Genomic DNA, 230,686 nt, shown 5'->3' with positions numbered 1-230,686 from the left:
ATAGCTGCTGATGGACGGCACCAGCAAATAGCCAGCGTCATCGGTGCGGCCCATCGTCTGGTTTTCGTAGCGCACCGTCACGTCCGGATAGCGGGTTTTCACCACCACAAAGGCATCGTTGATGTTGTTGGCGGCGAACACATGGTTGTCCATCAGCACCAGCGAGCCGGTAAAATCGGCCCACTGCGTGGTGTTGTCATCGTCGCCGTAAAAGCCAGCGGAAGTATCGATCTTGTTATTGCGATAGCGCAGGCTGCCCTGACGATAATCGCCGCTGTCGCCGCCCTGATGCGCCCATGACGCATCGTAAGCAAAACCGCCGTCGCTCGGCATGGCGCGTGACACGTACAGGCGCTGATTGCTTTGTCCCTGCTGATTGCGCTCGACGCTGATCGATGCGCTGCTCTGTTCGCCAAACGGAATCACCAGCGAAATCGCGCCGCTCCAGTCGCCCTGTTGCTGGTCGCGGCTGGCGGAGATGTACAGGCTGCTGTTGCCCCACAGGTTTTTACTCCACGATAAATTCCACAGGCGGGTGCGATCGCCGCTGCCGCCGGCGATGTCCAGATACGCCAGACCGAGGCTGCCGTACTGGCTGAGCGACAGGCTGGCGGTGTACTGCGCGCTGCGTCTGGCGAGCGAATAGCTGGTGTTGGCGCTATCGCCGCGGCTGCCGACCAGCGCCAGGTTGCCGAAATCCGCGCTGCGCAGCGTGTGCTGGGTGCCGAGGCTGAACCAGCTGTTGTTGTACTGGTAACCCCAGCTGTACTGGGTGCCGGGCCTGCCGTCCAGCTGGCTCTGCGCCAGCGCGGCATTGATGACGCCAAGGCTGCCCAGCTTCACCAGCGCGCCGGCACCGCCCATCGCCACGTCACTGCTGCCTTCGGCGTGCGATTCCAGCGTCAGCCAGTCGCGCAGGCCGTAGCGATAGGAACCGCTGGCCGCCGCCACGCCGTAATCAAAGTTTTTGATGCCGTAGTTCTCGCGAATCGCCCCGGCGGAGAAGGCGTAATCAGACAGGCCGGTTTTCAGCAGGCTGCTGGAGACGTAGAACGGCAGCATCGTCGTCACCTGACGACCGACCGCGTCGGTGGTGGTGATCACCGCATCGCCCGCCCCGTTCACGAACGGCACATTGGTCAGCGACCACGGCCCCGGCTGCACGTTGGCCTGCGCGCTGCGATAGCCATTGATAAACAGATCGACTGACGACGGCACCGCCGCCTGGCCGCTAAAGGCCGGCAGCGGGTAGGTGACCAGATCTGGCCGCACGCTGAAGTCACGCGCGATCTGCACGCCGCCAAGGCGCACGCTGTTGCTCCAGCCCAGCGCATCCGTAATCAAATCGCCGGCGCGCCAGCTCAGCGCGGCGTTCTCGTTCTCGTTGCTGTACCAGGTGTCGTAGCGAATGTAACCCTGCTGCTGGCCGCTGGTGTCGCCCGCAAGTTGCTGGATATAGACACCGTTGCTGGAGAACTGGCCGGCCGGGCCGAACAGGCGCAGCTCGTTCCAGCTGGAGAGACGCGAACCGGCGTTGTCGGTGCGCGTGGCGTAGAGGTCGTAGTTGAGCAGCGCGCCGTTGCTGGCCTGGCCGGGGTAGCGCGGGCCGTTTTGCGGCTGACCAAGCGTCTGCTCCGGCAGCCAGGCGGGCGGTACCGTCAGCAGCAGGCGCTGACGGCGTTCATCGTATTCCACTTTAACCTCACCCAACTGACCGGGAGCGACCTGTTCGCCAGCCAGCTTCGCCGCCGGAATGCCGGCGCGCTGCAGATCGCCGCTGCGCAGCCAGAACTCACCGTCGCGCCGCTCTACCGGCACAATCTCGCCCCGTTCGCGCTGGTTCACCACCAGTTCCAGCATGTATTGCTGGCCGCTGGCGCTGTGGCTGACGGCAGGCGGCGGTGGCAGCTCAGAGAAAGTCTCTGCGCTGCTAAGCGGGGAAAAGCACAGCACGCTGGTCACCGCCAGCGCGCAGGGAGGCGGCGTCAGTTTCATCAGCGCACGGCAGCGCTGCGCCAGTGATTTTTATTCACCTCGGCCGCGAGTTCACCGCTCACCGGGCTGTTCAGCGGCCAGCGGTGGCTGCTGTTAGCCAGCACATAGCCAAACAGGCCGTTGCCGAGCGCGCGACCGCCGACGGTGACGTTGCTCAGGCGCGCGTGGCCGTTGCCGCGATTGGTCAGCTCCAGCCAGCGTTTGCCGTCGCGGCTGACCTGACGCCAGCTGAGATCGGCTTTGGCGCTGTCGCGCGTCAGGCCATCACCATAGACAAACAGCGGCACCGAGTAGCGCATCTGAAACGTCAGCCCGGCCTGATTCTCGCCCGGCGAGCGCGGCGTCGGGATCTCATCCAGCACCACGCGATAGGCTTGCTCCACGCCCGCAGGCGGCGCGCTCTGGCGAATCAGGCGCACCAGTTGTTTCTGCCCCGGTTCCAGCCGCACCATCGGCGGGCTGGCGACCACCTGTTGCTGCGTTTGATACTGCTCCTGGCCGTCAATCTGCTGCCAGTTGAAGATGCGCACCTGCATGATGGTGGTGGCGTTACCGCGATTCTCCAGCCACAGTTCGCTGGCTTTTTCCTGTGGATTGATGACGGGATCGATCGGCCAGATCATCAGCGAGTTGGCAGCGAAGCTGGCGGGCGACAGGGCCAGAAGAAACCACAGAAGCAGGGCGCGCAGGCTCATCATTATTCATCCTTTTTTATGCTGCCGTCACCAGCTCAGGGTGACGGTTAACGTATCGGTATAGGTCCCGGCGCGCGTCGGGCCGGGCAGGGTTAACAGGCCATAAATTGGCAGCACGATGTTATTGGCGTTGCTGTAACTCAGCGCCACCGGCGAGTTAACCGGAATCGCCGTGGTGTGCGCTGCGTTGGTATACAGGCTGTACGCCACGGTATTGGTATTACTGGTGTGTTTGAGATTGCGGCTGCTGGTGTAATTGCTGCCGCCGTTGATGCTCATGCTGAGGGCGGTACCCGGCGTGCAGGCGAGGGTGAGGGTGGTGCTTTGCACGTAGCTGGCGCTGACGCTGCTGCTCGCCACGCCCGACTGGGTGCCAAAATTCAGCGTGCCAAACACGCCGGTATTGGTACCGGAAATCACGCAGCCTGCCACCACTGACGCAGAGACCTGGAAGGTGGCCGTCGGCAAACTCCAGGCCGGGACGCTCCCTATCAGCAGGGCCAGGCTGCCAGCACGCAGCAGCCAGACCATCCTTCTTACCCCACCGCTGGCGTCAGTAATTCACCGCCACGTTAATGGTATCGGTGTAGGTACCGGCCGGAATCAGTGGGTTAAAGCCGCCGCCGACCACCCGACCATAAATGGCATAGTTGGTGCCGAGCGTCGGATCGGTGGTGCCGCTGGCGGCAATGTTGGTGTTGTTGGCGATGGCGGTGGTAAAGGCGGCGTCGCTGTAAAGCGTATAAGCAATGCCCTGCGTATTGTTGGAACCGAGGATCAGATAACGCGGCTGGCCGCTCACCGTACCGTAAATGGTGGCCGGTGCCGGATTACTGCTGGTAACCTGCACATTGAAGGTTTGACCGGTGGTGCAGCGGACAAAAATGCCGTTCCCGGATGCCCCCACCAGGGTGGCGTTTAAGGTATCAAAGGTTGCAGCGCTGCTACCGAAGTTCAGGGTACCGAAGTTAACCCCGCTGGTGGCGGACTGACCGTTCACCAGACAGCCGGTGGTGAGCGTCAATGTGGCATTGATGGTTCCCGTTGTGGTGGCAGCAAAAACCGTTGCAGGGGCGAGCGCGGCGCTCAGGCTGGTAGCCAAAAGAAAAAGCTTGAGTTTCATAATCAATCCTTACTGATTATCCAAGGTCTATGCTTTTTCGCCTGGTGATTTATTAATGAAACGAACCCGTAAATAACAAGACGCCGCGATCGGCAAACGAACTTAATGCCCTGCCACCTAAGAAAATTCTTAAAGGCTGAGTTAGTGATTTATATCAGTTTTATTTACTATAGAACACCCTTTTGCCGCTTGTACAACGCACCGGAGAATTTTCGCTAATCAATTTATCCTTTTCCCCGGTAATGCAGTTATAACAAGGGCTGGCGGCCCGTTAAAAAAACCAAACGGCAAGTGATTCCCCCCTCTACCGCGACTTCAGGTTCAATGCTATGTTCATGCATTAATCAGATATCATTACTTTTCCCGGCCGCGACAGACGATGAGAATAAAAAATAGCCGTGCAATACCTCCAGTTATTTATGGATCTGTTTTTGTGTTGCCGCATCGCTGGTGGTCATTACCTGCCTCACATTGATGTTTTCACTTTTTCTGTTGTTAATTGACGATACCGCACCTGCGCCGCCGCGGGTTGAGTTGAGGAGCGCACATGTTGCTGGTTACCTGGGATAGCGTTCTGGTTGCCGTTTCGCTGATTGTGGCGTTTATCGCGGCGTTTACGGCGCTGGATACCGCCGGGCGCGTCGCCGTGTCGCGCGGCCTGCTGGCGAAGCTGTGGCTGGTGGCCGGCGGTACGGCGATGGGTATTGGCATCTGGGCGATGCACTTCATTGGCATGCTGGCGATGATGATGCCGATGACCATGCGCTATGACATTCCGCTCACCGCCTTCTCGCTGCTGCTGGCGATTCTCACCAGTATCTTCGCCTTTGCGCAGGGCCTGCAGGGCAGCCATCTGACGCGCCGCCGGCTGCTGCGCGGCACAGTGATCCTCGGTAGCGGCGTGGTTGCCATGCACTATCTCGGCATGCTGGCGCTGCTGATTGAACCCGCCATTCACTGGGATCTTCGCCTGGTTGCGTTGTCGGTACTGATTGCCTACGGCGCATCCGGTGCCGCGCTGTGGCTGGCATTCCATCTGCGCCATGGCGAGAGCCTGCTGCTGATGCGCGCCTGCGCGGCGCTGGCGATGGGGGTGGCGATTGCCGGCATGCACTACACCGGCATGGCGGCCGCGCAGTTCAGCGCGCCCGGCAGCATGCAGCACCACGGCATGGGGCAGGAGGGGCTGGCGGTGTGGGTAACCATCATCACGCTCACCATTCTCGGTCTGACACTGCTGATCTCAATGCTGGACGCCCAGCTGCGCGCGGCGCGTCTTGCCGCCCGGCTGCGGCGCGCCAACAGCGAGCTGCGCCAGCTGGCGCTGCACGATACTCTCACCGCACTGCCCAATCGCGTGATGCTCGACCAGCAGCTCAGCACGCAAATCAAACAGGCGACGCTGGATGACCAGCCCTTTGCCCTGATGTTTATGGACCTCGATGGCTTCAAAGCGGTGAACGATACCTGGGGGCATCACGTCGGCGATCGTTTGCTGGTTGCCGTGGCGGAACGGCTGCGCACCCAGCTGGAAGCGGACATTTTGCTGGCGCGCCTTGGCGGCGATGAGTTTGTCATGCTGTGTCCGCAGTACGCGGCAACCCAGGCTGAAGCGCTGGCGCAGCGGCTGGTGCACAGCATTGATGCACCGTTTGAGCTGGATCGTTACTCGCTGCGCGTCTCGCTCAGCATCGGCATCGTGATCTTCCCGCAGCATGGCCGCAGCCCGCAGGAGATGATGTTTAACGCTGACTCGGCCATGTATCACACCAAGCACAGCGGGCGTAACGGCTGGAGCCTGTTTGAGCCAGTGATGAGCGCGGTGGCGCAGCATCAGCTGGCGCTGGCCAACGATTTATGGAACGCGCTGGAGTGCCAGGAGATGCGCCTGTTCTACCAGCCGAAGTTTCGCGCAGGCGGGACCATTCTGATGGGTTTTGAGGCGTTACTGCGCTGGCAGCATCCGCGCCGCGGCTTGCTGATGCCGGATATGTTTCTGGCGCGCGCCGAGAAAACCGGCCAGATTGTGGCGCTCGGCAACTGGGTGATCAACGAAGCCTGCCGCCAGCTGCGACAGTGGCAGGACGAGGGCAACCGTGACTGGAGCGTCTCGGTTAACCTGTCCGCACTGCAGTTTCATCAGCGCGATCTGATCGACACGCTGCGCCAGACGCTGCAGCGCTATCAGCTGCCGGAAGGCGCGCTGATGCTGGAAATCACGGAAAACATCGCCATGCGCGATCCGCAGTTCAGCCAGCAGCGCATCGCCGAACTGCAGCGGCTTGGCGTCAAAGTGGCCATCGACAACTTCGGCATTGGCTACGCCAATCTGCTGCACCTCAAGCATCTTGAGGCCAGCGAGCTGAAAATTGATCGTGCCTTTATTAATAGCCTGCGTGCCGACAGCGAGGATGCAACCGTGGTAACCGCCATGCTGACGCTGGCGCAAAGCCTTAACCTGCGCATGGTGGCGGAGGGCGTGGAGACCGAAGAGCAGCAGCGCCTGCTGACCGGTCTTGGCTTTGACACGCTGCAGGGGTATCTGCTGGGCAAACCGACGCCGGCGGAGCGCATCGGCGAATTCACCGCGTCAACGCCGATTGCACCGCACTTTCCTGATAACGTGCTGCCGCTCACCGGCGCCTGACCAGCAATTTTTGTTCTCCTTCACATCGGAAGCTTTCATCGTTCAGTGACTCATATCGGCAGCCGGTCTGCCGATAATTTCAATTATAAAACCAACATTTTCTTTTTCATTTCAACAACACCACAGCTGACTTAACGCAGCTTTTTTATATGGGAAATCACTATGTTAGTGACTTCGTACGATGCGTTTACCGTTCTCGTTTCGATACTGGTAGCGATGCTGGCCTCGTTTACCGCGCTGGATATGGCGGGGCGCGTCGCTTCCTCGACCGGCCGGGTGGCGCTGGTCTGGCTGCTGGGCGGCGGTTTCGCCATGGGCGTGGGCATCTGGGCGATGCACTTTATCGGCATGCTGTCGATGAGCCTGGATATGGTGATGAGCTACGATCCGCTGCTCACCGCCGCCTCAATGGTGGTGGCGATTCTTGCCTCCATCTTTGCCCTGTGGCTGGTGTGCTCGTCCGGCGACTTGCCGTGGCGACGGCTGCTGGGCGGCGCGCTGGTGCTGGGTTCCGGCGTGGTGGCGATGCACTACACCGGCATGGCGGCGCTGATGTTTGAACCGGGCATCAGCTGGAACTGGGGCTGGATTGCGGTTTCGGTGCTGATTGCGCTGGTGGCTTCCGGTGCCGCGCTGTGGCTGGCGTTCAACCTGCGCGAAGGGCATGGCCGCGTCACGCTACTGCGCGTCGGGGCGGCCGTGGTGATGGGCTGCGCCATTGCCGGCATGCACTATACCGGCATGGCGGCGGCGAACTTCCCGATGCACAGTCACGCCACGCATCACGGCGTGAACAGCGACTGGCTGGCGATGCTGGTCACGGTAGTGACGCTGGCGATCCTCGGCATTACGCTGCTGGTTTCGATGCTCGACGCGCGTATGCAGGCGCGCACCTCGATCCTCGCGCGCTCGCTGGCAGAGGCCAACCGCGAGCTGGCGCAGCTGGCGCTGCACGATAACCTGACGCGACTGCCGAACCGCATCCTGCTGGAGGATCGCCTCGAGCAGGCGATCAACAAGGCCAACCGCGAGCGCTCGCAGTTTGCGCTGATGTTTATGGATCTCGACGGTTTCAAAGCGGTCAACGATGCCTTTGGTCACCACGTCGGCGATAACCTGCTGATTGCGGTAACCGAACGCATGACCGACCAGATGAAAGGGCACTACACGCTGGCGCGACTGGGCGGTGATGAATTCGTGCTGCTGATTGAGATCGGCGATCCCAACGATGCCGCAGCGGTGGCGGATGCGCTGGTAAAAGCCGTGGATCGCCCGTTTAGCGTGTCACGCTACGAGCTGATGGTGTCGCTGAGTATTGGCATCGCCGTTTATCCCGGTGATGGCAAGGACGAGCGCGAGCTGATGTTTAACGCCGACGCCGCGATGTATCACACCAAGAACAACGGCCGCAACGGCTACAACTTCTTCCAGCCGTCCATGAACACGCTGGCGCAGTCGCAGCTGCAGCTTAATAACGATCTGTGGCAGGCGCTTGATAGCAACGAGCTGCGTCTGTTCTATCAGCCTAAGTACTGCGCGCCGAGCGGGCCGATCATTGGCTTCGAAGCGCTGCTGCGCTGGCAGCACCCGACGCGCGGCCTGCTGACGCCGGACAAGTTTTTACCTATCGCCGAGAAGACCGGCATGATCATTAATATCGGCAACTGGGTGATCAACGAGGCCTGCCGCCAGCTGCACATCTGGCACCAGCAGGGCCATCCGCACTGGTCGGTGGCGGTGAACCTCTCTGCCTTGCAGTTTGAGCAGTGCAACCTGGTCGACACCGTGACGCAGGCGCTGGAACAGCACCAGATTCCGGCCGAGCTGCTGACGCTGGAAGTCACCGAAACCACCGCGATGCGCGATCCGGAAGAGAGCGTGCGCATCCTCACCGAGCTGACCAGCATGGGGGTAAAAGCCTCGATTGATGACTTCGGCACTGGCTACTCCAGCCTGCTGTATCTCAAGCGCTTACCGGCCAGCGAGCTGAAAATCGACCGCGCCTTTGTTAACGAGCTGCAGGCGAAATCGGAAGATGCCACCATCGTCTCCGCCATCGTCGCGCTGGCGCAGTCGCTGGATCTCAAAGTGGTGGCCGAAGGCGTGGAAACTCAGGATCAGCAGGCGTTCCTCACCGGGCTCGGCTGCGACACCCTGCAGGGCTTCCTGCTGGGCAAACCGCTGCCGCCAGAGCGCATCAGCGAGCTGCCGGACTTTGTGAAGGACAAACCCGCGGCGCTGACGGTGGAGTAGGGGCATAGCGGCACATCATTCCCCCTCACCCGCGTGCGCGCTGTGTGTCTTTACTCCCTCTCCCGCGTGCGGGAGAGGGCCGGGGTGAGGGCCAGACCGCACCCAACCCAACAAAAAAAGCCGCAGCATCCCCGACACCCTCGCTCAGCTTCCAGTCGTACGGTGCAACATCAGTTCTGAATGTCTCTGAGGACGCGATATCCTCTCCGAACCAATCCATGTAAACTGGCGCGCGACATTTCCGCAGCGGAGGCGCCATGGCCAAATACCAGCAGCTGGTAGATCAGCTACGTACGCAAATCGAAGCACGCATCTGGCCGCCGGGTGAAAAGCTGCCGTCGCTGCGCCAGCAGGCGGAACAGAGCGGGTTAAGCCTGATGACGGTGATGCACGCTTACGAAGTGCTGGAGAGCCAGGGCTGGATTGTGTCGAAGCCGCAGTCGGGCTACTACGTGGCGCCGCGTGCGGCGGAGAGTCGTCCGCGTTTGCCAACCCAGGCGATCGCTAAAACCGACCAGGCCGATACCAACAGTTTCGTGTTTGAAGTGCTGCAGGCGACGCGCGATCCGGCCATCATGCCGTTTGGTTCTGCTTTCCCCGATCCGGAACTGTTTCCCCAGCGCCAGCTGATGCGCTCGCTGGTGAAGGTCTCGCACAATCTCAAACCCACCGATGCCCTGAATAATCTGCCGCCCGGTAATGAAGCGCTGCGAAAAATCCTCGCCCAGCGTTATGCGCAGCAGGGCATTACGCTGTCGCCGGATGACATCGTCATTACCAATGGTGCGATGGAAGCACTGAACCTCAGCCTGCAGGCGGTGACCGAACCGGGCGACTGGGTGGTGATCGAGAACCCTTCATTTTACGGCGCGTTGCAGGCGATTGAACGGCTTAAGCTGAACGCGATTGCTATCGCCAGCGATGTGGAGCAGGGCATCGATCTGGATGAGCTGGAGCAGGCGCTGCAGCGCTGGCCGGTGAAAGCCTGCTGGCTGATGACCAACCGGCAGAATCCGCTCGGCTTTACGCTCAGCGCCGAGCGCAAACAGCAGCTGGTGGCACTGCTGACGCGTTATCGGGTGGCGATGATAGAGGATGATGTTTATAGCGACCTGTATCACGGCCACGATAAGCCATTGCCGGCCAGAGCGTTCGACCGCGAGGGTTACGTGCTGCACTGCGGCAGCTTTTCGAAAAATCTGGTGGCGGGATTTCGCGTGGGCTGGGTCGCGGCGGGGCGCTATGCGCAGCGCGTGCAGCGCATTCAGATGATGAGTACGCTCTCGACCAGCGCGCCGATGCAGCTGGCGCTGGCGGATTTTCTCAGTACCCGCAGTTATGACACGCATTTGAAAAAGCTAAGACAGACGCTGGCGAAGCGCAAACAGCTGGCACAGCAGGCGCTGCGCCGCGTGCTGCCCGCCGAGGCGCACATCAGCGATACGCCCGGTGGCTACTTTTTGTGGATTACCTTGCCGGAGCAGATCAACGCCACGCAGCTGTATCATCTGGCGCTGCAGCAGGGCATCAGTATTGCGCCGGGCCAGCTGTTTTCCAGCAGCGAGAGTTTTAGCCACTGCTTCCGCTTCAACACCGCCTGGCCGTGGGATGCACGCGCTGAGGCGGCGGTGGAGACGCTGGGGACGTTGATTGGTCAGCTGGCGCAGAGTGTTGCGGTAAAGAAGTGAGTGGTTTTTCCCTCACAACACCCGCAGCATTCTCACTTCGCAATCCACGTGGCCGGTACAGCCCATCGCGTCCGCAATCTGTTCAAAGCCCAGCGACTGGTAGAGTTTAATGGCGCGCGTCAGGCTGCCGGTGGTCTCCAGGTAGCAGCGCCGGAACCCGCGCTGGCGGGCAAAATCCATTGCGCGCAGCGCCAGTTCGCGCGCTAAACCCAGCCCGCGCACCGACGGCAGGAAATACATCTTCTGCAACTCACAGATATCCGGTGCGCTGCAGGCGAGCGGTGCCACGCCGCCGCCGCCGACCACCTGACCTTCATGCTCCACGATCCAATAGGCGCTGTCCGCCGCACTGTACAGCTCAAACAACCGATCGAGCTGCGGGTCGGACACGGTATAACCCTTATCCGCCGTCAGGCCGAACTCGGCGGAGACATCGCGGATCACCTGCGCAATCCGCGGATTATCGGCGGCGACAATCGGGCGCACCTGCAGGTTAAGTGGCGTGGCGGTGGTCATCATAATCTTCCGATAGAAAAAAGCCGGGCAGTGCCCGGCTTCGATTAAGCGTCAGGACTGAAGCGCTTACAATGCCGCAATCACGCCCTGCTGTTCAATCAGTTTTGCTTTTGATTGCTCCAGCTCAGCCACGCGCTCGCGCTCTTTCGCCACCACCGCTTCCGGTGCGCGCGATACAAAGCCTTCGTTAGCCAGTTTGGTCTGAATCTTCTCGATCTCGACATCCAGCTTCACCAGCTCTTTCGCCAGACGCTCCAGCTCGGCTTCCTTGTTGACCAGGTCTGCCATCGGGATCAGCAGCTCTGCGCCATCAACAATCTTGGTCACCGAGACCGGACCTTTCTCGCCGGCTGGCAGAATGGTCAGGCTCTCCAGACGCGCCAGGCGCGACAGGAAGTTGCGGTTCTCTTCAACACGACGCTGCGCCGCCGGCGAGCAGTCGCGCAGCAGCACGTCGAGCGGCTTGCTCGGCGCGATGTTCATTTCGGCACGGATATTACGTACCGCCACAATCGCCTGCTTCATCCACTCGATATCGGCCTTCGCTTCCGCGTCTTCCTTCGCCGCGTCATACTGCGGGAACGGCTGCAGCATGATGGTATCGTGGTCGATGTTCTTCAGCACTTTCACGCGCTGCCAGATGGTCTCGGTAATGAACGGGATGATCGGATGCGCCAGGCGCAGCAACGCTTCCAGCACCGTCACCAGCGTGTTGCGCGTGCCGCGCAGCTCCGCTTCGCTGCCGCTGTTCATCACCGGCTTGGTCAGCTCCAGATACCAGTCACAGAACTGGTTCCAGGTGAAGTCGTACAGAATGTTGGCAGCGATATCAAAGCGATAGCTATCCAGCGCCTCACGGTACGCTTTCACGGTGCTGTTGAATTCCGTCAGAATCCAGCGATCCGCCAGCGACAGCTTCAGCTCGCCGCCGTTCTGGCCGCAATCCTGATCTTCGGTGTTCATCAGCACGAAGCGGCTGGCGTTCCACAGCTTGTTACAGAAGTTGCGGTAGCCTTCAAGGCGCTTCATATCCCAGTTGATGTCACGACCGGTGGACGCCAGCGCGGCGAGGGTGAAGCGCAGCGCATCGGTGCCGGAAGGCACGATACCGTCCGGGAACTGCTTCTCGGTGCGTTTGCGAATCTTCTCAGCCAGCTGCGGCTGCATCATGTTGCCGGTGCGTTTCTCCAGCAGATCTTCCAGCGAAATGCCGTCCACCATATCCAGCGGATCGATGACGTTGCCTTTCGACTTGGACATCTTCTGGCCTTCTTCATCGCGGATCAAACCAGTCATGTAGACGGTTTTAAACGGAACCTGCGGCTTGCCGTTTTCATCTTTGATGAAGTGCATGGTCAGCATGATCATGCGCGCAATCCAGAAGAAGATGATGTCGAAGCCGCTCACCAGCACGCTGGTAGGATGGAAGGTGCGCAGCGCTTCGGTGTTCTCCGGCCAGCCGAGAGTCGAGAACGTCCACAGGCCGGAAGAGAACCAGGTGTCGAGCACGTCGTCATCCTGGCGCAGCGTCACGCCAGCGGCCAGATTGTTTTCCTGACGCACTTCTTCTTCGCTGCGGCCGACATAGACGTTACCGTTGTTGTCGTACCAGGCCGGAATACGGTGGCCCCACCACAGCTGACGCGAAATGCACCAGTCCTGGATGTCGCGCATCCACGAGAAGTACATGTTTTCGTACTGCTTCGGCACAAACTGAATGTCGCCGTTTTCTACCGCTTCCACCGCGACTTTCGCCAGCGGGGCCGTGCGCACGTACCACTGATCGGTCAGCATCGGTTCGATCACCACGCCGCCGCGGTCGCCGTACGGCACCGTCAGATCGTGTGGTTTGATTTCGTCGAGCAGGCCGAGCTCGTCAACGGCGGCGACAATCGCTTTACGCGCGGCAAAACGCTCCATCTTCTGGAACTGCGGCGGAATTTCATCGGAACAGGCATCGCTGACTTCACCGTTGGTGTCGAACACTTCCGCACGCTCGCGGATGTCGCCATCAAAGGTCAGGATGTTGATCATCGGCAGCTTGTGACGACGGCCCACTTCGTAGTCGTTGAAGTCGTGCGCCGGGGTAATCTTCACGCAGCCGGTGCCTTTCTCCATATCGGCGTGTTCGTCGCCGACGATCGGAATACGACGGTTCACCAGCGGCAGGATCACCTCTTTGCCGATCAGATCTTTATAACGTGGATCTTCCGGGTTGACCGCCACGCCGGTATCGCCCAGCAGGGTTTCCGGACGGGTGGTGGCCACCACCAGGTAATCTTTGCCTTCGGCAGTTTTCACGCCGTCCGCCAGCGGATAGCGAATGTGCCACATTGAGCCTTTGCTCTCGCGGTTTTCCACTTCGAGATCAGAGATCGCCGTGCGCAGTTTCGGGTCCCAGTTCACCAGGCGCTTGCCACGGTAAATCAGGTTTTCTTTGTACAGACGGACGAAGACTTCTTTCACCGCGTTGGACAGGCCTTCATCCATGGTGAAGCGCTCGCGCTCCCAGTCAACCGAGTTGCCAAGGCGACGCATCTGGCGGGTGATGGTGCCGCCGGATTCAGCCTTCCACTGCCAGATTTTTTCGATAAAGGCGTCACGACCGTAATCCTGACGCGTTTTGCCCTCTTCAGCGGCGATCTTGCGCTCAACCACCATCTGCGTGGCGATACCGGCGTGGTCCGTACCTGCCTGCCACAGGGTGTTTTTACCCTGCATGCGCTGGTAGCGGATCATGGTATCCATGATGGTTTGCTGGAAGGCGTGACCCATATGCAAGCTACCGGTGACGTTCGGCGGCGGGATCATGATGCAAAAGCTTTCCTGGCTGGTATCGCCATTCGGTTTGAAGTAGCCCTGCTGTTCCCAGTGCTCGTAGAGCGGCTGCTCGATATCTTGCGGGTTATATGTCTTTTCCATATCTGCTATGTCGTTTGCGGCGGGGGTGGCGTCGCCGTATTCAATTGGAAACCAACGCTGCGATACGCTTTATAGCGGTCGCGCGCCAGTTGTTTCAGGGATTCTTCATAAGGTACGAAGTCTATCACTTCATGGAAACCGGTAGCAAAATCTGCGAACTGCGGCAGCAGGCTGATCAGCAGATCGCGCGGCGCACTGCCGCGTCGCTGCGGCCATGCCAGCTCAACCGGCGCGCCGTAGCGCGGGCCTTCGCCGGCCAGGTTGTGCGGCACAAAGGCGTTGGCCGGACGCTGCCACAGTGCTTCATCCAGCCGATTGGCCTGCTGTTCATCTTCGCAGGCAATCAGGATGCGCTTACCGTCTCGCCAGCGGCTGGCGGCCAAATCGCACACCAGCGCTTCGATGGCGCTTAAGCCGTCGCTGGCGCTTTCAGACTCCATGACGAAGAAGGTGGCGTTTTTCATGGCAGGTTATTTCCATCAATGACAGTGGGGCGCATTGTGCGACAGTAAGATTGCGGCGTCCAATAATAAGGTCGCCATCAATGGCGACCCTGTAAACAGTGCGGCTGATAATCAGGTCGCCGTGAACGGCGACCCTACACCCGTAGGGTGCGCATTCATGCGCACCGTTTCAATGGCCGCACGGTATTTAACGTATTTATACGCACCATCACACCCGTAGGGTGCGCATTCATGCGCACCGTTCCAATGGCCGCACGCTTTCAAACGCATTCATACGCACCGTTGCAGCATTCGCCCCGGCTCTTAATCGTCGCCGTTCAGGCCAGCGCGGTTCAGCAGGAACTGCGACAGCAGCGGCACCGGACGGCCGGTCGCGCCTTTGGCTTTGCCGGAGCGCCAGGCGGTGCCGGCGATATCCAGGTGCGCCCAGTTAAACTTGCGCGCAAAGCGTGCCAGGAAGCAGGCGGCGGTAATTGCGCCGCCCGGACGGCCACCGATGTTAGCCATATCGGCAAAGTTAGACTCCAGCTGCTCCTGATACTCATCGGCCATCGGCAGACGCCACGCGCGGTCGCCCGACTGCTCTGACGCGCTGATCAGCTCGTGCGCCAGCGGATTGTGGTTCGACATCAACCCGCTGACGTGATGGCCCAGCGCGATCACGCAGGCACCGGTCAGGGTAGCGACGTCAATCACCACTTCCGGATCGAAGCGCTCAACGTAGGTCAGCGCATCGCACAGCACCAGGCGGCCCTCGGCATCGGTATTCAGCACTTCAACCGTCTGGCCAGACATGGTGGTCAGCACGTCGCCCGGACGCATCGCGCGTCCGTCCGGCATGTTTTCACAGCCCACCAGCACGCCGACCACGTTCAGCGGCAGATTCAGCTCCGCCACCATGCGCATCACGCCGTACACCGAGGCCGCGCCGCACATGTCATATTTCATCTCATCCATCGCCTCGGCAGGTTTGATGGAGATGCCGCCGGAGTCAAAGGTCAGCCCTTTACCTACCAGCACGATAGGGCGCGCATCGGCGTCGCTGCTGCCTTTGTACTCAATCACCGACATCAGCGACTCATTGTGCGAACCGGCACCGACCGCCAGATAGGCGTTCATGCCCAGCTCTTTCATCTGCTGTTCGCCAATCACGCGGGTGGTGACGTTTTTGCTGTACGCATCGGCCAGCTGACGTGCCTGCGATGCCAGATACGCGGCGTTACAAATATTCGGCGGCATATTGCTCAGGTCTTTCGCCGCTTTGACGCCGGCGGCAACGGCCAGACCGTGCTGAATAGCGCGCTCGCCACTGGTCAGCTCACGGCGGGTCGGCACGTTGAACACCAGCTTGCGCAGCGGACGGCGCGGCTCAACTTTGTTGCTTTTCAGCTGGTCGAAGTTGTACAGCGCCTCTTTGGAGGTTTCTACCGCCTGGCGCACTTTCCAGTAGGTATTGCGCCCTTTAACGTGCAGTTCGGTCAGGAAGCACACCGCTTCCATCGAACCGGTATCGTTCAGGGTATTGATGGTTTTCTGAATCACCTGTTTGTACTGGCGCTCATCCAGCTCGCGCTCTTTACCACAGCCGATCAGCAGGATACGTTCGGACAGGATATTTGGCACATGGTGCAGCAGCAGCGTCTGACCCACTTTGCCCTCCAGCTCACCGCGGCGCAGCAGCGCGCTGATGTAGCCATCGCTGATCTTATCCAGCTGCTCGGCAATTGGTGACAGACGACGCGGTTCGAAAACGCCAACCACAATGCAGGCGCTGCGCTGTTTTTCCGGGCTACCGCTTTTTACACTGAACTCCATGCACTCTCCTGAATCTTAAAGACAACGGCCTTAGCTGTCGTTAGAATGTAGCGCGTTCGTAACCCATTAATTTGTTGCGACGCCATGACAATTTAACGCCGGCGGCCATAATGAGTGGGGTGACAATGTGTTGTTTTTTCACCACCCTAACGCGTTCGTCATACTATTTTAGCTACCATGACGGCCATTGATGAAGAAAAATGGCTGATAAGCGTTGAAACTAGCGATTTTCCTGCAAAAAGACAAGTTTTCACAGGCGTACTAAGCGTGATCATCATTAGATATCTGGTTCGGGAAACGCTCAAAAGCCAGCTGGCTATCCTGTTCATCCTGCTACTTATCTTCTTTTGCCAGAAGTTAGTCAGGATTTTGGGTGCGGCGGTGGATGGCGAAATCCCAACAAATCTGGTTCTGACATTGTTAGGACTTGGCGTGCCTGAAATGGCACAACTTATCCTGCCCCTAAGCTTGTTTCTGGCGATTTTAATGACCCTTGGGCGGCTGTACACCGAAAGTGAAATTACGGTGATGCACGCCTGCGGGCTGGGTAAAGGCGTCCTGATTAAAGCGGCGATGATCCTGATGCTGTTCACCTCGCTGGTGGCGGCGGTCAACGTGATCTGGCTTGGCCCGTGGTCCTCGCGCTATCAGGATGAAGTGACACAAAATGCCAAAGCCAACCCGGGAGCGGCGGCGCTGGCGGCGGGGCAATTCCAGACCTCCAGCGACGGCAATACCGTGCTGTTCGTCGAAGACGTGAAAGGCAACAAGTTCGGCAGCGTGTTCCTGGCGCAGCTGCGACCGAAGGGCAATGCACGGCCATCGGTGGTGCTGGCCGACAGCGGTCACATGGAGCAGCACAAAGATGGCTCGCAGACCGTGACGCTGGACAAAGGCACACGCTTTGAAGGCACGGCGCTGCTGCGTGACTTCCGTATTACCGACTTCGTCAATTATCAGGCGCTGGTGGGGTACAAAGAGGCGGTGCTCGATCCTAACGATGCCGATCAGGCCGATATCAGCACGCTGATAAAAACCAAAACGCCGCAGTTCCAGGCGGAGCTGCACTGGCGTCTGACGCTGGTGTTCGCTGTGCTGGTGATGGCGCTGATGGTGGTGCCGCTCAGCGTGGTTAACCCGCGCCAGGGCCGCGTGCTGTCGATGCTGCCGGCAATGCTGCTCTACCTGATCTTCTTCCTGCTGCAGAGCTCACTGCGCTCCAACGCGGCGAAAGGTCGGTTTGATCCGGCGATCTGGATGTGGGTGGTCAACCTGGCGTATCTGGCGCTGGCGGTGGCGCTTAACGTATGGGATACCGTGCCGATGCGCCGTTTCCGCGCGCGCTTTAGCCGTGGAGGATCCGTGTGATGTTTAAGGTCCTTGACCGCTATATCGGCAAAACCATCTTCAACACCATCATGATGACGCTGTTCATGCTGGTGTCGCTGTCGGGCATCATTAAGTTCGTCGATCAGCTGCGTAAAACCGGGCAGGGCGCGTATACCGCGCTGGATGCCGGTTACTACACGCTGCTCAGCGTGCCGAAAGATATTGAGATCTTCTTCCCGATGGCGGCGCTGCTGGGCGCGCTGCTGGGGCTGGGCACGCTGGCGCAGCGCAGCGAACTGGTGGTGATGCAGGCCTCCGGCTTTACCCGTCTGCAGGTGGCGCTGGCGGTAATGAAAACCGCGATTCCGCTGGTGCTGCTGACCATGGCGGTGGGCGAATTTGTCGCCCCGCAGGGCGAGCAGATGGCGCGTAACTACCGGGCGCAGCAGCTGTACGGCGGCTCGCTGGTTTCGACGCAAAACGGCCTGTGGGCGAAAGACGGCAACGATTTTATCTACATTGAGCGCATTAAAGGCGACAACGAGATCGATGGCGTCAGTATCTATCGCTTTACCGACCAGCGGCGTCTGCTGAGCGTGCGCTATGCCGCCACCGCAGTCTGGAATAAAGATCGCAAACTGTGGGAGCTGTCGCAGGTGGATGAGTCGGACCTGAAAGATCCGAAGCAGATTACCGGTTCACAGAGCCTGAGCGGCGAATGGAAAACCAATCTGACGCCAGACAAGCTGGGCGTGGTGGCGCTGGACCCGGACGCGCTGTCGATCAGCGGTCTGTATAACTACAGCAAATATCTCAAACAGAGCGGCCAGGAATCCGGGCGCTACCTGCTGAATATGTGGGGCAAAATCTTCCAGCCGCTGTCGGTGGCGGTGATGATGCTGATGGCGCTGTCGTTTATCTTTGGTCCGCTGCGAAGCGTATCGATGGGCGTGCGCGTGGTCACCGGCATCAGCTTTGGCTTCCTGTTCTACGTGCTGGATCAGATCTTCGGGCCGCTGAGTCTGGTGTACGGTTTACCGCCGGTGCTGGGCGCGATTCTGCCAAGCGGCGCATTCTTCGCCATTAGTTTGTACCTGTTACTGAAGCGGCGGTAGTGATGGTTGCAGGGGCGCGATTCAGGACGCCCCTGTCATTCCCGCACCGTTACCGTAGGGTCGCCATTCATGGCGACCTTTTTATTCATGGTAACCAGGTCGATGCCCGCACCGTTAGCGCAACGTCTGCACCCAGCCCGGCAGCTGCGACAGCAAAAACAGCACCAGGCCAATGGTACCGCCCACCAGCGTGCCGTTGATGCGGATAAACTGCAAATCACGGCCAATGTTCAGCTCAATCTGTTGCGACATCTCGCGCGCATCCCAGCTCTTCACCGTATCGCTGATGTGACGGGTGAGAAAAGCCGCAAACTCCGGCGCGACACTGCGCGCAGCGTCTTCCAGATGCTGATTCATTGAAGTACGCAGTGCTTCATCGGCGGCGAGCGTTTCGCCCAGCCACAGCGCCGCCAGCCGCACCCGCTCCTGCACGCGCGAATCGTCACTGTTGAGGTCGCTCTTCAGCCAGCGGCGCAGGTCCTGCCACAGCTCGCCGATATAACGGTTAAACGACTCATCCTCTTTCAGCCAGTATTTGATGGTCTCAGCCCGTTCGGCCATCTCCGGATCGCTTTTCAGTCGCTCTATCAGGCGCTGTACCGCGCGGTTAAAACCGAGGCGGAATTCGTGGCCCTGGTCGCGCGCCACTTCATCCAGAATCGAATCCACCGCGTTGGCGACCAGCTCGGCGCTGTGTTCGCCCAGCCATTCGGTCGGCAGCACTTTGGCCTTGATCGGATGTTCGCGTTTCAGCCAGCGCACAATCTGCAGCGCGATAAACTCGCGCGTGCCGGGTTTGTGCAGCAGACGCAGCAGTTGTTGCACAGCAGCGTCCAGCAGCTCCTGGTGGCGATTGTTTTTGGTCAGGCTGTCCAGCAGCAGCGCGCTGGACTGGGTCAGATCGACCTTATCCAGTGCGCGATGCACCGCGCGGCGCAAAAAGCGCTGAATACGCTGATCGTCAGTAAGATCGAGGAAACCGCGCATCACCTGCAGCAGATGGCGACCAAAGCGATCGGCGTTGCCCGGCGTATTGAGCCACTGCGCCAGCAGCTGTGACGGATCGTGGCGGCGAATCAGTGCCAGCAGCGAATCGGTATCGAGAAACTTCTCCTGCACGAAGCGGCCAAGATTCTCGCCGATGCGATCTTTGTTGCGTGGAATGATTGCCGTATGGCGCGAGATGAACGGTACCGGCACGCGACGAAACAGCGCCACCACCGCAAACCAGTCGGCCAGCGCGCCGACCATCGCCGCTTCGGCAATCGCCTTCAGCCCCAGTACCCAGAACGTGGGCGGCAGAAACAGCGTCACGACAAAGGTCGCGGCGGCAATCAGCAGCAGCGACAGGGCCAGACGCTTGCTCCGTTTTAATTGTTGATATTTATCCATACCACGATCATAGCAGAGGGCGATTAACGGCGGCGTCCACCGAGCAGACTGCCCAGCACGCCGCGGATGATCTGATTGGTCACCTGGCGCGCCGCGCTTTTCGCCACGCTCTGTACCACGCCGTCGCGCTTGCCGCCGCGCGGCCCGGTGCTGCCGAACAGAATCTCTTTCAGCCCGCCCAGAATGCCGTCATCCACCGCCACGCTATTGCCTTTGCCGGGCGGCGCATCAGCCTGCTGCGGCGCGGCCTGTACGCCTTGCTGCAACATTTCGAACGCCGATTCGCGATCGACGGCACTGTCGTATTTACCGTACAGCGGCGAATGGTTAATCAGGCTGTTGCGTTCATCAGGAGTGGCCGGCCCCATGCGCGAGCCTGGCGCGATCACCATGGCGCGCTGCACCATCGACGGGCTGCCTTTCTCATCGAGGAAGGAGATCAGCGCCTCGCCGGTGCCCAGCGCCTGAATCGCCTCCACGGTATTAAACGCCGGGTTGGCGCGCATCGTTTCGGCGGCGCTTTTTACCGCTTTCTGGTCTTTCGGCGTGAAGGCACGCAGCGCATGCTGCACGCGGTTACCCAACTGACCGAGCACATTATCCGGAATGTCCGCCGGATTCTGCGTGACAAAGTACACGCCAACGCCCTTCGAGCGAATCAGGCGAATTACCTGTTCCACTTTTTCCAGCAGCACCGGCGGCGCGTCGTTAAACAGCAGATGCGCTTCGTCAAAGAAGAACACCATCTTTGGTTTTTCCAGATCGCCGGCTTCCGGCAGCTGTTCATACAGTTCCGCCAGCAGCCACAGCAGGCTGGTGGCGTAGAGTTTCGGCTGCTGATAAAGCTTTTCCGCCGCCAGGATATTGATGAAGCCTTTGCCGTCAGCGTCGCAGCGCATCCAGTCACGGATATCCAGCATCGGTTCACCAAAGAAGTGTTCGGCACCTTGCTGCTCCAGCGCCAGCAGGCCGCGCTGAATGGCGCCCACCGAGGCGCTGCTGATATTGCCGTACTGCGTCTGAAACGCTTTGGCGTTATCACCGATGTATTGCGTCATGGCGCGCAAATCTTTGAAATCCAGCAGCAGCAGGCCCTGATCGTCGGCGATACGGAAGATAATTTGCAGCACGCCGGACTGCACCTCATTGAGGCTGAGCAGTCGCGCCAGCAGCAGCGGGCCGAGATCGGACACCGTTGCGCGCACCGGATGGCCCTGCTGGCCGAAGATATCCAACAGCATCACCGGATTTTTCTGCGCCTGCCAGTCGGTGACACCAATCTTCGCCAGCCGCGCCAGCAGCTTTTCCGAGCCGTCGCCCGCGGCCGCAATGCCGGAAAGATCGCCTTTGACATCGGCCATAAACACCGGCACGCCGATGGCGGAGAAGGATTCTGCCAGCTTTTGCAGCGTCACGGTTTTACCGGTGCCGGTCGCACCGGTTATCAGTCCGTGACGGTTAGCCATGGCGGGCAGCAGATGCAGTTGAAGGTCAGGCGTCTGGGCGATCAGCAGTGGGGTAGTCATGATGTTTGCGCTCTCCGGCATTGCGTAATGACTCAAAGAATAGCAAGCGGTGCGCGGGAGAGAGAGGGATATTTGGGTGAAAAATAAGGGGAGTTCCGGTTGCTGCCCGCGCGATCGGCCCTTCTCCCGCGGGCGGGAGAAGGCTGGAATGAGGGGCAGCGCGCACCAACCTACCTCTTCTCTACCGCATCGAAAAACAGCAGGCTCACGCCGATGCCTTGCTGCACGTGGCTGACATTATTGCGCACCGCCACCTGCTGTGCGCCCTGCAGCATCACCACGAACGGCGAATCCTGCTGTACGCGCTGTTGCAGTGCGGTATACAGCGCGCGGCGCTGGCTGGCGTCGCTCTCACCGGCTGCGGTGCGCGTCTGCGCGCTCAGTTCGGGAATCTCCCAGCCGACGCGCCACGCCAGCGTTTTAGAGCCGCCCGGCACGTTATAGGCAAAGGCGCTGGCGTTGGTATTCGGATCCACATAGTCGGCGCCCCAGTAAATAAAGATCGACTGGAAATCACGTCCGCGCATTTTGCTCCACAGTTCCGATTCCGCCACCGGCTGCAGCTCAATCTGCACGTCGGCTTTGGCAAAGCTGGCCTGCAGCGCCTGCGCCACGTCGATGTACGGCGGCTGGTTGATCACCGTCAGCGAGAATTTGCTGCCGGGCCTGATACCGCCCTGCGCGAGGATCGCTTTGGCTTTGGCCACATCGTAATGGAACGGCTGATTCTCCAGCGCGCCGTCAAAGCCCTGCGGCAGGAAGCTCTGGTGAATACGGTACTGGCCTTTCAGCAGATCGCGTGAAATGGCGTTGTAATCCACCAGCCAGCGCGCCGCCTGCCACAGCGCCGGATTACCCAGCGCCGGCTGCGCTTTGTTTTGCGTATTAAACGCCAGGTAATAGACCAGGCTCGACGGGAATGCCTCAATGCGCAACTGCTGGTCGTTTTTCAGCGCATCGATCTGGTCCGGGCCCAGCTGGTACGCCACATCGACATCGCTCTGCTGAATCAGCAGGCGGCGCGCACCGGCATCGGCCACGCCTTTCAGCAGGATGCGTTTCAGCTGCGGCTGCGGGCTGGCGTGCGGATTTGCGCTCAGCACCAGCGCCTGCTGCGGCACATATTGCTGGATGCTGAATGCGCCGCTGCCCGCGGAATGAGTGTGCAGCCAGCCGTTGCCGCTGTCGTTGGCGATGATGTGCTGCTGCACGGTTTTGCTGTCCACCACCGAGGCTACCGGCGCGGTCAGCAGGCGCAGCGCCAGGTCCTGACCAATCTGCGCCGGCCACTGAATCTCCAGCTGATGATCGTTCACAACCCGCAGCTGGCTGGCGATGTTGTCCGCCGTCCAGCCAAACTCAGCGAGAATAAACGACGGGGCTTTGTTGAGCTGAACCGCGCGCGTCAGCGAAAACACCACGTCCCGCGCGGTCACCGGGTTACCGCTGACGAAATGCGCATCCGGTTTCAGGTTAAACACCAGGCTGTGCGGCGTGCTGCCGGGCTGCCATGAGGTGGCGAGCAGCGGCGCGAGTTTTTGTGGCGCATCGCGATCGGCCTCTACAAGCGTCTGATAAATGTTGCGCTGCACGCTATTGCTGACGGTCTCAAAACTTTCTGCCGGGTCGAAGCTGATAATGCCGTCGAGCGGCACGGCCACCACCAGCGTGTCTTTTGGCGTGGCGGCCTGCAGGGCAAAGGCGCTGCTGAATAAGGTGAAGAACAATAAGAGTGCTCGCATCATGATTATCCTGAGTAATTGATGCGACGACTTTATCGCTGTCGCGCTGCTGGCTAAATGCCGGTTTGTTCTGAGCTGTGCCGGAAATAACAATTAATACCGGCAATTAACTAATCGGTTATTTTGTGCGCGCGCTGCCATATTCAGGAAATAAACCGCTCAGACGTTGCGCATTGAGCCAATAAGCGGTTATAGATAAGAATAAGCTCTGGTATGGAAGTATGATTTTTTCTGATTAATTAAGCTTAGCGACTATTTCTCACGCCGATTTGTTTCAGTCATTTGCCCAGTCTCTGGCGCTAATCTCCTGGCATTTGTACGGTTAAAAGCGCAATTCCCGCTGCGAAAGCGCGTCCACAGCGCCTGGCGACTTTTCGTCAGGTTGATGGTTTCTCATCAAAACACATTTCTAATTTAATGCTTACATCCTGAAATATCTGTATCCATAAGATTGCCAGCTTGTTTGCCGATTTATAAATCTATTAACAAAAATAATTCCCTTTCTTAGCAAGTGAGAGTCGTCGCGCCATGCTTTTAGAAAAACCGACCACCAGACGTAAGTTTTTACTTGGGTCGTTGCTGGCTTTGCCATTAAGCGACCTGGTTTTAAAAGGACTGACTGCAGCCCAGGCTGCGGAAATGGCAGCACCGGACCTTGCCGACTATAAACCGATCTTTTTTAGCGCTGAGGAGTGGCAATTTATTCTGGCCGCGACCGATCGCCTGATCCCTGCCGGCGGCAACGGCAAAGCGCCGGGTGCGCTGGAAACCAACGTGCCGATCTTCATTGACCAGCAGCTGCACAGCCCTGAGTTTGGCGCAGAGATCTACCTGCAGGGGCCGTTTGACGTGCACGCGCCCGCCACCATGGGCTATCAGATCCCGTTCACGCCGCAGCAGATGTATCGCACCGGCATCAAACTGGTGGAGCAGTGGACGCAGAGCACCTACTACAAAGCGTTCTCTCAGCTGACGTTGGCAGAGAAAGACGCGGTGCTGACCAAAGTGAATAAAAACGACGGTATCGACTTCGCCGCGCTGGGCGAACCGAACCTGAAAGCCTCGCAGTTCTTCAGCCAGCTGCTTTCCGATACCAAACACGGCTACCTCGCTGACCCGATGTACGGCGGCAACAAAGGCATGAAAGCCTGGATCGCCATCGGCTTCCCGGGGGCACGCGCCAGCTTCACCGAGTGGGTGAAGCAACACAACGTACCGTATCCGCTCGGACCGGTCAGCCTGATGGGCGAACGCGCCTGAATCCCCGTATTTGGTATGTGAGACAGAAAAACATGGCACAGATTACAAAGAAAGAAGTCGACGTCGTGGTGTGCGGCCTCGGCTGGGCCGGCTCGCTGATGAGCATCGAGCTGGCAATGGCCGGTCTGGACGTACGCGCCCTTGAGCGCGGCGGCGAGCGCGACTACCCGGATTTCGCTTACCCGAAACCGGCCGATGAGTACGCCTATAACGTGCGCAACAAAGTGTTCGCCACGCCAAAAGAAGTGGCGGTCACCGTGCGTTACAACATGGACCAGACGGCGCTGCCAACCCGCAAATGGGGCGCATTTGCTCCAGGTACCGGCGTCGGCGGCGCGGGCATGCACTGGACGGCGGTACTGATTCGCCCCACGCCCACCGATATCAAACTGAAAACCTACGTTGATCAGGCCTATAAGCCCGGCATCCTGCAGGATGACATGCGCGTGATGGACTTCCCGTTCACCTGGGATGAGATCGAGCCGTATTTTTACAAGTTTGAGCTGATTTGCGGCCAGTCGGGCACCACCGGCAACCTGCGCGGGCAGATTCTGGAAGGCGGCGATCCGTTTGAAGGCCCGCGTTCTGAGCCGTATCCGCTGCCGGCGCTGGACGATACGCTGAATAATGTGATGTTCAAAGAGGCGGCGAAGAAGCTGGGCTATCATCCGTTCCCGAACCCGTCAGCGTGCGTCTCGCGCGCGTGGAAAAACCCGTACGGCAACCAGATCGCTCCCTGCAACTACTGCGGCTACTGCTCGAAATATCCGTGCCTGAACTACTCAAAAGCCTCGCCGCAGACGGCGGTGATGGACGCGCTGAAGCGCATGCCGAACTTCTCCTATGAAGTGCATGCGGAAGTGTACAAAGTGGTGCTGCACGACGACGGCAAAACCGCGAAGGGCGTGCTCTATTTCGACGCTGACGGCAACGAAGTGTTCCAGCCGGCGAAGATTGTAGTGCTCTCCAGCTTCCAGCTGTATAACGTGCGCCTGATGCTGCTGTCCGGCATCGGCAAGCCCTACAACCCGATTACCGAAGAGGGTGTCGTCGGGCGTAACTATGCGTTTCTCTCCAACGGCGGCGCCACGCTGTTCTTCAAAGACAAGAACTTCAATGCTTTCGCCACCGCTGGCGCGACCGGTCAGATGTTCAACGACATCTCGCCTGGCAACTTCGACGGTCCGGGACTCGGCTTCCTCGGCGGCGCCAAAATCCACAGTTCGCAGGCAACCGGTACGCCGATTGGCACCGCGCTGCCGAAAGGCACACCGAGCTGGGGCATGGGGTACAAAGAGGGGCTGGAGCAGTGGTACAACCATTCGATGAAGATCAGTATTACCACCACCTGCCAGTCGTACCGCGATATCTATCTGGATCTGGATCCGCACTACACCGACCATCGCGGTCAGCCGCTGCTGCGCATGACCTTTAACTGGAAACAGAACGAGCTCAAGCTGCAGCAACACCTGAAAGGCATCGTTGGCGATATCGCCAAAGAGCTGAATCCGGACAGCATGAGCATGAGCTTCCTGCCGATGGGCGCTGACTTTGACCTGACCAAATACGTCTCTACCCACAACGTGGGCGGCGCGGTGATGGGCGACAACCCGAAAACCTCGGCGCTGAACAAGTACCTGCAAAGCTGGGATGTGCACAACGTGTTTGTGCCGGGCGGTAACGCTTTCCCGCAGAACTTCCAGGCGAACCCGACCGACACCATCGGCGCGATTACCCTAATGGCGGCGCAGGCTATCAAAGAGCACTATTTGCAGAATCCCGGCCCACTGGTACAGGCATAAGCACATGAAATTAAAATCATTGTTAATCGCTCACGCGGTGCTGCTGGGCAGCTGTGCGGTGCAGGCGCATGCAGCAGATGACGCATCACTGATTAAAAAGGGCGAGTATCTGGCGCGCCTCGGCGACTGTATGGCGTGCCATACCGTGGCGGGCAAAGCGGATTACGCCGGCGGGCTGGCGATTGAGTCGAACCTCGGCACCATTTACTCCACCAACATCACGCCGGATAAACAGCACGGCATCGGCAACTACAGCGAGCAGCAGTTCTCGGATGCGGTGCGCAAAGGCGTGCTGCCGGACGGCTCGCGCCTCTACCCGGCGATGCCGTACCCGGATTACGCCAAAATCAGCGATGAAGACCTGCACGCGCTGTACGTCTACTTCATGCAGGGCGTGAAGCCGGACAGCGCGCAGCCGCCGGAAACAAAGCTGAGTTTCCCGTTCAGCCAGCGCTGGGGCATGCGTTTCTGGAACTGGGCGTTTACCTCAGACAAGCCGTTCCAGCCGATTGGCGGCGCGTCAGCGGAGGTTAATCGCGGTGCTTACATCGTGGAAAGCCTCGGCCACTGCGGCAGCTGCCACACGCCGCGCGGCCTCGGCATGAACGAGAAGGCGCTGGACAGCAGCGACGATCGCTTCCTCGCCGGCGGCAGCCTGAATAACTGGGAGGTGCCGTCGCTGCGTGGTGTGCCACGCTGGAGCGAGCAGGAGATTGTCGATTATCTGCAAACCGGACGTAACGATAAAGCCGCGGTGGGCGGCGAGATGACGTCGGTGGTGGAGCACTCCAGCTCGCACATGACGGATGCCGATCTGCAAGCGATTGCCGCTTACCTCAAGTTCCTCGGCGGCAACCCGCCGCTGCAGGCGTACGACGTGCAGGCGCAGCAGAAGACCGAAGCGAAGCTGACGGCGGCGAAGAATCTGTCCGAAGGCGAGCGTCTGTATCTCGACAACTGCGGTGCCTGTCACTTTGTCACCGGCAAAGGCGCGCCGGGGATCTTCCCGGAGCTGGATCAGGCCACTATCGTCAATGCGCAGGATCCCAGCGGCTTGATTCACACCATTCTGGCCGGTGCGCAGCAGCCCTCAACGGAGAAAGCGCCGTCGACGCTGGCGATGCCGCCGTTTGCGTATCGTCTGACCGATGATGAAGTGGCGCAGCTGGCCACCTTTATTCGTCAGGGCTGGAGCAACCACGCGCCGGCAGTGACGAAAGAACAGGTGGCGGATGTGCGGAAAACGCTGCACTAAAACCTAGCGGCGCGATCTGGCGCGCTGTCCTGATGGCAATGCCCGGCGTCGTGTGATGTCGGGCATTGTGCGATGAATCGCACCGCTACCGTACGGTGCGATTTTTTATTGTTTAATGAAAGGTGTGCGCCACTTCCAGCACGCCGTTGATGACAAACTGCACGCCCATACACACCAGTAAAAACCCCATCAGGCGCGAAATCGCTTCGATGCCGCCTTTGCCGACCAGCTTCATGATGGCGCCGGAGCTGCGCAGCGAAATCCATAAAATCACCGCCACCGCCAGGAACGTCAGCACCGGCGCGATGGCTACCACCCACGCGGGGAAATCGACGCCGGCTTTCACCGTCGAGGCCGAACTGATGATCATCGCGATGGTGCCCGGTCCGGCGGTGCTCGGCATTGCCAGCGGCACAAAGGCGATATTCACCGTTTCGCGCGGGTCGTCGCTGGCGTCGAGTTCATCCAGCTTGTGTTTGGCCTCCACCGAATGCCCGACCGGTTTGGCGGGGAACAGCATGCGAAAGCCGATAAAGGCGACAATCAGTCCGCCGGCCATGCGCAGGCCGGGAATCGAGATGCCAAAGGTGTGCAGCACCGCGTTACCGGCATACCAGGCGACCATCATAATCAGGAACACGTAGACCGACGCCTGCAGCGCCTGGCGATTGCGTTCCTGAAAGTTCATGTCACCCGCGAGGCCGAGAAACAGCGCCACGGTGGTTAACGGGTTAGCAAGCGGCAAAATCACCACCAGGCCGAGCCCGATGGCTTTGAACAGTTCCAGCATGATTTATTCCCTGGTTAATATCAGGCGCGCAGCTGCCAGCGCAACGGTCGCCATGAATGGCGACCCTACAATATCCTGTGCACCGATTTTTTTCGTAGGGTGCGCATTTATGCGCACCGCCATGACCGCGTAACGCAATGAAAATCCTGTTGGTTACGCATTTATGCGCGCAGCTGCCAGCGCAACGGTCGCCATGAATGGCGACCCTACAGTATCCTGTGCACCGATTTTTTTCGTAGGGTGCGCATTTATGCGCACCTGGACAGCATCAATGCTTCGGCGTTTCCATCGCTTCCAGCAACTCGGGGAAAAAATCTTCCAGCAAATCCGGCGTCATCAGCTCGGGATAATGAATCAGATGCTCGCGAATGCGTTCATTCACGTCTGGCAGCAGGCGCTGGGCGGCGTCGCTGGCGCTGATTTTCTTCTGCTTCATCAGGCGCAGCACGTTATCCGGCAGGTTATCCTCATCTTCCTCGCTCTCCACGCCTTCCAGATCGTCCAGCTCATCCAGCAACTCCATCAGCGCTTCAATCTGCGGGGTGCGTGACTGATACTCTGCCGGCTTCTCGTTCTCCAGATAGCGCAGCAGCGCGCGCACCGGCGAGCCGTCCGGCGTGGCGGGCGGTTCACTGGCGAACCAGCTGAGCAGCGCATGCTGACTCACCTGATGCACGTGATAACCATTGTCCACCAGCTCATCGGCGAGGATATCGGCGGTGTCGTGCTCAATCAGGCAAATGTGGGTGCGACCCGGCGTGAACTGCTCCAGCCACTGATAGATCTCCTCAATCACGCTGTCGGCGTAATGAAACGTCTGGCTGAGGTAGCTGTCATCCGGCTGGTGAACGCAGATGCGAATCAGGTCGGGATCGAAGTAAATCGCAATGTTGATGCCTTTCATGCGCGGTGTCCTGTGTGGTGCAAAACTTCACTATAGCGTCAGGGCGCGCAGAAAAACATGCTATCGCCAGCAGCCGCAGCCACTGGCGATAAAAATTACCGCAAATCAGCACGATCCAGCCCGTAAGCGCTGTCGAGCGCGCCGGGGGCCATCTGCGACAGGATCATCAGCCGGTTCCAGGTATTGATCACCGCGATCTTAAAGGTCAGCTCGCTAATCTCCACCTCGGAGAAGTGCGCGCGCAGCTCGCCGTACAGCGCCTCGTCAACGCCGTGCTCACCAATGCGCGTCAGCGCTTCGGTCAGGGCAAAGGCAGTTTTCTCCCGCGCGCTGAACAGCGGCGATTCACGCCAGATCGCCACATGGTGCAGCCGCAGCTCGTGCTCGCCGTCAATCGCCGCCTGCTTGATGTGCATATCGAGGCAGAACGCGCAGTGGTTGAGCTGCGAGGCGCGGATATCCACCAGATGCCTGAGCGACTTCTCCAGCGACGCGCTGGCGACGCTATTCGACAAATCCGACATCGCTTTGGCCAGCGCCGGGGTGGTTTTGAAATGGTTAACGCGTTGAGTCATGATTTTCCTCCGTCAGAACAGACGTTCAATGGTTTCGAGTGCTTCGGGTAACGCGCGGGCACGGCTGAGCGGGTCGTGCGTGCCGTCGACGCGGATAAACTGCACATCGCTGATGCCGATGTACGCCAGCGCCGCGCGCACGTACGGCGTGAACTGGTCATCCTGCATAAAGGGCCCGTGGGCAAACACGCTGCCGCTGGCCATCACGCAGTAAACTTTTTTGCCGCTCACCAGCCCGACTTTGGTGCCTTCAGGCGTAAAGGCGAAAGTGCGGCCGGCGCGGGTAATATGGTCGAACCAGGCTTTCAGTACCGACGGCAGCCCGAGGTTCCACATCGGCGATGAGATAACCAGGGTGTCGCAGGCAAACAGCTGATCCACCAGGTGTTCCGAGGTGCGAATGGCGTTACGCTGCGCTTCATCACGCGCCTCCGGTGGGGTAAAAAAAGCCCTGATGGTGAAGGCATCCAGATGCGGCAGCGGCTGTTGCGCCAGATCCAGCACCGTCTCGTGCAGATCGTGATGGCGGCTGTGCAGCTTTTCGATCAGACGCGCCGAGGCGATGCGCGACGCCGATCCCGCCAGATCCGGGCTGACTTTAATGTGCAGCACATTCATGCAGTGATTCCTCATACGATAGAGCGATAAAAATGCAGGCCGAGCGCCTGATAGCCGCAGCGCTGATAAAACGCCTGCGCCCGGGTATTACTGATTGCGGTATCCAGCACCATACGGTGGCAGCCGTACTCACGCGCCAGCACCGCTAAGCCGTCGAGCAGCGCGGCGCCGAAGCCCTGACCGCGCAGCGCGGGATCGCTCACCAGGTCATCGATGTAGCAGAAGCTGCCGTGGATAAAATTTTCCAGCAGGCGATAACCGGCCAGCACCGCCGGCTCTCCCTGATGTTCGATCCCGGCGAGGCGATAACCCTGCGCCTGCTGACGCTGCGCCTGGGCGATAAACTGCGCCTCATCCGCCAGCCGCCCGCGCAGCGCACGCATCAGCGGGTAGCAGTGCGCGAGTTGTTCTGCGGTGGCGTAATGCACAATCTTCATGGCTGTCATCCGTATTGCAGGGGGAATGACTGCATCTTAAACTGCTATGTCTGAGCGAACAGGGCCATTACGCGTGAAAACAGGTAGGACATAGCACCGTGGCTTAGAAAGGAGTGACGCGTGGGTTACAAAGAGATTTACCAGCGCTTTCGGCAGCAGATACTTGCCGGACAGCTCCGGCCGGGCGACCGCGTACCGGCGATCCGCATGCTGGCGGGCGAGCTGCAGGTGGCGCGCAAAACGGTGGAGGCCGCCTATGAAATCCTCATCGGCGAAGGCTATTTTGTCAGCCAGGGCGCGAAGGGCACGCGCGTTAATCCACAGCTGAAGCTGGCGAGCGCAGCCACGCCACCGCGCGCACCGGCGACGACGCCCGCGCTACTGCCAGTGACCGAGGGCAAAGGCGAGCTGCGGCTCGGCATCCCGGCGCTGGACGAGTTTCCGCACAAAAAGTGGCGGCTGATGTCGGCGAAAGCGGCGCGCAGCCTGCGGCCGGACGAGATGATGATACCGCCGGTGATGGGATATGCGCCGTTGCGGGCGGCCATCGCCAGCTACCTGAACATTTCGCGCGGCCTCAACTGCCAGCCGGAGCAGATCTTCATCACCAGTGGCTACCGCGCTAACCTGCGACTGATTCTGGCGGTGCTGGCGCAGCCGGGCGACAAAGTGCTGTTCGAAGATCCCGGCTACTTCTTCGGCCAGCAGCTGCTGAAGCGCATCGCACCCAACCTGCACTATGTGCCGGTGGATGGGCAGGGCGTGGACGTGGATTATCTGCTGCGCTATCACGCCGACGCGCGCTTTGCGGTGGTGACGCCAACGCACCAGAGCCCGCTGGCGGTCAGCCTGTCGCTGCCGCGCAAGCATCAGCTGCTGGCGTGGGCGCAGCAGCATGACAGCTGGATTATTGAGGATGATTACGACGGCGAATTTCACTATACGCGTAAGGTGATTCCGGCGCTGAAAAGCCTGGATGTGCACGACCGGGTGATCTACACCGGCACCTTCAGTAAAACCATGATGCCGGCGATGCGCATCGGCTATCTGGTGATGCCGCAGCACACGCTGGCGCAGTTCGGCGAGCTGGGCGAGATTCTGGAAACCGGCCTGCCGCTGCTGCCGCAGAAAATCCTAGCGCAGTTCCTCAGCGAAGGGCATTTTTATCGCCACATCAAGAAGATGCGCATCCTGTATCAGCAGCGCCGCCGCATGATGCTGGAGGCCATCGAAGCCAGCTTTCCGGGGCTGTTTACCTTTGAGCTGACCGACGGCGGTATGCACATCGTGGCATTTCTGCGGCGCGGCACGCAGGACGTGGCGCTGGCGACGCTGTGGGCGCAGCAGGCGTTGTACGTGCGGCCGCTGTCGGGCTGGTACGCGCAGACGCAAAAGCGCTATGGCCTGGTGATTGGCTACACCAATATTCAGTCGTTTGAACAGGCGAGGACGCTGCTGGCGCGCGTGGCGGATGCGACGCTGACGTTGTTGAGGGCTTAGCGGCTACGTGGCGAGAGAAGAGGGCGCGGGGGACAGCCCGCGCCGGCTGGCATAAGGTGAGCGGCGATTCAGACGGCAGGAAGGCGGCCTCTGAACCCGCGCGAAGGAATCACATGCCGATGTATTTTTTGCCCTGCTTCAGCACCACATCGCAGGCTTTAGTTTTCAGCTTCTCACCCATCGGCGAGTTGCTCAGGCTCTGCAGATTCAGTTGCTGACCGTTGCCGGTGTTCAGCAGGCCCTGCAGCCCCTGCTGGTAATCGGTTTTCTGCTGCTGCGCGGTGGTGCTGCTCAGGCCCAGCTTGCTCAGCACCTGATCTTTCACCGACTTCACGTTGTTATCCACCACGTTGTGTTGCACGCAATATTCCATCACGCCGGCGGCGTTGGTCATGCTGTTGGCGCTCACCGCTTTATCGCCGCCGTTCAGCAGGCCGCTGAGCGAAGAGAGCGACAGTCCGCCGTTCTGCGTGTTGCTGGTGGCGGTGTTGCCGCTGTTCTGCTGCGACAACTGCGATGCGGCGCTGCTCAGCTGATCCTGCCAGCTCGCCGCCGATGCGCTACCGGCCACCAGTGCCGCAGCGATACCCCATCCCCAAACTAACCGTTGTGTTGCTTTTTTCATCTCAACCTCGTTGTGCTTATACGTCTGACTGCGTCAGTTGTGGTTAAGAGGCATGCAGCGGCAGAAAGTTCCGGAGAAATGGCCGCCGCGCGCGAGTTTGGGAGTGTTCCGGAGGCGACTGCCGGGGTTTTGCGCAGCGTTTTTGGCAGCGCTGCTTTTTTCGACGCTTAGCGCACATCCCCATCGATTCCGGTTGCGCCGCAAGCGCGTAACGGTATAATCGCCCACGTTTTCCGCATCCTCTTCAGTGCCGAAGTGGCGAAATCGGTAGACGCAGTTGATTCAAAATCAACCGTAGAAATACGTGCCGGTTCGAGTCCGGCCTTCGGCACCATCGGAACATCAATAGACGTCAACGGACGTCTTTTTTTGTGCCTGAAATCCAGTATTTACCCATTATTCCCGCTATATTAACTCTCTCAAGGTCAACCGACTTCAATGTACATCTACCAACAGATGTTGGTACAGATGATGGTATTTCCGGTTCGATAATGCTTGTACCAACAGGGAGGGGATAAGCATGGCTCTAACAGATATCAAAGTCAGAACAGCCAAGCCAACGGATAAGCAATATAAGCTGACTGATGGCAGTGGTATGCACTTGCTTGTCCATCCTAATGGTTCGAAATACTGGCGTTTGCAGTACCGTTTTGACGGCAAGCAAAAGATGCTGGCTCTGGGTGTTTATCCTGATGTGTCACTCGCTGATGCAAGGACTCGTCGTGATGAGGCTCGTAAGCTTTTGGCAAACAGCATCGATCCGGGAGATAAAAAGAAAAATGATAAGGTTGAGCAGGAAGAAGCACGTACTTTCGAACAACTTGCTATTGAGTGGCATGCCACAAATAAAAAGTGGTCGGAAGAACATAGCCGACGAGTACTGAAAAGTCTGGAGGATAATCTCTTCCCTGCCATAGGTAAGCGAAATATTGCTGATCTTAAAACTAGAGACCTGCTAGTCCCAATCAAAGCGGTAGAGTTGTCGGGGCGACTTGAGGTGGCATCCCGTCTACAGCAGCGCACTACTGCAATTATGAGATATGCCGTTCAGAGTGGTTTACTTGATTACAATCCCGCACAGGAAATGGTTGGTGCTGTTGCTTCAAGTAACAGGCAGCATAGACCTGCATTGGAGTTGAAACGTACCCCCGAACTGCTTCAGCGCATTGACAGCTATACGGGTAGACCTTTGACCCGCCTTGCCGTTGAGCTAACCCTCCTTGTATTTATTCGTTCAAGTGAACTGCGTTTTGCTCGTTGGTCTGAGATCGATTTTGAAACATCGATGTGGACGATCCCAGCAGAGCGAGAAGCTATTGAAGGGGTGAAGCACTCCCAGCGTGGTTCAAAAATGCGTACGCCTCATTTGGTGCCGTTATCTCGTCAGGCGTTAGCAATCCTTAAACAGGTACACAAACTTAGTGGCGATCGCGATTTTGTTTTCATTGGCGATCACGACCATCGCAAACCGATGAGTGAGAACACGGTGAACAAGGCGCTGCGCGTTATGGGTTATGACACGAAGGTAGAGGTTTGTGGACATGGTTTCAGAACAATGGCCTGTAGTTCGTTGATTGAGTCTGGATTGTGGTCGAGGGATGCCGTGGAACGGCAAATGAGCCATATGGAACGTAACTCAGTACGTGCTGCTTACATTCATAAAGCTGAGCATCTGGATGAGCGCAGACTGATGCTGCAGTGGTGGGCTGATTTTCTGGATGTTAATCGGGAAGGGGTAGTGAGTCCGTTTGATTTTGCGAAAATTAATTCAGGGAAATAGATAAGCCTTATTGAGTATAGTATTTGCAACATACGACATAGTGTTGCTGGCGATCTATCTCCAAGAGGACCTTTGATAAAAAAATGTCAGTAAAGCAGGCATCTGAACATGAGGATGGTTGGATGTCTGCTTTAAGCTTCACTGAATAGATTAACAAATACTTAATTTCATCTATTTACTTACTTCAGGAAGCATGCTTTTAATTGGCGTGTTTTTGTGCAACTGTTCTCACGAAAATAATATCATGATCTTAATATATTTTCTCGATGCCATTTTAGATAGTGATGATGCTGTGCCGAGAATGGTGGGATATTTTCAGGTAAGTTTAGTTGTGTTTTTACTTCAAAATCAAGTTCAGTGCTAATTAAGATGTGCCCATTATTACTAAATGACAGCCATCCTTGGTCAAAAAGAGCATCAATATGAGCTGCTAATATTACTCCATTATAAGGATCCAGTCGCTCATGACCATTCTGGCACGCGGCCCAAGGCTTAATATGGCTAGCCCTTAACAGAGGTTGAAAAGTAATGCCAGTTATAGGACAGGCAGGGAACAGTTTAAGGCATTTTTTCCTGAATTCACCTTGTCCAAGCCTTGAAGCGATTAATCGTTCTTTCATCGTTTCATCCAGACTTTTATCTTTTTGAATAGGTAATATATCAGCCAGTTTTTGTTCTGAGGGGGTTATCGACAGCCAAGATAGAATTTTTTGTTCAATAAGTGACTCTGATAGTTTGTTCATTTTGTTCATAACAGTCTGAGCAGACAACGGGAGCTCGCCAGGAGAACCATCAGCATTCCGCCAGCCTGTGCGTACAACACTTAGCCAAGAATCAAAACGATCACGGTGGTTTTTTAGACTGTTATAAAATTCAATTCTCGTTTTACCTGCACCAAATGTTGGATAAAATAGTGATATTGCTGCTTTCCATGTGTCAACACCCAGAACTTCAGGAGGCTTTTTTTTTCCATACTTAGCCAGATACCAAGCTACTTCTAATAATCCACTTTCATATGTATTCATTTTTTTATCCTTAGCACGAAGATTCATTTTTATATCAAGCTGAACAAATTAAATCAGACTAATGATATTTGTGTTTATAAGAGAGTACAGATGATCACTAAGTGCTTCTGGAATCCCTCCGCCTGTAATAAGTACTCCTGCTTCAATGTTTCTCTCCATGGCATACCCAGTTAGATTTGCGCTTGTAATAAAACAAGTATGACCATCGGCAACAATTACTTTCGCATGCATGCGACCTTCTGAAAATTCATTGTTTTTATTATTCCAGGCGTAAATATGTGCGCCAGGTATAAGCATCTGCATCTTGCCGATTATATCAATATTGATACTACCACCATGCTCTTGTGAAGATTCCAGCAACATTGTAATGGTAACGCCACGCTTTATAGCCATATTCAATTCATTCACAATACTCGACACATCATAGGCAACAAAGCTGGTAATAAATAAAGACTGTTTTGCCGCATTGATTATTTGTAGCAGCACTTGCTCTGTACGGCGAACAGATACAAAAGGTGTTGTTGGACCAGTCCATACAAGTTCAGTACTTTGCTCAGAGCTAACTTTAAAGTAAACATGGCTTGCAGCAAGAAGCATAGATGCTAGTTCATCTGAACTGACCATGGTGTTTTGCCATGCAATTGCTAGTCTCTCAATAGCGTTACTTGCCTTGGGAGTTCCTACTGCACCTGGCAGTACCAGCAGAGCCTTGCAGGCTTCAGTCCGTCGAATTCGGCCAGCGATCGCTTGTATCTTTTCAGGAGAAACCAGACAAACTAGCTCGGCAACAGCATCTAAGAGTTCATCCATGTTAAAAACCCTTAAAAAATGCAGCGTGAATACGCTCAAGTGTTGGTACTAATAGCGATCGATCCAAATAGCGGTTGCCTTGCTCACAGGAGGTTTCTGCTACCAGAGTACATGCATGGCAGGCTGCGGCATGTAATGATCGATCTTTCTCCGGGTTATGTTCAGAACATAGTGGGTCAGAAGAACAGATCTTAGAACGATTTAATGCTTGTACCAGCAAGCGACCAAGATTCTCTGGTTTACCAAGATCTACAAGACCACCCAGTGTGCCATCAGAATCAGCTGCTGCTGTGTAGATCAAGATACCAGCTTGTGGATTGCCGTTTGATGTATCAGCATAGATACGTTCGCGAATACTTGCTGCGTTGTATCCACATTCCAGGGCTAGTTCACGGATCAACAAATGAGATAGGGTATGCAGCATGGCATATCGGATACCTGGGTAATTTTCATTCGGATCGAGATTACGAGAGTTACGCCAACCGGTATGACCACCACGAAGCATCTCGTCTACTTGCTTGACGGCATCCAGTGATTCCCAAGCTACAAGAGCCTTTTCATTGAATTGGATAAAGATACCTTCCCCATGCACCTGGTTCGCTGGCACCCATTCAGGTTTATTGCGTGCCAAGCTAGCCATCTGAGGACGTTCATTTATCTCTCCGGATCCTTCTGGTGCCTCTACTCGAGTAAAACCAAGCAGAGCATTAACTTCTCGTAGTCGTTCAAGTAGTAATACACGGCTGATGTACGGTATGAATTGTGCTGGGGTTCCGATCTTCTTACTCATGAAGTGTGGATAATCCGTGGGAGGGTTGGCCTCTGTCAGCACTTCCCATTCTGGACCTTTGATATCGGCTTCACCGACAAATTCGCTATCGCCACCAGAACGATACATTTCGATGGCTGACCAGATGTCTGACACGCTATATTTGTCGATTCCAGGGAGACCGCCAGTTAGCTTGAGTGTCTGCACAACGATGGGAACCATGACTTCAGCTGTAATTGCTTCAAAGAACGGCCATCCATCTTGAATCAACTGACTGAGAGGATTTTTTGTTTGGGGTATGGCCAATGCAGAAAGCGTTATCGGAAACCAGCTGTTTGTGGCTCCTAGCAGTACTGCCCGTGGTTCTTCACCGCAGTCAATGTCGAATTGATCCAAATGTGGGTGGCGACCTCGACAAGCTGGAAGATTTTCTTTACCGGCTTTGCCGAAGGCATGGGCCATGCTTCGTGATGCCTCACAGCTATCACACCGTACCCACAGGTTTTCGGTTTGTAAGGATGCACCGCTCTCAAAGAAGCGCAGTGTCCCTTTGCATGTACTATTGCCACCATGGACAAAGTAGTGCCAAGGAAAGTCATCTAGATGACCGTCACGACAGGCAAGCAGAAAACGTGCAGGAACAGCATCAGCATCCTTAGCGGGTAAATTCCTTTTAGAACCTGTACAGCCTTTGTGAACAAAGCGAGTTCGTTCGGCCCTGAATCGATCCTCTCTGATCTCAAGCAGACCATCATCAAAGGGCGACAACAAACCACACTTTACACAGCGCATCCAGCGAGGAAATGGACGAACAGGTACACCTATGTTGGCCTCGGCTGACCAGGGGTCAACGAGCTCGCTTTTCTGAAAGGGCGGCATTCTCAAATTTTCGACTTGTGATCCTAATACCTTCCGAACAGCAGCAAGAAGCCGGGCCTCTTGAATTGGCTGGCAACGATCTCGCTCCCACTGGTCAATACCTAGTGTCACTACAGATAGGCTCGGTAGATCGATTAGCGCGCCAGGCCCATAAGTCCATAGCAACTGGCTTGGGCGTACTTCGCCGACTGGAGTTTTGTTATTGATGATCATATTCAATCCTCGTCATTCGTTGCAGGACGAGGCTTCCAATCGTGATCGTCCTTGATAAATTTGGTGTCCATAATCAGGCGTACTCCAGACTCAACTTCTCGCATTGACATAGGTACAGTCCAGTTGTCCCACGCTTGAAGCCCTGGTGATTTGATCAACGCCACAGTCTTGTCTTTTTCGGGGCCTCTCTTTTCATATCCCAAAATTCGTCCGCCTTTACTGGCCTCTTTGGCCCATTCGTCGGCACGCTCTTTCAGTTCATTTTCAGCTAACAACTTACGTGCATTATCTTCTGCTACATTGCCTGCACGAGTCGCTAAAACTTCAATTGCATGAGCGAGTTCACTCTGGTTTGACATATCCAATTTACCCGCACCTTCATTCGGGCTGAACTCGTTATTCTTCAGACGCATAAGACTTAGCAACGCCCCTGTCAAACCACGATCCATTGCACGTGGAGAGAATGGCGTTACCGATTGTGCCTCAACATGCTTGTAGAAGGTGGCGTGGTAATGTTCGAATGTTTCGTAATGAGAGAGGTCACGCGGTCGGGCCCACGTAAGTACGGTGCAAACTAGGCCGGGGAATGAACGTCCAACACGACTGGTAGCCTGAATATACTCGGCCGTTCCCTTAGGTTGTCCATTCACTGCCATCAGGCCGAGTCTATTCACATCGACTCCCACTGACAGCATATTGGTCGCCAGCACTACATCAATAGCGCGAGTATCACCCTCCTGCCATTTCGTTACGTATTTACCTGCAGAGTTATCAAACTCGGCCTTAAACTTGACCTCAAGATTGTCGAGGTACTTTGGGATATCTTGGCTGGATACACGAGAAGTCAATTCGCGGATGTTGCTGACACTACGTTGTGCCAATGCAGGCCGTTCCACCATGCTCATTTGCACGCGATAGGAACGTGTCTGCACATCATCTTCTGCCAATCGCTTCATTCCACCTAATTCACGCAGAGAGTTGAAGTAGCCGACCATAGTCATATAAGGATCAGCAGGTTCACCGAAGTGGTCAAATAGTTCCTGTGCCGCAGTTAAGAAAGCGGTATAGACACGAATAAGCATTGCTGGGCGCGAGCTACCGGGTGAACAGACTCCCAGATAACGTCGCCCAAATTTATCCTTAATGTGGCGTTGAACTGAGAAGAAGTTATCTTCCACATCTAGTCCATGTGGCGGGAATACCGAAACTTGACGCATAAATACATTATTTACTTGTTCTTTGGCTTTGCGCACCGTTGCCGTTGAGGCGATGATTTTCGGTTTTACCGTTTTTCCGTTGAGCGTCCAGCTACACAGCTCATCGACGGCAGTTTCATACAAACCTACCATGGTACCCAGTGGCCCACTTATTAGGTGGAACTCATCCTGGATTATTAAATCAGGTGGTCGGATGGGGGGGATTGCCTTCACTTTAGCTGAAGGTTGTCCTTTGAATGCTTGGTGGTTTCCAGTGCAATTGGCCCCAGGCCAGAGTAAGCCGTGCCGCTCACATTCTTTTTCAACTCGGCCAAAAAGAGTCCGCACTTGGCCACGCCATGCCATCATGGCGAACTTATCCACTGTGGCAATCATCATTGTCGGAGGACGATGGTAGATTTCTTCATCTACCACCAGTACTGGTATTCCAGGGTGTAGTTGCTTGCTGGACTTTCCCTTGGAAAATTCGCAACGTCCTTTTTTGTCACCACAATAGATAAACGTTCGGCCGCCAGCTTTATCCTTTTTAACTTCGACATCTTGCCCAGGAATGATTTCGGTACCACACCATGGACAGCTGGTCAGTTGAACGGGTGAGGCTGTTCCCGCATTATAACTACCCGTGTTACGTGTTTTTTCGATAGCATTATGGCTATCTTCAGTCGTTCCCGGAGTCACTTTATTGCCGACCCATAGGCCAATAGTGAATGGCTCCGTTCCGAGGGACTTATCACCCTTATCTAGTGCCTCGCGTCGCAGCACTTCCATTGCACAAATAAGTGCTGTAGCACGCTGGAACTGTTGCAGTGTCAGCAAACGAAGGGTGTAGCGCATGATTACAGTCAAACCACGCGAGCTATCGTACCCGCCCAAATTACCCTGCATACGTCGAATAGCCATGGTGAAGGCGGCTACACCCAGATAGGCTTCAGTCTTACCACCCCCGGTAGGAAACCACAGCAGGTCCGCATAAGCCTCAATAGGTTTGACTCGGTCTGGGTGACACGGATCCGCTAGGGATGGAATCGACAGCAACAGAAAGGCTAACTGGAATGGACGCCAGCTGCGGTTCTTCAGAACATCGAACTTATCTAGGGTAACATCCTCGCCTCGGCGCATGGCAAGTGCATACAAGCTGCGTATACGTTGCGTGGCCATCGCCTGGTTGGCGAAACGGAAGGCCGCCAGAGCATTCTCATTATTCTTAAGTGTATTGATACCTTCTTGCAGGCGGGTATGGATCTCCTGACAACGATTTATGGCCGTTTGTGCTTGGGTATCGAAGCCCTTGGCCTTGCTGCTCACATTCAAGTTCTGTTCATCAATCCAGGTAGCGTAGTCATTAGTTAGCACACTCAAGGCATCAACTAATGGATCAATGTCCAAAGTGGCTAGTCGTTGCATATCAAGCAGACCACTACTTACCATTTCTCGCATAGCAGGACGATCGGATAGCTCAAGCCCAGGAGTCTCAGTTGCCTGAACCTCGTACTGTGGCATCACTGTAGTACGCACTTCTGTGGCTAGTGTGACGTCATCCGCTATTTCTGCATGAACTGCAACTCCATGACCCACGGCGAACTCAACACGATCTCGGTAGATCATCTCAAGTGCTTCGCGCTCTGGGTCCATACCATCTGCATCTAGTACCGGTCTGCGCCTGAAAATGGCAGTCTTGGCAGCATCTTTTGCTGCTCGAACGATCAGCTCTGGTTGAAACACCCATGCTGTATCACGGTTTGTATCAGGTTCTTCCTGCGCATTAACGAGGAAGAGTGTAATCAGCCGATCACCATTGTCATTTTTAGCTCGAATTGAGCCCTGCACTCTAACTTCCGGGGAGGCACTATCCGGAGCATTGTGTGAAATCGAGCCTTCGATCAGGGGGAGTACGATCTTGCCGCCACAAGGAATGCGTTTCCAAACCTTAGCTTTTTGCCCATTGGACTTAAAGAATTGATGTTCATCATTTGGCACACGCTCATATCGCCCCCAACACGCTTCGATCTCGATCCGATCGACGTCGCCATCCACGCAGAAAGTCATGCCGAGGCTACTGGGCACTAATGACTGATTGCTGGCTGCATCAATCTCTTCTGCCGTATCGGTTTCGCCGCTACCAAGGACTGAGGGAGAGTTCACCTTTGCAGTCTTCGCCTTGACGATCAGGTCTGGCTCTTCATCTTCAATATCTTCAGCATCAATAGGGTACTCCTGCCCTCTTTCGGCTGCTTCACGTGGGGCTAGCTTGCCAACTAGGTAGCGGTCGCGAACACCCATATCGACGATGAGTTCATTAGGGCCACCAGCAGGGCCAAGCAAGTCGTCCATCACAGCCAATTGCAGCAGTTCGCGGATATAGGTTTGATCCCCGATTTTTGGTATTTCAGCAATATTCGTATTCAGTGCATTTGGGAGCATTTCAATGAATTCTTTCCATTGAATACGACCAGAACTTCCTTTTGCTGGTAGTGTGAGTGAGGTCATACCAACCGAAATAGATGGCTTGACGTGCAACATGCGATCGAAAAACAGCGTAGTACTTTCAAGATCGGAACGAATACGCAGAATGCGTCCGATTCGCGTGATATGACCTGAGGTATCTAGAATCACGATCCAATCGTCATTTGAGATGCCTTGATTGAGTTCTCGCTCGCCTTTTAAGCGCTGCGTATAGAGGGCTAAGGTCGGAACTTTCACTTGGGCACGGTCAATCGCGAACCATGCATTAGGTGATCTGGTTGGTTTATCATTTATCATTATTTCCCTCCATACCGCTCTAGACGAAATTTTGAGCCGTGACAACAAGATCAACGGGGGTTGCGTTGATCATTAATGAACTACCTTTCTCAAACTTAGTTTTAAATTAATGTTGGGGATTATTTTCGTGGCGTGCTTAATCTCTTAGCTTTAGCCGCTTTTACATGCAAGTCAGCAGCAAGTTCCTCCTGATAGCGAAGGCGATTCAGTTCTGACAACCGCTGCAGTACTTCGACACGGGCAGTCTCCGATATAGTGAAACGGACGCGATCTCTCTCGGGCAGATATGGTACTTCGTGGAAGCCGTGCCCGAGATCGAGATCGTCCCAGCCGTAGGCGTGTGTGACACTGATGTCCATTTCACATTGCAATGCGCGTAATCCCTCAATACGGGGATCGCGTTCGGTGTGTGTATGGAAGCGATTATAAAACTTAGTCAGACCGATGCGATCAGCAAGCATAATTTCAATGCGTGCTTCATGGAACCTATTACCTAAGTCATCAAGCAAACAGTCCTTTACATCATTGAATCCATCCGGGAAAACGAATGGTTCAAGCGCATCTGTAGGGCTGTATCGCAAGTCTGTCTTGAGTCTTGATGCATGCTGCCATGCGAAGACAGCATGTATATTCGATTGTAACAGAGCAAAATTTCTACCACGATTGTGTGAGAACACAACGGTCGCATCTGAAAACACAATGTTGGAATCGACAAATGAGAAAGCTAGTGTCTTACTGACACGCGTGATCGCAATCACTTTTGAAGACAGTGCTCCATTGGGAGAGCAGTTATTTGGGTGGCATTCGAAATGATGACCACGACCAATTACATGGTAGAGTTCCGGACGATGGCGCCAGAACAACCACCACATAGACATGATGTCGCGGTAGGACTTTTCTTTGCTCTTAACCAGCCGCTCCAGGTACACATTTTCTTTGATCCATTCATAAGGTTCTTTGTAAGTAGCTGCTTTTTTTTCCGGCCAATCCCAGAAATTGATTACCCAACGGCTTGGTTTCTGCTCTGGGTCCGAATTGAGATCATCTCCGTTTATGAAGGGGAAGATCACCTCGGCGTTTCTAGGATCTGCATCCAACATCCTGCGAGCTTGAACAGGGGAGAGTAAGAAACCCTTACCTAGTACGATCGAGCCTTGATATGCTAAACCCGCGTTCGCTTTCAGTCGCTTCGGACTCCATTCTTCACGATCAGATAGGAATGCTGAAATGAAAGATTTCTTATTTCCGAGTAAATTGCGTTGACCTTTCCATACGCCCTTGTGGATATGCACACGGCTTGTAACGACAGCTGCTTTTCCTGGCCAAGGTTCGTTAGGATAGGCTGCGTAGATGATAGCTCCATCGTTCAGCATCCATTCAAGCCCACCTTTTCTAGTATCGCCCTCCGCAATAGAGTTTGTAGCAATAAATCCGAAACTACCACTGCCTCGAATAATATTCCAAGCACGGCGGAAGAAATGCGCTACCAAATCAGCGTTTTTACCAGCTCCTGGATGTTCAATGGAAAGCCAATCGTTGTAGGCAGCTCCTGTCACAGTGCTGATACGCTTTCCTCCAAGAAAAGGGGGGTTACCTACAATGCCATCAAATCCTCCACAATGCTCAAACACCTCAGGAAATTCTAATGGCCAATGGAAAGGTTTACGAGAAAGCTTACCGGTGGGCAAATCAGTAGAAAAAGCTGTGATTGCCCTTTGCTGCATTAACGCTAATTGTTCATTATCACCTTCCATAGCTTGCTCGGCTTGGATGGCAAGAGATGCTAAAGCTGTTTCCAATGCTACGGCATTGCCGCCAGTAGCAAATACTTCCCCAATAAACGCGTCTGCAATACATTCCGGTACATTTAGTCTGCCTCGCGCATTGGCGTTAAGCTCTGCCATAGATTCCACATCGTGCATATTACGGATAGGTGTTTCACGTAATTGCTGGCGCAGCGCAATGGCTTCGTGTATGGCCTGCTTGATATCTTTACCAAACAGACGCAGCTGTCCTTGAGTTGTAGGACTCATCGAAAGCTGGGTAAGTTGATCCATCCGATGGATGCCTAGCAAACTGTCACCGCAACGTAAATTGTGGTCAAGAAACCCAAATGGTCGGCCCTTAGCTAACGTTACTAGCCAGATGGAAAGCTTGGCGAGTTCGACTGCCAGCGGGTTGAGGTCAACACCGTATAAGCAGCGCTCGGCGATGAGGCGACGGGCGATAACGATACGTGCATCAGTATCTCGTGGTAGTGGCTCCCTGGCATCTAGATCTTCCAGTACGTCTCCGTCCACACTTATCATCTTTCCTGTTGCTTCAGCCTGCGACCAGGCTTCGACGAGACGATCGGCCAGCCAGCGACAAGCCTGTACCAGAAAAGCGCCCGACCCCATGGCTGGGTCGCAGATCTTGAGGTCAAGCAGTTCGGCGGAGGATTTGAGTCGCCAGCCTTCACGCAGCGAACCTTCTGCAGGACCGACATAGGCCACTGGTGTCAACGTCTCGGTGACGATGGCTTCGGTAAGGGACTTGGGCGTGTAATGAGTACCAGTTTCGCGTCGGTTTGAGCCGCTGGTTACGATGAAGGCACCAGCGGGGTAGACTAGCGGATAACCCCAAGGGTCAGTGCGCAGCAGATGGGCATAAGGTTTGATACGATCACGTAACTGGATGTCACCTTGGCAGGTAGTGAGTAGGCGATCAGCCAAGGTGTCATCGACATTTTTGTATAGACTGTTGCGTACTCGGCTGACAGAACTGCCGGAGCGCTCTTGCAACAACTTCATTAATTGTTCGGCACCAGCAGTGTTCGCTGCATCCAGCTCGGCCAGTGTAACCCATGGATACTGTGATTTCTTGGTGGCATCCAGTTCCAGTGTGACTTCATCGGTGCGCCTTACGGTGCGTTCCAGCAGACCTTCATATACGTAACCGATTTGTTCGACGTCCAGTGCGCGATATGAGAGTGTTCGGCCCTGGAATTGCTGGATAGCTTCTAGCAACAACAGAACTGTGCGGTTATCAATCGGCAGTGGCTTGGCTGTATCTGTCCGCCAACTGGAACCTTTAGCCCGTCCTTCCAGAAAAGGAAAATGATCAGGATCGAATAGTGAACTACCCAGTGCAGGTAGACGAAGACTTTCATGTTCCACCCCGCAGAAAACAGCACGGAAGACCGCCAGCAGGCGCGACCAAGCGTCCCAGCGTCGTTCTAGGATTTCTTCGGGTACCTTGCGTAACTGCATACGTAAGGTGGAAAGTGCATAGTTGGCTTCGTATCGTTCATCGCCCAAAAGAAGCAGGCCGCGCTCCTCTGCTGAGAGCAGAAACACCAAGCGCATCATCACTGTCAGAGCCGCTTCATAGAGTTCGGACTCTTTTACGTTGTAAAGTAGTTCACGGTTGCGATCCTGATCAGCTTTATCAAGGGACTGGATTAATACTTCTACAGCGCGACGTACTTGTTCTCCCAGTGCATCGGTTACTTCATCCTGATATTTCAGAGAACTGTCGAACAATGCGGGTAGTTGTTCGGATTCATCGACGAAAAAACGGCGGATACCGAGCAGGTGCACGAAGGCCTGCAGTGTTATGGGCTCTAGGTTCCAGAGTCGAGCATACCAGCTGGCGAAGCTGGTGACTGCGCCTACAGGGGCATCCACCAGCATCCAGCGTTCGCCATTGGTCACCAAACCAAGGCGACACTCCCTGGAGCGGCACAGCTGAACCATACGTTCCGTGGGTGTAGCGGCCCATCCGTCTATTTTCAAAGTTGCGTCAAGATCGATATCTTGCGCATAGGTATGAATGAGCATCAAAGGCTTGTTCGCGCATTGCTCGTCGACAATTGCTAGATTTGGTGACAGAACTACACCATGGTCAGGGAGAAAAGTGTTCAAGTTGGCGGCGCACCAGTCTGTGCCCTTTAGTACATCGCCTTTCCCATCCTCATCAAACTCAAGGCCACGTGAAAGAACTTCTTCAATCCACGCGAAATGCAATTTGTTGAACTGAGGATCTTCTTGTTCCAGTGCTTCTCGCCACTCATCGTAAGCTTGGCGCAGTCGTTTGCGCTTAGCAGCGTCTAGCTCTTCCAGCCCTTGCGGGAATGCATCTTTTAGTACTGGTACAGCAAGGAAGGGGCCTGAAATGTCGATTAGCGAGAGCCAATCATCGTGTATGCTGGCCATACTCATGCTTCCCCCCTCTGAACAGTAGATTCAGGTACTAGGAAGGTAACAGCAACAGGAAAAGTACGATCGTCGAGTTTAGCGTAGCGAGTTTCGATGGCTTGGATCTCCTGTTCACGCTCTTCAGGAATACGTGAAAGGCGAGCTTTCAGAGCTGCGGTGTCACGTTTGAGCTGGGTTCGTTCATCCTCTGAGAACAGTGAAAATTGCTCAGGTTGTTGATCTTTTTTTAATTCGATACAGATGGTTTTTTCAAGTTCATCAAGCACTGTGCTAATGTCCGTCAATTCTCGATTCTTACTGAGCTGAAGAGTATTACTCAAATCTTTGAGCCGGTCTTTTGACCTAGCGTTCACTGACTGTAGAATAGCGTGTTGTGCACGCTCAAAACGAATACGGATGTCATCAAATAGTGAGTCAGAAGCTGTCATTGGCTTACTATTATCTAGCCATAGCTGAACTTTATTGACCCCTTCTTCACGGCGGAAGGATTTATCCCCAAGATAACCTCCAGCTGTTGTCAACTCTTCGTGGAGGCGATGGTAATTGCCTCCGGTGATAACCAGCCTTGAACTAACTACTACGGCAAGGCCATCAATTAGTGTGTCGGGCACCGAACGTACAGTAACACGATGCAACTTCTTCACGTCATCGCGAGCCCATACTTCTGCTCGTAACAGACGTAGGCACATCTGTACCAGTCGATGATTCAAATGAACGAGTACGACATCGTCACGTCCTCTCGCCACGGTATGGTCAAAGGTGATAGGGCGAGTTTGTAGAGTATAGGGATGGCGTAGCCCCTCCAGGCAACGAGCCCAGGATCCTGACAATGCTGGCATTTTGAATGTTGAACCAGCTGGAGCATCCGGAAGAGCAAACGGCTCCAAATGTGGTCGGCCTGCCAAAGAAAGTCCCGTATTTACAGCCATGAGGATATGTTCTGGCGTTAGATGGAAATCGTTTTGAGTGGATAGTAGCCGGTCATGTAACCGGGCTATCCGCTCTTTCAGTTCACGATCGGCGCTTACGAATCGTTTAGTTTTGGCAATCCGAGCTTCTGCAATACGAGTATCAAAATCCCTGATAGATCCTTCAATCAGCTTCGACATCTGTGGCGCGATAACCGGATTGACACTACCCATGTCTGATCGCATAGATTCGAGCTTACGTAGAGCTCGGATGATGTCCCCACTATGGCCTCCAATGCTAGCTTGGCTATTTTCATCGCCATCGACAGGATGCCAGATCAACACCTCTTTCTGGCGTTGACCATGACGGTCAATACGACCATTGCGCTGTTCCATGACATTGGGATTGTAGGGGATCTCAAGATGGATTAAGCAGTTACAGTGGTTCTGCAGATCGATACCTTCAGATGCTGCATCGGTAGCAAGAAGAATACGAACGGCAGAGTCTTTGGGAGCGGTCTGGAAGGCTGCTTTTACTTTCTCACGTTCGTCCTGCGCTATACCACCATGTAGGATCGCAAGGCGCTCCCCACCAAATCCATGGCTGGCTAGGATCTCATGTATCCACTGGAGGGTAGTGCGATATTCAGTGAACAGAATTACCCGATGTTCGTTCCAATGACCGTTTGTTTTCAGATTGGTATCAAGCCAGCTGAGCACGGCTTTAGCTTTGGAATCGACTTGGTTTCTGGCTATCTGTGCCCATTTACGTAGTTCACTCAGCATTTGTTGCTGGTCGGTCGTGAGCGGCTGAGCTCGACATGAAGCTTCTTCAACAGCCTCAGATTGCGCGTTCTCTACCTCTTGGTCGTTAGCGTAATCTTCATCAACACGAAGAATAGCTTTGCGCAAGATGCGGTCGTCCATCGGACTATTATCACTACGCAGGTTTCCATAAGTCAGACTAGCGATGTGTTTTTCGAGTGTTGATGCGAAGGCCGCAGGGGAGGAAAAGAGCCGTTTTTTTAGTAGCTGATTCACGAAAGCAGTCCCGAATGTGCTACCGGTTTTCTCTGCACCTAGTTCTCGGCTCTTGCAGTAGTCATTGAGTTTTGAGTGAATTTCGCGTTCTTTGGCAGTGTATAAGATCGGTAAGGCTTCAAGCTTACGTTGGGCGTAAAGTAGATTGCCGTCAGCATCGACGAGATCGCTCTTGAGGCGACGAATCATTACTTGATTGAGCTGCTTATCGTCCGGGAGTATATTTCTGGCGAAACGTTGGTCATCCAGAAGTTCGAGCAGTGAGGTGAAGGATTCGGTATAGCCATTATGTGGCGTAGCGGTCAGAAATAACCTGTGCTGGAAGTGAGGACTGATTGAACGGATGAAGCGCGTTCTCTGACTCTCTAATGCGTAGTTTGCCCCAGCAGCCGGTGCGATATTATGTGCTTCGTCAATGACCAATAGATCGAACTTGCGTGGGTAGCTGCTATACAAGGGCAACACATCGCGCATAGCTCTCAAGCCTTCGCCACTTTTGGCCCAATCCATGGATGTGATCAGTCGAGAATGCGATGTCCACGGGTTGGCATGGATCCCGCGTTCTCGGCGAAGTTGCTTGATGTAGCGAGTGTCGACGATTTGAAATTCCAGTCCAAACTTTTCCTGCATCTCCATCCGCCACTTTTCCTGTAGCGACGCAGGGCAGATAATCAGGACTGTACGGGCTCGATGTCGAAGCAGCATTTCCTGAATGATTAATCCAGCCTCAATAGTCTTACCTAAACCGACATCATCGGCTATGAGGAGATTGACACGGGCCATATCAATTGCACGCACCAACGGATCGAGTTGGAAGTCTTCTATACTAACGCCACTGCGAAATGGGGCCTGCAGGAAGCCTCGGTTAGCATTAGTGGCAGCTCCCCAGCGCACTGCGTCAAGGAAAGCATTAAGAGTGCTGGAGTCGTCTTGGCCACTGATTGTGGGCAGCCCAGCTCGCTCAATAATCTGGGCACCTACCTCAATTTCCCAAATAACCTCAAGTTCTTCCCCCAAACCATCTTCATCAATAGATGACAAAGTTACTGCGTGCTGTTGAGCTGAGGCAGATAACAATTGAGATGAAGTAACTTCCACAACAATCCATTGACGCCGACGGACCTCAACCAACTGACCGGGTTCTGGAATAGTTCGCTGTACTCGGATATCAGGTGTATTAGAAATTTCCATATTGTTTTCAGGCTCTAATTCAGCTAACTAAATGATTTATATATATCTTTTATTTCACAGCGACCATTTTTACATTTGCAAGATGTGAATTAATGCTACGTGCAATTGCTCGGCCAAGTTCAACAGGAACTGCATTCCCGATTAGGCGCCCTAGAATCCTTAAACTTACCGGCCCATCATGGGGAATAAATGCATAGTTACGAGGAAAACTCTGAAGAATTGCCGCTTCTCTCAGGGAGATTGCGCGGTTCTGTTCAGGATGCCCAAATCGACCATTTCCGAAACCATAGCACTGCGTTGTCATGGTTGGTGCTGGTTTGTCCCATTCCATACGGCCATAAACACTAGCGTAAGTTCTGCCACTTTCTGTTCGATGACAATCGGCAACAAGATGTTCTGGCCAGTCACGCCAGGTTCCTCCTGGTTTTGAGGCCTTAATACGTTCCAGATTCTTATCTGACAATGTGGAGGTAACATGCAGTTTATCTCTTGGAGCGGCTTCACCAGCTTTTAATGCGCGCAGATGGCCTATAGCTTCTCTTACTGTTTTGGGTTTTGTACACGTTGGAGAAGACATTTTTATCTCGCCATGGAGTGATGCCAATAAAACCATTCTCTTACGTGTTTGTGGGACACCGAAATGAGTGCAATCAACAATGCTAAACCATACGCTGTAGCCAATACACTTCAATGCCTCGACGAAGTCGTGGAACACTTGGTGTTTAGCCACAGTAGGAACATTTTCCATCGTGATCACGTCTGGGCGGGTACCTTCTGCTAGGCGTGCAAACTCATACAGGAGCCCCCATTTACCATCCTTACCATCCGATTCATAACGTTGTGTATAGGTAGAAAATGGTTGGCAAGGCGCACAGCCAGCGAGAATTTTGATGTCAGCATCGCCAAACAATGCATCTAATTCGGTTGTTGTTACTTTGCTTATATCCCGTTCTATAAATTTGGCATTGTTGTTTGATTCATAAGGAAATTTGCAGGCCGGATCCATGTCAATTCCTGCAACTACAGGTAAGCCTTCAAGTACAAGGCCATGCGTTAATCCACCTGCACCACAAAACAAATCGACACAAGATACTTTCTTCATTTAACTCTTCTCATCTTTTCAAAGACTTAGAGATACTCAAAATTAATTATTACAAGAGTATCAAGATCTTAATTCCACTTCATTAGTATTTGCATAACGTCCAAGATGCATCCATTTGCGAGCGCCTTTAGCTTACAACTTCCATAATGAAGTATTTTATGTATAAAAATACAGCATTTTGGGGCTGCACATAAATGGTGATTTTACTGTTACCAGACCATTCTGTGATTCATTCAACCGATAACCAGCGATCTAGACTGGAAAGCCCCATACCAAAAGTTGTTTGCTTATATGATCTCATTAACGGCCGGTAGGGTAAATCAATACTAGATACTGGTTAGATGTCTGTTAAACCCGTGACGATTCAGTCCAACTATAGGGCAGGATCGTCTACCGGGGTGGGGTCAGTCCAATTTGAGACGGTATAGCTTTGATCGACAACCAACTGGGCTGATTCGCATTTGAATTCAGGACTAAAATTTCTTCTTTTCATTGGAGCACCTGTGTTGTTCTGAGGTGAGCATATTACCTCTGTATAGGTGGACAAATTCAGTAAGCCACTACACCCTCAAAACTCCGCAAGATCCATCAGGCCCACTCTCCGCCACACGGGCATACTCATTCCCCAGAGAGGATGCTATGCCAGTAAACAAAAACGATCACCGCGAGACCTATCGCAAGCGCTTTGACAAGGTGTTTGACTACATCGAACGCCATCTTGATGAAGCGCTGCTGCTGGAGCAACTGAGTGAAGTGGCGCACTTTTCGCCGTACCACTTTCACCGCCAGTTCAGCGCCTGGTGCGGCATGCCGCCGGGGCGTTACATCCAGCTGATGCGGCTCAAACGGGCGTCGTACCGGCTGGCATTCAATCCGCACGAGAAAATCATTGAGATTGCGCTCGATGCCGGTTTTCAGCATGCCGAATCATTCAGTCGCGCCTTTAAGCAGGTATTTGACGTGACGCCGAGTGAGTTTCGTCAGCAGCCGGTATGGATTACCTGGCATCAGCGCATGCCTCAGCCACCCGTCAAACGGAGAGAGAGTATGTCAGTTGAGATTAAAATGTTTGCCACCACGCCGGTGGCGATGCTCACGCATCACGGCGATCCGCAGCGCATCAACGAAACGGCAGCGCAGTTTATTGCCTGGCGCAAAAGTAGCGGCGCATCGCCGGTGCGCAGCAGCCAGACGTTTGGTATCGCGCCGCACGATCCGGCCAGCACGCCAGCCGCGGATTTTCAGTATCACCTCTGCGGCTCGGTGACTGCACCGATTAACGAAGACAACGCCTTTGGCGTCGTTAACAGCACCATTCCCGGCGGACGCTGCGCGGTGCTGCGTCATCACGGTTCGCACAGCGCGCTGACCGAGCTGGCGCGTTCGCTCTATAGCGAATGGCTGCCGGCCAGCGGCGAAGAGCTGCGCGATTTCCCGCTGTTCTTCCACTATCACAACTTCGTGCATGAAGTGGCGGAACACGAATTGCTGACGGATATTTATCTGCCGCTTAAGTGATGAGGAATCCCGATGGCGAAGGTCATCGGGAATGACTTCATGCAGTAACACTGTCTGCTAACCTGAAACCTTAATTATGCTGAAACCTGCTGAGAGCAAGGCCTGCAGAAGACTTGATGTCGTATGTTTGCTTTCCATAATGTCGTATGTTTGCTATGATGAAAAAATGAACAGAGAGGACGCAACATGACTATTAAAGCGCGCATGCAGTCACGGCTGAAACGCTCTAAGCGTTATGTTTTCACGCGTGATGACTTCAACGATCTTGCCGGTTACGACCAGATTGGCCGTGTACTGCGGGAACTGGTGAACGAAGGTCAGCTGCTTAAGGTCGGCTATGGTGTGTACACCAAAGCAAGAAAGAACGCGATTACGGGCAAGGTAATGCCTGCTGCACCCGGCGGTTCTGCTGCCGTTGTCATCGAGACGCTCGAACGTCTGAAGGTTGATTATCGTCTGGTTGGCGCGTCGGATGCCTATAACAGTGGGAAAACCACGCAGATTCCTGCATCCATGCAGATCAAAACGTCGCCACGTTTTAAACGCACCTTGTCAGTAGGAAGCAGTAAATTAAATGGATGACTTCATAGCGTTATTTCCTGATGTAGCCGATGCATTAGGCATCGAGTCTGTCGCTATCGTGGAAAAGGATTTCTATATTGTTGAATTGCTGCGGCTGTTACAGCCTTTGAACTTCGGGAGCCATCAGCTGGTATTTTGTGGTGGAACCGCTTTATCTAAGGCGGGTATTGCGCTTAACCGCATGTCTGAAGATGTGGATATCAAGCTTGTTCCCGTCGCCGATTTCTTTGATAAAAACTCACGCACGCAGCGCAAAGCCATTCGTAAACACATCATCGCCGAAATAACGGAAGCTATAGCCGCTTCAGCGTTTTTTCGTTTTGATGAGGCATACCCTAAAACTATTCGCGATGAGTATCGTTATAGTGAACTTCCCATTCGTTATCCGCAGAAATACGCTCAGGTGCCATGCCTGAGGCCCTTCATTAAGCTGGAGATCATTGAGGCGACATTACTTGAACCGCCAGAAAAGCGTGATATTCAGTCGCTTGTCACTTCCCTGACACAACAAGGCGTTACGGTGCCGGGTTTTCCCTGTGCAACAGTGCTCGCTACCCAGGCGGAAAAGCTGGTGTCCATGATGCGCCGCACTGCGGCACGCATCAGAAGGCCGCAAAGGGAAGACGATGCATCTTTAGTACGGCATGTGTACGATAATTTCTGCATTACTCGCACCCATAAGATTGATTTAGCACGGCTAAAAGCATATGTGCGTCAATGTATTAAAGAGGATATCGAGCGGTATGGTATTCAATATCCCGAATTCTGCACCTCCCCAATTGCAGAACTCAGAATGGGTTTAGAAGAGCTGGCAGAGAATCCTGTTCACCGCCAGCGTTATCAGCAATTCGTTGTGCCCATGGTTTACGGCCAGTCTCCGGCTTCCTGGGAGGAGGCATTTGCCCGTTTTCGGCAGACGGCTATTGAGGTCCTCAGCGCCGCACGTTAATGCTTAGGCGAAGAGGGCAAGGCATGGCAAAATGCCCTGCGATCCAATCAGCACAGGCGAAGAGGCGACGATGACAGAGCAACTCGAACAGCGTATCTATGAACTGGTGCGGCGCTATGACGGCGTGTATCTGTTCAAGCAGAAAACGCTCACGCCGCAGATTGATATCGACAGCGATCTCAACTTCGAGCGCGACGAAGCCGCCGCGCTGATGGAGGAGTTTTTCAGCGAGTTCGCGGTCGATCGCGCGAATTTCGCTATTGAAACCTACTACCCGGACGAACCGTCGCTGGCGCAAATCCTCAACCCGTTCAACAAGCGTGAAGTGCCGGTGGTGCCGGATTTCACGCTGGGCATGCTGATTGCGTCGGCGCAGGCGGGGCGCTGGCTGTTTGAATAATACGGCAGCGCGCCGCTGCGGTTTGGCGGCCTGCGGCTCAGCGCGCCACGTGCACGCCAAATCCGCGCTCACCTTCCGCAAGATCCTCGCGCAGCGTCAGCGCCGGAATCACATATTCACCGCCGTTCTGGCGACGGAAGGCAATCGGTTGATCCTGCGCTAAGCGATCCAGTCGTTGCGCCAGCGCGGCGCACCAGCCGGCAAAGCGTTCCTGCGCCGACTTCTGCACGCGATACAACACCAGCGGTGGCAACACGCTGAAGCCGGGATAGAACAGCATGCCGTGCTGGATCGGGAACAGCAGATCCTCAATCGGGCCGTTGATGCCGCGCGGCGCGTAGTGCGACTCCCAGCCACCGGTGGTCACCACCAGCATGGCGCGCTTGCCGGCGAGCGTGCCTTCGCCGTAGCGATCGCCCCAGTGGTGATCGTTGTGCTCGCCGACGCCATAGGCAAAACCGTTGGCATACACGCGGTCAAACCAGCCTTTCATGATTGCCGGCATCGAAAACCACCACAGCGGAAACTGAAAAATCACCGTGTCGGCCCAGCGCAGCTTCTCCTGCTCGGCGGCAATGTCCGCTGCCTGCAACTGGTTGTCGTAGGCGAAGCGCGAATCCAGTGTGGCATCAAAATGCGCGCCCACCGGGGGCACCAGCGTGTCGGCGGCATCCAGCTGCGCTTTCCACTGCATGGCGTACAGATCTGACACCTGCACCTGATGGCCCGCCTGCTGCAGATGATTCACGGCAAAGTCTTTCAGCGATCCATTCAGCGAGCGCGGTTCCGGATGGGCATACACAATCAAAACATTCATGGCGGTATCCTGTGAGATGAAAACCGCTGCAGGTTAAGCCAGCGCTGGCTATAGTAGAAATCAATTACTGATATCTCAGGTATAGATGGCATGAATATGCACTCGCTGGATTTGAATCTGTTGCAAACCTTAGACGTGCTGCTGGTGGAGCAGAACGTAACGCGCGCGGCGCAGCGCCTCAATCTGTCGCAGCCGTCGGTAAGCGCTCAGCTGGCGCGCCTGCGGATGCTGTTTGACGATCCGCTGCTGTTGCCCGGTCCGCGCGGCATGTTGCCCACCGCCCGCGCCGGGGCCCTGCGCGAACCGCTGCGTCTGGCACTGGAAGCGCTGGAGCGCGCGGTGGCACCGCCGGCAGCGTTCGATCCGGCGCGCGCGGAGCTCACCTGGCGCATTGCCGCCACCGATTACATGTCATCGGCGCTGATCCTGCCGGCGCTGAAACTCATTCGTGAAGCGGCACCACGCAGCCGCATGGCGGTGTTTGCACTCAATCCGCCGCAGGTGGCGCAGCAGCTGGAGAAGGGCGAGCTGGATGTGGTGTTTCACACCGGCGACAACGCGCCGCCGACGCTGCATCAGCGCCGCTTGTTCAGCGAGCGCTACGTGCTGGCCGGCCGGCACGATCATCCGCAGCTGCAGCAGCCCCTGACGCTGGATCGCTTTTGCCAGCTAGAGTTTGTGATGGTTTCGCCAGATGGCGGCGGCTTCAGCGCCGCCACCGATCGCGCGCTGGCCAGGATCGGCCGCACGCGCCGCGTCGCGCTCTCGGTGCCGCATTTCCTGTTTATGCTCGATACGCTGGCCAACAGTGATTTGGTCGCCGTGCTGCCGGAGCGCCTGGTGCGAAACGCGCCGCAGCTCACCGTGCTTGCACCGCCGCTACAGATTGAAGGGTTTGACATCCTGATGCTGTGGCACGAGCGCCTGCATCGCGATCCCGCCCAGCAATGGCTGCGCCAGCAGATTGTGGCGGCGCTGTAAACCTGAACTCTCGCCGAATAAGTCGCGGTCTTCATGCCCTCAGGCCTTGTCCGTCAAGGCTTGATCCTGCATTGCTGATGCGATTAGCGCCATCGCTCCACAGCACGCATCATATCAACACGACGAAACACTCGCGTTTTAACGTGCAGGGGAGAAGATCATGCAGATATTTGTCACCGGGGCCACCGGCTGGGTAGGTTCAGCGGTGGTGGAAGAGTTGATCGCGGCGGGCCATCAGGTGACAGGGCTGGCGCGTTCGGCGGAAAAAGCCGTGGCGCTGGCCGTCACTGGCGCACAGGTTATTCGCGGTTCGCTGGAAGATGCCGACGTGCTGCGTGACGCCGCGCGTTCTGCGGACGCCATCATTCATACCGCGTTTAACCACGATTTCTCGCGCTTCGTGCAGAACTGCGAGCAGGACCGCCAGGTGATCGAACTGCTCGGCGAGGCGATTGCCGGATCGGATCGCATGCTGCTGGTGACGTCCGGCCTGTCCGGTATGGCGCGCGGGGCGACGGAGCTGGATCAGCCGCAGCCGGTGTCACCGCGTCAGTCGGAAGCGGCGGCGCAGGCGCTGTCGCAGCGCGGCGTGCATGTGGCGACAGTGCGGCTAGCGCCGTCAGTGCATGGCCTCGGCGACCACGGTTTTGTGCCGATTCTGGTGCGGCTGGCGCGTGAGAGCGGGATTTCCGCCTGGTGCGGCAGCGGTGAGAACTGCTGGTCCGGCGTGCACCGTCGCGATGCGGCGCGCGTCTATCGGCTGGCACTGGAGCAGGGCGTCACCGAACGCGTTTATCACGCGGTGGCCGATGAGGCGGTGCCGTTCCGCGCAATCGCGGAGACGATAGGACGCCAGCTCGGATTACCCAGTGGCGAGCGCGACCGGGCTCATTTTGGCTGGTTCGCCAACATGGCGGCGGGCAACATGGCGGTCTCCAGCCAGCGCACGCGCACGCTGCTGGACTGGTCTGCAACTCGCCCGGACCTGCTGAGCGAGCTCGACACGCCTGCCTATTACACCCATCTCTGATATCACGCTGCCGCTGCGCGCGGCAGTTTTTCTGGATTATATCGATGAAAAATAATGTATTTATCACCTTGCTGCCGGTGACGCTGGCGGTGTTTATCGCTTTTCTCACCATGGGGATGCAGCTGCCGGTGCTGCCGCTGCATCTGCAGCAGAATCTCGGTATGGATACGCTGGCGATCGGCACGGTCATCGGCGCGCAGTTTGTCGCGTCGTTGCTGACGCGTTCGTGGGCGGGCAACTTCGCCGATATGCGCGGCGCAAAACGCGCGGTGCTGACCGGGCTGTTAGTGGTGGCGAGTTCCGGCGTGATCTACCTGATTTCGCTGCTGTTCGTTGATCGGCCTGCCAGTTCGGTGGCCATCCTGCTGCTGGGGCGTGTAGTGCTGGCGCTGGGCGAGAGCCTGCTGGCCACCGGCGCGCTCGGCTGGGGGCTTGGGCTGGTGGGGCCGGCCAATGCCGGTAAAGTGATGGCGTGGATCGGTATCGCGATTTACGGCGCCTGGGCGCTGGGTGCGCCGCTGGGCGTGGCGATTTATCACGGCTGGCACTTCACCGGCATCGCCATGGCGATCATCGTGGTACCGCTACTGCCGCTGCTGTTTATCACCCAGGTGCGCGCCGTCGCGCCGACCTCGACCAAACGCACGCCGTTCTACAAAGTCATGGGCGCGGTGTGGCGGCCGGGACTGGGTCTGGCGCTCGCCAGCGTCGGCTTTGGCATGATCACCGCGTTTATCGCGCTGCTGTTTGCGGCCAGGGCCTGGGGCAACGCGTCGCTGGCGTTCACCGCGTTTGGCGTGGCGTTTATCGCGGCGCGCCTGTTCTTTGCCCATCTGCCGGATAAGCTGGGCGGCGCGCGCGTCGCGCTGGTATGCGTGCTGATTGAAGCCTGCGGTCAGCTGCTGATTTGGCGCGCTGATGACGCGACGCTGGTTTATCTCGGCGCGGCGCTGACCGGTTTTGGCTATTCGCTGGCCTTTCCGGCGTTCGGCGTGGAAGCGGTACGCCGTGCGCCGCCGCACACCCGCAGCCTGGCGATGGGGGCTTACGTGGCGTTTCTCGATATCGCGCTGGCAGTCACCAGTCCGCTGGCGGGCGCGCTGGCCGTCCACCGCGGCGTGGCTTCGGTGTATCTCGCCGGCGCGATTGCCGTGGCGCTGGCGATGCTGGTGGCGCTGAGCCTGATGGCGCGTCAGCCACAACCACAGGCAGCGATGGAATAAGACCAGCTGCAAAAAATTCACTTCTCCCGCACCGCAAAAATCATCACACTAGCCACCTTTACCATTAGGGAGAGATGGCATGAAAAGCCGATTGCTGCTGGCGCTGACGCTGTTCGCCAGCCTGAGCACGCCGTTGTGGGCCGACGAAGGCGTCTCGTTTAGCCATAAAGACTGGGAACTGGCTTGTGATAATACGCTGACCTGCCGCGCCGCCGGCTACAGCGCCGAAGAGGGCGCGGGCGGATCGGTGCTGCTGACGCGCGCCGGCGGGCCAGACAGCCTGACGCACGGGCGCGTGGTGCTGGCCGATACCGGCGACGATGATGCGCAGCAGGTGAATGCGCTGGCGCTGTGGATTGACGATCGCGCGCTGGGCGAAGTCAGCAAAGCGGAGAACGATGAGTGGACGCTAAGCGACGCGCAGACCCAGGCGCTGATCGCCGCCATCAAAGGCAGCGCCAGAGTGGAGTTTCGCGGTGCGGCCGAGCCGTTTGAGCTCTCCGGCAACGGGGCCTTTGCCACGCTGTTAAAAATGGATGAGGCGCAGGGACGGCTGAACACGCCGGGCGCGCTGGTGCGCAAGGGCAACCAGCCGGAAGCCAGCGTGCCGGCGGCAGTGGCGATGCCGGTGATTCAGCAGGTCCATGTGCTGAAAGCCGCGCCGCGCCCGCTGACGCCAGATGAACTGGCACAGGTCAAGCCAAAGCTGATTGCCTCGCTGACTGACGACGACAGCTGTGACAATCTCGCGCCGTCCGACGATCAGCCAGAAGAGGGCGCAGAACCGCCTACGCTGACGCCGGTAGATGCGCAGCACGTGCTGATCGCCGCGCTGTGCTGGCGCGGGGCTTACAACGAAGGCTATGGTTTCTGGCTGCTGGATAACGCGCTGCAGGGCACGCCGCAGCTGATCACCGATTCCGGATCTGATTATCACGACGGCGTGATCAGCGAAGCGCAGAAAGGGCGCGGCATTGGTGACTGCTGGAGCACCGCTGCATGGGTGTGGGATGGCCGCCAGTTCGTGCAGAGCAGCGAGGCCACCACCGGCATGTGCCGTGCCATCCGCGCCGGCGGCGCATGGCAGCTGCCAACGCTGGTCACCGAAGTCAAACCGGCGGGGTAATGTTCAGCGTGCGTCGCCAGGCGGCTGGGGCACTTAATCCGTCACGGATTTTGCCGCGTCCCAGACGGCCATGACATGGGCGATGGCGTTATCGATCTGCGCACCGTTGACGCCGTCGCGCACCAGCACCGACACGCCCAGCAGAAAAGCGTCGAGGGCGATGGCGAGGGCGGCGGCATCGGTGTCGGCGCGCAGTTCGCCGCTGTCGATGCCGCGCTGCACGCAGGCCGTCATACCTGCCAGCGTGCGGGCGCGTGAGCGCGCCAGCGGCTGGGTGACATCCGCGTGTTCGGCGGAAGGCGCACTCATCACGCCCAGGCCGACCATACAACCCAGCGGATGGCCGGACTCACACTGCATGCTGGCCGAGCGCCGCAGCGCGGTCTCCATTGCGGTACGGGGCGGCAGGCTGTTATCCCACAGCGGCTCCACCACCTGCGCGTAAGTCGACAGATAGCGCTGTACACACTCCTGAAACAGTGCCTGCTTTGAGCCAAAAGCCGCGTAAAAGCTCGGTGCAGAAATACCGCCGGCAATTCCCGCCTTCAGCTGCGTTAACGATGTCGACTCATAGCCGTGCTGCCAGAAAATCTTCATCGCCTGTTCAATGGCCGCATCACGATCGAACGTACGCGGCCGTCCCATAGTGGCCATCTCAGTGCTCCATTAATCTCAATGCTTAAATACTAATCGATACATAAGTCGTTGACAATGGTCTCGCACGTCAACTAATGTATCGATCAGTATATATTTGTGCCTGCGGGCGGCGGATAGCGTATCCGCGGTAGTGTGTTCTTAAGCCGTAACAGGTTATCGCACTTCGCCAATTTATATACTGATCGGTACATATAATTTCAACGAGCGGCGCGCGCCTTACCTGCACGCTGATGACATCGGGAACGCTGATTGTGACGACTTTGAATACCGCCGCGGATAAAACCCGGCCGCTACCGCTGGGCGCGCTGCTGGCGCTGGCCATGACCGGTTTTATCTGCATCATCACCGAAACCTTACCGGCCGGACTGCTGCCGCAAATGGCGGCGGGCCTCGGCATTTCCACCGCGCTGGCCGGGCAGACCGTAACCGTTTATGCACTTGGCTCGCTGCTGGCGGCGATTCCGCTGACCATCGCTACCCAGGGCTGGCGCCGCCGTAACGTGCTGTTGCTGGCTATCGTCGGTTTTCTGATTTTCAACTCCATCACCACGTTTTCGACCCACTTCGCACTGACGCTGGTGGCGCGCTTTTTCGCCGGCGCAGCGGCGGGACTCGCCTGGAGCCTGCTGGCCGGCTATGCGCGGCGCATGGTGCCGGTCCATCAGCAGGGCAAAGCGCTCGCCGTGGCGATGGTCGGTACGCCGATTGCGCTGGCGCTGGGCGTTCCCGTCGGCACCTGGCTGGGTACGGCGGTGGGCTGGCGCACGGCGTTCGGCATCATGTCGGCGCTGACGCTGCTGCTGATCGGCTGGGTGCTGCTGCGGGTGCCTGACTATCCGGGACAAAGCAGCGATCAGCGTCTGCCGCTGCGCACGGTGTTCATGACGCCAGGCGTGCGCCCGGTGCTGGGCGTGGTGCTGGCGTGGATGACGGCGCACAACATTCTCTACACCTACATTGCGCCGTTCGTTACCCAGGCGGGTCTCGCCGGGCAGGTGGACAGCGTGCTGCTGGTGTTTGGCATCGCGGCGCTGGCGGCTATCGGCCTGGCCGGTCGCCTCGTCGATCACCACCTGCGCGTCGCCGTGCTCGGCAGTCTGGCGCTGTTTGCGCTGGTCTCGCTGCTGTTCATCTGGCTGGCGCGCTTGCCGCTGCTGGTTTATGTCGGCGTGGCGCTGTGGGGGCTGACGTTTGGCGGGGCGGCCACGCTGCTGCAAACGGCGCTGGCGGATGCGGCGGGCGAGGGCGCGGATGTGGCGCTGTCGATGAATGTGGTGGTGTGGAACAGCGCGATTGCCGGCGGCGGTCTGGCCGGTGGCGTGTTGCTTACCCATTGGGGCGTGGCGTCTTTCCCGCTGGCGCTGCTGTTGCTGCTGGCGGTTGGCTTCCTCATCGCACTGCAGGCGCGTCAGCACGGTTTCCAGGCCGGGGCGCGGCACCAGCGCGTACAAGGTCACTGACCTGCCGGGCTGACTTAAAAAATTTAACCCACTGTTTTAAATGGCATTATGACAAAATGGAGATCAATCACGTGTTCAAAAAATTACTGTTAACCCTGCTGCTTGCCTCGGCCGCGCTGTTTTCCGCCGCCAGCACTGCCGCGGATGAATTCCCGCTGCCCGCCGGTTTTACCAGCAGCTATCAAACTGTGGATGGCGTGCGCCTGCATTATGTGAAGGGCGGCAGCGGACCGCTGGTGTATCTGGTACACGGTTTCGGACAGACGTGGTACGAGTGGCACCAGCTGATGCCGGAACTGGCAAAAAACCACACCGTCGTGGCGGTGGATCTGCCGGGGCTGGGGCAGTCTGACGTGCCGCATTCGTATCGCGCCACCGATGTCGCGCCGCTGCTTTATCAGCTGGCACAACAGTTCGCCGGCGGCAAAAAATTCGACCTGGTGGCGCACGACATTGGCATCTGGAATACCTATCCGCTGCTGGTGAAACATCAGGACAGCATCCGCCGCGCCATCTTTATGGAAGCGCCGATCCCGGATGAAAGCATCTATCAGTTCCCGGCCTTTACGCCTGAAGGCGAATCCCTGGTGTGGCACTTCAGCTTCTTTGCGGCGCAGGGACAGCTCGCTGAGCAGCTGATCGCCGGTAAAGAGCGCCTGTTCTTTGAGCATTTCATCAAAGAACATGCCGCCAACAAAGCGGTGTTCACGCCGGCGCTGCTGGATCTCTACAGCAAATCCTATGCAAAACCGCACAGCCTGAATGCCGCCTTTGAATATTACCGGGTGCTGAATCAGGGAGTGGCGGACAATAAAGTGCTCTCCCGCGAGAAAATTGCCGTGCCGATGCTGGCGATTGGCGGTGGCGGTCACGGCGGACTGGGTGCTTATGAGCAGCAGGTGGTCAGCCGCTACGCCTCGCAGGTCACCGGCAAAGTGTTACCTGGCTGCGGTCACTGGTTACCTGAAGAGTGCCCCGCGCCACTGAATGCGGCGGTGATGGCGTTTCTCGCGTCCGGGAAATAACGCGGTGCGCAGGCCAGTTTTAGCGCTGGCCTGCGTTGAGGTGAGCGTCTCAGGTTTTATTCAGGCAGCACTGCTTAAACTTTTTGCCGCTGCCGCACGGGCAGGGATCGTTGCGGCCGGTTTTTTCACCGGCAAAATGCGGCAGCTGCGGAGCCGGATCGGGCTGCGCCATGCGCTGTTCCTGCCAGTACTCGTGCAGTTCCAGCGCCGCCGGGCGAATCGCCTCAATGCTGGCCTCAAACGCGTCCGGGGTGAAGGCTTCACGCTGCGCCAGCTGCGCTTCACTGCCGTGCAGCGCAATCGCCTGCAGCGCCGGTTGCTGTGCCGCCGGCAGCTGCGCCCAGTCCGCATCCAGCGCCACGCCGCGCATGTAGCCGTAGCACCAGTCTTCCACCACGGTAAACAGCTGGCCTTCCATCTCCTGCTCGCCGAACAGCGGATCGAACTGCTCCGGGTACTCCGCCAGCCGCTCGGCGATGTCGTTAAAGTGCTGGAAGGTCAGCGCCATGAAGCGGTCCATTTCGCGCGCGTTCGCCCACTGAGGAATCTTCTTCTCACCGCCCCAGATCGCCACCAGCCATTCGCTCGGTTCGATATCGTTTGGGCCGGAGAGCAGGGCGGTCAGCATGCCGTCCAGTTCGGCGGTGTCCACCACGGAGTGTTCGTTGCCATATTTTTCCAGCATGTCATCAAGCCAGTTCAGCTCTTTTTCGGTTAACGGACCCTGATTCATCCGGCGTCTCCTGCGGTGTGCATTGGTGGGCAAAAATTGCTGGGCGCGATTATAGCGGCAGCGCGCCTGATTTACCGCTTTTTGCATATCGATAGCCGAAGTGTGCCTAAAAAGGAATCGCCATAACTTATCGCGCAACAGTATTGGCGGGAAACGGCGGCGAATGTCAGCGTAAACGCAGGATTTACCGATAGCGAGGAGACAACATCATGGCGGATACCCTGCCAGTACTGGATCTGGCCCTGCTGGAATTACCGGACGCAGAGCAGGCAGCTTACCTGGCGCAGCTGCGCGAGACCGCGCGTGACGTCGGTTTCTTCTATCTGGTCAATCATGGCATCAACCCGCAACTGCTGCACAACGTGCAGAGTATCACGCGGGCGTTTTTTGCCCTGCCGCAGGCGGAGAAGCAGCGCGTGGCAATGATCCACTCGCCGCATTTTCGCGGCTACAACCACGCCGGCGTGGAATACACCCGCGACCAGCGCGATCAGCGTGAACAGTTTGATATCGGTGCCGAACGCGCGGCGCTGACGCTGCAGCCGGGCGATCCGGCGTGGAAACGGCTGCAGGGGCCTAACTTATGGCCGGAAGCGTTACCGCAATTGCGTCCGGTGATGCACGCCTGGCAGCAGGCGATGACCGCCATCGCGCTGCGCCTGCTGCGGGCCTTTGCTAAAGCGCTGGCGCTGCCGCCGGATGCGTTCGACGCGCTGTATGGCACCCAGCCCAATGAGCACATCAAGCTGATTCGTTATCCCGGTCAGGCAGCAGAAGCCAGCCAGCAGGGCGTAGGCGCGCACAAAGACTCCGGCTTCCTCACCTTTTTGCTGCAGGACGATCAGCCCGGTTTGCAGGTGGAAGTGTCCCCCGGTCACTGGGTGGATGCGCTGCCGAAGCCGGGCGCGTTTGTGGTCAACATCGGTGAACTGCTGGAGATTGCCAGCAATGGGTATCTGCGCGCCACCGTGCACCGCGTGGTGTCGCCGCCGGCTAATCGTGAACGCGTGTCGATCGCTTTTTTCCTCGGTGCGCAGCTGGACGCCGAAGTACCGCTGTATCAGTTGCCGCCGCAGCTGGCGGCAGAAGCCCACGGCCCGACCAGCGATCCTGACAATCCGCTGCTGCGCGAAGTGGGCTGGAACTACCTCAAAGGGCGTCTGCGTTCCCATCGCGATGTGGCGCAGCGCTATTACGCTGATGCATTAAGCACAGTGAAATCATAAGAAACGTAAGGAAAGGCCATGCAGAAAACGATGATAGCGTCACTGGCCCTGATGGCCCTGTTCAGCAGCGTGGCGTCCGCCGCGGCACTGCGCGTGGCCGCCGATCCGGTGCCGCACAGTGAGATTCTCAACTACATCAAACAAACCGACAAACAGCTCGACCTGAAGGTGATCGAGCTTAACGGCAATTTAAACGCTAACGAGCTGCTGGCGCGTGGCGACGTCGATGCCAACTATTTCCAGCATGTGCCTTATCTGCGCGATCAGGAAAAAGCGCTGGGCGAAAAATTTGCCGTGGTGGCGACCGTGCATATTGAGCCACTCGGGATTTATTCGCACAAAGTGAAATCTCTGAAAGATCTGCCGGATGGCGCGCAGGTGGCGGTGCCCAACAACGTCACTAACCTGAGCCGCGCGCTCTATCTGCTGCAGGCCAACGGCCTGATTACGCTGAAAAGCCGCAGCGCCAGTACGCTGGTGACCACGGCGGACATCAGTGACAACCCGCACCATCTGAAGATCATTGAAGTTGAAGCGCCGCAGCTGCCGCGCGCGCTGGATGATGCGCAGCTGGCGATTATTAACGGTAATTATGCCCTGCAGGCCGGGCTGGTGCCGTCAAAAGACGCGCTGGCGCTGGAACAGGCAAAGGATAATCCGTATGCCAACGTGCTGGTCACCACGCCAAAGCTGGCCAGCGACCCGCGCATTCTCGCGTTAGCGAAAGATCTCGAATCAAAGCAAACTGCTGAATTTATCAACCAGCACTACCAGGGATCGGTTATCCCGGTTAATCAATAATGCCCGGCGCCACCTGCGGCTGACAGGTGGCGCACCCGCTGTTCTGTGGTATATTTCGCCACCAACACCAGTGGCACCTGCTGCATAACATAAAAAATAACTTATCAATTGATGGCTATTTCCCGCTTCGTCAGGCTTCAGCGGCTGACGCTTTCTCGCGCCTGGTTGCACCTGCGGCTGCCAGCCCTGTGTCTGCTGCTCAGCGGCTGCGGGACGCTGTCGCAAACGTCCGCGCCGGTGGGCGATCGCGTCTATCTTTCCCACGCCTCCTTCCATGAAAACGTCGATGACATTGTGCGCCACTACATGCAGCAAAAGCAGGTAGCGGGCATCAGCATCGCCATTATTCACCAGCGCGGCGCGCCGCAGTTTTACAGCTATGGCATCACCGATGCGCGCCAGCGTTATCCCATCACGCCGGATACGCTGTTTGCGCTGGGCTCGCTGAGCAAGGGCGTTACCGCAGAGGTCATTATCGGGCTGGTGGATCGCGGCGAGCTGCACTGGAGCGACACGCTGGCCACGCTGCTGCCGCGCGGCGTGCCGCTGAGTGAGGATGCAAAACGCATCACGCTGCTGCAGCTGGTCACGCACACCTCAGGGCTGCCGCGTCAGGATATGGATCTGCCGATGTTCCTGAAATTTATGGCTTACCTGCGCAGCGGCGAAAATTTTTACGGCAATCTGGATAGCGATGCCGTGCTGAGTTATCTGGCCGATTTCAGCGCCCCCGCGCACCCGGCGGCGCAGTACTCCAATCTCGGCTATGCGCTGCTGGGCTATATTCTGCAGCATCGCCTGCATCAGGACATTGAAACGCTGGCGCAGCATCAGCTGTTTGGTCCGCTCGGCATGACCAGCAGCAGCTTCCATCCGCAACCCCTGCGCGGCTATCCGTGGCGCGCGCTGGGCCACGCCGGCGATCAGCCGAAACTGATCGCGCGTGGTCAGCTGACGCCGGACTGGGCCTTTCGCGGCAATATGGTGGCGGCCGCCAGCCTGTACAGCAATGCGCGCGATCTGATTCGCTACCTCGATGCGCATCTGCACAGCGATGCACAGGGCGCGCTCGGTCAGGCGCTGGCGCAGGTCAATTATCCTTATGAGCAGCATGGCAACCAGGCGCAGAATATCGCCTGGGTAACCGATACTTATGGTCAGCAGCAGATCACTTATCAGGTGGGGTATATTGGCGGTTATGCCAGCTTTATTGGCTACGATCGCGCCCACGGCAATGCCATCGTGGTGCTGCAAAACGCCTTCAACTGGAGCAACTATCTCGGCATTGCGCTGCTGCGTGATTTGGCGCGTAAAGATCGCCGGGTGCTGAACACGGTTGCTTGCAATTTTGCTGCTCAGCAAAGCGCGGCGCCTGAGGTATGCTGTGGAGCGAAATTTGACGCGCAAAGCGCGGCGCGGGAACCTTCCGCACGTGGCGCTTGTCAGTAAATGGGACAGTTAAATAATTAACCAGAGTGGAAATCACCAATGCGCAGGACACACGTCACCCTTCTTTCAGCAGGAATTTTTCTGGGCGCTTTAAGCCTGACGCCAGCAGCACTGGCAGAAGGTGAGCAAACCGATAGCGTACCGATGCCGCCGCAGGTGCAGCAAACCGCACCGGACGCCTCAGCGCCAGCGGCCACCAGCGATGCGCCCGCCAGCAGTGAACCGGCAGAATCCAGCGGCGATGTCGCGCCGATTCGCCCGTCACAAAACGGTCCGGGTGAAGCGCCATCCGCCGCCAATAATTACGATCTGCACACCATCATCATCGATTACAAAGAGTATAAAGTCGGTGACGTCGTGCCGGATGAGTACCGTAAAAAGCAGTACACCATCGTTGAGTGGCAGCCGCGCCACCTGCCTGCACCGCAGGAAGGCACGCACTGGGCTTACATCAACGCTAACTACATCCTGATCACCGACGACAGCGGCAAGATCGTGATGGGCAAATCCGGCGACATTTTCTTCAAGGGTTAATGCCCGGCAGCAGGCGCGCTAACTGCGCCACGCCTGCCATTATCTGACTGGTGCTGGTATTACCGTATCCCAGCACCAGTCCCTGCTGTTTTTGCTCGCCCAGATAAAAGCCGGACAGCGCGCCAGGCGCATAGCCATGGCGAAACAACTGCGCCGTCAGCGCCACATCATCCACCGTATCCGCCAGCGGCAACACCAGATGCATACCGCACTCACCGCCCAGCAGCGGCACCTGGGCACCAAATGTCTCCTGTAGCGCAGCCCGCAGCGTGGCCTGCCGCTGACGATACAGGCGGCGCATTTTGCTCAGGTGGCGATTGAAATCCCCGCTGCGTAAAAACAGCGCCAGCGCCTGCTGTTCCGGCCGGTTACCGCCGCGTAACAGCTCATGCAAGGCCGGCCGCAGCCGCGGCAGTAGTGGGGCAGGCAGCACCATGTAGCCGATGCGCAGCGCCGGAAACAGGGTTTTGCTGAAGGAGCCGATGTAAATCACCGGCGTCGGCTGCGCCATGCCCTGCATCGCGGCGATGGGCTCGCCGCTGTAGCGAAAATCGCTGTCGTAATCATCTTCAATAATCCACGCCTGATGCCGCTGTGCCGCCGCCAGCAGCGCCAGCCGGCGCGCGGCGCTCATGATCGCGCCGGTGGGATACTGATGCGTCGGCGTGGTGTAAATCAGCCGCGGCGGGCGCTGCTGCCAGTCCTGCGCTGTCGGTGCCAGTCCCTGCGCATCCACCGCAATCGGCTCGATCTGCAGATCGCCGAGGCGCATCGCCGCTTTGGCGCCGCGATAGCCCGGCTCCTCCACCCAGCCGGTGTCACCACGATTGGTGAGCAGCGCGACGCACAGCGTCAGCGCCTGCTGCGCGCCTTCGGTAATCACAATCTGCTGCGGCGCACAGCGCACGCCGCGCGCCAGCGCCAGATGCTGCGCCAGCGCCTCACGTAGCGCCAGCTCACCCAGCGGATCGCCGTAGCCCAGCAGCTGTGCCTGCTGCGCGGTTTGATTGAGCGCGCGACGCCACTGCGCCAGCGGGAAATGCGCCAGCGCCGGCGTGCTCGGGCGCAGCGCCAGCTCCTGGCTGGAGAGGCGATGCAGCGAATGCAACCGGGCAGCGCGCGCGGAAACCGGCCAGTCGGTGCTGTCGTCGGACGCCTGCGCGGGCAGCGGCGTGTGCGCCAGCCGGCTGACGCGGCTTCCCTGGCGGTCGCTGAGGATAAATCCTTCCGCCTGCAGCCGTGACCAGACGGCGATCACCGTATTGCGCGACACCTGCAGTTCAGCCGCCAGCTGGCGGGTCGCCGGCAGGCGCGTGCCCGCCGCCAGCTGACCATTCAGTATCGCCTGGCGCAGCCGCTGATACAGCTGCTGTTGCAGTGTCAGGCTGCCGTCGGCCTCTAGCGGTGCCAGCAGCAGCGATTGCCGGTTTAATGCACGCATCGGCGCCTCCGTGGATCTATCGATTTGTCACATTGTGGCGCTTTTTCCTGAACCAGCAAAGTGGCACGCTGCACGCTGTCACTCTCACACAGAAGGAATCGCCGTATGTCACCGCAGACCAATCGTTATGGACAACCCATCGGCCCGGCGCTGGAGGCGTGGCAGCCGCGCCCGCTGCCGCAGGGGCAGATTTTCACCGGCCAGTATTGCCGGCTGGAGCCGCTGGATGCCGCACGTCACGGTCGCGAGCTGTATGCGGCTTATGCGCTGGCGGAAGATGACCGCGACTGGACCTGGCTGCCGGTCGGGCGCTTTGACGATGAAGCGTCTTATCTGGCATTTGCGCAGCAGTGCCAGCAGAGTCCGGATTACCTGCACTTCGCGGTTATTGACCGGCAGAGCGGGCGGGCGGTCGGCTCGCTGGCGCTGATGCGCATTGAACCGCAGCACGGTGTGATGGAGGTCGGCTTTGTGGTGTTCTCACCGCTGCTGAAGCAAACCCGCATGGCCACCGAAGCCCATTATCTGCTGATGCGTTACGCCTTCGAACAACTCGGCTATCGTCGCTACGAGTGGAAATGCGACAGCTGTAACCAGCCGTCGTACAACGCCGCACTGCGGCTGGGCTTCCGTTATGAAGGCACGTTTCGTCAGGTGGTGGTGTATAAAAATCGCAGCCGGGATACCGCCTGGTTCTCTATCATCGACAGCGAATGGCCGCAGGTGAAGCTGGGATTTGAGCGCTGGCTGGCGGCAGACAATTTCGACGCTCGCGGGCAACAACGCGCCAGGCTGGAGACATTACGTCAGGCCTGACGCGCGCGTCGGGCTGGCTACCCGGCTAACCGGCAAAAATATATTTGGCGGCTGACAACACAAAGGCGCTGGCCATCGCCATCATCAGTCGCCGATGCCAGAGATTATCGCGTTTGAGCTCATTGAAACCGAGCTGCATGCGATGGTCGAGATCCAGCAGGCGCTCATCCACTTTTTCAAAGCGTTTATCAATTTGCCTGAATCGCTCATCGATTTGTTCAAAACGCTGATCGATTGTCCTGAATTGCTCATCCATCTTTTCAAAGCGTTGATCGATTTTCCTGAATTGCGCATCCATCTTTTCAAAGCGTTGATCAATTTTCCTGAATTGCTCATCGACGTTGTCAAACCGCAGCTCAATGGCCTTAAACGTATGGCGGACCTCATTTTCAAAATGCCTGAGGCTCTGTGCCAGTTTATCGACACGCTGCGCGGTGGCGTGATTTGCCCGCATCACGCCTTCCATGGCCTGCGAAAGGTGCGTTTTGGTCAGGCTGTTTTCCTGCTGCATTTCGGCAAAAATGTCGACCATCACTTCGGCCTGGTGATCGGCCACGCCCGCCTGCTGCAGCGCTTTGAATGCCTTATGGGTGTTCATCATCGTCGGTATCATCCCTGTTGCTCCTGGTCGCCTTTCCTGTTGCCTGCAAGGTTATCCAGGTAGTGATAGTTGCACCATGTGATGATGTGGATTTTGCGCGACGTCTCGAAAAATATCAATTCGTACAATGAGTAACGCTAAGCGGCAATAAAAAAGGCCTGCACGCTGGCAGGCCCTGGTCTGGCACGCATTTTTATCACTTTTCGGGCTGCGGAATTATTTTTATCTCCGCCATGCCGATACCGAGTTTGCGTGGATCCTGACCGGTAATGTTGCCGAGATTAGACAGCTGTGGTTCTGGCGGCGTGATGATCAGGTTGCGGCTGGCGCCGGGGTTGGTGAAATGCAGCGTTTGCGTGGAGAACGCGTCACCCAGATTGAGCTGCTGCACTTGCTCGCCGACGCGCACCGGAATCGGTCGATGGGCGTTAGCCCCATAGGCGCGTGCGGTGATCACTACGTCAAAACGCGCCGGCAGCGGATCGACATATTCAATGTTCACCTCCGGCGCGAGGTTGGCGTTCGACCAGCGCCCCCAGCTTTCCGGCCGTGAAATACCGCTAAAGCGCTTCACGCTGGCCGGCGCGCCCGGCACGGTCAGCAGGAAGCTGTCCGCCTGGTAGCGAATGGCATTGTCCTCGATGCGCATTTGCTGTTCATTGAGCTGATAGGTCGCCGCGCTGACTTTCACCTGCGGGAACTGCGCTTTGCCCTGCCACACCGGCTGGTCGATGCGCGTTACCGTGGGTTGTCCGCCGGTCTGGCCCATCGCCAGGCAGAGATCGGTCGACAGCGCCAGCGCCGGCTGCCACAGCCGGCCCATTTTGAAGCAGCGATCGACCCAGACAAACTTATCGCTGGCGGCAAAATCGGCCAGCTGGAAGCGCAGCGGCGCGGCGTATTCGCCTTCCGGCAGCGGCTCTACCTGATGATCGGATACGCGGAACAGGATCGGCAGCCTGAACGTCGCGCCCGAGAAGCTAAAGGTGTTTTTGGGCTGGTCGATGGTGAACGTTTTCATCTGGCTGGGGAAATTCCACAGCTGAATGATATCGGCTTTCCACGCCGTGACCTTCTTCGCCATGTCATCGAACTGGCTGGAGAGCGAGGCCGAAGACAGCCCGCTGCGGCCAAGGCCAATCGCGTTATCCCCGCCGAGAATATCCAGCACCGTGGCGCCGTTATCCAGCGTGCTGCGCTTGCCGTCCAGCACCTCGGCCTGCGGCTGATCGCCACGGATCACCATAAACAGATCGCGGCGCGGCTGCTTGATCAGATACTGATGCGCCGTGTTATTCATCGCCAGATGATCGGAACTCACCACAATCACGGTGTTTTTAAACCACGGCGAGGCTTTGATGCGGGCAATCAGGCGCGCCACGTGCTCCTGGGAACAGGCCACCGCGCTAAACGACTGGTTGGGTTTGCCGTCATAGCTGTAACTTTTGCGCTGACAGCTGCGCGAAATAAAGCCGTCCGGATGATGGGTGTCCACGGTGAGTGTAAACAGCGCAAAGCGTTTCTGCTGACGCGACAGCTCCTCATACTTTTCAAACACTTCATCCATCACCGTATCGTCGTAAAAGCCCCAGTTGTTACGGTAGCTGGGGTCGGCGACGCGGCTCTTCAGCTCCTGCGAGCCGTACATGTTGGCGGCGTCAAAACCGTGTGACAGCAAAAAAGTGTCTTTACCGGCAAAGCGCAGGTCTGCGCCCTGAATAAACCAGTTCTCATAGCCGGAGTGTTTGAGAATATCGCCGAGGCAGATATTTTGCGGATAGAAGCTGGAAAGTGAAGCCGAGGCGTTGCCGTCGAACGGCGCAAACAGCGGAATACCGCACTGTGACGCCACCATGCCGGCGATGGTGTAATCGGTACCGGGCAGTTGTTCGGTATTGCTGAAGTCAATGCTGTGATCTTTTTCGCGGCTCAGCTCTGGTGCCAGTCCAGGAAAAGCCTGTTGATCGAAGTAGGTGCGCTCAAGGCTTTCGCCGTAGATATACACCAGGTTGAGCTTCGGCGCGTTAATCTGCTTGTTCGGCGTTTTGTAATAAGTTTCGAAATCCGAGTCAGCCTGGCGCGCGTGGGAGGCGATCAGCTCTTTCACCTGGCGAAACGCCGGCGTGGTTTGCACCGAGCCGGCAGCACAGGCGATCGCCAGCAGGCTCCAGCCGAGATGATGCGGACGTTTATGCCGGCGCAACACCCAGGAGAGAAAACAAAACAGTAAAAACAGGCCGATGATCAAGCCAAGCGCCGGTACCACATATTTGCTCACGCCCGCGCCGGTCAGGCTGTTGGTCAGGGTATAGAGCACCGCATCGTTGATGCCATCGCCGGTAAAATAGTTGCTGGCATACAGCGTAGCGTTGAGCACGATGAACAGGGTGAGCAGCAGCAAGATCAGGATAAACCAGAATTTATTTCGCCCGGCTTTATACGAATAGACTGCGATCGCAGCCAAAAAGAGCACTATTGAAAGCAACTCCAACGGCAGATCCTCACATTAAGTAAAAAGAACGCGTTACCTGCGTCTGCGGCCCTCTGCGGGGGTTTTGCGTCAATCTATATTGGCTGTCACAGGGCTGCAACACATCCAACCAGATTTGTGCGATGCATTGCGAATCGTTTAAGGCGGGTTTAGGCGGAGTCTGATTTAGTCTGGCAGCAACCGGCGCGCTGCTGCCAGCCAGGGCGGCGCGGGCGTTACAACTTACCGGTGAGATACTGCGCTTCGCCGTCGGCAAAGCTCCAGTCACCTTTGCTGTTGGTGATAAAACTGATCATCAGATCGTTGCCCTGCACGCCACAATTTTCCCGCAGCTCGCGCGCTAACTCTGCCATGAAGTGCGTTTTCTGTTCTTCACTTCTTGGGCTGGTGTACACGCGCACCATCACCAGATTGTCGCTGCGCGCAAAGCCCAGCCCGGTATCCTGAAAGACCATCTGATAACGCTTGTTTTCATGAACAATCTGGTAACGATCGCGCGCCGGAACCTTAAATGCCGTGAGTACTGCGCGATGCGCGGCGTCGAGTAAGGTGCGAATCTCTGCTTCAGAACGGCCCTGAATAACATCAAAAGTCAGTAACGGCATCAATAAATCCTCGTTTTTGCCCACGCGGAAAGAGTAGGATGAAACGCTATGCTGCCGCTTGCTGCCGGAAAGAAAAAGCGCGCTGATTAAAATGATTATTTATTATTTTGAACAATCCTGATGAAAGAAATTAAAACCGATGCACTCTGGGTGCATTTGCACTGGCTGACGGTACTGGCGGAACAGGGCAGTTTTACCCGCGCGGCTGAACGCCTGGATGTCAGTAAAGCGGCGATGAGCCAGAAAATCAAAGAACTGGAGCAGATGGCGGGCGTGGCGCTGGTGCAGCGCACCACGCGCAGCGTGCGGCTGACGTCGGCCGGTGAAAAGCTGGTGGACGACCTGCGTGAGCCGTTTGCGCGCATCGCGCAGAGCTTCTTTAGCGTGCGTGACGAAGCCGGGCCGGTGCGCGGTCTGGTGCGCATCAGCGCGCCGGTGGCGTTTGCCCGGCAGCAACTGGTGCCGATTATCGGCGACTTTTTGCGCGACTATCCGCAGGTGCGGTTGCAGCTCAACGTCAGCGATCGGCTGGTGTCGCTGGGCAGCGAAGGATTCGATCTCGCCATTCGCCACAGCCAGCAGCTGCCGGAAACGCACGTCGCGCTGCCGCTGTGTGAAACGCGCACGCTGCTGGTGGCCGCGCCGGATTATCTGACCCGTCACGGCACGCCAGATACGCCGCAGGCGCTGCAGCAGCATAACTGCCTCTATTATCCGCGCGGGCTGGAGTCGCCGCAGTGGCGCTTTCGTCTGCACAGCGATGACAGCGAAACGGTGCAGGTGAAGATTCAGGGTAATTTCGCCACTAATAACAGCGAGTCGATTCGTGACGCTGCGCTGCAGGGGCTGGGCATTGCTATGCTGCCAGACTTTAGCTCCAGCGCGGCGCTGGCCAGCGGCACGCTGCAGCAGGTGCTGCCGGAGTGGCAGGCGGTCGATGCCTTTGCCGACCGCCTGTGGGTGGTGCGGCCCTACGCAGCGCAGGTGCCGCGTGCCGTCACCACCTTTATCCACTGGCTACGCACGCGCTTTGTTGATGGGTGAGGCCAGCGGCGCGCTGAGCGGTGTACTAGGCTGCATCATCGCTCCCAGCAGGCTGCGACGGTTATAGTTACCGAGACGCAGATTGAAGTCGAGATGCAGCTGCTCAATGCCGCTCAGTTTGATCACCGGCGGCGGCGTATGCGGGCGCTGATGGAATAGCACCGTGTGCGCAAAGGCGTCACTTTGCCAGTTGTTCAGCCGCTGATAGTAATACGCGTTGGCCTCACATTTACGCAGATACAGGTTCACGCGGCGATGTTCGCGCATCGCCGCCTGCTGCGCCAGCGAACCCAGCTGCTGTGCCGGCTCGGCGATTTTCTGCGTCAGCAGGGCAAAATCATCGCGCTTTGCCAGCTCATTAAAATAGTTGTGCGCCCCCAGATGCTTGATCGGCGCGTACTGTTTTTGCCACTCGCGAATAAAAGGATTATTGGGCGCAGCGGCGAGAAACCAGTTTTCAATCACCGGTGCCAGATAGTTGACGGTGGCAATTTCACGGTAATAGCCAATCACATCCATGCGGCGTTCCTGATGCGCACGGTGCACCCAGCTCAGGTCTTCAAATAACAGCGTGCTGCAGTCAATCGCAATACCGCCGTAGCGTAATAATAATTCGAGGCGAATGACTTCACTTTTTTGCTGCTCGCTTAATTGTGTCGAGGTAAAAATAAAATCCGGCAGGACCTCTTTAAGCGTTAAACGGTTTAATACATACACCTGATGGTCAGGATTATCCTGCCGTAGCTGCTGGATATTTAACGCCATCGATTTCGGTAAATATTCATTGTCCCAGTACATCCAGATTTTTTTGGGTATTTCCGGCAGCGCTTTCTCACCCGAAAGCAACACGATATTGTCCTCTTCGCTGGGATCATATTCCGGCGCGCAGAGCGCAGTATGCTGTTTTTTCTGCAGTAATGTCTGGCCGGTGAAGGCGATTCTCTGCCAGTGTTGCCAGAGCGTAAGGGCTGGCTGGAGACGTTTTTTTGTCATGATGCACCTGATTATTGTGATTATGGGGAGCAAAGATTCCCTGATGCTGGCGGCTTGAGCGCGCTTATGTGTCCTGACGGCTGTGTGTAAAAAGACTACCCTTGCTTAATAATCGATCCGCAGCGGCAAGGCTACGAATTTTTTTCGCTTTCAGATTTACCGGAAACGCCGGGATCCGGGATGGCTAAAAAGAGGTATCAATAAAATGATGAGGTACGGCGTTTTTTATTTTTAATCGATTAAGATTATTCCTAATAAAATAACCTCCTGCAGGCGCAGGCCGCGGCGCGGAATAAAAATGCGCGATCGGCGGTCCGTTAACCGCGCTGTATTTTCCCCTGGCCTGGCCGCCGCTTGCCCAACGCGGAGGCAGGTTAGCTACGCTTAGAGCAGGCAACGAAAAAAAGGAGGCACTATGCAGCCACACAAGCATGGGTTACTGGCGGTTGATAAGCAGGGCAACCGCGTGCTGTTTCTCAATCCCGACAGCTTCGCCGTTGAGCAGGAGCTGAATGCCTTACCGCCGCGACCGCATGAGCTGCTGATGCTGCCCGCGCTGGATAAGGCGTATGTGCCGATCTACGGTGATGGCGTCCACGGCGACAATCCGCATCCGGGGCACAAGGTGGCGATTATCGATTTGCGCCGGCGGCAGATTCGCGGCTTTATCGATCTGTCACCGCTCAAGGCGCCGCACAGCGGCCAGCTGGGACGCGATGGCAAAGTGTATCTGTGCTGTGAACACAGTGCCGCGGTGGCGGTGATCGATCCGCACAGCGACACGCTGGAGAAAACCATCCCGCTGCCGTCGCACAACGCGCACCGGCTGACGCTGTCGCCCAGCGGCCGCAAGCTGTTTACTGAAAACGAAGAGGACGCCAGCATCACGGTGGTGGATCTGTGCGAGGCGGAAGGGCGCATCATTGATAACATCCTGCTGCCGGGACCGATTGCCGGCATTGCCGCCTCGCCAAAACACCCCTATCTGGTGGCCAGCGCGGCAGACGCGCCGCTGCTGTACGTGGTGGATCGTCAGAGCCATCGTATCCGCCAGCGCATCACGTTGCCCGGCCATCAGCAGCCGTGCCAGGTGGTGCGCTTCAGTGCCAGCGGTGAGCGGCTGGTGGCGATTGGCGACGGGGAAGGAGTGGTGACGCTGTTTGACGACTTGCTTAATCCGTTGGGTGACGTTGCGGTCGGCAATCAGCCGATGGATGGCTGTTTTAGCGCCGATAACCGCAGCCTGCTGATCGCTAATCAGGGTGACGGTTCGCTTAGCCTGATCGATCTGACGCAGATGAAGGTCATCGCCACGCCGCAGGCTGGCACCGGCTGCGAAGTCCTGAGCTACTTTCAGCTGTCGTCCTGAGTGCGAAAGCCGCCATCAAATAAACGGCCGGTGATAAATCGCGCTGCTCCAGTGGCGGCTGCTGGCGTGTTTTTCTGCCTGCCAGCCGCGCTTGCGCAGTTGGCGCGCAATCAGTTTGTTCATAATACCGTGGCCCACCAGCAGCACCGTGCCCTGTTGCGACAGGGCAATCAGTTTGTCTGCCGCCCGCTGCGCGCGCTGCCGGGCATGCTGCACTGATTCCACGCGCCCGGCGTAACCGCATAGCCACAGCAAGCGCAGCAGCGCCAGCCACAGCGTCAGCGGCAGATGCAGGCGCGCAAACGGCAGCAGCGGCATCGCCACTTCACTGAACACCTCATCCACGTCCTGCGCCTGCAGACCGAGCCGCGCCAGCGATGAACGCGCGCGCGGCAACGGGCTGCAGGCAATCATGCTGGCCATGCGCGCAATCGCCATACTGCGTGGCGGCGGCGCATCACAAATCACCGCCTGGTCGTAGCCTTCACACCAGTCCGCCAGCGCCCGCGCCGTAAAGCGCCCGCTTACCGGATGGTCTGGCTTGCCGTGTCGCATGAGGATAATGGTCATAATGCTCCTGAGTGAAGGTCATCCAGTCTACTGCAGGCACGCAGGATTTCGCGCGGCCCGGGCGGTTTTAAGAATAATGCCCGGGTGTCATCAAAACTTAACTGAAATGTGCGAAAACGGCGCGGTGAAAGTTTGGTCGCCGTTTTTGCCAATGATAAGCAATAGTCGTTAATCACGCAGCGTGCGTGGATTTTTTTATGACGCTGGCTGTAATGTAATGTCATGAATTAACGCCGTTTTTATCTTTTTCTCCTGCACCATTGTGAAGATAAGTTAATTATTTTCCTGTTGATCACTTGATTTATCTACGCGCGTAGATAGACTGTCTTCACAGTGACAACTCACGGTGCCAGAGACGAAGTTGGCCTTGATATGACCCAGTTACATTTGCCGTGCTAATGCGATCGATGAAAAAAACATCGGCGAAATCAGGCAAATAGATGAATTCCAACACCAGGGAATTCTTTACTGACCTTTCATCCAGGTTTGCCTACTGAACGTCGCCACCGGGGAGTTCCGCTTGTTGCCAGGGAACCGACCCACGGATGGGCGTTTACTGTTTTCACCTCTTTCAGGGAAATGGTTATGACGGTACATCACTCCGTTACGCAACAAGGTTCACCCGCTTCCGCCGCCGATGCGCGGCTGGAAACCACCACCGGGCGCAAAGATTTCTGGCGCGCCACCTTCTCCTGCTGGCTGGGCACCGCGATGGAATACGCGGATTTCGCCCTGTATGGCCTCGCTGCCGGCATCATTTTTGGCGATGTATTCTTCCCCGAAGCCACCCCGGCAATGGCGCTGCTCTCCAGCTTTGCCACCTGGTCGGTCGGCTTTATTGCACGCCCGATCGGGGCGCTGCTGTTTGGCTGGATTGGCGATCGCAAGGGCCGCAAGGTCGTGATGATCAGCACCATCATTCTGATGGGCGCTTCGACCACGCTGATCGGCCTGATTCCTTCCTATGCAACGATTGGCCTGTGGGCGCCGGCCTGCCTGGTGCTGCTGCGTTTCACGCAGGGGCTGGGCGCCGGCGCTGAGCTCTCGGGCGGCACGGTGATGCTGGGGGAATACGCGCCGGTTGAGCGCCGTGGCCTGGTGTCGTCGGTGATTGCGCTTGGTTCCAACAGCGGCACGCTGATTGCGTCGCTGGTGTGGCTGGCGGTGATTCAGATGGATAAAGCCACGCTGCTCGACTGGGGCTGGCGAATTCCGTTCCTCAGCAGTGTGTTGATTGCTGCGGTCGCGCTGTGGATTCGCCGTCATCTGCGTGAAACGCCGGTGTTTGAGCGTCAGCAGGCGGAACTGCAGGCGCAGCGCCATGAAACGCTGGCGCAAAGCGCGACGCAACCCGACAGCCGCAGCTTCTGGCAGCGCAGCCGCGCCTTCTGGACCATGGTAGGCCTGCGCATCGGTGAGAACGGCCCGTCCTATCTGGCACAGGGCTTTATCGTCGGCTACGTCGCCAAAGTGCTGATGCTGGACAAATCGGTGCCGACCACCGCGGTGTTCATTGCCTCGCTGCTCGGTTTCCTGATCATCCCGTTTGCCGGCTGGCTGTCAGACCGCTTTGGCCGACGCATCACCTATCGCGGCTTCTGCCTGTTACTGATGGTCTACGCCTGGCCCGCCTTTAGCCTGATGGACAGCCGCGAGCCGGCCATCGTGATTCCGGTGATTGTAGTGGGGATGGCGCTGGCGTCGCTGGGCATCTTTGGCGTGCAGGCGGCGTGGGGCGTGGAGATGTTTGGCGTCAAACACCGTTACACCAAAATGGCGGTTGCCAAAGAGCTGGGGTCTATCCTTTCAGGAGGTACCGCACCGCTGGTGGCGGCGGCGCTGCTGTCGTTTACCGGCCACTGGTGGCCGATTGCCGTGTACTTCTCGGCCATGGCGACCATCGGTTTCCTCACCACCTTTGTGGCACCGGAAACGCGCGGACGCGATCTGAATCTGCCGGAGGATGCTATCTGACGCGCAGGATCGTACAACATTCTTTGATTACGCTGGCCGGTATTCCCGGCCAGCGGCATTAACGCAGAGGCAATATTGACGAAATCCCCAACCGGAAATGTGACACGCAGTGACGTCGCCAAAGCCGCCGGAACCTCGGTGGCGGTGGTCAGCTATGTGATCAACAACGGACCGCGTCCGGTGGCCGAAGCCACGCGTCAGCGCGTGCTGGCCGCCATCCAGCAAACCGGCTATCGCCCGAATGCGGTGGCGCGCGCGCTGGCCTCCGGCAGTACCAAAACCTTTGGCCTGATCGTGCCGAATATCGCAAACCCGTTTGTCGCCTCAATGGCGCACGTGCTGCTGCAGGAGTCGCTGAACCACGGCCACGTAATGCTGCTGGGCGATGCCGGCGACGATCGCCAGCGCGAGCTGGAGCTGATTCAGGGTTTGCTGAATCGTCAGGTTGATGGCCTGTTTTACACCAGCGTCGATCGCCATCCCTATATTGATGTCATCCAGGCGAGCGGAACGCCGCTGGTGATGCTGGACCGCATCGAACCGCGTCCCGGCGTCAGCATGCTGTGCGTGAACGAACGTGAAGCGGCGCGTCAGGTCACGGCGCATCTGCTCAGCCACGGCTATCAGCAGGTCGGCATGATCAGCGGTCCGCGTGAGATGCTTAACGCGCAGGATCGTATTCAGGGCTGGCGCGACGCCATGGCGCAGCACGGGCTGACGGTAGATGAAGCGCTGATTTTTCCGGCCGGCTATTCACGGCAGGGCGGCTACGACGCCGGGCAGCGCATGATTGCCAGCAGCCGGGTGCCGCGCGCGCTGTTTACCAGTAACGAAGGGCAGGCGATTGGCTGTATCCGCGCGCTGTCCGAACACGGTCTGCGCGTGCCGCACGATGTCGCGCTGGTGTGTTTCAACGGTACCGAGCAATCGGCCTTTCATGTGCCCACGCTCACCACCGTGCGCCAGCCGCTGCGCGAAATGGCACGCAGCGCCATCGCCATGCTGAAAAACGGTCATGGCGAGGCGCAGCTGGCCGAATTTCCTCACCATCTGGAGATCGGTGAGTCTTGTGGCTGCCCGCACCCTCAACAAAAATAAATATATAACACCATGAAAAGACTAATTATTGATTGTGATCCGGGGAATGGTATTGCTGGCGCTAACACCGATGACGGGCTGGCGCTGGCCTTAGCGCTGGCGTCACGCGCGCTGGCCGTTGAGCTAATCACCACCGTGAGCGGCAACACGCCGAGCGCGGTGGGAGCGCGGGTGGCTAAAGATCTGCTGCAGCGGCTCGGACTGAACATTCCGGTGGTGCAGGGCGCGCTGCAGGCGCTGCGCGAAGATCCGGCGCCGTGGCGCGCGCGGCTGGATAACGTCGCGGACCCGGCGCTGGGCGAACTGTGGCGCGGCGTGCGCCAGCCGCAGACGGTGGCAGCGGACGGCAACGATGCGGCGGGCGTAATGGGCCAGCTGATTTGTGACAATCCCGGCGAGTTTACGCTGGTGGCGATCGGCCCGCTGACCAACGTGGCGCAGGCGCTGCAGCGCTATCCGCAGATGGCGGATTGCGTAGCGGAGATCGTCATCATGGGCGGCGTATTCGCGCTGGATGACTACATCAAAGACACCAATTTTGGCCTCGATCCGGAAGCGGCGCATCAGGTGCTGCACAGCGGCGCCACCATCACGCTGGTGCCGATGGATGCCACCACGCAGACGCTGCTGACCCATCAGGATCTGACGCGCCTGACCGCCTGCGATCATCCACTGCCGCAATTTGTGCGCGAAACGCTGCGACCGTGGATTGATTACTCCATCCGCACCCGCCATCTGCCGGGTTGCTGGATCCACGATGCGCTGGTCATTGCCTGGCTGCTCAACCAGCGCGTGGCGGACGGCGTGGATTATCACGTCGATATTGAGCTGCGTCCCGGTGCCACGCGCGGCAAGACCTGGCGCTACCGCACGCCGCTGCGGCTGGACGTCGGCGTGCCGGCGGACGCGGGCGCACTGGTGCATGTGATGCAGAACGTAAACAATCCGCTGCTGCTGGAAGTGATTGAGCAGACGTTCAACGGATTGAAACGCTAAGATTTTGCTGCGGCGTGCGGTCTCCCGGCCGGAGTACCGCGCGCCGCTTCCCTGCCGACACGCTTCCTTACATCGCGAATCACTCGCTGACAATTCCCCGCCGCGCGGCGCCTTTCTGACATGCTATATACAAATGGTTAACACAATAATAACCAGTGCAACCATTCGCTGGATAACGTTCCAATAAAAATCTGGCCGCGAGCCGGAAGCAATCAGACAGGATACCCTTATGTTTAACTGGACTGCGACCCAGCGCAACGTGGCTTTCGCCAGTTTCGCCAGCTGGACGCTGGATGCGTTCGACTTCTTTATTCTGGTGTTTGTGCTCAGCGATCTTGCGCGCTACTTCAACACCAGCGTCTCCGATGTTTCCATTGCCATTATGCTGACGCTGGCCGTACGACCGGTGGGCGCATTGATCTTTGGCCGGCTGGCGGAAAAATATGGCCGCCGGCCGATCCTGATGCTCAACATCGTGCTGTTTTCGCTGTTTGAGTTGCTGTCGGCATGGTCGCCCAACTTTGCTGCCTTCCTGACCTTCCGCGTGATTTACGGCGTGGCGATGGGCGGCATCTGGGGCGTGGCCTCTTCGCTGGCGATGGAAACCATTCCCGACCGTTCGCGCGGTCTGATGTCCGGCATCTTCCAGGCCGGTTATCCGTGCGGCTATCTGCTGGCGTCGATAGTGTTTGGCCTGTTCTTCGAACAGGTGGGCTGGCGCGGCATGTTCCTGATTGGCGCGCTGCCGATTCTGCTGCTGCCGTTTATCTATTTTAAAGTGCCGGAATCGCCGGTATGGCTGGCGGCACGCGAGCGTAAAGAGAATCACGCGCTGCTGCCCATCATCCGCCAGCACTGGAAAATCTGTATTTACATGGTGCTGCTGATGGCCTGTTTTAACTTCTTCAGCCACGGCACGCAGGATCTCTACCCGACGTTCCTGAAAGTGCAGCACCAGTTTGACGCCCACACGGTGAGCATTATCGCCATCGGCTATAACATCGCGGCGATGCTCGGCGGCATTACGTTCGGCTCGCTGTCCGAGCGTATCGGGCGTAAAAAAGCCATCATGCTGGCGTCGTTTCTGGCGCTGCCGGTGCTGCCGCTGTGGGCGTTCTCCAGCGGTTCCTGGGCGATTGGTATCGGCGCGTTCCTGATGCAGTTTATGGTGCAGGGCGCATGGGGCGTGGTGCCGACCTACCTGACCGAGCTGGTGCCGGCCAATGCGCGTGCGGTACTGCCGGGCTTCGTTTACCAGCTGGGGAATTTAATTGCTTCGGTCAACGCCACGCTGCAGTCACGCATCGCCGAAGCCCACGGCGGTAACTACGGGCTGGGCATGGCGATTGTCGCCGGCACGGTGGCGGTACTAATTTGCGTGTTCGTGGCGTTTGGCCGCGAGACGCGCGGCATCGAAATATCCGGGGCGGTGGCGAAAGAGACGCGTTAACGCGCCTCGCAGACGTCAATCCATTTCGCCGCCGTGAGCTCAGCCATGCGCTGCGGCGAAATGCGCACCGCGCTGTGAATCGAACCGGCCGCAGGTAACACTTCATCGAAACTGCGCAGCGACACATCGCAATAGACGGTCAGTGGATTTTCCAGCCCGAACGGGCACACGCCGCCGACCGGATGGCCGGTCCAGTTCACCACTTCATCCACGCTCAGCATGCGCGCTTTTGCCCCGAGCGCTGCCTTCAGCTTGCGGTTATCCAGCCGGGCGTCGCCGCGTGTGACAATCAGCACCACGCTCTCTTTCACTTTCAGCGACAGGGTTTTGGCGATCTGCCCCGGCGTCACGCCATGTACGCGTGCGGCCAGTTCTACGGTGGCAGTGCTTTCCGGCATCTCGATGATGTCGATATCCGGTGCGTGTTCGGCAAAGAAGTGCCGTACCGACTCCAGGCTCATTTTTTTCTCCGGTAAAAACAGAGCGTAAAAGCTGCCATAAGGCGGGAAAGCTGTAAACGGGAGAAACGGAGAATCTGTAACAGAATACGCCGCGCTTACACGGCATTTAACGTGCAGTTACCGCAGCGTTCGACGTCCGGAATGCGATAGCGCTGGCAGCAGCTGCGGCGCTCCATCGCGCCGTTGCGCGGGATCATGGTGCGATACAGCGGATTATCACTGCCGTCGGACAGGGATTTGCTGAAAAACAGCGCCTGTTCCAGTTGATGCCGGGTGGCCGCAGGCAGCTGCTGCTGCAGTTCGCCGAGGAACCAGTAAAACGAGAAGCCTAAGTTGTTCCAGATTAGCCGCGCGTTGATGTCACCGTGCTGCGCCATGCCGTTGACGGCGGGGATCAGGCTGTGCTGAATCAGGCGTTCGATACGCTGCTGCGGATTGAGATAGCGCGCATCCTCATCCTCCTGCACATCAATCCAGAAGGCGCAGGGATGGCCGTTTTCGTGGAACTCAACGTGGATGCGCTGCGGCGAGCAGTCGAGCGCGCGCGGCTCCTGCAGCAGCGCCAGCATTAATGGCGGCAGCAGCAGGCCAAAATACCACTGGGCCCACAGCGACTGCAGCGGTTTGGCTTCCTGCGGAACATCGGGATGGTGGCGATAGAGATAGTCGCTGTAGCGCTGCGTCAGGCGGCGATAGTGAAACGGCGTGGACCATTCGGCCAGCGTCAGGGTGCCTGCGGGGGCCGGCTGGCCCAGCTTCACGTTTTCCCGCATGTAGCTACGCTGGTCGCACATCAGATCTTCCAGCGCGCTGGCTAAGCTGCGATCGCTCTGCATAAAGATCAGCGGATGCGCGCTAAAGCGATGATCCTGACGCGTGATGATGGCCATGCGGCTCCTGAGTGAAAACGGGAAGCGAAAAACAAATGATAATCGTTCCCGATTCACTGAGCAAGATGCCAGCAACGCTCACTGCCTGGCCACCGCGCATTTTGCGTGAAATCCTGCGGAAAGGGCGCGGCGTTGTCGCCGCACCGCTTACGTCAGATCGCTGCTTACCGGCGCCAGCTTCGGTAAATCCTCCCACGCCAGAATGGTGTTACGTCCCTGATTCTTCGCCACATACAGCGCGCGGTCGGCGTTGGCCACCGCCTGGTCGAAGTCTTCTGCGAAAATCGGCGCGATACCGGCGCTGATGGTCACGTGGGTCGAGACTTTATCATTGAAGCGGTGGGGAATTTCCAGATCAACCACGTACTGACGGATGCGTTCGGCCAGCTTCATGGCAATCGAGGCGTTAACGTTGGTCATCAGCACCAGAAACTCTTCGCCGCCGTAGCGCGTCACCACATCGCGCGAGCGCACCGCATCGCGAATGGCAACCGACACCCGCGCCAGCGCCTGATCGCCCATGGCATGACCGTAGTTATCGTTGTAGGCCTTGAAGTGATCAATATCCAGCAGCAGCACAAAGTGGCTGCCGGCATGATTTTCCATGATGGTATCCAGCCGGTTCTTCAGCCCGCGCCGGTTATACAGGCCGGTGAGCGGATCAAGCATGCTCAAATCGCTGAAACTTTGCTTCTCCTCATAAAGCTGGCGCACCAGCCGCAGAGTGAAGGTGTCGAAGCGGCGGCGCATCAAATGGTGCAGCGAGAAGCCGATCAGCGGCAGCGTAATGGTGAACAGAATGGTCATTAAATGCTGACCATCATCCAGTAACAGTACGGTTAATACCGGTGGCGTAATATGTAAACAGAACGCAAGCAAATAATCACTCAGGGCAATCGCGCTGATAAAAAATACGCTCAGCAGACTGATTATTAAAAAGCTACCGTCAAAATAAAACACCAGATGGTAACGATGATTGATATGCCAGGCCCACAGCGCGCCTAATAGCAATGCGACAGGATTTAATAACGGGAATTTTAGATTTGGCGCGATTAAACATAGCGCCAGCAGCGTGGTGCTAAAGCCCGCCACCAGCGTCACCGGCAGCGAATTGATGGGATTATCCGTACCGAAAAACGGCAGCAGACAAAAAAGCGAAACGGCGACATTCAAAAACAAAAATAGCATCAGCGACAGCCGATACTTGCTGTGTTTCAACTCATCATAAGATTGTAATTTCATTATTATTACTCGTGACAGCCCTGAAATATCAAAGCGCTACCCGCAGGAAATAATCCCACAACGCGGATAGTGAGCACGTTTTTGCTGTGTTATCAAAATAGTTATCGGCGGCAATCTATCATTTTCCAGTAATTCTGTCATCCGGCGCGGGCAGGGCAAAAAATTCGCTGCAAGATGAGAAATATTGTCATATGATAATGGGAATATTTATCATTTGAAGGGTTGCGCGATGATCATGGCGATGATGGCCGCCTGCGGCTTGTGGGGCGTAAGCTGGGTGATGGGAAAACGTCTGGATAGCGGCTGGGGCGTATTGCTGCCCTGCGCGGCCATGCCGGTATTTGCGCTGTGGGAGCCGAGTTTCAGCCAGTGGCGCTTAGTGATGATCGTCGCGCTGCTGCTCACCGTGGTGATGCTGTTTCACCATCGTCTGCGTCATTATCTGTTGCTGCCTTCCTGCCTGGCGCTGGCTGGCGGTCTGGCGGCTATCTCGGTGAATTTTCATGTCATTTAACGGCGAGCAGAAACGACAATATCACGCAAAGGCGTGACAGCAACGGTAACAATCAATGGGGATGTACTGCAGAAGAAGTGTGACAACGTTGGTGCGAAGAGAGGGACTTGAACCCTCACGTCCGTAAGAACACTAACACCTGAAGCTAGCGCGTCTACCAATTCCGCCACCTTCGCATCGTAGTTGTCTGTTTATATCACCGCATGGTGCGAAGAGAGGGACTTGAACCCTCACGTCCGTAAGAACACTAACACCTGAAGCTAGCGCGTCTACCAATTCCGCCACCTTCGCGCAGTGCACGCGATATAAACTCTGTGATTATTGGTGCGAAGAGAGGGACTTGAACCCTCACGTCCGTAAGGACACTAACACCTGAAGCTAGCGCGTCTACCAATTCCGCCACCTTCGCCTACCTGCAATACATTACAGTATTGCTAACCACGGAGGCGCATTTTAGAGATTTTACTCATTGCGTCAACACATATTTTGCGACGGTGAAACGACTGCTGCAAAAAGCAACGTTTTCCCCGTCGCATCGCGGATTTTACTACGCTTAGCGCGCCTTCGCGCCGCGGCCATATACGGCGCGATACACTTTGAAGCGGCCGGTCTGCGCCAGCACTTCATGGTTACCGAAGGTTTCATCCAGCACCTGCGGATAAGGCAGGAAGGCGTTGGCCACGATGCGCAGCTCGCCGCCGCTGTTGAGATGCTTCACCGCACCGCGAATCAGCGTGTGGGCGGCATCAAGGCTGGTTTGCAGGCCGTCATGGAACGGCGGGTTAGAGATGATCAGATCAAAACGGCCGCTGACGTCCGAGAACACGTTACTGGCAAACACTTCGCCTTCCAGGCCGTTAGCGGCCAGCGTGGCTTTACTCGCCTCGATGGCGGCGGCGTGCACATCGCACAGCCACAGCCGGACTTTCGGCGAATGCTGCGCCAGCGCGGCGGCTAATACGCCACTGCCACAGCCGATATCCAGCACTTTGCCTTTGGTGTGCGGCGTCAGCGTGGAAAGCAGCAGATCGCTGCCGATATCCAGCCCGTCGCGGCTGAACACGCCCGGCAGGGTATGAATGGTGAGATCGTCCAGCTGATAGCGATTGCCGAACGCGCTGGCGTCAAAGCTGGCCTGCTGCGTCAGCTGACCGTGATACAGCCCGCAGCGGCGCGCGCTGTCGATCTTCTCCAGCGTGGCCCAGCTCTCCAGCATGCCTTCGGCGCTGCGCACGCCGCTGCGGTTTTCACCGACGACAAAAATATCGCAGCCCAGTGGCAGCAGCGACAGCAGGTTTTGCAGCTGGAACTGCGCTTCCGGTTTGTTCTTCGGCCAGAAATAGACCAGCGTGTCGCAACCGGCTACGTCGGCCGCACCGGCCACCAGCCCATACACTGCCCGTTCACCGAGGCGGCGGCTGAGGTTCTGCCAGTGATGGTACTGCTGAGTGTGCACGCGGCTCGACGCGGTCTCCAGCTGGGCGGGCAGGTCATCCTGCAGGTCGCCGGCGAACAGTACGTGGCGGGCGGTAAATTCATCACTGTGGCGCAGAATCACTTCGCTGGCCGGGGTAAAAGCAGACATGGAACGCTCCTGTTAAATCAGAGCGGCGATTATAGTGCTTTGTTGGCGCATGTTCGATGGGTTTGCTAGCATAGCGTCGCATTCTGGCAGGATTACAGGTAACAGCATGAGCACAAGGCGCGACTGGCTTCTACAGCAAATGGGGATTACGCAGTATCAGCTGCGACGTCCGCGCGTGCTGCAAGGTGAAATTGCCGTCACGCTAACGCCGGACACGCGGCTGGTGCTGGTCGCTGAGCAGGCGCCGGATCTGCAGGAGCCGCTGGTGCGTGACGTACTGCGGACGCTGAGCATTCAGCCGGGGCAGGTAATGACGCTGACGCCAGAACAGCTGCCGATGCTGCCGGAGCACGTCGACTGTGCTGGCTGGCTGCTGGGCGTGACCAGCGATCATCCTTTTAACGGCATCACGTTCACCAGCGCCGTTTTCAATGAATTAATCAGCAGCGGCGCGGCCAAACGCGCGCTGTGGCAACAGATGTGTAACCATGACAGCCATCTCTTTCATCACCCCTGATTTACAGCCGCGGCTGCTGGAGATCGAGCGCCGCGCGCATGCGTTTCCGTGGAGCGAGCAGACCTTTGCCAGCAATCAGGGCGAACGTTACGTCAATCTTTGCCTGCACGCGGACGGCCAGCTGGCCGGCTTCGCCATCACCCAGGTGGTGCTGGATGAAGCGTCGCTGTTCAACATCGCGGTTGATCCCGCGTTCCAGCGCCGCGGCTATGCGCGTCAGCTGCTACAGCAGCTGATTGCCGAACTGGAGCAGCGTGCGGTAATGACGCTGTGGCTGGAGGTGCGCGCCTCCAATCAGCCCGCCATTGCGCTGTATCAGCAGCTGGATTTTCATCAGGTCAGCGTGCGGCCAAACTACTATCCCACCGCCAGCGGGCGCGAGGATGCCATCATCATGGCGCTCACGCTCTGACGTTATTCAAAAGGGGCACTATGTTAAACGACTGGGACTGCATCCTGTTCGATGCGGATGACACACTTTTCCACTTTGACGCCTTCGCCGGCCTGCAGCGCATGTTTGCCAGCTACGACGTGCACTTCAGCGATCAGGATTACGCTGATTATCAGGCCGTCAACAAACCGCTGTGGGTCGATTACCAGAACGGCACTATTTCAGCGTTACAGCTCCAGACGCGCCGCTTCACGCTGTGGGGCGAAAAACTGCGCGTGGCGCCGGAAGTGCTTAACAGCGACTTTCTTAATGCGATGGCCGAGATCTGCCTGCCGCTGGATGGCGCAACCCGCCTGCTGGATACGCTCAAGGGCAAGGTAAAAATTGCCATCATCACCAACGGTTTTACAGCGCTGCAGCAGGCGCGCCTTGAACGCACCGGTTTCCGTGACTACTTTGACGCGCTGGTGATCTCCGAACAGGTGGGCGTACCCAAGCCGGACGCGGCGATTTTTGACCATACGCTGCAGCTGCTGGGCAATCCCGATCGCCGCCGGGTATTAATGGTCGGCGACACGCCGGAATCGGATATTCTCGGTGGTATGAATGCCGGCGTGAAAACCTGCTGGATCGATCACGGCACGCGTCCGCTGCCGGCGCACATCACGCCCACCTGGCAGGTGAAAACCTTGCCTGAGCTGCAATCTATTCTGACTGCTTAACAATCCCGATACCTGCTATTTTAGCGTATTAAACCAGCCTGGTCCGCCTGGCTGGTTTTTTTCACTGTCAGTTTGTCTTTATCACCCCTTTTTTATCGCCTGCCTGGGTTTTATCGCGCGCAGACAAAATGCGTGCCGCTCAGCGCCATTTTTTTTATGACAATTTTTAATGATCTCGCGAGCAAATTTTCATCTTTCATTTACAATCTTTCACAGTTTTAATGGATTGCTAAGAATAGTCTTAGGTTTACGGGCAAAAGTGACGCAAATTTGCATTAAAAATATTTGTTAACCTTTACTGAACTAATTTCCTCTGCTAGCGGCGCGTTGAAATTTTGTCAGGCTTCTGTAAACTTCCGTCAGACATTAACAAATGGATTGTGATTGCATGCTCACGGGCAGGTTTTACCTGGCTCGTGCGGTAGCTATGATGTTTCCAGTCTTTTATATGTTTTTGATATATCTCAATAAATAGCAATGCTGTCAGCGAATGCCGTAAGTTGTTGCTGTTATCCTCTTAATCGTTACCGATTAACCAGATTCATTGAACGTGATAGTTTTTAACCCAGGGATGGCATAAGAGAAACCGAGGTTTGGCTGTGGCCGACCCCTTCGCTTAGCAAAAATTGATCATGTTGCTGATCGTTTGTGAAACGATCAGAATTCTTCCGACATCATCCCTGTCACTAATGTTGCATTTTTAATACTTAATTCAGACTGATCAATTTTTGCCTCGCTGGCGCGATGCGTTAGCCACACTCATTAAAGGGTCAACTTTTTAACTGGTACTGAATCGACGCCGGCTCCAGCCGTGCGCACGGTTCATTTTGCTCTTAACCGGCCTCTGGCCACTTTTTAGGCGTTAATGGAACTAAACATGAAGAAAATGGTGAATCTCCGTATGGCGTTGGGCCTGATATTTGTTTTCGCAGTGGCTGGCTGTAAAGCACCGCCAAAGATGACAGACGACACGATTGTCAGCAGCACCGTTGACGGCGTCACGCTGTCGCACCGTTATGCCGTCCAGCCGCCGGCACAGTTCAGCCCGGTGAATGAAGCTTATCGCGCGCTCTATCCGGCTTCGATCATGACCCGCCCGAGCTTCGGCGGCAAAGTGGTGGATACGCTGAAAAGCGGTGAAACCTACACCGTGATTGGCCAGGTTGAAAACAACTGGCTGGCACTTGGCGAGTCGGCGCAGGCCGCAGACGAAGCGCAGCCTGAGACTGCACCGGCCGATGACAAAAAAGCGCAGCAGCCGGCGGCTCAGCCTGCGGTGCAGCTGATCGGTTATGTCCCGTTCCGCGCGGTGGTGAAAAGCGCGCTGTATGAGCAGACCATCAAAGCGGATCAGCCGAAGCGTCGCGCCCGCGCCAGCAGCAAGAAAAAGACCTGCGTCGCGGTGGATGGCGACAGCAAAGCGTGCCAGAACAGCAACAGCGGCACCTGGATCATCAACTAACACGGTAAGCAGGGAGGGCTGAATGATGACGATGATTTCTCTCCGCCGCGCCGGATTACTGCTGCTGGCTTGCCTGCTGGCGGCCTGCAGCAGCAACAGTCCGGCGCCGGTTGCACGCTACAATCTTGATTTTCAGGCACATCCGCAGATCAACGCGGGTGCGCCGCTCAAAGTCCGGGTGATGTTGCTGACCTCCGATGCGGAATTCATGTCCGCTGATTTCTACTCCCTGCAGAACCAGCCCGCCACCGCGTTGGGCAGCACGCTGCTCAACAATCAGCAGTTCTTCCTGATGTCAGGTCAGCTGAGTAAAACCCTCAGCGCGAAAAGCCTGCCGGAAGCGCGCTTCATCGGCATCATGGCCGAGTATCAGGCGCTGGACGGTAAAGTCTGGCGTCTTGCGCTGCCCTTCCCGGATGGCGATGACAGCGCATTCTGGCAGTTCTGGAAAAATAACGATGGTGAGTTGAATGCCCGCGTTGTGGCGGATATCAACGGCCTGCGCGTGGTTAAGCAGTAAGGATGCCTATGAACCGAGCCGAAAAGGTTGTCTGGACCGAGGGGATGTTCCTGCGCCCTCACCATTTCCAGCAGTCGGAAAATTTTCTACACAGCACCCTGCGCGAGTGGGGGCAGTCGCAGCGCGCCTACACCTGGGGGTTTTTTGATCTCGAATTTGATGAAGCGCTGCTGCGCCAGGGAAAACTGGCGCTGAGTGCCGCCAGCGGATGTCTGCCTGACGGCACCTTCTTCTCTTTCAGCCAGCCACAGCACGGTCCGGCCCCGCTGGATCTGCCGGCGAATGTCGATCGCAGCAAAGTGGTACTGGCGATCCCGGCCCGGCGCAACGGGCGCGAAGCGGTGGCGTTTCAGGAGACGCAGGATTCACTAGCGCGCTATCTGGCGTGGGAAGCCGAAGTCGAAGATGACAATGCTCAGGCGGTCGGCGCTGCCACCGTTCAGTTCGGCAAACTGCGCCTGCGCCTGATGCTGGAACAGGATCTCACCGCGGAGTGGACGGCGATGGGCGTGGCGCAGGTGATTGAAAAACGCAGCGATAACCACGTGCGCCTCGACACCGATTACATTCCGCCGATGCTGACGCTCAACGCCAGCCGGCCGCTGCAAAGCATGCTCAATGACCTGCACGGTCTGATTCAGCAGCGCAGCCAGCAGCTGAGCCAGCGCACGCCGGGTACCGGCCGTTTTAACAGTGCCGACATGGTCGATTTTATGCTGCTGACCTTACTCAACCGTCAGCTTGGCCTGCACGCGCACTTACAGCATCTGCCGCTGCTGCACCCGGAAACGCTCTACAGTCACTGGCTGCAGCTGGCCGCTGAATTGAGCAGCTGGATGCCGGCGCGCACCCCGGACGCGCTGCCGCTGTATGACCATGACGATCTGTACAGCTGCTTTGCCCGCTTAACGCTGCTGCTGCGCCAGGGACTGTCGCAGGTGATGGAAGAGAGCGCCATCCAGCTGCCGCTGACGCAGCGCTCGCACGGCCTCAACGTGGCCACGGTGCCGGAAAGCAGCATGGTGCGCGAGTTCGGCTTTGTGCTGGCGGTCAAAGCCAGCGTGCCGGCCGAGGCGCTGAAAACCCACTTCCCGGCGCAGATGAAAGTCGCGCCCGTCACCAAAATCCGCGATCTGGTACAGCTGCAGCTGCCGGGACTGGCGCTGAAAGCCATGCCGGGGGCGCCGCCGCAAATCCCGTGGCATGCCGGCTACAGCTATTTTGAGCTCGATAAGAACAGCGAGCTGTGGCAGGAGATGGAGCGCTCAGGTGCCTTTGCGCTGCATCTGGCCGGTGAGTTTCCGGGCCTGAACATGGAGTTCTGGGCCATTCGTAGTCAGTCAGAATAATCAAAACTGAGCACGCCGCATGATGCAGGAACAACAGAAACCGAACAGTGACGTCACACAGCAGGATGTCAGCCATCAGAATGTGCTGGTCGCCGCGGCGAATCCGCTGATTAACGCGATCCCGCAGATTCGCCACTCCGTCTCGCACGACGATCCGGCGCGACTGCGCCAGCAGCTGATCGATCAGATCCGTCGCTTTGAGCTTAGCTGCCAGCAGTCGGGGCTGAGTTATGAAGTGATCGTCGGCGCGCGCTACTGCCTGTGCACCGCGCTGGATGAAGCGGCGGCGCTGACGCCGTGGGGCAGCCGCGGCGTGTGGACCAGCAACGGCCTGCTGGTGACGTTTCACAATGAAACCTGGGGCGGTGAGAAGTTCTTTCAGCTGCTGGCCAAGCTGTCGCAAAATCCGCGTCAGCACATCCTGCTGCTGGAGCTGATCTATTTCTGCCTGCTGCTCGGCTTTGAAGGGCGCTACCGCGTGCTGGATAACGGGCGTTCGCAGCTGGAAACCATCAAACAGCGTCTGCTGCAGATGATCAAAAGCGTGCGCGGCAGTTACCCGGCGGCGCTGTCACCGCATCCCACCGATCAGCCGGTGCTGCGCAAGCTGTGGCGGCCGATGATTCCACTGTGGGCCTGTGCTGCGGTGGCCGGCTTTGCTGCCTGCCTGTTCTACATCGTCCTGAACTGGCGTCTCGGCGACTACACCTCGCCGGTGCTGGCCAGCATCTATCAGACCGCGCTGCCGGAAGTCAAAATCAGCAATCCGGCACCGCCGCCGCCCGCCACGCTGAACCTGAAAGCGTTCCTCAAGCCGGAAATTGATGCCGGCCTGGTGGCGGTGCGCGATGAAGCCGACCAGAGCGTGGTCACCCTGAAGGGCGATGGCCTGTTCGCCTCGGCATCCACCGAAGTGCGTGGCCGCTACGATGCGGTGATTCAGCGCATTGCCGCCGCGATGAATAACGTCAGCGGGAAGATTCTGGTGATTGGCTACAGCGACAACGTGCCGATTCGCAGCGCCCGCTTCGCCTCCAACTATGAACTCTCGCTGGCGCGCGCACAGTCGGTGCAAACCCTGCTGCAGCAGCAGCTGGCACTACCGTCGCGGGTTAAAGCCGAAGGGCGTGGCGAAAGCCATCCGCTGGTGCCGAACACCAGCGCGGAGAATCGCGCCCGCAACCGTCGCGTAGAAATTACTCTGCTGGTCGCGCCGGATGCGACGCAAGCGGAACTCAACGGCCTGGCGAGAGGGAACTAATCCATGCTGAATATGCTTTTTGCGGTGCTGACCAGCCGCCTCGCCTGGGGTTTTGTCGGCATTACCGCGCTCTCCTTTATCATCTGGGTGATTGGCCCGGTGTTTTCCATTGTCGACTCGCGGCCGCTGGAGCCAGAGCAGAACCGCATCATCAGCATTGCGCTGCTCTATCTGGTGTGGGGGCTGAGCCAGGCGATTCCGCGCCTGTATAACTTCTGGCTCAACCGCAAACTGATGTCGAGCCTCGAAACCAGCAAAAGCGATGCGCCGGAGCAGGACCGCAAACGCCTGACCAATGAAGAACAGGTGCTGGCGAGCCGTTTCTCCGAAGCCACCGACATGCTGAAAAAAGCGCACTTCCAGCGCGCCAGCAGCAAGGGCGCGCCTTTCTGGGCGCAGCGCTTCAGCCATCAATACCTCTACCAGCTGCCGTGGTACATGATCATTGGCGCTCCGGGTGCCGGTAAAACCACCGCGCTGGTCAACTCCGGACTGCAGTTCCCGCTGGCGGACAAGTTCGGCAAAGCGGCGCTGCGCGGCATCGGCGGCACGCGCAACTGCGACTGGTGGTTCACCAACGAAGCGGTGCTGCTGGATACCGCCGGTCGCTATACCACCCAGGAGAGTCAGCAGGAGCGCGACGCCAGCGAGTGGCATCACTTTCTCGACCTGCTGCGCAAATATCGCGGCCGTCAGCCCGTCAATGGCGTGATTGTCACACTCAGCGTGTCCGATTTACTGACGCAATCGCCGGAAGCGCAGCGCAATCAGGCGATCGCACTGCGTCAGCGGCTGATGGAGCTGCACGATCGCCTTGGCATTCGCTTCCCGGTTTATGTGCTGGTCACCAAAACCGACCTGCTAAAAGGTTTCCGCAGCTACTTCGCTTCGCTGGATAAAACCCAGCGCGAGCAAATCTGGGGCTTTACCTTCCCGTGGGCGCAGGCGTCGACCGCAGAGTTTGAGCTCAACAGTCAGTTTCAGCAGGAGTATTCACTGCTGCAGCAGCGTCTGGATGCCGGCCTGGCCGATACGCTGTTAGCGGAAAGCGATGCGCAGGCACGGGCGGAGAGCTATCTGTTCCCGCAGGAGTTCGCCGCGCTACGCCCGCTGCTGGCGGAGGCGCTGGATACGCTGTTTGCCCGCTCTGATTTCGAAACCCAGTTCGCGCCGCGCGGTATCTATTTCGCCAGCGGGACGCAGGAAGGGCTGCCGTTTGACCGCGTGATGGGCGAGCTGAGCCGCGCCCTGCATCTGCCGGGACAGCGCAGCGGCGAGTCCGGCAGCTGGGACCAGGTCGACAAAGAGTCACCGATCCCGCCGAACAAAGGCCAGAGCTTCTTCCTGAAAGGCGTGCTGGAAAATGTCATCTTCCAGGAGTCAGGCCTGGCGGGCAGTAACCGCTGGTGGGAGCTGCGCAATCGCGCCGGATTGTGGTCCGGCTATCTGGCGCTGCTGGTGCTGGTACTGATTGCCGGAGCCCTGTGGCTCACCAGCTACAGTAAAAACAAAACCTATTTGCAGGAGATGGCGGGTAAAACGCCGCAGGTGGAACAGCTGGGACAACAGCTGGAACGCCAGGGCAATGGCGATCTGTTTGCGCTGGTGCCGTATCTCAACACGCTGCTGCAGCTGCCGAAAAGCGCCGACTTCTCGCTGGAAGATCCCCCGCTGACGCGCCGCATGGGGCTGTATCGCGGTACCGAAGTCAGCGACGCCACGCGCACCCTGTATGACAAAGCGCTGAAACAGCTGCTGCTGCCGCAGGTGGCGCAAAACATCACCCGCTGGCTGCGTAACGACAACGGCAGCGATGCGGATTACAGCTACGAAGCGCTGAAAGCTTACCAGATGCTGTATCAGCCAAAACATTATGACGGCAAATTCCTGCATGCCTGGCTGATGCTGAATATTAGCCGCGAACTGCCGCAAAACGTGACGCAGCAGGAAGTGAAACAGCTGGCGTGGCATCTGCAGCAGCTGCTGGAGACACAGATTCAGTCCTCGCCGTACGCGAAGGATGACGCGCTGGTAAAGCGCGAGCAGGCGCTGATTAACCAAATGCCGCTGTCGCAGCGCGTCTACGGACGTCTGAAGCGCCTGCTGCAGCGTGACGGCAGCCTGCAACCGGTCACCCTCGCGGCGCTGGGCGGGCCGCAGAGTGAGCTGGTGTTTTCACGCAAAAGCGGCAAATCAGTCAATGACGGCGTGGCCGGCCTGTTCACGCCAGACGGTTACTGGCAGCACGTTGATAAACAAATCGCGCCGGTCACGCAGGCGCTGTTCCAGGATGATGTCTGGGTGCTGGGCGGCGTTGCGTCGCCGGAGAACAGTCAGCAGACCGATCTCGCGGTGCGCCAGCTCTACGTGCAGGATTACATCCGCCAGTGGGAGCAGTTCCTCAGCGATATCCAGCTCAACAGCAGCGCGGATTTGTCGCAGCGCATCAACACCGCACGTCTGCTGTCGGGCAACCACTCGCCGCTGCGCCAGCTGGTGGTTAACCTCAGTAAGCTGCTGACGCTGAACCGCGCACAGCCGGATGAGCAAAGTGCCCAGGCACAGCCGGCGACGGGCAACAGCGCCACGCGCACTTTAGAAGCGCTGTTCAGTTCCTCCAAAGCCAGCGCGGCGCCGGGCCAGGGCGCCGCCCAGCAGGCACCGGAGCAGGCGGTAGCGGTGCACTTCGCGCCTGTGCTGGAGCTGGCACAGCCGCTGCAGCAGGGCAGTAAAGTGCTGGCGGTGGATGATTTTCTGCATCAGATCGACGATCTCTACCGCTATCTGACGGCGGTGCAGGACGCCGCCAACAGTGGCATGCCGCCGCCGTCCGGCGATGCCATCAGTCGTCTGCAGGCCAGCGCCGGTCGCTTACCGGGTTCGCTGCAGAATATGGTTTCCAGCATGGCCGTGGGCGCCAGCAGCGATGCACAGCGCCGCGATATGGATAACGTGCGCAAGCGCATCACTATGGAAGTGGGCAGCTTCTGCCGCCAGGCGATTGCCGGCCGTTATCCGCTGGTGCGTAATGCGCGCAGCGAAGTGACGCCGGACGATCTGGCGCGCATGTTCGCGCCGGGCAGCGGGCTGATGGACAGCTTCTTCCGCGACAATCTGGCCAGCAAAGTGGATACCACCAATACGGCGTGGCGTTTCACGCCAGGTATCGACGGCAAAACGCTACCGGGCGGTGAGGCGCTGCTGCGTCCGTTCCAGCAGGCGCAGTCGATTCGTGATGCCTTCTTTGCTAACGGGGCGACCACGCCGTCGTTCCGCGTCACGCTGCGTACGGTGAAGATGGATAACGACATTCTCAACCTGACGCTCGACGTCGATGGCCAGATTCTGCGTTACAGCCACGGCCCGCAGGCGGTGCAGATGGTGAGCTGGCCCGGACCGGGCGGCACCAGCCAGGTGCGGATGCAGCTTGGCCTGACCAACGGCACCACCTCAACGCTGGTGACCAGCGGTCCGTGGGCGCTGAACCGCTTCTTTGATCGCGCTCGTTTGACCGCGGTCGGTGGCCTGACCCGCGAGGCCAGTTTTAACGTCGATGGCCATCAGGTCACGTTGTCGTTCACCCCTGGCAGTATTCGTAACCCGTTCCAGCTTCCCGGCTTTAGCTGCCCCTGAAACAGGACCTGATAATGACTCATTACGCAGCACCCGGCTGGTACGGCAAATTGCCCAGCTCGGGTGACTTTGTGAAGCGACGCTTCCCCGATGTGCTGTACCGGCAGTGGTCGAACTGGTTTCAGGTCGGACTGCATCACTGGCAAACCAGTGAAGAGAGTAAAAACGCCCCGTCGCGCGCCTTTCTCAAAGCGCCGGTGTGGAATTTTGTCGTGCCGCCGATGCTCGGCAGTCAGCTGATCCAGATGGGCTGCCTGATTGCGGCCCGCGACAGCGTCGGCCGCAACTATCCGCTGTGTGCGCTGCGCCATTTTACCCCTGCCGAGTGGTCACCGGCGCTGCTGGCCCGCTCGGGCGAGTGGTATCAGCAGGTCGGCAATATGCTGCTGCGCGTGGTGCAAAACGGCGGTACGCCAGAGCAGCTCGACCAGGCGCTGCTGAGTATTCCGCAGCCCCAGCAGCCGCAAACTGACGGCGAACAATCGGACATTTTACAGGTGATTGGCGACGGCGAGCCGTCAACGCTCAACTGGAAACTGCCGGGTGACAGCTTCGACCCGCAGTTTTACACCAGCTTCTGGTGGACAAACCAGAGCGACGGTTTCCCGCTTTACACCCAGGTGCACAGCGGCAACTTCACCGCACAGCTGTTCTCACTGCTGTTCGACCCGGCCGGCGGGGCAAAACCCGGACGAAACGGACTTTATCCTCCGATGTTTGAATCCTGAGGCCAACCGCTATGACGATGAATATTGACGCGCTGCTGGCGCCGGTCAGCAGTGATAACCCCTGCGGCGACAACCTGGAGTATCACGCGGATTACCAGGCGATGGAGCAGGCCAGTACCGGTAAAGCCGAACAGCAGTTTGGCGAGACCATTATCCCGGCTGAATCAGCGGACTGGAATAAAGTCGAAAAGCTGGCGATTGACTTGCTCAGCCGCAGCAAAGACCTGCGAGTGATGTTAGCGCTTACTCATGCCTGGACCGAGCTGAAAGGGCTGCCGGGCTATGCGCAGGGGCTGAAGCTGATTGAGCAGGCGCTGCTGCTGTACTGGGAGCCGCTGTGGCCGCGACTGGAAGAGTACGGCGAACAGGATCCGTTTTACCGCATCAACGCGGTGGCGCTGCTGGGCGATAAATCAGCGCTGAGCAGCGCGGTACGCCAGAGCTGGCTGCTGCGCTACGCCTCGGATGGCATCACGCTGCGCGATGCCGCAGCGCTGTGCGACGGCAGCAAGACCGAAGTTGCGGACTATCCTGGCGGTCTGCCGCGCCTGACCGATGAGCTGGCGCGCGGCGAGCAGCCCGGTATTGAAGCGGTGCTACAGATAAGTGAGCGTTTGCAAACTATTACCGAAACTCTGACCGAACAGCTGGGGGAAGCGGCGGTGCCGGAGCTGTCGCAGCTGCGCAGGCAGATCGCCATGATCGCCGAACGCTGTCAGGCCACTGACCTCAGCACGCTGCAGCCGTCCGCGGTAACAGAGCCGCCGCCGGAACCGAGCGCCGCCGCGCCCGCCGCAGCGGTTCGCACGGCTGACTGGCGCAGCGTGCAGCTCAGCTCGCGCGCCGATGCGCAGCTGATGCTGGAGAAGGTGAAGCACTACTTTGCTCAGCACGAACCCAGCCATCCGGCACCGCTGATGATCGACCGCGTACAGCGGCTGATTGAGCTCGATTTTATGGACATCATCCGCGATCTGGCGCCAGACGGCGTGCATCAGCTGGAAAATATCTTTGGACGCCGCGACTAAGCGAGCGTAACAACTCAACGCAGCGAGACCTGCGCGCCTCCTGCGAAACTTTACCCGCGCACCCTTAATGGAGAAAACCATGGCACCAACGAAATCCAGTGGGCAGAAGTTCATTGCCCGCAATCGCGCGCCTCGCGTTCAGATTGAATATGACGTGGAAATTTATGGCGCGGAACGCAAAATTCAGCTGCCGTTTGTGATGGGCGTCATGGCGGACCTGGTCGGTAAACCACTCGAGCCGCAGGCGAGCCTTGATGAGCGTAAATTCCTGGAAATTGATATCGATAACTTCGATGAGCGCATGAAAGCGCTGAAGCCGCGTGCGGCGTTTCAGGTGGATAACACGCTCAACGGCGAAGGCAAACTTAACGTCGAACTGACCTTTGAGAGCATGGACGATTTCTCACCGGATGCGATTGCCCGCAAAGTCGAACCGCTGAGCAACCTGCTGGAAGCGCGTACCCAGCTTTCGAATCTGCTGACCTACATGGACGGCAAAAACGGTGCGGAAGAGCTGATCGGTAAGATTCTGCAGGATCCAACGCTGTTGAAAGCGCTGACCCATCTGCCGAAGCAGGATGAAAGCGCTGAAGGTAAGGAGGAGTAATCATGACCCAGTCTTCGCATCAGCAGCAACAGGGCGCTTCGCACTACAGCGAGAATGAACTCAGCGCCCTGCTGAACAAAGAATTTCGTCCAACCAGCGATCAGGCGCGTGCAGCCGTCGAAAGTGCCGTGAAGACGCTGGCGCAGCAGGCGCTGGAAAACACCGTCACCATTTCGAATGATACCTATCGCACCATTCAGGCGCTGATCGCTGAGATTGACGACAAGCTGTCACAGCAGATCAACCAGATTATTCATCATGAAGAGTTTCAGCAGCTGGAGAGCGCGTGGCGCGGTCTGAGTTACCTGGTGAACAACACCGAAACCGACGAGATGCTGAAAATCCGTTTCATGAGCATCTCCAAGCAGGAGCTGGGACGCAGCCTGAAGCGATTTAAAGGCGCTGGCTGGGATCAGAGTCCGCTGTTTAAGAAGATTTATGAGCAGGAGTACGGTCAGTTCGGTGGCGAACCGTTTGGCTGCCTGGTAGGCGATTACTATTTCGATCACAGCCCGCAGGACGTGGAGCTGCTGGGCGAAATGGCGCGTATCAGCGCGGCGGCACACTGCCCGTTCATCACCGGTACCGCGCCGACCGTCATGCAGATGGAATCATGGCAGGAGCTGGCGAACCCGCGCGATCTGACCAAAATCTTCCAGAACACCGAATATGCCGCCTGGCGCAGCCTGCGTGAATCGGAAGATGCCCGTTATCTCGGCCTGGTCATGCCGCGCTTCCTGGCGCGCCTGCCGTATGGCATTCGCACCAATCCGGTGGATAGCTTTGATTTTGAAGAGCAGACCGATGGCTCAAATCACAACGGCTACACCTGGAGCAACGCCGCCTACGCCATGGCAGCCAACATCAACCGCTCGTTCAAAGAGTACGGCTGGTGCACCGCGATCCGCGGCGTCGAGTCTGGCGGTGCGGTTGAAAACCTGCCGTGCCACACCTTCCCAAGTGATGACGGCGGCGTAGACATGAAGTGCCCGACGGAGATTGCCATCAGCGATCGTCGTGAAGCCGAGCTGGCGAAAAACGGCTTTATGCCGCTGGTGCACCGCAAAAACTCCGACTTTGCTGCCTTTATTGGTGCGCAGTCGCTGCAAAAGCCTGCGGAATACCATGATGCCGATGCAACCGCCAACGCACGTCTGGCTGCACGCCTGCCGTATCTGTTTGCCTGCTGCCGCTTCGCGCACTATCTCAAGTGCATCGTGCGCGACAAGATCGGTTCATTCCGCGAGCGTGATGAAATGGAGCGCTGGCTGAACGATTGGGTGATGAGCTATGTCGACGGTGACCCGGCGAACTCGTCACAGGAAACCAAATCGCGTAAGCCGCTGGCTGCCGCCGAGGTGAGCGTGGAAGAGCAGGAAGATAACCCGGGCTACTACGCCGCGAAATTCTTCCTGCGTCCGCACTACCAGCTGGAAGGCCTGACGGTGTCACTGCGTCTGGTATCTAAACTGCCTTCACTCAAATCGAATGAGAATTGATTAACTGTATCAGGCCGTCATGTATGGCGGCCAGAATGCTCACAGAGCTTTGCAGTTAATGTGCAGACGCAAAACGCTTATTTGCGAGCCGGCTCCACGTTTCGATATTAATATCGAGGAACTAAAAGATTCACTATTTTTTATTGCTCCATCCAGTGGGACAATAAAAACACTCTCTGAATAAACCATGTAGCGATATTCAGAAAACGAGGCAGAGGTAAAATATGGACTGTTTTATTCAGCCCCATGCTTTCCTGTTTGCCATAACGATGCTTTATCAAAGCAGAACGTAAATCAAGCAAGAGAAGATAATTATGGCTATTGATATGTTTTTAAAAGTTGATGGTGTGACCGGCGAGTCTAAAGACTCTAACCACACCGGCTGGACTGATATTACCTCTTTCAACTGGGGTGCTAACCAGCCGGGTAATATGTCTGTTGGCGGCGGCGGTGGTGCAGGTAAAGTGAATTTTAACGATCTGCACATTACAGCATTAATCGACAAATCTACCACTGCTATTTTAAAAACGTGTGCAAGCGGAAAACACTTAAACAAAGTAGAAGTGTCTGTTTGCAAAGCTGGTGGTCAGCAGGTTGAATATACACGTATTACACTTGAAGATGTTCTGGTGACATCTGTTCAGTACACCGGTTCTGATAATGGTGATACTGTAGGCGTAACTTATGCATTCCAGGCTGCTAAAGTTAAACAGCAGTATTGGGAGCAGAGTACCTCTGGTGGTAAAGGCGCAGAAAGCAGTGCTGGTTGGGATATCAAGAGCAATAAAGAAGCTTGATAAGTACGCCCCTGCGGGGGCGTATTTCCATGTGATTCAAAGCTGAATTAAGAGGGATTTTACATGAGTACGATAAGAATAAGTCAGGGTGTTGGTATCAGGCAACCTAACAAATATCGTGATGTTAAAACCGTTCAGTCACTACTAAATGCTAACAGTGTTATAACAACGCCAGGTAATGAGCTTAAAGTAGATGGTTATATCGGCGAAAAGACGATTGCGAAGATAAAAGATTTTCAGGAAAAAGTTGTCAAGCTTAATAATCCCGATGGCATTATTTCACCTCATGGGCCGACTATGCGGAGATTACATGGAAATATTACACCTGCAAAAAATATTAAAATTAATTTAGATACTACTGCTTCTCAGGTTACTGATGAAATGTATATCAGTATGGCAAAAGCATTAAATTGTGAGCCAGCAGCCATTAAGGCTGTCGTGATGTCGGAAACAAAGCAGAGTCCTTTCGATGCTTCGGGACGTCCCACTATTTTATATGAGAGACACTATTTTAGTCGTTTGACTAATAAAAAGTATGATAAAAGTCATCCGGATATTTCAGGGGAGCCTTATGAAGTCTATGGAAAGTTTAGTGAACAATATGACAAGCTCAACAAAGCTATCGCGCTTGATCGCACCGCGGCATTACAGTCAGCGTCCTGGGGAGCTTTTCAGATTATGGGAAGTAATTATGCGACTTCGGGTTATGCCAATGTTGAAGCTTTTGTCCAGGGAATGAACACCATTTCTGGTCAGGTATATGCTTTCGTAAATCACGTTTCACATACTCCTGTATTACTTAATGCTATCCGCACCAAAAACTGGGCCAGTTTCGCAAGGCATTATAATGGGAAAAACTATAAACAGAACGATTATGATGTTAAATTATCCAGGAATTATGACTACGCATTGCATCATTGATTGAGGTATGTATGAAAAAACGTTTCTTCATGTCATTTATAGTATTGCTTATGACTAGCCACATTGCTGCTGCTTCGACGGTGTTATCGTCTTCTAAAGAATCTTCTTATAAAGAGAATATTTTGAATGAAGCGGAACAGCACGGTTTGAGTCGAGTTCAGTTAGATGAAAGTCAGACCTTCCGCTTAACCAGAGATGGTACAGTTTTAGGAACGCTTATCCAGGGGAAAGGGTGGATAAGAGAAGTGCAACCTGTATGCTTTATAGGCTGGAGCAAAGATGGTAAAAAAATCGATGCATTCATTCCAACCGTCGGTCAGGGCGACTGGGAAACGGTAGGTTGTCATAAAGTTGATTCAGTGGGATTAATATCGAAAAAAGATGATGCTAATGTGAAGGTTGCAGTAGTTTACACCACTGAGGCTCCTGGACGTTATAGCAATGCTTATTTTATCGTAGGTGTTGAACCTTCAGATGATAATCTTATTTATGATGAAAAAACGACCGTGAAGTTTCAGAATTCATACCTAAAGAACATTGCAGCATTACGTAAGGCTTATCAGCAATAATTCAATGCGGCTCTTTCGAGCCGCGAAAATTCAAACCGGATTCTCCTGATGTCAAATCATGAAAAATAAATATGCTCTATATATATGTTGTGTTCTTTTAAATATTCCCTGCTTCGCGCTAGCTAAATCAACTTTTCATTTTCAGGGTAAGGCTTTCAATGCCAAAATTGAATATAATTGCAAAGAGGGTAACCTGACCTGTAATGATATTTTACTCAAATCTTCAAGTCTGAAAAATAATTCTTCTATTACCCTTAAAGGCGAAACGATTAACACTCACTGCCCTGATATTTGCGACTTTCAGGGCTATCAGTTTAAAAACGGGGAATATGAATATTCATTTTATCCCAGTGTTAAGGAGGTTAATCTCTGGGATTATATTGTGACTTACAAAGATAAGGTCATTGCTCAGGATGTAGGTACAATGAAATAGCATGCGCATAAAACCGAATGAGGCAGCGACGTTATTAATAAATAAGGCTTTTAATTCCAATGATCATGATGGTTACTCGAGGTTAAAATTGAAGTCGTTAATTAAATTGGATAGACTTACGTTGAAAAGAACCTCGATTCTGATCTGTTTGTATTTATACGTAAGTCAATCAGCTTTCGCTGCAGCCCTCTGCTCCAGCGAACCCTCAGATAGCGCCGTTTATCAGTGCACGCTTCATGAGAAGCAGTTAGCTGAAGACGCGTTGAATCAGGAATACACGGCGGCAAAAAAACGGATTGCATCATCATACCGCGCGGATAAAAAACTGGCGGATGATTACCTTAGCACATTAACAAATACCCAACGTGGCTGGCTAAAGTACCGTGATGGACAGTGTAAGCTGGAAGCTTTTGATGCAGAGGAAGGGAGTATCGCTCACGAAGTAGCGACTAATATCTGCATTGTGCGCATCAATAAAGAACGCCTGGAATCATTGAGGCAGATTCCTTATTAAAGAAGAACACTCTTCTCTGCTTCTTATCCGCTAATTGGCTTAGTGAACAACTCTATTAATTACAGTGCCACGCACATATTGTAGCGGCGCGATTCATCGCGCAATAAATGGTGCCGTTACAAAATTGCAATCATTTCAAAGCTCACTCAAAGACTAAATGGCAAATATGACACAGCGCATCGCGTTTTAAAGCACAGCCTCAATCACCTTATATCGCACACAGCATTGTATCACCCGCTTCCTATATTCCGCGCCTTTCCCGGAGAGCCGCGCAATATAGATGCCGAACCGCTAACCGCAGGAACCCGTTATGCGCTTTACGATAATAACGACTAAACCCGGCCACCAGCCGCCGCAAACCCGCTGTGACTTTATGCCGCCCGGCGGCACCATTGGCCGCGGAGTAGACAACAATCTGGTGCTGCCGGATGACGATCGCACCATTTCTCGCCTGCAGGCGATTGTGCACATCACCGCCGCTGGCGAATGCCGCCTCACCAACCGGGGCAACGTGACGCGCGTGCTGCTCAATGACATCCCGCTGGAGCGCGGGCGTCAGGTGGAATTACAGGATGGCGACGTGCTGGGCATCGATGATTACCAGCTGCTGGTCAACGATCTCAACGGCGTGCAGCAGACGCAGGCCGCCACGCAGGCACCGCAGCCGGTGGTGCAGGCACCGGTAATGGCTGATGCGCCACCGGCGGAAAAAGATGCCAGCACTGCCGCGATCCCCAGCGAGATCTGGGACAGCCTCGCCAAAGAGTTCTCGATCTCTGACGATCTGTCGAAGCGCAAAGCAGCGGCCGAGGTGCTGCCGGAGGCCAATCCGCTCACCGCGCCGGCCAGCCTCGATCGCAATCCGGAGGATCCGCTGGCTCAGCTGGTGAACGATGCGCCGCTGGATATTGGCCAGCAGCCGAAAAACACCAGCCTGTTCGATGAAGGCGATGCGCTATTCGCGCAGGAAAGTATCTTCGACGATCGCACCCCCAGCACGCTGTCGGCGCAGCAGAATGCCGCCGCGCAGCCGCAGGTCGAGAGTGCCACCGAGCTCGATCCGCTCAGCCTGTTTGGCAGCCAGAGCAGCAGCGACGTGCGCAACCACGACGATCCGCTCGGCCTGATGATGGGCAATGCGGTTCCGCTGGCGCAGCCGGAGATCGCGCCGGCACAGACGGTTCAACCGCAGCCCGTCGCCCAGCCGGAAACGCCCAGTGAACCCTCGCCGGAGACGGCACCGGTCGAGCTGGCGGATCTCAGCAGTTCGCCACTGTTTGATGACACCGAAACCCAGGCCACGTCGCCGCTGATCGAACCGCAGGCGGAGCAGCCGGAGACGGTCGCGCCGCAGATGGATTACGGCGGCATTACTCTGCCCACACCGCAGGCGGTGCAACGTGTTCCGTCGCCGACGCCGAAAGGGCGGCTGCGTATCGATCCGGTGGCTTCCAGCCATCAGAACGCAGCACCCGCCAGCCAGGCGACAGCCAGCCACAACAGCGGCGACGCGCTGAAAGGCGAACTGCTGGATGCACTGCTGGAAGGCATGGGATTGCGCGATCTGCAGCCCACGCCGCAGTTCGACCGCGAGCAGATGCTGCAGTTTGGCCAGATGCTGAGCATGTTCTCGCAGGGCACCGTTGCGCTGCTGTCGTCACGCTCGATTCTTAAGCGTGGCGTCAAAGCGGATATGACGGTGATCCTCGATGACGCCAACAACCCGTTCAAACTGCTGCCGTCCGGCAAAACCGTGTTGATGCAGATGTTTGGCAGCCGTATGCCGGGCTTCATGCCGCCGCGTCAGGCGGTGCGTGATGCGCTGATCGATCTGCAGGCGCATCAGCTCGGCATGATCGCCGGGATCCGCGCCATTATCGCTTCGATGCTGCAATCCTTTAATCCGGATCAGCTGGAAGAGGAAGCCCGCCAGGCGGGATCGCTGTCGCGCCTCGGCCTGCCGGGCAGCCGCAAAGCCGCGCTGTGGGAGCATTTTGTTGAGCGCTACGGCGAGACGGCGGGCGAGATTGAGGACGATTTCCATACCCTGTTCGGCGAAGCTTTCCTGCATGCCTACGACCTGGAAGTTAATCAGTACAAAGATTCACAAACCCACACGGATGACGCATGAATATCACCATTGCTTCCACGTCGAATCAGGGCGACCGCGCCAGCAATCAGGATCAAACCGGTGAGGTAATCGGTGAACGCTCAGCCTGCTTCGTGGTGTGTGACGGCGTAGCAGGATTTCCCGGCGGCGACGTGGCCGCCCGCATCGCGCGCAGCAGCCTGATGGAGGCGTTCGACGGTAACGCGCACCTGGATGCGCAGTCGATTCGCAACTACGTCAACCACGCGAATCACGCGATTCGCCAGCAGCAGAAAGCCAGCAGCGAGCACAGCCGCATGGGCACCACGCTGGTCAGCCTGTTTGTCGACCGCGACTACGAGCTGGCCTACTGGGCGCACGCGGGCGATAGCCGGCTGTATCTGTTTCGCCGCGGCTACCTCTATCACGTGACTACCGACCACAGCCTGGTGCAGCAGATGAAAGATGCCGGCCACCAGACCGAAGGTATCAACAGTAACCTGCTCTATTTTGCCCTCGGCATGGGCGATGAGCAGCGCGACGCCAGCTACAGCGATGTGGTGGAAATAGAAGACGGCGACGCCTTTTTACTGTGCACCGATGGCTTCTGGCACGGCGTGACGCTGGAGCAGATGCAGCAGTCGCTGCACATGGTCAATACACCGGAAGAGTGGCTGACGCTGATGCAGCAAATCATTCGCAACGGTCAGCCGGATAACGGTCAGCAGGATAACTTCAGCGCGCTGGCCGTCTGGATTGGCTCACCGCAGGACACCACCTTACTGCACTCGCTGTCCGAAGCGGCGCAGTTTTTCCCTCTTCGAGATTGAGAACGCCAACATGAAACATGGATTACTGGGTCTGGCTGCGCTGCTGCTCAGCACGCACGCATTTGCTGAGAACTATCGCATCGTGCAGTCCCCGGCACAGAAACTGGATGTCTGGATTGATGACGTGAAAGATAACCAGCTGGCGAGCTGGTGTAAGCGCAATGTTGATCTGCGCATCGTCACCCACGGCGCGAAAAACGTCGCGGCGCTGGAGGATTTTCTGCCGCGCGTCGCCGGGCTGATGGCATCGCAGTGTAAAGCGCTGCAGCAGCTCAACTGGGCGCTCAATGATGATGACGGCAACCCGATCGCCAGCGGCAGCGCTGCCAAAGCGCAGCAGTGGCAAACGGTGGTAACGCCGCCGCCCGCGCCCGTGCAGCAGCCAGAAACCGCTGCGGTTGCCCCTGCCGCGCCGGTGCTCAACTCGCCGCAGGCCGATACCACGCCGTGGCTGCAGTTCAGCCTGCTCGACGGCTGTCACTTCCGCACCTGGTGGCAGCATCCGGCGCAGACCAGCGCGCTGTTCGTGCCGTCCAAACAGGGGCTGAGCTGCGGTCAGGATGGCTGGCTGAGCGGCCGCAGCAGCCTGACGCAGATGGGCAACGGTGCGGCGAAAAGCGTAGTGGTGACGTTCCTGCAGGGCTTCCCGATTGCCGGCCTGAATAACAAACAGCAGAGCGCCGAGCTCAGCATCACCACCGTCAACAGCGAACGCATGGTGCTGAGCAACGAGAAGTCGCCAGACAGCTGGCTGGTGCTGCCGTTCAGCAGCCAGTTCAACGGCTGGCAGGCACCGGATCAGGTGGTGGTGCAGATGCCCGCCAGCGATGCCGCCGATGAGAGCGCACTACGCGCACGACTGCAGGAAGTGCGCAAAGTGTGGTCGCCGTGGCTGAGCGCCAGCGCACCGCTGAAAGTCCAGCTGGTAGAGCAGCTGCATCCGGAGCTGAAAGATCCCGCCGCCGCGGTTTACCGCACCATCAACTAACGCAAAAGGAGCTTGCATGGAGTCGTTACAATCGCGCCTGGCCAGTGCCTCACTGGCCGATAACCTCGCCGATATCACCCGCCAGATTCAGGCCAGCCCGGCCAATGCCGACCTGCGCGCGGCGTTTGTGCAGCTGTTGTGCCTGGCGGGTAACTGGACGCGCGCGCAAACCCAGCTGCAATCATGGCTGGCGCTGACGCCCCAGGCCCAGCCGACCGTTACCTTACTGCAGCAGGCCATTGCCGGTGAGCAGCAGCGTGAAGCGGTACTGCGCGGCGAGGCGCAGCCGCAACTGCCGGGCAGCGCGTGGGCGTGGTGTGAAACCCTGCTGGCTGCGCTGAGCGCCGACATCCGCGGTGACTTCGCGCAGGGGGCTGAGCAACGTGCCGCCGCGCTGGCGCAGGCCGAAGCCAATCCGGGTCAGCTGCAGCAGCAGGAACAGACGGCAGACTTCGCGTGGCTGATGGACGGCGACAGCCGCTTCGGGCCGGTGTGCGAAGCCATCGCCAACGGCCGCTACTACTGGATTCCGTTCGCCGCGATCCGCGAGATGGAATTTCAGGCGCCTGCCAGCGTGACCGATTTGGTCTGGCGCCATACGCGCGTGCAGCTGGTGGATGGCAGCGAGCAGATTTGCCAGATCCCGGTGCGCTATCCGCTGCTGCCGGGGGCGGATGAGCGTTATCTGCGCGCCAGCGTCACGGAATGGCAGCCGCTGGGCCACGATGACAGTCAGTTTACCGGCCATGGGCAGAAGCTGTGGCTGAGCGACAGCGGCGAGTATCCGCTGCTGACGCTGCAGCAGCTGACGTTCCAGCCAGGCGGCAGCGATGAGCCGTGATAACAGCTCGCACAACGACGGCTATGCCCAGCTGCATGGCGGTTTCCGCGCGCGTAAAAATCGCGACGCGCTAACCGCGCGCGACAAGCTGCAATCCTCGTTACTCGATCGTCTGACTGACAACGCGCCGGACAAGCAGAGCGAAGCCAGCAACACCACGCTGATTTCCCACAGCACGCTGCGCCGCCACGTGCTGCGCGATCTGCAGTGGCTGTTTAACACCATCAACAACGAAGCCCAGCAGGATCTCAGCGCCTTTGGTGAAGTGCAGCGCTCGGTGTGGAATTTTGGCGTGGCGCCGCTGGCCGGACAGAACATCTCCGACATCGAATGGCAGGATATGCAGCGCAAAATGACCGATGCCATTCTGCACTTTGAGCCGCGCATTCTGCCGCAGGGGCTGCAGGTACGCTGCGTCAGCGATCTGAAGTCGCTCAGCCTGCACAACGTGTTATCGATTGAGATCAAAGGCCGCCTGTGGTGCGTGCCTTATCCGCTGGAGTTTCTGTTCCGCACCCAGGTTGATCTGGAAAGCGGTCATTTTGAACTACTGGATGCAGGTTAATCATGGACAGCAAACTGCTCGACTACTACAACCGCGAACTGGCCTATCTGCGTGAGCTGGGCGCGGAGTTCGCTGCGCGCTATCCGAAAGTCGCCGGGCGGCTGGGGATGCGCGGCATCGAAGTTGCCGATCCTTACGTTGAGCGGCTGATGGAGGGCTTTGCCTTCCTGACTTCGCGCGTGCAGCTCAAAATGGACGCCGAGTTCCCGCGCTTCTCGCAGCGGCTGCTGGAGATGATTGCACCGTCTTATCTGTCACCTACGCCGTCAATGGCGATTGCACAGCTCACGCCGGACAGCCGCAAAGGCGACATCAGTAATGGCTTCCACGTGCCGCGCGGCACCATGATGGAGAGCCAGCACCTGAAAAAAAGCGGCGTCACCTGCAGCTACACCACGGCGCACGATGTCACGCTGCATCCGCTGCGCATCAGCGACGTTTCACTCGGCGGCGTGCCGGGCGATCTGCCGCTGGGCGAACTGAAGCTCAGCGGTCGCGGTGCCGCCAGCGCGCTGCGCGTGCGTATCGCCTGCGAAGGCATCTCGTCGCTCAGCCAGCTGAATGTCGCCGATTTAATGCTGTATCTCAGCGGCCCGGACATTCAGGCACAGAAACTGCTGGAGCTGCTGATGCAGCACCGCGTCAGCATCGTGCTGCAATCAGTCGAACACAAGCCGCTGCGTCAGGTGCTGCCGGATGAGGCGCTACAGCAGGAGGGCTTTGCGCCAGAGCAGGCGCTGCTGCCGGACGATCTGCGTAACTTCGACGGCTACCGGCTGCTGCAGGAGTATTTTGCCTTTCCGGCGCGCTTCCAGTTCATCAGCCTGAGCCAGCTGGCACCGTTTCTGCGCCGCTGCGATAACGCGCAGGAATTCGACATTATCATCCTGCTGGATAAGGCTGACAGCGCGCTGGAAAGCGTGGTGGACAGCAGCCATCTGGCACTGCACTGCACGCCGGTGATCAACCTGTTTCCCAAAACGGCCGAGCGCCTGAAGGTCAGCGACAGCCAGCACGAATATCATCTGGTGGTGGATAACATCCGGCCGCTGGACTACGAAGTGCACTCGGTGCAGCGGCTGTTCGCCACCGTTGAGGGCAAGCGCGAAGAGCAGTTATTCCGCCCGTTCTGGAGCACCTTCAGCGGCGACGACGGCGATTACGGTGCCTATTTCTCGCTGCGCCGTGAGCAGCGCACGCTGTCTGAGCAGGCGCAGCGTTACGGCACGCGCACCGGCTATATCGGCTCGGAAGTGTTTTTGTCGCTGGTGGATGAGCATCACACGCCGTGGCGCGACGACATGCGCTACCTGTCGGCAGACGTGCTCTGCACCAGCCGCGATCTGCCGCTGATGCTGTTGCAGCAGGAGCAGGGCAATTTCGTCATGCCGGATTCGATCCCGGTCGGTCAGCTGAAGTTGTGTAAAGGCCCGACGCCGCCGCGTCCGGCGCTAGCCGAAGGGCTCTCCGCGTGGCGTCTGATCAGTCACCTGCAGATGAACTACCTGAGCCTGATGGACAGCAGCGACGGCCAGGGCGCCGCCGCGCTGCGCCAGCTGCTGAGCCTGTACGCTAATCTCGCCGAAGCGGCGGTGGCGCGCCAGATTGACGGTATTCGCCACTGCCAGCTTAGCGCGGTCAATCGCCGGGTGCCGGAACCGGGCCCGGTGGTGTTTGCGCGCGGCGTCAGCATCACGCTGGAGGTCGACGAACAGGCATTCTCCGGTGCCAGCCCGTGGCTGCTCGGCAGCGTGCTGGAACGCGTGTGCAGCCGGCTGGTGGCGCTGAATAGTTTTACCGAATTCACCCTCAACAGCCAGCAGCGCGGCGAGGTGGGCTACTGGCCGCCGCGCATGGGCAGGAAGGCGCTGCTATGAGCGAGGCGCAGATCATTCCGCTGCAGCGCGCCCAGCGGCTGCCGGACGATTTCTGGCAGGCAGTGATGGCGGCACCGTGGCGCTACGATCTGTTTCAGCTGCTGCGCCGGCTGGATGCGCAGGGCGGCCAGCGCTATCCGCTGGGACGTGCGCCGCTGCCGAAGTTCGAAGCGCTGCGCATTGGTCAGCAACCGTCGCTGGCGTTTGCCCCGGCAACGCTGGCCAGCGTGCAGCCGCGCGCAGAGGACGCGCGCCATGACGTGGCGATTTACAGCTTTGGGCTGTTTGGCCCCAACGGTCCGCTGCCGACCCACCTGACGGAATATGTGCACGAGCGCATCGTGCACCATCAGGATCACAGCCTGGCGGCGTTTGCCGACATCTTTCACCATCGCGCCACGCTGCTGTTTTATCGCGCCTGGGCCGATGCGCAGCCGGCCGTCTCGCTGGATCGCGCCGATAACCGCCGCTTTGTCGATTACCTTGCCTGTCTGGCTGGCATCGGTTTACCGGCGCAGCAGCAGGCCAGTTCGCTCAGCCTGCATGCGCGGCTGATGCTGGTCGGCCATCTTAGCCGCCACGGTCACGACGCTGAAGGGCTGGTGCGCATTCTGCGTCACTACTTTGGTGTACCGGTGCAGCTGGCACAGAACGTGCCGCAGTGGCTGACGCTGGACGCGCGCGATCAGGCGCGGCTGGGGGCCGGACGCCAGATGCCGCGGCTGGGCGAATCGGCGTTCCTTGGCGTGGCGGTGCGCGATGTGCAGCACCGTTTTCGCCTGCGGCTCGGTCCGCTGAGCGCGCAGCAGTATGCCCACTTTCTGCCAGATGCGCCGGGCGCACGCGAAGTGCGCGACTGGGTGCGTCACTATCTCGGCATCGAGATGCAGTGGGACCTCAGCCTGATCCTGGCGGCGGAAGAGGTGCAAAGCGTCACGCTGGGAGGCAATGCCCGGCTGGGCTACACCAGCTGGCTGGGACACGCGCCACAGCCGCAGGATCGCGAAGATTTCATGTTTGAGGTTGAGGCAGCCGCAAGCTAGCCCAATCGCTTTTCCCTGTTACACAGCCTGCTTCTTTCATTAAAGAGACCCGATATGTCAGAAATCAGCCGTGCCGTGTTATTCGGCAAACTGGATACGCTGTTATTTACCTCGCTGGAAAGCGCCACCGCCTTTTGTAAACTGCGCGGCAATCCTTATGTTGAGCTGGTGCACTGGCTGCACCAGCTGATGCAGCAGCAGGATGGCGACTTACAGCGGGTGATCAGCCATTTTTCACTGGATGAAAACGCGCTGACGCGGGATATCGTCGCGGCGCTCGACCGCCTGCCGCGAGGTGCGAGCGCGGTTTCCGATCTCGCCGAACACATCGACAGCGCCGTCGAGCGCGCCTGGGTCTACGCCTCGCTGAAGTACGGTGCGACGCGCATTCGCGGCGGCCATCTGCTGATTGGCATGCTCAAAACCTTCAACCTCGCCAGCGTGCTGAAAGGCATCTCCGGCCAGTTTGGCCGTATCAATGCTGATGCGCTGCTGGAGCAGTTCGACACGCTGCTCGCCAGCAGTAAAGAGGCACAGCAGGCGCTGGTGGCACAGCCGGGCACCGAGAGTGCCGCACCGGCAGCCAGCACCAGCACGCTGGCGCAGTACGCGCAGGATCTCACCGCACGCGCACGCGAAGGACGCATCGATCCGGTCACCGGCCGTGATGAAGAGATCCGCCAGATGGTGGATATTCTGATGCGTCGCCGGCAGAACAACCCGCTGCTGACCGGCGAAGCGGGCGTTGGCAAAACCGCGGTGGTTGAAGGCCTGGCGCTGCGTATTGCCGCTGGCGACGTACCGGCCCCGCTGCGGGATGTGCAGCTGTGGCTGCTGGATATCGGCATGCTGCAGGCCGGTGCCGGCATGAAAGGCGAATTTGAAGCGCGCCTGCAGGCGCTGATTAATGAAGTGCAGTCCAGCCCGACGCCGATTGTGCTGTTCGTCGACGAGATCCACACGCTGGTCGGTGCCGGCGGCCAGCAGGGCACCGGCGATGCCGCCAACCTGCTGAAACCGGCACTGGCACGCGGCCAGCTGCGCACCATCGGTGCCACCACCTGGGCCGAATACAAGAAGTACATTGAGAAAGATCCGGCGCTGACGCGTCGTTTCCAGACCGTGCAGGTGCAGGAGCCGGATGAAGCCAAAGCGATTCTGATGCTGCGCAGCACCGTCAGCGCGCTGGAGAAGCACCATCAGGTACTGCTGCTGGATGAGGCAGTCAGCGCGGCGGTGAAGCTGTCGCATCGTTACATTCCGGCGCGCCAGCTGCCGGACAAAGCGGTGGCGCTGCTGGACACCGCCTGCGCACGCGTTGCGGTGAGCCAGGGCGCACAGCCTGCGGCACTGGAAGATTGCCTGCATCGTCTGGCCGCGCTGGAGATTGAAGCGGAGATCATTGAGCGCGAAAGCAAAGTCGGGCTGGGCGATGCGGCGCGTTCGCAGGCGGTTGCCGCCCAGCGCGCGACGCTGGAAACCGAGCGCGATGCGTTGCAGCAGCGCTGGCAGCAGGAGCGTGAACTGGTCGATGAGCTGATTGCGCTGCGGGCGCGCTGCGTGACGGAGGGCGAAGCCGCGCTGCGCGATGAGCTGGACGCGACGCAACAGCAGCTGCAGCAGGTGCAGGGCGAAGCGCCGCTGCTGTTTGCCGCCGTGGATGCCAGCGTGGTGGCCGCCGTGGTCGCAGACTGGACCGGGATTCCGCTGGGGCGCATGGTGAAAAACGAAATCGACGCGGTGCTCAATCTCGCCGATACGCTCAACCAGCGCGTGATTGGCCAGCGGCACGGTCTCGATCTGATCGCCAAACGCGTGCGCACCTCACGCGCGCGCCTCGACAATCCGAACAAACCGGTCGGCGTCTTTATGCTGTGCGGTCCTTCCGGCGTCGGCAAAACCGAAACCGCGCTGGCGCTGGCCGAGTCGCTGTACGGCGGCGAGCAGAACATCATCACCATCAACATGAGCGAGTTTCAGGAAGCCCACACCGTTTCCACCCTGAAAGGCGCACCGCCGGGCTACGTGGGCTATGGCGAAGGCGGCGTGCTGACCGAGGCGGTGCGGCGTCGTCCCTACAGCGTGGTGCTGCTGGATGAGATCGAGAAGGCGCATCCGGATGTGCACGAGCTGTTCTTCCAGGTGTTCGATAAAGGCTGGATGGAGGATGGCGAAGGGCGTCATATCGACTTCCGTAACACCATCATTATTCTGACCTCAAACGTCGGTACGCAGCTGATCAGCGCGATGTGCGCCGATCCGGAGCTGATGCCGGATCCGGAAGCGCTGAGCACCGCGCTGCGTAAACCGCTGCTGGAGGTGTTCCCGCCGGCGCTGCTGGGTCGCCTGCTGGTGGTGCCGTATTACCCGCTGAGCGACGCGATGCTGGCGGAAATCGTCCGGCTGCAGCTGGGCCGCATTGTTCAGCGCCTCGCCGATAACCACGGCATCAGCGCGCAGATTGACGATTCGGTCATCAGCCAGATCGTGCAGCGCTGCACGGAAGTGGAGTCCGGTGGCCGCATGGTCGACGCCATCCTTACCAATACCCTGTTGCCGCAGATGAGCCAGATGCTGCTCAGCGCCCACGCCCGCGATGAACGCTATCGTCGCGTGCAGGTACGCTGTGAGCAGGGCGAGTTTGTTTGCCAGTTCGATGTCTAAAGCCGTTAGTGATCAGAGAGTTTTCGAAAATGTCGGAACACGATAATCCCCTCAACGTACCCAACGCTCTGCCGGTGGGTTACCGTTTCAATGAGTTTGAAATTAAAGAAGTGATCGGTGGTGGCGGCTTTGGCATTGTTTATCGTGCCTGGGATCATCAGCTGGAGCGTGATATCGCCATCAAAGAGTTTATGCCGGCTTCGCTGGCGGTGCGCAGCGATGACCTGAATCTGGTGCTGCGCAGCGAACGCTTCAGCAAAACCTTTCATGCCGGGCTGAACAGCTTTATTCAGGAGGCGCGCCTGCTGGCCCGCTTCAACCATCCTAATCTGCTGCACGTGCTGCGTTTCTGGGTGCAGAACGACACCGCTTATATGGGCACGGTGTTTTACAGCGGCACCACTTTATCGAACCTGCGCGAGCGCAATCCGCAGCTGGTGGATGAAGCCTGGATTCGTCGCCTGCTGCCGCCGCTGCTGGGTGCGATCAAAACCATCCACGACGCTGGTTACCTGCACCGTGATATCTCGCTGGATAACATCCAGATTCAGAGCAGCGGCGAGCCGGTGCTGCTGGACTTTGGCTCCGCGCGTAAAACCATTGGCAACCTCTCGGATGAGAGCGAAACCATGCTGCGTCCGGGCTATGCGCCCATCGAGCAATACAGCGATAACGACGAAAGCGAACAGGGCGCGTGGACGGATATCTACGCGCTGGGCGCGGTGCTGCATACGCTGATCACCGGGGCGCCACCGCCGGTGAGCGTGGTGCGCAGCATCGAAGATAACTACCAGCCGCTGGCCGCGCGCCGCCTGCCGGGCTACTCCCAGGCATTGCTGACGGCGGTAGACAGCGCGCTGGCGCTCAAACCGGAAGATCGGCCGCAGGATATTGATGCTTTTGCCGGGCTGATGGCGCTGCCAGAGCGCGAACCGGAACCGCTGCTGAGCGCCAAAATCAGCGGACCGGGCACCATGCTGGTGCCGGTGGAAGAGGCGAACGAAGCCGAAACGCTTTTGCCGGTGAAATCGCTGCTGCGCCATCGCTTTGCGCTGCCGGGGCTGGTGGCCGCGGGCGTGCTGGTGGGATTGTGCGTGGGGCTGCTGATGTCCGGGGGCGATGAGCCTGCGGCGCCGGCAGAGACGGTGCAAAACAGCGCGCCAGCTGCTGATCCTGCAGTTTCACCTTCAGCGTCGTCAGCGCCAGCCGCAACGGCAGCGGTAACGCCGGAAAAACCGCGCGAAGCGGAGCCGCAGCCTGCACCGCCGCCGGAGCCGGTCGCGCAGGTTTACATCAAGCTGCAGCAGGGCGAACGCGTCCAGGTGAATGGCAAACCGCAGGCGCTGGTGCCTGCCGCCAACGGTTTTGCCGCGCTGCAGCTGGCGCCAGGCAATTATACCTTTGCCATCAGCGGCCAGGGCGGCACGCGCGAGCAAACGCTGACCATCAGCGAAGAAGGCGTCTGGTTGCTCGATCCACACAGTTAATCATCAGGGATTTATTATGTTCTCACGCATCACCGCGCAGCTGCCGATGGACGGCCTGCTGTTCTGGAAACTCACCGGCGCCGAGGCGCTGTCGCAGTCGTTTGAGCTGAACGCCGAGCTGCTGGCCACGGACGCGCGCATCGACCGGCACGCGCTGCTGGGGCAGCCGGTCACGTTCACGCTGCCGACGCAGAGCCTGCCGTCGCCGCGCTACCTCAACGGGAAAATCACGCGGGTGGCGGTGCGCAGCGAGGAGCTGAGCGGGACGCGCTACGCGGTGTACCAGCTGCGGGTGGAGCCGGACCTGTGGCCGATGCGCCGGGACCGCAACCTGCGGATATTCCAGGGTCAGACGGTGCCGCAGATAGTGCAGACGCTGCTGCAGGAGAACGGGGTGAACGTGGAGACGCGGCTGGGCAGCAGCTACCGGGTGTGGGAGTACTGCGTGCAGTACCAGGAGAGCAGCTTCGACTTCATCAGCCGGCTGATGGAGCTGGAGGGGATTTACTACTGGTTCCGCCACGAGGCGGAGCGTCACGTGATGGTGCTGTGCGACGGGGCGGACCAGCACGAGGCGTTCGCGGGCTATGAGACGATACCGTACCACGTGACGGCGTCGGGGGGGAGCGTGACGGAGGAGGGCATCAGCCAGTGGTCGCTGTGCGAGAGCGTGACGCCGGGGATGTACAGCACGGACGACTACGACTTCCGCAAGCCGAACGCGTGGATGCTGCAGGCGCGGCAGAACCCGGTGTCGCCGGTGCCGGGGGCGGTGGACGTGTACGACTGGCCGGGCCATTTTGTCGACCACAGCCACGGGGAGTTTTACACGCGCATCCGTCAGGAGGTGTGGCAGGTTGCGCACCACAGCGTGAGCGGAACGGGGACGGCGACGGGCATCGCGCCGGGGTACCGGTTCGGCATCGTGAACGCGCCGCACTTCAGCGACAACGGGGAATATCTGGTGACGTCGGCGCGGTACGACTTCGAGGAGAACGAATACGCGAGCGGCGGCGGCGGTGCGCGGCACAACATCGCGTTCACGGTGCTGCCGTCGTCGGTGACGTACCGCGCGGAGCCGGCGACGGCGTGGCCGAAGACGCACGGTCCGCAGACGGCGAAGGTGGTGGGCCCGGCGGGGGAGTCAATCTGGACGGACCGCTACGGCCGGGTGAAGGTGAAGTTCCACTGGGACCGCCTGGCGAAGGGCGACGACACGAGCTCGTGCTGGGTGCGGGTATCGAGCGCGTGGGCGGGCCAGGGGTTCGGCGGGGTGCAGATCCCGCGCGTTGGTGATGAAGTTGTTGTAGACTTCATCAACGGTGATCCTGACCGCCCGATAATTACCGGGCGCGTATATAACGAAGCGAGTATGCCACCCTGGAACCTTCCCGAAGACGCCACACGCATGGGCTTTATGACGCGCAGTAAAGATGGCCATAATGACAACGCCAGCTTCCTGTTCTTTGAGGACAAGCCGGGCGGTGAGCTGCTTAATATGCATGCTGAAAAAGACATGAACATTTCGGTGGAGAATGACAAGACCGTATCAATAGACGGTTGCCGCACGACAAAGATCGGCAAAGATCAAAGCGATGAGATCACTGGCGACGCAACTTTCCACTATAAGCAGAAGCGCACAACGACGGTTGATGGTGTTGAGACCAAAACGTTTAATAACGGTGAGAACACAAAGATAACTGACGGCCGTAAGTTGGATGTTTTAAGTGGCGGCGACAAAACGACTATTATTGATGGGCGTCAAACAACTATTACAGGTAAAGATAGTTTACTTATTAAAAATGGAGGGCTCAAGCAGACCATTGAATCCGGTGGATTAGATGTGACAATAAATGCAGGTGGATGGAAGCAAAAAATTATAGGTGGTGAAACGCTTATTACGTCGCCAAATAAGATTACAATACATAGCGATACAGAAGTAAATATTGATACACCATATTGGGTGACAAATGCTCATGCCCATCAGGAAAGCTATGTTGGTAATTCTATTGGAATAACTGCTGCTGGTACAGATATTAAAGGGGTAAGTATTTCATTTACACCTTTAAGTTTCGGCGTCACGGGCATGAAAATGGAAAATAATCCTGTTACTCTTCACTACGATAATGGTTTTAAAACTCGCGTTGCGGGGGTTGAGTTTGATTCGCTTGCAGTGAGCCTTCAGGCCGCAAGAATGTTTATGTTTATATAAGAGGCTGTAATGAAAATAGTTTCAAATTTAATTGTAATTGCTGTGCTGGCTTTATTTTCCTATGCCATTATCTCTATCTTAATAAGAGACTCAAAGAATAAAAAAGATAAGGAAGAAATTATAAATAATGGTGTAAATACCAGCGCTATTATAACTGAGGCGATTAGCCGCTCAGGAGGAAATTCAGGTTTTATAAATGTGGATTTACATTTCAAGTTTTACGTTGCTAATGGCAATGAAATTATAGGCAAATCTAGTGTTGTTATTAATTCTATGGATGTCATTAAATATCAACCGGGAGAGACGGTTCAAATAAGATATTCTGAAAAAGAACCTGACAAAGTAATCATGGATATACCTAATCCGTTAACTAAAAAATAAATAGTTACGCTGCTTGATTAGGTTTTGCTGGGCGCGGAGAGCCGTTAATGCCGGGATTAAATAAATGTTTTAATCAGCTCTCCAGTATTCACATTACTGATGGTCGTGATAATGATAATTTATTGTTGTTATACGGCTTCTTTATGTGCCAGAATGCTAGCGGCATGGCGTCAGAGTTAGGGCTCAGCTTATAAGAATGCTGAAAATTGGGTGCGACGGAACAGGAAATATCCGGTTATAAATGACTCTGTGTTTTATGACAAAGAGCGCTCCTGTTAATGTCTGCATGAAGAAATATATCTCATCTCAGAATTTAATAAGAGTTTTGGAAGGTAATGGTGTAATTATATATCATCCTGTCAATACCCATTCCCGGTAAGCTTTTTAGCACCTAATGAAATGGAATGATTAGTCTTTTATTCGATATCACGTGAAAACTAATCAAGATGCTTTATCTAATATAAAATTACAGGCGGTTGCGAATTGTTTATGTGCGAAATGGCAAAGGATTGCTGATTAGGCACGCATCTATTAGATGATACTGTTGGTAGTTTTATTTATAAATATGGTTCTTTTTTATTAATAGGCTTTTTATCAGATTGAAAATTTAAAAATACCTTGCATCTATTGGCCTAAGTCTCATCGATCATTAGTGTCATCCTTTCCATTCCGGCTATGATCTTTTCACTGTCTCTTATCAAACTCAACAAGAAAGAGTTAACCGATATAAAAGCTGCGTGTCCCGTGAGAAATAGCTCAGAAATTATTTACTGCCAAACGCTCTTCTGGTTCAGGATGGAAATAAAATATGGCAATGATTTTTTTGGTTTACTAAGATTTCACATTGCTGACAGAGGAGGTAAAAAGTCACCGCAATCGGATTAGCTAGTTATGAATATATTTATAAGATGAGAATGGCTTGATTCTTAAGGTTAAGGAATAGTGCGATCATCCGCATTGTTTGCAGTGCTGAAGATTGCTTTCTAAAATTAATAATGATTTTTGCGGTGAATGACATACTTACTCAAAAAGTGGGTTTTGCGGTAATCTCCTGCGTTGAAATAACACTGCAAGAAAATAACATTAAAGGTTGATTAATTCTCTGTTAAGATGATTGCAGCCATATTTAAGTTGATATAAATACCTACACCATTCTCAATACCGGGTCGGGATCAGGCCCGGTATTTGTTTTATCTGTCGTTTCAAAAGGAACCCAGGCATGAAAATTATTAAGCCTCTGCGCCTGAGCGTACTTAATCGCCCGTTTCGCTGGCAGGGTAAAAATCATCTGGGCGTCACGGTGCTTGCGCTGACTGACATGGGGGAAAAGCCGCAGCTACGTCCGGAAATGGAGCTGTGGCAACTGGCCGCCAGTGAGTTGCAAACCAGCGGGGGCGTGCTGGATCTGGCCATTCCAAAAGTGCGTGCAGAGTTTCTTGCCACAGGCCATGCATATACCCATCACCAGCACGACAAAACCGCCTGCGCAGCGCGCATTGACGTCGACACGCTGAGCAAATCGCTGGCGGTGTTTGGCGATCGCTACTGGGTTGGAAACCAGATAACGCAGCCGCAACCGTTTGAATCAATGCGGCTCGACTGGAGCCGGGCGTTTGGCGGGGAAGGGCACGATGAAAATCCTTATGGCTTAGGGATTCATTCCGAAGTGCATCAGGGGCATGAATTCATTCGCTTACCCAATATTGAAGCCATGGCAGGTCGCCTCACTCACGTTAAACAAAAACCCGAACCTGCGGGTTTTGGACCACTCGACATCAGCTGGCCGCGTCGCTTTAGCCGTATGGGAAAAAAGTACGATACCAGCTGGTTGCAGAATGATTTTCCGGGCTTTGCGCGTGATATTGACTGGAAAGTATTCAATGCTGCCAGCCCCGATCAATGGTGGCAGGATCGCGACGCGCTACCGGAACAGGCTGCATGGCGTATCTGGAATATGCATCCACAAAAACCGCTGCAGGAGGGTAAACTCCCGCCCTGGCAGGCGCGCTGTTTCATCAACCGCCAGCGCGGTGACGAAACGCTTTTCGAAGAGATTGCCCTGCGTGCGACGACGGTATGGTTTTTTCCGCATCTTGAGCAAATGATCCTGCTGTGGCAGGGCAGCGTGCGCATCAACGAAGATGACGCAGCTGATGTCATGCAGCTGATGCCCGCGCTGGAGAAACAGGGGTCATCCCGGTCGGTCAGTCATTACCGTAAAGTACTCACGCAGCGTGTTGATAAAGAGAAAGGTGCGCTGTTCTCCTTCCGTGAAAAAGATTTAATTCCGGAAGAGACGATCGGTGCCTGGGTTGATAACCAGGTCGAACAGACTTCCAGTCCGATGCGGGAAAACATGCAGAATCGTGCTGCCCTGTTACGTGAACAGCATCGCGCGCGCATGACGTCCAGCGGCGGCGAAGTCGGTGACCTGCTGAGCGAACCGGAAGAGCCTGAACTGCCCCGACTCGAAGACCTGCCGGAATTCATTGAGAAAATGGAGCTGGAGGCACAGGAGATGCAGGCGAAAGCTGAGCAGCGCAAACGTGAGATGGAAGAAAAGTACCCGCAGAGCCAGAGTGATGAGCATCAGCCGCGGGGGCCGGAAACGCTGTTTCGCATGCAGGAAATGTTGCACCGTAATAAAGACACGCTGAGTGAGAAGAAGCTGGCCCAAAGCCGCGATGCGCTGCATCAGATGTACCTGATGTCAGTCAACAGCCAGCCGCCGGCCAGACGCCTGAAAGGCGATCTGGCACAGATTATCCGTCAGCGCGCGGAGCGCACCCTGGCGCAGGGCGGTAACTTCAGCGGTATGGATCTGACCGGTGCGGATTTCTCGGGTATGGACCTGCGCGGCGCGAACTTCAGCAAAGCGTTGCTGGAGTGCGCCGATTTAAGTCACTGCCAGCTGGACGGCGCCAGCTTTCACAGTGCAATGCTGGCACGCACTGAACTGCATCATACCTCTCTGCGCGGCTGTAATTTTGAAAACGCCACTCTGGTGCTGGCGCAGTGTTGCCACAGCGATTTTTCCGGCGCGCAGTTCAAAGATACGCAACTGCAGGAAACGCTGTTCGATGACTGTACGTTCAGCGACGCCACTTTCAGTGGCCTGCTATTCCGCGAAACCTGGTTTACTCAGTGTCGCTTCCATCGCGCGACACTGCAGAGCTGCGTTTTTATGGAGCTGAACCTTCCCGGTCCTGATTTTTTACAGGCCACGCTCAGTAAGACGACGTTCTTAAAATCCACGCTGGAGCAGGCTTCATTCAGGCAGGCCGTGCTGGACAGCTGCTCGTGGGTAGAGACCCAGGCAAACGGAGCAGACTTTAGCGGTTCAACATGGACAGCCAGCGCAGTCGCTGCCGGCAGTTCTCTGAACGGTGCAGACTTTAGCGAGGCGACGCTGCGCCAGAGTAATCTGCGCCAGACGCCGCTAAACGGTGCGAACTTTACGCTGGCAAAACTGGAGAACAGCGATCTGAGCGAGGCCGCGTGTCAGGCTGCTGATTTCCGGCGCGCTAATATGACGGGCAGTATGTTTGTGCGCACTGATTTTCGTGATGCTGACTTTACCGATGCCAGTCTGATGGGTGCACTACTGCAAAAAAGCCAGCTGGGTGGGGCACGGTTTCGCGGTGCGAATCTGTTTCGCGCTGATTTATCTCAGGCCTTTACCAGTAATACCACTGAGCTTGACGGCGCGTGGACCAAGCGTATCAAGACGCTTCCTAAGCGTGATGGAGAAATTGTATGACCACGCTCAGCGCAGCAGAATTGCAGCAGCGTATTAAGCAGGGCGAGGTAATAAGTGAACTTAGCCTGGAGAACCTGGATTTACGTGGATGCGATCTTGCCGGCGGCGTATTTCAGGACGTTTCACTGGCGGGCGCGGATTTGCAGGGCGCTAATTTGCAGGAAACGGTGTTCACTGAGTGTCAGCTTTCCCGGGTCAGGCTGAATAATGCCAGACTGGAGCAGACGGTATTCAATCAGTGCGAAATGGCTGGATTACAGGCGACGGTCACCCGGCTGACCGAAACCGTATTGAATCAATGTGAACTGACTGGCAGCGACTTTTCTCGCTGCGCACTGTTTACAACCCAGTTTATGCAGTGTGCGCTGGAACAGAGCCGGTTCACCCAGGCTCAGTTTGACCGCTGCATCTTTTTTGAATCACCGCTGGAGGCGTGCCGCTTCGACAACTGCAAAAGCCTGCTCACCACGTTTTACGGTATTGATTTGCGTCAGACCTCGCTGACCGCCGGCGAATTTGAGCGCACGGTATTTTTCAACTGTGACCAGCGCGGTAAAAATTACGAAAGACAGCGCTTCACCGGCTGCCAGTTCACGGACTGCGCGCTGGATGACGCGCTGTTCAATGGTGCGCACCTTGTGCAGTGCAACTTCAAAGGCGCATCGCTAAAAGCCGCGCAGCTTAATCAGGTGAATGCCAGCCAGGCACTGTTTATGGAAGCCAACCTCAGCAACGCGCAGTGTAAAGGCAGCCTTTTTGATCAGGCTATTTTTGCCGGTGCGACGCTGATGCACACTGATTTCAGCGACAGCCGCTTTTTCCAGAGCATCATGCAGCAGGTTAACGCTATGCAGGCGTTATTTATTCGCTGCGATCTGACCTACAGCGATTTCGCCGCCGCCGATTTGCGCATGGCCGATCTTCGTGGTGCCACTTTTTCCCGTACGCGTATGCACCGGGCGCGTCAGGAGAACGCTCAGTTCTCTGGCCGTCAGGGCATCATTGAATTTGATGAAGAACTACTGACCGCAGAGGCCTGGAGCGCTCAACGCCAGAGCCGCAGTTAAGGAGCAAAATTATGAACAACGTAAATCATAAACTGGCGCAGGCCATTTTACCGCCGGTGCAGTCAGCGGGTGTGGTGACGCACTGCTTCGCTGATACCAGCCTCACCGTTGAGTGTGAAGGACGTGGCTGGCATTGCCGGCGTGCAGCCAGCTGCGTGATTGCGCCACAGGTGGGAGACACGGTGCTGGTGACCAGCGTCGAAAACCAGATCTGGCTGCTGGCGGTGCTGGAGCGTGCGAATGCGCAACAGGCTGAGCTGAGCGTGCCTGGTGATTTACATATTCACAGTACGGGGGAGCTGAGCCTGAGCAGCTCCGCGCTGCGCATCAGCGCTGAACAGGGTGATTGCCACATCAGCGACATGAATTACAGCGGTGATAAGATCTCTGCCTGGGTCAGCCTTTCGCGCATTGTTGGCAAGCGTGCGGAATCGGTGTGGCAAACCATTACGCAGGTCAGCCATAACCTGCTGCGTACCACCCGTAGTACTGAACAGGTCCGGGCCGGTCAGCTTGATATGAAAGCTGAAGATTACGCTCGCCTGCATGCCAGCAATACGGTGATCACCTCAAAAGCCATTACGAAAGTCGACTCTGAACAGATTCATATGGGTTAAGGAGCAACAATGTTCGCAAACTGTCAGCTATTTGGCGTGGATTTAGCTTTTCCGGATGTCTGCCTGACACCCACGCCTGCGCCGGTACCGATCCCTTATCCGGACATTGCCCTGGGGCCTACCGCTATTCCTAATGCGCTGAACATCCTGTTTATGGGGATGCCTGCGCATAATATGGCAACCGTCACGCCACTGACGAACGGCGATAACCCTGGAGTAGCAACGGGTGTGGCATCGGGTACGGTAATGGGCCCATCGCGCCACCTTACCGGGTCATTCACCGTATTACTCAAAGGCACGCCGGCAACCCGATTGACTAGCATGAGCCTGCAAAACTCCACCAATGCGATTGGCATGCGAATCGTGCCAAGTCAGTTCAAAGTGCTGATGCTGGCACCTTAAACCAGTAGCTTTTGCCAACCATGATGAGACTGTAGGAAAGTTGCTGCCCGTATGATTCAGGAGATGATCACTACCGTTCAGGCATTCAATAGCGTTACATCACAACTTATCGTGGTTGATGGTTTACCAGCAATTGAAGGTTTTATCATTTTGAGAATGGTGGGGTGCAGATATGGCAAAAGCAAACCATTCTTCTCCTTGAGGATGAGCCAGGCGGGAAGGCAATCGTCTGTTAGACAGGGACTTGCCCTGGACTTTTTAGTGAGTATCATTAAAAGCATTATCGGGAAATAATAGATAGCATTAATTTTAATTCAAAAAATAATGAGGATCGAGTCCGATTCGGATGAGGCTGAGATTTTATACCCACCTGGCACCAAATTTAAAGTCGCAAATCGTGTAGATGTAGATGGGCAGGTTATCCTGAATTATGAGGAATTATAATGATTGATCTCAGGATGTCAGATTTTGAACTTAAGATTTATGCCAGGAAATATGCTTATTTGGTTCCGGAAGCTTCACGACAAATGAAAAATAGAATGTCATATGAGCCGCAGCCAATGCCAGATGAGGTACAGAGTAAACCTGTGTGGATGCAGACATTAAAACAGAAAAACTCTGATCATGATTCATTGGATAAAGCAAAAGGGTTGCTTTTAGGGCTTGCTGTAGGCGACGCGGTAGGAACAACTCTCGAATTTCAGCCTCGAGACAAATATAAAATTGATGACATGCCTGGAGGAGGACCTTTCAATCTTAGTGCTGGAGAATGGACAGATGATACTTCAATGGCACTATGCCTCGCTGAAACATACATCAATAGAGGGTTTTGTGATACCGACTTCTTCAGAGAAAAGCTAATTGATTGGTATAAAAATGGTCACAACAGTTCAAATGGAACATGTTTTGATATAGGAAATGCAACACGCTTTGCATTGGAACAGGTAATATGTAATGGTCCAGATTGGGTTGGTAACACATCTCCAGATTCAGCGGGTAACGCAGCTCTGATACGTCATGCACCAGTAGCTATTTTTAGAAGGAAATCTTTTATTGATGGATGGAGAGATGCGAGTATTCAAAGCATGGCGACACACTCAGCTCCTGAATCTATTAATGCATGTCAGTTTTTTAATATTGTCCTGCATTATCTGCTCAATGGATATAGTAAGGAAGATGCTTTTTCACCTCACAAAATGTCAGCATTAGTGCGCATATTAATAATCAACGCTGGCGAATACAAATCGAAATCTCGCGATCAGATTAGGTCAACAGGCTATGTTATTGACACTTTAGAAGCGGCTCTGTGGGCTGTATGGCATACTGATAACTTTAAGGATGCCATTTTGCTGGCTGCAAATCTTGCTGACGACGCAGACAGCGTAGCAGCCACTGCAGGCCAGCTCGCTGGTGCATTATATGGTTTCTCAGGCATTCCGAAAGAATGGCGCGATAAAATAGTTTATAAAGATAAAATTATCGATTTTGCAGAAAAAATTTTCACACTGTCACCAGACGAAACGGATTAATCTGAAATGGAATTTAGCAATAGGTCTAAATTTTAGGGAGTACGTCACTGCCTGCACTTGTTACATGGTCGGTTAAGAACAAACCATACCAAACAGAAGGTGGAGTAATATTATCGAAGGGCGATCTTGAAGCTGTAATAATAACTGAGGGGGTGAAGAAAGGGGGGGTACAACGTGATAGATTTAACAACTGGAGATAAATTGTAATGAGTAAATTGAAAATTGCAATCAATCCTTGGGATTTTACGCTATATAAATGTGATGATTCTTTTTATGTTATGAAGGTAATTTTCAGTGAGGGGGATTATAAAGTTGATGTCGAGAGGTATTTTATTGTAACTGACCTCATTAACTCTAATGAAACTGAAGGTCTCAAAAAAATTTCGAGTGAAATAAGAAGTAATTATGCTGTTTTTAAAGATAAAGAGATAAGTAAAAAAGACTTCAATTTAATTTATTTAATTGGCGAGGTTTTTATTTTGTATAATTAACCTTGGCAAAGTTTTATATTATTTATTAAGGCAGGTGATTAGCCATGGCTTAAGCTGGTAAGTTGCTTATCTGGTATAACTTGAGATAAGGGCGTTGGAGGTGTGATGATTGATCTAAAAAAAGATGATTTTGAGATTTGTGTTTACGCAGAGCGATATTCACATTTAATCCCTAAGGTATCCCGGCAGCTTAAAAATAGAATGGAGTACGAACCTAAGGTTTTATGTGAGGATTCTAAAAACAAAAGCAAACCGGAATGGATGATGTCATTGCCTCAAAGAGTTACTGATCACGAAGTATTAGATAAGTGTAAAGGTGCTTTAATGGGGCTGGCTGTTGGCGATGCTGTTGGTACCACCCTGGAATTTATGCCAAGAGACAGGGCTAGTGTACATGATATGATTGGAAAGGGTCCATTTAACCTCAAGCCCGGAGAATGGACTGACGATACTTCAATGGCTTTATGCCTCGCTGAAACTTATCTTGAAAGCAGGAAGTGCGACACAGATACATTCAGGGATAAACTCATTAGCTGGTACAAAAAAGGCACAAATAGTTCCAATGGAACATGTTTTGATATAGGGAATACAACACGCTTTGCTCTTGAACAAACAATGATTAATGGCTCTTGTTGGTTTGGAAATACATCCCCTGATACAGCGGGAAATGCAGCACTGATCCGGCATGCTCCAACAGCGATTTTCCGCAGGAAATCTTTTATTGATGGTTGGAGAGATGCTGCTATTCAAAGTCGGGCTACACATGGGGCTGCTGAATCAATAGACAGTTGCCGTTTTTTTAATATAATTCTACATTATTTGTTGAACGGTTACGGAAAAGATGAAAGCTTTTCCCCACATGTGATGTCTACTTCACTTCGTGTGCTAATTATTAATGCTGGTGAATATAAGTTAAAGCACCGTGACCAAATCCGATCTTCTGGTTATGTCATTGATACTCTTGAAGCAGCGATGTGGGCGGTTTGGCATACGAATAGTTTCAAAGATGCAGTATTACTTGCTGCTAACTTAGCTGATGATGCGGATAGTGTCGCCGCAACTGCTGGACAATTAGCTGGTGCTTTATATGGCTTGTCAGGTATTCCTGATGAATGGATAAACAAGATAGCTTTTAAAGATAAAATTCTGTCTCATGCTGAGGCTCTATACTCTATGGCTCCGGATGAAGTCGATTAACTATATTTTTTATTTTTAAAACCACGAAATTAACAACGCATCGATCACGAATGCTGATAGTGGTGATGTTTTTATCTTCACTGGCTGTACCTGTCTTTTAGATAGTGGTTGATCGATATTTTATAGAGTGGGTGTATAGTGAATTACATCGATTCCGTTTTTTTGATAGTGACTTGACTATATATGGAATGAGGTTTTTTAGTGACAAAGATTGACTTTTGTTGCTATTAAATTTACTGGTGTCTTGTTATCTGTTTTTTGTAAGGTTGAATGTTATCTTTAATTTTATCATGCTTTTCATAAGCGTTATAATTCCAAAGGAATTTTGACACTTATGATTAATGTGTAATAAGTACAATTCAATGACTTTTTGGAGCCGTAAAGGGTGTGATTTAGTTGGATTGCGTGCTTATGCTTTATGGTGTCTTGTTTGGCAGTGCTATCTAAACTGGTTTAGATATTTTAAATATTGACTTGTGAAGTTACAGGCGCGGCATGGAGCGGTAGGGGCGTCAGTAGGCGTTGCTGCTTATTTTAATAAAACAATATTCAGTCACGCTTAAAGCCAATGACAGATTTGCTTTATTATTGAGATTGGCGTGCGAAGTGGATTTGAAAGTTGTCATAAAGCGTTTACACGATCTGCTTTTTGATAAAAAGGGAACGTTTAGATAAATGTGCAAGCAACAGTGGGGCAGATGGCGCTATCTTCAACGGTTGGGCAACGGTTTCGATTAGAGTTTAAATATACATTGGTTGATTTTAACATGAAAATATTAGCATGTTTCTTTTTTTGGATTATAACAGTTTATTATGTCTGGAATGGAAAGGATTTTTATAACAATAAAGAATGGGCGGGGTTTGGTAAGAAGTTTATAAGTGTTCTAGCTGGTATTGTAGTGCTTGCCTTTGTGCTTAAAGGTTTAGTGTTAATTGTTCCCGGCTTCAGCAATGGTCTTGCTGGGGATTTGATGGAAGAAATAGGTCTTTCTTTTATATTTATTCTTGGCATGAAGTTTATGATTATAATGATTTGCACTTTATTTAGTGGTATTGTGGGTTTTCACGAAAAATATAATGCTGATAGTTATGCCCGATTTTCACCGGTTGCCAGTAAGTTGGTGCCTGGCATGCTCATCTTTGCAAAATGTGTGGTTTCTCTTGGCTCTGTAGTGATTTATTACGGTATTTGGCTGGCGAACTAAATTAAGAAGGGAAAGCGGTTATGAACATCGATACAGCCTCTGTTTTTCCCCTTGTGCTGGGTTTCTTTAAAGAAGAGATCGGGCAGCACTTCTGAAAATGCCTTGTTGCTTCGGTCAGAGAATAAATGCTGCACTACTGGGTTGTGCTGACAAAAAGCCTCAAGCTAACGGAACATTGCCGGTCGTGGTCAATATCTGACTGATTGGACAGTTCCCGAATATGAAATAAGACAAAAGCACTATAAGACCGGACGTTAATTTTTAGCGTAATGCTTATATGCTGTATTTCACACCCTGGCGTTTAACCTCCCCCGATGACTCAATCACTTAAATAAGTTACGGAATCTGCTTATGTTCTCACGCATCACCGCGCAGCTGCCGATGGACGGCCTGCTGTTCTGGAAACTCACCGGCGCCGAGGCGCTGTCGCAGTCGTTTGAGCTGAACGCCGAGCTGCTGGCCACGGACGCGCGCATCGACCGGCACGCGCTGCTGGGGCAGCCGGTCACGTTCACGCTGCCGACGCAGAGCCTGCCGTCGCCGCGCTACCTCAACGGGAAAATCACGCGGGTGGCGGTGCGCAGCGAGGAGCTGAGCGGGACGCGCTACGCGGTGTACCAGCTGCGGGTGGAGCCGGACCTGTGGCCGATGCGCCGGGACCGCAACCTGCGGATATTCCAGGGTCAGACGGTGCCGCAGATAGTGCAGACGCTGCTGCAGGAGAACGGGGTGAACGTGGAGACGCGGCTGGGCAGCAGCTACCGGGTGTGGGAGTACTGCGTGCAGTACCAGGAGAGCAGCTTCGACTTCATCAGCCGGCTGATGGAGCTGGAGGGGATTTACTACTGGTTCCGCCACGAGGCGGAGCGTCACGTGATGGTGCTGTGCGACGGGGCGGACCAGCACGAGGCGTTCGCGGGCTATGAGACGATACCGTACCACGTGACGGCGTCGGGGGGGAGCGTGACGGAGGAGGGCATCAGCCAGTGGTCGCTGTGCGAGAGCGTGACGCCGGGGATGTACAGCACGGACGACTACGACTTCCGCAAGCCGAACGCGTGGATGCTGCAGGCGCGGCAGAACCCGGTGTCGCCGGTGCCGGGGGCGGTGGACGTGTACGACTGGCCGGGCCATTTTGTCGACCACAGCCACGGGGAGTTTTACACGCGCATCCGTCAGGAGGTGTGGCAGGTTGCGCACCACAGCGTGAGCGGAACGGGGACGGCGACGGGCATCGCGCCGGGGTACCGGTTCGGCATCGTGAACGCGCCGCACTTCAGCGACAACGGGGAATATCTGGTGACGTCGGCGCGGTACGACTTCGAGGAGAACGAATACGCGAGCGGCGGCGGCGGTGCGCGGCACAACATCGCGTTCACGGTGCTGCCGTCGTCGGTGACGTACCGCGCGGAGCCGGCGACGGCGTGGCCGAAGACGCACGGTCCGCAGACGGCGAAGGTGGTGGGCCCGGCGGGTGAGTCAATCTGGACGGACCGCTACGGCCGGGTGAAGGTGAAGTTCCACTGGGACCGACTGGCGAAGGGCGACGACACGAGCTCGTGCTGGGTGCGGGTGTCGAGCGCGTGGGCGGGCCAGGGGTTCGGCGGCGTGCAGATCCCGCGGGTGAACGACGAGGTGGTGGTGGACTTCATCAACGGCGACCCGGACCGGCCGCTGATCATCGGTCGCGTGTACAACGAGGCGAGCATGCCGCCGTGGGCGCTGCCGGCGGCGGCGACGCAGATGGGGTTTTTAAGCCGTTCGAAGGACGGCACGGCGGACACGGCAAACGCGCTGCGCTTCGAGGACAAGGCGGGCGAGGAGCAGGTGTGGCTGCATGCTGAGAAAAATATGGACACCGAGGTGGAAAATGATGAAACCCACTCGGTTGGTAGTAATCGCACTAAAACCATCGGCGGCAACGAAACCACTGAGGTTAAAAAGAACCGCACTGAAACCGTCGATCAGAACGAAACCATTACCATTCACCAAAACCGTACGGAAACAGTGGACGGCAATGAAACCATCACCGTGCACAGTAACCGCACTGAAACGGTTGATCAGAATGAAAATGTGCGTATTGGTCAGAATCAGTCAGTGACCATCAATGGCAACCAAACGCTGAAAGTCGATCAGACGAAAACTGAAACGGTCGCATTAGCCTCGATGTTAAATGTCGGGCTGGCGCAGAATACCAATATTGGTGCTGCTTATGTACTCAATGTAGGGGCCGGCTGGATGACTAACGTGGGTGCGATGCAAATGCACAACGTTGGTATGAAATATTCACTTAATACCGGGCGGGACATTGGCCTTTCAGCAGGAACATCGGCGGAGTTTAGTGCGGAAGACAAGATTACCCTGGTTTGTGGCGAATCGATGATCGTGCTCGAACAGAACGGCACCATTACCATCAGTGCAAACAAAATTAAGCTGGTTGGTGAGAAGGTGATAGACATTGACGGAACGCAGATAGATATCAACTAACTATGGAAAAATTTGTCAACTATAGTGCTTTCCCGGCACAGCTTTTTGAGTCGATAGACCAGCACGATCATGGATTTAGTGTGCTGGTGACACGCGTCAGTTACGATCTGGATATTCACAGCGGCCAACTTACGTTATGCGAAGATCAGGGTGAATTGGTTGAACAGGATGAATATTACGATGAGCCGGGCAGAAGCAGTGTTCGATTCGAGAGCGATCTGGCACCCTATAAGCCGCGTTTGGATGTCATTATCAACGGTAGCGCTCACGCTCCAGAAGGTAAGCCGGCGCGTCATTTCACCGTCGGAGCGCGTATTGGCGATTTTACCCGTTTACTAAACGTGTATGGCCCACGCGAGTGGCGCAAAATGGTGGCTAGCTGGCAATTAAGCGAGGCTAAAGCGATAACGGCTCTCGAATTACGTTACGAGCATGCGCAGGGTGGAATGTTCCGCTTAGAGCATGGCGACGAGATTGCATCCGCCACTAACAGCGTCGGTGTTGGCTGGCTACCCGCCAGGGCGCAGAAACAGCTTAAGCTACAGCGTATCGCAGCGCCACAGTTTGAATTACTGCCTCAACCGATTAAAAACATTGATGATGAAACATTACCTGCCGGTTTTGGTTTTTATGGTCGTGGCTGGAAACCGCGTATTGGCTTTGCCGGTACTTATGACGAGGCGTGGAAGCAGCAGCGTCATCCTTTTCTGCCGCAGGATTTTCGCTTTGATTACTGGTGTGGCGCTCATCCGTGGATGCAGTTTCCATTACCCAAGCCGCTGTCGCATATTCCGGTTACGCTAAAAAATCTTATCTTGCAACAGGATAAGCCCGGACAGGAAATCAGTTTTTCAGTACCGGTTGAAACCTTATTTGCCTTTGTCACCACTCAACTGGGGGCTGGAGTAAGCTACGATTTGCAGCTGGACACGCTGGTGATTAATTTGCCCGAGCGCAAAGTGCACTGTACTTATCGCACAGTGTTTTCTGAATTGCTTGAGGCAGCAGTAACAGAGTTACGCTTCATCACTGCAACGGAACGTAAGGCGATAGTGCAGAAGGCACAACAACAAATCGCGGATACCAATGATGATAGTTTTACCCCACTGCCGCCTTCACTGGTAGGGCTCATCTCGCAGGAGTCAGGTCATGGCTGATAATTACGCTGCACGCAAGGATGGTGTGTATAAGGTGGTGGGATTACTACCCGATTTGTGTTTCACCCCCGGCATTCAGCCGCCAGTGCCATATCCGGTTACTGCCACACTGGCACCCTCAAAAAGTACGGTGGAAAGCGTACGCTTCAATGGCCACCCGGCTTTTGTCTATGACATTAGCTTTGTGCCGACGACGATTGGAGATGCGGCCGGGCGTAACAAGGGCGTAGTCAGCGGTACAGTTGAGGGTGACTGCTGGTCAATTGAGCACAGTCCGGATACCTATATCGGTGGTTTTCCCCTCAACCGCGTACAGGATATCTTTGCCATGAACGGCAAGGCCAAGGGAGGGCGCGGCGGTAATCTGACCAAAAAAGAAACCTGGGAGCGACGCAAGGCGCTGATAGCAAAAGGTAAGCAGAGCAGTGACCCAAAAGTTCGGGCAGCTGCTGAAAGGCTGGAACTGAATAATACGGGGATGGAAAAAGCGAGACTTGCAAAACAAGTTTATGAAGTCGACCCAAAGTCCGGAAAAGATATTTTGGAAGGGTGGGATGATATCAGTAATGATAATGCCAGGCTTAAAAATTATGGCTTGAAATCTAAAGATTTAAATATTGCAGGGAATGAAGGGTTTAAAGCACGAGTGTATGAGCCAGATAAAAAAGTTTTTGGTGATGATATGTCCGCCTCAGTGGTATTCCGAGGGACAAGGCCAACTTCTCTTGAAGACTGGAAGAATAATGCTAAACAGGGAATGAACTTACAATCTGATTATTATGAGCAATCTGTCAGAATTGGTAATAAAATCATGATGAGTAAATCCCCTATTGATTGTACAGGTCACTCGTTAGGCGGTGGAATGGCTTCTGCATGCTCAAGAGCAAGTGGCAAATCGGGATGGACATATAACTCTGCTGGGTTGAATAGTAAGACGGTAGAAAAATACGGCGGATTAGGTAAAAGTCCTGACAAAGAAAACATCAATGCATACCGGGTTAAAGGTGAGGTTTTAACTGCTGTGCAGGAGCCTGGTTTTTGGGGCGGTCTTGCTACAATAGGCGTTACATCATTTGCGGGAGCTAAGTTAGGAGGAGTATATGGTGGCCTTGCTGGCGCAGTAGTAGGCAGTGCTTTAGTTGCGCTCACTCCCTCATCTGTAGGTACACGCCATGATATGGATGGCGGTAAAGGTGATCCAATAGCGAGACATGGCATGGAACAAGTAATACCGTGTATAGAAAGTGAAAAGCAAGAGGATGAGGAAGTTTTATCTGCTATTTAACGGGAGTGCAAAATGTTACACTTAAGTGTGAATCAAAGAGTGAAGATGTTCTTTATTTTATTGATTGTATTATTATCGGCCTTCGGATGTAGCGCAATGAAAAATCAATCTGCTGAGAATTTCTTTTCTGGTACGCAATTGTCCCTTGCTCAGGAAATTGAACGTGGTAATGAACCGGAAGTTAAAAAGCTTGCAATGCAAACCGATCTAAATAAACCCGGCAAGCAAGACATGACGTTATTATTTTTTGCTTTACAAAATAGCTATGATAAAGATAGAAAACACCTGGCGATTGTTTCAGATTTAGTTCGAGCCGGAGCGAATCCGTTACAACAAATTCCTGATTTTGGTAGCGCAGCTGAAGTTTCAGTGAAATCAGATGATCCTGTTTTCATTGCTGCTCTGATTGATGGCGGGTTGAGCCCAAATGCAGAAGTCGAGGATACTCCGATCATTTTCGGCGCCGCTTCCGAGCATAGCTTAAAGGTCATGAGCTATCTTGTTAAGATGGGGGCAGACGTCAATAAAAAAGACTCACTTGGTCAAACCGTTCTGATTGAATCTTTATCAGGCTTTCAACTGGATAGTGTAATCTGGTTACTGGAGCATGGTGCAGATCCGCGAGTCACAACAGAGAATGGCTGGGGTTTTAATAATATGCTCGCAAAAATTATAGAGCGCCAGTCGAATTCAGGTAACACTGCAAAGTTAGAATCGATTAAAACTCTGGCTATTAAAAAAGGCATGAAATGGCCTCCAGCTGACTACTGAGTATTTAACGCCGGTGAAGGTGATAAAAGGAGGGGGAGTGAAATTAATCACTGTGGTTTCTATGGTGGCCATGTTATTTTCATTTGACTGCGCAGCAGTCACTCAACTATCCCCCTCAAGATTTTTTGATGCAGAACAACTTGAATTGGCTATCCTGATAAAGAATCAGTCTTTCGATGAGATTAAGAAAAAGGCAGTCTTTACTGATCTTAACTCTCCCGGAAAAGAAGGAATGACACTTTTGTTATATTCCTTACTGAATGCAGTAAAAAATAAAACAGCCACTGGAGACCAGACTATTAGTGTGTTGGTAAGAGCTGGAGCCGATCCTTTATTTGATATTCCTGAATACGGAAGTGTAGCTGAAGTGATGGCGACTTCAGACGATCCTCGTTACCTGAAGGCCTTAATTGATGGCGGTCTGGATAAAAATGCAGTGAGCAATTATCGTCCGCTAATTATTAATGCAACTTCCCACCATTCAAGAAAAGTGCTGGAATATCTGGTCGGTATCGGTGCTGATGTAGATCAACCTGACTCAGCGGGTAAAACTGCACTGATGGTGGCATTGGGGAGGTATGATTTAGATGAAGTTGATTTCCTGTTACAACATGGTGCAAATCCTAACGTAAAAAATAAAGCAGGCTGGGGTTTTAGAGAAATGCTACAGAAAAAAATTGAAAAAGGCGACAATGATACTACAATGAAGAAACTTCTCGACATCAAAAAAATAGCCGAAAGTAAAGGCATGAGAACCTTTTAAGAAGGAAAGGGAGTGCTAAAAATTATTACAGGGACGTACTGCATAAAGTTCTTTGCTTTCGTATTCTTTCTTCTTGCTGTGAATAAATGTCTGCCAAAGGCTGTTTCAGCTGAAAATAATTCTAAGGTTATGCTTTGAAAGCCGCTGTTGCTATCAGAGAGGGAAACGCTTTTGCAGTGGATGCCTTAGCTAAGGGCGATATCCTGAACATGTCAGGCAAGAAGGGAATGACACTTTTGATGTACGCGCTTTTAACCGCAACAAACAAAAAAACAGATGCCAGTTTTCAAATCGTAACCGAACTGGTAAAGAAAGGCGCGGATCCGTTGTACATTATTCCTCAATATGGCAGTGCTGCAGATGCTATGGCCCGCTCAAACGATCCCCGCTATCTTAAGGCATTGATTGCGGGAGGTCTTGATAAAAATGCTGTTAGTAGTGCACGTCCATTGATCATGAACGCAACGTCCGAAAACTCAATGCCTGTGCTGGAATATCTTGTCAGTATAGGTGCCGATGTTAATAAGCCCGATACCGCTGGTAAAACGGCGCTTATTTTTGCTTTGACAAGAATGGACCTCGACCAGGTTGAATACCTCTTACATCATGGCGCCAACCCAAACGCAGTGACGAATGCTGGATGGGGGTTTAGCAATCTACTCGAAGACATGCTTAAGAAGGAAGGTAAAAACAATGATGCTACGGCAGTTAAATTAATGGAAATCAAAAGACTTGCTGTTGCTAAAGGCATGCGGATTTGAGTTTTAATTTTACTTTTTTTAGCTCTTAATTTATGGGGTTCTATGATTTCTCCATAAAAGATATTGCCTTCAGCCTGAAACCTCAACCTACAGATTAGCTAGTCGCCATTTTAAATGGCGGCTGCGTCAACGTTACTTTACCTTTTGTTAATCTGAAAGTACCCGCACATATCCTTACTCATTAATACCTGAATTTCCTGCACGGAGCTCCAATGGCAACCGGAAACACGATTGGTAAATTACAATATGCGCCTGCGCCCCAGGGCCACGTTACGGCGGGCAGTGCCAACCCGCCTAAAAAGAAAAGCTGGTGGAGCGATTATGGCGACTGGGTGCACACCGGCCTTGATGTCCTTGGCGCAGTCCCCGTCATTGGTGCCCTAGCAGACGGCGCTAATGCTGCCATTTATACCGCTGAGGGAGATTATGGCAACGCGGCACTTTCAGCTGCCTCAGCTGCAGCCAACTTTGTGCCTGGCGGTGGGGCCGCTTTTAAAGCGGGTAAGCTGGCAGCGAAGGCTGGCAAAGCGGTCGAGGCGGCAAAAGTCGGGAAAACCGTCGCCAAAGAAAGCACAGCACTGGCTGAAAAGGCTGCAGTGAAGGCAGAAAGTTCTGCTGCCAGAGCAGAAACTAAAGCAGCAAATAAAGACGCTGACGAAGTTATTAAAGCGAAAAAGGCCGGCAGCAATAAAGGCGGAAATGATAAAGGGCATGGGCAGAAAAAAACTGAGCCCTGCAAAATTCCGCAGAGGCCATTGCCAGAGGTTGAGATGGCAATTGGTAGTCCGGTAAATCCTTTGCTGGGTATTAAATTACTTTTTGACGAACATGATAAAGATTTTTCTTTTCCCGCTGCGGTACCGCTTAACTGGCAGCGTTTGTATTTCTCCGATGAAACAGGTAACGGCTGGTTAGGTCAGGGGTGGTCTTTACCTTTCGCTCAGGAATTACGCAAAGACAACGAACTGCTGATTCTGGTTGATGAACAGGGTCGAGAAATTGATTTTCCCTGGCCACAGTCGGGTCGGGAGCCGCAGTTGCATCGCTATGAGCAGCTATCACTTTCCCAGCCACAGCCGGGCGAGTTTTGCATTTCTGCGCCTGATGAAAGCCAGAACTGGCACTTCTCTCATCAGGCAGGAGAGGGCCGCTGGCTACTTTCGGCAATCAGCGATCGCCACGGTAACCGCCTTACTCTGCAGTACAACGCGCAACATCAGCCGATAGTAATTACTGACAGTGCAGGACGACGCTTCAATATTACATTTACCCGACTGATGCTTGATGAAGATCGAAGCGTTGAACGTATCACTGCAGTAAGCGTTTGTTATCCATCTGCCCCCCTGAGTGCCGAAAAGCTCTGCAGCTATGATTATTCTTCTGAAGGAGATTTAAGTGCTGTTCGCAATGAGCATGATGAGGTGCTGCGTGAATTTCGTTATCGAAATCATGTAATGGTGGCACATCGTCGAGGGGGCGAACTGGAGTGTTTCTATCACTACGATAAACACGCACCGGATGGCAAAGTACTGGCGCATCGTGACAGCCTTGGCGGTGAATGGCGTTTCGAGTACGCCAGTAACAGTACAACCGTCACTGACGCATTGGGCCGCGTCACGCGCTATGACTTTGACGATAATCAGGAGTTAACCGGTTTTCGTGATGCTTCGGGCGGCTATATCCGCATTCGCCGTAACGCGCGTGGACAGATCATACAGCTTACTAATCAGGCTGGCCGTGTGACGCGTTATCGCTATGATGAGCGCGGTAACTGCACTGCCGTTATCGAACCGGATGGCCAGACGACACGCTTTGACTACCACGCTCGCTGGAACCTGCCAGTGCGGGTTACAAACATGCTGGGCGGTATTCGCGAATACCATTATGACGTTGCAGGTAGCCTGATTCGCTTCACTGATGAGATTGGCCGCATTACCGAATATAACCATGACGATCAGGGTAATCTGGTTCGTATCCGCGACGCGGCAGCAGGTGTTCAAAAGCTGAGCTGGAACAGTGCCGGCTTTTTAACTAGCCATACCGATTGTTCCGGACGCACCACATGCTTTGATTATGACAAGTACGGCTGGCTCAGGCAGCAAACTGATGCCGCAGGCAACGTTACCACTCTTTATAACCGTCGTGATGGTCTGCCACAGCGCATTGTGCATGCGGATGGCGGTGTCGAGCGCTTCGAGTTTGACCGCTGGCAGCGCCTGACAGCCTGGTATGACGCACAGAATCAGGCAACACGCTGGACGCTGGCGGGGGACGGTCTGCCGTTGACGCGAACTGATGCGCTCGGTAACCCTATTAGCTATGAATACGATCGCGCACGTCGTCTGGTTGCTCTCATCAATGAAAATGGCACGCGCTATAGCTTCAGTTACGATGCGCATAACAACCTGATCGGTGAACAGAGGTTCGATGGTTCTGCCACCTATTATGAATATGATGCCAGTGGAAATGCGCTGACGCGTACCGAGCGAGGCGACGGCAGCGGCCCGGAAATTCGCACGCATTATCGGCGCGATAACTGCGGCAGGCTGCTTGAGAAGCTGGTGGCACGCGGCGGAGATGCAAAGTGGCAGCGTACCCGCTTCAGTTACGATGCGCTGGGACGTCTGACAACTGGCGTCAATCACGGCGGACGTGTGGAGCTGGAATGGGATGATGCCAGCCAGTTGCTGGCGGAGCGCAGCCTGATTCGTGGTATCAATTACGAGCTGCGCCATCAGTATGACGAGCTGGGTAACCGTACACATACCAGGCTACCGGACGGTCGTGAGCTGAGTAACCTTTATTATGGCAGCGGTCACCGCGTGCAGGTCAATTTTGGCGGTCGCGTCATCAGCGAAAGCGAACGTGACATGCTGCACCGTGAGGTGCGCCGTACCCAGGGAGCGCTGGCCAGCGAGTATGTTCATGATGAGATGAGCCGGCTGGTGAGCCAGCGCGCTATGCGCGGTGACAGCACGGCGGTGGCACGTGATTATGTATGGCAACGCAACGGCCAGCTAATGCAGATGGTCGATCACTACACCGGTGACCACCGCTACGAATATGACGCACTGGGCCGACTCACGCGAGCGCAGGATGAGCGGTTTGCTTTTGACCCCGCACATAATCTGCTGAATGAGGTCGGCGCGCCGCCGTTGAAGGATAACCGTCTAAGGGTGCACGAAGACCGGCGCTGGGCGTATGACAGCTTTGGCAACGTGGCTGAGAAGCGCATTGGCCGGCACACGGTGCAACAGTTTTCCTGGAACGCCGAGCACCAGCTGACAGAGGCGGTAAGCACGCGTAACGGCACAGAACAGCGCACTACCTACGGCTACGACGCGTTCGGCCGACGCAGCTGGAAACGTGACGCCTTTGGCGTGACGTGCTTTATCTGGGACGGCAATTGTCTGCTGAGCGAAGTGCGTGGCTCGCGCCAGCACATCTGGATTTATGAAGACGAGAGCTTCGCACCACTGGCACAGATCAGTCTGCAGCAGGGTGAAACGGAGCACGCAGCGCAGGTACACTGGTATCACAATGACGTTGCGGGCATGCCGCGTGAGCTGACCAGTGCGGATGGTAGTGTAGCGTGGCGGGCAGAGTACCGGGCGTGGGGCAACACGGTGCGGGTAGAGCATGCGCAGGTGCGCCATGCTGAGCCAGTACACCAGCCGCTGCGCTATCAGGGCCAGTACTACGATGCAGAAACGGGTTTGCACTATAACCGGTTCCGCTACTATGATCCGGATGCGGGACGGTTCATTAGTCAGGACCCGATAGGGCTGGCAGGTGGGCTAAATCTTTATCAGTATGCGCCGAACCCGCTGGCATGGATTGATCCGTTGGGGTTGCAACGCAAATGCTCTGATGAAAATGAACCTAACTGGACTCCTCACGGCTATAAGCATGTAGCACCCAAAAATTCAACCTGGAAAGATGTTATTAAATCGACAAAGTCAGGCCCAGCAAAATATAAACCTGGGACTGACATAGAATCACTTGAAAGATCAGTTTATAAAAATGGTGAGTCGGTGAGTAATGGAAAACCTTGGAAAGTGAAAGATATGGGAGAAATTATTGGAGCCAGTGAGGGCAAAGAAAGTCGGTGGTTAAGGGTTGAAGAAAGTGGGGGGACAATTCATGGGCACCCTATATCTGAAAATGAATTTATGAGGCTTACAAAATGATTAATATGGATTTCACTACCAAGGGCGGAATTGTGACATTTGATGACTTTCATATTGATGAAAAAAAACCATTGGAGAATTTCTTAGAAGATTTAAAAGAAGATATGCTCCAGGTTGAGTTTCCAGGTGGGTTTCTTTTAGACATTGGATGGAGACCATCATTTAACATTCGGGGGAGTTTTTTTGTTTCACTAATTAAAGATTATGATTGGGAGGCGCCAATATTTAGTGGTTCAGCAAGTAATATCGAAGTGCTTAAATTGAAAGTGTCCGAGGCTATTAGGTTAGTGTAATGATTAGTGTATGATTAATTATGGATATTATTGCTTTGCGTTTTAAATTGGCGTTTTTTTTGATTGGTTTTTATTTATAATTGTAAAAAATAATGTGCTATTTTATATCCAGATAAATAAAAATTCAGTTAACTACCAGAGAAGTTTCCACCAAGATCTAAACTTAGTCGTATAACGTACTAAGATCCGATAGGGCTAAACGGCGGGTTAAACCTCTCCTCTCATGCGCCGAGTCCGCTTAACCGGATTGGCCCATTGGGGTTGAGTAAATAGAATGTTATCGAAAAAAAAGAATCGACGCGAGGCTATAAATCTGGCTAAATAATATTCTCAAGTCCCAGGGAATTCAATAGGCGGAAAAAATAGATGAACTGAATGCAACCAGTCAGGATAAGAATTGGTCAATGATGAAATCTAAAAGTGCCACAAAGCTGGGTCGAGAATACAAGTATGGTCCAAATAAATGGTTCGAACATCCAGATGGACACCCAGATGCGGGTTTACCTAATATACCAAAACATCATGATTCAGGTCATGTGCATTCAGTGAACTCTAAGGGTGAAGAGGTTATATTTACATGGTGAAGAATGAAAGGGTAATAAAATTCCCAGTACCAGACTGGAAAAGGTTGTTTTCAAAGGAGTTTGATAAAATCACAACCTGTTTCTGCTATCAATATGATATTGATGACAATTTTTATGGGCCTTATGGTTTTGACTCATCTACCGCTAAAAAAATCATTAATGATTTCATAAGTGATTTTGTTTTTTATGATGTTGTTGAAAGAAAGTTAATTAACGTTAATAACGTTTACAGGAATGGATTGTATGTTTCCTCAGATGGAAACTCCATAGGTAAAGAAATTGAAATTTTTCAATGGCTGTTAAGAAAAATGAATTAAGGAAGAGAAGGGGGTTGAATGAAATTGAGGTTGAAAAAAAACCTATATTGTTAAGTGTGGATAGTGAATGTAAAATCCCAAATAAAGTCATTGCTCACTTGATAAATAATCATATTCCTTTTTTTATTGTGAATAGTTACATGCCTGAAGCCGGTAAAAGCATAATGATTTTTTCAGAGGAAGTGGTTAAGCGGTTTTTGGATGTTGTGAGAAAATATAATGTTGATATTTGTGCGGTAGATAATATAGATTTTATGAAGTCATGGTGAGGAGTTTAATCTAAAACTGTGATTTTTATTAAGTCAATGTTGGGTTGTCTTGGCAATACTAAGCAGAATCGCTACAACGTAAGCCGCGCAATTGGGGACAGGATACGGGGTATTATTACTACCGTTTCCGCTAATATGGTTGGGATGTTGGCCGGTTCATCAGTCAGGACCCGATAGGGCTGGCGGGTGGGCTGAATCTTTATCAGTATGCGCCGAACCCGCTGGCATGGATTGATCCGTTGGGCTTGGCAAGAAAATGTGGCCACGCGGAACAAGCATCTGAGCTTGGTTATTCAGAAATCAATGAGAGATCCAATGGGCAGCCCGTATTCGTTAATAAAAAAGCACCAAATAAACTTGGATATATTACACCTGACGTTGATCAGCATAATGGCGGTTTTTGGAAAGCTGCAGATAGCGTGAAAAATCCAGGAAGTCGTAGGACAAGAACGGGAACATTTGATATGAATATGATTAGCGACTGATGCATACTTCATTAAGAATAACAAAATATCATGGTTATGATGCTGAAGGTAATTTGACCTCGCCGGAAAATGAATGGACTAGTTATTTTGATGTGGGGAACAAGGTTAGTCTGGAAGATTATATATTATTGGAAGATGAATACATTAATTTTGTCATTTCATTATGTTCTTTATTAAGTGTTGAGAAATTGACTGTATCCGAATTGGAAATTTTTGATGAGGCCGGGCTTCTTATGTACCCTGAGTCATTAGCGATAAACGAGTTGCCGTTATTAATAAGAGACGTATTAAGAGAAAAAATATGGTGCAAACTTCTCTCTGATGATCTAGAAGTACATTTTGGCTATGATTTTTATATGTACGTTGTTTGTCCTTTATCATGTGATTTTATAAAATCAAAGATAAAGACAAATCTCAATGTTGAGGCTTTCCAGTCTCCATATCTCTAGATCCAACACGATTTATATGAGTGGGTGGTTTTCTTTACATATAGTTGAATGTAATGGATGACAGATTTTTTATTTTCAAGACTTTCATTTTTAAGCTTGCTGCAATTCACCTAGAGTCTCGTGCTTCAGCGATAAATTCGACGATAATTTTATAATGCTCCGGTCATTTCTGGTGAGGGAAAATCTTTAAGAATGACTAAAGATTGTGTCAGTAAATCAAAGAGATCCTAAGGCTTGATTAGTATTTAAAATACTAGAAGTTATTTGGGGATGGATGATTTTTTTAAACCAGAACGTCCTGAAATAATCAATAAGGTGCCGGATTAGTTAGATAATGGGATGCTTCTAAAGGTGATAAATGTACATACTATGACCAGATAGACCATACTGAAAATATACGAAGTGTGTCTCCAAAGCCTTTTGCTCATGAAAACAATTATCGTATGTTTGATATTGATGGTAATTATAAGTAAGGCGGTAGTGTTTTGAGTATTCAACCTCAACGCGGTGATATAATTAATAAAATATCAAATATATTAGCAGGTGACGCAAATAGAGATGATGTGTCTGAATGGGCACTTAATATTTTCGATGATGACTCATTAAGATTATATGACCCCATAGTTTTAAAATATCTGAAATTGCCAGGAGCTGTTGATTTACCTTCTTCAGATCGGGATTTTTTATATACGGATGATGATCTTCGCCACTGGATAATTGAAATCGAGAATCAATAATACTAGCCGGAAGCGATCTAGACGATCCTTCCGGCTTTTTCTCTTTAGCTGGCAGTTGTCAGGATCCGGCTGACCTATCCAACCTTCACCGTCATTCTGTGACCCATCCCTAACTCCATCTCACAAGGTGAAACGGAGCACGCAGCGCAGGTACACTGGTATCACAATGACGTTGCAGGCATGCCGCGTGAGCTGACCAGTGCGGATGGTAGTGTAGCGTGGCGGGCAGAGTACCGGGCGTGGGACAACACGGTGCGGGTAGAGCATGCGCAGACGCGCCATGCCGAGCCGGTACACCAGCCGCTGCGCTATCAGGGCCAGTACTACGATGCAGAAACGGGTTTGCACTATAACCGGTTCCGCTACTATGATCCGGATGCGGGACGGTTCATCAGTCAGGACCCGATAGGGCTGGCGGGTGGGCTAAATCTTTATCAGTATGCGCCGAACCCGCTGAACTGGATCGACCCGCTGGGGTTAAGAAAATGTGATCCTGAAAAATGGGATGTAAGTTCTCATCAAAGTAATAAAAATGCTGTTAAAGGTAAAAATCTTGGACTGGACTCTCATCATGTTGGTCAGAAGAATATTATGAAAGATCTGGTTGAAGGATATGATCCTGCGACAGCTCCAGCCATATTAGTTCCTCGATTCGGCCACACCGTATCTAAAGAAGGATTAGGCATTGTATCCAGAAGTAAAATAAATACCAAGACTGGATTACCATTTGCAAATGCCAGAGATGTCGTAGCGAGGGATATAAGGGAGTTAAGAAGGGTATATCCTGAGATACCAAATATTAAACTTCAGGAACTTATCAAATTGAACAAGTCTATGTATCCTGAATTAAGATAAAGAGGCATGTATGAATCTTGACGAACAAGTAGTTAATGCTATCTTCAAAGAGTTGTTTGAAGATAACTCCGAGCGTTATAGGCAGTCTCTCAGCAAACCAGTAAATAATGATACTGATACCTATGGTAAAGCAAGAAATGCTCTGGCTAATCTAAGTCAGGCAGAAAAGGAATGTATATTTAAATTTATAGATCTCGCGATCGCCGATAGTGCTTCGGTCATATTAGGTACTCTGGATGGTTCTCATTACCCTGATAATATTGATGGTGATTTTATTGTGACCTATAAAGATGATGAAATACAAGGAAGCCTGCAAGATATATTTATAGAAAAAGCTGAAAGTAAAGGTATATATAATTAAAAAAAGCCGGAAGCGATCTTAACGATCCTTCCGGCTTTTTATTAAAAATCTTGGTGGAATGGATCATATCCAGCCGATGCGAAATGGTAATTTCAGAAGCTCTTTCCCTAAAGACATGACATGGCATCATGTTGACATGCCTGCCACACCACAACTTGCTGATTTTAATAGTTATAAAAGTTAGTACAAGATTTATCATCCTGATGGTGCCGGGGGTGTAACAAATGGCGTGGCGGAACAAAATGCAGAAAATAAAGGAGGTTAAATGATTGCTATTTAATATTTTGATGAGATGCTAAAGAAATACAAAGAGCTTCCAGATGTAGGTTGGCTATATGTGGACAGTTCATTTGATACGGAGTCTAGGGACGATATTTATAATGGAAAGTATTATCATTAAGAGAATGAAGATGAAGAAATTGATTTTGTAAATTAATATGATGCTTTTTTAGACGCTCCAATGTTTACTGCTTTAATCGAAAATTACCTTGTAAAAAGCCCTGGTTCGACGAAAGTCGATCTTTTCGAAGCCACGTTTTGTTATCTTGAAAATGATGACTTCTTAATGGACTAAAAAAATGGAGGCGATCTCAACATTCCCTCCGGCTTTTTCTTTTAAGCTGCCATGTTCTGTATGCGGGGCGGTTCATCAGTCAGGACCCGATAGGGTTGGCGGGTGGGCTGAATCTTTATCAGCATGCGCTGATCTCGCTGAACTGGATCGACCCGCTGGGGTTGACTAAGTGTAAGGATAGTTTGAGCAAGCCAGAAACAAAGCACTAAAGTGGCTTGAAGAAAGAGGCTTCAAGGCTGAAAAAGTTAACACAGGGAAGTTTGGATCTACCAGAGGCAAGCCTGTAGGAATGACGACTTCAGATGGTAAAACCGGATTCAGAATAGAATATGATGAGCGTAGTGGCGCTCATATAAATGTACTCAGCGGTAAAGAAAAAGGTGAGCATTATCTATTTGAAGCTACGGAGTCATCGGTGAAAAGACTGCAGAGATTATTTGACTTGCCATCAAAATTATGGAGAGCAAAGTGACTTTAGAACAGGATGTGTTATCAGATATGGATGGCTTTTCTCCAAGGCCAATAATTATTAATGAATGGGAGCCTGTTGCGGATATTCTTTCTGAAGCTTTTCAATGGAAAGGTTCAAAAATTGATTGGGGTTCTTTATTAAGACATGCTGAACGACCAATTAAATTTGATTCCATGCAGGTTGATTTTGATGTTAAAGAGTTCATAAAAGATAGTAGCTTATATGAATTCTTAAACAAAAAGGATAAAATTTACTATATCAATGATTCCTCACTTGATTTTGCGGTTTCTCTGGAACCGAAGATTTTCCCTGAGTTTGTGGTTTATGTGATTCACAATATTCCTCAGCATCACTATTTTTTTGACGAAAGTGCAAAATGGTGCTTAGCTATCACTTCTGAAGGTTATATTGATTTCGGTGTTAGGAATTAGTTATTGCAGCCATTAATTTTGATTAGAGCCTGTAAGTAATTATTTATAACAGCCCAATGCTTAAAGGTTAGCGCTCATGGGTCTACATTATTCAATGATCTGAAATTCATTGCCTGTCGCCAGTACTGAATCGGCAACTCTATTTTTGACGCATCCTTCATAGTCAGATAAATAGTATTTTGCACTGATTTATTAGTAGAGAACACCTGGCCTTTCTTTATATGTGCTTGGATCATGCTGTTTAACTATCCGATAGCGTTAGTTGTATTGATAGCTTTGGGCTTATCCGGCGGATAATTGATTAACATTTTATCAGGTTTAGTATTGGGTCGGGCTTATCATTTTTGAGGCTGAATATGCAAAGAAAAGAACTTATAGAGTTAATTGAAAAAATCCAGCGTGGTGAAGGCACAGAAGAAGAAGCGGATAATGATATTGACTTTCTTTGTAGAAGCGTTGCAGATCCTCAGGCTGCAAATTATATCTTCCAGGAAGATGTTAGTGCTGAGGAAATAGCTGATAAAATACTGGACTATAAACATATCCAGTTATAAAAAACGAAGCCGGAAGCGATCTGAATGATCCTTCCGGCTTTTTCTCTTTAGCTGGCAGTCGTCAGGATCAGGCTGACCTATCCAACCGTCATTCTGAGACCCATCCCTAACTCCATCTCACAAGGTGAAACGGAGCACGCAGCGCAGGTACACTGGTATCACAATGACTTTGCAGGCATGCCGCGTGAGCTGACCAGTGCGGATGATAGTGTAGCGTGGCGGGCAGAGTACCGGGCGTGGTGCAACACGGCGCGGTTAGAGCATGCCCAGACGCGCCATGCTGAGCCGGTATACCAGCCGCTGCGCTATCAGGGCCAGTACTACGATGCAGAAACGGGTTTGCACTATAACCGGTTCCGCTACTATGATCCGAATGCGGGGCGGTTCATCAGTCAGGACCCGATAGGGCTGGCGGGTGGGCTGAATCTTTATCAGTATGCACCGAACCCGCTCAGTTGGATTGATCCGCTGGGGTTGTCAGCAGCACATCAAGGACGAATCCAGGCATAAGGCATGTCCCTTGAAAATCTGTTTCATGGAGCCAAGAACACCCCCTTACGGCAGAGGATGCTAAGAAAATGATGATGGAGCTTAAGGGAAAGTTAAATAAACGTGATTTAGCGCTAAGAAAAGATGCATTCCAGAAGGCAGAAAAATTCATAACTATTGCTAGTAAATGTGGAGAAGCTGATGCACCTGTAAGTAAAACATTTATGGTTAAAGACACTAAGCATGAACGCGTTGATATTGAAATTATTTCTGGGAAGGCATTTTTGGAGTGAATATGTTTAATAATTACCTTGTTGATGTGAATGAATATTTGGAACTAGAGTCTTCATTGCAAAATTTCTTTTTAAGCATTGTGAACAATAGAAACACAGTGGACTGCCCATATTACAATACCACCTTTTCAAATGGAACGCCGTTAATGGATGGTGATCCTATATTTTCAGCGAGAAAGAAAAATAATGGCGAGATCATTAAGATTGTTTTAGATGAAGGTACTGATTCAATTAGCGAGTTTGATAAGCAAGTAGATGGTTCTTCCATCCATGTTATAGTTGCTAATGTTTCTGCTTTGGAGCTAATTAAAAAAAGAATTGTCAATTGGTACGTGGATTAAGAAGTATCTAAAGGAAAATGATATATGGCTGTATAAATTAGAAGTGATAATGATGAACTAAATAGATATTCAATTCTTAATACTGGAGACATTATTACCTAAAGATGATGTCAGTTTTGGATGTGAATGATTTTTTTATTTTGCTGAAATGATTAAATTACAGAAATAATCATCGCAAAACAGTCCAGTGTTGAAAGAAATTAAAAAAATGATTGTTTTTTGCTCTGCGCCAGTAATAATTATGAAGACTCTCGACTTGCGGGTGTTTGATATTGGCTTCAAAGCGAGGTCAGGTTTATGAGTTTTAGTCTAAAAGTTTCAGTGAACTACGAACGAAACTAGCACCATGATTCATAATTTAGCCGAATAGCATTCTAAGACCCGATAGGGCTGGCGGGGGCTTTATCTTTATCAGTATGCGCCGAACCCGCTGGCATGGATTGATCCCCTGGGTCTTTCAAAATGCCACTTAGATAATCCTAAGAAAAAAGTAAACAGTGCTGAAATAGGCGATATAGTAAGGACTCCATCATCACATCCTGAAGATTTTGTTAAAGTAAAAGGTGGGAATTATAAGAATAATCATACAAATGAAATATGGAGTAAAAGTAATACATCGCATAGTGATAAACAAGGTGAATGGAAAGTTGTTATAGGTAAAGCGGAACCAAAGCCAAGGCATAAAATAACTATAGGTATGAGTGATGGAAAGATCATTAAAATCGATAAGTAGCCTCTCACTAAATGAAATTAATTTCTCTGGATTTAGATTGTCCAAAAGTTGGGTCGGTTTTTTTGAAAAAAAAGATTCTTTTTCATATCCTCTAATTGACGAGGCTATTTCTTTATTCGAAGATTTTTTTGGTAAAGAGGATGAAGGTGTAATTGTTATTGCAGCTCTTTCATTTAATGATGAAAGAGAGGATGATAAAGAAACGATTGATAATTATCAGGCTTTATATGAGGAGATGAAAGATAAAAAATTACTTTTGCCAATGACCGAAGAGTTTGAAAGTTATCTTTATGGTGATTCTTGTTTGCCGGCTTTTTCACTCAGCTTAAGTAAAAAAAGTCATGACTTCAGAGGCCTATCAAGATTGATGATGTGTCATGCTGGAGTTGTTGGTCAGGTTTGTTTTTATATTAATCTGGATTTAAATGTGGCCATTTATCCACATGATGATGTCGGATTTGGGTGTGTTGCTCTTAACGAGGAATATAAAAAATGTGAAGAGTTTCTGCATTATTGTGCGAAAAATGAATCGTTCAATGTTTTTATTGATAGCGATAATGGATTGGTAAAATTATGATTGTTGATGTATTCGCAAACTTATTCTTAACTTGCTTGCCCAGAACTGTATGGATAATTGGCTGTGAGTGTAAATAATAACGCCAGGACGCCATTGATTAAGCTATTATAACTCGTGTGAGGCTATTGGTATTATAAAGGTGTGAGAGATATAAAGTAACGCCATTGTAGTGACGAGGCTGGTTTTGGTCTTGATGTTTTACGGTAATCTTTATTTAATTAAGTAATGATGATTATAACTTTCATTAGTTGATTTTTTTTGCTTTTTTTAGTGCGTTTTTATCATCATTGATAAATGGTTTTTTACGGGTATTTAGTCTTTAGAGTAATTGTCTAACCGATATTTTATTGAAACACATGCCCCAAACTTAAGCCTCAATAAATTCGTAATCAACGGTGTCATAATGATGAATTAACTGTTAATGGTGATATTTAAATTAATGACTACATAATGATTAAAGGAAATGATAATGTCGCACATTAAAAAGAAAATCTATTTAACAGAGGCTGAGGCAATTGATTTATATAAGGAGATTGATTATATATTGGTGTCATTAAATAATATAGCTCATTATTATTATAATGAATCAACAATCAATGAGGAGAAGCGAAGAGCGTATGAGCGAGAAACTACCAATTTCATTGATGACAATGATATTACTACATTGTTATCGAAGATGAGAGGAATCATTGGAGGTAAATTTGACCGTGAGCCTGGAGAGGATGATATGGACGATTTGGAGAGAGCTACTGAAAACACTAAATATTGGGAAGGTCCATAATTATCAGAGTGTTAGCATAAAATTTAATTCAAACTATCCTTATGTCGATACATTGCTATATCTTTTCGGGTAAGGATAGTGCTACAACTCTCCATAAATTTTAAGAGTAGTAGATGATCAGTTAGATCTAACCGGTGGTTTAAACATTAAAACCTGTGTGCCTGATTATTAAAGCTGGATCGATTCGCGGATTTTACCAAATAAACGCTACGAAAAGAAAATAGTTTTAACAATTCGATCTATTAATGGAAATTTAAAGATTATTATACTCAGCGTGATATTTTAGCGCTGATGTCATAAGATGATTGCAAAATAGTCGTCACAGTTGTTATTGTGATAATAAATTTCCCTATTATGCCAAAAACTAACAATCCGTCATGACTGGAGAGTAATCATAATTAATCTATTAGAACTTAAGGCCCCGAAGTGGAGGTTCTGCAGCTGCTCAGGGCGCTGGATATCCTGGCTTAGGATATCAAGCTGTGGTTTCAAATCTCCCCAGAACATGGGTTGTTAAAACTATGAGGGTTCCCTGGTGAATGCTTTAAATGAATTAATGAGATCGCTCGAAAAAATAATAGTTGAGCTTAATGCGAATGGTAAAATTGAGTCAGCGATTTTTTTCACTATTCGTTATAATGAAATAATTAAGTATGGTGATGATTTTTCTCTTGAAATAGTTGAAACACTATCAACATGCAGAGCTATGTCTCAATATGCTAATTTCTCCCAGAAAGAAGAAATGCTGCTTGATGATGTCGTAGATAGTGCAATAGCGATTAAAATTAAGGTCCCATAATAGTAGCCGGACGCAATCTTAACGATCCTTCCGGCTTTTTCTCTTTAGCTGCCAGTCGTCAGGATCAGGCTGTCCTGTCCAACCTTCACCGTCACTCTGTATCCCATCCCAGCCAGCCACTTTCCGGCAACATTAACCTACACGTGCTTCTATAGAGAGTTATCTGCCTCAACCCTCTTTCCTCTCAGTCTCCACACTCTCCGCCGCCGTCTCTTCCTCTTTATCCTCTTTCACGGTTCTGCTGGCCGTCAGCAGGAACGGTGATTGCTGCCAGCGGGTGCGGCGGTCGCGCAGCAGGGTACGGGTCAGGATAATGCCGATCGCCAGCGCCAGCAGCATCATCAGGCGCAGAATATTGGTGGTGTTATCTACCTGACGCGATTCCGTCACCAGCACATGGGTATCCAGCGTAATACGCAGAAAACCCTGCGGACCCTCTTTCCCTTCCAGCGGCTGGACAATCTGATGATTGAAATAGCTACCGGCACGTTTACCGTCGAGCGCCAGGCGGTCGCGCACATTAATACTCTCGCCACTGTGGGCCACCAGGCTGCCGTCGTCGGCATAGACCGAAGCGTCCAGCACACGGCTGTTATCCGTCATCTGATTCAGGATGGCTTCAATCTGCGTGCGGTTATCGTCGCTGTTATCCATGAGCGGTTTCAGGCTGAACGCCACCTGGCGCGTCAGCGTGTGCGCCAGCTCCTCGACCTGCTCGGAACGGGCCATCTGATGGCCAAGACTAAACCATGACGCGCCCTGCATCAGCACCACTAATAGCGCCAGCGAGATAAGAACGATCACCGTGCGATGCAGGCGAAATTTCAGTGCGGTTTTGACCATCAGAAACCCGTGTGACGTAACAGCAGAAAGGCTGGCAATTATGTTGCCAGAACCCGCGCAGACAAGGTAGCCTCTTGCGTGGTTTTGTTGTCCCTACAGGAGCTGTAATGCCAAATCGTCTTACCTGGTGCGATCTGCCCGCCGATGTCTCTCTTTGGCCGGGTTTACCCCTTTCCCTGAGCGGTGATGAAGTGATGCCGCTGGATTACCGTGCCGGTCGGACTGGCTGGTTACTGTATGGGCGCGGGCTCGATAAACAAAAACTGACCGATTATCAGCATCAGCTGGGCGCGGCGATGGTGATCGTCAGCGCGTGGAATGTCGATGAGTATCAGGTAATCCGGCTGGCGGGCTCGCTGACACCGCGTGCCAGCAAGCTGGCGCATGAGGCTGGCTTTGATGTGGCGCCGCTCGGCAAAATCCCCCATCTGAAAACGCCAGGGCTGCTGGTCATGGACATGGATTCCACCGCCATCCAGATCGAGTGTATCGATGAGATCGCCAAACTGGCGGGCTGCGGCGAGCAGGTGGCGGAAGTGACGGAACGCGCGATGCGCGGCGAGCTGGATTTTAAAGCCAGCCTGCGCGAACGCGTGGCGAAGCTGGCCGGCGCTGACGCCAATATCCTGAAGCAGGTGCGCGACACGCTGCCGCTGATGCCGGGCCTGACCACGCTGGTGCACAAGTTGCAGGCGCTGGGCTGGCAGGTGGCGATTGCCTCGGGCGGGTTCACCTTCTATGCCGATCACCTGCGGCAGACGCTGCATCTGGCCGCTGCGGTAGCCAACGAACTGGAAATGCGTGACGGTAAGCTGACCGGCGAAGTGCTGGGGCAAATCGTCGACGCGCAATTTAAAGCCGATACCCTGAACAGTCTGGCCCAGCGCTTTGACATCGCACCGGAACAAACCGTGGCGATTGGCGATGGTGCTAACGATCTGCCGATGATTAAAACGGCGGCGCTGGGTATCGCCTATCATGCTAAACCCAAAGTGAATGAGCAGACGGAAGTGATTATCCGCCACGCTGACCTGATGGGGGTGTTCTGCATTCTCACCGGCAGCCTGATTCACGAAGAGCGTTAACTGAGGATTTGATTTGGCCAAAGCGGCAAAACGCGCCTTCGTCTGTAACGAATGCGGCGCTGACTATCCGCGCTGGCAGGGGCAATGCAGCGCCTGTCACGCCTGGAACACCATTACCGAGGTGCGCATTGCCGCCTCGCCCGCGGCCGCGCGCAATGAGCGCCTGAGCGGCTATGCCGGTAGCGCCGGCACCAGCCGGGTGCAGAAGCTGTCGGAGATCAGTCTGGAAGCGCTGCCGCGTTTCTCGACCAGTTTTAAAGAGTTTGACCGCGTGCTGGGCGGTGGCGTGGTGCCGGGCAGCGCGATACTGATTGGCGGTAACCCTGGTGCCGGTAAATCAACCCTGCTGTTGCAGGTGATGTGTAAGCTGGCGGAAGGGATGAAAACCCTCTACGTCACTGGCGAAGAGTCGCTGCAGCAGGTGGCGATGCGCGCCCATCGTCTGGGATTGCCGACGGAAAACCTCAATATGCTGTCGGAAACCAGCATTGAGCAGATCTGCCTGATCGCCGAGCAGGAGCAGCCGAAGCTGATGGTGATCGACTCGATCCAGGTGATGCACATGGCGGAGATCCAGTCATCGCCGGGCAGCGTGGCGCAGGTGCGGGAAACCGCCGCTTACCTGACGCGCTTCGCCAAAACGCGCGGCGTGGCGATCATCATGGTCGGTCACGTCACCAAAGATGGCTCGCTGGCCGGGCCGAAGGTGCTGGAGCACTGCATCGACTGTTCGGTGCTGCTGGACGGCGATGCCGATTCGCGCTTCCGCACGCTGCGCAGCCACAAAAACCGCTTTGGTGCGGTGAATGAGCTGGGCGTCTTTGCCATGACCGAGCAGGGCATGCGCGAAGTCAGTAACCCGTCTGCTATCTTTTTGTCACGCGGCGATGAGATCACCTCCGGCAGTTCGGTGATGGTGGTCTGGGAGGGCACTCGCCCGCTGCTGGTTGAGATTCAGGCGCTGGTGGACCATTCGATGATGGGCAATCCGCGCCGCGTGGCGGTTGGGCTGGAGCAGAACCGTCTGGCGATTCTGCTGGCGGTGCTGCACCGGCACGGCGGCTTGCAGATGGCCGATCAGGATGTGTTTGTGAACGTGGTCGGCGGCGTCAAAGTCACCGAGACCAGTGCAGACCTGGCGCTGCTGCTGGCGATGGTGTCGAGCCTGCGCGATCGCCCGCTGCCGCAGGATCTGGTGATTTTTGGCGAAGTCGGGCTGGCCGGGGAGATTCGTCCGGTGCCGAGCGGCCAGGAGCGCATTTCCGAAGCGGCCAAGCACGGCTTTAAGCGCGCCATTGTGCCGGCAGGGAATGCGCCGAAGAAGGCGATTGACGGTATGAAGGTGTATAGCGCGAAGAAGCTGGCGGACGCGCTGGCGATTCTGGACGAGCTGTAAGGTGGGTTGTTGGGGAGGGGGTTTGGCTTGTGCTCCACCTTTTCCCTCACCCTAACCCTCTCCCGCTTACGGGAGAGGGAACCGTTCGCAGGGGCGGGAAGTACGGTACCAATCTGTTGTTAACCGCTCTGTTCAGGATTTTCCCCCTCTCCCGCTGGCGGGAGAGGGAACCGATCGGAGAGGCGGAAAGTACGGCGTTAATCTGCCATTTATCGCTCTGTTCAGGATTTTCCCCCTCTCCCGCGGGCGGGAGAGGGCCGGGGTGAGGGCCCGCGCGCACCATCCCTCTAATTCCATGCAGGAGGCACCACATGTCATCGTTTGACTATCTGAAAACCGCGATTCGCCAGCAGGGACACACATTGCAGCAGGTGGCTGATGCCAGCGGGATGACCAAAGGCTATCTGAGCCAGTTGCTGAATGCCAAAATCAAAAGCCCGAGCGCGCAGAAGCTGGAAGCGCTGCACCGTTTTCTCGGACTGGAATTCCCGCGTCGCGACAAAACCGTGGGCGTGGTGTTCGGTAAGTTCTATCCGCTGCACACTGGCCACATCTACCTGATCCAGCGCGCCTGTAGCCAGGTCGATGAGCTGCACATCATCATGGGCCATGACGATCCGCGCGATCGTCAGCTGTTTGAGAACAGCGCCATGTCGCAGCAGCCCACCATCAGCGATCGTCTGCGCTGGCTGCTGCAGACCTTCAAGTACCAGAAAAATATCCGTATCCATTCGTTCAACGAAGAGGGCATCGAGCCCTATCCGCACGGCTGGGACGTGTGGAGCGCCGGCGTGAAAACCTTCCTGGCGGAGCAGGGCATTGAGCCCGACTGCGTCTATACCAGCGAAGAACCGGATGCGCCGATGTATCAGCAGCATCTGGGTATTCCGGCGGTGGTGATCGATCCGCATCGATCGTTTATGAACATCAGCGGCAGCCAGATTCGTCAGGATCCGTTCCGCTACTGGGAGTACATCCCGACTGAAGTGAAGCCGTTCTTCGTGCGCACCGTGGCGGTGCTCGGCGGTGAATCGAGCGGTAAATCGACGCTGGTTAACAAGCTGGCCAACATCTTTAACACCACCAGCGCGTGGGAGTATGGCCGCGATTATGTCTTTTCGCACCTCGGCGGCGACGAGATGGCGCTGCAATACTCCGACTACGACAAAATCGCGCTCGGCCAGGCGCAGTACATCGATTTCGCCGTCAAATACGCCAACAAGGTGGCGTTTATCGACACTGACTTCATCACTACCCAGGCGTTCTGCCTTAAGTATGAAGGGCGCGAGCACCCGTTCGTGCAGGCGCTGATCGATGAGTACCGCTTTGACCTGGTGATTCTGCTGGAAAATAACGTGCCGTGGGTGGCCGACGGCCTGCGCAGCCTCGGCAGTTCGATGGATCGCCGCGAGTTCCAGTCGATGCTGGTCACCATGCTGCGTGAAAATCACATTGAATATGTGCACGTCAAAGAGGATGACTACGACACACGCTTCCTGCGCTGCGTCGAGCTGGTGAAGCAGATGCTGGGCAGCTAGCGCAGCACAACAAAAAAGGCGCCGCGGCGCCTTTTTGTTATCACAGCGATTACTTCGCCATGCGCTTGTACTTGATTCGCTTCGGCTCCAGCGCTTCGGCGCCGAGGGTGCGTTTCTTGTACTCTTCGTACTCGGTAAAGTTACCTTCGAAGAACTCCACCTTACCTTCATCCTGATAGTCGATGATGTGGGTGGCGATACGGTCGAGGAACCAGCGGTCGTGCGAGATCACCATCGCGCAGCCCGGGAACTCCAGCAGGGCGTTTTCCAGTGCGCGCAGGGTTTCGATATCCAGGTCGTTGGTTGGCTCATCAAGCAGCAGCAGGTTGCCGCCCACCTGCAGCAGTTTCGCCAGGTGCAGACGACCACGCTCACCGCCGGACAGTTCGCCGACGCGTTTGCCCTGATCGGTACCCTTGAAGTTGAAGCGGCCGACGTAAGCGCGGCTCGGCATTTCGGTGTTGCCGATGCGCATAATGTCCTGACCGCCAGAAACTTCTTCCCACACGGTTTTTGAATTATCCATCGCATCGCGGAACTGATCGACCGACGCCAGCTTCACGGTTTCGCCCAGCTCAATGCTGCCGGAATCCGGCTGCTCCTGGCCTGACATCATGCGGAACAGCGTCGATTTACCGGCGCCGTTAGGACCGATGATACCGACGATGGCGCCTTTCGGCAGCGAGAACGACAGATCGTCAATCAGCACGCGATCGCCATACGCTTTGCTCAGGTTCTTCACTTCCAGCACTTTGTCGCCGAGGCGCGCGCCAGGTGGAATGAACAGTTCGTTGGTCTCGTTACGTTTCTGATAATCGGTGTTGTTGAGCTCTTCAAAGCGCGCCAGACGGGCTTTGCCCTTAGACTGACGGCCTTTCGCGCCCTGGCGCACCCACTCCAGCTCTTTCTCGATCGATTTACGACGCGCCGCTTCCTGAGAAGCCTCCTGTGCCAGACGCTGATCTTTCTGCTCCAGCCATGAAGAGTAGTTGCCTTCCCATGGAATGCCTTCACCACGGTCCAGCTCCAGGATCCAGCCGGCAACGTTATCGAGGAAGTAACGGTCATGGGTGATGGCTACCACGGTGCCTTCGAAGTCGTGCAGGAAACGCTCCAGCCACGCGACGGATTCGGCATCCAGGTGGTTGGTCGGTTCGTCGAGCAGCAGCATGTCTGGCTTTTCCAGCAGCAGACGGCACAGCGCGACGCGGCGGCGTTCACCACCGGACAGGTTCGCGATTTTGGCATCCCACTCCGGCAGACGCATGGCATCGGCAGCGCGGTTCAGCTGGGTTTCCAGGTTGTGTCCGTCGTGTGCCTGGATCACTTCTTCCAGACGGCCCTGCTCAGCGGCCAGCTTGTCAAAGTCGGCATCCGGATCGGCGTACAGCGCGTACACTTCGTCGAGACGCTTCAGCGCGCCAACCACTTCCGCGACGGCTTCTTCCACCGACTCACGCACGGTGTGTTCCGGGTTCAGCTGAGGTTCCTGCGGCAGATAGCCGACTTTGATGCCCGGCTGCGGGCGCGCTTCCCCTTCGATATCTTTATCGATGCCGGCCATGATGCGCAGCAGGGTCGATTTACCCGCGCCGTTCAGGCCGAGTACGCCAATTTTGGCGCCAGGGAAAAAGCTAAGGGAGATATTCTTCAGAATGTGACGCTTCGGCGGAACCACTTTGCCGACGCGATGCATGCTATAGACGAATTGAGCCACGTTGTGATGAGCCTCTTGGTCTGTAATGGGTGGAACGTCAGATGCTGAAGTTTAGCCGTTTTCACCCGGCAATCACAGCCGCATTGCGCGCAATCTTCCGCAGCGGCGGAATAATGCTAGCCGCAGTGCAGGGTGAGCCTGGCCGCCTGCAGCACGGCGAGCAGCGCGGGCGGAGGCGGGCTGTCGCTGACCAGCATATCAAACAGCGAGAAGTCGCCAATGCGCGCCGGCAGTACCTTGCCGTACTTGCTGCTGTCGCCGACCACGATTTTGGTCTGCGCCCGCTGCAGCGCCAGATGCTTGATGGGCAGTTCGTTGAGGTTATAACAGGTGGCGCCCTGCGCGGCGTCCATGCCGGCGGCAGAGATAAAGGCTTTATTGGGGCAGAGCGCATCCAGCACCGTGACCTGCTCGAGCGGGGTAAACACGGCGTTATCGGCGTGGAATTCGCCGCCGCACAGAATCACCCGACAGTGCGGCTTCTCTTTTAACGCCAGAAAGGTATTGATCGCGCTGCAGATGGCGGTGAAGGGCAGATCGTTATCGATCGCTTCTATCACCAGCGGCAACGTGGTGCCGCAGTCGAAAAACACCGTGTCGTTGGCCTGTACCAGCGCGGCAGCCCGCTGTGCCAGCAGACGTTTCTTGCTGACGTTGAGGTTTTGCTGGTCGCTGACAAAATAGTGCGCCACGTTCTGCCGCGGGTCGCGCATGACATAGCCACCCAGCAGCACCACGCCCTGCGTCGCGCCGGTTAAATCGCGGCGGATGGTCATTTCTGACACGCCCAGCAGTTGCGCGGCCTGTTTTAAGTGCAGGGTGTCGCTGTGTTTCAGCGCCTGCGCCAGCTTATTGATTCGTTCGTCGCGGCGGGTTTCCATCAGTAACAGTTCGCTCAACCTTCGCTGCGGCCGGAATGGCCGGGTGGAGGGTAAACATAAGTTTTTTCTTGCAGATTAACAACCTGTCTTCTGCCTGTCCGCCCGCCGCGCGGCTAAATCGCCACCAGCCCGCGCACGCCCTCGCTCTCCATATTCGCACCCGCGCCGCGCTGCACAATTTCGCCGCGCGACATCACCAGATAGCTGTCGGCCAGTTCGGCGGCGAAATCGTAAAACTGCTCGACCAGCAGGATCGCCATGTCACCGCGCTGCGCCAGCTGGCGAATCACCGCACCGATCTCTTTGATCACCGATGGCTGGATCCCTTCGGTCGGCTCATCGAGGATCAACAGCTGCGGCTGGCAGGCCAGCGCCCGGCCGATCGCCAGTTGCTGCTGCTGGCCGCCTGACAGATCGCCACCGCGCCGCGTTTTCATCTCGCGCAGCACCGGAAACAGCTGGTAGATCTCTTCCGGTACCCGGCTGGCCTGGGCGCCGGAGAAGCGCGCCAGCCCCATCAGCAGGTTCTCTTCCACCGTCAGACGCGGAAAAATTTCGCGCCCCTGTGGCACATAAGCGATACCGGCCTGCACGCGCTGGTGTGGCTTGCGCGTGTTAATCAGCTGGTTCTGCCAGCGAACCTCGCCGGATTTGACCGGAGTCAGCCCCATCAGACACTTCAGCAGCGTGGTTTTGCCCACGCCGTTGCGCCCCAGCAGGCAGGTGATCTCGCCCGGGCGAGCCTCAAACGACAGACCGCGCAGGATATGGCTGCCGCCGTAAAATTGATGCAGTTCTGCTACCTGTAACATCTCAGCGCCCCAGATATACGTCGATAACCCGATCGTCCGCCTGTACCTCGCGCAGCGATCCCTCAGCCAGCACCTGGCCCTGATGCAGCACCGTCACGTGGTCGGCAATGGTTTCCACAAAGCCCATGTCATGTTCCACCACCATCAGCGAGTGTTTGCCCGCCAGGCTGCGGAACAGCTCGGCGGTGTAGTCGGTTTCGGCATCGGTCATGCCAGCTGCCGGTTCGTCCAGCAGCAGCAGGTGCGGCTCCTGCACCAGCAGCATGCCGATTTCGAGAAACTGCTTCTGCCCGTGCGACAGCAGACCCGCCTGCCGCTGGCGTTCGCCGCCGAGCCGCAGCAGTTTCAGTACCTCGTCGATGCGATCGCGCTGCTCACCGCTAAGCCGGGCGCGCAGGCTGGCCCACACCGATTTATCGTTTTTCAGCGCGATCTCGAGGTTTTCAAACACCGTCAGCGCTTCAAACACCGTGGGTTTCTGAAACTTGCGGCCAATGCCGGCGCGGGCGATTTCGACCGGCGACAGCTGGCGCAGATCGGTATCCTGGTCGTAGATCACCTGGCCGCTGTCCGGCCGGGTTTTGCCGGTGATCACGTCCATCAGCGTGGTTTTTCCCGCGCCGTTCGGGCCGATCACGCAGCGCAACTCGCCGACGCCAATCTGCAATGACAGATCGGTCAGCGCGCGGAAGCCGTCAAACGAGACGTTGATGTTCTCCAGCAGCAGCACCGGATCGGTTTGCTGACGATGGCGATCCGCCTGGTGCGGTTGGGTAAACAGTTGCTCAGTCATGACGCCTCCGGCGCAGCAGGCCAATTACGCCACGCGGCAGGAACAGCGTGACCAGGATGAACATCAGGCCCAGGAAAAACAGCCAGTATTCCGGGAAGGCGACGGTGAACCAGCTTTTGGCACCGTTGACGATGGCCGCACCCAGCAGCGGGCCAATCAGCGTGCCGCGTCCGCCGAGCGCCACCCAAATCGCCGCTTCAATCGAGTTGGTCGGCGACATTTCACTCGGGTTGATGATGCCGACCTGCGGCACGTACAGCGCGCCGGCCAGCCCGCACAGCACGGCAGAGAGCGTCCAGACGAACAGCTTGAAGCCCTTCGGATCGTAACCAATAAACATCAGACGGTTTTCTGCATCACGCACCGCCGTCAGCACGCGACCAAACTTACTGCGCGCCAGGGCAAAGCCCAGCGCCAGGCTGAACAGCAGCAACAGCACGGTCGCGATAAACAGTGCGATACGCGTGCCGGTGGCGGTGACGCTGAAACCGAGCAGGGTAGTAAAACCGGTAAAGCCGTTGTTGCCACCAAAGCCGGTTTCGTTGCGGAAAAACAGCAGCATGCCGGCGTAAGTCAGCGCCTGCGTCATGATGGAAAAGTAGACGCCTTTGATTCTGGAGCGAAAGGCGAAGAACCCAAACAGCAGCGCCAGCAGGCCCGGCACCAGTACAATCAGGCACAGCGCCCAGAGAAAGTGCTGGCTGCCGGCCCAGAACCACGGCAGCTCATTCCACGACAGAAACGACATAAACGCCGGCAAACCGCTGCCTGCAGCCTGGCGCATCAGGTACATGCCCATGGCATAGCCGCCGAGGGCAAAAAACAGTCCGTGGCCGAGCGACAGCAGCCCGGCGTAGCCCCACACCAGATCCAGCGCCACCGCGACAATCGCATAGCAGAGGATTTTGCCCACCAGCGTCAGCGTATAGGTGGAGATCGCCAGCGGATGGCTGGCGGGCAGCAGGGCGCAGAACGGCAGCACCAGCAGCAGCGCGGTCACGATGACGCCGAGAATCAGGCTGAGGCGCGGCGCTTTGCGCACCGCGCGTAAGGTCAGTGGCTGGCTCATCAGTCAATCACCCTCCCTTTAACGGCAAACAGACCCTGGGGACGTTTCTGGATGAACAGTACAATCAGCACGAGGATCAGGATTTTGCCGAGCACCGCGCCAATCTGCGGCTCCAGCACTTTGTTAAGGATGCCGAGACCAAAAGCCGCCACCACGGTGCCGGCCAGCTGACCGACGCCACCGAGCACCACCACGAGGAATGAGTCGATGATGTAGCCCTGACCCAGTTCCGGTCCGACGTTGCCCAGCTGCGACAGCGCGACGCCGCCGAGTCCGGCAATGCCGGAACCGAGGCCAAACGCCAGCATATCGATGCGCCCGGTCGGCACGCCGCAGCAGTCGGCCATAGCGCGGTTCTGCGTGACCGCCCGCACATTCAGCCCCAGCCGGGTTTTATTCAGCAGCAGCCAGGTGAGCGCCAGCACCGCGATGACAAACAGGATTACCGCGATGCGGTTATACGGCAGCACCAGATTCGGCAGCAGCTGCCAGCCGCCGGACAGCCAGCCCGGGTTGGCCACTTCGAGGTTCTGCGCGCCAAACAGCATGCGCACCAGCTGAATCAGCATCAGGCTGATGCCCCAGGTGGCGAGCAGCGTCTCCAGCGGACGACCGTATAAGTGGCGGATAATGGTGCGTTCCAGCAGCATGCCCATTACGGCGGTGACGGCGAAGGCCACCGGCAGCGCCAGCAGCGGGTACCACGCCAGCCACTGCGGCGCAAACTGCTGGAACAGATTCTGCACCAGCCAGGTGGCGTAGGCGCCGAGCATCAGCATCTCGCCGTGCGCCATGTTGATTACGCCCAGCAGGCCGTAAGTGATCGCCAGGCCAAGCGCGGCCAGCAGCAGAATGGAGCCGAGCGACAGGCCGGTAAACGCCTGGCCGAGCCAGTCGCCCCACATCAGGCGCTGTTTGATGTGCTGCAGGCTGGCGGCCGCAGCGGCGCGCACCTGCGCATCGGGTTCGTTGCTGGCCTGGGTTAAACGCGTCAGGCTGGCCTGCATCGCCGGATCGCCCGATTCTCCGAGCAGCGTGACCGCTTTCAGGCGCAGCGCGGCGTCCGGGCTGGCGAGCTGCAGATTCGCGGCGGCCATCGCCAGCACCGCGTGCACCTTGCTGTCCTGTTCGGCGGCGAGGCGCTGTTCAATCAGCGGCAGCTGGTCAGGTGCGGCATCGTTTTGTAACTGTTGCGCCGCGCGCAGGCGAGTCGCCGCATCGTCACTCACCAGCTGGTGGGCGGCGAGGGCGCTGGCAATCAGCACGCGCAGCCGGTTGTTCATGAAGAGTTTTTTGGTTTCGCCGTCCGGCTGCCGGGCGCTGTCGAGCGGCAGAAACTGGTCAGCCTGCTTGCTGAACGGCTGTTTGTTCTGGTCGATAACCACGCTTTCATTGCGCAGCGCCTGCAGCAGCGGCAAGCGGCTGGCCTGCGGCGCCGCAGCCCACTGCTGCAGCAATGTCGCCTGCTGCGTGCGGCTGGCGGCGGCGAAGTCAGCGCCATCACCGGCCTGCGCCAGCCACGGCAGCAGTAATAGCAGGCAGCTAAGAATACGGCGGAGTGTCATGGTGATCATCCTGTTATGGTTAGGTTGGGTGCGGTGTGGCCCTCATCAGGGTTAGGGCGTTGTCTGGCCCTCACCCCGGCCCTCTCCCGGAGGGAGAGGGAGACGCTGCTACAGGTGAGTTCGGTAGCGGCGTGCTGGCTCGATCGGTTCCCTCTCCCGCCAGCGGGAGAGGGTTAGGGTGAGGGCCAGCGGGCCATAGGGCGAGGACCATCAGCCTCCCCTTATTGCGCCGACTTCACCGGGTAGTCCGGCTTCTTATCATTCCCGGCGATATACGGGCTCCACGGCTGGGCGCGTACCGGCTGTTCGGTCTGCCACACCACGTTGAACTGGCCGTTCTCCTCCACTTCACCAATCATCACCGGCTTGTGCAGATGGTGGTTGGTTTTGTCCATGGTCAGCGTAAATCCGTCCGGCGCTTTAAACGTCTGTCCGGCCATCGCGGCGCGCACTTTGTCCACATCGGTGGTGCCGGCTTTCTCTACCGCCTGCGCCCACATGTGCAGACCAACGTAGGTGGCTTCCATCGGATCGTTGGTCACTACGGTGCTGGCGTTCGGCAGGTTGTGCGCTTTGGCGTAAGCGCGGTAGTCGGCCACGAACTTCGCATTAGTCGGGTTATCCACTGACTCAAAGTAGTTCCACGCCGCCAGCTGACCGACCAGCGGTTTGGTGTCGATGCCGCGCAGCTCTTCTTCCCCCACCGAGAAGGCAATTACCGGAATGTCGGTTGCTTTAATGCCCTGGTTCGCCAGCTCTTTGTAGAACGGTACGTTGGAATCACCGTTGATGGTGGAGATCACCGCGGTTTTGCCACCGGCGGAGAATTTCTTGATATTGGACACGATGGTCTGGTAATCGCTGTAACCAAACGGCGTGTAAACCTCTTCGATATCCTTATCCTGCACGCCTTTGCTATGCAGGAAGGCGCGCAGAATCTTGTTGGTGGTGCGCGGATAGACATAGTCGGTGCCGAGCAGGAAGAAGCGTTTGGCGCTGCCGCCATCTTCGCTCATCAGATATTGCACCGCCGGGATCGCCTGCTGGTTCGGCGCGGCGCCGGTGTAGAACACGTTCGGCGACATCTCTTCGCCTTCGTACTGCACCGGATAGAACAGCAGGCCGTTCAGCTCTTCAAACACCGGCAGCACCGATTTGCGCGAGACCGACGTCCAGCAGCCAAACACCACCGCCACTTTGTCCTGAGTCAGCAGCTGGCGCGCTTTTTCGGCGAACAGCGGCCAGTTAGAGGCCGGATCGACCACCACCGGTTCCAGCTTCTTGCCCAGCACGCCGCCTTTGGCGTTAATCTCATCGATGGTCATCAGCGCCACATCTTTCAGCGGCGTTTCGGAAATCGCCATGGTGCCGGACAGCGAATGCATAATGCCGACTTTAATGGTGTCTGCCGCCTGTGCGGTAAAGGCGAAGCCCATGCTGGCAACGGTAGCGGAGAGCGCGAAAGCTTTAAGCAACGAACGTCGTTTCATCATTTAAACCCCTAACTGTGTTATCTGTTGTTATTCAATGGGTTGAAGCCGAGCCTGCTGTAACATATGCAACGTAATCTTCCTGACCTCGGCCTTACTGACGGCAATGTGGTCGGTTAAAATGCGCTGTGCCTCCTCGGTGTGTTGCTGAAAAATCGCCCGTAAGATCTGAGCGTGCTCGCGGTACGTGGCATCGACCCGGTCATCCCGCGTGAAGTCGAGACGGCGAATGATGCGGATTTTTTCTGTCAGCTCGGCGTGGATGCGCGCCATCTCCTGATTGCCTGCCGCGGCCACCAGCGCCATGTGAAAGGCTTCGTCGTGCGCCGATACCGCTTTACCGTCTTCCAGCCGGGCATCGTCGATCCAGAAGGTTTTCAGCGCGGTCAGGGTTTCCGCGCAGGCCAGCGGCGGCAGCGCGCACAGGCGGCGCACCGCTTCGCGTTCCAGCACGGTGCGGAAGTCGTACAGCTCCTCGAAGTAGGCGAAATCAAACGGCCGTACCTGCCAGCCGCTGCGAAACCACACCTCGACATAGCCTTCGCGCTCCAGCCAGAACAGTGCCTGACGCACCGGCGTGCGGCTCACCGCCAGCCGCTCGGCAATTTCGTTTTCGCTGAAGCGGTCACCCGGCATCAGACGGAATTCAAAGATGTCCTGCTTCAGCGCCTGATAAACCTTTTCGGCCAGCGCTTCGGGACGGCCTTTGTTGCGGGGCGCGCTACTGTTCATACCTGCTCCTTAAGCCAGCCACAGCAGGGTATCGCCCGGACTTACCGGACGGCCCGCCTGGCAGGCAATGCGTTTCACCGTGCCGGCCTGCGGCGCGACAATCGCCAGCTCCATCTTCATCGCTTCAACGATGATCAGCGTCTGACCGGCCTGCACCGTATCGCCCGGCGCAACCAGCACTTTCCAGATGTTGCCGTTCATGTCAGCGCACACCGCCAGCGCATCGTCCTCTGCATCGGCCACCACCAGCGTCTCTTCACTGGTGAGCGGCGCTTCCTGCTCTTCCTGCGCCCACAGCGTGACTTCCTGCTCAAACGCTGCGGCCTGACGTTCACGGAAGGCGCTGATTTCTGGCGCGTTGTCGGCGAGGAACTGCTGATGGGCCGCAAAATCAAACTCGCTCTGCTCGATGCGAATGCGGGCGCGACCGGCGCGGAAATCGTCGCGCAGCTGCGTCAGTTCCGCTTCGCTCACCGGATAGAAACGCACCTGGTCAAAGAAGCGCAGCAGCCAGGGTTCACCGGCGGCAAACTGATCGTTTTGCAGGAACTTGTTCCAGATGGGCAGCGTGCGCCCCACCAGCTGATAGCCGCCCGGTGAATCCATGCCGTAGATGCACATGTACATGCCGCCAATGCCCACCGTGCCTTCGGCGGTAAAGGTGCGCGCCGGGCTGTATTTGGAACTCAGCAGGCGATGGCGCGGATCGATCGGCACCGCGCACGGCGCGCCGAGATAGACATCGCCGAGACCGAGAATCAGATAGCTGGCGGCAAACAGGGTGTCGCGTACCGCTTCGCGGCTCGCCAGTCCATTGATGCGCTGAATGAAGTCAACGTTATTCGGCAGCCACGGCGCGCTGGCGCGAACCGTCTCTTTGTAACGCTCCACCGCGCCGAGCGTGGCGCTGTCTTCAAACGCCATCGGCAGCCAGACGATGCGCGACGGCACTTTCAGCGCGCTGACGTCGCCCAGCCCGGCTTCCAGCTCCAGCAGCAGCGTCATCAGCTGCTGCTGACCGATCACCAGGCTGTCATAGCGCACCTGCAGCGAGCGCACGCCGGGCGACAGCTCTTCGATACCGGGCTCTGCGCGCTGGCGCAGCGCCTGCATCAGCAGGTGTACGCGCAGGCGCAGCGCCAGATCCAGCACGTTATCGCCGTACTCAATCAGCACATATTTGTCGCCCGCCTGGCGGTAGACCGCCGCAGGCGTGGTGGCGGTCGCCGGCAGCGCCGCTAACAGGGTGGCAGAACCGATGTCGCTCGCCGCCAGCGAAGGCACCGCGAAGGCCGGTGCGTGCTGGCTGCGCAGCGTGGTTACGCTGTGCGCCTGGGCTTTCTCCAGCGCGACCGCTTCGTCGGCGCTGATCGGGTGGAAGCGGATGCGATCGCCCGGTTTGACCTGGCCGACTTTCCACAGCTCGGCTTTGGCGATGGTGACCGGGCAGACGAAGCCACCAAGGCTCGGGCCGTCGTGCGTCAGGATCACCGGGAAGTCACCGGTAAAGTTCACCGCGCCGATGGCGTATTCGCAGTCGTGTACGTTTGATGGATGCAGCCCGGCTTCACCGCCGTTAGCGCGCGTCCAGCTGGGTTTAGGCCCGACCAGACGGACGCCCAGCCGGTTGGAGTTGTAATGCACCTGCCAGTCGCTGGCAAAGAACTCATCGATGGCGGCCTGGGTGAAGAAATCCGGTGCGCCGTGCGGGCCGTACAGCACGCCAATGCGCCATTCGCTGCCGTAGTGCGGCACCAGCGCGCGATCCAGCGCTTCAGGTTCGCTGACCGGGGCTGGCGTGGTGCAGGCGGCGAGCGCCGGCTGGGAGATCGGCAGCATGTCGGCGACGCGCAGCGTGCGTCCGGCGTGGCCGCCAAACTGGCCCAGCGAGAAGGTGGCGCGGCTACCAAGATACTCCGGCACATCGAAACCATTACGCACCGCTAAATAGGTGCGACAGCCGCTCTGCGCGCGGCCCAGCGTCAGGGTTTGTCCGGCTTTCACCGCCACCGGCTGCCAGTAGTTGACCGCGCTGCCGTCGAGATCGGCCGGACAGTCGGCACCGGTCAGCGCAATCAGCGCATCGCTGTGGAAACGCAGCGTCGGGCCCTGCAGGGTGAACTCCAGTCCGGCGGCGCTGGCGTGGTTGCCGACGATACGGTTGGCCAGGCGGAAGGCGAAGTCATCCATCGGGCCGGACGGCGGCACGCCGATGTCCCAGTAGCCCAGGCGGCCGGGAAAGTCCTGAATGCTGCTGAACGTGCCCGGCTGCAGCACTTCGATGACGCTGGCCGCCGGCGTAAAGCCGTCAAGGAAGCGCGTCCAGACGTTGCCGCTGCGGAAGGCGTCGGTCGCCACGATCTGACGCAGATAATCGAGATTGGTGGCGATGCCGTGCAGTTGGGTAGCGTCGAGCGCCTGCTGCAGCTTCGCCAGCGCGGCGTCGCGCGTTTCGCCATGCACGATCAGTTTGGCCACCATCGGATCGTAAAACGCCGTCACTTCGCTGCCGGTCTCGATCCAGCCGTCGACGCGCACCGCCGGCGGGAAGCTGACGTGGGTTAACACGCCCGGGCTCGGCTGGAAGTTTTTCAGCGGATCTTCGGCGTACAGCCGCACCTCAATTGATGCGCCGTGCGGTGCCTGCTGCAGACGATCCCAGTCGATGGCATCGTCCGCCGCCACCTGCAGCATGCACTCCACCAGGTCAAGGCCGGTGACGCACTCGGTCACCGGATGCTCCATCTGCAGGCGGGTGTTCACTTCGAGGAAATAAAACGCGTCCTGCGCGGCGTCATAGATATACTCCACGGTGCCGGCGCTGCGGTAATTAACCAGCTCGCCCAGCCGCACCGCTGAAGCCAGCAGCGCTTCACGCGTGGCCTGCGGCAGATTAGGGGCCGGCGTCTCTTCCACCACCTTCTGATTGCGGCGCTGCAGCGAACAGTCGCGTTCGCCCAGCGCAATCACCTTGCCCTTGCCGTCGCCAAAAATCTGCACTTCCACATGACGCGCACGATCGATGCAGCGTTCAAGAAACACGCCGGCATCGCTGAAAAACTGCTCGCCCAGACGGCGCACGCTCTCCCACGCGTTCTCCAGGGCCGTGGCGTCGGCACAGCGGGTCAGACCGATGCCGCCACCGCCAGCGGTGCTTTTCAGCATCACCGGATAGCCAATGTCTTCCGCCGCGCTGAGTGCGTCCTGCAGCGAACTGAGCAGCGGCGTGCCCGGCGTCATCGGCACGCCGGCGCTGGCCGCCAGTTCACGGGCGCGATGCTTGAGACCGAATTCGCCGATCTGCTGTGCGGTCGGGCCGACAAACGCGATGCCGGCCTCTTCGCAGGCGGCGGCAAACGGCAGGCTCTCGGAGAGAAAACCGTAGCCGGGCCAGATGGCCTGCGCGCCACTTTGCTGCGCGGCGGCCAGAATTTTGTCGATGCGCAGATAGCTGTCGCTGGCTTTGTCACCGCCAAGGGCGATGGCCACATCGGCTTCGGTAACGTGACGCGCGTTGCGGTCGGCATCCGAATAGACCGCCACGCTGGTTACGCCGAGGCGCTTCAGGGTGCGGATGGCACGACAGGCGATTTCGCCACGGTTAGCAATCAGAACGGTGCTGAACATGATTAGTGATTCCCCTGTGACGTCAGCCAGTTGCGCCAGCCGCCGAATTCAGTGATTTCCAGCGCCTGCGTCAGCGCTGCCGGTTCGCAGATAAAGCCTTTCACGATGCGTCCATCCGCCAGCGTCAGCGAACCGATGCCGAGCGGCGCCGGGATTTCCGCGACGAATTCGCCAAAGCGCGCCAGCGGGATGTCCCACAGTTCGACGGTGATGGCGGCACCGCTGTCGCCGCGCAGCAGGCCGGGCTTTTTGATCGGGCCATCAAGCAGGGCGAACAGGCGATAGTGGCTGGCGGTTTGCGTCTCTTCGACCCACACCGCCTGACGCGTGGTGAGCTGGAAATTCAGCGGCATGCCGGTGAGATGGGCACCGACCACCGCCACGCGCACGTGGTCAGGCGACGGCGGCAGCGCGGCGGGCTGCGGCGGCAGCGCTTTGCCGGTGGCCCCGAGCGGCAGCGCCAGCTGCTGCTGCCAGCGCAGGCCAAACGTCGCCAGCGCGCGGTCGTGCCACGCCGGGGCGATCAGCGTGATGCCCGCGGGCAGCCCATCGGCGCGGAACGGGCCAGGCAGCGCCAGCGCGCTGAGGTCGGCCAGGTTCGTGAAGTTGGTATAGGTGCCGAACTGCGAGTTGTAGTGCACCGGCTCCTGCTGCATTTCTTCCAGCGTATGAATGGTGGGCGAGGTCGGCACTACCAGCGCATCGAACCGGGCCAGCGTCTGCTGGATCTGGCGCGTCAGTTCGGCACGCAGGTATTCGGCCTGATACGCCTCGACGGCGCTGTACTGGCGGCCGCTGCTGACGATGCCGTACACCACCGGATCCATCTCTTCCGGGCGGTCGAGCATCTCGCCGACCGCCACGGTGCGCTCGGCGACCCACGGGCCGTAATAGAGCTGCTCTGCCAGCTGATGGAAAGGGGCGAAGTCGATAGGGTGCAGCGTCGCACCGCTCGCCGTGAGCTGCTCCAGCGCGCTGAGCCACGCCGCTTCCGCCTGCTGGTCACCGTAAAACTGCGGCGCGGCAGGGATCGCCAGCGAGGGCTGCGGCTGGAAACTGGCCGGTGCGCTGCGTGGCGACTGGCGCGCGTAGGCATCATCGGCGTCGTAGCCGCCCGCGATGCTGGCGACGCTAAAGGCATCGGCAACCGTCAGGGCGAACACCGAGATGGTGTCATTGAGACGGCAGGCCGGTACCACGCCGCTGGCCGAGAACCAGCCTTTGGTCGGCTTCAGCCCGACGATATTGTTAAAACCTGCCGGCACGCGGCCGGAGCCGGCGGTATCGGTGCCGAGCGAGAAGCCGACCAGGCCGCGCGCCAGCACGGACGCGGAGCCGGAGCTGGAACCGCCGCTGACGTAGGCCGGGTTAAAGGTGTTGCTCACCGCGCCATACGGCGAGCGGGTGCCAACCAGACCGGTCGCGTACTGATCGAGGTTGGTTTTACCGATGACGATAGCGCCTGCCGCTTTCAGCCTGGCCACCACGAAGGCATCGGCTGCGGCCTGATACGTCAGCGCCGGGCAGGCGGCGGTGGTCGGCCAGCCTGCCACGTCGATGTTGTCTTTGACGGCAAACGGCACGCCAAACAGCGGCAGCGCGGCCGAATTGCGCTGATACGCCGCCAGCAGCGGTTCAACCTGCGCCAGTAGCTGGGCCGGCGAAGCGAGGTACAGCCAGGCATTATCCTGGTTATCGAGTGCGTCGAGATGTGCGGCCAGCAGTGCAGGGATCTGCTGTGCATCCTGCTGTGCGCAACGTTGCCAATCCTGAAGCGTAAAACCGAAGGTCGATGCCATGAGTGAATTCCAGCTGGTATACAAGATGGCATTCAACAGAGCAAAGCACGTGCCAGAGTTGTAACTGAATGAAAACGCATAGCTATTTGATGGGTAATAAGTTTTTGTGATGATTATTTGCACAATTGCGGCGCAGGCGCTGAACAATCACGGTGCGCCTGGGTAAATTTTGTGAAGAACGTGGCAAGAGCCGGTTGGCCTGGTTAGCATGAAGGGAGTCCGGCATAAGCTGGAGCGCAGCAATGAGGAGAGCGGAGTGGAGAAGTGGCGTAACTGGATGATAGGGATCTGTCTGGTCAGCACGGCCGGCAGCGTGTGGGCCGATTCGCTGGATCAGCAACGACAGCGCTATGCGCAGATCAAACAGGCCTGGGACAACAAACAGATGGACCAGGTTGAGCAGCTGATGCCAACGCTGCAGGATTATCCGCTCTATCCGTACCTGCAGTACCGCCTGCTGGCGCAGGATCTCGATCAGGAGACCGGGCTGGCGGTGAAAAACTTTATTCAGCAGTATCCGACGCTGCCGCCGGCGCGTTCGCTGCAGACGCGCTTTGTTAACGTGCTGGCGCACCGCCAGGACTGGCCGGGCGTGCTCAGCTTCAGCCCGGATGAGCCGAAGCCGGTGCAGGCGCGCTGTAACTGGTACTACGCTAAATGGGCGACCGGCCAGCAGCAGGCGGCGTTTGACGGGGCCAAAGCCATCTGGCTGCGCGGGACCGCGTTACCGAACGACTGCGATAAGCTGTTCTCGGTGTGGCAGGCTTCAGGGCAGCTGTCGCCGATCACTATCCTCGAACGCATCCGCCTGGCGATGAAAGCCGGCAACGACAGCCTGGTTAATTATCTGGCGAAAATGCTGCCGGCGGATTATCAAACCACCGCCAGCGCGCTGATTGCGCTGCAGCAGAATCCCCAGACCGTCACCACCTTTGCCAGCACCCTCGGCCCGACCGACTTTACCCGCATGGCCACCAGCTACGCCTTTGCCCGCGTGGCGCGTCAGGATATGGACAACGCGCGCATGATGATCCCGCAGCTGGTTCAGGCGCAGAAGATGAGCCCGGCGGAAGAGCAGGATCTGAAAGAGACGGTGGTGTGGCGCATGATGGGTGCCGATCTCACCTCGGAGCAGGCGCGCTGGCGCGATGCGGTGGTGATGAACAGCGAATCCACCGCGCTGATTGAGCGGCGCGTGCGGCTGGCGCTGAGTGAAAACGACCGTCGCGGCCTGAACACCTGGATTGCCCGTCTGCCGGTGGAAGCCAAAGAGAAAGATGAGTGGCAGTACTGGCAGGCCGATTTACTGATGGCGCAGGGGCGCAAAGAGGAAGCGGAAGAGATTCTGCGTAAGCTGATGCAGCAGCGCGGTTTCTATCCGATGGTGGCGGCGCAGCGGCTGGGCGTAGAGTATCCGCTGCAGGTGGATCAGGCGCCGGCGGCGGACAATAGCGTGGTGCAGGGGCCGGAGATGGCGCGCGTGCGCGAGCTGATGTACTGGGGACTGGATAACCTGGCGCGCAGCGAGTGGGCCAACCTGATCAGCAGCAAAACCCGTACCCAGCAGCAGATGCTGGCGCGCTACGCCAACGAGCAGGACTGGTGGGATCTTAGCGTGCAGGCTACCATCACCGCGAAAATGTGGGATAGCCTGAAAGAGCGTTTCCCGCTGGCGTGGCGCAATCTGTATCAGCAATACACCAGCGATAAAGGCATCACGCCAAGCTACGCCATGGCGATTTCCCGTCAGGAGAGCGCGTGGAACCCGAAAGCGCGCTCACCGGTTGGTGCCAGTGGCCTGATGCAGGTGATGCCGGGCACCGCCAGCCATACCGTGAAGATGTATAACATTCCGGGTTACGTTAACAGCAGCCAGCTGCTCGATCCGCAGACCAATATTCAGATTGGTACGCAGTATCTGGAGTATGTCTATCAGCAGTTTGGTCAGAACCGCATCTTCTCTTCTGCCGCCTATAATGCCGGCCCGGGGCGGGTGCGCAGCTGGCTGAATACCAGCGGCGGCAAACTGGATGCGGTGGCGTTTATCGAAACCATTCCCTTCTCGGAAACCCGCGGCTACGTGAAAAACGTGCTGGCCTACGATGCCTATTACCGCTACTTCATGGGCAAGCCGGATAAGATTCTCGCCGACGGCGAGTGGAATCGCCGTTACTGACTGTGTTATGCTTCCGTACTCGTTAATGAGTACGGAAGCCTTCATGAGCCAACCCCTCTCCCCGCAGCCGGTTGAAGACAACTGGCTGCGTTTCATCGACCTGATGCACAACGCGTTTTCCGATGACGTAGCGCTGCCCTTGCTGCAGCTGATGATGACGCCGGATGAGCGCGAAGCCTTAGGCACGCGCCTGCGCATTATCGAAGCGTTGATCAACGGTGATATCAGTCAGCGCGAGCTGAAAAACGAATTGGGCGTCGGGATTGCCACCATCACCCGCGGATCCAATAGTCTGAAAGAGGCGCCGCCCGAGCTGAAACGCTGGCTGGAAGCGCGCCTCGGGCGCAGCTGATTACTGCTGATACAGCGGGTGAGTGAATGGACAGAGCGCCAGAATCAGGGCCTGATGATAGACACTGGAGCGGCTCAGCAGACCGTGGGTGAAGGCGCCAATCGCACCGCCCTTGTGTTTGATATTCTCCACGCCGGTTAAGCGCGCCATTTCGTCACCGAGCTCATGCCCGGCAGCCAGACCGGCCATCACCACCGGCGGCAGCGTAAAGCTGGCAGAGCGGGATTCACCGCGCTGCTGCGCATTCTCCACCACCATCCAGGCAAAGGCGCAGTCGCCTTCGATGCCGGCTTCAATCGCCACCCAGTAATCCGCCTGTGGCCGCACATGACGCGCGTTCGCCACGCGCTGGCGTGCGCCAGTTCGCGTTTCGGCATCGCTTAAGGGCTGCGCGGCGACGCCGCTCTCGACCTCGACCCCTTCAATATGGCAGGATCCTTCGCCGAAAACGTCGTTGAACGCCTGAGCAATTGCGCGGATTTTTGCCGGATTGATGGTGGCTGCGACAACATGGTACATAATTACCTGAACCCTCAAGACAAATTTGTCGCAGTATAACGGAAATTAAGCATGTTACAGGTCTATCTTGTTCGTCACGGTGAAACGGTTTGGAATGCGGCCCGACGCATTCAGGGGCAGTCCGACAGTCCGCTGACGGATAAAGGTGAGCAGCAGGCGCATCAGGTGGGCGAGCGCGTGAAATCGCTGGGCATTACTCACGTGATTGCCAGCGATTTAGGACGTACCCGGCGCACCGCGGAGATTATTGCTGATGCCTGCGGTTGTAAGGTGACGCTCGATGCCCGCCTGCGCGAGCTCAATATGGGCTGTCTGGAGCAGCGTCCGCTCGACGGCCTGACGGCGGAAGAGGAGAGCTGGCGTAAAGCGCTGGTGGATGGCACCGAAGGCGGCCGGATTCCGGGCGGCGAGTCGATGGAAGAGATGGCGACGCGCATGCATGCCGCGCTCAACGCCTGTCTCGATCTGCCGGCGGGTAGCCGTCCGCTGCTGGTGAGCCACGGCATGGCGCTGGGCGTGCTGGTGAGTACTATTCTCGGGCTGCCGGCCCATGCGGAGCGCCGTTTGCGTCTGCGTAACTGCTCGATTTCGCGCGTCGATCATCAGCAAAGCGCCTGGCTCGCCGCCGGCTGGGTGGTGGAGACGGCCGGTGATGTGTCGCATCTGGATGCCCCGGCGCTGGATGAGCTGCAGCGTTAAGCGCGGTAGCGCACGGCGCAGAATGGCCGCGTATCGGTGCGCATGAATGCGCACCCTACGGGGTGCACGGGCAATACGCATCGGCGACAAACGGTAGGGGTTGTTGCTGCGGTTGAATCGGTGCGTATAAATGATCGCATATCGGTGCGCATGAATGCGCACCCTACGGGAGCATGGGCAATGCGCATCGGCGACAAACGGTGATGCTTCTGTAGGGTCGCCATTCATGGCGACCATCGACAACGCCCGTTACTGCTGCGGACGAATCGGAATCAGATATTCGCAGCGAATCTCCATTGGCGGCTCGCTGCGCTTCTTGCCACCGTGCGTATAGAAGCGCTCAATATCCTGGCCCTGACGGCGCACCAGGCCGAGGGTCGGCATACAGGTGCCGTACAGCAGCAGAATAAACTCCTGCAGCGCAGTGCGCGGTCCCTGATAGCTGAACTGCACATAATCCCCGGCTTCCAGAATCACGCTCTGGTTTGACTGCATGCTCAGCGCCTGCTGGTCGGCCGGCACCGCCGTGGTGTACAGAATCTCCTGCTCATCATCCTTCTCATGGCTGGCGCGTACCTGATGCAGGCCGTACAGCACCGGCGGCACGGTATCAGTCTCCAGCAGGAACTGCTTCCAGAAGTGGATGCGCATCTCGTCGCGGTAGCTGGAGATCTGCTCCAGCGTACAGGTATAGCTTTGCGTTTGCCCCACCAGCACCGTTTCCGGCAGCGTGACGAACTGCGCTTGCGGCATCGGGTAATCATCGAGGCGAATCGGCGGGCGAATGCCGTACGAATTCCACTCCGACGAGCGGCGATACCACGCAGGTGTCTGATTGAACTGCTTTTTAAACGCGCGGGTAAAGGTTTGCTGCGAATCGAAGCGATACTGGAGCGCAATGTCGAGGATCGGCCGGCTGGTGAGACGCAGCGCGACGGCGGCCTTGGACAGCCGGCGGGCGCGGATATACGCGCCGATGGCGTGGCCAGTAACTTCCTTGAACATTCGCTGCAGGTGCCACTTGGAATAGCCCGCTTTTAGCGCAACGTTATCGAGCGAAAGGGGTTGATCCAGATGGCTTTCCAGCCAGACAAGCAAATCGCGAATGATACCGGCTTGGTCCATAAAACATCCTCATAACTCTCTGGTGGCGCAACGATGAAGTCACCGAATAGTAGCACGAATTGCACAACGGCGCGGGGGTGGTTTGCCAGTTAACTGTGCTACATCAATGCGGGTTGAAACCCGTTAGGTTTGGTTCTCGGTTCGATTAACAGTACATTACATTCACATCTATTCCGTTTGCAATGGTAACTCAATGACAATAGCTCGCAATCTTATAGTCACGCTGGCAACATTTATGTTGAGTCAGAGCGTGCTGGCCGAGGAGATCGGCTCCGTTGACACCGTATTCAAGATGTTTGGCCCCGATCATAAGATCGTGGTGGAAGCCTTCGATGACCCCGACGTTAAAAATGTAACCTGTTATATCAGCCGGGCAAAAACCGGCGGTATTAAGGGCGGACTGGGTCTGGCGGAAGATACTTCCGACGCGGCCATCTCCTGTCAGCAGGTGGGACCGATAGAGCTTAGCGATAAAATCGCGCAGGGCAAGGCGCAGGGTGAAGTGGTGTTCCGCAAACGCACTTCGCTGGTGTTTAAAAAGCTGCAGGTGGTGCGCTTCTTTGACCAGAAACGTCATGCGCTGGTGTACCTGAGCTATTCGGATAAAGTAGTTGATGGCTCACCGAAAAATGCGCTGAGCGCGGTGCCGATTATGCCGTGGCACTGAGCCGATAAAAAAACGCCCTGACGGGCGTTTTTTTGTTTCGCGACGGACGCTTAATCCTGCAGCTCGCCGCAGAAGCGGTAGCCTTCGCCGTGGATAGTGGCGATGATTTCCGGCGTATCCGGCGTAGACTCAAAGTGTTTGCGGATGCGGCGAATGGTGACATCCACCGTGCGGTCATGCGGCTTCAGCTCGCGACCGGTCATCTTCTTCAGCAGGTCAGCACGCGTCTGGATTTTGCCGGGGTTTTCACAGAAGTGCAGCATGGCGCGGAACTCACTGCGCGGCAGCTTGTACTGATCGCCGTTCGGGCTGATCAGCGAGCGGCTGTTAATATCCAGTTCCCAGCCGTTGAAGCGATAGCTCTCGACCTGACGGCGCTCTTCGCTCGGCATCGCCAGATTCATGGTACGCGACAGCAGGTTGCGCGCACGAATCGTCAGCTCACGTGGATTAAATGGCTTGGTGATGTAGTCGTCGGCACCGATCTCCAGACCGAGGATTTTATCCACTTCATTATCACGGCCAGTGAGGAACATCAGGGCGACGTTAGCCTGTTCGCGCAGTTCACGTGCCAGCAGTAAACCGTTTTTGCCTGGCAGGTTGATATCCATAATCACCAGATTGACGTCGTTATCGGTCAAAACCTGATGCATCTCGGCGCCGTCGGTGGCTTCATAGACCACGTAACCTTCGGCCTCAAAAATACTTTTGAGGGTGTTACGCGTGACCAGTTCGTCTTCAACGATAAGAATGTGCGGGGTCTGCATGTTTCGCTACCTAAAATTTGCCAACAAATCGAAAACAGGGCGTACGGCGGTTGCCATAACTGTTCCACTGAACAGTGGGCCGTTCGCAACCGGTGTACGAAATGATCTTCGGAATACACCATCCATCTACGTCAACTTCAGTGTTAGCTCAGCCAGTCAGGATGAATATTTGCGTGCCCCGTGGGTATCGGACTGGCGCTTATCCTAACCGTATTAACAGCAACCTAACAGCACCAACAACAACCGATAAGCATAAAAACAACGCTTCGTTGACTTATATCAAATGCAAGTGTAGCACGTTAACACTTTTATGAAAAACTTCTACTGGAATGCCAGCTTAGCTCACAAAAAGCAGCATTTTCGCTACATTTCAGCTGCATCAGCGCAAAAGTAAAGCCTGCAGGTAATAACTTTTCAATTGTATGAAAAATAATGTTTTAATATGGGTTTAGCGCATAAATTTTGCTTACTACGCATAATTACGCCTGCCCGGCATTTTTGCCCTGTTTTAACATCCTTAACATCTTATTTTCTCAGGCCCGTGCGGTTGGTATTTTGTCGCCTGCATGCCAACATAGGTCGGGTTATTAACCGTTCGATGGAAAAATCATGCATTTCCCCCTGATCCTTGTCTCACCCGCTCGCCCGGAGAATATCGGCGCGGCCGCCCGCGCCATGAAAACCATGGGATTTAGCGAGTTGCGTATTGTCGCCAGTGACGCCTGGCAGGATCCGGCCGCGCGGCGTGTGGCCCACGGCGCCGGTGAGATTCTTGACCACGTGAAAACCTATGACACGCTGAGCGCCGCGCTGGCGGATGTCGATTTTTCCGTGGCCACTACCGCCCGCAGCCGGGCGAAGTTTCGCTATTACGCCACGCCGGCGCAGGTCGAAACCATCCTGCAGGAGAAGCGTCAGTGGCTGAACCGCATCGCGCTGGTGTTTGGCCGTGAAGACAGCGGGCTGACTAATGAGGAGCTGGAACAGGTCGATCTGCTGACCGGCATTCCGATGGCGCAGGACTATCCTTCGCTGAATCTCGGCCAGGCGGTGATGGTGTACTGCTATCAGCTGTCGGCGCTGCATCAGGTGGCAGCCGCGCCGGTTGAGGCGGCTAACGCGCAGCAGCTGCAGGCGCTGCGCCAGCGCTTTCATCAGCTGCTGGTGACGCTGGAAGTCAGCAATGATGCCAAGCTGGCGGACTGGATCGATCAGCGCATCGGTCTGCTGGAGCAGCGCGACAGCGCCATGCTGCACCGTTTGCTGCACGACGTAGAAAAAAAACTTATAGATAATTGCTCGGGAAAACCGGCTCCGGACAGTGAGTGATCGGGCGTCTGTGACGCTGTCTGAACGATCGCAATCCGTTTCGGCGTCTGCGGCGCAGCACTGCGCAGCAGCACCATTCGGGTGCAAAGACAAATTCGTTGACTTAACGTGCGCTTTGCTTTACTTCTGGAAGGCAGACGGACAAGACAAAGACAGACAGAAAAAATCTCAATGCGTAACCACAGCCTGAACACCACCATTATTATTACCACCACCATTACCACAGGTAACGGTGCGGGCTGACGCATACAGGAAAAACAAAAGAAAGAAGCCCGCACCTCAACAGTGCGGGCTTTTTTTTCGGCAAAAATTCAGGAGAGCTTCAATCATGCGAGTGCTGAAATTCGGCGGAACCTCGGTAGCTAATGCGGAACGTTTTCTCCGCGTGGCAGATATTCTGGAAAGCAATGCGCAACAGGGACAGGTTGCCACCGTGCTCTCTGCGCCAGCGAAAATTACCAATCATCTGGTAGCGATGATTGAGAAAACCATCAGCGGTCAGGATGCACTGCCGAATATCAGCGATGCCGAACGCATTTTTGCCGAACTGCTGCAGGGGCTGGCCGACGCTCAGCCTGGTTTCGATTACGATGGCCTGAAAACCCGCGTTGAGCTGGAGTTTGCGCAGCTGAAACAGGTGCTGCACGGCATCAGCCTGCTGGGTCAGTGCCCGGATGCCGTGAACGCCGCCATTATCTGTCGTGGTGAGAAGCTGTCGATTGCCATCATGGAAGCGCTGCTGCAGGCGCGCGGCCACAAAGTGACGGTGATCGACCCGGTCGAAAAACTGCTGGCGGTGGGCCACTATCTTGAATCGACCGTGGATATTGCCGAATCCACCCGGCGTATCGCGGCCAGCCAGATCCCAACCGATCACATGATCCTGATGGCGGGCTTCACCGCCGGCAATGAGAAGGGCGAGCTGGTGGTGCTGGGGCGCAACGGCTCCGACTACTCGGCGGCCGTGCTGGCGGCGTGTCTGCGCGCGGACTGCTGTGAAATCTGGACCGATGTTGATGGCGTTTACACCTGCGATCCGCGTCAGGTGCCGGATGCGCGTCTGCTGAAGTCGATGTCCTATCAGGAGGCGATGGAGCTCTCCTACTTTGGCGCCAAAGTGCTGCACCCGCGCACCATCGCGCCGATTGCCCAGTTCCAGATTCCGTGCTTAATCAAAAATACCGCCAATCCTCAGGCGCCGGGCACTTTGATTGGCGGCGAAGGCGAAGTGGATGAAAATCCGGTAAAAGGCATCACCAATCTGAATAACATGGCGATGTTTAACGTCTCCGGTCCGGGCATGAAAGGGATGGTGGGCATGGCGGCGCGCGTGTTTGCCGCGATGTCGCGCACCGGCATTTCTGTGGTGCTGATTACCCAATCCTCTTCCGAATACAGCATCAGCTTCTGCGTGCCGCAGAGCGAGCAGGCGCGCGCGCGTCGCGTACTGGAAGAGGAATTCTACCTCGAACTGAAAGATGGCCTGCTCGATCCGCTCGACGTGCTGGAGCAGCTGGCGGTGATTTCGGTGGTGGGCGACGGCATGCGCACGCTGCGCGGCATCTCCGCTAAATTCTTCTCGGCGCTGGCACGCGCCAACATCAATATCGTGGCGATTGCGCAGGGTTCCTCTGAGCGCTCCATCTCCGTCGTGGTCAGCAACGATGACGTCACCACCGGCGTGCGCGTGGTGCATCAGATGCTGTTCGCCACCGATCAGGTGATCGAAGTGTTTGTGGTGGGCGTCGGCGGCGTCGGCGGCGCGCTGCTTGAGCAACTGCACCGTCAGCAGGCGTGGCTGAAGGGCAAGCATATCGATCTGCGCGTGTGCGGCATCGCCAATTCGCATGCGCTGCTGACCAACGTGCACGGCATCGACCTCAGCAACTGGAAGGCGGCGCTGGCGGAAGCCAAAGAGCCGTTTAACCTCGGCCGGCTGATTCGTCTGGTGAAAGAGTACCATCTGCTCAACCCGGTGATCGTCGACTGTACCTCCAGCCAGGCGGTGGCCGATCAGTACGCAGACTTCCTCGCCGAAGGTTTCCACGTGGTCACGCCGAATAAAAAGGCCAATACCTCGTCGTGGAATTACTACCAGCAGATGCGTGCGGCGGCGGCGAAATCGCGCCGTAAGTTCCTTTACGACACCAACGTCGGTGCCGGTCTGCCGGTGATTGAAAACCTGCAGAACCTGCTGAACGCCGGCGATGAGCTGATCAAATTCTCCGGCATCCTGTCGGGCTCGCTGTCGTTTATCTTTGGCAAGCTGGATGAGGGCGTGACGCTGTCCGAAGCTACCCGCATGGCGCGCGAGCTGGGCTTTACCGAGCCGGATCCGCGTGACGACCTGTCCGGTACTGACGTGGCGCGTAAACTGCTGATTCTGGCGCGTGAGGCGGGTCATCAGCTGGAGCTGAGCGACATCGACATCGAACCGCTGCTGCCCGCCAGCCTGACGGAGATCGCCGATGTCGATCAGTTTATGGCGCGGCTGCCGGAGCTGGACAACGCCTTTGCCGCGCGCGTTGCCAAAGCGCGTGATGAGGGTAAAGTGTTACGCTTCGTCGGCGCGATTGAAGAGGGCGGCGCCTGCAAAGTTAAAATCGATGCGGTGGACGGCAACGATCCGCTGTACAAAGTGAAGAACGGCGAAAACGCACTGGCGTTTTACAGCCGCTATTATCAGCCGATCCCGCTGGTTCTGCGCGGATATGGCGCGGGGAATGATGTCACCGCGGCGGGTGTGTTTGCCGATCTGCTGCGCACGCTGACGTGGAAGTTGGGAGTTTAATGATGGTAAAAATTTATGCACCGGCCTCGATAGGTAACGTCAGCGTCGGCTTTGATGTGCTGGGCGCGGCGGTTTCGCCGGTGGATGGCTCGCTGCTGGGCGACTGCGTGTCGGTCGAAGCGGCAGAGCAGTTTAGCCTGCAGAATAAAGGGCGCTTTGTCAGCAAACTGCCCGCCGATCCGCAGGACAACATCGTTTACCAGTGCTGGCAGCGCTTTTGCCAGGCGATTGGTAAAGACGTTCCGGTGGCGATGACGCTGGAGAAAAACATGCCGATTGGTTCAGGCCTCGGTTCCAGCGCCTGCTCGGTGGTGGCCGGCCTGATGGCGATGAATGAGTTCTGCGGCCAGCCGCTTAACGACACCGAGCTGCTGGCGCTGATGGGCGAGCTGGAAGGGCGCATCTCCGGCAGCGTGCACTATGACAACGTCGCGCCGTGCTTCCTCGGCGGCGTACAGCTGATGATTGAAGAGAACGGGATCATCAGCCAGGAGGTGCCGTGCTTTGATGACTGGCTGTGGGTAATGGCTTATCCGGGCATCAAAGTCTCCACGGCGGAAGCACGCGCCATCCTGCCGGCGCAGTATCGCAAGCAGGATGCCATCAAACATGGTCGTCTGCTGGCCGGCTTTATTCACGCCTGCCACACCCGTCAGCCGCTGCTGGCGGCTAAACTGATGCAGGATGTGATCGCCGAGCCGTATCGCACCAAACTGCTGCCGGGCTTTGCTGAGGCGCGGCAGGCGGCCAGCGACATTGGCGCGCTGGCCTGCGGTATTTCGGGCTCTGGCCCGACACTTTTCGCCGTTTGCAACGAGATGGCAACGGCACAGCGGATGGCAGACTGGCTGAGCCAGCACTATCTGCAGAATGAGGAAGGCTTCGTCCATATCTGCCGTCTTGATACGGCTGGCGCACGTAAACTGGGATAACGCATGAAACTCTACAACCTTAAGGATCATAACGAGCAGGTTAGCTTCGCGCAGGCCGTGAAACAGGGCCTCGGCTCGCAGCAGGGGCTGTTTTTCCCGCTGGAACTGCCGGAATTCGAGCTGACCGACATTGATGCGATGCTGGAGATGGATTTCGTCAGCCGCAGCAGCAAGATTCTCTCTGCTTACATCGGCGATGAAATTGCCGCGCACCAGCTGGCCGAGCGCGTGAAGAACGCCTTTGCTTTCCCGGCACCGGTGAGCCAGGTGAGCGACGATGTGGCCTGCCTCGAACTGTTCCACGGTCCGACGCTGGCGTTTAAAGATTTCGGCGGGCGCTTTATGGCGCAGATGCTGTCGTACGTGTCTGGCGCGGATGAGCAGATCACCATTCTGACCGCGACCTCCGGCGATACCGGCGCAGCGGTAGCGCACGCGTTCTACGGCATGGAAAACGTGCGCGTGGTCATCCTGTATCCGCAGGGTAAAATCAGTCCGCTGCAGGAGAAGCTGTTCTGTACGCTGGGCGGCAACATTGAAACCATCGCGATCGATGGCGACTTCGATGCCTGCCAGGCGCTGGTTAAGCAGGCGTTTGATGACGAAGAGCTGAAGAAAGCCATCGGCCTGAATTCGGCTAACTCCATCAATATCAGCCGTCTGCTGGCACAGATTTGCTATTACTTCGAGGCGGTGGCGCAGCTGCCGCAGGAAAAACGTAATCAGCTGGTGGTGTCGGTGCCAAGCGGTAACTTTGGCGATCTCACGGCCGGCCTGCTGGCGAAATCGCTCGGTCTGCCGATCAAGCGTTTTATCGCCGCGACCAACGCCAACGATACCGTGCCGCGCTTCCTTGCCGACGGTCAGTGGCAGCCGAACGCGACCGTAGCAACGCTGTCGAACGCGATGGATGTCAGCCAGCCTAACAACTGGCCGCGTGTGGAAGAGCTGTTCCGCCGCAAAACCTGGCGCCTGACCGATCTGGCCTACGGCGCGGTGTCGGATGAGACCACCAAAGCCACCATGCGCGAGCTGGCAGAGCTGGGTTACCTGTCAGAACCGCACGCGGCGATTGCCTATCGTCTGCTGCGCGATCAGCTGCAGGAAGGGGAGTTTGGCCTGTTCCTCGGCACCGCGCATCCGGCGAAGTTTAAGGAGAGCGTGGAAGAGATTCTCAGCCAGCCGCTGCCGCTGCCGGAAGCACTGGCCGCGCGCGCCGATTTGCCGCTGCTGTCGCATGCCATGAAGGCGGATTTCGCCGCGCTGCGGGCGTTTTTGCTGAAGTAAATACCCAACGGGCCGGTCACATCGGCCCGTTATGCATTTTTCTGGCGGCGCGATTTAACGCGCGGGTTTTTAACAGACGCGCATTAATTTGCGCTGCTACGATTCAGGTGAAACTGGCGTTATTGCTCGCGGCGCTTAAATACCAGCTCGTTACCCTTACTCTCCGCCGCATCAAAGAAATAACCGTCAACATCAAACTTCTTCAGCTGCGTCGGCTTCGTCAGGCGCTTCTCAATCACGTAACGGCTCATCAGGCCACGCGCCTTCTTGGCGTAGAAACTGATCACCTTGAACTTACCGTTTTTCTCATCGAGGAACACCGGCTTAACCAGCTCGGCATTCAGCTGCTTCGGCTTGATGGCTTTGAAATACTCATCGGAGGCGAGGTTGATCAGCACGTCATCGCCCTGTTCCGCCAGCGCGTCGTTGAGTTTTTGCGTCAGCAGGTCGCCCCAGAAGCTGTAGAGATCTTTGCCGGCCGGATTCGCCAGTTTGATGCCCATCTCTAAGCGGTACGGCTGCATCAAATCCAGCGGGCGCAGCAGGCCATACAGGCCCGAAAGCATACGCAGGTGTTTTTGGGCAAAATCAAAGTCGGCTTCGCTGAAGGTCTCTGCCTGCAAACCGGTATAAACATCACCTTTGAAGGCCAGAATTGCCTGCCGCGCATTATCGGGTGAGAAGGGCGGCTGCCACTGGCTGAAACGGTCGGCGTTGAGGTGCGCCAGTTTGTCGCTGATGCCCATCAGCGAAGCGATTTGCGCCGGAGAAAGATCGCGCGCCACGTCAATCAGCTGCTGTGATTTTTCTAACAGCGCCGGTTGGGTAAACCGTGAGGTTGCCAGCGGGCTTTCATAATCCAGTGTCTTGGCTGGCGAGATAACTATCAGCATTGTGTCTGTCCTCGTTGACCCGCTGTTTTCAGGGGATAGATGGGAAAAATGTCGCGACGAGTTTAGCAAAAAAGCTGCACGGATCGGCAAATCGCTCCCATTTGTTAGCGCTATCGTAAAGGGCACGCGGCGATGTTGCGCCGCTTAGCCTGCGTGATATTATCGCAACAGCCTTTTACACCCTGACAGTCAACTTAAGAGAAAAGAGAACCATGACGGACAAACTTACTTCCTTGCGTCAGCTGACTACTGTGGTCGCCGACACCGGTGATATCGCGGCAATGAAACTCTACCAACCGCAGGATGCCACCACTAACCCTTCTTTGATCCTCAACGCTGCGCAAATCCCTGAATACCGCAAACTGATTGACGAAGCCATTAGCTGGGCACGTCAGCAGAGCAGCAACAAAGAAGAGCAGCTGGCGCTGGTTTCTGACAAGCTGGCCGTCAACATTGGTCTGGAAATTCTCAAACTGATCCCGGGACGTATCTCTACTGAAGTTGACGCGCGTCTCTCTTACGACACCGAAGCGAGCATCGCGAAAGCACGCAGCCTGATCAAGCTGTACAACGATGCCGGCATCAGCAACGATCGTATCCTGATCAAACTGGCCTCAACCTGGCAGGGCATCCGCGCGGCGGAGCAGCTAGAGAAAGAAGGCATCAACTGTAACCTGACGCTGCTGTTCTCCTTCGCCCAGGCGCGTGCCTGTGCCGAAGCGGGCGTGTTCCTGATTTCGCCATTTGTTGGCCGTATCCTCGACTGGTACAAGCAGAACACCGACAAGAAAGAGTACGCAGCGCATGAAGATCCAGGCGTGGTATCCGTGTCTGAGATCTACAACTACTACAAGCAGCACGGCTATGAAACCGTGGTGATGGGCGCCAGCTTCCGTAACGTCGGCGAAATCATTGAGCTGGCCGGTTGCGACCGCCTGACTATCTCCCCAGGCCTGCTGAAAGAGCTGGCCGAGAGCGAAGGCAGCGTAGAGCGTAAACTGAGCTACAGCGGCGAAGTGAAAGCGCGTCCGGCTAAAATGACCGAAGCGGAATTCCTGTGGCAGCACAACCAGGATCCAATGGCGGTGACCAAACTGGCCGAAGGTATCCGCAACTTTGCCATCGACCAGGGCAAACTTGAGAAGATGATCGCCGAACTGCTGTAAGGTGATATGCCGTGGCGGCTGCCGGTCGCCACGGTTTTCGCGTTTCCCTCGCTGATGCTTTGTATTATCCTTTCTGCCATTCCCCTTTTTCTCACCGCCCCGCGGTCAACACAGCGATAACTCTATGGATACTTTACGTATTGGCTTAATTTCCGTGTCCGATCGGGCCGCTAACGGCATCTATCAGGATCAGGGCATTCCGGCGCTGGAAAGCTGGCTTAGCGCTGCGCTGGCGACACCGTTTGAGATTGAAACCCGCCTGGTTCCGGATGAACAGCCGATGATTGAGCAGGCGATTTGCGAGCTGGTCGATGAACGTTTTTGCCACCTGGTGCTGACCACCGGCGGTACCGGTCCGGCCCGGCGCGACGTCACGCCGGATGCGACCTTAGCGGTAGCCGACCGCGAGATGCCCGGCTTTGGCGAGCAGATGCGGCAGATCAGCCTGCAGTTTGTGCCGACCGCGATTCTGTCACGCCAGGTGGGCGTGATCCGCAAGCAGTCGCTGATCCTCAATCTGCCGGGACAGCCGAAATCGATTAAAGAGACGCTGGAAGGGTTGAAAGCGGATGACGGTACGGTGAAAGTGCCAGGGATTTTCGCGGCTGTACCCTATTGTTTACAGCTGCTGGAAGGGCCTTACGTCGAAACCCACCCGGAGGTGGTAGCAGCTTTTCGGCCGAAAAGCGCACGGCGTGAGACAAACGTCTGAAAATTGCCGTTTTCAGGCATAAAATGCAGAGTGACTGGTGTGGCAAAATATTGACGGTATAGTAACCGCAGCTTTACAACTATACTGACATGGCCTCTGGATACCGCACTCTTATGGATTCGCTGACAACGCGTCGACTCAACCGCCAGGACTACAAAACCCTGGCGCTGGCTGCCCTGGGCGGGGCGCTGGAATTCTACGATTTTATCATCTTCGTCTTCTTCGCTGCGGTGATTGGCGAGCTGTTCTTTCCGCCAGACATCCCGGAATGGCTGCGTCAGGTGCAGACGTTTGCCATCTTCGCCGCCGGTTATCTGGCGCGTCCGCTGGGCGGCATCATCATGGCGCACTTTGGCGACAAAGTTGGGCGTAAGAAGATGTTCAGCCTGAGTATTCTGCTGATGGCGCTGCCGACGCTGGCGATGGGCGCGCTGCCCACCTACGCCAGCATTGGCATTGCCGCACCGTTACTGATGCTGCTGATGCGCGTATTGCAGGGCGCGGCCATTGGCGGCGAGGTGCCGGGCGCGTGGGTGTTTGTTGCGGAGCATGTGCCGGAGAAGCGTATCGGTTTTGCCTGCGGCACGCTGACTGCAGGCTTAACCGCCGGCATTCTGCTCGGGTCGCTGGTGGCGACGGTGCTGAATACTTCGCTCTCGCCGGCGGCGATACGCGATCACGGCTGGCGCATTCCTTTCTTCCTCGGCGGCCTGTTTGGCCTGCTAGCGATGTATCTGCGTCGCTGGCTGCATGAAACCCCGGTATTTCGTCAGATGCAGCAGCGCAAAGCGCTGGCGGAAAAGCTGCCGCTACAAACCATTCTTGCCAGCCATAAGCGCGGCATTGCGGTGTCGATGCTGCTTACCTGGCTATTATCAGCCTGTATTGTGGTGGTGATCCTGATGGCGCCGACACTGATGCAGAAGCAGCATGGCGTGCCGGCGGCGCTCAGTCTGCAGGCCAACAGTTTCGCGACCGTAATGCTGCTGATCGGCTGCGTGCTGGCGGGCTGGATTGTCGATCGCTACGGTGCGGCGCGTACCTTACTGATTGGTTCGCTGCTGCTGGCGCTGTGCAGCTGGAGCTTTTTCCAGCAGCTTGGCGGCACGCCGCAGATGCTGTTCATCTGGTACGGTCTGGCGGGACTGAGCGTGGGCGTGGTCGGCGTGGTGCCGTTTGTTATGGTGCGGGCGTTTCCGGCGGCGGTGCGCTTCACCGGCATTTCCTTCTCTTACAACGTGTCGTACGCCATCTTTGGCGGCCTGACGCCGATCAGTGTGACGCTAATGATGTCGCTGACGCCGATGGCGCCGGCCTGGTACGTGCTGGCGCTGGCGCTGATCGGCATGCTGGTGGCGCTGTGGTTATGGCATGACAGCCGCCAGGCTAATGCGCAGCTGGATGTCTCGCTGCATTCATCGTAATGGCAGCGCGCGGAGCGGCACGGCTCCGCGCGCAGTTGATCACTCGCCAATCGGCAACACGCTGCGCTCAAACTTCTCGTTCAGCACTTCGCCCATCGCCAGATAAAAGGCGCTGGCACCACAGACGATGCCCACCCAGCCGGCGATGCGCAGCAGCGCCGCGTGATCCAGCAGATGGCCGATAGCCAGCAGCGCAAACAGCAGCGTCAGGCTGGCAAACACAAACTGCAGCACTTTTGCAGCCCGCAGCGTGCCAAAGAACAGAAACAGCGTGAAGAGGCCCCACAGCGCCAGATAAGCGCCGAGGAAATGGCCATCGGCGGCGGCGGCCAGTCCCATTTTTGGCAGCAGCAGAATCGCCACCAGCGTCAGCCAGAAGCTGCCGTACGAGGTAAAGGCGGTCAGGCCGAAGGTGTTGCCTTTTTTATACTCCAGCAGCCCGGCAAGGATTTGCGCGATGCCGCCGTAAAAGAGGCCCATCGCCAGGATAATCACATCCATTTCAAACAGACCGGTGTTGTGTAAGTTGAGCAGGATGGTGGTCATACCAAAACCCATCAGGCCCAGTGGGGCGGGATTCGCCAGCGTGGTGTTGCCCATAATTCCTCAGCAGCAGCGTTATTGTTTATTGGTTTAACGCCCGCGCCAATAGCGGTGGGGCGCGGGGCGCTGCATCATAATCAGGTGGCTTTTACCGCACTTTGATCTCACGCGGTAAGAGAATCTAAATTTTTTTTAGTTTTAACCCTTGATGCGCTTCGAAGCGGCCCCATTTAGTTGTCATCAAGCATTGTGAGGCAGCAAAAAAATCTGCCGCAGCAGTTGAAAGTGGTCAGCGTGACCGCATCTCTGCTTCACAACCCAATTTGGCAAAGAATTTAAGTGGGAGACGTTTAGATGGGTAAGATTATTGGTATTGACCTGGGTACAACCAACTCATGTGTGGCGATTATGGACGGTGGCAAAGCACGCGTGCTTGAAAACGCCGAAGGCGATCGCACCACACCGTCAATCATTGCATATACCGGGGATGGCGAAACTCTGGTCGGTCAACCGGCTAAACGTCAGGCGGTGACCAACCCGCAGAACACCCTGTTTGCAATCAAGCGCCTGATCGGTCGTCGTTTCCAGGACGAAGAAGTGCAGCGTGATATCAAAATCATGCCGTACAAAATCATCGGTTCTGACAACGGTGACGCATGGCTGGATGTGAAAGGCCAGAAAATGGCACCGCCGCAGATCTCTGCAGAAGTGCTGAAAAAAATGAAGAAAACCGCGGAAGATTTCCTCGGTGAGCCGGTAACCGAAGCGGTTATCACCGTTCCAGCTTACTTCAACGATGCGCAGCGTCAGGCGACCAAAGACGCCGGCCGTATCGCGGGTCTGGACGTAAAACGTATCATCAACGAACCGACCGCAGCGGCACTGGCGTACGGCCTAGATAAAGGTCAGGGTAACCGCACCATCGCGGTATATGACCTGGGTGGCGGTACCTTCGATATCTCTATCATTGAGATCGACGAAGTCGACGGCGAGAAAACCTTTGAAGTACTGGCGACCAACGGTGATACCCACCTGGGTGGTGAAGACTTCGACAGCCGTCTGATCAACTACCTGGTTGCCGAATTCAAGAAAGATCAGGGCATCGATCTGCACAACGATCCGCTGGCGATGCAGCGCCTGAAAGAAGCGGCAGAGAAAGCGAAAATCGAGCTCTCTTCTGCGCAGCAGACCGACGTTAACCTGCCGTACATCACGGCGGATGCGACTGGTCCTAAGCACCTGAACATTAAAGTGACCCGCGCGAAGCTGGAATCACTGGTGGAAGATCTGGTTACTCGTTCAATTGAGCCGCTGAAAGTGGCGCTGAACGACGCTGGCCTGTCGGTTTCTGACATCAACGACGTGATCCTGGTTGGTGGTCAGACGCGTATGCCAATGGTGCAGGCGAAAGTGGCGGAGTTCTTCGGTAAAGAGCCACGTAAAGACGTGAACCCGGACGAAGCAGTCGCTGTGGGTGCTGCGGTACAGGGCGGCGTGCTGGCCGGTGAAGTAAAAGACGTTCTGCTGCTGGACGTGACCCCGCTGTCGCTGGGTATCGAAACCATGGGTGGCGTGATGACGTCGCTGATCAGCAAGAACACCACGATCCCAACCAAGCACAGCCAGGTGTTCTCGACTGCTGAAGACAACCAGTCTGCCGTGACCATTCACGTGCTGCAGGGTGAGCGTAAGCGTTCGGCGGATAACAAATCGCTGGGCCAGTTTAACCTCGACGGTATTCAGCCTGCGCCGCGCGGTATGCCACAGATCGAAGTGACCTTCGACATCGATGCTGACGGTATTCTGCACGTGTCTGCGAAGGACAAAAACAGCGGTAAAGAGCAGAAGATCACCATCAAAGCTTCTTCTGGCCTGAACGAGGAAGAGATCGAAAAAATGGTTCGTGACGCGGAAGCTAACGCCGAGTCAGACCGTAAATTCGAAGAGCTGGTGCAGACGCGTAACCAGGGCGACCAGATTGCGCACAGCACGCGTAAGCAGCTGGACGAAGCCGGTGACAAACTGTCAGCGGAAGACAAAGCACCGATCGAGTCTGCCCTGAACGAGCTGAACACCGCGCTGAAAGGCGAAGATAAAGCAGAAATCGAAGCCAAAATGCAGGCGCTGATGGAAGTGTCCAGCAAGCTGATGGAACTGGCGCAGCAGCAGGCTCAGGCCGGCGCAGCGGATGCCGGCGACGCTTCGGCGAAGAAAGATGACGACGTTGTCGACGCTGAATTCGAAGAAGTGAAAGATAAAAAATAATTGCCCCTGACCGGGCGCGACGGCTGGCCTGACAGCCGTTGAAACCAGCACGGGCGTCGGAGATCTCTCCACGCCCGTGCGATCATGTTAAGGGCAGAGAAAAATGGCTAAGAGTGATTTTTACGAGATCTTAGGCGTCTCAAAATCCGCCGATGAGCGCGAAATCAAAAAGGCCTATAAGCGCCTGGCGATGAAGTATCACCCGGACCGTAATCCGGGCGATAAAGAGGCCGAGACGAAATTCAAAGAGGTCAAGGAAGCCTACGAGATCCTCACCGATGCGCAGAAGCGTGCAGCTTACGATCAGTACGGTCATGCGGCGTTTGAGCAGGGCGGTGGTGGCGGCTTCGGCGGCGGCTTTGGTGGCGGCGGTGCCGACTTCAGCGATATCTTTGGCGACGTGTTCGGCGATATCTTTGGTGGTGGTCGCCGTCAGCGCGCCTCACGCGGCGCCGATTTACGCTACAACATGGAACTGACGCTGGAAGAAGCGGTACGCGGCGTGACCAAAGAGATCCGCATTCCTACGCTGGAAGAGTGTGATGTCTGCCACGGCAGCGGTGCCAAAGCGGGCACCCAGCCTCAGACCTGTCCGACCTGTCACGGTGCGGGCCAGGTACAGATGCGTCAGGGCTTCTTTACCGTGCAGCAAGCCTGTCCGACCTGTCACGGTCGCGGCTCGGTGATTAAAGATCCGTGCAACGCCTGTCACGGCCATGGCCGCGTTGAGCGCCAGAAAACGCTGTCGGTGAAAATCCCGGCAGGCGTCGATACCGGCGACCGTATCCGCCTCAGCGGAGAAGGTGAAGCGGGCGAACACGGCGCACCGGCTGGCGATCTGTACGTGCAGGTTTCGGTGAAGAAACACCCGATCTTCGAGCGTGAAGATAACAACCTGTACTGCGAAGTGCCGATCAACTTTGCCATGGCAGCGCTGGGCGGCGAGATTGAAGTGCCGACGCTCGACGGTCGCGTGAAGCTGAAAGTGCCGGCAGAAACCCAGACCGGCAAACTGTTCCGCATGCGCGGCAAAGGCGTGAAGTCGGTGCGCGGCGGTGCGGTCGGCGATCTGCTGTGTCGCGTGGTGGTGGAAACCCCGGTCAGCCTCAACGACAAGCAAAAAGCGCTGCTGCGCGAGCTGGAAGAGAGCTTCGGCGGACCCACCGGCGAGAAAAACAGCCCGCGTTCGAAAAGCTTCTTCGACGGCGTAAAGAAGTTCTTTGACGATCTGACCCGCTAATCGGGTGCGCAGACAGAAACAAGCGGAGAGGCAACTCTCCGCTTTTTTTATGCGCAGTTCTGCCAGGCAGATATTCAACGGGATTGTTTTTCGTCATTCACATCCCCGACAGCCGTTACCTTTCAAAAATACGCTGACACGCTGTAGGGTCGCCATTTATGGCGACCTCAAGCCGTGAAAATCCCCGCCAAAAAAACGCTTCCTCACCTTACAAAAACCGGCTCCGTTTTCGCCAATAGCATTTTTCGGCATTGCGTCGAAAATATATCATAGGTATCTTGCAAGGCGTTTAATGAGAATGATTTTCGATAACATGCACCATCAGCGGTGTGCGGCAGCGCAGTAGCGCGGGACCGTCGCTGCAGGGAGAGAAACGTTGCCAAACCCGACTCACTATCGCGCTCCACAACGCGTGCGCAATGAATTACGCTTCCGTCACATCACCGTCGCCAGCAAAACGCGGGTGGCCGATGCCTTCTGGCGCATCGTCTTTAGCGGCAGCGATCTGGCGGGTTTTCACTCGCCCTCTTTTGACGACCACATCAAAGTGTTTTTCCCGGATACGCCGGGCGGTGCGCTGGCGCTGCCACACATGACCGACGAAGGCATCGTCTGGCCTGACGGCGTGCGTCCGGCGGCGCGCGACTATACGCCGCTGGCCTTTAACGGCAGCGATTCGCTGACGCTGGATTTTTACATCCACGACGGCGGCGTCGCCAGCAGCTGGGCGAGTGCCGCTCAGCCGGGCGATCGCATTGCGATGGGCGGCCCGCGCGGCTCATGCGTCGTGCCGGTGGATTATGTCTGTCAGATTTATGTCTGTGATGAGACCGGTCTGCCGGCATTTAAGCGCCGCTATCAGGAAATGCAGGCACAGCAGATTCATCTGCTGGCCTGTGTTGATGAGCCAGTCGGCCGCGCGTATCTTGGCGACCTGCCGGACGTCACGGTGAGCTGGCTCGGCAGCGGCAACATGCAGGCTGAGGCGCTGACGCCGCTGCTTGACCCGATTATGCTGCCTGCTGATGACTACTTTATCTGGCTGACCGGCGAAGGCGCGGCGGTGAAACAGCTGAGCGATTACTTTACTCAGCAACGTGCGGCGCACAGCGAGCTGGTGCGCGCCGTCGCTTACTGGCATCAGAAATAACCGGCGCCCACCCGCTGCCGCCTGTGTTGAATTTTACCAGGCACCAGACTACTATCAACCTCCCTCAACTGACCCCGGGAAGGCGATGAAACAGCAGCGGGATGTTCCAGAGCACGCCGATGCGGCACAGCGTGCCAGCTGTGCCGGCGCACGCAGAAAGCGGCGCGAAAGGATGCTGGATGCCAGTGATATTCGCCTGCTGATGCTGCACTTTCTGGCCAGCGGCGCGGCGCACGGTTATGAGCTGATCAAATCGGTGGAAGAGTTGTCGAAAGGCGAATATTCCCCCAGCCCCGGCATTATTTATCCCAACCTGACGCTGCTGGAAGAGATGGACGCCATTCGCGTGGTGGATGCCCAGGCCACGCGCAAAGCCTACGCGCTCAACGATGCGGGCCGCGTGCTGCTGGCAGAAAATGGCGAAAACGTGGCGGTGATTATCGGGCGGCTCACTTCGCTGGCGATCCTGGTCAACAACCGCAGCATTCCGCAGGTAGAGCAGGCGATCCATACGCTTCGCTATACGCTCAATCACCGGCTGTCGCAGGAGCAGATTTCACCGGCCACGGTGGAGATTGTCGTGGCGGCGCTGCACGACGCGGCAGAGAAGATCGCCAACAGCTAAGCGCGTCACGGTTTCTTCTTGTCCACGTGCCCCAGTTCGCGATCCGGCCAGCAGACATCGCGCACCCGCTGCTTCAGTGCTGCCGCATCGGGAAAGCCGCCTTCCTGTTTGCGTTCCCAAATTACCTGACCATCAATGCTGATCTCGAACACGCCGCCGCTGCCGGGCTGGAGCGTGACCGCGCTGAGATCGCCGGCAAAGGTATGCAGCAGCTCCTGCGCCATCCACGCCGAACGCAGCAGCCAGTTACATTGGGTACAGTAGTGAATGGTTACTGCCGGTTTATCTGCCATCTTATCCCTCCTGTTAGTGCCTGATTAATCATGGGTTAACAAATTGTGCGCACAAAGATACATCTTGATGTAAATGATATTGATAATGATTAGCAATTGCATTAAATTGTTTTCGCCATCATTTTACTCTCTATAAATCCCACAGGCATCCCTGCGGCACCGCGGCCAGTTATATACGGCAGCTGTGCACTCAAGCGCGCATGACACTGTGCCACAGGTGCCGGGATCGATAACATTATCTGGCCAGCGTGACGCGCTGTTTCACGGTTTTTAGCATAAAGCCGTGTTTTTCTGGCAGCAAACAAGTGAGCGAATACTAACAATTAACCAGGTATTTCGCGCATGTCTTTCAACCTTCAGGGAACTGTTCAGCAGCGTCTGTGTAAAGTCGCTGTTCTTGCTTCAGCCATTCACGCAGCCTGCAGCTATGCCGCCAGCGACAGCAGTACGCTGGCGCGTTCCGCAGAGAACAACAGCAGCAATGAACCGGTAATGACCGTTACCGCACCAAAGCAGCAGGCTGGCAGCAAAACCACGCTCACCGCCAGCGATCTGCAAAAACGCGGCGCCAATGACTTCGGTTCGATCATGCGTTATGAGCCGCTGGTCAGCGCCACTGGCGCGGCGGGCGGTTCGTCAGCCGGTAAAAGCGGCTTTGACCGTGCAGGCTATACCGGCTACAACATTCGCGGGCTGGAAAGTAACCGTGTCGGTCTGGATATTGATGGCATTCCGGTACCGGACGCCACTGGTCGTCCGTACGTCAGTCGCGCCGGTAACAATACCTTCGGTATCGGTCGCGACTACATCGACCCGTATATGTTTGGCAGCGTCGAAATTGAGAAGGGCGCTACATCGGTGGAACAACCTAACACCGCAATCGGCGGTAACGTATCGTTTCATAACAAGTCGCCGGACGACTACCTCAGCAGCGATAAAACCCACTATTTCGGTTATCAGAGCGACTACAGTTCGGCAGACCGCAGCTGGCACAACGGCATCACCGCGGCGGCAGGGGATGATGAACTGCGCGGCCTGTTTGTCTACAGCCGCCGCGACGGCCAGCAGACGCGCAACAACAGCGGCGTAAAAGACGCCTACCCGGCCAACTGGCACTCGGATGCCTTTATGACGTCGGGCATCTGGCAGCCAAACGATCAGCACAAGCTGAGCGCCACCTTCGACTACTACCACAAAACCAATCACACCCACTACGATACCTGGGACAGCAGCAGCGGCAACACTATTTGGGGTACTGCGCAACAGCAGAGCGATTCGCGCCGCTGGGGCATTAACCTTGCCGATGAGTGGACGCCGTACAACGAGATGATCGATACGCTGACCACGCGAATTTACTGGCAGCAAACCCAGGCGCACGACACCACCTGGTTACCGACCAGCGCCAGTCAGTACGGCTTCGTCTACTCTGACTACAACGTCGATACCTTAGGGTTTGACACGCGCGCCAGCAAAACCCTCGGCCGCCACGAGCTGAGCGGCGGCGTCAACGCGCGCGTGGAGAACAGCGAGCGTCCGTTCCGCCAGGAGCCGAACCCAGGCACCTTCGGCACCATCACCCAGCCGCAGTCAGACAGCCGTTCCTGGACCGTGGCCGGTTATCTGCAGGATAAAATCAATTTCGATCTCGATAGCCACAATTTCGCGGTGATTCCCGGCGTGCGCGTTATTCATCAAAGCACCAAACCGAAGAACCTCGGCGATCTGACCAACGGCAGCACGGTGCTGACCGCAGAGCAGGTGGAAAAACTGTACGGCAAGACCAATTCAGACACCGAAGTGCTGCCGTCACTGACCTTCCAGTACGATATCAATCCGGCGCTCACCACCTGGCTGCAATATAAGCGCGGCGTGGAGTTCCCGACCACCAGCCAGCTGTACGGCTCGTGGAACCTTGGTTCAAGCTACGCCGGCAGCGCGCAGTATGCGCTGATTGGTAATGCCGATCTGAAAACCGAGACCAGCAACAATTTTGAGTGGGGTCTGAAAGGACAGCCGACCGACGGCATCACCCTCAATACCTCGGTGTTCTACAACACCTACAAAAACTTTATTGCCTACACCCGCTATCGCCGCGCCACCAACCCGGCGATGTTCGTCAATGTTCCGGCCAACATCTACACCAGCTATCAGGCTGAGAACCGCGACAAAGCCTACATTTATGGGGCGGAGATTAGCACCCGCGTCAACTACGGCAGCTGGTTCCCGACCGTGGATGGCCTGAGCAGCACGTTTGCGCTCGGCTACAGCGAGGGTAAAGCGAAATCCCGCTATCTGGGCGACAAATACATCGATCTCGACAGTGTCGCGCCGCTAAAAGCGATTGTCGGCGTCGCGTGGGACGACAAAGCGCGCGGTTACGGCGCGGCGCTCACCGCCACCTTCGTCAAAGGCAAACAGGCCAGCGCCACCAACCGTGAGAGCTACAGCAACAGCGGGGCGGCCATCAGCGACGCCAGCAGCGAATACATGCGCGTGCCGGGCTACGGCCTGATCGATGCCACCGCGTACTGGCAGCTGACGAAAAACGTCAGGCTGAGCGGCGGTGTCTACAACATTACCGATCGTAAATACTGGGATTACCTCAGCAGCCGCACGCTGACCAGCGCCAGCGCGCAGGAGCGCAACGACATCAATCTGGCCGTGATGCCGGGACGCACCTGGCAACTGGGCGTGAACGTCGACTTCTAATCACTTTTCGCCCTGCGGTGGCGCAGGGCATTTTCACGGGAGCAAGCGCAATGCATCAACGCTATCAACACTATCTGGCGCTGAAAGGCCAGCATCCAAAAATGTACGCGCGTGATTTAGCCGCGCTGATGGGCATAGGGGAAGCACAGCTGTGCGAAGCGCGCGTGGGCCACGACGCGCAGCCGCTGCGCGCCGATTTTCCGGCGCTGCTGACGGCGCTGTCGGCAGTGGGTGAGACCAAAAGTATTACGCGCAATGCCTGGGCGGTGCACGAACAGGTGGGAACCTACAGCAATCTGCATCTCGGCGAACATGGCGGGCTGGTGCTTAATCCGCGTGCGCTCGACCAGCGTCTGTTTCCCGCGCAGTGGCACAGTGCTTTCTTCCTGCACGAGCAGACCGCGCACGGCGAACGGCAGAGCATACAGATTTTCGATCGTCACGCTGATGCGGTGCTGAAAATTTACACCACCGCGCAAACGGAGATGCCGGCGTGGCAAGCGTTGATTGAGCGCTTCCGCCTGGCGCACGCGCCTCAGCTGCAGCCGCAGCCGGTCAGCGCCACGCCGTTCAGCGAGAGGGTGGATGCCGGCACTGTCGAAGCGGAGTGGCGTGCCATGACCGATGTGCATCAGTTCTTTGGCCTGCTGAAGCGTCACCATCTCTCGCGGCCGCAGGCGTTTCGCGCGGTGCCGGATGATTTAGCGCGTCAGGTGAGCAACACCGCGCTGGCAACGCTGCTAGCCCAGGTACAGCAGGATGGCAATGAAATCATGATTTTCGTCGGCAATCGCGGCTGTACCCAGATCTTTACCGGCACTATCGGGAAAGTGGTGCCGCTGGATAACTGGATTAACGTTTTTAACCCCACGTTCACGCTGCATCTGATGGCGGATCGCATTCACGAGAGCTGGGTGACGCGCAAGCCGGGCGGCGATGGCTTCGTCACCAGTCTGGAGCTGTTCGCTGCCGATGGCACGCAGATTGCCCAGCTGTACGGCCAGCGCAGCGAGGGCACGCCGGAACAGGCACGCTGGCGCGAGCAGGTGATGGCGCTGACGCCGACAGGAGCCGCCGCATGAAAGCGCTGATCCTGACACTGCTTGCTCTGCTGACGCTGCCGGCGTGGGCGGCGCAGCGCATCATTACTATCGGGGGCGATGTAACGCAGATCGTCTACGCGCTGGATGCGCAGGCGCAGCTGGTGGCGCGCGACAGCACCAGCCAGCATCCGGCGGCGGCCACCAGGCTGCCGGATATCGGCTATATGCGCCAGCTCAACGCGGAAGGCATTCTGGCACTGAAACCGACGCTGGTACTGGCCAGCGCGCTGGCTAAACCGTCGCTGGTGTTGCAGCAGGTGGCGGACGCCGGGGTAACGGTGGTGGAGGTCAGTGGGGATAACCGCCTCGATGCCATCACGGACAAAATCGCCACCATTGGCAACGCGCTGCAGCGTGAACAGGCGGCCCGCGCATTGATCGACAAGGTCAACAAACAGCGTGCGCAGCTACCGCAGCAGCCGCTGCCGGTGAAAGTGCTGTTTATCATGGCGCACGGTGGATTACGTACCCAGGCGGCTGGTGCGCAGACCGGCGCTGACGGCGCAATTCGCGCTGCCGGCCTGGTCAATGCCATGGGCGCGGTGCCGCACTATCAGCAGCTGTCGCAGGAGGGCGTCGTGGCGGCAGCACCGGATTTGGTGGTGGTCGGCGAAGAGGGGCTGCGCACGCTGGGTGGCGAACAGGCGGTGTGGGCGCTGCCGGGCCTGAAGCTCACGCCGGCCGGCCAGCATCACGCGCTGCTGGTGATTGACGAGATGGCGCTGCTGAGTTTCGGCCTCGATACGCCGGGCGCGATTTTGCGCCTGCGCCATGCGGCGGAAGCCGCGCAGCATGATTAACCGCCTGATGATGCGCTGGCTGATGTTAATGAGTATCAGCATGCTGGTGTGCATGCTGCTGGCGGCCAACCTCGGCGCGATGCCGCTGTCGCTGCGCACGCTGTGGCAGGCGCCGCTCAGCGATCTGGCCTGGCAAATCTGGCTTACAATTCGCCTGCCGCGCGTATTGCTGGCGGTGCTGACTGGCATGGCGCTGGCGGTGTCCGGTGCGGTGATGCAGGGGCTGTTTCGTAATCCGCTGGCCGATCCCGGACTGCTGGGTATCAGCAGCGGTGCCGGGCTGGCGGTGGCGCTCTCAGTGGTGTTGCCGGTCAGCCTGCCGCCGCTGCTGGCGCTGTGGCTGCCCTCGCTGGCAGCGTTTGCCGGCAGCCTGGTAGTGACGCTGCTGATCTTCAGCTTTAGCCGGCTGGCGCAGAGCCAGCTGGCGCGCCTGCTGCTGGTGGGCATTGCGATTAATGCGCTATGCGGCGCGGCGGTTGGCGTGCTGTCGTGGCTGAGCAACGACCAGCAGCTGCGTCAGCTGTCGCTGTGGGGCATGGGCAGCCTGACGGGTGCCCAGTGGCCGAGCCTGCTGGTGTGTGCGCTGCTGATCGTTCCGGCGCTGCTGCTGGTACAGACGCGCGCGCGTCGCCTCAATCTGCTGCAGCTGGGCGAAGAGGACGCGCACTATATGGGCGTCGATGTTAAACGCACGCAGCGCCAGCTGCTGGTGCTGAGTGCGCTGCTGGTGGGCACGGCGGTGGCGGTCAGCGGCATTATCGGTTTTGTCGGGCTGGTGGTGCCGCACGTGATGCGTTTTTGTCTCGGCAGTGACCACCGCTGGCTGCTGCCGGGCGCGGCGCTGGCGGGAGCGATTCTGCTGTTGCTGGCGGATACGCTGGCGCGCACCGTGGTGATTCCGGCCGAAATGCCGGTCGGGCTGCTAACCAGTCTGCTGGGGGGGCCGTGGTTCCTGTGGCTGATTCTGCGCCAGCAAAGGGGGCTGAATGAGTGAGCAGTTGCAGGCGCGCGGACTGCGGTTTTGCCGGGGAACGCGTACCTTAATCGATAATGTTTCCCTGACGCTGCCGCCGGGCGAAATGGTTGCCCTGATCGGTCCTAACGGTGCCGGTAAGTCGACGCTGCTGCGGCTGCTGACCGGCTTTCTGCACGCGGACGCCGGCGAATGCTGGCTGGGCGATCGTCCACTGGCGGCCTGGCCACGCGAACCGCTGGCGCAGCGCCGCGCAGTGATGCGCCAGCAAAACAGCGTCACCTTTCCGCTGCCGGCTGCCGACGTGGTGGCGATGGGGCGCGCACCCTGGCCGACCGGTAACTGCCAGGCGGTGGTGCAGGAGGTGATGCAGTTAACCGGCAGCGCGCCGCTGGCGCAGCGCGACTATCGCTCGCTGTCGGGCGGGGAACAGCAGCGCGTGCAGCTGGCCCGGGTGCTGGCGCAGCTGTGGCATGACGACGGCCCGCGCGGCTGGCTGTTGCTGGATGAACCCACCTCCGCGCTCGATCTCTACTGGCAGCAGTCCTCTCTGCGCCTGCTGCACCGGCTGACGCGCAATGGCCGTTTTAGCGTCTGCGCGGTGCTGCACGATTTGAATCTGGCCTCACTGTGGTCGGATCGGGTGTTATTGTTACACCACGGCCAGCTGGTGGCGCAGGGCGCACCGCACGCGGTGATGACCGAACCGATCCTGACGCGCTGGTATCAGGCCGACCTGCAGGTGGTTACGCCGCCAGCGCAGGATCGGCCGCAGATACAGTTGCGGCCATAACAGCACCCTGCACCGGGTCAGGGCGCCTGGCGGCAATCGACAATCAGCCGACCACGCACCTGGCCCGCCAGCAGCTGTTCTGCGCCTGCGCGCGCCTCACTCAGTGGAATCACTTTGGTCATCTGCTCCAGCAGCGCGCCGTCAACCAGCTCCGCCAGACGCTGCCACGCCTGCTGACGCAGCGGTTTGGCGCACATCACGCTGTCTACGCCGGCCAGCGTAACGCCGCGCAGAATAAACGGCGCAACGCTGGTGGGCAGATCGAGGCCCTGCGCCATGCCGCAGGCGGCGACCACGCCGTCGCGCTGGATCCCGGCTAACACATTGGCCAGCGTGTGGCTGCCGACGCTATCGATCGCGGCGGCCCAGCGCTCTTTCGCCAGCGGTTTGCCGGGCGCGCTCAGTTCGTTACGGTCGATAATCGCGGAGGCGCCGAGCGTATCGAGCAGGTAGGCGCTGTCGCTGGCGCGGCCGCTGGATGCCACCACCTCATAGCCGAGACGCGCCAGCAGGCTCACGCTGAAGCTGCCCACACCGCCGCTGGCACCGGTAACCAGTACCGGACCGTGCTGCGGTGTGATGCCCTGTTTTTCCAGCGCCAGCACGCACAGCATTGCGGTAAAGCCGGCGGTACCAATCGCCATGGTTTGCAGCGGGCTGAGCGCCGCCGGGACCTTGACCAGCCAGTCGCCGGAGACGCTGGCTTTCTGCGCCAGCCCGCCCCAGTGTTTTTCACCCACGCCCCAGCCGGTGAGCAGCGCAACATCGTCCTGCTGCCACTCCGGATGACGGCTGTGGATCACCCGGCCAACAAAATCGATGCCCGGCACCATGGGAAACTGGCGCACAATCGGCCCTTTATTGCAGATGGCCAGCGCGTCTTTGTAGTTGAGGGTGGAGTAGCTTACTTCGAGGGTAACATCCTGATCGGGCAATTGTTGCTCTGACAGATCCTGCAGGGATGTGCGGTATCCCTGTTCATCATTTTCAATGACCAGTGCCTTGAACATGCAGCCTCCGGCTGGTTGGGAGAAGTGCGCTCCATAGTACGCTTCTGCCGCAGGGAGTGCCAGGCGGATGGGCGCGGCAGGCGGTCGCTATCGCACCGGTGTTACATTCTGCATAACTTTGCGTAATCTTCGACTATTCAGGCAGTTAAAAATAGACGCGTTAACTATTATTCATGTAAATCAATGAAGTAGCGCATTGGCGTTCTGCATCAAAATTCCGCCCTGATTGGTTGTTCGCGGGAAAAAAAGATGCCATCATGTCGCCCGAATTTATTCCCCATCTTCATCGCTGAGGACGCCGCCATGTCCGGTACAATGCACATCTGCACTTGTCGCCGTGCGCTTCATGACAAGCGCGCCTCTGTCATCTGTTGTTCGCATTTCCCGCTCACTATGCGGTGAGGCTACGCCCCGTTCGCTGTTGGATATGAGTAAAGACAGACGCGATCTGGCTTTACTGATGTCTATCGGTTGCGGCCGCCGGACGTTATTCGCCGGGGAAATTTCCTCATTGCTGTGCCACTGGCACCCACTCATCCTTCATTACGGGGATTTGTGTTATGAACCCATTGAAAATTGCTGCCAGCGTAGCGGTAGCGCCAAGCCTGAGTCTCAACACCGCGCGCGACGTGGTGACGCTGGATAATACCGATTTCACCGACGTGGCCGCGGTAGTGGTCTCGCTGGCCGATACACGCAGCGGCGTGCTGACGCTGCTGCGCCAGACTGGCTTCAATCTGCCGGTGTTTGTCGCGAACGCCTTTGATGACGCGGTGCTGACGCTGCCGGGCGTGACCGGAGAGATCAACGGCGCAGCGGAAGAGTGGCAGGCGCTGGAGCAGGCGGCGCAGGCGTACGAGGCGGAACTGCTGCCGCCGTTTTTCGACATCCTGACGCGCTATGTCGATATGCAGAACAGCACCTTTGCCTGTCCGGGCCATCAGGGCGGGGCGTTTTTCCGCCGCCATCCGGCCGGACGCCAGTTTTATGAGTTCTACGGCGAGAACGTCTTTCGCTCCGATATGTGTAACGCGGACGTCAAGCTGGGCGATTTACTGATCCACGAAGGCTCGGCCAAGGATGCGCAGAAATATGCCGCGCGCGTGTTCAACGCCGATAAAACCTACTTCGTGCTGAACGGCACCTCCAGCGCCAACAAAGTGGTGACCAATGCGCTGCTGACGCGCGGCGATCTGGTGTTGTTTGACCGCAATAACCATAAATCTAACCACCACGGTGCGCTGATCCAGGCAGGCGCCACGCCGGTTTATCTGGAAGCGGCGCGTAACCCGTTTGGCTTCATTGGCGGCATTGATGCGCACTGTTTCGACGAGACGTATCTGCGCGAGCAGGTGCGCCAGGTCGCGCCACAGCGCGCGGATCAGCCGCGTCCGTTCCGGCTGGCGATCATCCAGCTTGGTACCTACGATGGCACGGTATACAACGCGCGCCAGGTGGTGGATCGCATCGGGCATCTGTGTGACTACATTCTGTTTGATTCGGCATGGCTGGGTTATGAGCAGTTTATTCCGCTGATGGCCGGCTGCTCGCCGCTGACGCTGGAGCTCAATGAGAACGATCCGGGGATTTTTGTCACCCAGTCGGTGCATAAGCAGCTGGCGGGCTTCTCGCAGACTTCGCAGATTCACAAGAAAGATAACCATATTCGCGGCCAGAAACGTTTCTGCCCACACAAGCGGCTGAACAACGCGTTTATGCTGCACGCCTCAACCAGCCCGTTCTATCCGCTGTTCGCTGCGCTGGATATCAACGCCAGAATGCATCAGGGCGAAGCGGGGCGCAGCATGTGGCACGACTGCGTCACGCTGGGCATTGAGGCACGCAAAGCAATCCTCGAGCGCTGCAGCCTGATTCAGCCCTTCCTGCCGGAGCAGGTGCACGGCAAGCCATGGCAGGCGGCAGAAACCGCCACCATCGCCGCCGATCCGGCGTATTTCAGCTTCGAACCGGGCGCGAAGTGGCACGGTTTTGCCGGTTACGATGCCGGACAGTATCTGGTGGATCCGTGCAAGCTGCTGCTCACCACGCCAGGCATCGATGCCACCAGCGGCGAATACACCCGCTTTGGCATTCCGGCCACCATTCTCGCCAACTATCTGCGCGAGAACGGTATCGTACCGGAGAAGTGCGATCTCAACTCAATCCTGTTCCTGCTGACCCCAGCGGAAACGCCGGAAAAAATGGCGCATCTGGTGGCGATGCTGGAGCAATTTGAACAGCACGTGCGGGAAGATGCGCTGCTGGCCGAAGTGCTGCCGAGCGTGTATCGCAGGCACGTCGAGCGCTATCAGGGCTACACGCTGCGTCGCCTGTGCCAGGAGATGCACGATTTGTACGTCAGCTACGACGTTAAGGATCTGCAGCGCGACATGTTCCGTCAGGCGTGTTTCCCGAAAGTCGAGGTCAATCCGCAGGATGCGCATCAGGCGTATATTCGCGGTGACGTTGAGCTGGTGCCGATCGCCAGCGCCGAAGGGCGCATTGCCGCCGAGGGGGCGCTGCCGTATCCGCCGGGTGTGCTGTGCGTGGTGCCAGGCGAAACCTGGGGCGGGGCAGTGCAGCGCTATTTCCTCGCGCTGGAAGCGGGTATCAATCTGCTGCCGGGCTTTTCACCGGAGTTGCAGGGGGTTTACACCGAGGAGGATGACAGCGGGCACAAGCGGTTAGTGGCGAATATGATGTTGTAGGAGGGGGCTGTTCCCCCATCGCACGCCACCTTCTCCCGCAGGCGGGAGAAGGTGGCGATGAGCGCGAATCAATAACGGTGGTAGCTGCGCTGTGCCTGGCTCACTTTGTACAGATAGCGGCGCGACTCGGCCGACGGATGATTGGTGGTCAGCGTCTGATACACCTGGCTCGGTGACATGCCGTTGATGGTGGCGAAGGCGCGGTCTTTATCGCTGGAGAACACGCGCAGCACGCTGCCCGCCCCGCCGTTATAAGCGGTGATCACTGCGTAACGGCGCGACAGCGGATCCTGAATCCCGCCGAGATAGCTCTTCTGCAGCAGCGACAGATATGCGGTACCGGCATCAATGTTATTGGCCGGATCGAGCAGATAGCTGCGGCTCGGTTTACCCCATTTGCCCTTCATGCGGAACACATCGACCCCGGCAGTATGCTGCACCACCTGCATCAGACCCAGCGCATCGGCGTTGCTTACCGCATAGGGGTTGAAGCTCGATTCGGTCTGCATGATCGCCAGAATCAGCGAGGCATCAACGCCATACTGTTCGGCGGCTTTGCGCACCAGCGGCAGATATTTATGCGCACGCTTGTCGAGGTGGTTAGGCACCATCGGAATGGTCACCGACCAGATAACGTGCAGCCCGGAGGTGCGTTTCTGCAGTTTGTTCTGGATCAGGTAATCAGCAAAGTTACCGGCGCGTCCCTGCCAGCGGATCGGCTGACCGGTATTATCCAGCACCTGGCCGTACAGCAGCGGCTCTTTACTGATCTGAATATCGTTGGCGTCGGAGTAGAGATCGACGTTGCCCGGATCGTCACCAATCAACAGCGTGGTGATGATGGCCTGACGCAGGCTGGCCATCGGATCGGTGCCGGAAATGGTCTCAATGGTGATGCTACCGCTGTCGAAGTTGATGTGACTGCGGGTGTAATAGTTATCGCTGTATTTGACGTAGTCCTTGGGTCCGGCGATCAGAACCTCATTGATTCCCCAGATATTCTCGATGTTGGCGGCAAACTGCCCCATCAGAATGTCAAAACCGTTGGTGTCCTTAACCCACTCTTCATGGTACTGCGATTTTTTTTGTCCGGAGCAGGAGACTAACAGGGGTGCGATGACCAGCAGTGCTATCAGTTTTTTATTCATTGTGAATGCGTGCCTGACTCGAAAAAAGGGCCTCAAAGGGAGGCCCTGAACGTTTATTTTTCTGGCGGGGTGTAACCTTCAATGTGCACATCTTTGCCTTCGAACAGGAAATTCACCATCTCCTTCTCCAGCACTTTGCGATCTTCCGGGTTCATCATGTTGAGCTTCTTCTCGTTGATCAACATGGTCTGCTTGGACATCCACTGCTGCCAGGCTTCTTTGGAAATCTCATTGTAGATGCGCTTACCCAGTTCGCCAGGATAGAGCTGAAAGTCCTGGCCTTCAGCGTCGCGTTGCAGATAAGTACAAAAAATGGTGCGGCTCATTACTCTTCCTCTTCGGTCAAACTGGTTCGCAGTTGAAGCTGCCGGGGATGGCGCAGCTCATGCAGCAGGCGCTCTACCGGCGCGGCCAGCCCCACTGACGGTGGTTGCGCTAAGTTATACCAGAGACCGCCGGCTTCATCCATCAGCGACCCGGAGGAAGGCCACGCCAGCCACATAGGCACAATATCTAAGTGGAAATGGCTGAAGGTGTGACGAAACGCGGTAAGCTGCTGCGGTTTCGCGTGGATGCCGCGCGCCGCCAGCCAGTCAGTCAGCGCTTGCTCACTGGTGAACTGCGGGAAGCAGAACAGGCCGCCCCACAAACCCACCGGCGGACGCTGTTCCAGAAACACCTCGTCGCCGTGCTGCAGCATCAGGAACCAGCCGCTGCGCTCTGGCAGCGTGACTTTCGGTTTCTTACCGGGATAGTCAGCCCAGTTGCCCTGTGCATAGGCCGCGCAGCCGCTGTTAAGCGGGCAGATGTCGCATTTCGGGCGGGAGCGAGTACACACTAACGCGCCGAGATCCATCATCGCCTGATTGAACTGGCTGACGCCTTCCGCTGGCGTGACGTCTTCACTGATCTGCCACAGTCGCTTCTCCACCTCTTTTTTGCCCGGCCAGCCGCTCACTGCATAGCAGCGCGCCAGCACGCGTTTTACGTTGCCGTCGAGGATCGGGAAATGCAGGCCAAGCGACAGCGACAGGATCGCGCCCGCCGTGGATCGGCCGACGCCTGGCAGCGCCGCGACGTCATCGAAATGGGGCGGGAATACGCCGCCGTGCCGCTCAACCACCTGTTTAGCCGCCTTGTGCAGGTTACGCGCCCGTGCGTAATAGCCGAGACCGGTCCACAGATGCAGCACTTCATCAAGCGGCGCGGCGGCCAGGTCGGCAACCGTGGGGAAGCGCGCCATAAAGCGTTCGAAATAGGGAATAACGGTGGCAACCTGCGTCTGCTGCAGCATCACTTCGGAGAGCCACACCTTATAGGGCGTTTTCTCCAGCTGCCACGGCAGAGTTTTACGGCCAAAGCGTTGGTACCACTCCAGCACCTGTTGCGCGAACTGCGGCGCCTGCATCATAAGAAGGAAATTTTCCGTGTTTACTCTACAATCAGGCAGGAATTCCAGCACAGAGACATCAGGGTGTAAACCGGAAGATTGCAAAGGCTTGCTTCTGTTACTTAACTTTGCATAATGCCCGTTTCCCTGAACAGGCTAACCAGCAGGTTTCAACATGATTAATGACGTCATCACCCCGGAATTTGATGAGAACGGGCGGCCTTTGCGCCGTATCCGCAGTTTTGTGCGCCGCCAGGGGCGCTTAACGAAAGGACAGCAGCTCGCGCTCGACAATTACTGGCCGGAGATGGGCGTCGAGTATCAGCCGCAGCCGCTGGACATGGTCGCGCTGTTTGGCCGCGAAGCGCCGCTGGTGCTGGAGATTGGTTTTGGCATGGGCGCCTCGCTGGTGACCATGGCGCAGAACAATCCGCATCAGAACTTCCTCGGCATTGAAGTGCATGCGCCGGGTGTCGGTGCTTGCCTGGCCTCGGCCAAAGAGGCTGGCGTGCAGAATCTGCGCGTGATGTGTCACGACGCGGTGGAAGTGCTGGAAAACATGGTGCCGGACAATTCGCTGCGCATGGTGCAGCTGTTTTTCCCGGATCCATGGCATAAGGCGCGCCACAACAAGCGCCGCATCGTCCAGGTACCGTTTGCCGAGCTGGTGCTGCGCAAGCTGAAGCTTGGCGGCGTGTTCCACATGGCGACCGACTGGGAAGAGTACGCCACGCACATGCTGGAAGTGATGAGCAGCATCGATGGCTATAGCAATCAGTCGGAGAGCCAGAATTACGTGCCGCGTCCGGAAACGCGTCCGTTAACCAAATTTGAGCAGCGCGGGCAGCGACTGGGCCATGGCGTATGGGATCTGATGTTTGAGAGGGTGAAATAATGGCTGTAAAACGTAGCCGCCGTTTACGTAAAAAGTTGCATGTTGATGAGTTTCAGGAGCTGGGCTTCTCTGTTGCCTGGCGTTTTGCCGAAGGCACCAGTGAGGAAGAGGTGGATGCCACGCTCGATCAGTTCATCAATGAGGTGATCGATCCGAATGGTCTGGCCTATGACGGCAGCGGCTATCTGGTGTGGGAAGGGCTGGTGTGTCTGCAGCAGACCGGCAAATGCACCGACGCGCACCGCGAGCTGGTGCGTAACTGGCTGGAAAAGAAAAATCTCGCCGATATTCAGGTCACTGAACTCTTCGACGTTTGGTGGGACTAAGTTTTATTACAGTATGCTGGTGCGCATAAATGCGCACCCTACAGGGGATTTCCCCTGCGGGGGATGGTCCTTTGTAGGGGCGCCATTTATGGCGACCAGGTAACAACCGCAAACTGTCTTGCTCTTTCCCGCACAGAATACTCAGGAGATTTCATGGTTCGTAAGGCTCTTCTCGCCGCGCTGCTGCTGGCGGCAGCTCAGGCGCATGCTGACTATCAGTGCAGCGTCAATCCAAAGGATGATGTGATCATCAAACCCCAGAGCGTGCAGGTGGTGGGCAGCAACGGCAATCTTGAAATCACGCCGCAGGGCGATGTGCAGTTCAACGGCAAGTCGGTGAGCGTCGATAACGCCACGCGCCAGCAGGCGATTGACTACCAGAACGCGCTGCGTCGCGATCTGCCGTGGGTCGACAGCGGTGCAACCACCCGTCTGGAGCGGGGCCGCGTGGCGCTGGATAAAGTGATTGTCGAAAAACTCGGCTCGGACAGCAATGTGCGCAATCGCCTGACCACGCTGAACGGTCAGCTGAAGCAGCAGATGAACCGCATCATCGAGCATCGCCCGGATGGCCTGACCTTCCATCATCAGGCCATTGAGCAGGTGCGCGCCGACGGCGAGAAGCTGGTGCAGAGCACGCTGGGCGGGGTGTTGCAGGATAGCCTGAACGAGATGGGTACCAAACAGGCCGCCAGCGGCAGCAATCCGCTGCAGGCGCTGATGGGCAACCTCGGCGGGCTACAGCAGTCGATTCAGACTGAATGGAACAATCAGGAGCAGGATTTCCAGAACTTCGGTCATGAAGTGTGTAACCGGGTGACCGCACTGGAAAGCCAGCGCAAGACGCTGATGCAGAACGTAAAGGGCTAACCCAGCCGCGTTGCCGCTCAATGCACGGAACATCACGGCGTCATTGTTCTTCTGAACAGCGGCGCCTTTTTTATCCCCGCAACTTTTAAGCCATGATTTAACGGGTTGTCTTAGATTTGGGACGAATCTGATAACGGCAAAATTTCCGCATTAATAACTATATCAACGGGCATTCAGCCTATTGAACTTATTAATTTTTAAGGAAATTTTATGTTATTTTCTGACACCTCTGCTTCCAGTTCACACCCGGTTTTATCACCCCCTGTGGTTATCGTTGCCGAACGCGGCTGGTACAACGACCCGCAAAAACGCTGGCAGGGAACGGTGCAAACGCCGGATGCCGTTGAAGTCATCGTGACGGTTAACGGTGGCAATCCGCTACGCGTGCCGGTGATCAATGGCCACTTCGAGTGGATGCCGCCGCAGCCAATGGCCGATGGTGAATACCAGCTCACCTTCACCGCCGTGGATGCCGCCGGCAATCACAGCGCACCTACGCGTGTTGATTACAATATCGATACCCATCCGCCCGCCAGACCGATCATTGAAGCGATTGAAGACCACGTTGCCGGCGGCGTGGAGGACGGTAACAGCATCAGGCGTAACGGCTATACCAACGATGATCAGCCGGTGGTACGCGGGCAGGCGGAAGCCAACGCGCTGATTTATCTCTATGATGGCAACCAACTTCTCGCCTCTGTGCGTGCCGATGCGCAGGGCAACTGGCAGGCGCAGCTCGATCTGCCGCAGGACGGAACCTATAACCTGACGGCGCAGGCCGAGGACCGCGCCGACAACCGCAGTCAGCCGTCGCCGAAGTGGACCTTTCATCTCGATACGCTTACCCCGGAAACGCCGACGTTCAGCTATTACGACGACAATCGCGGGCTGTATCAGGGCCAGTTTGGCCGCGGCAAACCCACCGATGATGTCCGGCCGGAACTGCACGGCGAAGCCGAGCCCGGCAGCGTGGTGCGCATTCAGTATGCCGCACCAGGCGGTAAGTGGATTGTCGGCGGTACGGCCACCGTCGACAGCAGCGGCCACTGGCACTGGACGCCGCCGCAGGATCTGCTGCCGGACGGCGACTGGCGTTTTCGCAGCCGCAGCAGCGATAAGGCCGGCAACGTCAGTCAATGGAGCGACAGCTGGACGCTGACTATAGACACCCGTATCAACACGCCCGCCATCCTGCAGGCTATCGATGACGTCGGCACCATCCAGCCGGTGCTGCCGGGCCAGACCACTGACGATAAGCGGCTCGATTTTTCCGGACAGGCCGAGCCTTACAGTCAGGTGACGCTGTACCAGAACGGCGTGGCAGCCGGCAGCGCGACGGTGGGGGCCGATGGCCGCTGGCAGATTACCCCGGACCGCGACATGCAGCCGGGTAGCAACAACTTTACGGTAAAAGCAGTCGATCTGGCGGGTAACATCAGCAACTATGCGCCCAACTGGGCGATTAACTATGACTCTGGCGTGAAGCACAGTTCTGGCGAAGAGAACTGGAACTGTCGCACCAATACCAGCTGGCAAACCGGCCGGGTGTATCAGTACGGCGGGTTGAAAGTCACCGAACTGAAACATGGCACCAGCAACAACTGTTTCTATACCGGCATCATGAACCGGCCGGATGGCTATGAAAGCAAAGCGATTGAGATGCTGGATCATTCAGTCGTGCAGTTTGATTTTGGTGCCACCAATTACGTGGAGTTCAATTATGGCTATCTCCACAATTGCGATACCTACGTGGATGTCTTCTCCCCCAGCGGTGAACTGCTGGGGCGCGAATACCTGCAGCCCAGTGGCGCCAGTCGGTCAGAGCAAGGCCTGAACACCTTTAGCTGGCAGGCTCCGGCGGGCCAGCAGATTGGCTATATTGACGTCCATTCAGGTGAAGATCCGGATACCTACAAAAAAGTGCTGTGCTGGAACGTGCTGGTGAAGCGCGATGTCGGCTGGATTATTGATACTGTGCGCTGGGGCAAAGACGAGAGCCTGATACAGCACCATACGCTGCCGGAAACGCAGGAACAGGAGGGCGCGCAGCTGCATCTGAATGATGTGCAGCAGTGGCTGGCGGCGCACAGCGGACAACCGCTGCAGGGCTTCTCTGCGCTGGTGCTGGAAGGAGAAAATCAGCAGCTTGATTATCAGCAGCTGACGCAGCATATCAGCGGCCTGCAGCATATCGATCTCACCGGCTCAGGAGACAATCTGCTGCAGCTGGATGCGCAGCAGCTGTTGCAGCAGGCGCACCAGGATGTGCTACTGCCAGAGCGCACGCGCAGCTGGCTGATTGATGGTGATGCCGGCGACGTGGTGCAGCTCAGCGATAGCACGCAATTTTATCAGCAGTGGCAGCAGCAGGGGACGCAGCAGAGCGGTGGCAAAGTGTGGCAGGTGTTTGAGAGTCTCGACCACAGCGCGACGCTGTTAATCAATAATGAGGTGATGGTCGCCTGAGCGTAACAGATGCAGCCGTGCCGCACAGCACGGCTGCCAGCGAAAAAGGCGCGCGCCTTCTCCGCTGAATTTACATGAACAGCTCCAGCAGCGAATTGAGGAACAGTTTGCCTTTTTCGGTGATCTGCCAGTGCTCTGGCTGTTCCTGCACATAACCGGCGGCAATGGCTGCGTCGATCTGCGGGCGAATCACTGCCTCGTTCAGCCCGGTATAGCGCTGAAAGTCGGCGCGCGGCGCGGCTTCCAGCAGGCGGAAACGGTTCATAAAGAACTCGAACGGCTTGTCCTCGTCCGGCACGTCATGCTGCTTATCCAGATAGTTGCCCTTCATAAAACCGCGCGGGTGACGGGTTTTCACCGTGCGCACGATGCGCCCGTCCGGCTGCGTCAGCTTGCCGTGCGCGCCACAGCCGATGCCGAGGTAATCACCGAAGCGCCAGTAGTTCAGGTTATGCTCGCAGCGATAGCCCGGTTTGGCGTAGGCCGAGGTTTCATACTGCTGATAGCCTGCGGCGCTCAGCAGCTGATGACCCTGCTCAAAGATATCCCACAGCGCATCGTCATCCGGCAAAACCGGCGGGCGTGAACCAAACAGCGTGTTGGGCTCAATGGTCAGCTGATACCACGACAGATGCGGCGGGTTGAGGGCAATCGCCTGGCGCAAATCGTCCAGCGCCTCTTCCAGCGACTGATCCGGCAGGCCGTGCATCAGGTCGAGGTTAAAGCTGCGCAGGCCGAGACCGGCCGCCAGCTGTGCCGCGCGGACCGCCTCGTCCGGACCGTGGATGCGGCCCAGGCGCGTCAGCTTTTGCGGACTGAAACTCTGCACGCCAATCGAAATCCGGTTAATGCCCGCCCGCTGATAGCCGCTGAAGCGATCGGCTTCCACCGTGCCCGGATTGGCTTCCATGGTGATTTCGGCGTCCGCCGCCAGCGGCAGGCGCGCACGCACGCCGTCCATCAGCTGCTGCATCGCCTCGCTGCTCAGCAGGCTGGGCGTGCCGCCGCCGATAAAGATGGTGCGCACTTCGCGCCCGGCGGTCAGCGGCAGATCCTGGTCAAGATCGTTGAGCAGATGCTGCACATACTCGCTGTGCGGCACTTCGCCTTTGAGCGCGTGCGAGTTGAAGTCGCAGTACGGACATTTCTGCACGCACCACGGGATGTGGATATAAAGGCTTAACGGTGGTAACTCAGGCATTGCGCATCGCTTCCAGCAGCAGCGTCAATGCTTTACCCCGGTGCGACACGGCACGCTTTTCATCCTTGCTCAGCTCGGCGGCGGTTTTACCCAGCGCCGGCACGTAGAAGATCGGATCATAACCGAAACCGCCTTCACCGGCGGCCGCGCGGGTAATCTCCCCGGCCCAGCTGCCGTGGAACACCAGCGGCGTCGGGTCGGCGGCGTGACGCACGTACACCAGTACGCAGTGGAACTGTGCCTGGCGCTCGCCGTCCGGCACCTGCTCCAGCGCCTGCAGCAGTTTGTCGAGGTTCTGCTGGTCGCTGGCATCAACGCCGGCATAGCGTGCCGAGTAAATGCCCGGTGCGCCGCCCAGCGCATCGACCGCCAGCCCGGAGTCATCGGCAATCGCCGGCAGGCCGGTGATCTGCGCCGCGTGACGCGCTTTCAGGATGGCGTTTTCGATAAAGGTCAGCCCGGTCTCTTCGGCAGACTCTACGCCCAGCTCGGTTTGCGCCACGATATCCAGGCCGAAGGCCGCTAACAGATCGGCCAGTTCACGTACTTTGCCCGGATTACCGGTGGCGAGCACAACTTTTTGCATAACAGTTCCAGATTAACGAATTACAGCAGGTACCAGAGACCCGGGAACAGGTCCATACCGAGGAAGTTCAGCGCATACAGCACCAGAATCACGATCATCGCCGAGAAATCAATGCCGCCCATCGCCGGCAGGATACGGCGAATCGGTGCCATCAGCGGTTCGGTCAGCTGGATCAGCACATAGTCCATCGCACCGCGTCCCTGGCTGATCCAGCTCATCAGCGAGCGAATGATGATCACCCAGAACACCAGATAGCCGGCGGATTTGACCAGTGACAGCAGCCCCACCAGCAGGTTGGTCGGATCGACGGAGAACACCCCGACCTGAATCAGCAGCAGAATCGGATATTTCAGCGTGGTCAGCACGAATGCCAGCAGCAGTGACGCGGTGTCAATCGGTCCCAGCGCCGGCAAAATGCGGCGCAGCGGTTTAACAATCGGCTGGGTGATCTTCACGACAAACTGCGCCAGCGGATTGTAAAAGTCACAGCGTGACCACTGCATCCAGATGCGCAGCAGCAGCACCATCACGTACAGATCAATCAGCGTTTTGACTAAAAACGTCAGTGTTAACATGAGGTTCCTCAATTATTGTTGTGAAGGGCGTGCATAATCCCGCGCACCAAATACTGCGGTGCCGATGCGCACCATCGTACTGCCTGCGGCAATCGCCGCATCCATATCGTCACTCATTCCCAGAGAAAGCGTATCGACGCCGGGATAGTCCAGTTGCAAGGCGCGAAACGCGCTGGCCATCTGCTGGCATACCGCCAGCTGGCGCGCGTAATCCTGCTCGGGCGCCGGAATCGCCATCAGTCCACGCAGGCGCAAACGCGGCAGAGCGGCAATCTGTTGTGCCAGCCCGGCGACGGCCTCCAGCATGATGCCAGATTTGCTGTGCTCGTCACTGATATTTACCTGAATTAACACGTTGAGCGGCGGCAGCGCGGCCGGACGCTGATCGTTCAGCCGCTGCGCGATACGCAGACGGTCAACGGTATGGCACCAGGCAAAGTTTTCCGCCACCAGACGGCTTTTATTGGATTGTAACGGCCCGATAAAGTGCCATTGCAGATCAGGATGTGCGGCCAGTTCGGCAACTTTTTCAACCCCTTCCTGCACGTAATTTTCACCGAAGGCGCGCTGTCCGGCGGCAATGGCTTCTGCGATAGCGCTCGCAGGTTTGGTTTTGCTCACTGCAAGCAGCGTAATTTCTTCTGGCGCGCGGCCGCAACGCGCGGCGGCAGCAGCGATCCGCTCGCGCACTTGCTGTAAGTTGTGCTCAATGGAAGTCATAGTCAGGAGAAGTTAAATGGATTTGGATGACGTTGTGGCGCTTAGTGTAAAGCATAATGCGGCCGATCTGCACCTTTGCAGCGGACATTTACCGCACTGGCGCCGGCAGGGCGTGCTGGAGCCAATACCGCAACAGCACAGCTTGCCTGAGCGCTGGCTGCAGGCCTTTAGCGAGCAGTGGCTTAGCGCCGTGCAGCGCAGCGAGTTAGCCAGTAGCGGTCACGTCGATTTCGCCATCACGCTCGGCAACGGCAGCCGGCTGCGCGCCAATCTGTTCCGCCAGCGTCACGGACTGGCGCTGGCGCTGCGGCTGATTGCCAGTCAGCCACCGGATATGGCGCGCCTGCAGCTGCCGGACGTGGTGCGCTCGCTGCTGCAGCTGGAGGAGGGGCTTATCCTCATCACCGGCGCGACCGGCAGCGGCAAATCCACCACGCTGGCGGCGCTGGTGGATAGCCTCAATCGTCAGCAGGCGCGCCACATTATCACGCTGGAAGATCCGATCGAGTTTGTCCACCACAGCCAGCGCTCGCTGATTCAGCAGCGCGAAATCGGCGCGCACTGCGCTTCGTTTCAGCTCGGATTAAAAGCGGCGCTGCGTGAAGATCCGGATGTGATCCTGCTGGGTGAGCTGCGCGACAGCGAAACCATCCGGCTGGCGCTGACCGCTGCTGAGACCGGCCATCTGGTGCTGGCCACGCTGCATACGCGCGGCGCGACGCAGGCGGTGGACCGGCTGGTGGATGTGTTTCCGGCCGAGGAGAAAAACCTCGTGCGCACGCAGCTGGCTGGCAGCCTGAAAGCGGTGCTGGCGCAGCGTTTAGTCGCCGCCAAAGCCGGCGGCCGCATTGGCCTTTTTGAAGTGCTGGTGGCGACGCCGGCGGTCGCTAACCTGATCCGCGAAGGCAAAATGCATCAGCTGCCCGGTGTGTTGCAGACCGGCGCGCAGGCAGGGATGCAGACTTTCGCCCAGAGCGAGCAGGCCCGGCGCGAGGCGGGATTAATTTGAGCGGGGACGTGCCCTGAGAATCGCCGGCACGGCGGCGCGAAACCGCGCGGCCGCGTCCGGGCTGATTTAATGCGTCTCGAACCAGTCCTGCAGGATAATCACCGCGGACTGCGAATCGATATGGCCTTTCTGCAGCGCGCGATAGCCGCCGCGTTCGAACAGGTCGGCACGCGCTTCTACGGTGCTCAGGCGCTCATCCTGCAGCTCCACACGCACGCCGAAGCGGCCGTGCAGCCGGTTAGCAAACTTGCGTGCGCGCGCCGTCAGCGGCTGTTCGCTGCCGTCCATGTTGAGTGGCAGGCCAACCACCACGTAATCCGGCTGCCACTCTTTCAGCAGCTTACCAATCAGCTCCCAGTCCGGCGTGCCGTCCTGCGCTTTCAGCGCGGTGAGCGGGCGCGCAGTGCCGGTCAGCTGTTGCCCGATGGCAACGCCGATGCTTTTGGTACCGAAGTCAAAGCCGAGCAGCGTTTCACTGGCCATCAGGCGTGCCCTGCATCGCTGGTCATGTTGTGGATGTCCACACCCATGCTGCGCGCGGCTTCACGCCAGCGTTCGGCAATCGGCGTCTGGAACAGGATTTGCGTATTGGCCGGCGTGGTCAGCCAGGCATTCTCCAGCAGCTCATTTTCCAGCTGATCCTTCTCCCACGCGCAATAACCCAGCGCTACCAGCACGTTCTCTGGCTGTTCACGCGTACCGATCGCTTCCAGCACATCGCGCGAAGTGGTGATCACCGTATTGTCAGAAATGCGGATACTGGAGGAGAACACACGCTGGGCCGAGTGCAGAATAAAGCCACGATCTTCCGCCAGCGGACCACCGGCAAACACCGGTTTGTCCAGTTTGATGGCAGGATCGCGATCTGATGGGCTGATTTTAAGTTTTTTCAGGATGCCTTCGACCGTCAGGTTGTCCATCGGCTTGTTAACGATCAAACCCATGGCACCCTCTTCGTTATGCTCGCAGATATACACCACCGAGCGTTTGAAGAAAGGGTCCTGCAGCGACGGCATCGCAATCAAGAAATGGTGCTGTAAATTCATTCTCACTCGTTTACCAAAAATAGCCGGTGCTAACGGCTGCACCGGCTTTGGGTGGTTCACGGAGCTCTCACTCCTGCGGCATCCTCAGCCCAAACGTTTTTCAATCGCGTCCATCAGCATGCCGGTGATGGAGACCGGGAACGCCGCCTCGATTTCGCGGATGCAGGTTGGGCTGGTGACGTTAACTTCTGTCAGTTTATCACCGATAATATCGAGGCCGACAAAAATCAGCCCTTTGGCTTTCAATGTCGGCCCTACGCGGCGGGCAATTTCCCAGTCGCTGTCGCTCAGCGGACGGGCTTCGCCGCGGCCACCGGCGGCGAGGTTGCCACGGGTTTCGCCGCCCTGCGGAATGCGTGCCAGGCAGTATGGCACCGGTTCACCATCGACCACCAGCACGCGTTTATCACCGTCTTTGATCGCCGGCAGATAATTTTGCGCCATGCAGAAGAACTGACCGTGGTTGGTCAGCGTTTCGGTGATCACGCCGAAGTTGGCATCATCTTTTTTGATGCGGAAAATCGACGCGCCGCCCATGCCGTCGAGCGGCTTGAAGATCACATCGCCATGCTCCTGCCAGAACGCGCGCAGCTGCTCTTTGTTGCGCGTCACCAGCGTGTCTGGCGTCAGGTCGGCAAACCAGGCAGTGTAGAGTTTTTCGTTGCAGTCACGCAGGCTCTGCGGTTTGTTAACGATCAGCGTGCCTTGCTCTTCCGCGCGCTCCAGCAGATAAGTGGCGTAGATAAACTCGGTATCAAACGGCGGGTCTTTACGCATCAGCACCACGTTAAGATCGGCCAGCGGGATAGTCTGCTCGCTGCCAAACGTGTACCACTGCTCGTAGTTCTGCTCGACGCTCAGCAGCCGGGTGCGCGCGTAAGTCACGCCACCGCGCAGCGACAGATCGCCCATCTCCATGTAGTGAATTTCATAACCGCGGCGCTGTGCTTCCAGCAACATGGCGAAGCTGGAGTCTTTTTTAATGTTGATGGACGAAATCGGGTCCATAACGATGCCAAGCTTAATCATTATTCTCTCCTCAAAGGGGAATTCAGCCACCCCGTTCCGTGCGAAAGCGTTGTGCTGGTCAGTTATCTGCGTGTGTCTTCGGGCTGAAAGTATCCCTTAACCGAGGTCACCAAACCTCACCTGAAGTGCCGTGATGGCGGTGAGCGCCGTGGTTTCGGTGCGCAAAACGCGCGGACCGAGCAGGATATCGGTAAAGCCGTGCTGCGCCGTCATGGCAATTTCCTCTGCCGACAGGCCGCCTTCCGGGCCAATCAGCAGCCGTACGCGCTCAACCGGCTGCGGCAGCGTATTGATGCTGTGGCTGGCGCGCGGATGCAGGTTGAGCTTCAGGCCGTCATCCGCTTCAGCGCACCAGGCTTCGAGCGTCATCGCGGCGCGGATTTCCGGCACGCGATTACGACCGCACTGCTCGCAGGCGGCGATGGCAATTTTCTGCCACTGCTGAATCTTTTTCGCCAGGCGTTCGGCATCCAGCTTTACGCCACAGCGTTCAGAAAACAAGGGCGTAATCACATTCACGCCCAGTTCGATCGATTTCTGGATAGTGAATTCCATTTTTTCACCGCGCGACATCACCTGACCGAGGTGTAAGTGCAGCGGGGATTCGCGATCGTCAGGCTGGCTGGCAAGGACCTTTACTTTTACACGCTTTTTGTCGGCCTGGGTGATTTCGGCGCTAAAAGTCAGATTACTGCCATCAAACAGCTCGATCTGCTGTCCGGCGCTCATGCGCAGCACGCGGCCGACGTGGTTGGCGGCATCCTCATCAAGCAGAACTTCACTGTTAACGGTTAGAGCTTCGGGGTGATAAATGCGGGGTATGCGCATGCGGTTCCTGCCGGCGTTATGCCGCATCGCGCGATGCGGCCCAATCGAAAAAAGCTAGTGTAGGGTAGCGCTTTCAGCGCTGGCAAGCCTGCTGTACCCAGGAATTGTGATTTCCCTGCACCGCGGCGATGCGCTGGTCACGTTCGCACTCCCACTGCGTGACCGGATACTGCTTGCTCCACGCGGTGAACAGCTGGGTTTGCTGGCGTGACAGGCGCAGATGATACTGGTCGCGCATATAGAAGTAGGTGCGGGCGATGGCGCCGCGCGCGCGCTCGGGAGGCTCGGCGCGCTTCTGCTTAAAATCGATCTTCATGCTGCACTGACCGTACTGCTGCTCGCCACCGTTCCACTGGCTGTACTGGAAGTTGTTGCGGTCACCGTTCACTTCACCAATGGCTGGCTGCAGGTTGTGCAGATCGCTTTCGATGCGGCGGTAATCTGCGTCTTTGCTGCAGTTTTTCCGTCCGCCATTTTGCCAGCATTGACGCTGATGACCAAACTCCCACGCCGGCATGACGTGTTCCCACTCGATGCGTTCCGCGCGGTTGGCGTTCTTGCGCACGCTATAGCCGCAGCTGTTCAGATCCGGCACGCCTTTTTTACCGTGCCAGCTGATTTTGCAGCCGCAGTAAAAATCCGCCGGCGCATCCGCGTTGATCTTTGCCGCGACCACTTTCGCCTGCTGAAAATTGTTCTGGTTGTAATGGGTGAGACTGAGACTGTACGCGCTGAGCGGCGCGACCAGCAGAGAGAGTAATAACAGCGTTTTGCGAGACATATTCCAAAAAATAACCTGGTACCGAAAAAGGGCGGCAGGGTAACAGAATGGCCGGGCGCGGGGAATGAGAATCGCGGACTAATCCGCTGCGTATTCACCGGGTTGCAGCAGCGTACCGCAATGCACACAGCGATATTCGCTCTCACCACGCACCACGCGGTTGTGGCGACGTACCGTCAGCTGATGTTGCTGGCAGCGACAGCGATAGGGGAAGGTATTGCTGCGCACCGAAGTGATTGCGAACTGGTGGGTGCGGCGGGCGGGCACGCCCAGCACGTCCTCCATCATCCACTTCCACTCTTTGCCGTGCGGCGGCACGCGGCCGAAGGTTTTCCACACCAGCAGATGCGCCAGCTCATGCGGCACCACTTCATCAATAAAAGCCTGCTGGTTTTCCAGCAACAGCACCGGGTTGAGGCGAATTTGCCACTGCTCCAGCCACGCGGTGCCTGCGGCCGTGCCGCGCTGCTGATAAACCAGCGTTGGCTCTTCGAAATGACGTTCGAGTTTTTGCTGAGCCAGCTGTAAAAAATGGCGCAGCGAGCGCATGACGGCTTGTTGCAGGGCGATGGGCAGACGTGGCGTTTTCATGTGCGGCAGCATAAGGCGTTGCAGCGGGGTACGCAACTGCATGCGTAAAGGGGGCAGATAAAAAAGGGCCGCCCTGCGGCAGCCCCGGTTAACGCATCTGGCCTTATTGCTGGCCGATATCGCGCAGTTTTTTGCCCGACATCAGGTTGCGCTCGATGTGCTCCAGCGAGACGTTTTTGGTCTCCGGAATCAGCGCGACCGTCAGCAGAATAAAGAACACGTTCAGCGCGGCGTAGACCCAGAAAGTCGGCGCGTTGCCCAGCGAGTTCAGCATGGTCAGGAAGGTGGCACCAACGATCATGTTGGCAATCCAGTTGGTCGCGGTAGAGACGGTGATACCAAAATCACGCCCTTTCAGCGGCTGAATTTCAGAACACAGTACCCAAATCAGCGGACCGGCTGACATCGCGAAGCCAACAATGAACATCAGCAGCATGGCGATAGCAAAGTATTGCTCACCGGCAGAGTTAATGCCAATGTGCAGCATGGTACCGAGGATACCCATGCCGGCTGCCATCACCAGGAAGCCCAGCACCAGTGTTGGTTTACGGCCCCAGCGATCCACCAGACCGATAGCGATAAAGGTGGCCAGCACGTTCACCAGACCTACGATCACGGTGCCCCACATTTGCTGCGTGGTATTGGCGAAGCCGGCGATTTCGAAGATTTTCGGTGCGTAGTACATGATGACGTTCATGCCGGTGAACTGCTGCATCACCTGCAACAGCACGCCGAGGAACACCGCGCGGCGGAAGTTGCTGTTGCTCTGGAACAGCTGCCAGCCTGACTGTTTGATCTTCAGGCTTTCGCGGATCTCATCCAGCTCGCGTTTCGCCTGCTCGCTGGTATCACGCAGGCGGTCCAGCACGCGCTGTGCATCGCGGAAGTCACCTTTCGCCGCCAGCCAGCGCGGGCTGTTTGGCAGGAACACCACGCCAACCAGCAGCAGCACCGCCGGAATAGTGATGATGCCCAGCATCCAGCGCCAGTCGCCCGAGGCACTGAACGCGGTGTCAGACAGGTAAGCGCCGAGAATACCGATGGTGATCATCAGCTGATACAGGGAAATCATACTGCCGCGGATCTTCTCCGGTGCGATTTCCGAGAGATACAGCGGGGCGGTATAAGAGGCAACGCCGACGGCAAGGCCGAGCACCACGCGTGCGGCAATCAGCATTTCCGGGTTTGGCGCCATCGCCGACCACAGTGAACCGATAACGAACAGGATGGCACCGGCCATCAGGCTCTTTTTACGGCCGAGACGCGAAGACATCCAGCCGCTGCCCACGGCACCAACCGCAGCACCGAACATCATTGAGCTGACGATCCACTCCTGCTGATGTGCGGTAACGTTGAAATCTTTCGCGATGAAGGGCAGGGCACCGGCGATAACGCCGATATCCAGACCGAACAGCAGGCCCGCCAGAGCGGCCAGAAAGCAGACAAACAGGGTCATCGCCTTGTTTGAGGTTCTGCTTTTGTGAGTATTACCAGGCATATTGCCTCCGAAGTTTATCCATCTTTGTTTTTATCAATGTTAAGTAAGCTGCCTGCGGGAAAAAGTGAGTGCGATCACATCGATGTAATCGGTTACACACGCTGAAACCCTGTAATCCAGCATTTTTTGCCCGAATCAGTCACATAACCAGTAAGGTATAGCACCCTTTAAGTTTCTGACATCACTATAAATATCGGCTATCAGACGACGCTGAAAATAACGCATTTTCATCGCCGTTACTACGCTGAAAAATCTCTAAATTGAAGATATTAAAAGGATTTCAAAATGTAATCGTTAACACTTTGTTGTAAGCGCAGTGCTAACAGTGTAGACAGCGCTGAAAAATGCGCCTGCGGTGGTATAGACAAAAAGTGTGATGGTGCAAAGGCGCGTTGGATTGGTTCGGAGACATAGCAAATAACCACTTTATTTGAGTGGTTATTGTTCATTTATGATACTATCGGTGCCAGGAACAATTTCTTTCGGAAAGGGAAATCGAATAATGAGTAGCTTATTTCTTCAGGTTGATGGTGTTGCAGGGGAGTCAAGAGACGCCACGCATATGGGCTGGATTGATATTGATAGCTATAACTGGGGGGCCTGGCGATCCAGCAGCGAAGCCGGTATGGGCAGTTATCGCAATCTGGTGGTCAAGGCAAAAATTGATAAGGCTACTCCCGCAATGCTGTTGTTAACGTCGAGTGGTCGAAAGCTAAGAAAAATCATCGTATCGGCTTGCAGAGCAGGAACGGGCCAGCAGGAATACTATCGTATAACACTGGAAAATGTGCAGGTGTTCGAAGCTCAGCTTAATGATAATGATGTGGTTGCGTCAGTCGAGTATGAATTTCAGGCTGATATCGTCAAAATCCAATACTGGGAGCAAACGGCTGCAGGGGGCAAAGGCGCTGAAACGCGTTCAGGCTGGAACATTAAAGAGAATACTTCAGCGTTTTAATAAGGAAGATATTCATGGAAGACATTACTAAATCGATCCTGCTATTTTCATCCCAAAAGAAAGAAAACGATTTTCGCGCAGATGACATGCTTTGTGGGGACTTGACAACAGAAATATGTATAAACAAATACGGCCTTAATAATGTTTCTGCAAAGTTAAATCCTTACACACTTGAACCAACTTCAGTCTTTAATCGTAAAAAGCTAAATAAATATGAAGCGGCTAAAATACTTTTTTCTGAGTTCAGGGAGTTGGCTAGATTTCATTCATTCTATGGCCCATATAAAGAGATAATATTTCAAATTATAAATCATATGGAGTTAAACTCTGGCAGGCCTTATCAATCACTATTACTCAATTCAGCATTTAAAGAAATGCTACTAAAACAGGCGCCAGAAAGTAGCATGCTCAACAGAATCAAACTGGCGTTACAGGATAGCTTGTTAAACCACTCAGAGTTCGACCCTGAGAGGTTAAAAGCTGATATGATGAAAATGTCTAAGCCAAAATTTTCCAGAAAAGTGGACAATTTTAACGGCCTGGGTATTAGCATCCATGACATTCATCATGTCAGCATCACGCTGGAGAACGTCTGTTATTCTCAGTATAGATATTCTGCTAAGATCAAAGTAAAAGGTCAGGATCATTTTGGACTAGACGATAGAGACATCTTGCATCCATTCTATAACAAGCTCAGAATATTCAACATATGGTTCATCCTGCAAAGACATAAGGATTATGCTTACAAGCCTTTCTTCACGAATATGGAGGCAACAATAGAGTTATCATGAATAAAAAAGCCCGAATTGTAATAATTCTTTTGTCTTTTAGTCTCATCTTTTTATCCATATTAATTTGGGTAGGTGCCTCTTCTGAATCTGAAATTAAAGATGCTTTTTTTGAGAATGGCGCATTAATGGTCGTTGTTCAGCATCCTCCCTCATCAGGTAAAGCACTTGAGAATTGGTGGGTGAATAAAATTAAGCCCATGATTGATCAGCTACCGAACCAGCAGCAACACGATTTAAAATCCATATTCGTGGTGAATTTTAACGGTGGATATAAATCTTTATCGTTTCCGGAAAAGGACTTTTCTGGCGAAAGTGATGAGGATTACATTTGTTTTGAAGAAATAAAAAGCGAAAAAAGATGCTTGTTAAAAGACTATCCGGTTTTTATAAATGTTGGGAGTGTTTATTATTCATTGCATATGGGTGAGTTGACTATAAACCTAAAAAAATAGCTTTTTTAATGGTCTTCCAGTGAGTGAACCGAAAAGTAGTGCATTCAGCGCATTAAAATAAAAGTTTGCTGTTATAAAAAAGCCCGCTTGCGCGGGCTCGATTTACCTTCTCCGCTAAGAGAAGCTCGGGGTGAGGGCCGTTGCCCGCACCCGCGTTGATTACAGGCCTGCGGCCTCGCGCAGCTGGGCGGCTTTGTCGGTCTGTTCCCACGGAAAGTGTTCACGACCAAAGTGACCGTAGGCAGCGGTTTCTTTGTAGATTGGCTTCAGCAGATCCATCATCTGAATCAGACCGTATGGACGCAGGTCGAAGAATTCACGCACCAGTAGCGTCAGCTGTTCGGTTGAAACTTTCTCGGTACCGAAGGTTTCCACCATGATTGAGGTCGGTTCTGCCACACCAATCGCGTAAGAAACCTGGATTTCGCAGCGATCGGCCAGGCCAGCGGCAACGATATTTTTCGCCACGTAGCGCGCAGCGTAAGCCGCTGAACGGTCAACTTTCGACGGATCCTTGCCGGAGAACGCGCCGCCGCCGTGACGAGCCATGCCGCCGTAGGTATCGACGATGATTTTACGACCGGTCAGGCCGCAGTCGCCCATCGGGCCGCCGATCACGAAACGACCGGTTGGGTTGATGTGGTATTTGGTGCTGGCGTTAATCCACTCGGTCGGCAGTACCGGCTTGATGATCTCTTCCATCACCGCTTCACGCAGATCGGCCTGAGAAATCTCTTCTGAATGCTGAGTTGACAGCACTACCGCATCGATACCGACAATCTTGCCGCCGTCGTACTGGAAGGTAATCTGGCTTTTGGCATCCGGGCGCAGCCATGGCAGCGTACCGTTTTTACGCACTTCAGCCTGACGCTGTACCAGACGGTGCGCGTAGGTCACCGGTGCCGGCATCAGCACGTCGGTTTCATTGGTGGCGTAACCAAACATCAGGCCCTGGTCGCCCGCGCCCTGTTCCAGCGGATCGGTACGGTCTACGCCCTGGTTGATGTCCGGCGACTGTTTACCAATCGCGCTCAGCACCGCACAGGAGTTAGCATCAAAGCCCATATCGGAATGAACATAGCCGATTTCACGTACGGTATTACGGGTGATCTCTTCGATATCGACCCAGGCGCTGGTGGTGATCTCACCGCCAACCAGCACCATACCGGTTTTTACGTAGGTTTCGCAGGCGACGCGTGCTTTGGGATCCTGTTCAAGGATGGCGTCCAGCACGGCATCGGAAATCTGATCGGCGATTTTATCAGGATGTCCTTCTGATACGGACTCGGATGTAAAAAGGTGTTTAGCCATTCTGTTCTTTACCTTGCAAATGGTTTGAATTCGACTGCATAGCGTAAGCGGGATGATGCCAGCTCGACGCCCCTTCAGGCAAAGCCGCAAGCAGTAGGAAGTGTCAGCGTACCAGGCTCACACCGCCTGGATGTTAATCAGTTTAGATGGAAAACCATCTGGACGGCTATTTTAGGTCACTCAGTGCGCGTTTTTCCAGTGCTTTTTCGCCATCCGCATTTATCGCTACAGATCAACTGGAATATTTTCCTGACACCCGCCGCAGCGCGCCGACAAAGATTTTGCATTTTGCCGCGTCAGACTGTATAAAACGCCGCAGTTGTCCCATGGATGACGCCCCCGTGCGTCGCGCTGTCAGAGGCTGTTGATCTGATTTTCATCCACTCCGTTTCCGCATGCTGTTAGCAGGCGCTGGAGGTGATAAAAACAATGAACCACATTTTCGCTCTCTTCGGTTCACGGCGCCGTTCTGGCGCGCTGGCACGCCTTTCCATTTCCAGTTCTGCTCTTTTCTCTCGTCGAAGTTTTCTGCGCTGCGGTAATTATCCCGACACGAGCGCCGGCTAAGCTATTCCCCCAGTTTCTCTGCTGTGTTTCACTCGCCTGTGGTGAGGTGATGCGGGACGATTTTGCCCCGTTGTGCACCGCTTCCGGCACGGTGTTTTACACTTAACCTCAGTAAGGCGCACGGTAACCTGCTGAGGCAAGATAAGCAGAATGAGGAAATTTCCATCCGGCGCAGTAGCAGCAAAATCCGGCAACTTTTTCATATTTCAACGGAAAATTGAGGTTCGTGATGTCTGACGACATGAAGAATATCAAGGGTTCGTCAGCTGGCGAACAGGGTGTACTCCGCTCGATGCAGGAGGTGGCGATGAACGATCAGGACGCAAGCAGAATGCTGCGCACCTACAACATTGCCTGGTGGGGAAACAACTATTACGACGTCAACGAACTCGGCCACATCAGCGTCTGCCCGGATCCGGATCAGCCGGAAGTGCGCGTTGACCTGGCGAAGCTGGTTAAAGAGCGCGAGGCCGACGGCCAGCGCCTGCCTGCGCTGTTCTGCTTCCCGCAAATTCTGCAGCACCGTCTGCGTTCGATTAATGCCGCCTTTAAACGCGCGCGTGAATCCTACGGCTATAAGGGCGACTACTTCCTGGTTTACCCGATCAAAGTTAACCAGCATAAGCGCGTGATTGAATCGCTGGTCAACTCCGGCGAGCCGCTGGGGCTGGAGGCGGGTTCCAAAGCTGAGCTGATGGCGGTGCTGGCGCACGCCGGGAAAACCCGCTCGGTGATTGTGTGTAACGGCTACAAAGACCGCGAATATATCCGTCTGGCGCTGATTGGTGAAAAGCTCGGCCATAAAGTCTATCTGGTGATTGAGAAGATGACCGAAGTGCGCCTGGTGCTGGAAGAAGCCGAGCGGCTGAATGTGGTGCCGCGTCTCGGCATTCGCGCCCGTCTGGCATCGCAGGGCTCCGGTAAGTGGCAGTCGAGTGGCGGCGAGAAATCCAAATTTGGTCTGGCGGCATCGCAGGTGCTGCAGCTGGTCGATATCATGCGCAAAGCGGGTCGTCTCGACAGCCTGCAGCTGCTGCATTTCCACCTCGGCTCGCAGATGTCCAATATTCGCGATATCGCCACCGGCGTGCGTGAATCGGCGCGCTTCTATGTTGAGCTGGCGAAGCTGGGCGTCAACATCAAGTGCTTTGACGTCGGCGGCGGGCTTGGGGTTGACTACGAAGGCACGCGTTCGCAGTCAGACTGCTCGGTCAACTACGGCCTGAACGAATACGCCAATAACGTGATCTGGGCCATCGGCGACGCCTGTGAAGAGCACGGTCTGGAACATCCGACCGTGATTACGGAATCGGGGCGTGCGGTGACCGCGCACCATACCGTGCTGGTCTCCAACATCATCGGCGTTGAGCGCAATGAATTCAGTACGCCGGTCGCACCGGATGCCGACTCACCGCGCCCGATTCAGAGCCTGTGGGATACCTGGCAGGAGATGCACGAGCCAAGCGTACGCCGTTCGCTGCGCGAATGGCTGCATGACAGCCAGATGGACCTATTCGACATCCACACCGGTTATTCGTCAGGCACCTACGATCTCGGTCAGCGTGCCTGGGCAGAGCAGCTGTATCTCAGCATCTGCCACTATATTCAGCAGCACCTTGATCCGAGCAACCGCGCCCATCGGCCGATCATTGATGAGCTGCAGGAGCGCATGGCGGACAAGATTTACGTCAACTTCTCGCTGTTCCAGTCGATGCCGGATGCGTGGGGCATCGATCAGCTGTTCCCGGTACTGCCGCTGGAAGGGCTGAACAAAACCCCGCAGCGTCGTGCGGTACTGCTGGATATCACCTGTGATTCCGATGGCACCATCGATCACTACGTTGACGGCGACGGTATTGCCACCACCATGCCAATGCCGGAATACGATGTGGATAATCCACCGATGCTGGGCTTCTTTATGGTCGGGGCGTATCAGGAAATCCTCGGCAATATGCACAACCTGTTTGGCGATACCGAAGCGGTTGACGTCTTCGCCTTCCCGGATGGCAGCGTAGAAGTGCAGCTGTCTGATGAAGGGGATACCGTGGCGGATATGCTGCAATACGTGCAGCTCAATCCTAACGATTTGATGACGTTATTCCGCGATCAGGTAAAACAGCAGCAGGATATTGACGAAGAGCTGCGGGCGCAGTTCCTTGAAGAGTTTGAGAGTGGGCTTTACGGCTACACCTATCTCGAAGACGAGTAAGTGTATTTCCCGCAACGGGCTCCGGCTGGAGCCCGTTATTATCACCTTCCCTGACAATCCTTCCCGCCATTTATTTAATTCGTGATCGCTATCACTCTGAAATTATCCCGGCCGAAACAGCAAATTCAAACCGTTTATTAACAAAAGCTATCTGCTTAATTCAGCAGCGAAAGCGCATCGGCAGCGAAAAAAACGTTTTTTAAATCTGTGGCTTAGTGTTGTACCTGTCCGCAAATGACCAATCTTTCTTTTATGAGTTTCTGGCTATCTATAATAAAAATTTAAGCATAAGGCGGTGGGTTAGCGATGTGCAGGCCGTCGGTTTTTTGACGCTTTCTGGAATCCCGCTTTAAGCAGTGCATTATCTCATCTTAAGGACAAAGCCAGAATTTATACCAATGCTGTATAATTTATTGCTTATTAATCAGTTGAGTATGGATTTTATTTTTTGTCAGGGCCGATAAGCAAAATCTGAAATCTAAGAATTATCTGATCTTTATATGAAACATGCAGTGAAAAGGAAGCTTTATTGATTGGTTTAAACGATTAAAGTTCACGCTGTTGTTCACTGAAATCTATTTTTCAAAATGTAAGTTGTAAGTTAACCTTCAGTTAAGGTGTTAAGTTTTATCGATGTTTCCCTTACGAATCACATGAGAAAAGCTGACGGTTTAACGCGCTTTCAGCCAGTGTAAGGATCGTAAAAATGCGCTGCAAATCCGACTACATTCTGATGCTGGAGCCGGTTCACGCTATTTCCGGTGAAGTGGTGGCATGGGAATTGTTGACGCGTTTCGCAGATGATGCAGATACCAATAATAAGCGTAACCCTGACAGGGATGCAGGGTTCTTCAGTCGGCTTTCTGCTGACGAAAAATGGCAGTTATTCCTCCACCAGGTCGAAAAACTTATTCAGCTTTACCATGCGGGGTTTGAGCAGGTCATCAGCGTTAATGTAGACAGAGATATTGTTTCAGGCATTTTCAAAGATGCTGAAATACAAAGAAAACTGGCCGCGCTGACGCGATTACGGCTGGAAATCTCTGCCTTCTTCACCGCACGTTTTAATAGTGCCGACCTGCTGATCCTGAAAGGCGTAGCCAAAATCACGCCGGCCCCGTTATGGCTCGATGACTTTGGTCCGGGTTATTCCAACCTGACCATGCTCGATAGCGGAATATTCGACATCGTCAAGATTGATAAAAAATTTTTTTGGCAATTTGGCGAAGATCGCACTTTCGACATTCTGCTCGACCACCTCAATCAATTATGTCGCGGCGTGATTATTGAGGGCGTTGAACATCAACGTCAGGTTGATTTGCTGTCGCAAAAATCAATTTACGGCATGCAAGGCTACCACTGGAAGAGCGTCTATCTCACTGATTTGTTGGCGCAAGTCTGAAAAGAGTTCGGCAGAGCTGTTTTTCGCACGGGCGGCAAATAACGACTCAGCGCGTTTTCACTGTGCCTCTGGCAGATGAAACCGGCCTGGAGAGGATGTGAGTAATTCATTGAATTATTCGCGAAGAATACCGGTGTCTGGCGATACCGGGCGTTTTTATGGATGCCATTAAGCTTATAACTGCGCGGGATATCGATAAAATGAACAATATCTCTGTAACGCCTAAAGGCGGAACGATTGTTACTGAAGTGAGCGGTAATCAGGTTAATTTGACTGCTCCCAGTGTGGTTAAGCTCAACCTTAATCAGGCTGATATTAAGTCTTTCACACGCAATGGTAGTGATTTAGTGGTCACCACTAAATCCGGTGAAGTCGTTGTTATTCATAAATTCTACGATGCTAACGGCGACAGCGATCTGGTGCTGCAGGACGACAAAGGCGCGCTGTGGTGGGTGGAAGATCCCGGCACAGAAGGCTTCCAGTTTGTCTCTATCGACAGCACGGAAGGGCTGTTAGCGGAAAACGTCACGGGTGACGGAACACTGACCGCCTTTGGTATCGCCGGCGCCGCGCTGGCCGGTATCGGTGCGCTGATCGCCGGTAACAACGGCGGTGGCGGCGGCGGCGGTGGGGATAACGGCGGCGGCGACAATGGCGGCGGCGGTGATACCACGGCACCGGCGGCAGTCAGCGATCTGCTGATCACGGATAACGCGGGCAGCGTGCAGGGCGCTATCACGGGCGGCACCAGCACCGATGACAACACGCCTACGTTAAGCGGCACGGCCGAAGCGGGGACCATTGTCAGTATTTACGACGGCACCACGCTGCTGGGTACGGTCACCGTCGGTGCCGATGGCCGCTGGAGCTTCACGACACCCGCTCTGGGTGAAGGGCAGCACAGCCTGACGGTTACCGTCACCGATGCTGCCGGCAACACCAGTCCGGCCACCAGCCCGGTTGATTTCACTGTCGATACGCAGCCACCGGCAGTGGCCACGGACGTGTCCCTGACCAACAACAGCGGCGGCAGCACCACGCCGGTACCAAACGGATCGAGCAGCGATGACAACACGCCGACCCTGAGCGGCCGCGGTGAAGCGGGCGCTGTGGTCAGCGTTTACGATGGTCAGACGCTGCTCGGCACGGCGCTGGTGGGCGCGAACGGCAACTGGAGTTTTACCACGCCAGCGCTGAGCAATGGCAGCCACAGCCTGACCGTGACGCTGACGGACGCTGCCGGCAACGTCAGCGCTGCGTCCTCGCCGTTTGTGGTGACGATTCAGGCGGGCCTGCCGTCAACCAGCAGTTCGCTGCAAATTACCGACGATAGCGATGCCACGCTGCGCACGCTGAGCGATGGCGCCAGTACCAAAGACAGCACGCCGGTGCTGAGCGGCCTGGCGAGCGCTAACGCCGTCATCACGCTGTACAACGGCACCACGCTGCTGGGCAGTACTATTGCCGACGGCAGCGGTCAGTGGCGCTTCACTCCCGCCACGCTGGCAGATGGTACTTATGCGTTCCGCGCGGTTGCCACCGACGCCGCCGGTAACGTCACCACCTCCGTCACCCTGACGGTCACCATTGATACCGTGGCGCCCGGCGCGGCAGGCGATCTGCTGCTGACCGGCGACAGCAATGGCAGCGTGACGCCGATTGCCGCCGGCGGCAGCAGCAATGACAACACGCTGGTGCTGAGCGGCACGGCAGAGGCCGGCAGCACCGTTACGGTACGCGATGGCAACGTCGTGCTCGGCACGGCGATCGTCGGCAGTAACGGCAGCTGGAGCTTCACCACGCCAGCGCTCAGCGAGGGCAACCACAGCCTGACTACCACGGTAACCGACAGCGCCGGCAATACCGGTCCGGCGTCAGCGGCTATCGTGGTCACCGTCGATACCACCGCACCGGCGGCGATCGGCGATCTGCAGGTGAGCGACAACGTGGGTGCCAGCCAGGGCCCGCTGACGTCGGGCGCCACCACCGATGACAACACTCCTACCCTGAGCGGCAGCGGCGAAGCCGGTGCGCTGATCAGCATTTACGATGGCAGCACGCTCCTGGGCAATACCCTTGTCGGGGCCAACGGCAGCTGGAGC

General features: G+C 56.0%; 195 protein-coding genes, 4 tRNA genes, 4 pseudogenes and 1 other annotated feature (2 of these 204 cut by a window edge). Of the genes and pseudogenes, 130 read left to right on the top strand and 73 right to left on the bottom strand.

The window, feature by feature from the left end; genetic code table 11:
- The 4 genes in view from F3J41_RS11205 to F3J41_RS11190 are tightly spaced (at most 24 nt apart) and all read right to left on the bottom strand, a layout consistent with a single transcriptional unit that may run on beyond the window.
- Positions 1-1,995, bottom strand: the 5' portion of a protein-coding gene (locus F3J41_RS11205; RefSeq protein ID WP_166711166.1) for a fimbria/pilus outer membrane usher protein. Its footprint begins 438 nt before the window's first position; the window shows 1,995 of its 2,433 coding nt (coding positions 1-1,995); its start codon is at positions 1,993-1,995; its stop codon lies beyond the left edge, outside the window.
- A complete protein-coding gene (locus F3J41_RS11200) occupies positions 1,995-2,693 on the bottom strand; it encodes a molecular chaperone (RefSeq protein WP_211075164.1) in 699 nt (232 codons plus the stop codon). Before F3J41_RS11200 ends, F3J41_RS11205 begins: the two co-directional genes overlap by 1 nt.
- Positions 2,694-2,717: 24 nt before the next feature.
- Positions 2,718-3,221, bottom strand: a complete 504-nt coding sequence (locus F3J41_RS11195) for a spore coat U domain-containing protein (RefSeq protein ID WP_166711164.1) — start codon at positions 3,219-3,221, stop codon at positions 2,718-2,720.
- A 22-nt stretch (positions 3,222-3,243) separates the two neighbouring features.
- Positions 3,244-3,813: a spore coat protein U domain-containing protein gene (locus F3J41_RS11190; RefSeq protein ID WP_021509578.1), complete on the bottom strand. Its 570-nt coding sequence runs from the start codon at positions 3,811-3,813 to the stop codon at positions 3,244-3,246.
- 547 nt (positions 3,814-4,360) lie between these two features.
- Here F3J41_RS11190 and F3J41_RS11185 point away from each other — a divergent pair.
- From F3J41_RS11185 to F3J41_RS11175, 3 genes are all read left to right on the top strand, one after another.
- A complete protein-coding gene (locus F3J41_RS11185) occupies positions 4,361-6,460 on the top strand; it encodes a bifunctional diguanylate cyclase/phosphodiesterase (RefSeq protein ID WP_166711162.1) in 2,100 nt (699 codons plus the stop codon).
- Positions 6,461-6,622: 162 nt separating this feature from the next.
- Positions 6,623-8,713 carry a bifunctional diguanylate cyclase/phosphodiesterase gene (locus tag F3J41_RS11180; RefSeq protein ID WP_058757218.1) on the top strand — a complete coding sequence of 697 codons (2,091 nt, stop codon included), beginning with the start codon at positions 6,623-6,625 and terminating at the stop codon, positions 8,711-8,713.
- A 257-nt stretch (positions 8,714-8,970) separates the two neighbouring features.
- On the top strand, positions 8,971-10,401 hold the full coding sequence (locus F3J41_RS11175) for a PLP-dependent aminotransferase family protein (protein WP_166711160.1): 1,431 nt from the start codon (positions 8,971-8,973) through the stop codon (positions 10,399-10,401).
- Between the two features lie 12 nt (positions 10,402-10,413).
- Here the strand turns inward: F3J41_RS11175 and F3J41_RS11170 are convergent, their stop codons facing one another.
- From F3J41_RS11170 to pepA, 4 genes are all read right to left on the bottom strand, one after another.
- Entirely contained in the window at positions 10,414-10,920 is a 507-nt protein-coding gene (locus F3J41_RS11170) for a GNAT family N-acetyltransferase (RefSeq protein ID WP_370586218.1), read from the bottom strand.
- Positions 10,921-10,983: 63 nt separating this feature from the next.
- Positions 10,984-13,839: a valine--tRNA ligase gene (locus tag F3J41_RS11165; protein ID WP_127834593.1), complete on the bottom strand. Its 2,856-nt coding sequence runs from the start codon at positions 13,837-13,839 to the stop codon at positions 10,984-10,986.
- Positions 13,840-13,844: 5 nt separating this feature from the next.
- Positions 13,845-14,303, bottom strand: a complete 459-nt coding sequence (locus F3J41_RS11160) for a DNA polymerase III subunit chi (RefSeq protein WP_021506718.1) — start codon at positions 14,301-14,303, stop codon at positions 13,845-13,847.
- Positions 14,304-14,606: 303 nt separating this feature from the next.
- Entirely contained in the window at positions 14,607-16,118 is a 1,512-nt protein-coding gene (gene pepA, locus F3J41_RS11155; RefSeq protein ID WP_021506719.1) for a leucyl aminopeptidase, read from the bottom strand.
- A gap of 267 nt (positions 16,119-16,385) precedes the next feature.
- Between pepA and lptF the strand changes: the two genes are divergently transcribed.
- Positions 16,386-17,486: an LPS export ABC transporter permease LptF gene (gene lptF, locus F3J41_RS11150; protein ID WP_031279533.1), complete on the top strand. Its 1,101-nt coding sequence runs from the start codon at positions 16,386-16,388 to the stop codon at positions 17,484-17,486.
- The gene (gene lptG, locus F3J41_RS11145) at positions 17,486-18,562 is read left to right on the top strand and encodes an LPS export ABC transporter permease LptG (protein ID WP_021506721.1); all 1,077 of its coding nucleotides are present in this window, start codon (positions 17,486-17,488) and stop codon (positions 18,560-18,562) included. The genes lptF and lptG overlap by 1 nt, the downstream gene beginning before the upstream one ends.
- Positions 18,563-18,676: 114 nt before the next feature.
- Here the strand turns inward: lptG and F3J41_RS11140 are convergent, their stop codons facing one another.
- The 3 genes from F3J41_RS11140 to F3J41_RS11130 form a co-directional block, all read right to left on the bottom strand.
- Positions 18,677-19,954: a DUF445 domain-containing protein gene (locus F3J41_RS11140; protein WP_166711158.1), complete on the bottom strand. Its 1,278-nt coding sequence runs from the start codon at positions 19,952-19,954 to the stop codon at positions 18,677-18,679.
- A gap of 23 nt (positions 19,955-19,977) precedes the next feature.
- Positions 19,978-21,480 carry a helicase HerA-like C-terminal domain-containing protein gene (locus F3J41_RS11135; RefSeq protein WP_166711157.1) on the bottom strand — a complete coding sequence of 501 codons (1,503 nt, stop codon included), beginning with the start codon at positions 21,478-21,480 and terminating at the stop codon, positions 19,978-19,980.
- A gap of 170 nt (positions 21,481-21,650) precedes the next feature.
- Positions 21,651-23,225, bottom strand: coding sequence for an ABC transporter substrate-binding protein (locus F3J41_RS11130; protein WP_371815464.1), 1,575 nt, complete (start codon positions 23,223-23,225; stop codon positions 21,651-21,653).
- Between the two features lie 525 nt (positions 23,226-23,750).
- Between F3J41_RS11130 and F3J41_RS11125 the strand changes: the two genes are divergently transcribed.
- From F3J41_RS11125 to F3J41_RS11115, 3 genes are read left to right on the top strand one after another with little or no spacing between them, the layout of a single operon-like run.
- Positions 23,751-24,482 (top strand): gluconate 2-dehydrogenase subunit 3 family protein, encoded by a 732-nt coding sequence (locus F3J41_RS11125; RefSeq protein ID WP_166711155.1) that lies wholly within the window; start codon positions 23,751-23,753, stop codon positions 24,480-24,482.
- A gap of 32 nt (positions 24,483-24,514) precedes the next feature.
- A complete protein-coding gene (locus tag F3J41_RS11120; RefSeq protein ID WP_021506726.1) occupies positions 24,515-26,284 on the top strand; it encodes a GMC family oxidoreductase in 1,770 nt (589 codons plus the stop codon).
- 4 nt (positions 26,285-26,288) lie between these two features.
- Positions 26,289-27,539 (top strand): cytochrome c, encoded by a 1,251-nt coding sequence (locus F3J41_RS11115; RefSeq protein WP_166711153.1) that lies wholly within the window; start codon positions 26,289-26,291, stop codon positions 27,537-27,539.
- Between the two features lie 112 nt (positions 27,540-27,651).
- On the opposite strand, the gene F3J41_RS11110 is transcribed toward F3J41_RS11115, so the two are convergent.
- The 5 genes from F3J41_RS11110 to F3J41_RS11090 form a co-directional block, all read right to left on the bottom strand.
- Positions 27,652-28,329: a MarC family NAAT transporter gene (locus F3J41_RS11110; protein WP_166711151.1), complete on the bottom strand. Its 678-nt coding sequence runs from the start codon at positions 28,327-28,329 to the stop codon at positions 27,652-27,654.
- 268 nt (positions 28,330-28,597) lie between these two features.
- On the bottom strand, positions 28,598-29,233 hold the full coding sequence (locus F3J41_RS11105; RefSeq protein WP_021506729.1) for a hypothetical protein: 636 nt from the start codon (positions 29,231-29,233) through the stop codon (positions 28,598-28,600).
- 95 nt (positions 29,234-29,328) lie between these two features.
- Positions 29,329-29,808, bottom strand: coding sequence for a carboxymuconolactone decarboxylase family protein (locus tag F3J41_RS11100; RefSeq protein WP_021506730.1), 480 nt, complete (start codon positions 29,806-29,808; stop codon positions 29,329-29,331).
- Positions 29,809-29,820: 12 nt separating this feature from the next.
- Complete coding sequence (locus F3J41_RS11095; RefSeq protein WP_166711149.1) at positions 29,821-30,426, bottom strand: FMN-dependent NADH-azoreductase; 606 nt, start codon at positions 30,424-30,426, stop codon at positions 29,821-29,823.
- Between the two features lie 11 nt (positions 30,427-30,437).
- Positions 30,438-30,863, bottom strand: a complete 426-nt coding sequence (locus F3J41_RS11090) for a GNAT family N-acetyltransferase (RefSeq protein ID WP_166711147.1) — start codon at positions 30,861-30,863, stop codon at positions 30,438-30,440.
- 120 nt (positions 30,864-30,983) lie between these two features.
- Here F3J41_RS11090 and F3J41_RS11085 point away from each other — a divergent pair, with 120 nt between their 5' ends.
- Positions 30,984-32,363: a PLP-dependent aminotransferase family protein gene (locus F3J41_RS11085; protein WP_166711145.1), complete on the top strand. Its 1,380-nt coding sequence runs from the start codon at positions 30,984-30,986 to the stop codon at positions 32,361-32,363.
- A gap of 109 nt (positions 32,364-32,472) precedes the next feature.
- Here F3J41_RS11085 and F3J41_RS11080 read toward each other — a convergent pair whose 3' ends face one another.
- Positions 32,473-32,988 (bottom strand): DUF2501 domain-containing protein, encoded by a 516-nt coding sequence (locus F3J41_RS11080; protein WP_021506733.1) that lies wholly within the window; start codon positions 32,986-32,988, stop codon positions 32,473-32,475.
- A gap of 249 nt (positions 32,989-33,237) precedes the next feature.
- On the opposite strand from F3J41_RS11080, the gene F3J41_RS11075 reads away from it, so the two are divergent.
- Positions 33,238-33,322, top strand: a tRNA-Leu gene (locus F3J41_RS11075).
- A gap of 186 nt (positions 33,323-33,508) precedes the next feature.
- Complete coding sequence (locus F3J41_RS11070; RefSeq protein WP_166711143.1) at positions 33,509-34,768, top strand: integrase arm-type DNA-binding domain-containing protein; 1,260 nt, start codon at positions 33,509-33,511, stop codon at positions 34,766-34,768.
- A 242-nt stretch (positions 34,769-35,010) separates the two neighbouring features.
- Here the strand turns inward: F3J41_RS11070 and F3J41_RS11065 are convergent, their stop codons facing one another.
- From F3J41_RS11065 to F3J41_RS11035, 7 genes are all read right to left on the bottom strand, one after another.
- Complete coding sequence (locus F3J41_RS11065; RefSeq protein WP_166711141.1) at positions 35,011-35,793, bottom strand: HNH endonuclease; 783 nt, start codon at positions 35,791-35,793, stop codon at positions 35,011-35,013.
- Between the two features lie 48 nt (positions 35,794-35,841).
- Entirely contained in the window at positions 35,842-36,603 is a 762-nt protein-coding gene (gene drmC, locus F3J41_RS11060; RefSeq protein ID WP_166711139.1) for a DISARM system phospholipase D-like protein DrmC, read from the bottom strand.
- A gap of 1 nt (position 36,604) precedes the next feature.
- The gene (drmB, locus tag F3J41_RS11055; protein ID WP_166711137.1) at positions 36,605-38,464 is read right to left on the bottom strand and encodes a DUF1998 domain-containing protein; all 1,860 of its coding nucleotides are present in this window, start codon (positions 38,462-38,464) and stop codon (positions 36,605-36,607) included.
- A 2-nt stretch (positions 38,465-38,466) separates the two neighbouring features.
- A complete protein-coding gene (drmA, locus tag F3J41_RS11050) occupies positions 38,467-42,441 on the bottom strand; it encodes a DISARM system helicase DrmA (RefSeq protein WP_166711135.1) in 3,975 nt (1,324 codons plus the stop codon).
- A 119-nt stretch (positions 42,442-42,560) separates the two neighbouring features.
- Complete coding sequence (locus tag F3J41_RS11045; RefSeq protein WP_166711133.1) at positions 42,561-46,643, bottom strand: Eco57I restriction-modification methylase domain-containing protein; 4,083 nt, start codon at positions 46,641-46,643, stop codon at positions 42,561-42,563.
- On the bottom strand, positions 46,640-49,780 hold the full coding sequence (gene drmD, locus F3J41_RS11040; protein ID WP_166711131.1) for a DISARM system SNF2-like helicase DrmD: 3,141 nt from the start codon (positions 49,778-49,780) through the stop codon (positions 46,640-46,642). Before drmD ends, F3J41_RS11045 begins: the two co-directional genes overlap by 4 nt.
- A gap of 49 nt (positions 49,781-49,829) precedes the next feature.
- Positions 49,830-50,882, bottom strand: coding sequence for a DNA cytosine methyltransferase (locus tag F3J41_RS11035; RefSeq protein WP_166711129.1), 1,053 nt, complete (start codon positions 50,880-50,882; stop codon positions 49,830-49,832).
- Between the two features lie 639 nt (positions 50,883-51,521).
- Here F3J41_RS11035 and F3J41_RS11025 point away from each other — a divergent pair.
- The 4 genes from F3J41_RS11025 (at position 51,522) to F3J41_RS11010 (ending at position 54,331) form a co-directional block, all read left to right on the top strand.
- Positions 51,522-52,400: a GyrI-like domain-containing protein gene (locus F3J41_RS11025; RefSeq protein ID WP_166711127.1), complete on the top strand. Its 879-nt coding sequence runs from the start codon at positions 51,522-51,524 to the stop codon at positions 52,398-52,400.
- 186 nt (positions 52,401-52,586) lie between these two features.
- Positions 52,587-52,982 carry a DUF6088 family protein gene (locus F3J41_RS11020; protein ID WP_058776421.1) on the top strand — a complete coding sequence of 132 codons (396 nt, stop codon included), beginning with the start codon at positions 52,587-52,589 and terminating at the stop codon, positions 52,980-52,982.
- On the top strand, positions 52,975-53,931 hold the full coding sequence (locus F3J41_RS11015; protein ID WP_166711125.1) for a nucleotidyl transferase AbiEii/AbiGii toxin family protein: 957 nt from the start codon (positions 52,975-52,977) through the stop codon (positions 53,929-53,931). The genes F3J41_RS11020 and F3J41_RS11015 overlap by 8 nt, the downstream gene beginning before the upstream one ends.
- 70 nt (positions 53,932-54,001) lie before the next feature.
- Entirely contained in the window at positions 54,002-54,331 is a 330-nt protein-coding gene (locus tag F3J41_RS11010; protein WP_058757234.1) for a DUF1493 family protein, read from the top strand.
- A 37-nt stretch (positions 54,332-54,368) separates the two neighbouring features.
- Here F3J41_RS11010 and F3J41_RS11005 read toward each other — a convergent pair whose 3' ends face one another.
- Positions 54,369-55,148: an NAD(P)H-dependent oxidoreductase gene (locus tag F3J41_RS11005; protein ID WP_166711123.1), complete on the bottom strand. Its 780-nt coding sequence runs from the start codon at positions 55,146-55,148 to the stop codon at positions 54,369-54,371.
- A gap of 90 nt (positions 55,149-55,238) precedes the next feature.
- On the opposite strand from F3J41_RS11005, the gene F3J41_RS11000 reads away from it, so the two are divergent.
- From F3J41_RS11000 to F3J41_RS10985, 4 genes are all read left to right on the top strand, one after another.
- On the top strand, positions 55,239-56,129 hold the full coding sequence (locus F3J41_RS11000) for a LysR family transcriptional regulator (protein ID WP_166711121.1): 891 nt from the start codon (positions 55,239-55,241) through the stop codon (positions 56,127-56,129).
- Between the two features lie 160 nt (positions 56,130-56,289).
- The gene (locus F3J41_RS10995; protein ID WP_021506745.1) at positions 56,290-57,159 is read left to right on the top strand and encodes an SDR family oxidoreductase; all 870 of its coding nucleotides are present in this window, start codon (positions 56,290-56,292) and stop codon (positions 57,157-57,159) included.
- A 44-nt stretch (positions 57,160-57,203) separates the two neighbouring features.
- Complete coding sequence (locus F3J41_RS10990) at positions 57,204-58,382, top strand: arabinose transporter (protein WP_166711119.1); 1,179 nt, start codon at positions 57,204-57,206, stop codon at positions 58,380-58,382.
- 79 nt (positions 58,383-58,461) lie between these two features.
- The gene (locus tag F3J41_RS10985) at positions 58,462-59,508 is read left to right on the top strand and encodes a DUF1176 domain-containing protein (protein ID WP_058776427.1); all 1,047 of its coding nucleotides are present in this window, start codon (positions 58,462-58,464) and stop codon (positions 59,506-59,508) included.
- A gap of 33 nt (positions 59,509-59,541) precedes the next feature.
- Here the strand turns inward: F3J41_RS10985 and F3J41_RS10980 are convergent, their stop codons facing one another.
- Entirely contained in the window at positions 59,542-60,162 is a 621-nt protein-coding gene (locus tag F3J41_RS10980) for a TetR/AcrR family transcriptional regulator (protein WP_058757190.1), read from the bottom strand.
- A gap of 323 nt (positions 60,163-60,485) precedes the next feature.
- Between F3J41_RS10980 and F3J41_RS10975 the strand changes: the two genes are divergently transcribed.
- Both F3J41_RS10975 and F3J41_RS10970 read left to right on the top strand, forming a co-directional pair.
- Positions 60,486-61,625 carry an MFS transporter gene (locus tag F3J41_RS10975; RefSeq protein ID WP_233210728.1) on the top strand — a complete coding sequence of 380 codons (1,140 nt, stop codon included), beginning with the start codon at positions 60,486-60,488 and terminating at the stop codon, positions 61,623-61,625.
- Positions 61,626-61,696: 71 nt separating this feature from the next.
- On the top strand, positions 61,697-62,650 hold the full coding sequence (locus tag F3J41_RS10970) for an alpha/beta fold hydrolase (RefSeq protein WP_166711117.1): 954 nt from the start codon (positions 61,697-61,699) through the stop codon (positions 62,648-62,650).
- Positions 62,651-62,699: 49 nt separating this feature from the next.
- Here the strand turns inward: F3J41_RS10970 and F3J41_RS10965 are convergent, their stop codons facing one another.
- The gene (locus tag F3J41_RS10965; RefSeq protein WP_166711115.1) at positions 62,700-63,383 is read right to left on the bottom strand and encodes a YecA family protein; all 684 of its coding nucleotides are present in this window, start codon (positions 63,381-63,383) and stop codon (positions 62,700-62,702) included.
- Between the two features lie 206 nt (positions 63,384-63,589).
- Between F3J41_RS10965 and F3J41_RS10960 the strand changes: the two genes are divergently transcribed.
- The 4 genes from F3J41_RS10960 (at position 63,590) to F3J41_RS10945 (ending at position 67,393) form a co-directional block, all read left to right on the top strand.
- Entirely contained in the window at positions 63,590-64,609 is a 1,020-nt protein-coding gene (locus F3J41_RS10960; protein ID WP_058780927.1) for an isopenicillin N synthase family oxygenase, read from the top strand.
- Between the two features lie 18 nt (positions 64,610-64,627).
- Positions 64,628-65,410 (top strand): MetQ/NlpA family ABC transporter substrate-binding protein, encoded by a 783-nt coding sequence (locus F3J41_RS10955; protein WP_166711113.1) that lies wholly within the window; start codon positions 64,628-64,630, stop codon positions 65,408-65,410.
- Between the two features lie 111 nt (positions 65,411-65,521).
- The gene (locus tag F3J41_RS10950) at positions 65,522-66,859 is read left to right on the top strand and encodes a serine hydrolase (RefSeq protein ID WP_247656277.1); all 1,338 of its coding nucleotides are present in this window, start codon (positions 65,522-65,524) and stop codon (positions 66,857-66,859) included.
- Between the two features lie 39 nt (positions 66,860-66,898).
- A complete protein-coding gene (locus F3J41_RS10945) occupies positions 66,899-67,393 on the top strand; it encodes an RcnB family protein (protein ID WP_031279558.1) in 495 nt (164 codons plus the stop codon).
- On the opposite strand, the gene F3J41_RS10940 is transcribed toward F3J41_RS10945, so the two are convergent.
- On the bottom strand, positions 67,383-68,834 hold the full coding sequence (locus F3J41_RS10940; RefSeq protein WP_166711111.1) for a PLP-dependent aminotransferase family protein: 1,452 nt from the start codon (positions 68,832-68,834) through the stop codon (positions 67,383-67,385). The genes F3J41_RS10945 and F3J41_RS10940 overlap by 11 nt on opposite strands.
- Before the next feature lie 105 nt (positions 68,835-68,939).
- On the opposite strand from F3J41_RS10940, the gene F3J41_RS10935 reads away from it, so the two are divergent.
- Entirely contained in the window at positions 68,940-69,650 is a 711-nt protein-coding gene (locus F3J41_RS10935; RefSeq protein ID WP_166711109.1) for a GNAT family N-acetyltransferase, read from the top strand.
- A 25-nt stretch (positions 69,651-69,675) separates the two neighbouring features.
- Here the strand turns inward: F3J41_RS10935 and F3J41_RS10930 are convergent, their stop codons facing one another.
- From F3J41_RS10930 to F3J41_RS10920, 3 genes are all read right to left on the bottom strand, one after another.
- On the bottom strand, positions 69,676-70,206 hold the full coding sequence (locus tag F3J41_RS10930; RefSeq protein WP_166711106.1) for a hypothetical protein: 531 nt from the start codon (positions 70,204-70,206) through the stop codon (positions 69,676-69,678).
- A 241-nt stretch (positions 70,207-70,447) separates the two neighbouring features.
- On the bottom strand, positions 70,448-72,748 hold the full coding sequence (opgB, locus tag F3J41_RS10925) for a phosphatidylglycerol--membrane-oligosaccharide glycerophosphotransferase (RefSeq protein WP_127834570.1): 2,301 nt from the start codon (positions 72,746-72,748) through the stop codon (positions 70,448-70,450).
- 209 nt (positions 72,749-72,957) lie between these two features.
- Entirely contained in the window at positions 72,958-73,347 is a 390-nt protein-coding gene (locus tag F3J41_RS10920) for a tautomerase family protein (protein ID WP_021506760.1), read from the bottom strand.
- A gap of 120 nt (positions 73,348-73,467) precedes the next feature.
- Between F3J41_RS10920 and F3J41_RS10915 the strand changes: the two genes are divergently transcribed.
- On the top strand, positions 73,468-74,391 hold the full coding sequence (locus F3J41_RS10915) for a LysR family transcriptional regulator (protein WP_166711105.1): 924 nt from the start codon (positions 73,468-73,470) through the stop codon (positions 74,389-74,391).
- Here F3J41_RS10915 and F3J41_RS10910 read toward each other — a convergent pair.
- On the bottom strand, positions 74,365-75,384 hold the full coding sequence (locus tag F3J41_RS10910; protein ID WP_166711103.1) for a glycosyltransferase family 32 protein: 1,020 nt from the start codon (positions 75,382-75,384) through the stop codon (positions 74,365-74,367). The genes F3J41_RS10915 and F3J41_RS10910 overlap by 27 nt on opposite strands.
- 415 nt (positions 75,385-75,799) lie before the next feature.
- Between F3J41_RS10910 and F3J41_RS10905 the strand changes: the two genes are divergently transcribed.
- On the top strand, positions 75,800-76,753 hold the full coding sequence (locus F3J41_RS10905) for a WD40 repeat domain-containing protein (RefSeq protein ID WP_166711101.1): 954 nt from the start codon (positions 75,800-75,802) through the stop codon (positions 76,751-76,753).
- Positions 76,754-76,768: 15 nt separating this feature from the next.
- Here F3J41_RS10905 and F3J41_RS10900 read toward each other — a convergent pair whose 3' ends face one another.
- Positions 76,769-77,323 (bottom strand): histidine phosphatase family protein, encoded by a 555-nt coding sequence (locus F3J41_RS10900; protein ID WP_059011091.1) that lies wholly within the window; start codon positions 77,321-77,323, stop codon positions 76,769-76,771.
- Positions 77,324-77,908: 585 nt separating this feature from the next.
- Here F3J41_RS10900 and F3J41_RS10895 point away from each other — a divergent pair.
- The 4 genes from F3J41_RS10895 to F3J41_RS10880 all read left to right on the top strand — a co-directional run bounded on the left by F3J41_RS10895 (position 77,909) and on the right by F3J41_RS10880 (position 82,841).
- Positions 77,909-79,297 carry an MFS transporter gene (locus F3J41_RS10895; protein ID WP_058771437.1) on the top strand — a complete coding sequence of 463 codons (1,389 nt, stop codon included), beginning with the start codon at positions 77,909-77,911 and terminating at the stop codon, positions 79,295-79,297.
- A 75-nt stretch (positions 79,298-79,372) separates the two neighbouring features.
- On the top strand, positions 79,373-80,395 hold the full coding sequence (locus tag F3J41_RS10890; RefSeq protein WP_166711098.1) for a LacI family DNA-binding transcriptional regulator: 1,023 nt from the start codon (positions 79,373-79,375) through the stop codon (positions 80,393-80,395).
- A gap of 12 nt (positions 80,396-80,407) precedes the next feature.
- Positions 80,408-81,391 carry a nucleoside hydrolase gene (locus tag F3J41_RS10885; protein WP_166711096.1) on the top strand — a complete coding sequence of 328 codons (984 nt, stop codon included), beginning with the start codon at positions 80,408-80,410 and terminating at the stop codon, positions 81,389-81,391.
- 229 nt (positions 81,392-81,620) lie between these two features.
- Positions 81,621-82,841 (top strand): MFS transporter, encoded by a 1,221-nt coding sequence (locus tag F3J41_RS10880; RefSeq protein ID WP_021506769.1) that lies wholly within the window; start codon positions 81,621-81,623, stop codon positions 82,839-82,841.
- On the opposite strand, the gene F3J41_RS10875 is transcribed toward F3J41_RS10880, so the two are convergent.
- The 3 genes from F3J41_RS10875 to F3J41_RS10865 all read right to left on the bottom strand — a co-directional run bounded on the left by F3J41_RS10875 (position 82,838) and on the right by F3J41_RS10865 (position 85,434).
- Positions 82,838-83,302: a YbaK/EbsC family protein gene (locus F3J41_RS10875; protein ID WP_058757173.1), complete on the bottom strand. Its 465-nt coding sequence runs from the start codon at positions 83,300-83,302 to the stop codon at positions 82,838-82,840. The genes F3J41_RS10880 and F3J41_RS10875 overlap by 4 nt on opposite strands.
- Positions 83,303-83,397: 95 nt before the next feature.
- The gene (gene fhuF / locus F3J41_RS10870) at positions 83,398-84,192 is read right to left on the bottom strand and encodes a siderophore-iron reductase FhuF (protein WP_059011086.1); all 795 of its coding nucleotides are present in this window, start codon (positions 84,190-84,192) and stop codon (positions 83,398-83,400) included.
- Positions 84,193-84,339: 147 nt separating this feature from the next.
- On the bottom strand, positions 84,340-85,434 hold the full coding sequence (locus F3J41_RS10865; protein ID WP_166711094.1) for a diguanylate cyclase: 1,095 nt from the start codon (positions 85,432-85,434) through the stop codon (positions 84,340-84,342).
- A gap of 229 nt (positions 85,435-85,663) precedes the next feature.
- Here F3J41_RS10865 and F3J41_RS10860 point away from each other — a divergent pair, with 229 nt between their 5' ends.
- Positions 85,664-85,948, top strand: coding sequence for a DUF1435 domain-containing protein (locus F3J41_RS10860; RefSeq protein ID WP_058757170.1), 285 nt, complete (start codon positions 85,664-85,666; stop codon positions 85,946-85,948).
- Between the two features lie 89 nt (positions 85,949-86,037).
- On the opposite strand, the gene F3J41_RS10855 is transcribed toward F3J41_RS10860, so the two are convergent.
- The 4 genes from F3J41_RS10855 to rsmC form a co-directional block, all read right to left on the bottom strand.
- Positions 86,038-86,124, bottom strand: a tRNA-Leu gene (locus tag F3J41_RS10855).
- Between the two features lie 28 nt (positions 86,125-86,152).
- A tRNA-Leu gene (locus F3J41_RS10850) sits at positions 86,153-86,239 on the bottom strand.
- A 31-nt stretch (positions 86,240-86,270) separates the two neighbouring features.
- Positions 86,271-86,357, bottom strand: a tRNA-Leu gene (locus F3J41_RS10845).
- 144 nt (positions 86,358-86,501) lie between these two features.
- Positions 86,502-87,533 carry a 16S rRNA (guanine(1207)-N(2))-methyltransferase RsmC gene (gene rsmC, locus F3J41_RS10840; RefSeq protein WP_058776440.1) on the bottom strand — a complete coding sequence of 344 codons (1,032 nt, stop codon included), beginning with the start codon at positions 87,531-87,533 and terminating at the stop codon, positions 86,502-86,504.
- 106 nt (positions 87,534-87,639) lie between these two features.
- On the opposite strand from rsmC, the gene F3J41_RS10835 reads away from it, so the two are divergent.
- From F3J41_RS10835 to F3J41_RS10530, 61 genes and pseudogenes are all read left to right on the top strand, one after another.
- Positions 87,640-88,050, top strand: coding sequence for a DNA polymerase III subunit psi (locus F3J41_RS10835; protein WP_104093728.1), 411 nt, complete (start codon positions 87,640-87,642; stop codon positions 88,048-88,050).
- Positions 88,022-88,462, top strand: coding sequence for a ribosomal protein S18-alanine N-acetyltransferase (rimI, locus tag F3J41_RS10830; protein ID WP_058776442.1), 441 nt, complete (start codon positions 88,022-88,024; stop codon positions 88,460-88,462). Before F3J41_RS10835 ends, rimI begins: the two co-directional genes overlap by 29 nt.
- Before the next feature lie 20 nt (positions 88,463-88,482).
- Positions 88,483-89,163, top strand: coding sequence for a pyrimidine 5'-nucleotidase (gene yjjG, locus F3J41_RS10825; protein WP_166711092.1), 681 nt, complete (start codon positions 88,483-88,485; stop codon positions 89,161-89,163).
- Between the two features lie 865 nt (positions 89,164-90,028).
- Positions 90,029-90,625 (top strand): SH3 domain-containing protein, encoded by a 597-nt coding sequence (locus F3J41_RS10820; RefSeq protein ID WP_166711090.1) that lies wholly within the window; start codon positions 90,029-90,031, stop codon positions 90,623-90,625.
- Positions 90,626-90,647: 22 nt separating this feature from the next.
- Positions 90,648-91,145 carry a type VI secretion system lipoprotein TssJ gene (tssJ, locus tag F3J41_RS10815; RefSeq protein ID WP_021506780.1) on the top strand — a complete coding sequence of 166 codons (498 nt, stop codon included), beginning with the start codon at positions 90,648-90,650 and terminating at the stop codon, positions 91,143-91,145.
- 8 nt (positions 91,146-91,153) lie between these two features.
- Positions 91,154-92,494 carry a type VI secretion system baseplate subunit TssK gene (gene tssK / locus F3J41_RS10810; protein WP_058757167.1) on the top strand — a complete coding sequence of 447 codons (1,341 nt, stop codon included), beginning with the start codon at positions 91,154-91,156 and terminating at the stop codon, positions 92,492-92,494.
- Positions 92,495-92,513: 19 nt separating this feature from the next.
- On the top strand, positions 92,514-93,755 hold the full coding sequence (locus tag F3J41_RS10805; RefSeq protein WP_166711088.1) for a DotU family type VI secretion system protein: 1,242 nt from the start codon (positions 92,514-92,516) through the stop codon (positions 93,753-93,755).
- A gap of 3 nt (positions 93,756-93,758) precedes the next feature.
- A complete protein-coding gene (tssM, locus tag F3J41_RS10800; RefSeq protein ID WP_166711086.1) occupies positions 93,759-97,388 on the top strand; it encodes a type VI secretion system membrane subunit TssM in 3,630 nt (1,209 codons plus the stop codon).
- A 14-nt stretch (positions 97,389-97,402) separates the two neighbouring features.
- Positions 97,403-98,116, top strand: coding sequence for a type VI secretion system-associated protein TagF (gene tagF / locus F3J41_RS10795; protein ID WP_021506784.1), 714 nt, complete (start codon positions 97,403-97,405; stop codon positions 98,114-98,116).
- Positions 98,117-98,133: 17 nt separating this feature from the next.
- The gene (tssA, locus tag F3J41_RS10790; RefSeq protein WP_166711188.1) at positions 98,134-99,144 is read left to right on the top strand and encodes a type VI secretion system protein TssA; all 1,011 of its coding nucleotides are present in this window, start codon (positions 98,134-98,136) and stop codon (positions 99,142-99,144) included.
- A 79-nt stretch (positions 99,145-99,223) separates the two neighbouring features.
- The gene (gene tssB, locus F3J41_RS10785; protein WP_021506786.1) at positions 99,224-99,751 is read left to right on the top strand and encodes a type VI secretion system contractile sheath small subunit; all 528 of its coding nucleotides are present in this window, start codon (positions 99,224-99,226) and stop codon (positions 99,749-99,751) included.
- 2 nt (positions 99,752-99,753) lie between these two features.
- Entirely contained in the window at positions 99,754-101,250 is a 1,497-nt protein-coding gene (gene tssC, locus F3J41_RS10780) for a type VI secretion system contractile sheath large subunit (protein WP_021506787.1), read from the top strand.
- 314 nt (positions 101,251-101,564) lie between these two features.
- The gene (locus tag F3J41_RS10775) at positions 101,565-102,047 is read left to right on the top strand and encodes a type VI secretion system tube protein Hcp (RefSeq protein ID WP_125311693.1); all 483 of its coding nucleotides are present in this window, start codon (positions 101,565-101,567) and stop codon (positions 102,045-102,047) included.
- 63 nt (positions 102,048-102,110) lie between these two features.
- Positions 102,111-102,968, top strand: coding sequence for an N-acetylmuramidase domain-containing protein (locus F3J41_RS10770; RefSeq protein ID WP_132464416.1), 858 nt, complete (start codon positions 102,111-102,113; stop codon positions 102,966-102,968).
- Positions 102,969-102,979: 11 nt separating this feature from the next.
- Complete coding sequence (locus tag F3J41_RS10765; RefSeq protein WP_166711084.1) at positions 102,980-103,537, top strand: hypothetical protein; 558 nt, start codon at positions 102,980-102,982, stop codon at positions 103,535-103,537.
- 58 nt (positions 103,538-103,595) lie between these two features.
- Complete coding sequence (locus F3J41_RS10760; RefSeq protein ID WP_132464419.1) at positions 103,596-103,970, top strand: hypothetical protein; 375 nt, start codon at positions 103,596-103,598, stop codon at positions 103,968-103,970.
- A 1-nt stretch (position 103,971) separates the two neighbouring features.
- Entirely contained in the window at positions 103,972-104,484 is a 513-nt protein-coding gene (locus F3J41_RS10755) for a lysozyme inhibitor LprI family protein (RefSeq protein WP_247656276.1), read from the top strand.
- A 310-nt stretch (positions 104,485-104,794) separates the two neighbouring features.
- Positions 104,795-106,615 carry a type VI secretion system-associated FHA domain protein TagH gene (gene tagH / locus F3J41_RS10750; RefSeq protein ID WP_166711082.1) on the top strand — a complete coding sequence of 607 codons (1,821 nt, stop codon included), beginning with the start codon at positions 104,795-104,797 and terminating at the stop codon, positions 106,613-106,615.
- Positions 106,612-107,403, top strand: a complete 792-nt coding sequence (locus F3J41_RS10745) for a PP2C family serine/threonine-protein phosphatase (protein ID WP_021506792.1) — start codon at positions 106,612-106,614, stop codon at positions 107,401-107,403. Before tagH ends, F3J41_RS10745 begins: the two co-directional genes overlap by 4 nt.
- Before the next feature lie 10 nt (positions 107,404-107,413).
- Positions 107,414-108,391, top strand: coding sequence for a hypothetical protein (locus tag F3J41_RS10740; RefSeq protein WP_058771450.1), 978 nt, complete (start codon positions 107,414-107,416; stop codon positions 108,389-108,391).
- Between the two features lie 16 nt (positions 108,392-108,407).
- Positions 108,408-109,232: a type VI secretion system accessory protein TagJ gene (locus F3J41_RS10735; protein ID WP_166711080.1), complete on the top strand. Its 825-nt coding sequence runs from the start codon at positions 108,408-108,410 to the stop codon at positions 109,230-109,232.
- Entirely contained in the window at positions 109,222-109,797 is a 576-nt protein-coding gene (gene tssE / locus F3J41_RS10730; RefSeq protein WP_021506795.1) for a type VI secretion system baseplate subunit TssE, read from the top strand. The genes F3J41_RS10735 and tssE overlap by 11 nt, the downstream gene beginning before the upstream one ends.
- Positions 109,798-109,799: 2 nt before the next feature.
- Entirely contained in the window at positions 109,800-111,674 is a 1,875-nt protein-coding gene (tssF, locus tag F3J41_RS10725) for a type VI secretion system baseplate subunit TssF (RefSeq protein WP_166711078.1), read from the top strand.
- Entirely contained in the window at positions 111,671-112,717 is a 1,047-nt protein-coding gene (gene tssG / locus F3J41_RS10720; RefSeq protein WP_058771453.1) for a type VI secretion system baseplate subunit TssG, read from the top strand. The genes tssF and tssG overlap by 4 nt, the downstream gene beginning before the upstream one ends.
- A 54-nt stretch (positions 112,718-112,771) precedes the next feature.
- A complete protein-coding gene (gene tssH / locus F3J41_RS10715) occupies positions 112,772-115,381 on the top strand; it encodes a type VI secretion system ATPase TssH (RefSeq protein WP_166711076.1) in 2,610 nt (869 codons plus the stop codon).
- A 29-nt stretch (positions 115,382-115,410) separates the two neighbouring features.
- Positions 115,411-116,868 carry a serine/threonine-protein kinase gene (locus F3J41_RS10710; protein WP_166711074.1) on the top strand — a complete coding sequence of 486 codons (1,458 nt, stop codon included), beginning with the start codon at positions 115,411-115,413 and terminating at the stop codon, positions 116,866-116,868.
- 16 nt (positions 116,869-116,884) lie between these two features.
- Positions 116,885-119,080, top strand: coding sequence for a type VI secretion system Vgr family protein (locus F3J41_RS10705; protein ID WP_166711072.1), 2,196 nt, complete (start codon positions 116,885-116,887; stop codon positions 119,078-119,080).
- 9 nt (positions 119,081-119,089) lie between these two features.
- Positions 119,090-119,461 carry a DUF3592 domain-containing protein gene (locus F3J41_RS10700; RefSeq protein ID WP_166711070.1) on the top strand — a complete coding sequence of 124 codons (372 nt, stop codon included), beginning with the start codon at positions 119,090-119,092 and terminating at the stop codon, positions 119,459-119,461.
- Between the two features lie 1,219 nt (positions 119,462-120,680).
- The gene (locus tag F3J41_RS10695; RefSeq protein ID WP_166711068.1) at positions 120,681-123,221 is read left to right on the top strand and encodes a DUF2169 domain-containing protein; all 2,541 of its coding nucleotides are present in this window, start codon (positions 120,681-120,683) and stop codon (positions 123,219-123,221) included.
- The gene (locus tag F3J41_RS10690; protein ID WP_166711067.1) at positions 123,218-124,288 is read left to right on the top strand and encodes a pentapeptide repeat-containing protein; all 1,071 of its coding nucleotides are present in this window, start codon (positions 123,218-123,220) and stop codon (positions 124,286-124,288) included. The genes F3J41_RS10695 and F3J41_RS10690 overlap by 4 nt, the downstream gene beginning before the upstream one ends.
- 11 nt (positions 124,289-124,299) lie before the next feature.
- Positions 124,300-124,905, top strand: coding sequence for a DUF3540 domain-containing protein (locus F3J41_RS10685; protein ID WP_166711065.1), 606 nt, complete (start codon positions 124,300-124,302; stop codon positions 124,903-124,905).
- A gap of 9 nt (positions 124,906-124,914) precedes the next feature.
- A complete protein-coding gene (locus F3J41_RS10680) occupies positions 124,915-125,307 on the top strand; it encodes a DUF4150 domain-containing protein (protein ID WP_014605535.1) in 393 nt (130 codons plus the stop codon).
- A gap of 63 nt (positions 125,308-125,370) precedes the next feature.
- The gene (locus F3J41_RS10675; protein WP_166711063.1) at positions 125,371-125,601 is read left to right on the top strand and encodes a hypothetical protein; all 231 of its coding nucleotides are present in this window, start codon (positions 125,371-125,373) and stop codon (positions 125,599-125,601) included.
- Between the two features lie 149 nt (positions 125,602-125,750).
- On the top strand, positions 125,751-126,836 hold the full coding sequence (tri1, locus tag F3J41_RS10670; protein WP_166711061.1) for an ADP-ribosylarginine hydrolase Tri1: 1,086 nt from the start codon (positions 125,751-125,753) through the stop codon (positions 126,834-126,836).
- A gap of 206 nt (positions 126,837-127,042) precedes the next feature.
- Entirely contained in the window at positions 127,043-127,327 is a 285-nt protein-coding gene (locus F3J41_RS10665) for a hypothetical protein (RefSeq protein WP_166711059.1), read from the top strand.
- Between the two features lie 105 nt (positions 127,328-127,432).
- Positions 127,433-128,524 (top strand): ADP-ribosylarginine hydrolase Tri1, encoded by a 1,092-nt coding sequence (tri1, locus tag F3J41_RS10660; protein WP_166711057.1) that lies wholly within the window; start codon positions 127,433-127,435, stop codon positions 128,522-128,524.
- A 677-nt stretch (positions 128,525-129,201) separates the two neighbouring features.
- A complete protein-coding gene (locus tag F3J41_RS10655; RefSeq protein ID WP_371815462.1) occupies positions 129,202-129,729 on the top strand; it encodes a hypothetical protein in 528 nt (175 codons plus the stop codon).
- A 351-nt stretch (positions 129,730-130,080) separates the two neighbouring features.
- Entirely contained in the window at positions 130,081-132,216 is a 2,136-nt protein-coding gene (locus tag F3J41_RS10650) for a type VI secretion system Vgr family protein (protein WP_166711055.1), read from the top strand.
- Between the two features lie 2 nt (positions 132,217-132,218).
- Positions 132,219-133,373: a DUF2169 domain-containing protein gene (locus F3J41_RS10645; RefSeq protein WP_166711053.1), complete on the top strand. Its 1,155-nt coding sequence runs from the start codon at positions 132,219-132,221 to the stop codon at positions 133,371-133,373.
- On the top strand, positions 133,366-134,658 hold the full coding sequence (locus F3J41_RS10640) for a PAAR-like domain-containing protein (protein ID WP_166711051.1): 1,293 nt from the start codon (positions 133,366-133,368) through the stop codon (positions 134,656-134,658). Before F3J41_RS10645 ends, F3J41_RS10640 begins: the two co-directional genes overlap by 8 nt.
- Before the next feature lie 12 nt (positions 134,659-134,670).
- Complete coding sequence (locus tag F3J41_RS10635; protein ID WP_371815461.1) at positions 134,671-135,429, top strand: ankyrin repeat domain-containing protein; 759 nt, start codon at positions 134,671-134,673, stop codon at positions 135,427-135,429.
- A 37-nt stretch (positions 135,430-135,466) separates the two neighbouring features.
- Positions 135,467-136,192 (top strand): ankyrin repeat domain-containing protein, encoded by a 726-nt coding sequence (locus tag F3J41_RS10630; RefSeq protein ID WP_371815460.1) that lies wholly within the window; start codon positions 135,467-135,469, stop codon positions 136,190-136,192.
- Positions 136,193-136,326: 134 nt separating this feature from the next.
- Positions 136,327-136,953 carry an ankyrin repeat domain-containing protein gene (locus F3J41_RS10625; protein ID WP_247656275.1) on the top strand — a complete coding sequence of 209 codons (627 nt, stop codon included), beginning with the start codon at positions 136,327-136,329 and terminating at the stop codon, positions 136,951-136,953.
- 212 nt (positions 136,954-137,165) lie between these two features.
- Entirely contained in the window at positions 137,166-141,143 is a 3,978-nt protein-coding gene (locus tag F3J41_RS10620; protein WP_166711049.1) for an RHS repeat-associated core domain-containing protein, read from the top strand.
- Positions 141,140-141,436 (top strand): hypothetical protein, encoded by a 297-nt coding sequence (locus tag F3J41_RS10615; RefSeq protein ID WP_211075160.1) that lies wholly within the window; start codon positions 141,140-141,142, stop codon positions 141,434-141,436. The genes F3J41_RS10620 and F3J41_RS10615 overlap by 4 nt, the downstream gene beginning before the upstream one ends.
- Positions 141,437-142,013: 577 nt before the next feature.
- On the top strand, positions 142,014-142,337 hold the full coding sequence (locus F3J41_RS10610) for a hypothetical protein (RefSeq protein WP_166711047.1): 324 nt from the start codon (positions 142,014-142,016) through the stop codon (positions 142,335-142,337).
- A complete protein-coding gene (locus tag F3J41_RS10605; RefSeq protein ID WP_166711045.1) occupies positions 142,313-142,606 on the top strand; it encodes a hypothetical protein in 294 nt (97 codons plus the stop codon). The genes F3J41_RS10610 and F3J41_RS10605 overlap by 25 nt, the downstream gene beginning before the upstream one ends.
- A gap of 104 nt (positions 142,607-142,710) precedes the next feature.
- Positions 142,711-143,091 (top strand): annotated as a pseudogene (locus F3J41_RS10600) (toxin C-terminal domain-containing protein); the annotation flags it as partial.
- Positions 143,091-143,540: a hypothetical protein gene (locus tag F3J41_RS10595; protein WP_166711043.1), complete on the top strand. Its 450-nt coding sequence runs from the start codon at positions 143,091-143,093 to the stop codon at positions 143,538-143,540. The pseudogene F3J41_RS10600 and the gene F3J41_RS10595, both read left to right, overlap by 1 nt.
- Positions 143,541-144,025: 485 nt before the next feature.
- The gene (locus tag F3J41_RS10590; protein WP_166711041.1) at positions 144,026-144,277 is read left to right on the top strand and encodes a hypothetical protein; all 252 of its coding nucleotides are present in this window, start codon (positions 144,026-144,028) and stop codon (positions 144,275-144,277) included.
- A gap of 114 nt (positions 144,278-144,391) precedes the next feature.
- Positions 144,392-145,132 (top strand): annotated as a pseudogene (locus F3J41_RS10585) (RHS repeat domain-containing protein); the annotation flags it as partial.
- 10 nt (positions 145,133-145,142) lie between these two features.
- Positions 145,143-145,493, top strand: coding sequence for a hypothetical protein (locus tag F3J41_RS10580; protein WP_058776732.1), 351 nt, complete (start codon positions 145,143-145,145; stop codon positions 145,491-145,493).
- 636 nt (positions 145,494-146,129) lie between these two features.
- Positions 146,130-146,240, top strand: a pseudogene (locus tag F3J41_RS23430) (RHS repeat-associated core domain-containing protein); the annotation flags it as partial.
- Between the two features lie 295 nt (positions 146,241-146,535).
- On the top strand, positions 146,536-146,970 hold the full coding sequence (locus F3J41_RS23425) for a type IV secretion protein Rhs (protein WP_247656274.1): 435 nt from the start codon (positions 146,536-146,538) through the stop codon (positions 146,968-146,970).
- Between the two features lie 356 nt (positions 146,971-147,326).
- Positions 147,327-147,524 carry a hypothetical protein gene (locus F3J41_RS10560; RefSeq protein WP_166711039.1) on the top strand — a complete coding sequence of 66 codons (198 nt, stop codon included), beginning with the start codon at positions 147,327-147,329 and terminating at the stop codon, positions 147,522-147,524.
- Between the two features lie 111 nt (positions 147,525-147,635).
- Positions 147,636-148,004, top strand: a pseudogene (locus tag F3J41_RS10555) (RHS repeat-associated core domain-containing protein); the annotation flags it as partial.
- 98 nt (positions 148,005-148,102) lie between these two features.
- On the top strand, positions 148,103-148,306 hold the full coding sequence (locus F3J41_RS10550) for a hypothetical protein (protein ID WP_166711035.1): 204 nt from the start codon (positions 148,103-148,105) through the stop codon (positions 148,304-148,306).
- Positions 148,307-148,308: 2 nt separating this feature from the next.
- A complete protein-coding gene (locus F3J41_RS10545) occupies positions 148,309-148,647 on the top strand; it encodes a hypothetical protein (protein WP_166711033.1) in 339 nt (112 codons plus the stop codon).
- 704 nt (positions 148,648-149,351) lie between these two features.
- Positions 149,352-149,957: a hypothetical protein gene (locus F3J41_RS10540; protein WP_166711031.1), complete on the top strand. Its 606-nt coding sequence runs from the start codon at positions 149,352-149,354 to the stop codon at positions 149,955-149,957.
- Between the two features lie 469 nt (positions 149,958-150,426).
- Positions 150,427-150,738, top strand: a complete 312-nt coding sequence (locus F3J41_RS10535; RefSeq protein ID WP_166711029.1) for a hypothetical protein — start codon at positions 150,427-150,429, stop codon at positions 150,736-150,738.
- A 535-nt stretch (positions 150,739-151,273) separates the two neighbouring features.
- Positions 151,274-151,537, top strand: a complete 264-nt coding sequence (locus tag F3J41_RS10530) for a hypothetical protein (RefSeq protein WP_146068797.1) — start codon at positions 151,274-151,276, stop codon at positions 151,535-151,537.
- A 168-nt stretch (positions 151,538-151,705) separates the two neighbouring features.
- On the opposite strand, the gene F3J41_RS10525 is transcribed toward F3J41_RS10530, so the two are convergent.
- Positions 151,706-152,380 (bottom strand): YtjB family periplasmic protein, encoded by a 675-nt coding sequence (locus tag F3J41_RS10525; protein WP_021506808.1) that lies wholly within the window; start codon positions 152,378-152,380, stop codon positions 151,706-151,708.
- Positions 152,381-152,487: 107 nt separating this feature from the next.
- On the opposite strand from F3J41_RS10525, the gene serB reads away from it, so the two are divergent.
- The 3 genes from serB (at position 152,488) to nadR (ending at position 156,399) form a co-directional block, all read left to right on the top strand.
- Positions 152,488-153,465 carry a phosphoserine phosphatase gene (serB, locus tag F3J41_RS10520; RefSeq protein ID WP_021506809.1) on the top strand — a complete coding sequence of 326 codons (978 nt, stop codon included), beginning with the start codon at positions 152,488-152,490 and terminating at the stop codon, positions 153,463-153,465.
- Between the two features lie 13 nt (positions 153,466-153,478).
- The gene (radA, locus tag F3J41_RS10515) at positions 153,479-154,861 is read left to right on the top strand and encodes a DNA repair protein RadA (RefSeq protein ID WP_021506810.1); all 1,383 of its coding nucleotides are present in this window, start codon (positions 153,479-153,481) and stop codon (positions 154,859-154,861) included.
- Positions 154,862-155,172: 311 nt separating this feature from the next.
- The gene (gene nadR, locus F3J41_RS10510) at positions 155,173-156,399 is read left to right on the top strand and encodes a multifunctional transcriptional regulator/nicotinamide-nucleotide adenylyltransferase/ribosylnicotinamide kinase NadR (protein ID WP_010618490.1); all 1,227 of its coding nucleotides are present in this window, start codon (positions 155,173-155,175) and stop codon (positions 156,397-156,399) included.
- A 49-nt stretch (positions 156,400-156,448) separates the two neighbouring features.
- On the opposite strand, the gene ettA is transcribed toward nadR, so the two are convergent.
- The 10 genes from ettA to atzF all read right to left on the bottom strand — a co-directional run bounded on the left by ettA (position 156,449) and on the right by atzF (position 170,884).
- Entirely contained in the window at positions 156,449-158,116 is a 1,668-nt protein-coding gene (ettA, locus tag F3J41_RS10505; protein ID WP_071813584.1) for an energy-dependent translational throttle protein EttA, read from the bottom strand.
- Between the two features lie 116 nt (positions 158,117-158,232).
- Positions 158,233-158,997, bottom strand: coding sequence for a DNA-binding transcriptional repressor DeoR (gene deoR / locus F3J41_RS10500; protein WP_058757230.1), 765 nt, complete (start codon positions 158,995-158,997; stop codon positions 158,233-158,235).
- A 113-nt stretch (positions 158,998-159,110) separates the two neighbouring features.
- Complete coding sequence (gene urtE, locus F3J41_RS10495; RefSeq protein ID WP_166711027.1) at positions 159,111-159,809, bottom strand: urea ABC transporter ATP-binding subunit UrtE; 699 nt, start codon at positions 159,807-159,809, stop codon at positions 159,111-159,113.
- A 1-nt stretch (position 159,810) separates the two neighbouring features.
- The gene (gene urtD / locus F3J41_RS10490) at positions 159,811-160,602 is read right to left on the bottom strand and encodes an urea ABC transporter ATP-binding protein UrtD (RefSeq protein WP_166711025.1); all 792 of its coding nucleotides are present in this window, start codon (positions 160,600-160,602) and stop codon (positions 159,811-159,813) included.
- On the bottom strand, positions 160,595-161,671 hold the full coding sequence (urtC, locus tag F3J41_RS10485; protein ID WP_058757138.1) for an urea ABC transporter permease subunit UrtC: 1,077 nt from the start codon (positions 161,669-161,671) through the stop codon (positions 160,595-160,597). Before urtC ends, urtD begins: the two co-directional genes overlap by 8 nt.
- Positions 161,671-163,236 (bottom strand): urea ABC transporter permease subunit UrtB, encoded by a 1,566-nt coding sequence (gene urtB / locus F3J41_RS10480; protein ID WP_166711023.1) that lies wholly within the window; start codon positions 163,234-163,236, stop codon positions 161,671-161,673. Before urtB ends, urtC begins: the two co-directional genes overlap by 1 nt.
- Positions 163,237-163,457: 221 nt before the next feature.
- Positions 163,458-164,726, bottom strand: coding sequence for an urea ABC transporter substrate-binding protein (gene urtA / locus F3J41_RS10475; protein WP_031279577.1), 1,269 nt, complete (start codon positions 164,724-164,726; stop codon positions 163,458-163,460).
- A gap of 30 nt (positions 164,727-164,756) precedes the next feature.
- On the bottom strand, positions 164,757-165,458 hold the full coding sequence (locus F3J41_RS10470; protein WP_166711021.1) for a GntR family transcriptional regulator: 702 nt from the start codon (positions 165,456-165,458) through the stop codon (positions 164,757-164,759).
- Between the two features lie 9 nt (positions 165,459-165,467).
- On the bottom strand, positions 165,468-169,085 hold the full coding sequence (gene uca, locus F3J41_RS10465) for an urea carboxylase (RefSeq protein ID WP_166711019.1): 3,618 nt from the start codon (positions 169,083-169,085) through the stop codon (positions 165,468-165,470).
- A 2-nt stretch (positions 169,086-169,087) separates the two neighbouring features.
- Complete coding sequence (gene atzF / locus F3J41_RS10460) at positions 169,088-170,884, bottom strand: allophanate hydrolase (RefSeq protein ID WP_166711017.1); 1,797 nt, start codon at positions 170,882-170,884, stop codon at positions 169,088-169,090.
- A 256-nt stretch (positions 170,885-171,140) separates the two neighbouring features.
- Between atzF and sltY the strand changes: the two genes are divergently transcribed.
- Together sltY and trpR are read left to right on the top strand one after the other, a co-directional pair.
- Positions 171,141-173,060 carry a murein transglycosylase gene (gene sltY, locus F3J41_RS10455; RefSeq protein ID WP_058757134.1) on the top strand — a complete coding sequence of 640 codons (1,920 nt, stop codon included), beginning with the start codon at positions 171,141-171,143 and terminating at the stop codon, positions 173,058-173,060.
- Between the two features lie 43 nt (positions 173,061-173,103).
- Positions 173,104-173,412 (top strand): trp operon repressor, encoded by a 309-nt coding sequence (gene trpR / locus F3J41_RS10450; protein WP_021508685.1) that lies wholly within the window; start codon positions 173,104-173,106, stop codon positions 173,410-173,412.
- Here the strand turns inward: trpR and yjjX are convergent, their stop codons facing one another.
- Entirely contained in the window at positions 173,413-173,931 is a 519-nt protein-coding gene (gene yjjX / locus F3J41_RS10445; protein WP_021508686.1) for an inosine/xanthosine triphosphatase, read from the bottom strand.
- A 51-nt stretch (positions 173,932-173,982) separates the two neighbouring features.
- On the opposite strand from yjjX, the gene gpmB reads away from it, so the two are divergent.
- Entirely contained in the window at positions 173,983-174,630 is a 648-nt protein-coding gene (gene gpmB / locus F3J41_RS10440) for a 2,3-diphosphoglycerate-dependent phosphoglycerate mutase GpmB (RefSeq protein ID WP_058781605.1), read from the top strand.
- Positions 174,631-174,879: 249 nt separating this feature from the next.
- Here gpmB and robA read toward each other — a convergent pair whose 3' ends face one another.
- A complete protein-coding gene (gene robA / locus F3J41_RS10435) occupies positions 174,880-175,755 on the bottom strand; it encodes an MDR efflux pump AcrAB transcriptional activator RobA (RefSeq protein ID WP_021508651.1) in 876 nt (291 codons plus the stop codon).
- A 193-nt stretch (positions 175,756-175,948) separates the two neighbouring features.
- On the opposite strand from robA, the gene creA reads away from it, so the two are divergent.
- The gene (gene creA / locus F3J41_RS10430) at positions 175,949-176,422 is read left to right on the top strand and encodes a protein CreA (RefSeq protein ID WP_022548913.1); all 474 of its coding nucleotides are present in this window, start codon (positions 175,949-175,951) and stop codon (positions 176,420-176,422) included.
- 50 nt (positions 176,423-176,472) lie between these two features.
- Here creA and arcA read toward each other — a convergent pair whose 3' ends face one another.
- Positions 176,473-177,189: a two-component system response regulator ArcA gene (gene arcA, locus F3J41_RS10425; RefSeq protein ID WP_021508652.1), complete on the bottom strand. Its 717-nt coding sequence runs from the start codon at positions 177,187-177,189 to the stop codon at positions 176,473-176,475.
- A gap of 609 nt (positions 177,190-177,798) precedes the next feature.
- Here arcA and F3J41_RS10420 point away from each other — a divergent pair.
- From F3J41_RS10420 to thrC, 5 genes are all read left to right on the top strand, one after another.
- Positions 177,799-178,518, top strand: coding sequence for a tRNA/rRNA methyltransferase (locus F3J41_RS10420; protein ID WP_031279901.1), 720 nt, complete (start codon positions 177,799-177,801; stop codon positions 178,516-178,518).
- Positions 178,519-178,689: 171 nt separating this feature from the next.
- Positions 178,690-178,761, top strand: coding sequence for a thr operon leader peptide (gene thrL / locus F3J41_RS23300; RefSeq protein WP_128601299.1), 72 nt, complete (start codon positions 178,690-178,692; stop codon positions 178,759-178,761).
- Positions 178,697-178,820: a sequence feature (Thr leader region), on the top strand. It overlaps the preceding gene by 65 nt.
- Before the next feature lie 26 nt (positions 178,821-178,846).
- On the top strand, positions 178,847-181,309 hold the full coding sequence (gene thrA / locus F3J41_RS10410; RefSeq protein WP_058781607.1) for a bifunctional aspartate kinase/homoserine dehydrogenase I: 2,463 nt from the start codon (positions 178,847-178,849) through the stop codon (positions 181,307-181,309).
- A gap of 2 nt (positions 181,310-181,311) precedes the next feature.
- Positions 181,312-182,241, top strand: coding sequence for a homoserine kinase (thrB, locus tag F3J41_RS10405; protein ID WP_058776234.1), 930 nt, complete (start codon positions 181,312-181,314; stop codon positions 182,239-182,241).
- Between the two features lie 3 nt (positions 182,242-182,244).
- Positions 182,245-183,528 carry a threonine synthase gene (thrC, locus tag F3J41_RS10400; RefSeq protein ID WP_166711015.1) on the top strand — a complete coding sequence of 428 codons (1,284 nt, stop codon included), beginning with the start codon at positions 182,245-182,247 and terminating at the stop codon, positions 183,526-183,528.
- Positions 183,529-183,647: 119 nt separating this feature from the next.
- Here the strand turns inward: thrC and yaaA are convergent, their stop codons facing one another.
- The gene (gene yaaA / locus F3J41_RS10395) at positions 183,648-184,421 is read right to left on the bottom strand and encodes a peroxide stress protein YaaA (protein WP_166711013.1); all 774 of its coding nucleotides are present in this window, start codon (positions 184,419-184,421) and stop codon (positions 183,648-183,650) included.
- Positions 184,422-184,633: 212 nt separating this feature from the next.
- On the opposite strand from yaaA, the gene tal reads away from it, so the two are divergent.
- The 3 genes from tal to F3J41_RS10380 all read left to right on the top strand — a co-directional run bounded on the left by tal (position 184,634) and on the right by F3J41_RS10380 (position 187,723).
- Positions 184,634-185,587: a transaldolase gene (gene tal, locus F3J41_RS10390; protein WP_058757131.1), complete on the top strand. Its 954-nt coding sequence runs from the start codon at positions 184,634-184,636 to the stop codon at positions 185,585-185,587.
- 124 nt (positions 185,588-185,711) lie between these two features.
- A complete protein-coding gene (mog, locus tag F3J41_RS10385) occupies positions 185,712-186,299 on the top strand; it encodes a molybdopterin adenylyltransferase (protein ID WP_058771520.1) in 588 nt (195 codons plus the stop codon).
- Between the two features lie 113 nt (positions 186,300-186,412).
- Positions 186,413-187,723, top strand: coding sequence for an MFS transporter (locus tag F3J41_RS10380; RefSeq protein ID WP_058757129.1), 1,311 nt, complete (start codon positions 186,413-186,415; stop codon positions 187,721-187,723).
- Between the two features lie 39 nt (positions 187,724-187,762).
- On the opposite strand, the gene satP is transcribed toward F3J41_RS10380, so the two are convergent.
- A complete protein-coding gene (satP, locus tag F3J41_RS10375; protein WP_058757128.1) occupies positions 187,763-188,323 on the bottom strand; it encodes an acetate uptake transporter in 561 nt (186 codons plus the stop codon).
- A 297-nt stretch (positions 188,324-188,620) separates the two neighbouring features.
- Between satP and dnaK the strand changes: the two genes are divergently transcribed.
- The 4 genes from dnaK to F3J41_RS10355 all read left to right on the top strand — a co-directional run bounded on the left by dnaK (position 188,621) and on the right by F3J41_RS10355 (position 193,546).
- Complete coding sequence (gene dnaK, locus F3J41_RS10370) at positions 188,621-190,531, top strand: molecular chaperone DnaK (protein ID WP_021508662.1); 1,911 nt, start codon at positions 188,621-188,623, stop codon at positions 190,529-190,531.
- Positions 190,532-190,634: 103 nt separating this feature from the next.
- The gene (gene dnaJ / locus F3J41_RS10365; RefSeq protein WP_021508663.1) at positions 190,635-191,771 is read left to right on the top strand and encodes a molecular chaperone DnaJ; all 1,137 of its coding nucleotides are present in this window, start codon (positions 190,635-190,637) and stop codon (positions 191,769-191,771) included.
- A gap of 376 nt (positions 191,772-192,147) precedes the next feature.
- Positions 192,148-192,921, top strand: a complete 774-nt coding sequence (locus F3J41_RS10360) for a siderophore-interacting protein (RefSeq protein ID WP_166711011.1) — start codon at positions 192,148-192,150, stop codon at positions 192,919-192,921.
- An 85-nt stretch (positions 192,922-193,006) separates the two neighbouring features.
- Entirely contained in the window at positions 193,007-193,546 is a 540-nt protein-coding gene (locus F3J41_RS10355; RefSeq protein WP_166711009.1) for a PadR family transcriptional regulator, read from the top strand.
- Between the two features lie 5 nt (positions 193,547-193,551).
- Here F3J41_RS10355 and F3J41_RS10350 read toward each other — a convergent pair whose 3' ends face one another.
- Positions 193,552-193,839 (bottom strand): SelT/SelW/SelH family protein, encoded by a 288-nt coding sequence (locus F3J41_RS10350; RefSeq protein ID WP_021506610.1) that lies wholly within the window; start codon positions 193,837-193,839, stop codon positions 193,552-193,554.
- Positions 193,840-194,181: 342 nt separating this feature from the next.
- Between F3J41_RS10350 and F3J41_RS10345 the strand changes: the two genes are divergently transcribed.
- Genes F3J41_RS10345 through F3J41_RS10325 form a run of 5 tightly spaced genes read left to right on the top strand, consistent with a single transcriptional unit; the run spans position 194,182 to position 200,217 of the window.
- Positions 194,182-196,548 carry a TonB-dependent receptor domain-containing protein gene (locus F3J41_RS10345; RefSeq protein WP_166711007.1) on the top strand — a complete coding sequence of 789 codons (2,367 nt, stop codon included), beginning with the start codon at positions 194,182-194,184 and terminating at the stop codon, positions 196,546-196,548.
- Between the two features lie 50 nt (positions 196,549-196,598).
- Positions 196,599-197,630, top strand: a complete 1,032-nt coding sequence (locus F3J41_RS10340) for a hemin-degrading factor (RefSeq protein ID WP_166711005.1) — start codon at positions 196,599-196,601, stop codon at positions 197,628-197,630.
- Positions 197,627-198,451 carry a hemin ABC transporter substrate-binding protein gene (locus tag F3J41_RS10335; RefSeq protein WP_166711003.1) on the top strand — a complete coding sequence of 275 codons (825 nt, stop codon included), beginning with the start codon at positions 197,627-197,629 and terminating at the stop codon, positions 198,449-198,451. Before F3J41_RS10340 ends, F3J41_RS10335 begins: the two co-directional genes overlap by 4 nt.
- Complete coding sequence (locus F3J41_RS10330; protein WP_166711001.1) at positions 198,444-199,445, top strand: iron ABC transporter permease; 1,002 nt, start codon at positions 198,444-198,446, stop codon at positions 199,443-199,445. The genes F3J41_RS10335 and F3J41_RS10330 overlap by 8 nt, the downstream gene beginning before the upstream one ends.
- Positions 199,438-200,217 (top strand): heme ABC transporter ATP-binding protein, encoded by a 780-nt coding sequence (locus tag F3J41_RS10325; protein ID WP_166710999.1) that lies wholly within the window; start codon positions 199,438-199,440, stop codon positions 200,215-200,217. Before F3J41_RS10330 ends, F3J41_RS10325 begins: the two co-directional genes overlap by 8 nt.
- A gap of 17 nt (positions 200,218-200,234) precedes the next feature.
- On the opposite strand, the gene F3J41_RS10320 is transcribed toward F3J41_RS10325, so the two are convergent.
- Entirely contained in the window at positions 200,235-201,227 is a 993-nt protein-coding gene (locus F3J41_RS10320; protein ID WP_059011800.1) for an MDR family oxidoreductase, read from the bottom strand.
- 560 nt (positions 201,228-201,787) lie between these two features.
- Here F3J41_RS10320 and F3J41_RS10315 point away from each other — a divergent pair.
- The gene (locus F3J41_RS10315) at positions 201,788-203,935 is read left to right on the top strand and encodes an ornithine decarboxylase (protein ID WP_166710997.1); all 2,148 of its coding nucleotides are present in this window, start codon (positions 201,788-201,790) and stop codon (positions 203,933-203,935) included.
- Between the two features lie 68 nt (positions 203,936-204,003).
- Here F3J41_RS10315 and mltC read toward each other — a convergent pair whose 3' ends face one another.
- Genes mltC through mutY form a run of 3 tightly spaced genes read right to left on the bottom strand, consistent with a single transcriptional unit; the run spans position 204,004 to position 206,494 of the window.
- Positions 204,004-205,083: a membrane-bound lytic murein transglycosylase MltC gene (gene mltC / locus F3J41_RS10310; protein ID WP_021506619.1), complete on the bottom strand. Its 1,080-nt coding sequence runs from the start codon at positions 205,081-205,083 to the stop codon at positions 204,004-204,006.
- 53 nt (positions 205,084-205,136) lie between these two features.
- Complete coding sequence (locus F3J41_RS10305) at positions 205,137-205,409, bottom strand: oxidative damage protection protein (protein ID WP_010617014.1); 273 nt, start codon at positions 205,407-205,409, stop codon at positions 205,137-205,139.
- Entirely contained in the window at positions 205,409-206,494 is a 1,086-nt protein-coding gene (gene mutY, locus F3J41_RS10300; RefSeq protein ID WP_166710995.1) for an A/G-specific adenine glycosylase, read from the bottom strand. The genes F3J41_RS10305 and mutY overlap by 1 nt, the downstream gene beginning before the upstream one ends.
- Positions 206,495-206,648: 154 nt before the next feature.
- On the opposite strand from mutY, the gene trmB reads away from it, so the two are divergent.
- The 4 genes from trmB to F3J41_RS10280 all read left to right on the top strand — a co-directional run bounded on the left by trmB (position 206,649) and on the right by F3J41_RS10280 (position 211,030).
- Positions 206,649-207,368, top strand: a complete 720-nt coding sequence (trmB, locus tag F3J41_RS10295) for a tRNA (guanosine(46)-N7)-methyltransferase TrmB (RefSeq protein ID WP_021506621.1) — start codon at positions 206,649-206,651, stop codon at positions 207,366-207,368.
- A complete protein-coding gene (locus F3J41_RS10290; protein ID WP_021313105.1) occupies positions 207,368-207,694 on the top strand; it encodes a YggL family protein in 327 nt (108 codons plus the stop codon). The genes trmB and F3J41_RS10290 overlap by 1 nt, the downstream gene beginning before the upstream one ends.
- Positions 207,695-207,847: 153 nt before the next feature.
- Positions 207,848-208,564: a DUF2884 domain-containing protein gene (locus F3J41_RS10285; RefSeq protein ID WP_058757118.1), complete on the top strand. Its 717-nt coding sequence runs from the start codon at positions 207,848-207,850 to the stop codon at positions 208,562-208,564.
- A gap of 210 nt (positions 208,565-208,774) precedes the next feature.
- Positions 208,775-211,030 carry an Ig-like domain-containing protein gene (locus F3J41_RS10280; RefSeq protein WP_166710993.1) on the top strand — a complete coding sequence of 752 codons (2,256 nt, stop codon included), beginning with the start codon at positions 208,775-208,777 and terminating at the stop codon, positions 211,028-211,030.
- 70 nt (positions 211,031-211,100) lie between these two features.
- Here F3J41_RS10280 and hemW read toward each other — a convergent pair whose 3' ends face one another.
- Genes hemW through F3J41_RS10260 form a run of 4 tightly spaced genes read right to left on the bottom strand, consistent with a single transcriptional unit; the run spans position 211,101 to position 214,112 of the window.
- A complete protein-coding gene (gene hemW / locus F3J41_RS10275) occupies positions 211,101-212,231 on the bottom strand; it encodes a radical SAM family heme chaperone HemW (protein ID WP_059011655.1) in 1,131 nt (376 codons plus the stop codon).
- Complete coding sequence (locus tag F3J41_RS10270; RefSeq protein WP_059011651.1) at positions 212,224-212,817, bottom strand: XTP/dITP diphosphatase; 594 nt, start codon at positions 212,815-212,817, stop codon at positions 212,224-212,226. The genes hemW and F3J41_RS10270 overlap by 8 nt, the downstream gene beginning before the upstream one ends.
- A 20-nt stretch (positions 212,818-212,837) precedes the next feature.
- Positions 212,838-213,392: a YggT family protein gene (locus F3J41_RS10265; RefSeq protein ID WP_021506626.1), complete on the bottom strand. Its 555-nt coding sequence runs from the start codon at positions 213,390-213,392 to the stop codon at positions 212,838-212,840.
- A 12-nt stretch (positions 213,393-213,404) separates the two neighbouring features.
- Complete coding sequence (locus F3J41_RS10260) at positions 213,405-214,112, bottom strand: YggS family pyridoxal phosphate-dependent enzyme (protein WP_166710991.1); 708 nt, start codon at positions 214,110-214,112, stop codon at positions 213,405-213,407.
- A gap of 16 nt (positions 214,113-214,128) precedes the next feature.
- Between F3J41_RS10260 and F3J41_RS10255 the strand changes: the two genes are divergently transcribed.
- Positions 214,129-215,121: a type IV pilus twitching motility protein PilT gene (locus F3J41_RS10255; RefSeq protein WP_150361166.1), complete on the top strand. Its 993-nt coding sequence runs from the start codon at positions 214,129-214,131 to the stop codon at positions 215,119-215,121.
- A 66-nt stretch (positions 215,122-215,187) separates the two neighbouring features.
- On the opposite strand, the gene ruvX is transcribed toward F3J41_RS10255, so the two are convergent.
- The 7 genes from ruvX to F3J41_RS10220 form a co-directional block, all read right to left on the bottom strand.
- A complete protein-coding gene (gene ruvX, locus F3J41_RS10250; RefSeq protein WP_058757113.1) occupies positions 215,188-215,604 on the bottom strand; it encodes a Holliday junction resolvase RuvX in 417 nt (138 codons plus the stop codon).
- On the bottom strand, positions 215,604-216,167 hold the full coding sequence (locus tag F3J41_RS10245; RefSeq protein ID WP_058757112.1) for a YqgE/AlgH family protein: 564 nt from the start codon (positions 216,165-216,167) through the stop codon (positions 215,604-215,606). Before F3J41_RS10245 ends, ruvX begins: the two co-directional genes overlap by 1 nt.
- Positions 216,168-216,251: 84 nt before the next feature.
- Positions 216,252-217,196 carry a glutathione synthase gene (gene gshB / locus F3J41_RS10240; protein ID WP_058781622.1) on the bottom strand — a complete coding sequence of 315 codons (945 nt, stop codon included), beginning with the start codon at positions 217,194-217,196 and terminating at the stop codon, positions 216,252-216,254.
- Between the two features lie 96 nt (positions 217,197-217,292).
- Positions 217,293-218,024, bottom strand: coding sequence for a 16S rRNA (uracil(1498)-N(3))-methyltransferase (rsmE, locus tag F3J41_RS10235; RefSeq protein ID WP_021506632.1), 732 nt, complete (start codon positions 218,022-218,024; stop codon positions 217,293-217,295).
- Between the two features lie 73 nt (positions 218,025-218,097).
- Entirely contained in the window at positions 218,098-218,805 is a 708-nt protein-coding gene (gene endA / locus F3J41_RS10230) for a deoxyribonuclease I (RefSeq protein WP_166710989.1), read from the bottom strand.
- 78 nt (positions 218,806-218,883) lie between these two features.
- Positions 218,884-219,396, bottom strand: a complete 513-nt coding sequence (locus F3J41_RS10225) for a SprT family zinc-dependent metalloprotease (RefSeq protein ID WP_088517903.1) — start codon at positions 219,394-219,396, stop codon at positions 218,884-218,886.
- A 103-nt stretch (positions 219,397-219,499) separates the two neighbouring features.
- Positions 219,500-220,894: a sugar porter family MFS transporter gene (locus F3J41_RS10220; protein ID WP_031279461.1), complete on the bottom strand. Its 1,395-nt coding sequence runs from the start codon at positions 220,892-220,894 to the stop codon at positions 219,500-219,502.
- Positions 220,895-221,393: 499 nt separating this feature from the next.
- Between F3J41_RS10220 and F3J41_RS10215 the strand changes: the two genes are divergently transcribed.
- Genes F3J41_RS10215 through F3J41_RS10205 form a run of 3 tightly spaced genes read left to right on the top strand, consistent with a single transcriptional unit; the run spans position 221,394 to position 223,095 of the window.
- Positions 221,394-221,852, top strand: coding sequence for a type VI secretion system tube protein Hcp (locus F3J41_RS10215; protein ID WP_166711174.1), 459 nt, complete (start codon positions 221,394-221,396; stop codon positions 221,850-221,852).
- Positions 221,853-221,866: 14 nt separating this feature from the next.
- Positions 221,867-222,643: a DUF3289 family protein gene (locus F3J41_RS10210; protein ID WP_166710987.1), complete on the top strand. Its 777-nt coding sequence runs from the start codon at positions 221,867-221,869 to the stop codon at positions 222,641-222,643.
- Entirely contained in the window at positions 222,640-223,095 is a 456-nt protein-coding gene (locus F3J41_RS10205; RefSeq protein WP_166710985.1) for a DUF943 family protein, read from the top strand. The genes F3J41_RS10210 and F3J41_RS10205 overlap by 4 nt, the downstream gene beginning before the upstream one ends.
- A gap of 159 nt (positions 223,096-223,254) precedes the next feature.
- On the opposite strand, the gene metK is transcribed toward F3J41_RS10205, so the two are convergent.
- Complete coding sequence (gene metK, locus F3J41_RS10200; protein ID WP_021506636.1) at positions 223,255-224,406, bottom strand: methionine adenosyltransferase; 1,152 nt, start codon at positions 224,404-224,406, stop codon at positions 223,255-223,257.
- A 796-nt stretch (positions 224,407-225,202) separates the two neighbouring features.
- On the opposite strand from metK, the gene speA reads away from it, so the two are divergent.
- The 3 genes from speA to F3J41_RS10185 all read left to right on the top strand — a co-directional run.
- The gene (gene speA, locus F3J41_RS10195) at positions 225,203-227,182 is read left to right on the top strand and encodes a biosynthetic arginine decarboxylase (RefSeq protein WP_071813582.1); all 1,980 of its coding nucleotides are present in this window, start codon (positions 225,203-225,205) and stop codon (positions 227,180-227,182) included.
- Between the two features lie 706 nt (positions 227,183-227,888).
- Positions 227,889-228,584: an EAL domain-containing protein gene (locus F3J41_RS10190; RefSeq protein ID WP_058776232.1), complete on the top strand. Its 696-nt coding sequence runs from the start codon at positions 227,889-227,891 to the stop codon at positions 228,582-228,584.
- 200 nt (positions 228,585-228,784) lie between these two features.
- Positions 228,785-230,686: the beginning of an Ig-like domain-containing protein gene (locus F3J41_RS10185; protein WP_166710983.1), read on the top strand. 11,082 nt of this gene lie beyond the right edge of the window; 1,902 of the gene's 12,984 nt are visible here — the first part of the coding sequence; its start codon is at positions 228,785-228,787; its stop codon lies beyond the right edge, outside the window.

This window comes from Pantoea sp. Ap-870, from assembly GCF_011752515.1.
Classification (GTDB): domain Bacteria; phylum Pseudomonadota; class Gammaproteobacteria; order Enterobacterales; family Enterobacteriaceae; genus Pantoea; species Pantoea dispersa.
The sequence above is the reverse complement of the archived record's forward strand: the minus strand, read 5'-3'. Positions and strand labels throughout refer to the sequence as shown.

Excerpts from the sequence above, each read along its gene's own strand:
- F3J41_RS10710 (WP_166711074.1), top strand. The coding sequence starts at position 115,411 with ATGTCGGAACACGATAATCCCCTCAACGTACCCAACGCTCTGCCGGTG.
- F3J41_RS11200 (WP_211075164.1), bottom strand. The coding sequence starts at position 2,693 with ATGATGAGCCTGCGCGCCCTGCTTCTGTGGTTTCTTCTGGCCCTGTCG.
- F3J41_RS10550 (WP_166711035.1), top strand. The coding sequence starts at position 148,103 with ATGATGATGGAGCTTAAGGGAAAGTTAAATAAACGTGATTTAGCGCTA.
- tri1 (WP_166711057.1), top strand. The coding sequence starts at position 127,433 with ATGATTGATCTAAAAAAAGATGATTTTGAGATTTGTGTTTACGCAGAG.
- F3J41_RS10420 (WP_031279901.1), top strand. The coding sequence starts at position 177,799 with ATGCATTTCCCCCTGATCCTTGTCTCACCCGCTCGCCCGGAGAATATC.
- F3J41_RS10335 (WP_166711003.1), top strand. The coding sequence starts at position 197,627 with ATGAAAGCGCTGATCCTGACACTGCTTGCTCTGCTGACGCTGCCGGCG.
- creA (WP_022548913.1), top strand. The coding sequence starts at position 175,949 with ATGACAATAGCTCGCAATCTTATAGTCACGCTGGCAACATTTATGTTG.
- serB (WP_021506809.1), top strand. The coding sequence starts at position 152,488 with ATGCCAAATCGTCTTACCTGGTGCGATCTGCCCGCCGATGTCTCTCTT.
- F3J41_RS10695 (WP_166711068.1), top strand. The coding sequence starts at position 120,681 with ATGAAAATTATTAAGCCTCTGCGCCTGAGCGTACTTAATCGCCCGTTT.
- thrB (WP_058776234.1), top strand. The coding sequence starts at position 181,312 with ATGGTAAAAATTTATGCACCGGCCTCGATAGGTAACGTCAGCGTCGGC.
- F3J41_RS10740 (WP_058771450.1), top strand. The coding sequence starts at position 107,414 with ATGAAACATGGATTACTGGGTCTGGCTGCGCTGCTGCTCAGCACGCAC.
- F3J41_RS10820 (WP_166711090.1), top strand. The coding sequence starts at position 90,029 with ATGGAACTAAACATGAAGAAAATGGTGAATCTCCGTATGGCGTTGGGC.
- F3J41_RS11115 (WP_166711153.1), top strand. The coding sequence starts at position 26,289 with ATGAAATTAAAATCATTGTTAATCGCTCACGCGGTGCTGCTGGGCAGC.
- F3J41_RS10945 (WP_031279558.1), top strand. The coding sequence starts at position 66,899 with ATGCGCAGGACACACGTCACCCTTCTTTCAGCAGGAATTTTTCTGGGC.
- urtB (WP_166711023.1), bottom strand. The coding sequence starts at position 163,236 with ATGACACTCCGCCGTATTCTTAGCTGCCTGCTATTACTGCTGCCGTGG.
- F3J41_RS10665 (WP_166711059.1), top strand. The coding sequence starts at position 127,043 with ATGAGTAAATTGAAAATTGCAATCAATCCTTGGGATTTTACGCTATAT.
- F3J41_RS10700 (WP_166711070.1), top strand. The coding sequence starts at position 119,090 with ATGAAAATAGTTTCAAATTTAATTGTAATTGCTGTGCTGGCTTTATTT.
- F3J41_RS10675 (WP_166711063.1), top strand. The coding sequence starts at position 125,371 with ATGATCACTACCGTTCAGGCATTCAATAGCGTTACATCACAACTTATC.
- metK (WP_021506636.1), bottom strand. The coding sequence starts at position 224,406 with ATGGCTAAACACCTTTTTACATCCGAGTCCGTATCAGAAGGACATCCT.
- drmB (WP_166711137.1), bottom strand. The coding sequence starts at position 38,464 with ATGATCATCAATAACAAAACTCCAGTCGGCGAAGTACGCCCAAGCCAG.
- F3J41_RS10765 (WP_166711084.1), top strand. The coding sequence starts at position 102,980 with ATGAAAAAACGTTTCTTCATGTCATTTATAGTATTGCTTATGACTAGC.
- urtC (WP_058757138.1), bottom strand. The coding sequence starts at position 161,671 with ATGAGCCAGCCACTGACCTTACGCGCGGTGCGCAAAGCGCCGCGCCTC.
- satP (WP_058757128.1), bottom strand. The coding sequence starts at position 188,323 with ATGGGCAACACCACGCTGGCGAATCCCGCCCCACTGGGCCTGATGGGT.
- F3J41_RS11140 (WP_166711158.1), bottom strand. The coding sequence starts at position 19,954 with ATGGATAAATATCAACAATTAAAACGGAGCAAGCGTCTGGCCCTGTCG.
- F3J41_RS10190 (WP_058776232.1), top strand. The coding sequence starts at position 227,889 with ATGCGCTGCAAATCCGACTACATTCTGATGCTGGAGCCGGTTCACGCT.
- F3J41_RS11005 (WP_166711123.1), bottom strand. The coding sequence starts at position 55,148 with ATGAATGTTTTGATTGTGTATGCCCATCCGGAACCGCGCTCGCTGAAT.
- arcA (WP_021508652.1), bottom strand. The coding sequence starts at position 177,189 with ATGCAGACCCCGCACATTCTTATCGTTGAAGACGAACTGGTCACGCGT.
- F3J41_RS10640 (WP_166711051.1), top strand. The coding sequence starts at position 133,366 with ATGGCTGATAATTACGCTGCACGCAAGGATGGTGTGTATAAGGTGGTG.
- urtE (WP_166711027.1), bottom strand. The coding sequence starts at position 159,809 with ATGTTACAGGTAGCAGAACTGCATCAATTTTACGGCGGCAGCCATATC.
- nadR (WP_010618490.1), top strand. The coding sequence starts at position 155,173 with ATGTCATCGTTTGACTATCTGAAAACCGCGATTCGCCAGCAGGGACAC.
- F3J41_RS10975 (WP_233210728.1), top strand. The coding sequence starts at position 60,486 with ATGACCGGTTTTATCTGCATCATCACCGAAACCTTACCGGCCGGACTG.
- pepA (WP_021506719.1), bottom strand. The coding sequence starts at position 16,118 with ATGGAGTTCAGTGTAAAAAGCGGTAGCCCGGAAAAACAGCGCAGCGCC.
- atzF (WP_166711017.1), bottom strand. The coding sequence starts at position 170,884 with ATGGCATCGACCTTCGGTTTTACGCTTCAGGATTGGCAACGTTGCGCA.
- F3J41_RS10540 (WP_166711031.1), top strand. The coding sequence starts at position 149,352 with ATGGAAAGATCATTAAAATCGATAAGTAGCCTCTCACTAAATGAAATT.
- F3J41_RS10260 (WP_166710991.1), bottom strand. The coding sequence starts at position 214,112 with ATGACTTCCATTGAGCACAACTTACAGCAAGTGCGCGAGCGGATCGCT.
- F3J41_RS11185 (WP_166711162.1), top strand. The coding sequence starts at position 4,361 with ATGTTGCTGGTTACCTGGGATAGCGTTCTGGTTGCCGTTTCGCTGATT.
- tssB (WP_021506786.1), top strand. The coding sequence starts at position 99,224 with ATGGCACCAACGAAATCCAGTGGGCAGAAGTTCATTGCCCGCAATCGC.
- F3J41_RS10270 (WP_059011651.1), bottom strand. The coding sequence starts at position 212,817 with ATGCAAAAAGTTGTGCTCGCCACCGGTAATCCGGGCAAAGTACGTGAA.
- yjjX (WP_021508686.1), bottom strand. The coding sequence starts at position 173,931 with ATGTACCATGTTGTCGCAGCCACCATCAATCCGGCAAAAATCCGCGCA.
- F3J41_RS11070 (WP_166711143.1), top strand. The coding sequence starts at position 33,509 with ATGGCTCTAACAGATATCAAAGTCAGAACAGCCAAGCCAACGGATAAG.
- tssK (WP_058757167.1), top strand. The coding sequence starts at position 91,154 with ATGAACCGAGCCGAAAAGGTTGTCTGGACCGAGGGGATGTTCCTGCGC.
- F3J41_RS10340 (WP_166711005.1), top strand. The coding sequence starts at position 196,599 with ATGCATCAACGCTATCAACACTATCTGGCGCTGAAAGGCCAGCATCCA.
- F3J41_RS10470 (WP_166711021.1), bottom strand. The coding sequence starts at position 165,458 with ATGAACAGTAGCGCGCCCCGCAACAAAGGCCGTCCCGAAGCGCTGGCC.
- tssE (WP_021506795.1), top strand. The coding sequence starts at position 109,222 with ATGAGCCGTGATAACAGCTCGCACAACGACGGCTATGCCCAGCTGCAT.
- tal (WP_058757131.1), top strand. The coding sequence starts at position 184,634 with ATGACGGACAAACTTACTTCCTTGCGTCAGCTGACTACTGTGGTCGCC.
- F3J41_RS11110 (WP_166711151.1), bottom strand. The coding sequence starts at position 28,329 with ATGCTGGAACTGTTCAAAGCCATCGGGCTCGGCCTGGTGGTGATTTTG.
- F3J41_RS11000 (WP_166711121.1), top strand. The coding sequence starts at position 55,239 with ATGAATATGCACTCGCTGGATTTGAATCTGTTGCAAACCTTAGACGTG.
- F3J41_RS10330 (WP_166711001.1), top strand. The coding sequence starts at position 198,444 with ATGATTAACCGCCTGATGATGCGCTGGCTGATGTTAATGAGTATCAGC.
- F3J41_RS10650 (WP_166711055.1), top strand. The coding sequence starts at position 130,081 with ATGTTCTCACGCATCACCGCGCAGCTGCCGATGGACGGCCTGCTGTTC.
- F3J41_RS11010 (WP_058757234.1), top strand. The coding sequence starts at position 54,002 with ATGACAGAGCAACTCGAACAGCGTATCTATGAACTGGTGCGGCGCTAT.
- F3J41_RS10345 (WP_166711007.1), top strand. The coding sequence starts at position 194,182 with ATGTCTTTCAACCTTCAGGGAACTGTTCAGCAGCGTCTGTGTAAAGTC.
- F3J41_RS10775 (WP_125311693.1), top strand. The coding sequence starts at position 101,565 with ATGGCTATTGATATGTTTTTAAAAGTTGATGGTGTGACCGGCGAGTCT.
- trmB (WP_021506621.1), top strand. The coding sequence starts at position 206,649 with ATGATTAATGACGTCATCACCCCGGAATTTGATGAGAACGGGCGGCCT.
- F3J41_RS10265 (WP_021506626.1), bottom strand. The coding sequence starts at position 213,392 with ATGTTAACACTGACGTTTTTAGTCAAAACGCTGATTGATCTGTACGTG.
- F3J41_RS10225 (WP_088517903.1), bottom strand. The coding sequence starts at position 219,396 with ATGAAAACGCCACGTCTGCCCATCGCCCTGCAACAAGCCGTCATGCGC.
- drmA (WP_166711135.1), bottom strand. The coding sequence starts at position 42,441 with ATGATAAATGATAAACCAACCAGATCACCTAATGCATGGTTCGCGATT.
- yaaA (WP_166711013.1), bottom strand. The coding sequence starts at position 184,421 with ATGCTGATAGTTATCTCGCCAGCCAAGACACTGGATTATGAAAGCCCG.
- F3J41_RS10895 (WP_058771437.1), top strand. The coding sequence starts at position 77,909 with ATGACGGTACATCACTCCGTTACGCAACAAGGTTCACCCGCTTCCGCC.
- F3J41_RS10645 (WP_166711053.1), top strand. The coding sequence starts at position 132,219 with ATGGAAAAATTTGTCAACTATAGTGCTTTCCCGGCACAGCTTTTTGAG.
- F3J41_RS10580 (WP_058776732.1), top strand. The coding sequence starts at position 145,143 with ATGAATCTTGACGAACAAGTAGTTAATGCTATCTTCAAAGAGTTGTTT.
- F3J41_RS11130 (WP_371815464.1), bottom strand. The coding sequence starts at position 23,225 with ATGATGCGAGCACTCTTATTGTTCTTCACCTTATTCAGCAGCGCCTTT.
- F3J41_RS11090 (WP_166711147.1), bottom strand. The coding sequence starts at position 30,863 with ATGAAGATTGTGCATTACGCCACCGCAGAACAACTCGCGCACTGCTAC.
- F3J41_RS10615 (WP_211075160.1), top strand. The coding sequence starts at position 141,140 with ATGATTAATATGGATTTCACTACCAAGGGCGGAATTGTGACATTTGAT.
- F3J41_RS10990 (WP_166711119.1), top strand. The coding sequence starts at position 57,204 with ATGAAAAATAATGTATTTATCACCTTGCTGCCGGTGACGCTGGCGGTG.
- F3J41_RS10805 (WP_166711088.1), top strand. The coding sequence starts at position 92,514 with ATGATGCAGGAACAACAGAAACCGAACAGTGACGTCACACAGCAGGAT.
- drmC (WP_166711139.1), bottom strand. The coding sequence starts at position 36,603 with ATGGATGAACTCTTAGATGCTGTTGCCGAGCTAGTTTGTCTGGTTTCT.
- F3J41_RS10205 (WP_166710985.1), top strand. The coding sequence starts at position 222,640 with ATGAATAAAAAAGCCCGAATTGTAATAATTCTTTTGTCTTTTAGTCTC.
- F3J41_RS10610 (WP_166711047.1), top strand. The coding sequence starts at position 142,014 with ATGGTGAAGAATGAAAGGGTAATAAAATTCCCAGTACCAGACTGGAAA.
- F3J41_RS10350 (WP_021506610.1), bottom strand. The coding sequence starts at position 193,839 with ATGGCAGATAAACCGGCAGTAACCATTCACTACTGTACCCAATGTAAC.
- F3J41_RS11195 (WP_166711164.1), bottom strand. The coding sequence starts at position 3,221 with ATGGTCTGGCTGCTGCGTGCTGGCAGCCTGGCCCTGCTGATAGGGAGC.
- tagF (WP_021506784.1), top strand. The coding sequence starts at position 97,403 with ATGACTCATTACGCAGCACCCGGCTGGTACGGCAAATTGCCCAGCTCG.
- F3J41_RS10935 (WP_166711109.1), top strand. The coding sequence starts at position 68,940 with ATGTCACCGCAGACCAATCGTTATGGACAACCCATCGGCCCGGCGCTG.
- thrA (WP_058781607.1), top strand. The coding sequence starts at position 178,847 with ATGCGAGTGCTGAAATTCGGCGGAACCTCGGTAGCTAATGCGGAACGT.
- gshB (WP_058781622.1), bottom strand. The coding sequence starts at position 217,196 with ATGATTAAGCTTGGCATCGTTATGGACCCGATTTCGTCCATCAACATT.
- F3J41_RS10690 (WP_166711067.1), top strand. The coding sequence starts at position 123,218 with ATGACCACGCTCAGCGCAGCAGAATTGCAGCAGCGTATTAAGCAGGGC.
- robA (WP_021508651.1), bottom strand. The coding sequence starts at position 175,755 with ATGGACCAAGCCGGTATCATTCGCGATTTGCTTGTCTGGCTGGAAAGC.
- F3J41_RS10745 (WP_021506792.1), top strand. The coding sequence starts at position 106,612 with ATGAATATCACCATTGCTTCCACGTCGAATCAGGGCGACCGCGCCAGC.
- F3J41_RS10835 (WP_104093728.1), top strand. The coding sequence starts at position 87,640 with ATGAGCACAAGGCGCGACTGGCTTCTACAGCAAATGGGGATTACGCAG.
- F3J41_RS10880 (WP_021506769.1), top strand. The coding sequence starts at position 81,621 with ATGTTTAACTGGACTGCGACCCAGCGCAACGTGGCTTTCGCCAGTTTC.
- rimI (WP_058776442.1), top strand. The coding sequence starts at position 88,022 with ATGACAGCCATCTCTTTCATCACCCCTGATTTACAGCCGCGGCTGCTG.
- endA (WP_166710989.1), bottom strand. The coding sequence starts at position 218,805 with ATGTCTCGCAAAACGCTGTTATTACTCTCTCTGCTGGTCGCGCCGCTC.
- fhuF (WP_059011086.1), bottom strand. The coding sequence starts at position 84,192 with ATGGCCATCATCACGCGTCAGGATCATCGCTTTAGCGCGCATCCGCTG.
- tssH (WP_166711076.1), top strand. The coding sequence starts at position 112,772 with ATGTCAGAAATCAGCCGTGCCGTGTTATTCGGCAAACTGGATACGCTG.
- drmD (WP_166711131.1), bottom strand. The coding sequence starts at position 49,780 with ATGGAAATTTCTAATACACCTGATATCCGAGTACAGCGAACTATTCCA.
- F3J41_RS10305 (WP_010617014.1), bottom strand. The coding sequence starts at position 205,409 with ATGAGCCGCACCATTTTTTGTACTTATCTGCAACGCGACGCTGAAGGC.
- F3J41_RS10220 (WP_031279461.1), bottom strand. The coding sequence starts at position 220,894 with ATGCCTGGTAATACTCACAAAAGCAGAACCTCAAACAAGGCGATGACC.
- uca (WP_166711019.1), bottom strand. The coding sequence starts at position 169,085 with ATGTTCAGCACCGTTCTGATTGCTAACCGTGGCGAAATCGCCTGTCGT.
- F3J41_RS11095 (WP_166711149.1), bottom strand. The coding sequence starts at position 30,426 with ATGAATGTGCTGCACATTAAAGTCAGCCCGGATCTGGCGGGATCGGCG.
- thrC (WP_166711015.1), top strand. The coding sequence starts at position 182,245 with ATGAAACTCTACAACCTTAAGGATCATAACGAGCAGGTTAGCTTCGCG.
- trpR (WP_021508685.1), top strand. The coding sequence starts at position 173,104 with ATGAGCCAACCCCTCTCCCCGCAGCCGGTTGAAGACAACTGGCTGCGT.
- F3J41_RS11105 (WP_021506729.1), bottom strand. The coding sequence starts at position 29,233 with ATGAAAGGCATCAACATTGCGATTTACTTCGATCCCGACCTGATTCGC.
- tssC (WP_021506787.1), top strand. The coding sequence starts at position 99,754 with ATGACCCAGTCTTCGCATCAGCAGCAACAGGGCGCTTCGCACTACAGC.
- F3J41_RS11135 (WP_166711157.1), bottom strand. The coding sequence starts at position 21,480 with ATGACTACCCCACTGCTGATCGCCCAGACGCCTGACCTTCAACTGCAT.
- F3J41_RS11125 (WP_166711155.1), top strand. The coding sequence starts at position 23,751 with ATGCTTTTAGAAAAACCGACCACCAGACGTAAGTTTTTACTTGGGTCG.
- F3J41_RS10985 (WP_058776427.1), top strand. The coding sequence starts at position 58,462 with ATGAAAAGCCGATTGCTGCTGGCGCTGACGCTGTTCGCCAGCCTGAGC.
- mutY (WP_166710995.1), bottom strand. The coding sequence starts at position 206,494 with ATGATGCAGGCGCCGCAGTTCGCGCAACAGGTGCTGGAGTGGTACCAA.
- dnaK (WP_021508662.1), top strand. The coding sequence starts at position 188,621 with ATGGGTAAGATTATTGGTATTGACCTGGGTACAACCAACTCATGTGTG.
- F3J41_RS10620 (WP_166711049.1), top strand. The coding sequence starts at position 137,166 with ATGGCAACCGGAAACACGATTGGTAAATTACAATATGCGCCTGCGCCC.
- F3J41_RS10285 (WP_058757118.1), top strand. The coding sequence starts at position 207,848 with ATGGTTCGTAAGGCTCTTCTCGCCGCGCTGCTGCTGGCGGCAGCTCAG.
- F3J41_RS10255 (WP_150361166.1), top strand. The coding sequence starts at position 214,129 with ATGGATTTGGATGACGTTGTGGCGCTTAGTGTAAAGCATAATGCGGCC.
- F3J41_RS10940 (WP_166711111.1), bottom strand. The coding sequence starts at position 68,834 with ATGCGTGCATTAAACCGGCAATCGCTGCTGCTGGCACCGCTAGAGGCC.
- F3J41_RS10210 (WP_166710987.1), top strand. The coding sequence starts at position 221,867 with ATGGAAGACATTACTAAATCGATCCTGCTATTTTCATCCCAAAAGAAA.
- F3J41_RS10865 (WP_166711094.1), bottom strand. The coding sequence starts at position 85,434 with ATGAAATTACAATCTTATGATGAGTTGAAACACAGCAAGTATCGGCTG.
- dnaJ (WP_021508663.1), top strand. The coding sequence starts at position 190,635 with ATGGCTAAGAGTGATTTTTACGAGATCTTAGGCGTCTCAAAATCCGCC.
- F3J41_RS10755 (WP_247656276.1), top strand. The coding sequence starts at position 103,972 with ATGCGCATAAAACCGAATGAGGCAGCGACGTTATTAATAAATAAGGCT.
- speA (WP_071813582.1), top strand. The coding sequence starts at position 225,203 with ATGTCTGACGACATGAAGAATATCAAGGGTTCGTCAGCTGGCGAACAG.
- gpmB (WP_058781605.1), top strand. The coding sequence starts at position 173,983 with ATGTTACAGGTCTATCTTGTTCGTCACGGTGAAACGGTTTGGAATGCG.
- mltC (WP_021506619.1), bottom strand. The coding sequence starts at position 205,083 with ATGAATAAAAAACTGATAGCACTGCTGGTCATCGCACCCCTGTTAGTC.
- tagH (WP_166711082.1), top strand. The coding sequence starts at position 104,795 with ATGCGCTTTACGATAATAACGACTAAACCCGGCCACCAGCCGCCGCAA.
- F3J41_RS10325 (WP_166710999.1), top strand. The coding sequence starts at position 199,438 with ATGAGTGAGCAGTTGCAGGCGCGCGGACTGCGGTTTTGCCGGGGAACG.
- urtD (WP_166711025.1), bottom strand. The coding sequence starts at position 160,602 with ATGACTGAGCAACTGTTTACCCAACCGCACCAGGCGGATCGCCATCGT.
- F3J41_RS10915 (WP_166711105.1), top strand. The coding sequence starts at position 73,468 with ATGAAAGAAATTAAAACCGATGCACTCTGGGTGCATTTGCACTGGCTG.
- F3J41_RS11045 (WP_166711133.1), bottom strand. The coding sequence starts at position 46,643 with ATGAGTATGGCCAGCATACACGATGATTGGCTCTCGCTAATCGACATT.
- F3J41_RS11170 (WP_370586218.1), bottom strand. The coding sequence starts at position 10,920 with ATGATGACCACCGCCACGCCACTTAACCTGCAGGTGCGCCCGATTGTC.
- F3J41_RS11020 (WP_058776421.1), top strand. The coding sequence starts at position 52,587 with ATGACTATTAAAGCGCGCATGCAGTCACGGCTGAAACGCTCTAAGCGT.
- F3J41_RS10355 (WP_166711009.1), top strand. The coding sequence starts at position 193,007 with ATGAAACAGCAGCGGGATGTTCCAGAGCACGCCGATGCGGCACAGCGT.
- F3J41_RS10920 (WP_021506760.1), bottom strand. The coding sequence starts at position 73,347 with ATGCCGTTACTGACTTTTGATGTTATTCAGGGCCGTTCTGAAGCAGAG.
- lptG (WP_021506721.1), top strand. The coding sequence starts at position 17,486 with ATGTTTAAGGTCCTTGACCGCTATATCGGCAAAACCATCTTCAACACC.
- ruvX (WP_058757113.1), bottom strand. The coding sequence starts at position 215,604 with ATGGCCAGTGAAACGCTGCTCGGCTTTGACTTCGGTACCAAAAGCATC.
- F3J41_RS10735 (WP_166711080.1), top strand. The coding sequence starts at position 108,408 with ATGGAGTCGTTACAATCGCGCCTGGCCAGTGCCTCACTGGCCGATAAC.
- F3J41_RS10280 (WP_166710993.1), top strand. The coding sequence starts at position 208,775 with ATGTTATTTTCTGACACCTCTGCTTCCAGTTCACACCCGGTTTTATCA.
- rsmE (WP_021506632.1), bottom strand. The coding sequence starts at position 218,024 with ATGCGCATACCCCGCATTTATCACCCCGAAGCTCTAACCGTTAACAGT.
- urtA (WP_031279577.1), bottom strand. The coding sequence starts at position 164,726 with ATGAAACGACGTTCGTTGCTTAAAGCTTTCGCGCTCTCCGCTACCGTT.
- F3J41_RS10885 (WP_166711096.1), top strand. The coding sequence starts at position 80,408 with ATGAAAAGACTAATTATTGATTGTGATCCGGGGAATGGTATTGCTGGC.
- F3J41_RS11190 (WP_021509578.1), bottom strand. The coding sequence starts at position 3,813 with ATGAAACTCAAGCTTTTTCTTTTGGCTACCAGCCTGAGCGCCGCGCTC.
- yjjG (WP_166711092.1), top strand. The coding sequence starts at position 88,483 with ATGTTAAACGACTGGGACTGCATCCTGTTCGATGCGGATGACACACTT.
- F3J41_RS11015 (WP_166711125.1), top strand. The coding sequence starts at position 52,975 with ATGGATGACTTCATAGCGTTATTTCCTGATGTAGCCGATGCATTAGGC.
- hemW (WP_059011655.1), bottom strand. The coding sequence starts at position 212,231 with ATGCCTGAGTTACCACCGTTAAGCCTTTATATCCACATCCCGTGGTGC.
- F3J41_RS11080 (WP_021506733.1), bottom strand. The coding sequence starts at position 32,988 with ATGAAAAAAGCAACACAACGGTTAGTTTGGGGATGGGGTATCGCTGCG.
- tssA (WP_166711188.1), top strand. The coding sequence starts at position 98,134 with ATGAATATTGACGCGCTGCTGGCGCCGGTCAGCAGTGATAACCCCTGC.
- F3J41_RS11025 (WP_166711127.1), top strand. The coding sequence starts at position 51,522 with ATGCCAGTAAACAAAAACGATCACCGCGAGACCTATCGCAAGCGCTTT.
- F3J41_RS10955 (WP_166711113.1), top strand. The coding sequence starts at position 64,628 with ATGCAGAAAACGATGATAGCGTCACTGGCCCTGATGGCCCTGTTCAGC.
- tri1 (WP_166711061.1), top strand. The coding sequence starts at position 125,751 with ATGATTGATCTCAGGATGTCAGATTTTGAACTTAAGATTTATGCCAGG.
- F3J41_RS10875 (WP_058757173.1), bottom strand. The coding sequence starts at position 83,302 with ATGAGCCTGGAGTCGGTACGGCACTTCTTTGCCGAACACGCACCGGAT.
- F3J41_RS10705 (WP_166711072.1), top strand. The coding sequence starts at position 116,885 with ATGTTCTCACGCATCACCGCGCAGCTGCCGATGGACGGCCTGCTGTTC.
- tssF (WP_166711078.1), top strand. The coding sequence starts at position 109,800 with ATGGACAGCAAACTGCTCGACTACTACAACCGCGAACTGGCCTATCTG.
- F3J41_RS11065 (WP_166711141.1), bottom strand. The coding sequence starts at position 35,793 with ATGAATACATATGAAAGTGGATTATTAGAAGTAGCTTGGTATCTGGCT.
- F3J41_RS10315 (WP_166710997.1), top strand. The coding sequence starts at position 201,788 with ATGAACCCATTGAAAATTGCTGCCAGCGTAGCGGTAGCGCCAAGCCTG.
- F3J41_RS10525 (WP_021506808.1), bottom strand. The coding sequence starts at position 152,380 with ATGGTCAAAACCGCACTGAAATTTCGCCTGCATCGCACGGTGATCGTT.
- F3J41_RS10900 (WP_059011091.1), bottom strand. The coding sequence starts at position 77,323 with ATGACCATTATCCTCATGCGACACGGCAAGCCAGACCATCCGGTAAGC.
- F3J41_RS10535 (WP_166711029.1), top strand. The coding sequence starts at position 150,427 with ATGTCGCACATTAAAAAGAAAATCTATTTAACAGAGGCTGAGGCAATT.
- tssJ (WP_021506780.1), top strand. The coding sequence starts at position 90,648 with ATGATGACGATGATTTCTCTCCGCCGCGCCGGATTACTGCTGCTGGCT.
- tssG (WP_058771453.1), top strand. The coding sequence starts at position 111,671 with ATGAGCGAGGCGCAGATCATTCCGCTGCAGCGCGCCCAGCGGCTGCCG.
- F3J41_RS11180 (WP_058757218.1), top strand. The coding sequence starts at position 6,623 with ATGTTAGTGACTTCGTACGATGCGTTTACCGTTCTCGTTTCGATACTG.
- F3J41_RS10680 (WP_014605535.1), top strand. The coding sequence starts at position 124,915 with ATGTTCGCAAACTGTCAGCTATTTGGCGTGGATTTAGCTTTTCCGGAT.
- F3J41_RS10685 (WP_166711065.1), top strand. The coding sequence starts at position 124,300 with ATGAACAACGTAAATCATAAACTGGCGCAGGCCATTTTACCGCCGGTG.
- F3J41_RS10545 (WP_166711033.1), top strand. The coding sequence starts at position 148,309 with ATGTTTAATAATTACCTTGTTGATGTGAATGAATATTTGGAACTAGAG.
- deoR (WP_058757230.1), bottom strand. The coding sequence starts at position 158,997 with ATGGAAACCCGCCGCGACGAACGAATCAATAAGCTGGCGCAGGCGCTG.
- F3J41_RS10770 (WP_132464416.1), top strand. The coding sequence starts at position 102,111 with ATGAGTACGATAAGAATAAGTCAGGGTGTTGGTATCAGGCAACCTAAC.
- F3J41_RS10910 (WP_166711103.1), bottom strand. The coding sequence starts at position 75,384 with ATGACAAAAAAACGTCTCCAGCCAGCCCTTACGCTCTGGCAACACTGG.
- F3J41_RS10760 (WP_132464419.1), top strand. The coding sequence starts at position 103,596 with ATGAAAAATAAATATGCTCTATATATATGTTGTGTTCTTTTAAATATT.
- F3J41_RS10860 (WP_058757170.1), top strand. The coding sequence starts at position 85,664 with ATGATCATGGCGATGATGGCCGCCTGCGGCTTGTGGGGCGTAAGCTGG.
- rsmC (WP_058776440.1), bottom strand. The coding sequence starts at position 87,533 with ATGTCTGCTTTTACCCCGGCCAGCGAAGTGATTCTGCGCCACAGTGAT.
- F3J41_RS10595 (WP_166711043.1), top strand. The coding sequence starts at position 143,091 with ATGCATACTTCATTAAGAATAACAAAATATCATGGTTATGATGCTGAA.
- F3J41_RS10290 (WP_021313105.1), top strand. The coding sequence starts at position 207,368 with ATGGCTGTAAAACGTAGCCGCCGTTTACGTAAAAAGTTGCATGTTGAT.
- mog (WP_058771520.1), top strand. The coding sequence starts at position 185,712 with ATGGATACTTTACGTATTGGCTTAATTTCCGTGTCCGATCGGGCCGCT.
- F3J41_RS10995 (WP_021506745.1), top strand. The coding sequence starts at position 56,290 with ATGCAGATATTTGTCACCGGGGCCACCGGCTGGGTAGGTTCAGCGGTG.
- F3J41_RS11100 (WP_021506730.1), bottom strand. The coding sequence starts at position 29,808 with ATGACTCAACGCGTTAACCATTTCAAAACCACCCCGGCGCTGGCCAAA.
- F3J41_RS10560 (WP_166711039.1), top strand. The coding sequence starts at position 147,327 with ATGCAAAGAAAAGAACTTATAGAGTTAATTGAAAAAATCCAGCGTGGT.
- F3J41_RS10905 (WP_166711101.1), top strand. The coding sequence starts at position 75,800 with ATGCAGCCACACAAGCATGGGTTACTGGCGGTTGATAAGCAGGGCAAC.
- F3J41_RS10380 (WP_058757129.1), top strand. The coding sequence starts at position 186,413 with ATGGATTCGCTGACAACGCGTCGACTCAACCGCCAGGACTACAAAACC.
- F3J41_RS10320 (WP_059011800.1), bottom strand. The coding sequence starts at position 201,227 with ATGTTCAAGGCACTGGTCATTGAAAATGATGAACAGGGATACCGCACA.
- tssM (WP_166711086.1), top strand. The coding sequence starts at position 93,759 with ATGCTGAATATGCTTTTTGCGGTGCTGACCAGCCGCCTCGCCTGGGGT.
- F3J41_RS10245 (WP_058757112.1), bottom strand. The coding sequence starts at position 216,167 with ATGAATTTACAGCACCATTTCTTGATTGCGATGCCGTCGCTGCAGGAC.
- F3J41_RS11035 (WP_166711129.1), bottom strand. The coding sequence starts at position 50,882 with ATGAAGAAAGTATCTTGTGTCGATTTGTTTTGTGGTGCAGGTGGATTA.
- F3J41_RS11160 (WP_021506718.1), bottom strand. The coding sequence starts at position 14,303 with ATGAAAAACGCCACCTTCTTCGTCATGGAGTCTGAAAGCGCCAGCGAC.
- F3J41_RS11175 (WP_166711160.1), top strand. The coding sequence starts at position 8,971 with ATGGCCAAATACCAGCAGCTGGTAGATCAGCTACGTACGCAAATCGAA.
- F3J41_RS10950 (WP_247656277.1), top strand. The coding sequence starts at position 65,522 with ATGGCTATTTCCCGCTTCGTCAGGCTTCAGCGGCTGACGCTTTCTCGC.
- F3J41_RS11165 (WP_127834593.1), bottom strand. The coding sequence starts at position 13,839 with ATGGAAAAGACATATAACCCGCAAGATATCGAGCAGCCGCTCTACGAG.
- F3J41_RS10980 (WP_058757190.1), bottom strand. The coding sequence starts at position 60,162 with ATGGCCACTATGGGACGGCCGCGTACGTTCGATCGTGATGCGGCCATT.
- F3J41_RS10635 (WP_371815461.1), top strand. The coding sequence starts at position 134,671 with ATGTTACACTTAAGTGTGAATCAAAGAGTGAAGATGTTCTTTATTTTA.
- F3J41_RS10605 (WP_166711045.1), top strand. The coding sequence starts at position 142,313 with ATGGCTGTTAAGAAAAATGAATTAAGGAAGAGAAGGGGGTTGAATGAA.
- F3J41_RS10965 (WP_166711115.1), bottom strand. The coding sequence starts at position 63,383 with ATGAATCAGGGTCCGTTAACCGAAAAAGAGCTGAACTGGCTTGATGAC.
- F3J41_RS11120 (WP_021506726.1), top strand. The coding sequence starts at position 24,515 with ATGGCACAGATTACAAAGAAAGAAGTCGACGTCGTGGTGTGCGGCCTC.